At 64.4% G+C, this 219,179-nt stretch carries 245 protein-coding genes, 1 tRNA gene and 3 pseudogenes (2 of these 249 running past the window's edge); 124 read left to right on the plus strand and 125 right to left on the minus strand.

From position 1 onward, the window contains the following. Both EP379_RS01120 and EP379_RS01125 read right to left on the minus strand, forming a co-directional pair. Positions 1–234: the 5' portion of a nucleotidyltransferase family protein gene (locus tag EP379_RS01120; RefSeq protein WP_127474901.1), read on the minus strand. Its footprint begins 57 nt before the window's first position; the window shows 234 of its 291 coding nt (coding positions 1–234); it begins with the start codon at positions 232–234; the stop codon falls past the left edge of the window. Positions 235–263: 29 nt separating this feature from the next. Continuing rightward, entirely contained in the window at positions 264–647 is a 384-nt protein-coding gene (locus EP379_RS01125) for a RidA family protein (RefSeq protein ID WP_127474903.1), read from the minus strand. Between the two features lie 238 nt (positions 648–885). On the opposite strand from EP379_RS01125, the gene EP379_RS01130 reads away from it, so the two are divergent. From EP379_RS01130 to EP379_RS01140, 3 genes are all read left to right on the plus strand, one after another. Beyond that, positions 886–1,149, plus strand: coding sequence for a hypothetical protein (locus tag EP379_RS01130; RefSeq protein WP_127474905.1), 264 nt, complete (start codon positions 886–888; stop codon positions 1,147–1,149). An 896-nt stretch (positions 1,150–2,045) separates the two neighbouring features. After that, positions 2,046–3,245 carry an efflux RND transporter periplasmic adaptor subunit gene (locus EP379_RS01135; RefSeq protein WP_127474907.1) on the plus strand — a complete coding sequence of 400 codons (1,200 nt, stop codon included), beginning with the start codon at positions 2,046–2,048 and terminating at the stop codon, positions 3,243–3,245. 6 nt (positions 3,246–3,251) lie between these two features. After that, positions 3,252–6,368, plus strand: a complete 3,117-nt coding sequence (locus EP379_RS01140; RefSeq protein WP_127474909.1) for an efflux RND transporter permease subunit — start codon at positions 3,252–3,254, stop codon at positions 6,366–6,368. Between the two features lie 72 nt (positions 6,369–6,440). On the opposite strand, the gene EP379_RS01145 is transcribed toward EP379_RS01140, so the two are convergent. The 11 genes from EP379_RS01145 to dsrO all read right to left on the minus strand — a co-directional run bounded on the left by EP379_RS01145 (position 6,441) and on the right by dsrO (position 15,869). Next, the gene (locus tag EP379_RS01145) at positions 6,441–7,007 is read right to left on the minus strand and encodes a bacteriohemerythrin (protein ID WP_172600336.1); all 567 of its coding nucleotides are present in this window, start codon (positions 7,005–7,007) and stop codon (positions 6,441–6,443) included. A gap of 127 nt (positions 7,008–7,134) precedes the next feature. Continuing rightward, the gene (locus tag EP379_RS01150) at positions 7,135–7,488 is read right to left on the minus strand and encodes a hypothetical protein (protein ID WP_127474913.1); all 354 of its coding nucleotides are present in this window, start codon (positions 7,486–7,488) and stop codon (positions 7,135–7,137) included. Between the two features lie 188 nt (positions 7,489–7,676). Then, positions 7,677–8,114 (minus strand): hypothetical protein, encoded by a 438-nt coding sequence (locus EP379_RS01155; protein ID WP_127474915.1) that lies wholly within the window; start codon positions 8,112–8,114, stop codon positions 7,677–7,679. A 56-nt stretch (positions 8,115–8,170) separates the two neighbouring features. Beyond that, on the minus strand, positions 8,171–9,262 hold the full coding sequence (locus tag EP379_RS01160) for a 4Fe-4S dicluster domain-containing protein (RefSeq protein ID WP_127474917.1): 1,092 nt from the start codon (positions 9,260–9,262) through the stop codon (positions 8,171–8,173). After that, a complete protein-coding gene (locus EP379_RS01165) occupies positions 9,259–9,693 on the minus strand; it encodes a hypothetical protein (RefSeq protein ID WP_127474919.1) in 435 nt (144 codons plus the stop codon). Before EP379_RS01165 ends, EP379_RS01160 begins: the two co-directional genes overlap by 4 nt. Continuing rightward, complete coding sequence (locus tag EP379_RS01170; RefSeq protein WP_127474921.1) at positions 9,690–10,394, minus strand: beta/alpha barrel domain-containing protein; 705 nt, start codon at positions 10,392–10,394, stop codon at positions 9,690–9,692. Before EP379_RS01170 ends, EP379_RS01165 begins: the two co-directional genes overlap by 4 nt. After that, positions 10,391–10,777, minus strand: a complete 387-nt coding sequence (locus EP379_RS01175) for a DUF309 domain-containing protein (RefSeq protein WP_172600337.1) — start codon at positions 10,775–10,777, stop codon at positions 10,391–10,393. The genes EP379_RS01170 and EP379_RS01175 overlap by 4 nt, the downstream gene beginning before the upstream one ends. A 16-nt stretch (positions 10,778–10,793) precedes the next feature. After that, complete coding sequence (locus EP379_RS01180; protein WP_127474925.1) at positions 10,794–11,543, minus strand: TorD/DmsD family molecular chaperone; 750 nt, start codon at positions 11,541–11,543, stop codon at positions 10,794–10,796. A gap of 77 nt (positions 11,544–11,620) precedes the next feature. Then, positions 11,621–14,254: a molybdopterin-dependent oxidoreductase gene (locus tag EP379_RS01185; RefSeq protein WP_127474927.1), complete on the minus strand. Its 2,634-nt coding sequence runs from the start codon at positions 14,252–14,254 to the stop codon at positions 11,621–11,623. A 31-nt stretch (positions 14,255–14,285) separates the two neighbouring features. Next, positions 14,286–15,146, minus strand: coding sequence for an NrfD/PsrC family molybdoenzyme membrane anchor subunit (gene nrfD, locus EP379_RS01190; RefSeq protein ID WP_127474930.1), 861 nt, complete (start codon positions 15,144–15,146; stop codon positions 14,286–14,288). A 12-nt stretch (positions 15,147–15,158) separates the two neighbouring features. Beyond that, complete coding sequence (dsrO, locus tag EP379_RS01195; protein ID WP_127474934.1) at positions 15,159–15,869, minus strand: sulfate reduction electron transfer complex DsrMKJOP subunit DsrO; 711 nt, start codon at positions 15,867–15,869, stop codon at positions 15,159–15,161. A gap of 277 nt (positions 15,870–16,146) precedes the next feature. On the opposite strand from dsrO, the gene EP379_RS01200 reads away from it, so the two are divergent. The 5 genes from EP379_RS01200 to EP379_RS01220 all read left to right on the plus strand — a co-directional run bounded on the left by EP379_RS01200 (position 16,147) and on the right by EP379_RS01220 (position 21,520). Beyond that, a complete protein-coding gene (locus EP379_RS01200; protein ID WP_232023947.1) occupies positions 16,147–17,076 on the plus strand; it encodes a substrate-binding domain-containing protein in 930 nt (309 codons plus the stop codon). Then, positions 17,060–18,508 carry a sensor histidine kinase gene (locus EP379_RS01205; RefSeq protein ID WP_232023948.1) on the plus strand — a complete coding sequence of 483 codons (1,449 nt, stop codon included), beginning with the start codon at positions 17,060–17,062 and terminating at the stop codon, positions 18,506–18,508. The genes EP379_RS01200 and EP379_RS01205 overlap by 17 nt, the downstream gene beginning before the upstream one ends. Continuing rightward, positions 18,505–19,857 (plus strand): sigma-54-dependent transcriptional regulator, encoded by a 1,353-nt coding sequence (locus tag EP379_RS01210; RefSeq protein ID WP_127474939.1) that lies wholly within the window; start codon positions 18,505–18,507, stop codon positions 19,855–19,857. The genes EP379_RS01205 and EP379_RS01210 overlap by 4 nt, the downstream gene beginning before the upstream one ends. A 63-nt stretch (positions 19,858–19,920) precedes the next feature. Then, entirely contained in the window at positions 19,921–20,907 is a 987-nt protein-coding gene (gene moaA, locus EP379_RS01215; RefSeq protein WP_127474942.1) for a GTP 3',8-cyclase MoaA, read from the plus strand. Between the two features lie 181 nt (positions 20,908–21,088). After that, the gene (locus EP379_RS01220) at positions 21,089–21,520 is read left to right on the plus strand and encodes a rhodanese-like domain-containing protein (RefSeq protein WP_127474944.1); all 432 of its coding nucleotides are present in this window, start codon (positions 21,089–21,091) and stop codon (positions 21,518–21,520) included. Positions 21,521–21,712: 192 nt separating this feature from the next. On the opposite strand, the gene EP379_RS01225 is transcribed toward EP379_RS01220, so the two are convergent. After that, positions 21,713–22,741 (minus strand): porin, encoded by a 1,029-nt coding sequence (locus EP379_RS01225; protein WP_172600338.1) that lies wholly within the window; start codon positions 22,739–22,741, stop codon positions 21,713–21,715. A gap of 382 nt (positions 22,742–23,123) precedes the next feature. Between EP379_RS01225 and EP379_RS01230 the strand changes: the two genes are divergently transcribed. The 7 genes from EP379_RS01230 to EP379_RS01260 all read left to right on the plus strand — a co-directional run bounded on the left by EP379_RS01230 (position 23,124) and on the right by EP379_RS01260 (position 28,506). Then, positions 23,124–23,867, plus strand: a complete 744-nt coding sequence (locus EP379_RS01230; RefSeq protein WP_127474949.1) for a phosphoadenylyl-sulfate reductase — start codon at positions 23,124–23,126, stop codon at positions 23,865–23,867. A gap of 3 nt (positions 23,868–23,870) precedes the next feature. Beyond that, positions 23,871–24,188: a hypothetical protein gene (locus tag EP379_RS01235; protein ID WP_127474952.1), complete on the plus strand. Its 318-nt coding sequence runs from the start codon at positions 23,871–23,873 to the stop codon at positions 24,186–24,188. Continuing rightward, the gene (cysD, locus tag EP379_RS01240) at positions 24,185–25,225 is read left to right on the plus strand and encodes a sulfate adenylyltransferase subunit CysD (protein ID WP_420824448.1); all 1,041 of its coding nucleotides are present in this window, start codon (positions 24,185–24,187) and stop codon (positions 25,223–25,225) included. Before EP379_RS01235 ends, cysD begins: the two co-directional genes overlap by 4 nt. An 85-nt stretch (positions 25,226–25,310) precedes the next feature. Next, complete coding sequence (locus EP379_RS16920; RefSeq protein ID WP_420824465.1) at positions 25,311–25,634, plus strand: elongation factor 1-alpha C-terminal domain-related protein; 324 nt, start codon at positions 25,311–25,313, stop codon at positions 25,632–25,634. Positions 25,635–25,842: 208 nt separating this feature from the next. Continuing rightward, on the plus strand, positions 25,843–27,456 hold the full coding sequence (locus tag EP379_RS01250) for a methyl-accepting chemotaxis protein (protein ID WP_127474958.1): 1,614 nt from the start codon (positions 25,843–25,845) through the stop codon (positions 27,454–27,456). A 340-nt stretch (positions 27,457–27,796) separates the two neighbouring features. Further along, the gene (locus tag EP379_RS01255) at positions 27,797–28,006 is read left to right on the plus strand and encodes a hypothetical protein (RefSeq protein ID WP_127474961.1); all 210 of its coding nucleotides are present in this window, start codon (positions 27,797–27,799) and stop codon (positions 28,004–28,006) included. A gap of 17 nt (positions 28,007–28,023) precedes the next feature. Next, complete coding sequence (locus EP379_RS01260) at positions 28,024–28,506, plus strand: hypothetical protein (protein WP_127474963.1); 483 nt, start codon at positions 28,024–28,026, stop codon at positions 28,504–28,506. A 64-nt stretch (positions 28,507–28,570) separates the two neighbouring features. Here EP379_RS01260 and cysB read toward each other — a convergent pair whose 3' ends face one another. Then, positions 28,571–29,545, minus strand: a complete 975-nt coding sequence (cysB, locus tag EP379_RS01265; RefSeq protein ID WP_127474965.1) for an HTH-type transcriptional regulator CysB — start codon at positions 29,543–29,545, stop codon at positions 28,571–28,573. 168 nt (positions 29,546–29,713) lie between these two features. Here cysB and EP379_RS01270 point away from each other — a divergent pair, with 168 nt between their 5' ends. From EP379_RS01270 to EP379_RS01280, 3 genes are all read left to right on the plus strand, one after another. Further along, a complete protein-coding gene (locus EP379_RS01270; protein WP_420824466.1) occupies positions 29,714–30,532 on the plus strand; it encodes a sulfite exporter TauE/SafE family protein in 819 nt (272 codons plus the stop codon). A gap of 34 nt (positions 30,533–30,566) precedes the next feature. Continuing rightward, positions 30,567–32,567: a nitrite/sulfite reductase gene (locus EP379_RS01275; RefSeq protein ID WP_127474969.1), complete on the plus strand. Its 2,001-nt coding sequence runs from the start codon at positions 30,567–30,569 to the stop codon at positions 32,565–32,567. A gap of 172 nt (positions 32,568–32,739) precedes the next feature. After that, entirely contained in the window at positions 32,740–33,093 is a 354-nt protein-coding gene (locus tag EP379_RS01280) for a DUF3579 domain-containing protein (protein ID WP_172600339.1), read from the plus strand. A 122-nt stretch (positions 33,094–33,215) separates the two neighbouring features. Here EP379_RS01280 and EP379_RS01285 read toward each other — a convergent pair whose 3' ends face one another. The 6 genes from EP379_RS01285 to EP379_RS01310 all read right to left on the minus strand — a co-directional run bounded on the left by EP379_RS01285 (position 33,216) and on the right by EP379_RS01310 (position 38,509). After that, the gene (locus EP379_RS01285; protein ID WP_127474973.1) at positions 33,216–34,478 is read right to left on the minus strand and encodes a hypothetical protein; all 1,263 of its coding nucleotides are present in this window, start codon (positions 34,476–34,478) and stop codon (positions 33,216–33,218) included. 90 nt (positions 34,479–34,568) lie between these two features. Then, a complete protein-coding gene (locus EP379_RS01290) occupies positions 34,569–35,372 on the minus strand; it encodes an arsenite methyltransferase (protein WP_127474975.1) in 804 nt (267 codons plus the stop codon). Between the two features lie 115 nt (positions 35,373–35,487). Beyond that, the gene (locus EP379_RS01295; protein WP_127474977.1) at positions 35,488–35,790 is read right to left on the minus strand and encodes an EF-hand domain-containing protein; all 303 of its coding nucleotides are present in this window, start codon (positions 35,788–35,790) and stop codon (positions 35,488–35,490) included. Continuing rightward, positions 35,787–36,935: a hydrogenase small subunit gene (locus EP379_RS01300; protein WP_127474979.1), complete on the minus strand. Its 1,149-nt coding sequence runs from the start codon at positions 36,933–36,935 to the stop codon at positions 35,787–35,789. Before EP379_RS01300 ends, EP379_RS01295 begins: the two co-directional genes overlap by 4 nt. A 263-nt stretch (positions 36,936–37,198) precedes the next feature. Beyond that, positions 37,199–37,360: a thioredoxin family protein gene (locus EP379_RS16925; protein WP_420824449.1), complete on the minus strand. Its 162-nt coding sequence runs from the start codon at positions 37,358–37,360 to the stop codon at positions 37,199–37,201. A 204-nt stretch (positions 37,361–37,564) separates the two neighbouring features. Beyond that, positions 37,565–38,509: a sulfurtransferase gene (locus EP379_RS01310; protein ID WP_127474983.1), complete on the minus strand. Its 945-nt coding sequence runs from the start codon at positions 38,507–38,509 to the stop codon at positions 37,565–37,567. A gap of 195 nt (positions 38,510–38,704) precedes the next feature. On the opposite strand from EP379_RS01310, the gene EP379_RS01315 reads away from it, so the two are divergent. The 10 genes from EP379_RS01315 (at position 38,705) to EP379_RS01360 (ending at position 43,405) form a co-directional block, all read left to right on the plus strand. After that, positions 38,705–39,388 (plus strand): YeeE/YedE thiosulfate transporter family protein, encoded by a 684-nt coding sequence (locus EP379_RS01315; protein ID WP_127474985.1) that lies wholly within the window; start codon positions 38,705–38,707, stop codon positions 39,386–39,388. 1 nt (position 39,389) lies between these two features. Further along, positions 39,390–39,986: a YeeE/YedE thiosulfate transporter family protein gene (locus EP379_RS01320; protein WP_127474987.1), complete on the plus strand. Its 597-nt coding sequence runs from the start codon at positions 39,390–39,392 to the stop codon at positions 39,984–39,986. Between the two features lie 101 nt (positions 39,987–40,087). Continuing rightward, positions 40,088–40,393 carry a sulfurtransferase TusA family protein gene (locus tag EP379_RS01325; protein WP_172600341.1) on the plus strand — a complete coding sequence of 102 codons (306 nt, stop codon included), beginning with the start codon at positions 40,088–40,090 and terminating at the stop codon, positions 40,391–40,393. Between the two features lie 10 nt (positions 40,394–40,403). Next, positions 40,404–40,640: a hypothetical protein gene (locus EP379_RS01330; protein ID WP_127474991.1), complete on the plus strand. Its 237-nt coding sequence runs from the start codon at positions 40,404–40,406 to the stop codon at positions 40,638–40,640. Positions 40,641–40,759: 119 nt separating this feature from the next. Next, positions 40,760–41,044, plus strand: coding sequence for a hypothetical protein (locus tag EP379_RS01335; protein WP_127474993.1), 285 nt, complete (start codon positions 40,760–40,762; stop codon positions 41,042–41,044). An 11-nt stretch (positions 41,045–41,055) separates the two neighbouring features. After that, positions 41,056–41,985, plus strand: coding sequence for a sulfurtransferase (locus EP379_RS01340; RefSeq protein WP_127474995.1), 930 nt, complete (start codon positions 41,056–41,058; stop codon positions 41,983–41,985). Continuing rightward, positions 41,973–42,263, plus strand: a complete 291-nt coding sequence (locus tag EP379_RS01345; protein ID WP_127474997.1) for a hypothetical protein — start codon at positions 41,973–41,975, stop codon at positions 42,261–42,263. The genes EP379_RS01340 and EP379_RS01345 overlap by 13 nt, the downstream gene beginning before the upstream one ends. A gap of 12 nt (positions 42,264–42,275) precedes the next feature. Beyond that, positions 42,276–42,554, plus strand: coding sequence for a hypothetical protein (locus EP379_RS01350; protein ID WP_127474999.1), 279 nt, complete (start codon positions 42,276–42,278; stop codon positions 42,552–42,554). 9 nt (positions 42,555–42,563) lie between these two features. Next, positions 42,564–42,749 carry a hypothetical protein gene (locus tag EP379_RS01355; RefSeq protein WP_127475001.1) on the plus strand — a complete coding sequence of 62 codons (186 nt, stop codon included), beginning with the start codon at positions 42,564–42,566 and terminating at the stop codon, positions 42,747–42,749. Positions 42,750–42,754: 5 nt separating this feature from the next. Next, a complete protein-coding gene (locus tag EP379_RS01360) occupies positions 42,755–43,405 on the plus strand; it encodes a c-type cytochrome (protein ID WP_127475003.1) in 651 nt (216 codons plus the stop codon). 269 nt (positions 43,406–43,674) lie between these two features. Here EP379_RS01360 and EP379_RS01365 read toward each other — a convergent pair whose 3' ends face one another. From EP379_RS01365 to EP379_RS01480, 24 genes are all read right to left on the minus strand, one after another. After that, a complete protein-coding gene (locus EP379_RS01365) occupies positions 43,675–45,027 on the minus strand; it encodes a sigma-54-dependent transcriptional regulator (RefSeq protein ID WP_127475006.1) in 1,353 nt (450 codons plus the stop codon). Beyond that, positions 45,009–46,451 carry a sensor histidine kinase gene (locus EP379_RS01370; protein WP_127475008.1) on the minus strand — a complete coding sequence of 481 codons (1,443 nt, stop codon included), beginning with the start codon at positions 46,449–46,451 and terminating at the stop codon, positions 45,009–45,011. The genes EP379_RS01365 and EP379_RS01370 overlap by 19 nt, the downstream gene beginning before the upstream one ends. Then, positions 46,445–47,353 (minus strand): phosphate/phosphite/phosphonate ABC transporter substrate-binding protein, encoded by a 909-nt coding sequence (gene phnD, locus EP379_RS01375; RefSeq protein WP_127475010.1) that lies wholly within the window; start codon positions 47,351–47,353, stop codon positions 46,445–46,447. Before phnD ends, EP379_RS01370 begins: the two co-directional genes overlap by 7 nt. Positions 47,354–47,534: 181 nt before the next feature. Next, positions 47,535–49,571 (minus strand): methyl-accepting chemotaxis protein, encoded by a 2,037-nt coding sequence (locus EP379_RS01380; protein ID WP_127475013.1) that lies wholly within the window; start codon positions 49,569–49,571, stop codon positions 47,535–47,537. A gap of 240 nt (positions 49,572–49,811) precedes the next feature. Further along, positions 49,812–50,738 carry a cation diffusion facilitator family transporter gene (locus tag EP379_RS01385; protein WP_127475015.1) on the minus strand — a complete coding sequence of 309 codons (927 nt, stop codon included), beginning with the start codon at positions 50,736–50,738 and terminating at the stop codon, positions 49,812–49,814. Between the two features lie 4 nt (positions 50,739–50,742). After that, positions 50,743–51,024, minus strand: coding sequence for a thioredoxin family protein (locus EP379_RS01390; protein ID WP_127475017.1), 282 nt, complete (start codon positions 51,022–51,024; stop codon positions 50,743–50,745). A 5-nt stretch (positions 51,025–51,029) separates the two neighbouring features. Further along, a complete protein-coding gene (locus tag EP379_RS01395; RefSeq protein ID WP_197722832.1) occupies positions 51,030–51,449 on the minus strand; it encodes an OsmC family protein in 420 nt (139 codons plus the stop codon). A gap of 145 nt (positions 51,450–51,594) precedes the next feature. Next, complete coding sequence (locus tag EP379_RS01400) at positions 51,595–51,840, minus strand: thioredoxin family protein (protein WP_127475020.1); 246 nt, start codon at positions 51,838–51,840, stop codon at positions 51,595–51,597. A gap of 25 nt (positions 51,841–51,865) precedes the next feature. Further along, positions 51,866–52,081: a YgaP family membrane protein gene (locus EP379_RS01405; RefSeq protein ID WP_127475022.1), complete on the minus strand. Its 216-nt coding sequence runs from the start codon at positions 52,079–52,081 to the stop codon at positions 51,866–51,868. Positions 52,082–52,117: 36 nt separating this feature from the next. Further along, on the minus strand, positions 52,118–53,173 hold the full coding sequence (locus EP379_RS01410; protein WP_127475024.1) for a permease: 1,056 nt from the start codon (positions 53,171–53,173) through the stop codon (positions 52,118–52,120). A gap of 78 nt (positions 53,174–53,251) precedes the next feature. Further along, on the minus strand, positions 53,252–53,710 hold the full coding sequence (locus tag EP379_RS01415) for a YiiD C-terminal domain-containing protein (RefSeq protein ID WP_127475026.1): 459 nt from the start codon (positions 53,708–53,710) through the stop codon (positions 53,252–53,254). Then, positions 53,707–54,180, minus strand: a complete 474-nt coding sequence (locus tag EP379_RS01420; protein WP_197722833.1) for an arsenate reductase ArsC — start codon at positions 54,178–54,180, stop codon at positions 53,707–53,709. Before EP379_RS01420 ends, EP379_RS01415 begins: the two co-directional genes overlap by 4 nt. After that, positions 54,180–54,716 (minus strand): RNA polymerase sigma factor SigZ, encoded by a 537-nt coding sequence (gene sigZ / locus EP379_RS01425; protein WP_127475028.1) that lies wholly within the window; start codon positions 54,714–54,716, stop codon positions 54,180–54,182. Before sigZ ends, EP379_RS01420 begins: the two co-directional genes overlap by 1 nt. Further along, positions 54,713–55,285, minus strand: coding sequence for a sigma-70 family RNA polymerase sigma factor (locus EP379_RS01430; RefSeq protein ID WP_127475030.1), 573 nt, complete (start codon positions 55,283–55,285; stop codon positions 54,713–54,715). Before EP379_RS01430 ends, sigZ begins: the two co-directional genes overlap by 4 nt. After that, positions 55,282–55,983, minus strand: coding sequence for a cytochrome c biogenesis CcdA family protein (locus tag EP379_RS01435; protein ID WP_127475032.1), 702 nt, complete (start codon positions 55,981–55,983; stop codon positions 55,282–55,284). The genes EP379_RS01430 and EP379_RS01435 overlap by 4 nt, the downstream gene beginning before the upstream one ends. Further along, positions 55,980–56,390 (minus strand): thioredoxin family protein, encoded by a 411-nt coding sequence (locus EP379_RS01440; RefSeq protein WP_127475034.1) that lies wholly within the window; start codon positions 56,388–56,390, stop codon positions 55,980–55,982. The genes EP379_RS01435 and EP379_RS01440 overlap by 4 nt, the downstream gene beginning before the upstream one ends. Positions 56,391–56,398: 8 nt before the next feature. Next, on the minus strand, positions 56,399–56,629 hold the full coding sequence (locus EP379_RS01445) for a thioredoxin family protein (protein ID WP_127475036.1): 231 nt from the start codon (positions 56,627–56,629) through the stop codon (positions 56,399–56,401). Positions 56,630–56,650: 21 nt separating this feature from the next. After that, positions 56,651–56,956 (minus strand): hypothetical protein, encoded by a 306-nt coding sequence (locus EP379_RS01450; protein ID WP_127475038.1) that lies wholly within the window; start codon positions 56,954–56,956, stop codon positions 56,651–56,653. 42 nt (positions 56,957–56,998) lie between these two features. After that, complete coding sequence (locus tag EP379_RS01455) at positions 56,999–57,955, minus strand: permease (RefSeq protein WP_127475041.1); 957 nt, start codon at positions 57,953–57,955, stop codon at positions 56,999–57,001. A gap of 34 nt (positions 57,956–57,989) precedes the next feature. Then, positions 57,990–58,910: a sulfurtransferase gene (locus EP379_RS01460; protein WP_127475044.1), complete on the minus strand. Its 921-nt coding sequence runs from the start codon at positions 58,908–58,910 to the stop codon at positions 57,990–57,992. 63 nt (positions 58,911–58,973) lie between these two features. Continuing rightward, a complete protein-coding gene (gene arsB / locus EP379_RS01465; RefSeq protein WP_420824467.1) occupies positions 58,974–60,008 on the minus strand; it encodes an ACR3 family arsenite efflux transporter in 1,035 nt (344 codons plus the stop codon). Positions 60,009–60,257: 249 nt separating this feature from the next. Further along, positions 60,258–61,190, minus strand: coding sequence for an MBL fold metallo-hydrolase (locus EP379_RS01470; protein WP_232023951.1), 933 nt, complete (start codon positions 61,188–61,190; stop codon positions 60,258–60,260). A 180-nt stretch (positions 61,191–61,370) separates the two neighbouring features. Further along, entirely contained in the window at positions 61,371–61,802 is a 432-nt protein-coding gene (gene arsC, locus EP379_RS01475; RefSeq protein ID WP_127475049.1) for an arsenate reductase (thioredoxin), read from the minus strand. 160 nt (positions 61,803–61,962) lie between these two features. After that, on the minus strand, positions 61,963–62,316 hold the full coding sequence (locus EP379_RS01480; RefSeq protein WP_127475051.1) for a metalloregulator ArsR/SmtB family transcription factor: 354 nt from the start codon (positions 62,314–62,316) through the stop codon (positions 61,963–61,965). A gap of 254 nt (positions 62,317–62,570) precedes the next feature. On the opposite strand from EP379_RS01480, the gene aroB reads away from it, so the two are divergent. The 9 genes from aroB (at position 62,571) to EP379_RS01525 (ending at position 76,316) form a co-directional block, all read left to right on the plus strand. Beyond that, on the plus strand, positions 62,571–63,656 hold the full coding sequence (aroB, locus tag EP379_RS01485) for a 3-dehydroquinate synthase (RefSeq protein WP_127475053.1): 1,086 nt from the start codon (positions 62,571–62,573) through the stop codon (positions 63,654–63,656). Between the two features lie 198 nt (positions 63,657–63,854). Continuing rightward, entirely contained in the window at positions 63,855–65,006 is a 1,152-nt protein-coding gene (locus tag EP379_RS01490) for a deoxyguanosinetriphosphate triphosphohydrolase (RefSeq protein WP_127475056.1), read from the plus strand. A 288-nt stretch (positions 65,007–65,294) separates the two neighbouring features. Continuing rightward, positions 65,295–65,549, plus strand: a complete 255-nt coding sequence (locus EP379_RS01495) for a WGR domain-containing protein (protein ID WP_127475058.1) — start codon at positions 65,295–65,297, stop codon at positions 65,547–65,549. Beyond that, on the plus strand, positions 65,546–67,486 hold the full coding sequence (locus EP379_RS01500) for an AAA family ATPase (protein ID WP_127475060.1): 1,941 nt from the start codon (positions 65,546–65,548) through the stop codon (positions 67,484–67,486). The genes EP379_RS01495 and EP379_RS01500 overlap by 4 nt, the downstream gene beginning before the upstream one ends. 257 nt (positions 67,487–67,743) lie before the next feature. After that, positions 67,744–72,231 (plus strand): glutamate synthase large subunit, encoded by a 4,488-nt coding sequence (gltB, locus tag EP379_RS01505; RefSeq protein ID WP_127478791.1) that lies wholly within the window; start codon positions 67,744–67,746, stop codon positions 72,229–72,231. A gap of 24 nt (positions 72,232–72,255) precedes the next feature. Continuing rightward, a complete protein-coding gene (locus tag EP379_RS01510; protein WP_127475062.1) occupies positions 72,256–73,662 on the plus strand; it encodes a glutamate synthase subunit beta in 1,407 nt (468 codons plus the stop codon). 277 nt (positions 73,663–73,939) lie between these two features. Then, complete coding sequence (hemE, locus tag EP379_RS01515; RefSeq protein WP_127475064.1) at positions 73,940–75,004, plus strand: uroporphyrinogen decarboxylase; 1,065 nt, start codon at positions 73,940–73,942, stop codon at positions 75,002–75,004. Positions 75,005–75,142: 138 nt separating this feature from the next. Then, positions 75,143–75,544 (plus strand): hypothetical protein, encoded by a 402-nt coding sequence (locus tag EP379_RS01520; RefSeq protein WP_127475066.1) that lies wholly within the window; start codon positions 75,143–75,145, stop codon positions 75,542–75,544. Between the two features lie 25 nt (positions 75,545–75,569). Further along, a complete protein-coding gene (locus tag EP379_RS01525; protein ID WP_197722834.1) occupies positions 75,570–76,316 on the plus strand; it encodes a rhodanese-like domain-containing protein in 747 nt (248 codons plus the stop codon). A gap of 69 nt (positions 76,317–76,385) precedes the next feature. Here the strand turns inward: EP379_RS01525 and EP379_RS01530 are convergent, their stop codons facing one another. The 8 genes from EP379_RS01530 to lptM form a co-directional block, all read right to left on the minus strand. Then, complete coding sequence (locus EP379_RS01530; RefSeq protein ID WP_127475069.1) at positions 76,386–76,793, minus strand: flagellar basal body-associated FliL family protein; 408 nt, start codon at positions 76,791–76,793, stop codon at positions 76,386–76,388. Positions 76,794–76,858: 65 nt separating this feature from the next. Next, complete coding sequence (gene xerC, locus EP379_RS01535; protein WP_127475071.1) at positions 76,859–77,770, minus strand: tyrosine recombinase XerC; 912 nt, start codon at positions 77,768–77,770, stop codon at positions 76,859–76,861. A gap of 4 nt (positions 77,771–77,774) precedes the next feature. After that, entirely contained in the window at positions 77,775–78,440 is a 666-nt protein-coding gene (locus EP379_RS01540; protein WP_172600343.1) for a DUF484 family protein, read from the minus strand. Continuing rightward, positions 78,437–79,267, minus strand: a complete 831-nt coding sequence (gene dapF, locus EP379_RS01545; protein ID WP_127475077.1) for a diaminopimelate epimerase — start codon at positions 79,265–79,267, stop codon at positions 78,437–78,439. The genes EP379_RS01540 and dapF overlap by 4 nt, the downstream gene beginning before the upstream one ends. A gap of 11 nt (positions 79,268–79,278) precedes the next feature. Beyond that, positions 79,279–79,728, minus strand: coding sequence for a CoA-binding protein (locus EP379_RS01550; RefSeq protein WP_127475079.1), 450 nt, complete (start codon positions 79,726–79,728; stop codon positions 79,279–79,281). Beyond that, positions 79,725–80,390: a class I SAM-dependent methyltransferase gene (locus tag EP379_RS01555; protein WP_127475082.1), complete on the minus strand. Its 666-nt coding sequence runs from the start codon at positions 80,388–80,390 to the stop codon at positions 79,725–79,727. The genes EP379_RS01550 and EP379_RS01555 overlap by 4 nt, the downstream gene beginning before the upstream one ends. Then, positions 80,387–81,637 (minus strand): diaminopimelate decarboxylase, encoded by a 1,251-nt coding sequence (gene lysA, locus EP379_RS01560; RefSeq protein WP_127475084.1) that lies wholly within the window; start codon positions 81,635–81,637, stop codon positions 80,387–80,389. Before lysA ends, EP379_RS01555 begins: the two co-directional genes overlap by 4 nt. 19 nt (positions 81,638–81,656) lie before the next feature. Next, a complete protein-coding gene (lptM, locus tag EP379_RS01565; RefSeq protein WP_127475086.1) occupies positions 81,657–81,791 on the minus strand; it encodes an LPS translocon maturation chaperone LptM in 135 nt (44 codons plus the stop codon). A gap of 71 nt (positions 81,792–81,862) precedes the next feature. On the opposite strand from lptM, the gene cyaY reads away from it, so the two are divergent. From cyaY to EP379_RS01585, 3 genes are all read left to right on the plus strand, one after another. Next, a complete protein-coding gene (gene cyaY / locus EP379_RS01570; RefSeq protein ID WP_197722835.1) occupies positions 81,863–82,189 on the plus strand; it encodes an iron donor protein CyaY in 327 nt (108 codons plus the stop codon). A 510-nt stretch (positions 82,190–82,699) separates the two neighbouring features. Further along, entirely contained in the window at positions 82,700–83,734 is a 1,035-nt protein-coding gene (locus tag EP379_RS01580; RefSeq protein ID WP_127475091.1) for a c-type cytochrome, read from the plus strand. After that, the gene (locus EP379_RS01585; protein ID WP_127475093.1) at positions 83,731–84,189 is read left to right on the plus strand and encodes a DUF302 domain-containing protein; all 459 of its coding nucleotides are present in this window, start codon (positions 83,731–83,733) and stop codon (positions 84,187–84,189) included. Before EP379_RS01580 ends, EP379_RS01585 begins: the two co-directional genes overlap by 4 nt. Before the next feature lie 77 nt (positions 84,190–84,266). On the opposite strand, the gene EP379_RS01590 is transcribed toward EP379_RS01585, so the two are convergent. Further along, positions 84,267–87,110, minus strand: coding sequence for a class I adenylate cyclase (locus EP379_RS01590; protein WP_127475096.1), 2,844 nt, complete (start codon positions 87,108–87,110; stop codon positions 84,267–84,269). 8 nt (positions 87,111–87,118) lie between these two features. Then, the gene (locus EP379_RS01595; RefSeq protein ID WP_127475098.1) at positions 87,119–87,364 is read right to left on the minus strand and encodes a hypothetical protein; all 246 of its coding nucleotides are present in this window, start codon (positions 87,362–87,364) and stop codon (positions 87,119–87,121) included. A 128-nt stretch (positions 87,365–87,492) separates the two neighbouring features. Here EP379_RS01595 and EP379_RS01600 point away from each other — a divergent pair, with 128 nt between their 5' ends. Beyond that, the gene (locus tag EP379_RS01600) at positions 87,493–87,972 is read left to right on the plus strand and encodes a hypothetical protein (protein ID WP_127475100.1); all 480 of its coding nucleotides are present in this window, start codon (positions 87,493–87,495) and stop codon (positions 87,970–87,972) included. 108 nt (positions 87,973–88,080) lie between these two features. Here EP379_RS01600 and EP379_RS01605 read toward each other — a convergent pair whose 3' ends face one another. The 12 genes and pseudogenes from EP379_RS01605 to leuA all read right to left on the minus strand — a co-directional run bounded on the left by EP379_RS01605 (position 88,081) and on the right by leuA (position 96,637). Next, complete coding sequence (locus EP379_RS01605) at positions 88,081–88,455, minus strand: nucleotide pyrophosphohydrolase (protein ID WP_127475103.1); 375 nt, start codon at positions 88,453–88,455, stop codon at positions 88,081–88,083. Between the two features lie 13 nt (positions 88,456–88,468). Next, positions 88,469–89,161 carry a uracil-DNA glycosylase family protein gene (locus EP379_RS01610; protein ID WP_127475105.1) on the minus strand — a complete coding sequence of 231 codons (693 nt, stop codon included), beginning with the start codon at positions 89,159–89,161 and terminating at the stop codon, positions 88,469–88,471. Positions 89,162–89,195: 34 nt separating this feature from the next. After that, positions 89,196–89,849: a PAS domain-containing protein gene (locus EP379_RS01615; protein WP_127475108.1), complete on the minus strand. Its 654-nt coding sequence runs from the start codon at positions 89,847–89,849 to the stop codon at positions 89,196–89,198. A gap of 63 nt (positions 89,850–89,912) precedes the next feature. After that, positions 89,913–90,380: a Cys-tRNA(Pro) deacylase gene (gene ybaK, locus EP379_RS01620; RefSeq protein ID WP_127475110.1), complete on the minus strand. Its 468-nt coding sequence runs from the start codon at positions 90,378–90,380 to the stop codon at positions 89,913–89,915. After that, entirely contained in the window at positions 90,377–90,916 is a 540-nt protein-coding gene (locus EP379_RS01625; protein WP_127475112.1) for a hypothetical protein, read from the minus strand. The genes ybaK and EP379_RS01625 overlap by 4 nt, the downstream gene beginning before the upstream one ends. After that, positions 90,913–91,293 (minus strand): hypothetical protein, encoded by a 381-nt coding sequence (locus EP379_RS01630; protein WP_127475114.1) that lies wholly within the window; start codon positions 91,291–91,293, stop codon positions 90,913–90,915. The genes EP379_RS01625 and EP379_RS01630 overlap by 4 nt, the downstream gene beginning before the upstream one ends. Beyond that, positions 91,290–91,556 carry a GIY-YIG nuclease family protein gene (locus EP379_RS01635; RefSeq protein WP_127475117.1) on the minus strand — a complete coding sequence of 89 codons (267 nt, stop codon included), beginning with the start codon at positions 91,554–91,556 and terminating at the stop codon, positions 91,290–91,292. Before EP379_RS01635 ends, EP379_RS01630 begins: the two co-directional genes overlap by 4 nt. Positions 91,557–92,362: 806 nt before the next feature. After that, a complete protein-coding gene (locus EP379_RS01640) occupies positions 92,363–93,988 on the minus strand; it encodes an ABC-F family ATPase (RefSeq protein ID WP_232023952.1) in 1,626 nt (541 codons plus the stop codon). A 165-nt stretch (positions 93,989–94,153) separates the two neighbouring features. Beyond that, positions 94,154–94,309 (minus strand): annotated as a pseudogene (locus EP379_RS16930) (alternative ribosome rescue aminoacyl-tRNA hydrolase ArfB); the annotation flags it as partial. Then, a complete protein-coding gene (locus tag EP379_RS16835) occupies positions 94,260–94,400 on the minus strand; it encodes a hypothetical protein (protein WP_338055825.1) in 141 nt (46 codons plus the stop codon). The pseudogene EP379_RS16930 and the gene EP379_RS16835, both read right to left, overlap by 50 nt. 3 nt (positions 94,401–94,403) lie before the next feature. Further along, entirely contained in the window at positions 94,404–94,802 is a 399-nt protein-coding gene (locus EP379_RS01650) for a YajD family HNH nuclease (protein WP_127475120.1), read from the minus strand. Between the two features lie 164 nt (positions 94,803–94,966). After that, positions 94,967–96,637: a 2-isopropylmalate synthase gene (gene leuA, locus EP379_RS01655; protein ID WP_127475122.1), complete on the minus strand. Its 1,671-nt coding sequence runs from the start codon at positions 96,635–96,637 to the stop codon at positions 94,967–94,969. A gap of 303 nt (positions 96,638–96,940) precedes the next feature. Between leuA and EP379_RS01660 the strand changes: the two genes are divergently transcribed. Continuing rightward, positions 96,941–97,402, plus strand: a complete 462-nt coding sequence (locus EP379_RS01660; protein ID WP_172600344.1) for an Lrp/AsnC family transcriptional regulator — start codon at positions 96,941–96,943, stop codon at positions 97,400–97,402. A 177-nt stretch (positions 97,403–97,579) separates the two neighbouring features. Here EP379_RS01660 and EP379_RS01665 read toward each other — a convergent pair whose 3' ends face one another. The 8 genes and pseudogenes from EP379_RS01665 to EP379_RS01700 all read right to left on the minus strand — a co-directional run bounded on the left by EP379_RS01665 (position 97,580) and on the right by EP379_RS01700 (position 103,603). Further along, complete coding sequence (locus tag EP379_RS01665) at positions 97,580–98,662, minus strand: DUF2156 domain-containing protein (RefSeq protein WP_127475126.1); 1,083 nt, start codon at positions 98,660–98,662, stop codon at positions 97,580–97,582. A 175-nt stretch (positions 98,663–98,837) separates the two neighbouring features. Continuing rightward, positions 98,838–99,206 (minus strand): DUF6164 family protein, encoded by a 369-nt coding sequence (locus EP379_RS01670; protein ID WP_127475129.1) that lies wholly within the window; start codon positions 99,204–99,206, stop codon positions 98,838–98,840. A 1-nt stretch (position 99,207) separates the two neighbouring features. After that, complete coding sequence (locus tag EP379_RS01675; protein WP_127475131.1) at positions 99,208–99,885, minus strand: hypothetical protein; 678 nt, start codon at positions 99,883–99,885, stop codon at positions 99,208–99,210. A gap of 110 nt (positions 99,886–99,995) precedes the next feature. Continuing rightward, a pseudogene (locus EP379_RS01680) lies at positions 99,996–100,283 on the minus strand (MTH1187 family thiamine-binding protein); the annotation flags it as partial. Positions 100,284–100,373: 90 nt separating this feature from the next. Next, entirely contained in the window at positions 100,374–100,964 is a 591-nt protein-coding gene (locus tag EP379_RS01685) for a c-type cytochrome (RefSeq protein WP_127475136.1), read from the minus strand. A 66-nt stretch (positions 100,965–101,030) separates the two neighbouring features. After that, entirely contained in the window at positions 101,031–102,050 is a 1,020-nt protein-coding gene (locus EP379_RS01690) for a cyclic di-GMP phosphodiesterase (RefSeq protein WP_127475139.1), read from the minus strand. A gap of 22 nt (positions 102,051–102,072) precedes the next feature. Beyond that, positions 102,073–102,240 (minus strand): rubredoxin, encoded by a 168-nt coding sequence (locus tag EP379_RS01695; protein ID WP_127475141.1) that lies wholly within the window; start codon positions 102,238–102,240, stop codon positions 102,073–102,075. 343 nt (positions 102,241–102,583) lie between these two features. Continuing rightward, positions 102,584–103,603 (minus strand): integron integrase, encoded by a 1,020-nt coding sequence (locus tag EP379_RS01700; RefSeq protein WP_127475143.1) that lies wholly within the window; start codon positions 103,601–103,603, stop codon positions 102,584–102,586. Positions 103,604–103,946: 343 nt separating this feature from the next. On the opposite strand from EP379_RS01700, the gene EP379_RS01705 reads away from it, so the two are divergent. The 9 genes from EP379_RS01705 to EP379_RS01750 all read left to right on the plus strand — a co-directional run bounded on the left by EP379_RS01705 (position 103,947) and on the right by EP379_RS01750 (position 108,942). Next, the gene (locus EP379_RS01705; RefSeq protein ID WP_127475145.1) at positions 103,947–104,432 is read left to right on the plus strand and encodes a hypothetical protein; all 486 of its coding nucleotides are present in this window, start codon (positions 103,947–103,949) and stop codon (positions 104,430–104,432) included. A 126-nt stretch (positions 104,433–104,558) separates the two neighbouring features. Beyond that, positions 104,559–104,816, plus strand: coding sequence for a hypothetical protein (locus EP379_RS01710; RefSeq protein WP_127475147.1), 258 nt, complete (start codon positions 104,559–104,561; stop codon positions 104,814–104,816). A 413-nt stretch (positions 104,817–105,229) separates the two neighbouring features. Further along, on the plus strand, positions 105,230–105,814 hold the full coding sequence (locus EP379_RS01720) for a hypothetical protein (RefSeq protein WP_127475149.1): 585 nt from the start codon (positions 105,230–105,232) through the stop codon (positions 105,812–105,814). A gap of 95 nt (positions 105,815–105,909) precedes the next feature. Next, positions 105,910–106,221 carry a hypothetical protein gene (locus EP379_RS01725; RefSeq protein ID WP_127475151.1) on the plus strand — a complete coding sequence of 104 codons (312 nt, stop codon included), beginning with the start codon at positions 105,910–105,912 and terminating at the stop codon, positions 106,219–106,221. A gap of 212 nt (positions 106,222–106,433) precedes the next feature. Continuing rightward, positions 106,434–106,703, plus strand: a complete 270-nt coding sequence (locus EP379_RS01730; protein ID WP_127475153.1) for a hypothetical protein — start codon at positions 106,434–106,436, stop codon at positions 106,701–106,703. Between the two features lie 102 nt (positions 106,704–106,805). Continuing rightward, positions 106,806–107,354, plus strand: a complete 549-nt coding sequence (locus tag EP379_RS01735; protein WP_127475155.1) for a hypothetical protein — start codon at positions 106,806–106,808, stop codon at positions 107,352–107,354. A 13-nt stretch (positions 107,355–107,367) separates the two neighbouring features. Next, positions 107,368–107,853 (plus strand): hypothetical protein, encoded by a 486-nt coding sequence (locus EP379_RS01740; protein ID WP_127475157.1) that lies wholly within the window; start codon positions 107,368–107,370, stop codon positions 107,851–107,853. Between the two features lie 81 nt (positions 107,854–107,934). Continuing rightward, a complete protein-coding gene (locus EP379_RS01745; protein WP_127475160.1) occupies positions 107,935–108,363 on the plus strand; it encodes a hypothetical protein in 429 nt (142 codons plus the stop codon). A gap of 111 nt (positions 108,364–108,474) precedes the next feature. Further along, on the plus strand, positions 108,475–108,942 hold the full coding sequence (locus EP379_RS01750) for a hypothetical protein (protein ID WP_127475162.1): 468 nt from the start codon (positions 108,475–108,477) through the stop codon (positions 108,940–108,942). Positions 108,943–109,174: 232 nt separating this feature from the next. Here the strand turns inward: EP379_RS01750 and EP379_RS01755 are convergent, their stop codons facing one another. From EP379_RS01755 to argH, 8 genes are all read right to left on the minus strand, one after another. Beyond that, positions 109,175–110,131: a PDC sensor domain-containing protein gene (locus EP379_RS01755; protein ID WP_127475165.1), complete on the minus strand. Its 957-nt coding sequence runs from the start codon at positions 110,129–110,131 to the stop codon at positions 109,175–109,177. A gap of 155 nt (positions 110,132–110,286) precedes the next feature. Then, on the minus strand, positions 110,287–110,814 hold the full coding sequence (locus EP379_RS01760) for a DUF2058 domain-containing protein (RefSeq protein ID WP_127475168.1): 528 nt from the start codon (positions 110,812–110,814) through the stop codon (positions 110,287–110,289). A gap of 23 nt (positions 110,815–110,837) precedes the next feature. Continuing rightward, complete coding sequence (locus tag EP379_RS01765; protein WP_127475171.1) at positions 110,838–111,245, minus strand: hypothetical protein; 408 nt, start codon at positions 111,243–111,245, stop codon at positions 110,838–110,840. Between the two features lie 86 nt (positions 111,246–111,331). Beyond that, a complete protein-coding gene (gene rsgA / locus EP379_RS01770; protein ID WP_127475173.1) occupies positions 111,332–112,396 on the minus strand; it encodes a ribosome small subunit-dependent GTPase A in 1,065 nt (354 codons plus the stop codon). Between the two features lie 241 nt (positions 112,397–112,637). After that, positions 112,638–113,471, minus strand: a complete 834-nt coding sequence (locus EP379_RS01775) for a CvfB family protein (RefSeq protein WP_127475175.1) — start codon at positions 113,469–113,471, stop codon at positions 112,638–112,640. A 2-nt stretch (positions 113,472–113,473) separates the two neighbouring features. After that, on the minus strand, positions 113,474–113,866 hold the full coding sequence (locus EP379_RS01780; protein ID WP_127475177.1) for a Rossmann-fold NAD(P)-binding domain-containing protein: 393 nt from the start codon (positions 113,864–113,866) through the stop codon (positions 113,474–113,476). 50 nt (positions 113,867–113,916) lie between these two features. Further along, positions 113,917–114,180, minus strand: coding sequence for a hypothetical protein (locus EP379_RS01785; protein WP_127475179.1), 264 nt, complete (start codon positions 114,178–114,180; stop codon positions 113,917–113,919). An 18-nt stretch (positions 114,181–114,198) separates the two neighbouring features. Then, positions 114,199–115,620 carry an argininosuccinate lyase gene (gene argH, locus EP379_RS01790; protein WP_127475181.1) on the minus strand — a complete coding sequence of 474 codons (1,422 nt, stop codon included), beginning with the start codon at positions 115,618–115,620 and terminating at the stop codon, positions 114,199–114,201. A 126-nt stretch (positions 115,621–115,746) separates the two neighbouring features. On the opposite strand from argH, the gene EP379_RS01795 reads away from it, so the two are divergent. Beyond that, positions 115,747–116,784 carry a sensor histidine kinase gene (locus EP379_RS01795; RefSeq protein WP_172600345.1) on the plus strand — a complete coding sequence of 346 codons (1,038 nt, stop codon included), beginning with the start codon at positions 115,747–115,749 and terminating at the stop codon, positions 116,782–116,784. Further along, the gene (locus EP379_RS01800; protein WP_127478796.1) at positions 116,784–117,524 is read left to right on the plus strand and encodes a LytR/AlgR family response regulator transcription factor; all 741 of its coding nucleotides are present in this window, start codon (positions 116,784–116,786) and stop codon (positions 117,522–117,524) included. The genes EP379_RS01795 and EP379_RS01800 overlap by 1 nt, the downstream gene beginning before the upstream one ends. 93 nt (positions 117,525–117,617) lie before the next feature. On the opposite strand, the gene EP379_RS01805 is transcribed toward EP379_RS01800, so the two are convergent. Then, entirely contained in the window at positions 117,618–118,175 is a 558-nt protein-coding gene (locus tag EP379_RS01805; protein WP_127475184.1) for a thioredoxin family protein, read from the minus strand. A 180-nt stretch (positions 118,176–118,355) separates the two neighbouring features. Here EP379_RS01805 and hemC point away from each other — a divergent pair, with 180 nt between their 5' ends. Genes hemC through EP379_RS01825 form a run of 4 tightly spaced genes read left to right on the plus strand, consistent with a single transcriptional unit; the run spans position 118,356 to position 122,395 of the window. Continuing rightward, positions 118,356–119,288, plus strand: a complete 933-nt coding sequence (gene hemC, locus EP379_RS01810) for a hydroxymethylbilane synthase (RefSeq protein ID WP_127475186.1) — start codon at positions 118,356–118,358, stop codon at positions 119,286–119,288. Continuing rightward, positions 119,275–120,069: a uroporphyrinogen-III synthase gene (locus tag EP379_RS01815; RefSeq protein WP_127475188.1), complete on the plus strand. Its 795-nt coding sequence runs from the start codon at positions 119,275–119,277 to the stop codon at positions 120,067–120,069. Before hemC ends, EP379_RS01815 begins: the two co-directional genes overlap by 14 nt. Continuing rightward, positions 120,066–121,148, plus strand: coding sequence for a uroporphyrinogen-III C-methyltransferase (locus EP379_RS01820; RefSeq protein WP_127475190.1), 1,083 nt, complete (start codon positions 120,066–120,068; stop codon positions 121,146–121,148). The genes EP379_RS01815 and EP379_RS01820 overlap by 4 nt, the downstream gene beginning before the upstream one ends. Next, positions 121,145–122,395 (plus strand): heme biosynthesis HemY N-terminal domain-containing protein, encoded by a 1,251-nt coding sequence (locus tag EP379_RS01825; RefSeq protein ID WP_127475192.1) that lies wholly within the window; start codon positions 121,145–121,147, stop codon positions 122,393–122,395. Before EP379_RS01820 ends, EP379_RS01825 begins: the two co-directional genes overlap by 4 nt. Before the next feature lie 77 nt (positions 122,396–122,472). On the opposite strand, the gene EP379_RS01830 is transcribed toward EP379_RS01825, so the two are convergent. Next, the gene (locus EP379_RS01830; RefSeq protein ID WP_127475194.1) at positions 122,473–123,486 is read right to left on the minus strand and encodes a CDP-6-deoxy-delta-3,4-glucoseen reductase; all 1,014 of its coding nucleotides are present in this window, start codon (positions 123,484–123,486) and stop codon (positions 122,473–122,475) included. A gap of 76 nt (positions 123,487–123,562) precedes the next feature. Between EP379_RS01830 and EP379_RS01835 the strand changes: the two genes are divergently transcribed. Continuing rightward, on the plus strand, positions 123,563–124,417 hold the full coding sequence (locus tag EP379_RS01835) for an SDR family oxidoreductase (RefSeq protein ID WP_127475197.1): 855 nt from the start codon (positions 123,563–123,565) through the stop codon (positions 124,415–124,417). A gap of 60 nt (positions 124,418–124,477) precedes the next feature. On the opposite strand, the gene EP379_RS01840 is transcribed toward EP379_RS01835, so the two are convergent. Both EP379_RS01840 and EP379_RS01845 read right to left on the minus strand, forming a co-directional pair. Continuing rightward, positions 124,478–125,107 carry a nucleotide-binding protein gene (locus tag EP379_RS01840; protein ID WP_127475199.1) on the minus strand — a complete coding sequence of 210 codons (630 nt, stop codon included), beginning with the start codon at positions 125,105–125,107 and terminating at the stop codon, positions 124,478–124,480. Positions 125,108–125,154: 47 nt separating this feature from the next. Then, the gene (locus EP379_RS01845; protein ID WP_127475202.1) at positions 125,155–125,622 is read right to left on the minus strand and encodes a MarR family winged helix-turn-helix transcriptional regulator; all 468 of its coding nucleotides are present in this window, start codon (positions 125,620–125,622) and stop codon (positions 125,155–125,157) included. Between the two features lie 59 nt (positions 125,623–125,681). Here EP379_RS01845 and EP379_RS01850 point away from each other — a divergent pair, with 59 nt between their 5' ends. Next, positions 125,682–126,113 carry a hypothetical protein gene (locus EP379_RS01850; RefSeq protein ID WP_127475204.1) on the plus strand — a complete coding sequence of 144 codons (432 nt, stop codon included), beginning with the start codon at positions 125,682–125,684 and terminating at the stop codon, positions 126,111–126,113. Positions 126,114–126,123: 10 nt separating this feature from the next. Here EP379_RS01850 and ubiD read toward each other — a convergent pair whose 3' ends face one another. Beyond that, positions 126,124–127,587, minus strand: coding sequence for a 4-hydroxy-3-polyprenylbenzoate decarboxylase (gene ubiD / locus EP379_RS01855; RefSeq protein ID WP_127475207.1), 1,464 nt, complete (start codon positions 127,585–127,587; stop codon positions 126,124–126,126). Between the two features lie 84 nt (positions 127,588–127,671). Here ubiD and EP379_RS01860 point away from each other — a divergent pair, with 84 nt between their 5' ends. Next, positions 127,672–128,976 (plus strand): MFS transporter, encoded by a 1,305-nt coding sequence (locus EP379_RS01860; RefSeq protein WP_127475209.1) that lies wholly within the window; start codon positions 127,672–127,674, stop codon positions 128,974–128,976. A 168-nt stretch (positions 128,977–129,144) separates the two neighbouring features. Here the strand turns inward: EP379_RS01860 and xth are convergent, their stop codons facing one another. The 7 genes from xth to EP379_RS01895 form a co-directional block, all read right to left on the minus strand. Continuing rightward, the gene (xth, locus tag EP379_RS01865) at positions 129,145–129,915 is read right to left on the minus strand and encodes an exodeoxyribonuclease III (protein ID WP_127475211.1); all 771 of its coding nucleotides are present in this window, start codon (positions 129,913–129,915) and stop codon (positions 129,145–129,147) included. Between the two features lie 87 nt (positions 129,916–130,002). Beyond that, the gene (locus EP379_RS01870; RefSeq protein ID WP_172600346.1) at positions 130,003–130,476 is read right to left on the minus strand and encodes a TIGR04211 family SH3 domain-containing protein; all 474 of its coding nucleotides are present in this window, start codon (positions 130,474–130,476) and stop codon (positions 130,003–130,005) included. Between the two features lie 258 nt (positions 130,477–130,734). Further along, complete coding sequence (gene soxZ / locus EP379_RS01875) at positions 130,735–131,049, minus strand: thiosulfate oxidation carrier complex protein SoxZ (RefSeq protein WP_127475216.1); 315 nt, start codon at positions 131,047–131,049, stop codon at positions 130,735–130,737. A 42-nt stretch (positions 131,050–131,091) separates the two neighbouring features. Next, positions 131,092–131,568 (minus strand): thiosulfate oxidation carrier protein SoxY, encoded by a 477-nt coding sequence (gene soxY / locus EP379_RS01880; RefSeq protein ID WP_127475218.1) that lies wholly within the window; start codon positions 131,566–131,568, stop codon positions 131,092–131,094. Positions 131,569–131,631: 63 nt separating this feature from the next. Further along, on the minus strand, positions 131,632–132,504 hold the full coding sequence (soxA, locus tag EP379_RS01885) for a sulfur oxidation c-type cytochrome SoxA (RefSeq protein ID WP_127475220.1): 873 nt from the start codon (positions 132,502–132,504) through the stop codon (positions 131,632–131,634). A gap of 36 nt (positions 132,505–132,540) precedes the next feature. Then, positions 132,541–133,083 carry a sulfur oxidation c-type cytochrome SoxX gene (gene soxX, locus EP379_RS01890; RefSeq protein WP_127475222.1) on the minus strand — a complete coding sequence of 181 codons (543 nt, stop codon included), beginning with the start codon at positions 133,081–133,083 and terminating at the stop codon, positions 132,541–132,543. 652 nt (positions 133,084–133,735) lie between these two features. Further along, a complete protein-coding gene (locus EP379_RS01895) occupies positions 133,736–135,103 on the minus strand; it encodes a sigma-54-dependent transcriptional regulator (RefSeq protein ID WP_127475225.1) in 1,368 nt (455 codons plus the stop codon). A gap of 81 nt (positions 135,104–135,184) precedes the next feature. Here EP379_RS01895 and EP379_RS01900 point away from each other — a divergent pair, with 81 nt between their 5' ends. Beyond that, positions 135,185–136,093, plus strand: coding sequence for a type 2 periplasmic-binding domain-containing protein (locus EP379_RS01900; protein WP_127475227.1), 909 nt, complete (start codon positions 135,185–135,187; stop codon positions 136,091–136,093). Here the strand turns inward: EP379_RS01900 and EP379_RS01905 are convergent. After that, a complete protein-coding gene (locus EP379_RS01905; protein ID WP_127475229.1) occupies positions 136,072–137,718 on the minus strand; it encodes a sensor histidine kinase in 1,647 nt (548 codons plus the stop codon). The genes EP379_RS01900 and EP379_RS01905 overlap by 22 nt on opposite strands. A gap of 45 nt (positions 137,719–137,763) precedes the next feature. After that, positions 137,764–139,803, minus strand: coding sequence for an oligopeptidase A (prlC, locus tag EP379_RS01910; protein ID WP_127475231.1), 2,040 nt, complete (start codon positions 139,801–139,803; stop codon positions 137,764–137,766). Positions 139,804–140,084: 281 nt separating this feature from the next. Between prlC and EP379_RS01915 the strand changes: the two genes are divergently transcribed. Further along, positions 140,085–141,077, plus strand: coding sequence for a serine/threonine protein kinase (locus tag EP379_RS01915; protein WP_127475234.1), 993 nt, complete (start codon positions 140,085–140,087; stop codon positions 141,075–141,077). On the opposite strand, the gene EP379_RS01920 is transcribed toward EP379_RS01915, so the two are convergent. Then, positions 141,070–142,845 (minus strand): methyl-accepting chemotaxis protein, encoded by a 1,776-nt coding sequence (locus tag EP379_RS01920; protein WP_127475236.1) that lies wholly within the window; start codon positions 142,843–142,845, stop codon positions 141,070–141,072. The genes EP379_RS01915 and EP379_RS01920 overlap by 8 nt on opposite strands. A gap of 500 nt (positions 142,846–143,345) precedes the next feature. On the opposite strand from EP379_RS01920, the gene EP379_RS01925 reads away from it, so the two are divergent. Beyond that, the gene (locus EP379_RS01925) at positions 143,346–143,672 is read left to right on the plus strand and encodes a PilZ domain-containing protein (protein ID WP_172600347.1); all 327 of its coding nucleotides are present in this window, start codon (positions 143,346–143,348) and stop codon (positions 143,670–143,672) included. A 9-nt stretch (positions 143,673–143,681) separates the two neighbouring features. Here the strand turns inward: EP379_RS01925 and EP379_RS01930 are convergent, their stop codons facing one another. Continuing rightward, complete coding sequence (locus tag EP379_RS01930; RefSeq protein ID WP_127475241.1) at positions 143,682–144,848, minus strand: GGDEF domain-containing protein; 1,167 nt, start codon at positions 144,846–144,848, stop codon at positions 143,682–143,684. A gap of 21 nt (positions 144,849–144,869) precedes the next feature. Beyond that, positions 144,870–145,559, minus strand: coding sequence for a DUF6901 family protein (locus EP379_RS01935; protein ID WP_127475243.1), 690 nt, complete (start codon positions 145,557–145,559; stop codon positions 144,870–144,872). Positions 145,560–145,680: 121 nt separating this feature from the next. Here EP379_RS01935 and gorA point away from each other — a divergent pair, with 121 nt between their 5' ends. Then, on the plus strand, positions 145,681–147,033 hold the full coding sequence (gene gorA / locus EP379_RS01940) for a glutathione-disulfide reductase (protein ID WP_127475246.1): 1,353 nt from the start codon (positions 145,681–145,683) through the stop codon (positions 147,031–147,033). A gap of 32 nt (positions 147,034–147,065) precedes the next feature. On the opposite strand, the gene EP379_RS01945 is transcribed toward gorA, so the two are convergent. From EP379_RS01945 to EP379_RS01960, 4 genes are read right to left on the minus strand one after another with little or no spacing between them, the layout of a single operon-like run. After that, a complete protein-coding gene (locus EP379_RS01945) occupies positions 147,066–148,652 on the minus strand; it encodes a diguanylate cyclase domain-containing protein (RefSeq protein WP_127475248.1) in 1,587 nt (528 codons plus the stop codon). Positions 148,653–148,657: 5 nt separating this feature from the next. Beyond that, positions 148,658–149,518: an HDOD domain-containing protein gene (locus EP379_RS01950; RefSeq protein WP_172600348.1), complete on the minus strand. Its 861-nt coding sequence runs from the start codon at positions 149,516–149,518 to the stop codon at positions 148,658–148,660. A gap of 37 nt (positions 149,519–149,555) precedes the next feature. Continuing rightward, positions 149,556–152,657, minus strand: coding sequence for a bifunctional diguanylate cyclase/phosphodiesterase (locus EP379_RS01955; RefSeq protein WP_127475254.1), 3,102 nt, complete (start codon positions 152,655–152,657; stop codon positions 149,556–149,558). Further along, on the minus strand, positions 152,654–153,820 hold the full coding sequence (locus EP379_RS01960; protein ID WP_127475256.1) for an ABC transporter substrate-binding protein: 1,167 nt from the start codon (positions 153,818–153,820) through the stop codon (positions 152,654–152,656). The genes EP379_RS01955 and EP379_RS01960 overlap by 4 nt, the downstream gene beginning before the upstream one ends. 135 nt (positions 153,821–153,955) lie before the next feature. On the opposite strand from EP379_RS01960, the gene EP379_RS01965 reads away from it, so the two are divergent. Genes EP379_RS01965 through EP379_RS01975 form a run of 3 tightly spaced genes read left to right on the plus strand, consistent with a single transcriptional unit; the run spans position 153,956 to position 155,291 of the window. Continuing rightward, positions 153,956–154,483, plus strand: coding sequence for a gamma carbonic anhydrase family protein (locus tag EP379_RS01965; RefSeq protein ID WP_127475258.1), 528 nt, complete (start codon positions 153,956–153,958; stop codon positions 154,481–154,483). Positions 154,484–154,507: 24 nt separating this feature from the next. After that, entirely contained in the window at positions 154,508–154,942 is a 435-nt protein-coding gene (locus tag EP379_RS01970; RefSeq protein WP_127475260.1) for an RNA recognition motif domain-containing protein, read from the plus strand. 19 nt (positions 154,943–154,961) lie between these two features. Then, a complete protein-coding gene (locus EP379_RS01975) occupies positions 154,962–155,291 on the plus strand; it encodes an RNA-binding protein (RefSeq protein ID WP_127475262.1) in 330 nt (109 codons plus the stop codon). Here EP379_RS01975 and aroE read toward each other — a convergent pair. The 4 genes from aroE to hemB form a co-directional block, all read right to left on the minus strand. Then, entirely contained in the window at positions 155,288–156,100 is an 813-nt protein-coding gene (aroE, locus tag EP379_RS01980; protein ID WP_127475264.1) for a shikimate dehydrogenase, read from the minus strand. The two genes, EP379_RS01975 and aroE, sit on opposite strands and share 4 nt — an antisense overlap. Before the next feature lie 134 nt (positions 156,101–156,234). After that, positions 156,235–157,488: an inorganic phosphate transporter gene (locus EP379_RS01985; RefSeq protein WP_127475266.1), complete on the minus strand. Its 1,254-nt coding sequence runs from the start codon at positions 157,486–157,488 to the stop codon at positions 156,235–156,237. A 13-nt stretch (positions 157,489–157,501) separates the two neighbouring features. After that, positions 157,502–158,182: a TIGR00153 family protein gene (locus EP379_RS01990; RefSeq protein ID WP_127475268.1), complete on the minus strand. Its 681-nt coding sequence runs from the start codon at positions 158,180–158,182 to the stop codon at positions 157,502–157,504. A gap of 152 nt (positions 158,183–158,334) precedes the next feature. Further along, a complete protein-coding gene (gene hemB / locus EP379_RS01995; RefSeq protein ID WP_269471030.1) occupies positions 158,335–159,348 on the minus strand; it encodes a porphobilinogen synthase in 1,014 nt (337 codons plus the stop codon). Positions 159,349–159,493: 145 nt separating this feature from the next. Here hemB and EP379_RS02000 point away from each other — a divergent pair, with 145 nt between their 5' ends. Further along, on the plus strand, positions 159,494–160,717 hold the full coding sequence (locus EP379_RS02000) for a GGDEF domain-containing protein (protein WP_172600349.1): 1,224 nt from the start codon (positions 159,494–159,496) through the stop codon (positions 160,715–160,717). A gap of 64 nt (positions 160,718–160,781) precedes the next feature. On the opposite strand, the gene trhP is transcribed toward EP379_RS02000, so the two are convergent. Further along, complete coding sequence (gene trhP, locus EP379_RS02005) at positions 160,782–162,059, minus strand: prephenate-dependent tRNA uridine(34) hydroxylase TrhP (protein ID WP_127475272.1); 1,278 nt, start codon at positions 162,057–162,059, stop codon at positions 160,782–160,784. A gap of 111 nt (positions 162,060–162,170) precedes the next feature. Here trhP and EP379_RS02010 point away from each other — a divergent pair, with 111 nt between their 5' ends. The 13 genes from EP379_RS02010 (at position 162,171) to EP379_RS02070 (ending at position 172,456) form a co-directional block, all read left to right on the plus strand. Next, positions 162,171–162,854 carry an MlaC/ttg2D family ABC transporter substrate-binding protein gene (locus EP379_RS02010; RefSeq protein WP_172600350.1) on the plus strand — a complete coding sequence of 228 codons (684 nt, stop codon included), beginning with the start codon at positions 162,171–162,173 and terminating at the stop codon, positions 162,852–162,854. A 6-nt stretch (positions 162,855–162,860) separates the two neighbouring features. After that, positions 162,861–163,799: a bile acid:sodium symporter family protein gene (locus EP379_RS02015; protein ID WP_127475277.1), complete on the plus strand. Its 939-nt coding sequence runs from the start codon at positions 162,861–162,863 to the stop codon at positions 163,797–163,799. Between the two features lie 41 nt (positions 163,800–163,840). Then, on the plus strand, positions 163,841–164,374 hold the full coding sequence (hslV, locus tag EP379_RS02020; RefSeq protein WP_127475280.1) for an ATP-dependent protease subunit HslV: 534 nt from the start codon (positions 163,841–163,843) through the stop codon (positions 164,372–164,374). 98 nt (positions 164,375–164,472) lie between these two features. Further along, positions 164,473–165,798 (plus strand): ATP-dependent protease ATPase subunit HslU, encoded by a 1,326-nt coding sequence (gene hslU, locus EP379_RS02025; protein ID WP_127475282.1) that lies wholly within the window; start codon positions 164,473–164,475, stop codon positions 165,796–165,798. Between the two features lie 133 nt (positions 165,799–165,931). Continuing rightward, a complete protein-coding gene (locus tag EP379_RS02030; RefSeq protein ID WP_127475285.1) occupies positions 165,932–166,309 on the plus strand; it encodes a gamma-butyrobetaine hydroxylase family protein in 378 nt (125 codons plus the stop codon). 43 nt (positions 166,310–166,352) lie between these two features. Continuing rightward, positions 166,353–167,333, plus strand: coding sequence for a DNA-methyltransferase (locus EP379_RS02035; RefSeq protein WP_127475288.1), 981 nt, complete (start codon positions 166,353–166,355; stop codon positions 167,331–167,333). After that, on the plus strand, positions 167,321–167,953 hold the full coding sequence (locus tag EP379_RS02040; protein WP_127475290.1) for a BglII/BstYI family type II restriction endonuclease: 633 nt from the start codon (positions 167,321–167,323) through the stop codon (positions 167,951–167,953). The genes EP379_RS02035 and EP379_RS02040 overlap by 13 nt, the downstream gene beginning before the upstream one ends. An 18-nt stretch (positions 167,954–167,971) precedes the next feature. After that, entirely contained in the window at positions 167,972–168,727 is a 756-nt protein-coding gene (gene ubiE / locus EP379_RS02045) for a bifunctional demethylmenaquinone methyltransferase/2-methoxy-6-polyprenyl-1,4-benzoquinol methylase UbiE (RefSeq protein ID WP_127475293.1), read from the plus strand. Between the two features lie 13 nt (positions 168,728–168,740). Then, a complete protein-coding gene (locus tag EP379_RS02050) occupies positions 168,741–169,223 on the plus strand; it encodes an RDD family protein (RefSeq protein ID WP_127475296.1) in 483 nt (160 codons plus the stop codon). Continuing rightward, positions 169,220–169,840, plus strand: coding sequence for a ubiquinone biosynthesis accessory factor UbiJ (locus EP379_RS02055; protein WP_127475298.1), 621 nt, complete (start codon positions 169,220–169,222; stop codon positions 169,838–169,840). Before EP379_RS02050 ends, EP379_RS02055 begins: the two co-directional genes overlap by 4 nt. Before the next feature lie 194 nt (positions 169,841–170,034). Then, positions 170,035–171,684, plus strand: coding sequence for a ubiquinone biosynthesis regulatory protein kinase UbiB (gene ubiB / locus EP379_RS02060; RefSeq protein WP_127478799.1), 1,650 nt, complete (start codon positions 170,035–170,037; stop codon positions 171,682–171,684). Between the two features lie 150 nt (positions 171,685–171,834). After that, the gene (locus EP379_RS02065; RefSeq protein WP_127475301.1) at positions 171,835–172,068 is read left to right on the plus strand and encodes a type II toxin-antitoxin system Phd/YefM family antitoxin; all 234 of its coding nucleotides are present in this window, start codon (positions 171,835–171,837) and stop codon (positions 172,066–172,068) included. Between the two features lies 1 nt (position 172,069). Then, entirely contained in the window at positions 172,070–172,456 is a 387-nt protein-coding gene (locus EP379_RS02070) for a type II toxin-antitoxin system VapC family toxin (protein WP_127475303.1), read from the plus strand. 533 nt (positions 172,457–172,989) lie between these two features. Here EP379_RS02070 and EP379_RS02075 read toward each other — a convergent pair. After that, complete coding sequence (locus EP379_RS02075) at positions 172,990–174,159, minus strand: NAD(P)H-dependent flavin oxidoreductase (RefSeq protein ID WP_127475305.1); 1,170 nt, start codon at positions 174,157–174,159, stop codon at positions 172,990–172,992. Between the two features lie 130 nt (positions 174,160–174,289). Here EP379_RS02075 and EP379_RS02080 point away from each other — a divergent pair, with 130 nt between their 5' ends. The 4 genes from EP379_RS02080 to EP379_RS02095 all read left to right on the plus strand — a co-directional run bounded on the left by EP379_RS02080 (position 174,290) and on the right by EP379_RS02095 (position 178,142). After that, complete coding sequence (locus tag EP379_RS02080; protein ID WP_127475307.1) at positions 174,290–174,922, plus strand: TatD family nuclease-associated radical SAM protein; 633 nt, start codon at positions 174,290–174,292, stop codon at positions 174,920–174,922. Continuing rightward, positions 174,922–175,863 carry a tRNA modification radical SAM protein MnmL/YtqA gene (mnmL, locus tag EP379_RS02085; protein WP_127475309.1) on the plus strand — a complete coding sequence of 314 codons (942 nt, stop codon included), beginning with the start codon at positions 174,922–174,924 and terminating at the stop codon, positions 175,861–175,863. The genes EP379_RS02080 and mnmL overlap by 1 nt, the downstream gene beginning before the upstream one ends. 142 nt (positions 175,864–176,005) lie before the next feature. Next, positions 176,006–177,010 (plus strand): ubiquinone anaerobic biosynthesis protein UbiU, encoded by a 1,005-nt coding sequence (gene ubiU / locus EP379_RS02090; protein WP_127475311.1) that lies wholly within the window; start codon positions 176,006–176,008, stop codon positions 177,008–177,010. Between the two features lie 190 nt (positions 177,011–177,200). Further along, positions 177,201–178,142 carry a U32 family peptidase gene (locus tag EP379_RS02095; protein ID WP_127475314.1) on the plus strand — a complete coding sequence of 314 codons (942 nt, stop codon included), beginning with the start codon at positions 177,201–177,203 and terminating at the stop codon, positions 178,140–178,142. Between the two features lie 180 nt (positions 178,143–178,322). On the opposite strand, the gene ubiT is transcribed toward EP379_RS02095, so the two are convergent. Then, positions 178,323–178,820, minus strand: coding sequence for a ubiquinone anaerobic biosynthesis accessory factor UbiT (gene ubiT, locus EP379_RS02100; RefSeq protein ID WP_127475317.1), 498 nt, complete (start codon positions 178,818–178,820; stop codon positions 178,323–178,325). 135 nt (positions 178,821–178,955) lie between these two features. On the opposite strand from ubiT, the gene EP379_RS02105 reads away from it, so the two are divergent. The 4 genes from EP379_RS02105 (at position 178,956) to EP379_RS02120 (ending at position 183,240) form a co-directional block, all read left to right on the plus strand. Next, a complete protein-coding gene (locus EP379_RS02105) occupies positions 178,956–181,193 on the plus strand; it encodes a heavy metal translocating P-type ATPase (RefSeq protein WP_232023953.1) in 2,238 nt (745 codons plus the stop codon). A gap of 83 nt (positions 181,194–181,276) precedes the next feature. Further along, positions 181,277–182,371, plus strand: coding sequence for a transaldolase (tal, locus tag EP379_RS02110; protein ID WP_127475320.1), 1,095 nt, complete (start codon positions 181,277–181,279; stop codon positions 182,369–182,371). Positions 182,372–182,476: 105 nt separating this feature from the next. After that, positions 182,477–183,055, plus strand: a complete 579-nt coding sequence (locus EP379_RS02115) for a hypothetical protein (RefSeq protein WP_127475323.1) — start codon at positions 182,477–182,479, stop codon at positions 183,053–183,055. Further along, complete coding sequence (locus EP379_RS02120) at positions 183,052–183,240, plus strand: acetyltransferase (RefSeq protein ID WP_127475325.1); 189 nt, start codon at positions 183,052–183,054, stop codon at positions 183,238–183,240. The genes EP379_RS02115 and EP379_RS02120 overlap by 4 nt, the downstream gene beginning before the upstream one ends. 36 nt (positions 183,241–183,276) lie before the next feature. On the opposite strand, the gene EP379_RS02125 is transcribed toward EP379_RS02120, so the two are convergent. Both EP379_RS02125 and EP379_RS02130 read right to left on the minus strand, forming a co-directional pair. Continuing rightward, positions 183,277–183,744, minus strand: a complete 468-nt coding sequence (locus EP379_RS02125) for a CopD family protein (protein ID WP_127475328.1) — start codon at positions 183,742–183,744, stop codon at positions 183,277–183,279. A 14-nt stretch (positions 183,745–183,758) separates the two neighbouring features. Beyond that, positions 183,759–184,589 carry an alpha/beta fold hydrolase gene (locus EP379_RS02130; RefSeq protein ID WP_172600351.1) on the minus strand — a complete coding sequence of 277 codons (831 nt, stop codon included), beginning with the start codon at positions 184,587–184,589 and terminating at the stop codon, positions 183,759–183,761. A gap of 140 nt (positions 184,590–184,729) precedes the next feature. On the opposite strand from EP379_RS02130, the gene rpe reads away from it, so the two are divergent. From rpe to trpC, 7 genes are all read left to right on the plus strand, one after another. After that, complete coding sequence (rpe, locus tag EP379_RS02135) at positions 184,730–185,422, plus strand: ribulose-phosphate 3-epimerase (protein ID WP_127475333.1); 693 nt, start codon at positions 184,730–184,732, stop codon at positions 185,420–185,422. An 85-nt stretch (positions 185,423–185,507) separates the two neighbouring features. After that, complete coding sequence (locus EP379_RS02140; RefSeq protein WP_232023954.1) at positions 185,508–186,185, plus strand: phosphoglycolate phosphatase; 678 nt, start codon at positions 185,508–185,510, stop codon at positions 186,183–186,185. Between the two features lie 116 nt (positions 186,186–186,301). Further along, positions 186,302–187,786, plus strand: coding sequence for an anthranilate synthase component I (gene trpE, locus EP379_RS02145; protein ID WP_127475336.1), 1,485 nt, complete (start codon positions 186,302–186,304; stop codon positions 187,784–187,786). Between the two features lie 10 nt (positions 187,787–187,796). Then, complete coding sequence (locus EP379_RS02150; protein WP_127475338.1) at positions 187,797–188,393, plus strand: anthranilate synthase component II; 597 nt, start codon at positions 187,797–187,799, stop codon at positions 188,391–188,393. Between the two features lie 109 nt (positions 188,394–188,502). Next, positions 188,503–189,717 (plus strand): multidrug effflux MFS transporter, encoded by a 1,215-nt coding sequence (locus EP379_RS02155; protein ID WP_127475340.1) that lies wholly within the window; start codon positions 188,503–188,505, stop codon positions 189,715–189,717. 69 nt (positions 189,718–189,786) lie between these two features. Then, positions 189,787–190,812, plus strand: a complete 1,026-nt coding sequence (gene trpD, locus EP379_RS02160; protein ID WP_127475343.1) for an anthranilate phosphoribosyltransferase — start codon at positions 189,787–189,789, stop codon at positions 190,810–190,812. A gap of 1 nt (position 190,813) precedes the next feature. Beyond that, positions 190,814–191,614 carry an indole-3-glycerol phosphate synthase TrpC gene (gene trpC / locus EP379_RS02165; protein WP_127475345.1) on the plus strand — a complete coding sequence of 267 codons (801 nt, stop codon included), beginning with the start codon at positions 190,814–190,816 and terminating at the stop codon, positions 191,612–191,614. A gap of 77 nt (positions 191,615–191,691) precedes the next feature. Here the strand turns inward: trpC and crp are convergent, their stop codons facing one another. Next, positions 191,692–192,327, minus strand: a complete 636-nt coding sequence (gene crp, locus EP379_RS02170; protein WP_127475348.1) for a cAMP-activated global transcriptional regulator CRP — start codon at positions 192,325–192,327, stop codon at positions 191,692–191,694. Between the two features lie 111 nt (positions 192,328–192,438). Here crp and EP379_RS02175 point away from each other — a divergent pair, with 111 nt between their 5' ends. Both EP379_RS02175 and speD read left to right on the plus strand, forming a co-directional pair. Then, a complete protein-coding gene (locus EP379_RS02175; protein WP_127475350.1) occupies positions 192,439–192,855 on the plus strand; it encodes an OsmC family protein in 417 nt (138 codons plus the stop codon). A gap of 105 nt (positions 192,856–192,960) precedes the next feature. Further along, positions 192,961–193,782 carry an adenosylmethionine decarboxylase gene (speD, locus tag EP379_RS02180; protein WP_232023955.1) on the plus strand — a complete coding sequence of 274 codons (822 nt, stop codon included), beginning with the start codon at positions 192,961–192,963 and terminating at the stop codon, positions 193,780–193,782. An 83-nt stretch (positions 193,783–193,865) separates the two neighbouring features. Here speD and coq7 read toward each other — a convergent pair whose 3' ends face one another. Continuing rightward, on the minus strand, positions 193,866–194,504 hold the full coding sequence (gene coq7, locus EP379_RS02185; RefSeq protein ID WP_127475354.1) for a 2-polyprenyl-3-methyl-6-methoxy-1,4-benzoquinone monooxygenase: 639 nt from the start codon (positions 194,502–194,504) through the stop codon (positions 193,866–193,868). Positions 194,505–194,596: 92 nt separating this feature from the next. Continuing rightward, positions 194,597–195,820 (minus strand): (Fe-S)-binding protein, encoded by a 1,224-nt coding sequence (locus EP379_RS02190; protein ID WP_232023956.1) that lies wholly within the window; start codon positions 195,818–195,820, stop codon positions 194,597–194,599. Positions 195,821–195,893: 73 nt separating this feature from the next. Between EP379_RS02190 and EP379_RS02195 the strand changes: the two genes are divergently transcribed. The 5 genes from EP379_RS02195 to EP379_RS02215 all read left to right on the plus strand — a co-directional run bounded on the left by EP379_RS02195 (position 195,894) and on the right by EP379_RS02215 (position 197,956). Then, positions 195,894–196,199, plus strand: a complete 306-nt coding sequence (locus EP379_RS02195; protein ID WP_127475358.1) for a (2Fe-2S) ferredoxin domain-containing protein — start codon at positions 195,894–195,896, stop codon at positions 196,197–196,199. Positions 196,200–196,599: 400 nt separating this feature from the next. After that, positions 196,600–197,037, plus strand: a complete 438-nt coding sequence (rplM, locus tag EP379_RS02200; protein WP_127475361.1) for a 50S ribosomal protein L13 — start codon at positions 196,600–196,602, stop codon at positions 197,035–197,037. A 19-nt stretch (positions 197,038–197,056) separates the two neighbouring features. Continuing rightward, the gene (gene rpsI, locus EP379_RS02205) at positions 197,057–197,452 is read left to right on the plus strand and encodes a 30S ribosomal protein S9 (RefSeq protein WP_127475363.1); all 396 of its coding nucleotides are present in this window, start codon (positions 197,057–197,059) and stop codon (positions 197,450–197,452) included. A 39-nt stretch (positions 197,453–197,491) separates the two neighbouring features. Further along, positions 197,492–197,839: a four helix bundle protein gene (locus EP379_RS02210; protein WP_127475365.1), complete on the plus strand. Its 348-nt coding sequence runs from the start codon at positions 197,492–197,494 to the stop codon at positions 197,837–197,839. A 41-nt stretch (positions 197,840–197,880) separates the two neighbouring features. Next, positions 197,881–197,956: transfer RNA gene (locus EP379_RS02215), tRNA-Gln, on the plus strand. An 88-nt stretch (positions 197,957–198,044) separates the two neighbouring features. Here EP379_RS02215 and EP379_RS02220 read toward each other — a convergent pair. Continuing rightward, positions 198,045–198,395 carry a HigA family addiction module antitoxin gene (locus EP379_RS02220; protein WP_338055829.1) on the minus strand — a complete coding sequence of 117 codons (351 nt, stop codon included), beginning with the start codon at positions 198,393–198,395 and terminating at the stop codon, positions 198,045–198,047. Between the two features lie 10 nt (positions 198,396–198,405). Continuing rightward, positions 198,406–198,687 (minus strand): type II toxin-antitoxin system RelE/ParE family toxin, encoded by a 282-nt coding sequence (locus tag EP379_RS02225; protein WP_127475368.1) that lies wholly within the window; start codon positions 198,685–198,687, stop codon positions 198,406–198,408. 390 nt (positions 198,688–199,077) lie between these two features. Here EP379_RS02225 and EP379_RS02230 point away from each other — a divergent pair, with 390 nt between their 5' ends. The 9 genes and pseudogenes from EP379_RS02230 to EP379_RS02270 all read left to right on the plus strand — a co-directional run bounded on the left by EP379_RS02230 (position 199,078) and on the right by EP379_RS02270 (position 203,790). Next, positions 199,078–200,130, plus strand: a complete 1,053-nt coding sequence (locus EP379_RS02230) for a porin (RefSeq protein ID WP_172600352.1) — start codon at positions 199,078–199,080, stop codon at positions 200,128–200,130. A 162-nt stretch (positions 200,131–200,292) separates the two neighbouring features. Further along, positions 200,293–200,418, plus strand: a pseudogene (gene relB, locus EP379_RS02235) (type II toxin-antitoxin system RelB family antitoxin); the annotation flags it as partial. 222 nt (positions 200,419–200,640) lie between these two features. Then, entirely contained in the window at positions 200,641–200,886 is a 246-nt protein-coding gene (locus EP379_RS16935; protein ID WP_127475376.1) for a DUF4160 domain-containing protein, read from the plus strand. Beyond that, positions 200,861–201,154 (plus strand): DUF2442 domain-containing protein, encoded by a 294-nt coding sequence (locus EP379_RS02245; protein ID WP_127475378.1) that lies wholly within the window; start codon positions 200,861–200,863, stop codon positions 201,152–201,154. The genes EP379_RS16935 and EP379_RS02245 overlap by 26 nt, the downstream gene beginning before the upstream one ends. 87 nt (positions 201,155–201,241) lie before the next feature. Beyond that, entirely contained in the window at positions 201,242–201,940 is a 699-nt protein-coding gene (locus EP379_RS02250) for a transposase (protein WP_127475381.1), read from the plus strand. Positions 201,941–202,024: 84 nt separating this feature from the next. After that, positions 202,025–202,249, plus strand: coding sequence for a type II toxin-antitoxin system RelB family antitoxin (gene relB / locus EP379_RS02255; RefSeq protein WP_127475384.1), 225 nt, complete (start codon positions 202,025–202,027; stop codon positions 202,247–202,249). Further along, the gene (locus EP379_RS02260) at positions 202,227–202,499 is read left to right on the plus strand and encodes a type II toxin-antitoxin system RelE family toxin (protein WP_338055830.1); all 273 of its coding nucleotides are present in this window, start codon (positions 202,227–202,229) and stop codon (positions 202,497–202,499) included. The genes relB (EP379_RS02255) and EP379_RS02260 overlap by 23 nt, the downstream gene beginning before the upstream one ends. A gap of 53 nt (positions 202,500–202,552) precedes the next feature. After that, the gene (locus EP379_RS02265; protein ID WP_232023957.1) at positions 202,553–203,029 is read left to right on the plus strand and encodes a phosphate-starvation-inducible PsiE family protein; all 477 of its coding nucleotides are present in this window, start codon (positions 202,553–202,555) and stop codon (positions 203,027–203,029) included. Between the two features lie 2 nt (positions 203,030–203,031). Continuing rightward, complete coding sequence (locus EP379_RS02270; protein WP_127475388.1) at positions 203,032–203,790, plus strand: class I SAM-dependent methyltransferase; 759 nt, start codon at positions 203,032–203,034, stop codon at positions 203,788–203,790. Positions 203,791–203,879: 89 nt separating this feature from the next. On the opposite strand, the gene EP379_RS16940 is transcribed toward EP379_RS02270, so the two are convergent. From EP379_RS16940 to EP379_RS02300, 5 genes are all read right to left on the minus strand, one after another. Further along, entirely contained in the window at positions 203,880–204,236 is a 357-nt protein-coding gene (locus tag EP379_RS16940) for an endonuclease domain-containing protein (RefSeq protein WP_127475391.1), read from the minus strand. Between the two features lie 197 nt (positions 204,237–204,433). Further along, positions 204,434–205,792 (minus strand): DegQ family serine endoprotease, encoded by a 1,359-nt coding sequence (locus tag EP379_RS02280; protein WP_127475394.1) that lies wholly within the window; start codon positions 205,790–205,792, stop codon positions 204,434–204,436. 185 nt (positions 205,793–205,977) lie between these two features. Continuing rightward, positions 205,978–206,481 (minus strand): Hsp20/alpha crystallin family protein, encoded by a 504-nt coding sequence (locus EP379_RS02285; protein WP_127475397.1) that lies wholly within the window; start codon positions 206,479–206,481, stop codon positions 205,978–205,980. Between the two features lie 389 nt (positions 206,482–206,870). Then, a complete protein-coding gene (locus EP379_RS02295; protein WP_127475402.1) occupies positions 206,871–207,821 on the minus strand; it encodes a DnaJ C-terminal domain-containing protein in 951 nt (316 codons plus the stop codon). A 135-nt stretch (positions 207,822–207,956) separates the two neighbouring features. Beyond that, entirely contained in the window at positions 207,957–208,388 is a 432-nt protein-coding gene (locus tag EP379_RS02300; RefSeq protein WP_127475405.1) for an Hsp20/alpha crystallin family protein, read from the minus strand. A gap of 412 nt (positions 208,389–208,800) precedes the next feature. Between EP379_RS02300 and EP379_RS02305 the strand changes: the two genes are divergently transcribed. From EP379_RS02305 to EP379_RS02340, 9 genes are all read left to right on the plus strand, one after another. After that, the gene (locus EP379_RS02305) at positions 208,801–212,091 is read left to right on the plus strand and encodes an LAGLIDADG family homing endonuclease (protein WP_127475407.1); all 3,291 of its coding nucleotides are present in this window, start codon (positions 208,801–208,803) and stop codon (positions 212,089–212,091) included. Positions 212,092–212,289: 198 nt separating this feature from the next. Continuing rightward, positions 212,290–212,991, plus strand: a complete 702-nt coding sequence (locus tag EP379_RS02310) for a TSCPD domain-containing protein (RefSeq protein ID WP_127475409.1) — start codon at positions 212,290–212,292, stop codon at positions 212,989–212,991. A gap of 65 nt (positions 212,992–213,056) precedes the next feature. Next, complete coding sequence (locus EP379_RS02315; protein WP_127475411.1) at positions 213,057–213,338, plus strand: DUF4258 domain-containing protein; 282 nt, start codon at positions 213,057–213,059, stop codon at positions 213,336–213,338. A 2-nt stretch (positions 213,339–213,340) separates the two neighbouring features. Next, complete coding sequence (locus tag EP379_RS02320; RefSeq protein WP_127475413.1) at positions 213,341–213,565, plus strand: type II toxin-antitoxin system MqsA family antitoxin; 225 nt, start codon at positions 213,341–213,343, stop codon at positions 213,563–213,565. Positions 213,566–213,645: 80 nt separating this feature from the next. Continuing rightward, positions 213,646–214,143 carry a hypothetical protein gene (locus EP379_RS02325; RefSeq protein WP_127475415.1) on the plus strand — a complete coding sequence of 166 codons (498 nt, stop codon included), beginning with the start codon at positions 213,646–213,648 and terminating at the stop codon, positions 214,141–214,143. A 253-nt stretch (positions 214,144–214,396) separates the two neighbouring features. Continuing rightward, positions 214,397–214,546, plus strand: coding sequence for a hypothetical protein (locus tag EP379_RS16310; protein WP_172600353.1), 150 nt, complete (start codon positions 214,397–214,399; stop codon positions 214,544–214,546). A gap of 84 nt (positions 214,547–214,630) precedes the next feature. Further along, positions 214,631–214,828 (plus strand): hypothetical protein, encoded by a 198-nt coding sequence (locus EP379_RS02330; RefSeq protein ID WP_127475417.1) that lies wholly within the window; start codon positions 214,631–214,633, stop codon positions 214,826–214,828. 69 nt (positions 214,829–214,897) lie between these two features. Further along, positions 214,898–215,095, plus strand: a complete 198-nt coding sequence (locus tag EP379_RS02335) for a hypothetical protein (RefSeq protein ID WP_127475419.1) — start codon at positions 214,898–214,900, stop codon at positions 215,093–215,095. Continuing rightward, complete coding sequence (locus tag EP379_RS02340) at positions 215,092–215,445, plus strand: hypothetical protein (RefSeq protein WP_127475422.1); 354 nt, start codon at positions 215,092–215,094, stop codon at positions 215,443–215,445. The genes EP379_RS02335 and EP379_RS02340 overlap by 4 nt, the downstream gene beginning before the upstream one ends. 73 nt (positions 215,446–215,518) lie before the next feature. Here EP379_RS02340 and EP379_RS02345 read toward each other — a convergent pair whose 3' ends face one another. Then, on the minus strand, positions 215,519–215,842 hold the full coding sequence (locus tag EP379_RS02345; RefSeq protein ID WP_127475425.1) for a hypothetical protein: 324 nt from the start codon (positions 215,840–215,842) through the stop codon (positions 215,519–215,521). A gap of 352 nt (positions 215,843–216,194) precedes the next feature. Here EP379_RS02345 and EP379_RS02350 point away from each other — a divergent pair, with 352 nt between their 5' ends. Together EP379_RS02350 and EP379_RS02355 are read left to right on the plus strand one after the other, a co-directional pair. Further along, positions 216,195–216,428 (plus strand): KTSC domain-containing protein, encoded by a 234-nt coding sequence (locus tag EP379_RS02350; protein ID WP_269471043.1) that lies wholly within the window; start codon positions 216,195–216,197, stop codon positions 216,426–216,428. Between the two features lie 120 nt (positions 216,429–216,548). Beyond that, positions 216,549–217,562, plus strand: coding sequence for an extracellular catalytic domain type 1 short-chain-length polyhydroxyalkanoate depolymerase (locus EP379_RS02355; protein WP_197722840.1), 1,014 nt, complete (start codon positions 216,549–216,551; stop codon positions 217,560–217,562). Between the two features lie 95 nt (positions 217,563–217,657). On the opposite strand, the gene EP379_RS02360 is transcribed toward EP379_RS02355, so the two are convergent. Beyond that, the gene (locus EP379_RS02360; protein ID WP_127475430.1) at positions 217,658–218,968 is read right to left on the minus strand and encodes a hemolysin family protein; all 1,311 of its coding nucleotides are present in this window, start codon (positions 218,966–218,968) and stop codon (positions 217,658–217,660) included. 165 nt (positions 218,969–219,133) lie between these two features. Between EP379_RS02360 and EP379_RS02365 the strand changes: the two genes are divergently transcribed. Further along, on the plus strand, positions 219,134–219,179 hold the beginning of the coding sequence (locus EP379_RS02365) for a YcgN family cysteine cluster protein (RefSeq protein ID WP_172600354.1). 395 nt of this gene lie beyond the right edge of the window; the window shows 46 of its 441 coding nt (coding positions 1–46); the start codon lies at positions 219,134–219,136; the stop codon falls past the right edge of the window.

Here is a 219,179-nt window from a genome sequence, read left to right on the forward strand (position 1 = left end):
GGGAGTCAAAACCTCGACCGGGATACCCATCATTTCTTCCAGCTCGATTTGCAGGCCACCCAGATCGAACAGGGTCACGCCGGGCAGTGGGTCCACCAGCAGGTCCAGATCGCTGTCGTCACTGTCCTGTCCGGTCAGCGCCGCGCCGAACACGCGGACGTTGACCGCCCGATGGCGGATGACCGCCTGCCGGATGGCGGCGCGATGGCGTTCCAGTGCAATAGATGGCCGCATATGGTGCCCCCTGTCCCAGAATCAGATATTTACTCCAACTCCATCACCCCGTCCATTTCCACCGGCACGCCCTTGGGCAGGGCGGCGACCTGCACGGCGGCGCGGGCGGGATAGGGCTGGGCGAAGTATTCGGCCATCACCTCGTTGACCAGCGGGAAGTGGGTGAGGTCGGTGAGAAACACATTGAGCTTGACCACATCGGCCAGGGAGCCGCCGGCCGCCTCGGCCACCGCCTTCAGGTTGTCGAACACGCGGCGCACCTGCGCGCGCATGTCGCCCTGCACTACCTCCATGGTCTCCGGCACCAACGGGATCTGCCCGGAGAGATATACGGTGGTGCCGACCTTCACGGCCTGGGAATAGGTGCCGATGGCCTTGGGGGCCATGTCGGTATGGATGATTTGCTTGGCCACGGGAAACTCCTGCTTGGGTTGTCGATGGGCGGATCATACCGCACGGCGGTTCGGGCTGCCGCCCGGGCCTGATGTCAATAAGGCTGACGTGGAATCGGGCGCTGCTGCATCACATCAACTTGAACTGGGCCGCCTTTTGCGCCTTAATGCATGAGCGTCCGGCGAGCCATGCGTCCACGGCAGCATGGCCAGGCATGGCGAAGACATAACTCAAACAATGGAACAGGGAGAATTCCGTATGCAGCCCGATCGGGAAAAGGAAGCCAAAGACATCGAGCGCAAGCTGCTCTGGGTCAGCGTCATCGACACCCCCGGCGCCATCCTCGTCGGCCTCGCCTTGTACGGCAAGTTCGCCGCCGACGGCAATGCCTTTCATCCCCTGCTCAACAACGACTCCGTCCTGGCGGCGATGTTCGCCGTGGGCGGCGCGATCATGGCCTGGGGCGTTTGGCAGGTGATTGCGCTTTCCAGGCGGAGAGCGAAGTTGCAGGGTCCGCGCTGAGTTGACCACGCTGCTGCCGGCAGACATGGAGGTTGCCAATGCGTAGCCGCTGCATCTACATCCCCGTATTAAGGAAGGTCTGAATAAGTCCATCCTGGACTTCTCAGGTCGCTCCCGCCCCTCCCTGGGCTGCGCGACATAAGTCCATCCGTGGACAAAACCACGCCAAGCGAAAAGTGTGATTTTCGCTCGGCTTCATTTTTCAACGACTTATCGTCGTTGAAAAATGGCGGCACATCCCTGTGCCGCGGAAGCTCTGAACTTATTCAGAGCTTCCCTAATCACAGTACTCCTGACGGGTTGCGCCAAAGAGCCGATCCCGGAGCGCCCGGTGGCATCATCGCGTGATCTGGTGGTCAAGTATGGCGAGGGTGACTCCATTCGCATTGGGGGCGCCGGAAACCATTTCAGATGCGACGACCCCGCCTACGCACATGTCGAAAAGGTCAGTACCTGGAGCATGGATTTTGCGGACGGTACGACGATAAACCTGTGCACATCGGCAGATGAAGCGAAGCGTATGGAGTGGTTGGCAAGGTGAATGAGATCATGTCTGACCTGACCCAGGTTCCCCGGCTATTGAACGCGGCGTTGTGCGAGCAGGGAGGAATAACACGCGATTAACAGTTTGTGTGTTGATGTTGACGACTGCAATCCTGTCACCTAAGGAAGCTCTGAACTTATTCAGAGCTTCCCTAGCATCAGCCCAACCCGCCCTCTGATACATCCGTTGCTGGCAGGCGCAGGAGTGGCGTAGGCGTTGCCACGGTTTCCGTTTGACCATTCCGAAGCCCGCCACTGCCCCACCCCTCGCACTTCTTTACCTTTTCTTCCCTCCCTGCCGCCCCCATTCCGGTAAAATGGCCGGCCTGCCGTACCCCTTCCCGGAGTTGTCGATGAAGTTGCCGCGTATTCCCCCCAAGTTGATGCCTGTGACCCTGCTCGCCGCGGGTGTGATGGGTTTCTTGCTGCTGGTGGTGACCCGTCCGGCGCAGATGCCGGCGGAGGTGCGCGAGCGGGCTTGGACGGTGGCGGTGGAGACGGTGATGCCGGCGCGTCATGCGCCGCTGTTGACGCTGTATGGTGTGGTGGACAGCCCGCGGGCGGCGGAGCTGACGGCGGCGGTGGCGGCCTATGTGGCCGAGGTGCCGGTACGCGAGGGGGCGGTGGTGGCGGCGGGCGAGCCGCTGGTGTTGCTCGATGAGCGCGATGCGCGGCTGGTGCTGACGCAGCGCGAGGCGCAGGTGGCCAGCGCCCGGCGCAGTCATGCCAACGATGTGCAGGCGCTGGCGCGCGAGCGCGAGCTGTTGCGTCTGGCGGAGAAGGCGGTGGAGCGGGCGCAGACGATGGTGGCGCGCAGTTTGGGGCCGCAGTCGGCGCTGGACGAGGCCAATGCGGCGCTGGAGCGGCAGCGTCTGTCGCTGGCGGCGCGGGAGCTGGCGGTGGCCGACTATCCGCAGCGGCTGGCGCAGCTGGAGGCGCAGCGGGATCAGGCGCGGCTCGATGTGGAGCGGACGCGGATCATCGCGCCGTTCACCGGGCGGGTGGCGGAGTTGCATGTGGCGCCAGGGGATCGGGTGCGGGTGGGCGATCGCATTGCCGCCATTTATGACGTGGCGGGGCTGGAGATTCGCGCCACGGTGCCGGCGCCCTGGCTGGCCGCCGTGCGTCGCGCGCTCGATGCCGGCGAGGTGCGCGCCACGACTTCCATCGACGGGGTGTCCTATGAGCTGACGCTGAACGGGCTGTCCGGACGGGCCGGTGCCGGCGGTGCCGGGGTGGATGCGCTGTTGCGTTTCGTGGCCGGTGCGCCGGAACTGCCGCTGGGGCGTTTTGCCGAGGTGTATCTGCAGTTGCCGGCGGTCGAGCAGGCGGTAGCCCTGCCCCCTGAGGCGCTGTATGGGCGCGATCGCATCTATCGCCTCAAGGATGGCCGACTGGCGGCGCTGCCGGTGGAGCGTCTGGGCGAGACCTTGCTGGATGACGGCACCACGCGCCTGCTGTTGCGCAGTCCGGAACTGCGCAGCGGCGACCGCATCGTGATCACCCGCCTGCCCAATGCGATGGACGGGCTGCGGGTGGTGGCGGCGGAGTAGCGCGCGATGAGTCACGGCCTGATCGGTCTGTTCGCGCGCCACCGCGTCGCGGCCAATATGCTCATGCTGCTGATGGTGCTCGGTGGCGTGTGGGCGTTGCAGAAGCTGAACACGCAGTTCATGCCCAGTTTCGACCTCAATTACATCACCGTGCGTGTGGTGTGGCAGGGCGCCTCGGCGGAAGACATCGAGAGCGGTATCACCGTACCGTTGGAGCAGGACCTGCGCACGGTAGACAACCTCAAGCTGCTGTCCTCCACTTCGGCCATCGGCGTCTCGGCCATCACGCTGGAGTTCTATCCCAAGACCGATATGGCGCTGGCGCTGGAGCAGGTGAAGGACCTGGTGGCGCAGCGGCGCAACCTGCCGGAGACGGCGGAAGAGCCAATCATCACCCGCGTGATCCGCTACGAGGACATCGGCCGTATGCTGGTGAGCGGACCGGCGGACCTGCGCGAGCTGCGGCCGGTGGTGCGGCGCATCGAGCAGGAACTGCTGAGCCACGGTATCGCCCGCGTGGTGTTCAACGGCCTGCCCAAGGAAGAGGTGGCGATCCAGGTGCCGACGGCGCGCCTGCTCGAACTGGGAATGAGCCTGGATGCCGTGGCCGACAGCGTCGCACGCACCAGCCGCGACCTGCCCGCCGGCATGGCGGGGCGGGACGATGTGGCGCATCAGTTGCGCAGCCTGGAGCAGCGCCGCACGCTGCAGGGCTTTGCCGGGATCCCGCTGCGTGGCGATGCGCAGCACGGCCTGGTGACGCTGGGCGATGTGGCGACCATCGAGCGGCGGCCGCGCGACGGCCAGCAACTGATCTTCCACAACGGCAAGCCGGCGGTGGAGTTGCTGTTGCAGCGCAGCGAGAGCGCCGATGCACTGGAATCGGCGCGTAGCGTCGCCGAGTGGATGGCACAGGGGCGGCCGCGCCTGCCGGCCGGGGTCGACGTGAAGCTCTACGACCAGAGCTGGGAACTGATCGCCGAGCGCATCGACCTGCTGCTCAGCAACGGTCTCGGTGGTCTGGTGCTGGTGCTCGGCATGCTCTATCTGTTCCTGAGTGGCCGCCTCGCCGGCCGCGTGGCGCTGACCATTCCCGTATCGTTCACGGCGGCTCTCGCCGTGCTCTGGTTGGTGGGCGGCTCGGTCAACATGATCAGCCTGTTCGGTCTGATCATGGCGCTGGGCATGATCGTCGACAATGCCATCGTGGTGAGCGAGCACGCCTACACCTTGCACCAGCGCGGCGCCAGCACGCTGCACGCGGCGGAAGAGGCGGCACACCGCATGTTCTCGCCGGTGATGTCGTCGTCGATCACCACCGTGGCGGCGTTCATACCGCTGATGCTCATCGGCGGCATCATCGGCCAGATCCTGTTCGACATCCCGCTGGTGGTGATTTGCGTGATCCTCGCTACCTTGGTGATCACCTTCCTGATCCTGCCGGCGCAGCTCGGCAAGACACTGCAGAACATGGATGCTTATGTGCCGGGGCCGTTCCGCATGCGTTTCGACGCTGCCTTCGACCGATTCCGCGACCACCATTTCCGCCGTGCGGTGCAGTGGTCGGTGCGCAACCGCGGTATTACGCTGAGCGGTACCTTGGCGCTGCTGATCCTGTCGTTCGGCCTGCTCGCTGGCGGCCGCCTCGGTTTTACCTTCTTCCCGTCACCGGATAGCACCATCCTCTATGCCAACGTGTCCTTCGTTGCCGGCACACCACCGCAGCGGGTGGAGCGCTTTGTCGAAGATGTGCACCGCGCCTTGTGGGAAACCGATGCGCAATTCGGCGGCGGCATCGTGCAGACGGCGGTGCCGCGCCTGCGCAGCGTGATCGCCGTCGGTCCCGGCTCCGAACGCAGCGGCGATGCCTTTGGTGCGGTGCTGGTGGAACTGACTTCACCGGATCGGCGTGAGGTGAGCAATGCCGAGTTCATTCGCGCCTGGGAGGCGCGCCTGCCACGCGTGCCCGGACTGGAGACCTTCGCGGTCGGCGCGCGCATCGGCGGGCCGCCGGGGCGCGACCTGGAGATCCGCCTCACCGGTGCCGACGCCGCCACCCTGAAGGCGGCGGCGCTGGATCTCGCCGAGGTGCTGAACGACTATCCCGGTGTGTCGGCGGTGGAAGACGACATGCCCTTCGGGCGCGAGCAGCTTATCTATCGCCTCACGCCGGAAGGGCGCGCGGCGGGACTGACGGTAGAGGCCGTCGGCCGGCAGTTGCGTGCCGCCTACGACGGCCGTATCGCGCAGATCTATCAGGACGGTCTGGACGAGATCGAGGTGCGCGTGGTGTTGCCGGACAACGAGCGCCACCGCATGAGCAGCCTGGAGCGCTTCGCCATCGTTCTGCCCGATGGGCGCAGCCTGCCGTTCGGCACTGTCGCCGCGTTGGTGGCGCGCCAGGGTTTCGAGGCGCTGCGCCACGCCGACGGCCGCCTGGCCGTGAATGTGTTCGGCGATGTCGATCGCGCGCAGAACAATGCCGGCCGCGTCATCGCCTCGTTGCAGGAAAACGTGTTGCCGCAGTTGGTGGCGCGCTACGGCATCGACTATTCATTCCAGGGCCGCGCCGCCGATCAGGCGGAGACCATCGGCGACATGCGGATGGGTCTGGTGTTCGCCCTGCTGATGATCTACGTCACCCTGGCCTGGGTGTTTGGTTCCTACGGCTGGCCCCTGGTGGTGATGGCGATCATCCCCTTCGGCCTGCTCGGCGCGGTGGTGGGGCATTGGGTGATGGGAATGGAACTGACCATCCTGTCACTGTTCGGGCTGTTCGGCCTTACCGGCATCGTGGTCAACAACTCCATCATCCTGGTGAGCTTCTACCAGACGCTGCGCGAAGAGGGGATGGATACGGACACGGCCATCGTCGAGGCCTCCTGCCAGCGCCTGCGCGCCGTGCTGCTGACCTCGCTGACCACCATCGTCGGTCTGGTGCCGCTGCTGTTCGAGCGCTCCTTGCAGGCGCAATTCCTGATCCCGATGGCGATCTCGCTGGTGTTCGGTCTGGCCTTTGCCACCGTGCTGGTGCTGGGGGTGATCCCGGCGCTGCTGTCGTGGCACGAGCGGTGGGCGGAGCGCCTGGCCGCTTGGCGCGGCAGGGCATCAGAACAAGCGTAGGAGCCGGGGCCTCCCGGCGGCCGGTCTGGGCGCAGCTTCGCTCACGGAGTGGGCTCCGACGGTGCAGCAGCCTTAGCGCACGCCCTTGTCGCGCAGGAACTGGCTGTAGCCCTGATCGGTGCCGTTGATGTGGCCGATGAGCCACTTCTTGAGGAATTGCACGGCCTCCTCGATGGTTTCGTGCGGTCTGGCCTGGTAGCGCTGCATCAGCTCGTTCACCTTGGCGATCATGGCCTCGTGCTCGCCCTTGTGTTCTGCATAGGTGGGATAGCCGTGGGTCTGCATCAGATCCTCTTCGCGCTTGAAGTGGGTCTTGGTGTAGTCCACCAGGGCATCGAAGGCCTCGCGCTCGTACTGTGGATCGGTCTGGTAGTGGGCCGCGGTCTGTAGCTGATTGATCAGGTTCAACAGTTTCTTGTGATCGTTGTCGATGGCCTCGATGCCGACGCTGTAGGCGTCGCGCCATTCGACAAAGCGGTTGGCGACGATGCGCTTGTGGATGTAGGGCACCAGGGCCAGCACCACGATCAGGGTCCAGGATACCGGATTGGTCAGGCTGACCATGAAGCCGAGCAGGATGGCGGTGATGATGACCAGCAGCAGCAGGGCCAGGCCGAACATGCTCCATTGCTTGTTCATTGATGTTTCCCCCATGGAGTAGGCAATAGATGATGCGGCCGGAATGGCCTTTCGCACTTGTGGCCATTGTGGGTAATGGCTGGACGCGGGGACTTGATCTGCATCAAGCCCCCGCGTGGAAGAGGTGTTACTGCTGCGACTGATCCCGCCGTCTGTCGCGGTCCTGCGCCTGCTCCCGCACCTGGTCGCCCAGGCCGTCCTTGTCCCGTTCCTGGCTGTGGGCCTGTTCCCGGACCTGCTCACCGATACCCTGGCTCTTGTCCTCGCCGTCAGCCTTGGCTTTCGCCTTGGCCTTCTCCTTGTCCTTCTCGACATCCTTGGCGCGGTATTTTTCCTGATCCCGGTCACGATCCATGTCCCGCTCCATGCCCTTGGCCGGCATGCTGCCGCCCGCGCCACCGCCGCCGCCGGGGCCGGCGGCGAGCAGGCTGCCGGGCAGGGCGAGGGCCAGAATCAGTGCGAAAACCTTTCCTTTGTTCATGATGCGCTCCTGTAGGTTGGCAGATAGGCCATATCACTATAGTCCTTGCCCAGGGAGGCGCGCGTGACCGCGTTTGTGAAATTGTGTGCTCCGTCAAACCGGTGTTTGGCGTGCCTGAAGGATGTGCACTGGAGGCGGCCGCCGGTGCGGCGGCGCAAAAACAGTACGCTGTTTGCCCAGGGGGGGATTTATGCCGGCGACAATCCGCCCGACGAACATCTTGTGAGATTGGCCGGGCCGGTGTGGACGATGCGGGCGTGCCGTTCGGCAGCGGAGTTCAGCGCCTGCTCCAGCGGCATGCCGGTCTCGACACCGTCCATGATCATGCGCTGCAGGATGGCGCCGAGCATGGTGATGTTGTCGCGCATGTATTCCTTGATGGGTTGCAATACATGCACATCCAGCGGCGTTTCTTCCGGCAGGGTGGCGGCGAAGGCGGCGAAGTCGCGGCCGGTGGCCAGCCAGTAGCACATGTCGTAGATCAGGTCGTAGGACTGCTGCAGGGCGGCCGGGTCGTCGGTGCCGAGATTGGCGCGCACCTCTTCCGCCAGGTCATTCCGGAACTGCTCCAGGCCGTAGCCAACCTCGCCTTTGACGACCTCTTCCGGGGTGAAGTCCCATTGCATGAAGGTTCTCCTGATGGTCTCGCTCGTTGATTTGAATGGTGCGGCAGTCGGTTTCGTCAGCCGAAGATGGCGCTGAAGCTGTCGTTGTCATCGTTGCACACGGGGCACCCCGCGCCGGGGTTCGCGGTCACGTACAGGCGCCCGCAACGCTCGCACCGCCGCCGCGGCACCATGTGCAGGTCGCGCACCGCGGCGGTGGCGGCGATGGTTTCGGCCAGGCGCAGGGCGCCGCGGTGGCAGCTCTCCACGCACACGCCGCAGCCGACGCAGCGCGGCGGGTTGAGGCGCAGCACCCAGGCGGTCACGGTTTCGCCGGCCAGCAGGGCGCCGGTGGGGCAGACACGGCCGCAGCTGTCGCAGGCGGTGCAGGCGGCGGGGTCGATCACCGGCACGCCCGCCGGCAGGGCGGGATGGGCGGGCAAGGTGGCATGCTCGCCGGCGCCGTTGACGAGCAGCGCCTGCAGCAATTCGCGCCGTGACGGCAGGAAGGGCGCGGCGGCGCGTATGGCCCGGGCCGGTGCCGGCGCCTGATCCTGCTGTGGCTGTTGCAACTGGTCGAGGCCGCGGCCGAACAGGCGGCGGAAGAACTGCCGCCGTTGCGGTTGCGCCTTGACGGCCTCGGGGGCGGCATCGGCCAGGGTCAGTTCGCCCCAGCGCGCCTCGGGGGCGGCGGCGCGCAGTTGCGCCACCGCGTCGAGCAGCTGCGCCAGGGCCGCGGCGCCAGTGGCGCCGTGGACACAGGCGGCACAGTGGTCGTGGCCGACGAGTTCCACCCGGGTGCCGCGCGCCAGCAGGGCGGCCAAGGTGACCGGGTCCAGGGCGCCCAGGCAGGGCGCGATGGCCGGGGCCGCGCGATCGGACGGCGCACAGGCGAGGGTCAATTGATGGTCCTGACGCGACAACTCCAGCCAGTCGCGCCAGGGCATGTTCTCCGCCTGCAGGGCGCCGGTGGGACAGGCGCTGGCGCACAGGCCGCAGTTCTGGCAGCGCTCGTGCTTCAGTTCGAAGCCTTCTTCGGTGAGCGTCAGCGCCTCGTGCGGGCAGGCGGCGGCGCAGTTGTCGCACGCGCTGTAGCGGTAGCGATAGCGCGTGCAGCGCGTGGCGTGGGTGCGCGGATAGGCGCTCAGGTTGGGGGCGGGCGAGTTCATTGGGCCTCGAAGACGTGGGCAGGTTCGCCGGGCTGGCAGGTATCCCGTGGAATGACGAAGCCGTAGGACGAGGTATCTTCCTCCGGTGCGTTGAGATAGGCCTCGCGTGCCGCTTCATAGGCCGCAGCGCCGCCTGCCGCGGCATAGGCGCGTACCCCGGCATCGCGCTTTTCCAGCGCGCCGGCGATGGCCAGCGCCTGCTCGTCGCTGTCGCCGATCACCAGGGCCACACCGGGGCGGGTGCGCGTGGTGGGGCGATAGATCGCCGCGCCGGCCAGCGCGGTTACCGGTGTGGCCGTGCGGGCGTCGATCAGTTGCAGGCGCAGGCCATAATCGTCCATCAGTTTGATCATGATTGTGTTGTCGGCCAGTTCGGCGGCGGGCACGCCGGTGGATAACAGGAGCAAGAAGAGGGCGGGCGCTGATTTCATCCGTTTTGTGTCGTAGTGGGGGCGGCCGGGGGAACGGCGGCCGCAAGCCGTTCCAGTTCGACCGCATTGCAGGCGTCGGCGTTCACGATGAGCTGGCGCACGCCACCGTGCGCTATCCACGGCGCAGGATCGCTGCCCCCTTCGGCGAAGGTCAGCCACAGGCGGTCGCCGAGTTCTTCACTCAGTTCGGCACAGAGGCCGAGGTCGTCCGCTGTCGCCTGGTGCAGCGAGATCACCAGTTGTTCCACGCCCTGCCGGGCCATTTCGCGGGCGAACCAGGCGGCATCGGTGCCGGTCCCCGTGCCGTCTGCCAGCAGCAGCTCCCAGCGCGGCACCGGGCAGGTGGGCATGACGAAGCTGAAGTCGGCGTTGGATTCCCGATCCAGTGACCAGCTCACCGCCATGCGCCGCGCCGGCAGCCACAGGCCGATGCGCTGGGTTCCGAAGCGGGCGATGGCGTCCTGGACCATGGTGGTGTCGAGCAGTGCCTTCTCGCCCAGCAGGACGCGGCTCGCGCCGGCCGCCAGCAGTGTCTCGATGCGCGCCAGTGCGCCGCGTTCCATGACGACATGCGCCCCGGTGCAGAGCGGTGTCGCGGTTTCGTCGTCGACCATGAACAGCGGATGGTCGGGCAGCGCAAAGCCGGGCGCCGACCAGACGCCGACGGTAAGCATGGCAGCAGTTGGCAGCGGGGCGTTCATACGGCGATCCGTTCGGTCTGGAAGGACAGGGGCGGCGCGCCCAGCCACAAGGTCTGCGACTTGCCGTCGAGGCGGTCGCGCAGCGCGCGCACGCCCTCCAGGATCGGCCCGATGCGCAGGCCGGCATAGGCCGGGGCGAACTCGGGCAGGGTGCGCAGGGCATCGTCCACGAACAGTTCGGCGCTCTCCTCGTTGCGCTCGGCGGCGAAGTGGAAGGCCAGGGCGGCAAAGGCCATGGCCTGGAGGAAGCGCGCCAGCACATCGCGTTCGCCGCTGGTGCTTTCCTGGATGATGCGCGACCAGCGTTCGTTGATCCAGTCGTGCACCGTGTACATGTCGCCGCTGTTCCAGTGGTCGGCCAGTTCGTCCCAGAGCAGGAGCATGGTGCTGTCCTCGTTGTCAGGCGCCGCAGCGCATGGGTTCGTCGGCGCCGGCCAGGGGCGGCAGCTCCAGCTTGCCCTGATCCTCGTCGACCAGGTCGAGACCCAGCTGTTCCAGTTCGAACACGGCGAAGGCGTCGAGCAGGGCGGCCATCTCGCGGTAGAAGGAATGGCTGGCCGCGCGTTCCACCAGGGTCGCATAGCCGCGTACCCAGCGGCCCAGGTGCTGGGCCCAGAAACGCTTTACGGTCTTCTCCAGGCGGCGTTGTTCCTTGTCGTCGCCCTGTGCCATGGCGGTGACGATGCGGTCCATCAGCGCCGCCACGAATTGCAGCTCCACGCCGAGCTGATCGTCGAACACCTGGAAGCGTCCTGCACCGACGACAAAGCCTTCCTTGCCGTAAAACTCGCGTACGGCAAAGCACGGTGCCTGCTGGAAGCCGCCGTGCAGGCGCACCGATTCCACCGGCGGGAAGCCGCCGGAAGAGGCGAACAACACGGTGTATTCGCAGGCCAGGGTTTCCTGCAATTGCTCCAGGGGCGGATCGAGAAAGTCGCTGTCGAACGACACGCCCAGTTCGCCCAGGGCCTGCAGTGATTCCGGGCTGCGCAATGCGGCGAGATAGTCGCGGCCAGGTTCCTCGATGAAGGCGCCGGCCAGCAGGCGGTAGTGCCGGGCGCGCGCGGTGTATTCCTCGGCGCTGGCGGCGGCGGGCGCGACCGCCTCCTGGCGCACGCTTTCCAGGGGAATGGTAAACAGATCGGACATGCTGACCCTCCGGTGTGACTATTGTAGTTATGCGGTGAAAAGAGCGCCCGTCCCGCCAGGGACGGGCGCCATGGCCATCAATGGCCGCTGACAGGCTTGTGCTTGACGCTGTCCGGTCCGGCCCAGGAGGCCATCTCCGGATGCATCTTGCGGTGCATGTCGCCGACATAGGTGTAACGCATGCCTTCTTTGTAGAACTGCACGTGCTTGTTCCAGTCGGACACCATGTCGCCGTACTTGTCGCCGGGCTTGGCCTTGCTCACCTTCACCACCGTGTCATACCAGCCCTGCGAGCCGCCGATGGGGTCGGCGACGGCCGGAATGATGTGGTTGGGGTGCACGCCCTTGTCGTCCCACCAGACGTTCTTCAGGTCCGGGTCGTCCGCCGCGCCGAACTGGCCCGCCGCCTCCTTCAGTTTGAGCTGGGCCAGGCGGCCGTAGCCCCAGTGGCCGTGGGCGGTGGAGACGGCGACCACCTTCGGGTGGATGCCCTCGGTGACCAGGGCCTTGGTGACGATATGGCCCACCGCGCTTTCGATGCGGATCAGGTCGCCGGTCTTGATGCCCAGCTTCTCCGCCGTCTCGGTGCCGAGCCAGGCGGGGTTGGCATGGGAGATTTCGGCCAGCCACTTCACCGCCGCGGTACGCGATTGCTTGTGCACGTTGAGCTTGAAGGTGGTGAGGATCATCTCATCGTCCTTCATGTTCTCATGCCAGGGCATGCGCTTGAAGGTGGGCATCGGGTTGAAGCCGTATTCGGCCCATTCCGGTACACGCACATGGATCAGACGATCACTGGTGGGGAAGCCCACGCAGTTCTTGCCCTTGCGCCGTACGCCGATGATCTTGCCGTTTTTGTGAATGAACCCTTGGGCATCGACGGTGGCGCCGGCCATGTCGGCGGCCGACAGTTCCTTCATATGCAGGCCGTATTCCGCGGCAATCTCGCGCCCGGACTTGTCGGAAATCTTGCCGGTCTTGGGATTGAGCTTGCCGTAGATGGGCCATACACCGTGCTTCTTGAGGAAGTCGAGGCCGCCGGCTTCCTTCAGGCCCGGAATGTTCTCGAACTGCTTGCGCATGTACTCTTCCGGGTCCTTGAAGTCCCAGTACTTCTTCATGCCGCGCGAGCCGTCCGGGTCCAGCTTGTGGATGATGTCACGCAGGTAGACCTTGGTCTCGCGTCCCTCGCCCAGCGGCTTGATGACCGGCTGGCGGATGGCCAGCCACGGCCACAGCGAGCTGGGCATGGACTCCGGCTCCCAGCGCTCCAGGTAGGGCACGTCCGGCAGGATGATGTCGGCCAGCTGCGCCTCCTCGCCCATGAACGGCGTCAGGCAGACGTAGAAGGGGATCAGCTCCTCGTTGCGGAACAGTTCGCCCCACACCGCGTCGGCGCCCGGATTGGTGTAGACCGGGTTGTCCTGATAGGAGAAGTAGACCTTGATCTTCTGTTTGCCCTCGGCGATCCAGAACGGCACCAGGTGGCTGACCTTGTGGCCGGCGAAGGGATATTCGTCGGGGTGGGCCAGGTAGGACGGGGTGGACGGCTTGGGCGGAACCGGCTGCGGCTGGTCGTAACCCATGCCGCGGGGCAGGCAGTAGCCGCCGCGCTTCTCGATGTTGCCGGTGAGGATCGGCAGCATCATGCAGGCCTTTTCGTTGTAGGCGCCGTACATGTGCTTGGCCGGGCCGCGGTAGGTGTACGTCGTTGCCGGCTTGGTGAGGGCGAACTCGCGCGCGATGCGCTCGAGGGTTTCCACCGGCACGCCCGACAGCTTGGAGGCCCACTCCGGCGTGTACTGCTTGTAGTGGTCCTTCAGCTCCTGCACGGTGACATTGGTCCAGGTCTCGATGAAGTCCGAGTCCTGCAGATCATCGCGCAGGATGATGTGGCCCAGGGCCAGGGCCACGGCGCCGTCGGTGCCCGGATAGACCGGGATCCATTCGTCGGAGAAACCGGCGGTGTTGGACAGGCGCACGTCGAAGGTAACGATCTTCATGTTGCTGTCGATACGGCCTTCGGTGACACGCTGCGAGAAGGGATTGTGGAAATAGGCAGCCTCCAGCACGTTCGAACCGAAGTTCAGCACGTACTTGGTGTTGGCGAAGTCCGGCATCTCGATGTCCGGACCCCAGGTATGCTCCATGCCGGCCTTCTTCGACGACTCGCACACCGAGGTGTGGTTCATGATGGTGGCCGAACCCAGGGTGTGCATGAAGCGAGTCAGCACGCCACCGGTGCGGTTGCGGCCCCACTTCAGCATGATCTCGTTGGGATGGCCGTTCTTCAGCACGTCGTCCAGGCGCGCGGCGATTTCGTTGTAGGCCTCGTCCCAGGAGATGCGCTTCCACTTGCCCTCACCGCGCTTGCCGACGCGCTTCAGGGGATAGAGGATGCGATCCGGGTCATAGGTGTACCACATGCCGGCATTGCCCTTGGCGCACAGGCGGCCGCGGGTGGACACGTGTTCCGGGTTGCCCTCCAGTTTGACGATGCGGCCGTTTTCGATATAGGCCATGGCGCCGTCCTGGATGTTGCAGACGTGGCAGTTGGTGGGGATGGCCTGGCGCTCCTTGAGCGTCACCGGTCCGATATCGCGGCCGCCCAGGTCGTTCTCCATGGCGCGCAGCATCGACGGTGCCGCCATGGCCGCGGCGGTGGTACCGGCGCTGGCCTTCAAAAAGGTACGGCGAGTGAGTTTCAACATGTTTTTGCCTCCAGATTCGTAACGCCGGGCGTCAGTAATAGGTTTGCAGGATCTGGCCGCCGTACAGGATCGAGTAGCGCAGCGCCATGCCGCCCACCAGGATCAGTACCGAAGCGGCCATCATGCCGACCTGTTGCCGTCCGAACGGCGCCAGCAACAGCGCGATGGGGAGTGCCGTGCCGGCGATGATGCCCACGCCGATGAAGATCATGCCCAGCGTGCCGGTGGTGAGGAACATGAAAGTCAGTTCCGCACCGACGCCGCCGTAGGCGGTGGTGCCGAGCAGGGAAATGAGCATTGCGCCCACCGCACCCGCGCTCCACAGCATCAACCGGCGCAGCGCGCTGGCCAGCTTCTCGTCGCCCTGGTTCAGGAGGGTGGCCACGGCGGCGCCCGACAGCAGCGACAGGCCGACGAACAGTACCGGCATCAACGGCGTGCTCCACACCGGGCGGTGCTGGTGCACGGTGAGGTCGAAGCCGGTATAGATCGGCAGTCCCAGAGCGAGCAGGCTGCCGATCACGGCCAGCCGCTTGCTGTTGACCGCGTCGCCCTTGCGCATCATGAAGAAATACAGCACCGACACCAGGCCGAACGACATCAGGTTGAGCGCGCCCCAGGCCAGCGGCGAACGGAAGTTCATGTACGCCGGGTTGATGGTGTTGAGGAAGCGGCCCGGCTGGGAAAGGTCGCCGATCAACAGCAGACCGCCGACTGCCAGCAGCACGAAGGACGCGTAAAAGGCTTTCTCGCGCAGCGGCCGATAGTAATCTTCACGGAACCAGGACAGGGCCGAGAAGAAGAACAGCGCCGACGCGATGCCGATGACGAAGAAATAGATGGCGTAGGCACTGGGCCAAGCCATCGTGTGAAACACCGTGTATTCGTTCATGGTGATCTCCCGTCAGATATGCTTGTTGCGGTTGAACACGGCACGCTCGATATCGGCCTGCTCATCCCTCTTGTAGACCGCACGGCCATAATCGGTCAGGTTGCGGTCGGCGCCGATGTAGAACACGTGCGGCTTGGTGCCCTGTTCCGGTCGCAGCACCTGGGTCGCATGCTTGGCCACCAGCTGCGACACCTCGCTGTTGGGGTCATTGAGGTCGCCGAAGATGCGCGAGCGGCCGACGCAGGTCTGCACGCAGGCGGGGACCAGCCCCTGAATCACGCGGTGGTAGCAGAAGGTGCACTTGTCCACCACCTTGGTGATATCGGTGTAGGTGCGGTGCTCCGGCAGCATGAAGCGGGCGTTGTAGGGACAGGAGGCCATGCAGGCCTTGCAGCCGATGCAGCGGTCATAGTGCTGCAGCACGAAGCCGCCATCTTCCAGTTTGTAGGTGGCGCCCACCGGACAGGCGCGTACGCACGGGGGATCGTCGCAGTGGTTACACAGGCGCGGCAGGAATTGCTTTTTCACGGTTGGGTACTTGCCGGTCACCCGATAGGGAACCCAGGTACGGAATACCCCCAGTGGAACGTCATACTCCGCTTTGCACGCCACCTGGCACGCCATGCAGCCGATGCAGCGGCGCACGTCGATCACCATGGCGTAGCGCCGGACGCCGGGTTTTCCCCGTGTCTCGGTCGACGACATGAGCAGTTCTTGAGTCATTGTTAGCTCCTCATTGGTGGGACAAGGTGGCGCGTAGGCGCCCTCCCCGGTTATAGGCGCAGCTGCCCAGACAGCCAGCGTATCCAGCGTTGCAACTCGCGGGCCAACGCCGGGAGAGGCGAAACTCCCGGTTTCTGGAGGCCGGCGTTACAGTCTGGTAATGTCCATAGCGCAGGATGTTACGCAGCGGTAACGTTTCGAGGGGGCGAGTTGTTTCCTGCCGGTAACCAAACCCCGCCCGCATGCAGTTACGTAGCCGTGACAGGGTTGGCATGGTATGAGCAGGTGGTTTGGTCGTGACGGACTGTATCTGGAGGATCGAAGGGTGGTGATGCGGAAAATCCGCCGGCTACTGGTGGCCGCCTGGCTGTTGCTTCCGGGGTGGTTGCCCACGGCCTGGGCGGCGGCCGCGGGGGAGCCGGTGCGCATCGGCCTGACGCCGGTGTTTCTCGACGAGCAGACCTCGTTCGTCGAATCGTGGCGCGGCTATCTCGAAAAGAGGCTGGGGCGGCCGGTGATGTTCACCCAGCGCAGCAGCTACCGCGACATCATGGATCTGCTGTTGCAAGGCAAGCTCGATTTCGCCTGGGTGTGCGGCTATCCCTACGTGCGCTACCAGTCCGAGTTGCAGCTTACCGCCGTGCCGCTCTATCAGGGGGAACCGCTGTACCGGGCGTATCTCATCGTGCCGGTGCGCGACACCGCGACCAGGTCGCTGTCCGATCTGCGCGACAAGCTGTTCGCCTACTCGGACATCGACTCCAATTCCGGCTATCTGGTGATCCAGCACCAATTGCTGAACACGGGGTTTGGCGCGGGGACATTTTTCCGCCGCACGTTCTTCACCGGCGCCCATCGCAAGGTGGTGGAGGCGGTGGCCGCCGGTGTGGCCGATGGGGGTAGCGTGGACGGATACGTATGGGATGTATTGTCCCGCTCCAACCCGGAGCTGACCTCACGTACCCGGGTGGTCGCGCGCACGCCGGTGTACGGTTTTCCGCCGGTGGTGGCGCGGCGTGGCATAACTGCGGAATCGATGCGTGCGGTACAGGCTACGCTCCTGTCCATGCATCAGGACGTCGAAGGGCGGGCGCTGCTGACGCGTCTCGGCCTGGATGGATTCACGACGGGAAGTCCGGCGCTGTACGACGACATACGCCGGATGATGCTGACGGTACGGGGGGCCGGTGGTGTTGCACAACCTTAGCCTGCGCTACAAGGTTCCCATCCGTTCCAGTCTCCTGATCCTGGTCACGGCGCTGCTGGTCACCGCAGCGCTGATGTACCGGGCCTATGACGACATGCGGCGCGATTTGTTGTTCAACGCCGAGGGCATGAGCCGCCTGTTGGTGCGTACCTTGGTACCGGCGATGCTGCATGACGATGTGTGGCAAGTATACGAGGCAATCCACGCCGCTTATCCGTATGTAGATGACGGCGCCGCACAGGAGAGCGAACTCATTCTGGTGCTGGATGTGGCCGGCAACACCTACGTATCCAATCAGCCGACCCGTTTCCCCATGCTGTCCGACCCGGCGGCGAAAGGTGCCGAGTTTGCATTGCTCCAGCGTGCTGCCTTGCAGCAGGGTGAGGTCGCTCCCGCGATCGTGGATCTCGACCTGGCGGAATATCTCTATCTGGTCATGCCGATCATCTCCGACCGTGTGCGCCTCGGCAGTCTGGTGCTGGGGTATCCGCGGGCGTTGTTCCTGCCACGTTTTCTGACCATCGCCAAGCGCGCGGCCTGGATGACGTTGCTCAGCCTGACAGTATTGCTGCCCATCACCTGGTATTGGGCACGGCGCCTGGCGCAGCCCATGGTGCAGCTGGCCAACTGCATGGAGCGCCTGAGTACTACAACGCCGGAGCAATTGCACTGCGACTTGTTCGAGTCCCAGGACGAAATCGGGCGTCTTGGCCTCAGTTTCCGCCGTATGTTGGCGGAGTTGCAGGAAAAACAGGCGCTGGAGCGGCAGATCGTGGTGGGCGACCGGCTAAGTGCCATCGGCCGTCTCACCTCGTCCATCGCCCACGAGATCAACAATCCCCTTGGCGGCATGCTCAACGCCATCGATACCTTCAAGCGGCACGGCAATTGCGACAATCCGCGCACCCATCGCACCATGTCGTTGTTGGAGCGTGGTCTGCTGCAAATTCGCGATACGGTGGGCGCACTGCTGGTGGAAGCCAAGGCCGGTAGCCACTCCCTGACACCGCAGGATATCGAGGATATTCATACGCTGGTGGCACCGGAGGCGGGCAAGAAATCGGTATGCATCGACTGGCATAACAATTTACGTGTACCCATCGGCTTGCCGGCGACACCGGTGCGGCAGACCCTGCTCAACCTGCTGCTCAATGCAGTGCATGCCGCCAACGATGGCGGTATGGTGCGTTGCCTGGTGTGGAAGGATGATCATCGCCTGCACATGCAAATAGCCAATGACGGCCAATACATCCCGGCGGAAAAGATTGAGCATCTGTTCGAACCCTTCTCGCCGCTGTCGGAACAGGGGCATGGTCTCGGTCTGTGGGTTTGCTACCAGATTGCACAGCAGTTGGGTGGTGATATTCGTGTGCATAGTGAACCGGAATACACCGTGTTCACCGTGGCCCTGCCTTATGGAGAGCAAGCGTGAACAAACTTTGTCTGGTGGAAGACGATGCCATTATGGGCGAGTCGCTGTGCGACCGTTTCGAGCTGGAGGGCTTCGACGTTGATTGGTTCCAGAATGCCCCGGAGGCCTTCGACTCCATCGGCCGTATAGCCTATGGGCTGGTCATCAGCGACATACGCATGCCGGGCATGAGTGGCGAGCAGCTGTTCGAGCAGGTGCTGGAGCGCTATGCACAGCGGCCGCCGTTCCTGTTCATCACCGGATATGGCGCCATCGACAAGGCGGTGCGTCTGCTCAAACTGGGCGCCGCCGACTACATCACCAAGCCGTTCGACCTGGATGATCTGGTGCAGAAGGTGCGTGAACTTAGCGCGTCCGCCGGAACCGCGGCCGCGGGCGAAGCGACGCCGGCGCTGGGCGTCTGTCCCACCATGCGTCACATGGAGGAGTCACTGCCGCACCTGGCGCAGCGCGCCAATACCATTCTACTCACCGGCGAGTCGGGGGTGGGCAAGGAGCATGTGGCGCGCCTGATTCACCACTACGGCAGCGGCGATGCCGCTCCCTTCGTGGCGGTCAATTGCGGGGCCCTCACCGAGACCCTGCTGGAAGCCGAACTGTTCGGCTACGAGAAGGGCGCCTTCACCGGCGCGCTGCGCACCAAGAAGGGCGTGTTCGAACTGGCCCACGGCGGTACGCTGCTGCTGGACGAGATCGGCGAAATGCCCTTGCCCATGCAGGTGCGCCTGCTGCGCGCCATCCAGGAGCGCACCGTGGTGCGCGTCGGCGGCGAACGGCCGATCCGGGTCGACCTGCGCCTGATCTGCGCCACCAACCGCGACCTCAAGTGCATGGCGGAGCAGGGGCATTTCCGCGAGGATCTGTACTACCGCATCAATGTTATCCACCTGCGCATCCCGCCGTTGCGTGAGCGTAAGGAGGACGTGCTGTGGTTTGCACGCCGTTTCCTGCACGAGTACACCGCTGCCCATCCCGGCGAGGGCAAGGTGCTGCACCCCGAGGCCGAGCGGGCGATGCTGGATTATCCCTGGCCGGGCAACATCCGTGAGTTGCGCCATACCCTGGAGCGCGCCTGTATTCTCACCCGCGGCGAGATCCTCATGCCGCAGGACCTGTTCGAGGGCGGCATCGATGAGCCGGCACCACCGCCGCCGCCGGGCCAGCCGGCCTGCGACGATCTCGGCCAGTACATGCGCGCCTGCGAACGCGCCTACATCCTGCGCGCGCTGGATTCCCATCAATGGAAGATCGGGGATACCGCCGGCTATCTCGGCATCAGTCGCAAGAATCTGTGGGAGAAGATGAGGAAATACGCCATCCAGGCCGTACAGTCGGAGGATGCCGAGTGACCGGGTGAGGAGCGGCACCGATTTTGCTTGTGTTTTTTACAGGCAATAACCGCGAGAACAGCCATGCAAGCGTTGACCGACAACTTTGGACGCCGCATCACCTATCTGCGCCTGTCGCTGACCGACCACTGCAACCTGCGCTGCCGCTATTGCATGCCGGAAGAGGCCCACGGCAGCGGCCGGGTCGGGCGCCTGACGGAGGAGGAGACGGTGCGTCTGATCGGCCTGTTCGCCCGCATGGGGGTGGACAAGGTACGCCTGACCGGCGGCGAGCCGCTGCTGCGGCGTGATTTGGTAACACTGGCCGGTGCCATTGCCGCCCTGCCCGGGGTGCGCGACCTGTCCCTGTCCACCAACGCCCTGCTGCTGGAAAAGAACGCGGCAGCCCTGGCGGCCGCCGGGGTGCGCCGCCTCAATATCTCCCTCGACTCCCTGCACGCGGAACGCTTCGCCGACATCACCGGCGGCGGCGATCTGACGGCTGTCCTGCGCGGCATCGAGGCGGCGCGGGCCGCCGGCATGACGCCGATCAAACTCAACATGGTGGCGCTGAACGGCATCAACGACGATGAAATCACCACCATGGCGGAGTTCGCCCAGGCGCGCGGTCTGGAGCTGCGCTACATCGAAACCATGCCGGTGGGTGGCCAGGGCGAGTGGAGCATGCGCCATCACCTGCCCGCCGAGCAGATCATGGCGCGGCTGCAACGGCATTTCGGCTCCGACCTGTTGCCGCAGCACGAAGGCGCCGGCGGCCCCGCACGCATGTACCGCGTCGGTGCCCGCGGCCCGCGCATCGGCGTCATCTCCGCGGTGTCGCGCCACTTCTGCGCCAGTTGCAACCGCGTGCGTCTCACTGCCGAAGGCGATTTGGTGCTTTGTCTGGGCAACGAACACAGCGTATCGCTGCGCGAACCGCTGCGGGCGGGGATGGACGACGCGGCGCTGTGCGGACTGATCCGCGCCGCCATCCTGCGCAAACCCGAGCGGCACGACTTCAATGCCCCCCAGGCGGCGCCGCTGCGGCCGATGTACGCCTTGGGTGGTTAAACGCAGTTACAAGATACAAGAGCCACGCTGCCAGGGGAGAAATCCGCTGCCCTCGTGCTGTTGGAAAGGCAAACCACCGTGCACGCAGCGCACTCATCCACGTGCAACTTGTATCTACTTTCCGTAGCTGTATGCGCTACGCATGCGCATCCTGCATAAACGTCATTACGGGACCACGACCATGACCATCACCCAACACCTCGGCGAACTGACGCCGCGCCAGGCCTGGCAGATGTTGCAGGACGACCCGCGCGCGGTATTGGTCGACATCCGTTCCGCCATGGAGTATTTGTTCGTCGGCCATCCGTCCGGCGCAGTGCACATCGCCTGGATCGACGAGCCGGACTGGACCGTGAATCCCCACTTCGTAACGGAAGTACGCAAGCTGCTGCTGGGTGGTGTCGTATGCGACGGCGAAGAAGGCTGCGCGCCCGTGATCCTGATCTGCCGCAGCGGCAAGCGCTCCAAGGAGGCCGGCAAGGCGCTGCTGGAGGCCGGCCTGAAGAACGTCTATCACGTCGACAGCGGATTCGAAGGCGAACTGGACGAGCATCACCATCGCAGCACCATCAACGGCTGGCGCCACGACGGCCTGCCGTGGGAGCAGTGCTGAAAGCAGATATTGGTGGAGGCTCCAAGGAGGCGCGCGCAGCGCGCACACTCTTTCATTGCGCGTGTTGTTCGTGCTCGCATAAAAAAGCCGGTGTGAACCAGGGTTCACACCGGCAAGATCCCACGGAGGGGTGGGGTGCAACATAAAAAAGCTCGGCCCGGCAACAGAGGCCGGACCGGCTCCAAGGAAAACTCAGAAGTCGTAGACGAGGCCGATGGAGAACGCCGACGGGTCCTGGCCCGGCGCGGCGACGCCAGGATTCGCGCCGTGGCCCCAGTTGAACGGGTTGGCGCTGCTGTTGGCTTCGTTGTCCACCTTGGCATAGGCGGCGTACACCGTGGCGTTCTTGAACAGCGGGTAGTCGTAGCCTATCGCCAGCATGGTGGCATCGTCGGCCGTGCCGTTGTCGGATTCACCGGCACTGGTGTACTGGATCTTCGCCGTGCCGGCGCCGGCGGCGAAAGCGGCGCCGAGGGTGAAGATGTCGCGGTCGGCGCCATCCACGCCGCCCTCGGCCGTATTCTGTACCAGCATTGCCTTCACATCGGCGAAGCCGAAGTCGTAGCCCGCGCTGAGCGCGGCAACGGAGGCATCCTCGCTACCGCCGATCAGCCCCTTGTCAAAGCCGAGCCAGGTCAGCCCCAGATTCAGCTTGTCGATATTGAAGGTGACGCGAATGCCATTGGCACTGCCGTCCTTGACGCCTTGCTCCATCACGTGGGTCAGCGCGACGGTGACGTTGCCGAGGGCCGGTGTCACATAGTGCAGCGCATTGTCGGCGCGGCCGGGCCAGGAACCGCCGGTCAGGTTACCGGCGTCACCGACCTGATCGGCGAACAGGTTGGCGTCGTAAACGTACTGGTTGGCGGCGGGCAGGCGGCCGGCGAGGAAGGTGCCGAAGTCGCCCTTCAGACCGAGGTAGCTGTCACGGGTGGTGCCCCAGAAGCCGTCATCGTTGTCGCCACTGCCATCAGTGTCCTTTGCCGATGCCATGGTTACGCCGCCTTCCAGTTGGAACAGGCCGCTCAGGCCGTTGCCGAAGTCGGTGGAGCCGCGCACGCCGAAGCGCGAGGAATTGCTGGACAGATAGGTGCTGCTGTCGGTGCCATCATCCAGGCTGTCAGCGGACAGATGCACCTTGCCGTAGATGCCGACATCGGCGCTGGCGGCAAAAGGAATCAGCGCGGCGGCAACCGCCAGTGACGTGATGGTTTTTTTCATCTCTAGCCCCTCGATAAATTCTTGATGGTGTGCGGGCGCGAACGCCCGGTTTCTGTCATGCCGATCACCCGCGGCGCTTCTGGGCGCGCTGCGAGGGGACCTCATGCCTCATCGACTATGGCAATTACCGGGCCAAGTGAAAGAACTCAGGTGGGACAAGGGTTTGTGCCGGTGTTGCGGGAACGGAGCCGGCGCCGTGTTACGCAGTTGTGACGGCAAGGTCGTTACGGCATTACGCATTGGTAACGGTTGGCGGGGGGCGTGAGCCGGCCGGGAAAATCCTTAGTGCGCGGTGATCTGTGGATAGAACAATTGATTCGTTCGCGCCGGGCGGGAGATTTGCTATCACTGGCCGCACTGCCACCGACCGAGGAATACGACCATGTCCCTGCCATCCACCGCAGATATCGCCGCACTCGCGCACGACTATCACTACACCGAGCCGGAAGACATCCTGACACTTGCCTTCGAACGTCACGCCAATATCGCCATCTCCTTCAGCGGCGCGGAAGACGTCGTGCTGATCGATATGGCCTCGCGCCTGCGCCGCGAATTCAGCGTGTTTTCCCTCGATACCGGCCGTCTGCATCCGGAGACCTATCGCTTCATCGAGGAAGTGCGGAAGCAGTACGGCATCGTCATCGATGTGCTGTCGCCGGATGCGGCGGCAGTGGAGGCGCTGGTGCATGACAAGGGCCTGTACAGTTTTTACGGCGATGGCCACAAGGAGTGCTGCGCGGTGCGCAAGGTCGCGCCGCTGCGCCGCAAGCTGGCAGGGCTCGACGCCTGGATTACCGGTCAGCGCGAAGATCAGAGCAGCGGCACGCGCAGCGGCCTGCCGGTGATCCAGAACGACACGGCGTTTTCCACGCCGGAACATGCGCTGGTGAAGTACAACCCGCTGGCACGCTGGAGTTCGGCCCAGGTGTGGGACTATATCCGCCGCCACGATGTGCCCTACAACGCCCTGCACCGCCAGGGCTATATCAGCATCGGCTGCGAACCCTGCACGCGACCGGTGTTGCCCAACCAGCACGAGCGCGAGGGGCGCTGGTGGTGGGAGGACGCGGCGGACAAGGAGTGCGGCCTGCACGCGGGCAACGTCGTCGCCGCGGCGGGGAGGTGAACCATGCGCCGTATCACCCTGGTATACAAGCTCAAGAGCGACGGCCAACCATGCCGCGCCTGCGGCGAGCTGTTGGCGTCGCTGCGCCGCGGTGGTCAGCGGGCGTATATCGACCGGATGGTGGCGGCCGACGAACGCGATCCGGCGGGGGAAGGATGGGAGCTGGCGCGCCGTTACGGTGCACGCAGCGCTCCGTTCTTTATCGTCGAGCAGGACGCCACCACGCGCGTCTACACCGACTATCCGCAACTGCTGCGGGAGGTGCTGCATGCAGCACCGCGACCCGGCAGCGCGGCAACCGCCGGAGTCCGCTCATCATGACGGCCAGTGCGTCCATGTGTCTGGCACCTGCGCTGCCGGCACTGACCCACCTGCAGCGGTTGGAGGCCGAGAGTATCCATATCATGCGTGAAGTGGTGGCCGAGGCGGAACGGCCGGTGATGCTGTATTCCATCGGCAAGGACAGCGCGGTGATGCTGCACCTGGCGCGCAAGGCGTTCTATCCGGCGCCGCCGCCGTTTCCTCTGCTGCACGTGGACACCACGTGGAAGTTCCGCGAGATGTATGCGTCGCGCGAGCGCATGGCACGGGAGAGTGGCATGGAACTCATCGTCCACGTCAACCAGGAGGGACTGGCCCAGGGCATCAACCCCTTCGACCACGGTTCGGCGCTGTATACCGACGTGATGAAGACCGAGGGGTTGAAGCAGGCGTTGGACAAGCACGGCTTCGATGCGGCCTTCGGCGGTGCGCGCCGCGATGAGGAAAAGTCGCGCGCCAAGGAACGTATCTTCTCGTTCCGCAGCGCCGCCCACCGCTGGGATCCGAAGAATCAGCGCCCGGAGCTATGGCGGCTGTACAACGCGCGCAAGCGCAGGGGCGAATCGGTGCGGGTGTTTCCGCTTTCCAACTGGACCGAGCTGGATATCTGGCAGTACATCCATCTGGAGAACATACCCATCGTCCCGCTCTACTTCGCCGCCGAGCGGCCGGTGGTGGAGCGTGATGGCACGCTGCTCATGGTGGACGACGAACGCTTGCCGCTGCGGCCCGGCGAAGTGCCGGTCCGGCGCCAGGTGCGGTTCCGCACCCTGGGCTGCTATCCGCTCACCGGCGCCGTGGTGTCCACGGCCTCAACCCTGCCGGAGATCATCCGCGAGACACTGCTGGCGCACACCTCCGAGCGGCAGGGGCGCCTGATCGACCATGACGGCGCCACGTCGATGGAGAAGAAGAAACAGGAGGCTATTTCTGATGCACCGCGCACACGCATTGAGCGTCGACGATATCGAGGCGTACCTGCATCAGCACCAGCACCAGACCCTGCTGCGTTTCATTACCTGCGGCAGCGTCGATGACGGCAAGAGCACGCTCATCGGCCGGTTGCTGTACGAGTCCAAGGCGCTGTTCGAGGATCAGCTGGCTGCCGCCGCGCCGGCCGCCGTGACCGGCCACCTCGCGGCCACCCTGGCCTGGATGAGTGAGCGGCCGCTGCAGCCGGGACAGCGCTACCTGATGAAGCTCGCTACCGCTACGGTCGCCGCCACGGTGACGGTGTTGCGCGACCAGGTGGATGTGAACACCCTGGAACGGGTGCCGGCGGCGGTGCTGCCACTCAACGGCATCGGCCATGTAGAACTGATGCTGGACTGCCCGGTCGCCTGCGATCCCTACCGCGACAACCGCGATACCGGCGGCTTTATTCTCATCGACCGTATCGGCAACGATACCGTGGCGGCAGGCCTGATCGAGTCCCCGTATCTGTAACGGCCCAATCCTGCGCCGGGCGGGGCGGAGCAAAATCCAGGGCTTGCGGGTCCGATGGGCCGGCGGCGGCCATGGCCGTTACGGCATCAAATTTGCTATATCTCCTTTTACCGCACCTCGCTGCGGCACGAGGAACTCCGGCCCGCGTCCCGCGCATTCGGGCCCATCTGCCAGGGCCGGTACAACATCTCAACCCTGGCTAGAAGAAATGAAAAAACTCTATGACCTCCCCATTTGGCTCCGTCTTCTGGTCACCATCTGGCTGCTGCTGGTGGTGGCCTGGACGGCGCTGATCGGCTGGGCCGCCTGGGAGCAGCGCGCCACGGCGCTGCGCCAGGCCGAAAACTTCTCCCGCTCCGTGCACGAAATGACCTTTGCCGGCCTGACCACGCTGATGCTCACCGGCAAGATGGACGAACGGGAGCAGTTTCTCGGCCAGATCCGCGACCTCGGCAGCATCAGCCAACTGCGCGTCCTGCGCGGCGCGCCGGTGGCTGCGCTGTTCGGTGCCGGCGATGCGGCGGAGCAGCCGCATGACGATATCGAGCGCCGGGTGCTGGCAACCGGCGAGCCCTACCTGCGTATCGATGCCGACGGCAATATGCGCGCGGTCACCCCGGTCAGGGCCAGCCGCAATTATCTGGGCAAGAACTGTCTGATGTGTCACGCCAATGCGCGCGAGGGCGAGGTGCTGGGTGCGACCAGCATGGTCCTGCGGATGGACGAGGTCCGCCGCGACGTGGTGCATTTCGGCATCAAGCTGTATGCCGCGGCGGTGGGCGTGAGCATGCCGCTGCTGTTGGCGGTGTTTCTGTTCATCCGCGTCTTTGTCACCCGTCCCCTCGCCGGGATGACCGCCGGGCTGCGCGGCATGGCGGCGGGCGAGGGCGATCTGACGCGCCGCCTGCCGGTCCGCGGCCGGGACGAGATCGGCGCGGCCTCGACGGCGTTCAATGCGATGCTGGACAGTTTCCGCGACATCATCGTCCGCGTGCTCGACTCGACGCGCCGCCTGAGCAGCGCGGCCGGCGAGCTGGGGCAGGCGGCGGAACGCACCGATGCCGGTATCGAGCGCCAGCGCGACGAAATCGCCCGACTGGCCGCGGCGATGAACCAGATGGCCGCCACGGCACAGACGGTGGCGCGCAATAGTCAGCATGGCGCCGACGCCGCGCAGGAGGTCTATGCGGCGGCGCAGCGCGGCGCGGAAACCGTTGTGCGGACGCGCGAGATCGTGGAATCCCTCAATACCGGCATCGGCGCGGCCGTCGGGGTGATCCGCCGCTTGGACGCCGACAGCGAAAATATCGGCACCATACTCGATGTGATACGCAACATCGCAGAGCAGACCAACCTATTGGCGCTCAACGCGGCCATCGAGGCGGCGCGCGCCGGCGAGCAGGGGCGCGGCTTCGCGGTGGTCGCCGACGAGGTGCGCGCCCTGGCCAACCGCACGCAGCAATCCACCCACGAAATCCAGGCCCTGATCGGACGTTTGCAGGCGGCGAGCCGCGAGGCCAGCGCCGCCATGGAGCAGGCGCGCGCCGGAGTTGAGGCCAATGTCGGCGCCATCAACGATACCGGCGCGGCGCTGGACGGCATCCACGCCGCCGTGGATACCATCGCCGATCTGAACCGGCAGATCGCCAGTGCGGCGGAGGAGCAAAGCGCGGTGGCCGAGGAGATCAACCGCAACGTGAGCAACATCAGCGGCGCCGCGGAGCACAATGCGGGCGCGGCCCGCGGTACGGCGCGTGCGGCGGAGGATATGGCCCGGCTGGCCGATGAACTGGCCGAGCTGGTGGGCCGTTTCCGGGTTTAGCCGCAGCCGTATCGTTACCGCTGCGTTACCCCCCACGGCACTCACTGAGTGCCTGAGCGGTAACTACGCGGCTAAGGAAGCTCTGAATGAGTTCAGAGCTTCCGCGGCACAGGGATGTGCCGCCATTTTCCAATGACGATAAGTCGTTGGAAAATGAAGCCAATCGAAAATCACACTTTTCGATTGGCGTGGTTCTGTCCACGGATGGACTTATGTCGCGCAGCCCAGGGAGGGGCGGGAGCGACCTGAGAAGTCCAGGATGGACATATTCAGACCTTCCCTAAGGATAAGGCGTAACTCATTGACGGTCCCCCGATAAGGCACTACCCCGCTTACTGGCATGGAATTGGCTAGCGTACCGGACAAGGACTCGGGCTGGACCATAGCTATGGAGCAGGAACAGGACGAACTATTGCAGCCGCTGTACGATCTGCTGCGCAAGATGGGAATCATCGGTAAGGTCATAGCGCTGCTGGCTACGGCGCTGTCCGTGTTTGTGGTCGACTACTACGTGTTCCGCCCCCTGGCCGGCGCGTTCAAGAACGCCTGAACATCAGGGCGTGGCCGATGAAGCCGGGTGCGATACCGCGCAAGACGGGGCAGGGACGGGAGGAGATCGCCACCCGCGCGCGCGGCCTGTCCGCGCGCCTGCGCCAGCTGCTGATCAGGATCGATGGTTCCATGAGTGCCGACGCCATCGCCTATGGGCATGCCAGTCCCGAAGAGATCTTTGCCCTGCTGGAAGAGCTGCAGATGCTGGGACTCATCAGCAGCGGGGACGACACCGAGGTTGTCCCCGCCGCCGTTGCGCCGGTACTCGGGCTCGATACCGAGCGCATGGTCCTGGCCCGGCGCTGGCTGATCGAGTTCGCGCAGAACACCCTGGGAGGCGCCGCCGGCGATGCGGTGGAGCGTATCCAGCGTTGTACGACCTATGCCGAACTGGATGTGCTCGCCAAGTCTTGTGGCGAGGTGGTTGCCGCAGTGGCCGGGCGGCACAAGGCGGAACAGTTTCTGGCAGAGTGGCGCCGCGTGTTCGCGCCGTCGTGAATGGCGTCAGCGCGGCGCCCGCAAGCCGTCAGCAGCAGACCTGCCCGCCGTGCCGGCACGGTATTCACAGGCTGGGCAGGGACAGGGGGGTGAACAGGGCGTCGCATGCGGTGTGGGAAGTGGTTGCCATGGCGGCGTCGACCCGCGCGCGCGTCAGGTGCGGGGCGAACTCGGCAATGAAGTCGTACATGTAGCCACGCAGCGTGATCCCGCGGCGCAGGCCAATCCGGGTGGTGCTCGGTTCGAACAGATGGCTGGCGTCGAGGGCGCACAGGTCGGTGTCGATGTCGGGGGCGTAGGCCATGCGCGCCACGATGCCGACACCGAGGCCGAGACGGACATAGGTCTTGATCACGTCGGCGTCGGTGGCGGTGAACACCACGTGCGGTTGCAGACCGCGCTGCCTGAAGGCGGTATCCAGTTGCGAGCGGCCGGTGAAGCCGAACACGTAGGTGAGGATGGGATACTCCGCCACCGCCTCCAGGGTCAGTGGCTGTACCTCGCGCAGGGGATGGTCGCAGGGGGTGATGATGGCGCGGTTCCAGTGGTAGCAGGGCAGCATCACCAGATTCTCGAAGTGCTCCATGGCCTCGGTGGCGATGGCGAAATCCACGGCGCCGTCGGCCGCCAGTTCCGCGATCTGCATCGGCGTGCCCTGGTGCAGGTGCAGCGTAACCGCGGGGTAGCGACGGACAAAGCGGCTCACCACCCGCGGCAGCGCGTAGCGCGCCTGGGTGTGGGTGGTGGCGATGGACAGGGTGCCCTTGTCCGGGGCCCGGAACTCCTGTGCCGTGCGGCGGATCTGTTCGAGATCGACCAGGGCGCGCTGCGCCAGGGCCAGCACCGCCTCGCCGGCGGCGGTGACGCGGACCAGCTGTTTGCCGCGGCGCTCGAAGATCTGCACGCCGAGTTCGTCTTCCAGCTGGCGGATCTGCCGGCTCACGCCCGGTTGTGACGTGAACAACCGTTCCGCGGCCATCGATATATTCAACCCTTCGCGTGCTACGGCGGTGATGTAGCGGAGTTGTTGCAGATTCATGGCGAAGCCCTCGTTTCATCCCGTGCCGCACATGCCGCAGCGTGCGCAGCTCCCTGATGCGAGTTTCGCAGGGAGGGCGCGTCTTTGTATCGCTTTTGCTTAGAACACCGAGTCATAGGGATATGAAAACTGGTTCCTTCCCGCCGCCTGCGGCGCGAAATACGCTTCATCTCCATAGCGCACTTGGAGATGCCCGTGGAATTGCATTACGCCTACAGCGTCGCCGCATTTGCGGTCGGCGCCCTGGTTGGCCTGACCGGCGTCGGCGGCGGCGCGCTGATGACGCCGATCCTGCTCGCCCTCGGCGTGCAGCCCGCCACGGCGGTGGGCACCGATTTGCTCTATGCCGCGATCACCAAGAGCTGCGCTATCCCGGTCCATCAGCGCCGCCGCACCGTGCAGTGGCCGGTGGTCGGCCGGCTGGCCCTGGGCAGCGTGCCGGGCGCCGTGCTGGCGCTGTGGTGGCTGCGCGATCTGGCCGCACACACGCCGCTGCTGGAACGGCGGCTGCTCGCGGTGCTCGGCGCGGCCCTGTTGTTGACCGCAGCGGCGATGCTGTTGCACGAGCCGTTGCGCCGGCGCCGCGCCCGTAATGGCGGATCGACTGCATCAATCGTGCCGGAACGCTGGCTGGCGCCGGCCACGGTGGCGGCGGGCGCGGTGCTCGGCGTACTGGTCACCCTGTCCTCGGTAGGTGCCGGCGCGCTTGGCGCAATGGCCCTGTACCTGCTGTATCCGCGCCTGCCGACGGCGGCCATCGTCGGCACCGACATCGCCCATGCGGTGCCGCTGGCACTGGTGGCGGGCCTGGGGCACCTGCAACTGGGCAATGTGGACGGTACGTTGCTGGCCAGCCTGCTACTCGGTTCGGTGCCGGGCATCGTGCTCGGTACCCGCCTGGGCCTGCGCCTGCCGGAGCACGTCGTGCGGCCGTTGCTGGCAAGTTTTTTGTTGTTTATCGGTGCCGGTCTGGTGCTGCGCGCGTGAGCGGGCCGGCGCGGTACGTTACAGGAGAAGAGTGATGATCGACCAGGCAGTGCTCGACCGCTATCAAAGCGACGTGACGGATTTTCTCGCCGGCATTCTCGATGCCGAGCGCTTCGCCGCGCGGCGTCTGCATCAGGGCATCTATGCCCAACTGCAGGATGGCTACTACATGCTGCGCACCAAGCTGCCGGCCGGCCGCCTGCAAGCGCAGCAGTTGATCGGCGTCGCCGAGGTGGTGGAGAACTACTGCCAGGAGGGCCACAAGGTGATCCACCTCACCACGCGCCAGGACATCCAGTTCCATTTCCTGCGGCTGGAGGACACCCCCGCGGTGTTGCGTCACCTGGCGCGCTACGGCATCACCAGCCGTGAGGCCTCGGGCAATACCGTGCGCAACATCACCGCCTGCCCGCTGGCCGGCGTCTGCCCGCGCGAGCACACCGACGTCAATCGTCACGTCGGCGCCGCCGCGCGGCATTTTCTCGGCCACCCGCTGACCCAGCAGTTGCCGCGTAAATTCAAGATCGGTTTCTCCGGCTGCGGTGCCGACTGCGCCTTGGGGGCGATCAACGATGTGGCGCTGATCGCCACCCTCCGCGATGGCCGCGGCGGCTTCCGCCTGTACGGCTTCGGCGGTCTGGGGGCCAAGCCCTACGCGGCGGTGGAGATCGATCCATTCGTGCCGGAGGAACATGTGTTGCCGGCCATCGAGGCGGTGCTGAGCCTGCATCACCGCCACTCCGAGCGCAGCAACCGCTCGCGCGCCCGCATCAAATTCCTGCGTGATCGCTTCGACCTGGAGCAGCTGCGCGCCATGTACCGTGAGGAGCTGCGCCGTTGCCTGTTGCAACCGCACATGCTGCCGGCGGGTGAATGGCGCGAAGGCAGTGGTGAGGTGCCGTGCCGGCAGGGTGTGGTGCGCGGCGTGGTCGCGCAGCGCCAGGCGGGTCTGTACGCCGTGCCGGTGAGCGTGCGCCTGGGGCAGTTGTGCAACCGCCAGTTGCGCGGCCTGGCCGAATTGCTCGCCGCGTTGGAACTGCCCGAGCTGCGCACCACCTTGAACCAGAATCTGCTGATCCCGGACGTGCCGCAGGAAACGCGCGCTGCGCTGCAAGAGGGGCTGGCCCGCTTCGGCCTCGGTGTGCCCCAGTCCGGTGACGATGTCGTCAACTGCCCGGGGGCTGCGCTGTGCCCGCTGGCGATCACCACGTCGCAGCCGCTGGCGGCGCGTATTCACGGCGGTGTGTGCGATCTGCGCATCCGCGTCAACGGCTGCCAGAACAGTTGCGCGCAATCCGATACCGCCGATATCGGCCTGTACGGTGTCGCGCGGCGGCATCACGGCACGCTGCTGCCCAGCTACGTGTTGCAACTGGGCGGCAGTGGTGTGGTGGATGGCGCTTTCGCCGGCGCGGGACCCGTGGTGCCGGCGCGGCGTGTGCCCGACGCGGTGCGGCGGCTGCACGACGCCTATTCCGCTGGGCGTCTGCCGGCAGAGGATTTCGGCGCCTACGTACGGCGCGTCGGGCCGGCATATTTCGACGCATTGCTGGCGGATCTGACGGCGGTAGAGCCACAGGACATCCCGCTGCTGGCGCGTGATCTGGGCGTGACCGCTTCGTTCCGTTCCGGCCAGCGCGGTATCGGCGAATGCGCCGGTTCGCGCACGGATCCGCTGCTGCTGCTGGACGCGGAACTGGTTTATCAGCGCAACAGCCGCAACGCCTTTTTGCAGGAGGGAAATTTCGCCGAGGCGCGCGCCTGCGTCGCGGCCGCCTTGCGCGCGACCCTGGCCGCTGTCGAGGATTTACCGGCCAGTAATGGTGCGTTGGACGATCCGGCACGCCATGGCGCGTTGCTGCGGCGCCGTTTCCCCCAGCGGCCTGAATTCGCCGTGGCCCTGGAAGCGATCCATGCCGACCACGGTGACGACATCGCCGCGTGGGTGCGGCAGGCCGACGACTGGATTGCCCGGGTGCGTGCGGCGCTGGTGGAGGTGCGCAGGTTGCCGCCGGCCAGCGTTACTGTTTCGTGACCGGATGGGGATGACGGTCATTACCGGGGCGTAACCGATACAGGCTCCACGGGCGCCAAAGGCGGGTTTGCGGCCGGGCACGGCGCCTGGTCCAAATCCTGCAAACAGGAGCGAATCGGTGGAACCAACCAACAGGAGCGGGGCAGAAAGAATGGGCAGCGCGGAACTCTGCTTGATCGATGACGTTACAGCGCGTGCCGCCCGGCGCGCGCCGGGGCACGCGGGCGGGGGACAGGAAGAGAAAACGGCGGCGCACAACGGTGTGCTGATCAAGGGCATCACCAGCGCGGGGCATGTGTTCCGACCCAGCGACTGGGCGCAGCGCATGGCAGCGGCGGCGACGGTGAATTGCGGCTATTGCGGCGGCCGCGGCGAGGGACGCTACAATCCCCACGTGCGCGTGCTGTACGTGGACGGTTTGACCTGCCTGTGGGTGGATACGGTGTTGCAGGAGATCGATGCGCCGTTGCACATGTTCATCATGCGTTTCGCCAGCGACAACCACCTCAAGGTGGTCGAGGCCTGAAAGCAGACACATGAGCAAAGAGTAACGATACAAGAGAAGGCACGCGCTATGCCCGTAGCGTCTCGGATACAAACGTGCGCGTAGCGCACTCATCCACTTGTATCTTTACGCTTGTATCTGCCTTATCCCGTAGTGACGCACACGGTGGCGAAGCCGCCGCCGGGCGTGCGGAAGTTGGTGGTCTGGCCGCGGTAGAGGCGGGCGGCGATGAGCTGGATGGCGCCATCGTAGACGTAGCAGCGCACGTCGGCCTTCAGTTCCACCACCTCGTTGTCCACCACCGCATGGCGCAGCGACGGCGCCACCATCTCCTGCGCCACGTAATCCGCGTGCAGCAGTTTCTCGAATACCGTGCGGGTCAGCTTGGCGCCCTCGTAGGTGCCGTGGCTGCCGTAGGCCGCCACCGGCTTGAAGAACAGGCGGCGGCGGTGGCGCCACAGTTCGTCGGCCAACGCCGGGCTGACGCGGCGGGTGGGCGGCACGTGGGCGGTGATCTGCGCGATGTCCGCGGCGTCGGCGCCGAGCGATGCCAGCCGGGCGGCATCGGACAGCCGCGCCAGGTGGCGCTTGTCGGCGTACAGGGCATGGCTGCGCGGGTGCGGCGTGAGGACGACACGGCCGGTGAGATACGCTTCACGCAGGATGGCGAGGTGCGGCGCCTCCAGATAGAAGTCGGTCAGACGGTTGTAGATGAGGTCGATGGCTGCGCCCTTCACGGTGAGGCCGTCGGCGCCGGCCTGCAATTCGCGCGGATCGCAAATCAGCGTTTCTATACCGGCGCGGGCGAACAGCTCGACGAAGCGCAGAAACTCGGGAAACAGATACTGCTGCGGTGGATTCTCGTCGACGATGGCGATGCGGCGCAGCGGCTGGTCACCGCGTGCCAGACGCCATTCGCGCAAAAAACTGTCGAGGATCGCCTGCTCCGCCGCGGTTGCCTCCAGTGCCGGTGCGGCACCGTGCAGTTCGCGGCAGCAGGAGTTCTGCGCCGCCAGCAGGGCGGTGCTGATCAGGGCGCCGCCGGCGTTGCTGTTGATCTCGATGAGTTGCGGTCGCTCGGTGCCCAGATGAAAGTCATAACCGTACAGCACGCCGGGATGGCCCGGATCGAAGGCGGCACTGGCCGGCGCCTCCGCCAGGGCCTGTGTCCGCCAGTCCGGCAGGGCGGCGACGCGATGGATGGCGGCGATGGTGTCGCGCATGGCGGCAAAGGCGGCCTGCGGGATATACAGCGGCGCCGCCGCCTGGCGCGGATAGGTCTCGTCCACCTGCAACGACTGCTGCGGGCAGAGACAGAAACGGTTCAGCCGCGCGGCGCTGTGCACGGTGGCCTCGCCGGCGTCGTCGGTGAAGGACGGGGCGGATGTGTTGGACGGGGCGGTCATCGGATTAACCACGGCAAGGGAACGCCACGGCGGATGCCGGGCTGCAATAGCTTAGCGCACGGCGCGCGTGGTGTCCCTCGCTGTGCCGGCTTACAGGGGCGTCTTGTGCCCCGGCTTACGGGCCTCGATGGTGGCGGAGATGACGTAGTCCTCGATGCCGCGTCCCGGCGCCCAGGTACGGATGAACTCGCGGCTTTCATCCTTGGGCCGGATGGCGATTGCGCCGAACCCCGCATCGCGCATCATCGCCTCCAGCGCGTCGATGGTCGAGGCGCCGGCCATGCAGCCGGTGTAGAGGGCGAGGTCCTGGCGCGCCTCGGGCGGCAGTTCGGCGCTGGCAACGATGTCGGAGATGGCGAGCCGTCCGCCCGGCTTGAGCACGCGGAAGGCCTCGGCAAAGACGCGCGCCTTTTCCGGCGACAGGTTGATGACGCAGTTGGAGATGATCACGTCGACGCTGCTATCGTCCACCGGCAGCTGCTCGATGTGGCCGCTGCGGAACTCCACGTTGGCGTAGCCGCCCTTCTGTGCATTGGCGCGCGCCTTGGCGATCATCTCGGGCGTCATGTCGACGCCGATCACCTTGCCCTGTTCGCCCACCGCGCGTGCGGCGAGAAAGGCGTCGAAGCCGGCGCCGCTGCCGAGGTCCAGCACCGTCTCGCCGGGTTGCAGCGCGGCGATGGCTTGCGGGTTGCCGCAGCCCAGGCCGAGGTTGGCGCCGGCGGGAACGACGCTCACATCTTCGGTCGAATAGCCGAGCCCCTGTGATACCGCGGAGGCCGGTGCCGGTGCGCAGCAATCGCCGCTGCGGCAGCCGCCGCCGCCCTGCAACGCCACCTGGGCGTAGCTTTCGCGCACGGCGGCGCGGATGTCATCGTGCTTGTCCGGGTTCATGGTCATCTCCTGGGTAGTGGGTGTCCCATGGTTAAACGGACGTGGTGTGCAAAAGACGCAGAAATGTTTTTTGCCCGGACGCCGGTGCCGCGCCACGCAGCCGGCAACGGACTCCTCAGCGTTGCTGACCGGGGGACCGGCGTTGCAGTGCCTCGTTCATTTCCGCTTCGCTGATGCGCCCGTCATGGTCGCTGTCGATCTCGTCGAAGCCGAGCACGCGCGGTGCATTGCGCAGCTGCCGTCCCGCGGCGGCGCGCTCCGCCTGGCGGCGCGCACGGAAGGCATCGAACTCCGCGCGGCTGATGTAGCCGTCGCCGTCGGTGTCATGGACCGAAAACGGCGGCGGCGTGTCGGCGGCAAACGGTGCCGTCACCGGCAGCAGGGCAAACAGCAACAGCGCAATGATGCGGCCACTCATGGCTTGGCCTCCTTCAGGTACTCGGTCAGTGCGGCGAGATCGTCCTCGCCGAGTTTGAAGCGATGGGCGCGCACGCTGTTGCCGCGCAGTAGCTCCGCCACCTGATCGGGCAGGGTGCGCAGGCGCGTGGGGTCGGCGTCGTGGCAATACACGCAGTTGCCCTCGTACAGGGCGCGTCCCTGCTCGGCGCGGGTGGCGCCGCTGGCGGCGGGTGTGGGCTGGGCGTAGAAGCTGCCGTGATCCCAGAAGCCCGGTTCGGCGCAGCCGAGACAGGGATGGCCGGATTCGATGGGGGTACTGGTGCCGCCGTTCCACTTGCGCGTGGCGCAGGCGTTGTAGGTGGTGATGCCCTTGCAGCCCAGTTCGTACAGGCACCAGCCGGCGCGCGCGCCCTCGTCGTCGAACTGCTTGGCGAAGCGGCCCGCCTCGTAGTGGCCGCGACGCGAGCAGCGTTCGTGCACCGTCTCGCCGTACAGCGCCAGCGGCCGCGCGCGATCGTCCAGCTCGGGCAGGTGGCCGAAGGCGACCCGATGGGCGAGCACGGCGCTGATCACCTCCGGCACCGGCGGGCAGCCGGGCAGGTTCACCAGCGGCCGCAGCGGCACCTTGCCCTGCGCCATCAGGTCGGCCACGCCCATGGCGCCGGTGGGATTGGGCGCGGCGGCGGGCAGGCCGCCGAAGGCCGCGCAGGTTCCCACCGCCACCACCGCCTCGGCCGCCTCCAGGCAGCGGCCGAGCAGGCTCAGGTTGCTCTCGCCGGCGATGGTGGAACAGGCGCCGTGCAACGCCGTCGGCACCGAACCGTCGACCACCAGCAGCAGGCGTCCGGCGTGTTCTTTCAGAGTGCGCTCGCGCGCGGCCTCCGCCGCCGCACCGGCGGCGGCCTGCAGGGTGTGGTGATAGTCGAGGGAGATGATCTCGAACAGCAGCCGTTCCAGGGACGGCGCCTCGCTGCGGGTGAGCGCTTCGGTGCAGCCGGTGCATTCCTGGAACGACAGCCACACCAGCGGCAGGCGCGGCGTGCGCGCCAGGGCGGCGGCCATCAGCCGGGCGGCGCCCGGCGGCAGCGCCAGCAGGGCGGCGGCCTGGGCGCAAAATTTCAGAAAGGCACGGCGGCTCAGGCGGGGTGTGCGAGGCGAGGCCATCTTAACCTCCTGTGCCGGGGTAGGCGGCGCCGGCAGGAGCCTACAGTGTATGCCACTGTAGCGGCACAGGTCGCGTGTTCCCAGGCGTCGATTTGCCCGGTGCGCGCTAGCCCGCTGGATAGGTGTCACCCGGATGGTAGATAACACCGTCTGCTTCGACGGTGATCGCGCTGACATCCTCCCGGCTGGAGTGCAGAAGCTTGGTTCATGGGTTGATCTCGCCTGCGGAACCGGCAGCCCCATGTTGTGCAGGGTGGAGCGGATCAGGCGGTGAGCTTTCTGGTCAGAGGTATGGTCAGCCATGACTCGATCTGCCAACGGGTCGGAATGCCTCCGCTATAGACCAGCACGCCGTCCACGATGACAGCGGGAACGGTAAGGATGCGACAGGCCGCCATGCGGGCAGGGGCGTCCACTCTCTCCACATGGATGGTGAGTTTTCAATTCAGTCAGATATTGACCTTCTCCAGGCGCCCGCGCCACCAACGGAACATTGTCGCCAGTGGTTAAAAAAGAGGCCACCCCGGAGGGTGGCCATAAATGGTGCGGAAAACGGTCAGACCGGGAAGGGTTGGACTGACCGCAGGAGGGGGTCCGAGGATCCTTCCACACCAGTTCCCACAAAAAACTCAGTTGCCGGTGATGGAAACCACGCGCTTGTTGCGCGCGGGATCCTTGGTCCAGGCGTGCATGGAGCCGTCGTAGACCGCCACCTTTTTGTTGCCGAGGATTTCGGACAGCACGAACCAGTGGCCGGTGCTCAGGTGGCCGCTGTCGCAGTAGGTGATGGTCGGCTTGTCCAGCGCCACGCCCTTGGCCTTGGCCACCGCCTTCAATGTCGCGGCGTCGTGGAACGGCGCGGACTTGCCGCCGTTCTTGGCGTCCACCACCAGCATGTAGGGCTGCAGATTGATGGCGCCGTCGATGTGGCCCTTGGCGGAGACGTAGGTGCGGTGGCCGAGGCCGAGGAACTGCGCTTCGTCGCGGCCGTCGATGATCTGGGTGTCGCCGCGGTTCAAGGCGTCGACGACGTCCTTGGTGGTGGCGAGCAGTTCGCGGCGCTCGGCGCGGGCGGTGAAATTGCCTTTGCCGGGGTTGCGGGCGTTGGGCACCAGCTGGCGCTTTTCGTTGGCCCATTTGGCGGCGCCGCCGTCGAGCAGGGCCATGTTGTCATGGCCGTAATATTTGAGAGTCCAGTAGACGCGGGTACCCCAGGTCACTTCGCCGGAATCGGTCCCCGGAGTGACGATGACCACGGCGCTGTCGTTGCTGACGCCGCGCTCCTGCATCAGCTTCTCGAAGTCGGCCTTGGAGGGCAGCAGGTCGTCGTGCACCTCGCCGTCCTTGTCGGTCTGATTCTTCACGCGCACCTGCTTCCACGGCAGCTGCACCGCGCCGGGAATGTACTGCATGCCGTCGTGGCTGCTGCGCACATCGAGGATCACCACGTTCTGCAGGTTGTTCTGCAGCCAGTCGGTGCTGACCAGCGGGCCAGGGACTTTGGCCGCATGGGCCGCCGAGACGGCGCCGAGCAGCAGCGCCGCTACGGACAACAGTCGTTTCATCGTATTCATATCGACTCCTCTCTCGTGATTTTGATTTGTTCAGACGGCGCGGTGGGGCGCGATATCTGGCAAATGTCATTCGCAAGCATCGTGCCACTGTCGCGTGTGCCTGCGCCGCTAGCGGCGCAGGCCATGTAAAGCAAGGAGTTAGCGTGCGTGCATGCGATGCCCGAGGCCGTGCGTAGGCGGTGTTGATCCGTGGCAATGTGCCAGAGTCTGGCGATTTGCAACGGTCTTGCAGGCGGGCGCCGCGCTGGAGCGGGCAGTACAAAACCGACGCAGGTTGCTGTGTGGACGGAAGTTTTTGCCTGGACAGAGAAACTGGCACCTGCTTTGCACTTGACTGGCTGTATACGGAGCAAAGAACTCCGGACACACGCCAACCACGGAGACCCCATGGAACTGTTCAAGAAGACCATCGATCCCGTCACCGCCCTGATCCTCATCGGCATCGCCAACGTGTTCATGTTTCTCGTCGTCGGTGCATGGACCGTGGGCGGCGGTGAAACCATGATGACCGGCCTGATGGCGCAGGCGGTGCTGGGCGAGCAACTCAACCGCGTGCCGTTCTGGGAGCTGGTGTTCCAGCCCTTCATCGGCGACTGGCGCATGTATCTGAGCCTCGGCATGCTGAGCGGCGCCTTCATCGCGGCGGTGTTGTCCAAGGAGTTCTATCTGCGCCTGCCGCGCAGCCTGTCGGAGTGGGTGATGATCACCGTCGGCGGCCTGCTCATGGGCATCGGCATCCGTCTCGCCTTCGTCTGCAACGTCAGCACCTTCTTCGGCCTGTCCAACCAGATGAACCTGGGCGGCTATCTGGCCATCTCCGGCATCATCGCCGGCTGCTACGTCGGTTCCATGATCTACAAGCGCATCCTGGAGGGTTGAGATGAGTATCGTCGGGCAATGTCTGGTCGGATTTCTGTTCGGCGCCATCGTCGGCGTGCTGGTGCAGCGCTCGCGCTTCTGCAACGTGGCGGCGCTGCGTGATGCCATGCTGTTCAAGAGCTATCGCAACACCAAGGCCCTGCTCGCCGGCATGATGGTGATGACCCTGGGGTTCACCCTGTTCATGAGCTTCGGCGACGGCAAGCCGCTGCGCTTCGACGTCGGCCTCAACACCCTCATCGGCCTGTTCATCTTCGGCGTCGGCATGGTGCTGGCCGGCGCCTGCACCGTGTCCACCTGGGTCAAGGCGGGCGAGGGCAACGTCGGCGCAGTGTGGGCGCTGCTGTTCACCTTCATCGGCATGTTCCTGTTCTCGCTGGTGTGGTCCTTCACCTATTGGCCGCCGGCGCCTTCCACCATGACCGGCGAGCCCAACCTGGCCGGCCTGCAACTGGGGCTGTCCAATGCGGCCACGCTACAGGAGAAATTCGGCGTGCCGGCCATCGTGTTCGGTCTCATCCAGGCCGGCGTGCTCTACGCGATCTACCGTGCCGTGCTGCGCAAGGAGCGGCAGGTGGCGGCGGAACGCGGCGGCTGAGCCGGCAGCGGTTGCAGCGCGCATACGATTCATTCCTGCGCACGGGCACACGACAGATTTCTAACCGCTCGATACATCGAGCCCTGATTGGAGAAATGCACATGGGACTTTTCGGCAAGAAGAAAGAGCCGGCCGCGGTCGAGGCCGGCGGTTCGGTGACCCTGGCGGACGGCAGCACCCACGAGGTGGGCCGCGTGGTGGATGCGGTGGGCGACTCCTGCCCGCGTCCGCAGCTCAAGACCAAGAAGGCGCTGGCGGATGCCGCCCCGGGTACCGTGGTCGAGGTGCGCATCGACAACCCCACCTCGATGGAGGCGATCCCGCCGATGATGCCGGAGGTGGGCGGCACCCATCTCGGCACGGTCAAGGCCGAGCGCTACTGGCGCGTCATCGTGCGCAAGAACTGAGGACGGCGCGATGACTTCCGGCCAATGGCAACTGGGCGTGTTTTCGGCACTGGTGGGAATCACTGCCCTCGCAACCCTGGTCTATGTGCTGGTCGCAGGCCCCGACTATCTCGCCTACTCGCGCGATGGCGTGCCGCATCTGACGCCCAAGGTGGCGCATCCGCAAACCGGCGAGGCGCTGGAGATGGGCATGCTGATCAAGCACTACAAGGGCGAGTTGGAAAACGGCGCCAAGGTCTATTACTGACGGAGGCACGGTGATGGAAGCACTCGATCTCAAGACGCTGATCCACATCGGCATGTTCTTCCTGGCGTTCTATCTGATGTACGTCAGCTTCACCAAGGACCCGTTCTGAGGAGGCGCCGATGAGTGATTCGATGAGCAATACCCAGATCCTGCTGTTCTGCGGCGTTTCCCTCGCCCTCACCCTCGGGGCGGCGGCCGTGCTGTTTCCCTATGCCGCGATGAGCGATGAGCAACGTGCGCGTCTCGACACGCCACAGCCGGCGGAGACGCTGGGCGCGATCGATCTCGGTGGTTACTTCGGCTCGGTGCCGGTCACCGACCTGGTGCATTACTACGTGACCAATCCGCCTCATGGCGGTACGGCACCCACGGCCGTCAAGGCGGATCGCTTCGGCGGTTGCTGATGGTGTATGGCATGGTGCGGCTGTCACTGTGGCTGACTTTGCTGCTGCTCTGTAGCGGCGCGGCGGCGGAGTTTCGCTATGCGGCGACGCTGCCGGAAGAGGGTGTGGTTGTGGATGCCCGTCCCTTGGAGCAGTGCCGTGCCATGAGCCTGGTGGGTGCACGCTGCCTGCCTGCTGCGGATTTACTCGGCCCGCACCGCAGGCTGCCGAGCTTCCGGGATATTTTATGGGTGTTTGGCACCGCCGGCCTGCGCGGCGACGAGACGCTGACGGTCGTGGGTGGCGATCCCCTGGAACGCGATTATGTCGCCGCCTTGCTCTACCTCGCAGGCCAACGTGAGGTCGTGGTCCTGACCGAACCGGTACCCCGCCTGATTGCCGCCGGTGCGGGCGCCGCGCCCGGCATGCAACGCGGCATGATCCGCGATCCCATCTATCGTGCTGCCATGCGCGAGCATCTGCTGGTACTGCGTGATGAGTTGTGGACCGAGTTGCGCAGCACCAGGCCGCCGGCGCTGTTCGACGGCCGCAGCGATGCGGAGTATCGCGGCGAGCGGGTGCGGGCACAGCGCGGCGGGCGTCTGCCGGGCGCGCTGTCATGGCCTGACCATGAATTGCGCACGTCGCTGACACGCGAGGTGCGCCAATCCCGCTCCGCGGTCGTTGCCTATGGCCATGATCCGCTGGAGTCCCTGGCCTATTTCACCCTGCTGCGTGCCGGTGCCCGCTTTGACGCGCGCGTCTATGTCCAGGGCTGGCGCGAGTGGGCCGCGCGCGGTGAATTGCCGGTGGATCATGAAACCTTGCCCGAGCCCGTTGCCGCCGCGGCACCGCCGATGGTGCAGGGGAGCCCGCCATGGCTGTGGCTGGCCACGGCGCTGGCCATTGCATCTATTGCCGTACTTTTTGCCGCCCGAAGGAGTCACCGATGGACCTCTTGATTGACGTATCCACCCCCGATGCTGCCCCCGTGCTGGTGCCGCTGTTGCAGGCGCTGCACCGGCGCGGCAGCGAGTGGGCGATATTTTTCACCAACGACGGCGTCAAGGCGCTGAGCGATCCGCAGCTGGCCGGCCTGCTGCACCTGGCGGAGCAGGCCGTTGCCTGCGAGTTCTCCTGGGAACGCCACATGGGCCACGCACCGTGTCCCGTTACCATCGGCAGCCAGACCAATCACAGCATGCTGGCGGCCAACGCCGCCCGCATCATCGGCCTGTAGGGGAGCGTATTCATGAGTGCAGGAAAGAAATCCTTGCTGCTGTTGGCGCGCCGCGATCACACCGAGGCGATGCGCGTGGCTGCCGGCCTCACCATCTTCGGCCACGCGGTGCGCCTGGTATTCATGACCGGGCCGGTGGCCGACACGGCGGAGAACGCCGAGCAGGCGGAGATGCTGGAGCTGTCCGACATCGCGCCGGAGACCACCGTCGCCGGGCAGGACCTGCCGCACCTGGAACCCGGCGCCCTGGCCCTCGCCATGGCGGAAGCCGACGCCGTCATCAGCCTGTGAGGTAACGCCATGAACATCGCCATACTCGATAGCGGACTGTTTCCCGATCGCGCCACCATGGACGAGGCGGTCAACTACTTCGAACCCCATTACAACTTCTACCGCTGGAACCTGCGCGCGCCGGAGTTGACGCGCGACGACTGGGACCGCATCGTCGACGAGTTGTTGAGCGCCGATCGGGTGATCGTGATCTGACGACGATGTTGCGGCCTTGCCTGCTCGCGTTGCTGCTGCTGATCGGCGCCGGTCCGGTCCATGCGGTGGGCGAGCACGGCCGGCGCTTTGCGGCGGAGATCGCCGTGATGCTGGGCGACGCTGAAAAGCTGCTGGCGGCCGATACACTGCCCCTGCATCGCCGCGGCCTGGAGGCGCGGCTGGAGAGCAGCCTCAGCCTGCTCGGCATACTGGCACGTGAACAGGCACAGGAACGCGGCAGTGCGCCGTCAGCGTTGCTTGCCCGCGTGAATACCCTGCGCGACGACTACCGCAGCGGCCGGCTACAACGCCTGCGCGATGATCTGCGCGCGCTGGTGCAGGACCATCCGCTGCACCTGCCCGAGTGGCGACAACCCGAAGCGACGGCGGCCCGCCTCGCCGCCGGCCGCACGCTGTACGAAACCCTGTGCCTGGCCTGCCACCACCAGCCTTACCAGGAACGGGAAAACCCGCCTTACAATCTGTTCCGCCAGGCGCGCAGCGAAGCGCGCGAAATATTCGCCGCACGCCTCTATGGCGGGGTGCGTGGCGTGCCCGCCACCTCGCTGGATAATCCCCTGTCGCTGGAAGAGATGACCGCGCTGCTGGTCTGGCTGCTGGAGGCGCCGGACGATCAGATCGGCAACGCCGAGTGATGCGAAAGCCCCGACAGGTTGTTGCACCGTTACTTACCCTCCCAGGAAGGCATAAACACAAAAAGCGTTAAACGCGAAGACGCAAAGGACGCCAAGGCCGCCAAGGCCGCAAATGGCTACCGGCATCCTGCCTTATGTTCATGGATGGCCGGGGGCGGCGTTTCGCATCATTCCCCTTTGCGTTCTTCGCGTCCTTTGCGTTGAAGGCTTTTGACTCTACGGGTCAGCAGCCTGCCCCTGATGGCCTCGCTGGCCGACTGATGGCGGCCCTAGCCCCTCAGCTTGCGATGCAGGGTGGAGGCGTCGATGCCGAGGCGGCGGGCGGTTTCGGTCTTGTTGCCGTCGCAGCGTTCCAGCATGTGCCGGATCCACCACGTTTCCACTTCGGCCAGCGTGGCGTCGGGTGAAATCGGCAGTGCGGCATCGGGGAGTGCCGTGCGGCCGGCGGGTTGGCGCAGTTCGGCGGGGAGCTGGATCGGTTCGATGAACTCGCCGCGCGCCAGGACCACGGCGCGCTGCACGATGTTTTCCAGTTCGCGCACGTTGCCGGGCCAGCGGTAGGCGCGCAGGCAGTCGAGGGCGGCGGGGGTGAATCCCTGCAGGGTCTTGTTGTAGCGCAGGGCGAAGGTGGACAGCAGTTGCTCCGCCAGCGGCACGATGTCTTCGCTGCGTTCGCGCAGCGGCGGCAGGTCGATGGGAAATACCTTGAGGCGGTAGTAGAGGTCGGCGCGGAAGCGGCCCTGTGCCACCAGTTCGTCCAGCGGCTGGTTGGTGGCGCACACCAGGCGCACGTCCACCTCGATGATGTGCTGGCCGCCGACGCGCATCAGGGTGCGTTCCTGCAGGAATTGCAGCAGGCGCACCTGGATCTCCGGCGGCGCGCTGTTGATCTCGTCCAGCAGCAGGGTGCCGCCGTCGGCCAGTTCCAGCAGGCCCTTCTTGCGCTGTGTCGCGCCGGTGAAGGCGCCCTTTTCGTGGCCGAACAGTTCGCTCTCCGCCAGCGTCGGGGCGATGCCGGCGCAATTCAGGCTGAAGTAGGGCTGCTCGCGCCGCGCGCCGAGGGTGTGCAGCAGGCGCGCCAGCATGCTCTTGCCGGTGCCGGTCTCGCCGTTGAGCAGCACCGGGATGTCGGCGTCGGCCACCTGGTGCACTACCTCCATCACCTCGCGCATGGCACGGCTGTGCATCACCGGCGGCGGCACGCCGGTGTCGAGCTGGTGCAGCCGGGCGGTGAGTTGTTCCACCTGGGTGCGGTGACGCAGCGACTCGAAGATGCGCGCCAGTACCGCGCTCACCTCGTCGGTGTCGAAGGGCTTGGTGATGATGTCGGCCACCTGGTTGCGGAAGGCGTCGATGGCGTTCTGCACCGTGGCGTAGCCGGTGACCAGCACCACCGGCAGGGCGGGGTCGATCTCGTGGGCCAGGCGCAGCAGGGTGAGGCCGTCCGGGCCGGGCAGGCGCAGGTCGGTGAACAGGGCGTCGGCCTCGCCGCCGGCCAGGTGGACGGCCGCCTCCTGGCCGGTGTGGACGGTGACGGCGCGAAAGCCGCAGTCGGCGGCCAGTTCGGCCAGCAGCCGCGCCATGTCGCGGTCGTCTTCGGCGATCAGGAGCGTGTAAGACATGAAGTGATCTTCTCCGATTCCGGCAACGGCTGGCCGGGCTGGGGATTGTCCATCGGCAGGCGCAGGCGGAACAGGGTGCGCCCGGGGCGGCTCTCCGCCAGGCAGATGCCGCCCTGCATGGCGTGCAGCAGGGTCATGCACAGATAGAGTCCGAGGCCGGTGCCCTCGCCGGCGGGCTTGCTGCTGACGAAGGGCTCGAACAGGGTGTCGTGCATGGTCTCCGGGATGCCCGGGCCGTTGTCTTCCACCTCCAGCCAGGCCAGGCCGTCCTCACTGTAGGCACGCAGGATGAGGGCGGTACAACCGGCGTGGGTGGCATTGCTCAGCAGGTTGAACAGCACGTGCTCCAGCGCCGCCGGATCGGCCCAGGCCGGCACCTGCGCGTCGCCTTCCACGGCCACGTTCTCTACGCCGCGTTCCTGCATCAGTGGTCGGGTGAGTTGCACCACGTCGCGTGCCAGGGCGGCCAGATCGACGCGTTGGCCCACCGGGTTGGGCTGGTGCGCCGCGGTGAGCAGGCTGCTGACGATGCCGGTGCAGGTGGCGGCCTGTTTTTCGATCACCTCCAGCCGCTCGCGCAGTTCCTGGTCTGCGGTCTGGCGCCGCGCCATTTGCGCATAGCCCTTGATGTTGCCCAGCGGCGTATTGAGGCCGTGGGCCAGCCCCGCCGCCAGTTGGCCGATGGCGGCCAGGCGCTGCTCGCGGCACAGGCGCTCGGTCGCGGCGCGGGTGAGCTGGTTGGCACGCTCCACCTGGTCGATGTGTTCGGCTACCTCGCTGCGCAGGCGGGCGAAGGTGGCCGCCAGTTGTTCCACTTCCTGCGGCGCGTCGGCGGGAATCGGCGCCGGCGGCTGTTCGCTGAGCGGATTGATTTGGGCGGCCAGCTGCTGGATGGGGCGGATCATGCGCCGTTGCAGCAGATTTCTCAGCAGCACGAACAGCGCCAGGGTGACGGCAAAGATGCCGATGATGCCCAGCACGCGCAGTTGCAGGATCATGGCATCGGCGCGGCCGCTGTCGTACTCGACCGTGACATCGCCGATGCGGTTGTGCAGCAGCATGATCGGTTCCTCCACGGTGCCGCGATGGCTGGCGCGGGCGCGCTCGGCGACATTCTCCGCCTGGCCGAGGATTTCGCCGTCGTCGCGGCGGATGCGGATATAGAGCACGTCGCGGTGTTTGACCAGGTCCTCCACATAGCGGGCCAGGGTGCCGTAGTCGCGCATCAGCACCGCGTCGAGGCTGACCACGGCGAGCTGCCGCGCCAGGGCCTGCGCCTTGTCGTGCAGCGCCCCTTCGACGAAGGTGCTGACGCCTTGCTGGACGATGAAGCCGAACAGGCTGGCGAGCAGGAACAGGCCGCCGCCCGCATAGAGACTGATCAGCCGCGACAGCGATCTGCGCCGGGTTGGTTTGCTCACCATGGCAGGGGCTGGCAGCCGCAATCGCGATCCAGGCTGTCCACCAGTTGGCGCGCGAAGTCGTAGCGCGCGTCGTCGACGGCAATGAAGTGCCGGCCGGGTTGCAGCGTTTCGATGGCGCTGCGGCCGGCGGCGTCCGGTTCGATCAGCGCACGGCGCACGGCCTCCACCGTGGTGCCGTCCAGTCCGGGCCGCGCCACGATCACATGGGGCGGCAGCGGCGGCGACTCGGCGATGATGCGCAGGCCGCTGCCCTGGGCGAGATATTGCTCGGCGATCTCGCGCCGCACGCCACCGGCGTGGTAGTCACCGTACAGCACCGCCAGCGCCACGCGCTCGTGCCGGCCGAGATAGCTGAAATCGGCCAGGTCGGCCAGGGTCACCCCGGCCTTGCGCAGCATGCCGCGCGGCACGTAGTGACCGCTGAAGGATTTGTGCGAGCCGAAGGCCATGGTACGGCCCCGGAGTTCGGCCAGCGTGCGTATCTCGCTGTCGGCGCGCGTGATGATCACGCTGAAATAAGTGTCTTCCGCGGCGATGATCTGTACCCGCGCCGCCTTGCCGGCGCCATAGCCGTCGTGGGCGCGCAGATACGGGGTCGGTCCCAGGTAAGCGAAGTCGGCGCCGTCGCCGGCAATGCGGCGGATGTGATCCTCGTAGCTGCTGGCGATGTAGAACTCCACCGGGCGCCCGAGCCTGGCGGCGATGTAATCGACCAGTGGCTGGAAGTGGGCTACCAGACGTGTTGGCGTGTCGTAGGGATAGACGGCGAATACCAGCGCCCGCTCCGGCACGGCGGCCGGGTCGCCGGATGCCGTCTGCGGCGTGCGATCGCAGGCTGCCAGCAGCAACAGAAGCAGGAGCGGAAGCAGAGCCGGTGCGATACGGTAAACGGAGGGCGTCATGGAACGATTTATCGCACGAGTACGCGTGCGCTGCAAAGAGGAAATTGCCGCGCAGAGTGGGTAGGCAGTGATTCACGCACCAACAGCGCGCACATGCACGCCGCAGCGGCGCAAAGGTCTGGGGCCGGAGGCATTGTGGGTCGGGCTGAAGTCCGACCCACAGGTGGGGTGCGGCGTCCCGTCAGGTCCGGAAATGCGCCACCGCCTGTTGCAGTTGCTGCGCCAGCTCCTGCAACTGCGCGGCGGCCGCGGCGGTCTGTTCGGCGGTGGCGTTGTTGGCCTCCGCCATGCGCGCAATGGCCTCGACGTTGGCTGCCACCTCGTCGCTGGCGGCACTCTGGGCGTGGGTGGCGTCGGCGATTTCGTGCACCTTGCCGGCGGTCTGCTGTGCGCTGGCACCGATGCCCGACAGCGCCTGCTGCACCTGGGTGACCATGCTGACACCCTGCTCGGCCTGGCCGCGGGTCTGTTCCATGCCGGCGACGGTGGCCTCCACTTCGTTGTGAATGGCGTCGATGAGGCCGCTGATCTCGCTGGTGGCCTGCTGGGTGCGGGCGGCGAGGGCGCGCACCTCGTCGGCCACCACGGCGAAGCCGCGGCCGTTTTCGCCGGCACGCGCCGCCTCGATGGCGGCGTTGAGCGCCAGCAGGTTGGTCTGTTCGGCGATGCCGCGGATCACCTGCACGATGCCGCCGATCTGGCTGGAGCGTTCGTTGAGGGTGTCGACCAGGCGTGAGGAGTTGGCCACCGATTCGGCGATGCGTTCCATCTCGCGCGCCGCCCCCTGCGTCACCTGCGCGCCTTCGGCGGCACGCTCCAGGTCCGCGGCGGCGAGACGGCGCGTCTCGCTCGCCAGTTCCGCCACCTGACCGATGCTGGTGGTGAGCTGTTCCACCGACGAGGCTACGGTGGCGGCACTGTCCATCTGCTGGCGCGAGCTGTGCGCCATTTCATCCGAGCTGGACGAGAGTTGGCTGACGGTGGCGCCGAGCCGCTCGGCATCGTTGCGGATGTGTTCGACGATCTTGTGCAGCGAACCGATCAGGGTATCGAACACGCGGGAGATTTCGCCGATCTCGTCGCGCCGATCACTTTCGTAGCGGCTGGTGAGGTCAAACTCGCCGCTCTCCGCGGCCATGGCCTGGATGGTGCTGGTGAGATGGCCCAGCGGCCCGACGATATAGCGGTTGACTACCCAGACGAACAGCAGGAAGGCGGCCAGGCCCGAAATGGCGCCAATGACGATCATGATATTGCGCAGTTCGGCGAGCGGTTGCAGCAGTTCATCCGCCTCCTGTTCCACCACGATGGTCCAGCGCGAATCGTAGAATGGCATGGATGCACCCAGCATCATCTTGCCCGTCGGGCCCTCGTAGAAACCCATCGCCTCGCGGCAGCCGGTGGTGCAGCCGGCGTTGGTGACGTAGGTGCCGTCCTTGCCGCACATGATGTTGATGCTGCGATCCTGCTGCGTCACCCGCCAGGGAAACTCGCTGCCGCGCAGTTTGAGCAGGGCGTCCGGGCGCACCCGCGATTCGGTGAGCATGATGTTGTCGGTGTTGACGATGTAGTAGTCGAAGGTCTTGCCCACGCCGGCCAGGTAGAAGGCGCCCATGTCACCGGCCAGGTTGCCGATCTCGCCATTGACGATGAGGGTGAGCATGCGTGCATCGGCGTGCACGTAGACCGTGCCGCCGGCGATGGGCGCACCAAAACTGAGCACCGGTACCTCGCCATCGCGCCAGACGTCGGAATAGCCGTGGGTGAGATCGATGTTCTGTGTCCACGCCCGACCTTCCCGCGCCGGGTCCGACGACAGGGCGATGCGCCCGTCGCGTACCACGTCGATGGCGTGATACACCTGCCAGGTGGGGATGCGGCGCTTGCCGGCCTGGATCTCCTCATGGAAGGGATGCTGCTTCAGATCGAAGCCGTCGGTTTCGATCACTGCACGCAGGTAGCGGCGTGTCGCCGTGCCGTCGGCCTCCTGCACCAGCACGGCCAGCTGTTGGGCGAATTTCTCGTTCTGGTCCAGAAAGCGGATTACGCCCTGTTGCTTGGCGTCGACGAAGTTCATCAGGCCGCCGAGGGCGTTGCGCACCTCCAGCCAGTAGATTTGCTGGTAGAAATACAGTGTGCCCGCGGCCATCACCGGCAGGAATACTGCCGCGGCGACCAGGGTAATCTTCCATTTGATCTTCAAGTCGGCGAAACGCATCCGATTCCCCTCCGATTGGTATGCGCAGTTTTTATGATGTGAATATAAACGCCACACTTAGGGTGGCTGGTGTGAAGCGCTTATGCAATGGACATGCCGCGCGGGAGGGAATATGCCGCGGGAAGATTGTGGATTTTATGCGGAGCGCGTTACCGAACCGTGACGGCTCCGGGTGGGGACGGTGCGACTCGGTAACCATCGGTAGTGATGGCCGCGCACGGCCACGATGAAAGCGCCGAGTTACGGTGTGCGCCCATGCCGATGCTGCCCGTCGTGTCCCGGCGGCTCGCGCCAGCGCACGGTGCGGGTCATGGGTTCCGGTTGCAGGGTGGCGTGGTGGATATCGAAGCGTTCGGCCAGCAGGGCGTGGCTCGCCTCCATGACGCCCTCCCAGCGGGCGATGTCCTGCACCACCAGGTGCGCGGTGAGCAGGGTCTCCCCCGCCTTGACCTGCCAGATGTGCAGGTCGTGCACCGAGCCCACGCCGGGCACGGCGGCCAGCGCCCGGCCGACCTCTTCCGGATCGATATCGAACGGCGCGCCCTCCATCAGGCCGTGCAGGGTCTCGCGCAGCAGGCGCAGGCTGGAGAAGAGGATCAGTGCGCCGATGGCCAGCGACAGCAGCGGGTCGATGGGGGTCCAGCCGGTGAAGGCGATGACCAGGCCGGAGAGCAGGGCCGCCACCGAGCCGAGCAGGTCGCCCATGACATGCAGCAGGGCGGCGCGGGTGTTGAGGTTCTGTTCCCCGCGGGAAAGCAGCCAGGCCACCAGCAGATTGATGCCCAGGCCGATGGCGGCGGTGAGCGAGACCGCCTCGCCCTGCACCGGCTGCGGCGTCTGCAGGCGCTCCACGGCGGAGACGGTGAGCCAGGCCACCAGCGCCAGCAGGGCCAGGCTGTTGATCAACGCGGCGAGAAATTCGGCGCGGCCCAGGCCGTAGCTGTGGCGGGACGAGGTCTGCCGGCGCGCCAGCCAGGCCGCGCCCGCGGCCAGGGCCAGGGCGGCGGCATCGTTGACCATGTGGCCGGCATCGGCCACCAGGGCCAGCGAGCCGGCCCACAGACCGACCCCGGCCTCGACGGCGGCATAGCCCAGGGTGAGCAGGGTGGCTATGAGCAGGGTATTGCCGCTGCCGCCGTGGGCGTGATCGTGGTGGTGGTGGCCCATGGGTTCAGTTCTCGTGGGTGAAGGTTGTGTGCAGCCAGGTTTCGATTTCTTCCGTGCGCCGCAGGCCGCGGAGCATGACCTGTCCATTAAGTAGCACCGCCGGCGTCTGCGCGTAGGGGATGCCCAGCGCCTCGGCGTCCTTGCGGATCTCCAGTTCCAGCCGCAGGCCCGCCCCGGCGGCGGCGCAGTGCAGGCGTTTTTCCATGCGCAGCAGCGGTTCGCCGCTGCCGACCAGGGTCAGGGCCAGCGTCGGGGCGCCGGGTGACGGCGAGGCACAGGCGGACATGGCGCTCAGGACGTCTTGCGCCGCAGTACGCCGCGCAGCTCCGTGCCGGGGGCGATGGTGTTGTACACCGTGCCGAACTTGCGCACGTTGTCATGCAGCCGTTCCAGGCGTGAGTCGGGCTCGTCGCTGTCGACGATGATCTCGTAGCTGATGGATTCCATCTTCGGCGGCATGTCCTGGCGCACGCCGTCCAGGCGCACCTCCACCCCGCGCAGCTCGAAGCCGATGATCGGCGTGACCCGCTCGATGCCCTTGATGATGCAGGCGGAGAGGGCGGCCAGCAGCAGCTCCGCCGGATTGAAGGCGTGCGGGTCGCCGGCGAGATCGGTGTCGAGGTGCAATTCCGCCTGCTTGCAGCGGGCGCGGCTGCCCCCGTCGGCAAGTTGTACGGTCTCGACGTGAAAGCTCATCTTGGTCTTTTCCATGGCTTGTTCTCTGCCCGGTCCCCGGGGCGTTGTCGTCAGGTGTTCGGTCGGCAGCGGGTGGTCTCGTCGACCAGCGTGTCGGTCTTGCGGCAGGCGGCGCATTGGCAGCCCAATACCTCGACGTGGTGCATGGCCTTGTGTCCTATCAGACACCCCCGCCGCTGAGCCAGCCGTCGACCGTATCCCGGGACGGTACGCCGCCGGCATGCACCACCTTGCCGTCGATGACCACGCCGGGCGTCGACATCACGCCGTAGCTCATGATTTTCTGTATGTCTTCCACCTTCTCCAGCGCGACCTCGACGCCCTTGGCCTTGGCCGCTTCCTCGATCAGCTTGAGGGTGGTCTTGCAGTTGGCACAGCCGGTGCCCAGTACCTTGATGTTCTTCATCGCCTGTTCCTCGCTCAGTGAAAAATCAGCCGCCGCAGCAACTGCCGCCCTTGCCGCTGCCCATCAGCTTGCTGGCCGGGCAGAAGCCAGTGAAGGTGGCCTGGAAGGCCATGATGCCGACGAAGCCGGCCAGCCACAGCCAGGTGGGCGCCAGCAGGTTGGCCTGCCCGCTGAAGTGGGTCAGCGCCAGCGAGATCAGTACCATGACGGAAATCATCCGCGCCATGACGTTGCCTTTCATGCAGTTTTTCTCCTGTGGTTAAAGCATAGTTTTCCGTTACAGCACGGCATTGAACAGATAGCCCACCAGCAGGATGCCGGCGGCCACCACGCCCGCGAAGGTGGCGATGAGGCGCGGCTTGAGCACCTTGCGCAGGATGATCATCTCCGGTGCGGACAGGGCGATGACGGCCATCATGAAGGCCAGCACCGTGCCGAGCGCCGCGCCCTTGCCCATCAGCGCCTCGACGATGGGGATGATGCCGGCCGCATTGGTGTACATGGGCACGCCGATGAGCACCGCCGCCGGCACCGACCACCACGGCGCGTCCTTGCCCATGATCGAGGCCATGAAATCCTCCGGCACGTAGCCGTGGATGCCGGCGCCGAGGGCGATGCCGGCGAGGATGTAGGGCCACACCTTGCCGACGATCTCGCGCACATGGTGGAAACCGTTGTCGATGCGCTCGCCCCAGCCCATCTCTGCGTTGACTGCCGCCGTCGGCGTCGCGGTGTTCTGCATGGCGCGCACCCAGTCTTCCAGATGGTGTTCCATGCGCAGCTTGCCGATCACCAGGCCGGCGACGATGGCCACCAGCAGCCCCAGCCCCAGGTAGAGCGCCGCCACCTTCCAGCCGAACATGCCGAACAGCAGCGCCAGCGCCACCTCGTTGACCATCGGCGCCGAGATCAGGAACGAGAAGGTCACCCCCAGCGGCACGCCGGCCTGCAAAAAGCCGATGAACAGCGGCACCGCCGAGCAGGAGCAGAACGGCGTGACGATGCCCAGGGAGGCGGCCATGGCGTTGCCGCTGCCCAGGCGCCGGCCGGAGAGCAGGGCGCGGGTGCGCTCGGGGGAGACGAAGGTGTGCACGATGCCCATCACGAAGACGATGCCGGTGAGCAGCAGCAGCACCTTGGGCGTGTCGTAGAAGAAGAATTGCAGCGCGCTGCCCAGATGGCTGTCACGCGCCACCGGCAGCGCGGCCACCAGCGCCTCGGAGGCCGGGACCAGGGCCTGGTAGAGCAGAAACCACACCACGGCGGCCAGGGGCAGGAACAGCAGCGGCTGGGCGCTGGGCCAGTTTTTCAGTCGGGCGGCAAGGGCTTGCATGGTCGGCTCTCCTCATTCGATGCGGGCGGAAAGGGGCTCGCAACGGAGGAGACGAACGACGGGGCAAAAGGATGCAGTTTATTTGGCCGCGGGGCGGTGTGCGGCGACGAACTCTCCTTCGAATCGCGCGCACAGGCGGCCGGCGCTGTGCACCTCCGCGTGCAGGGTGAGGCGGGCGCGGCCGCGCCGGGCCAGGGTGCGGGCGAAGCGCGCCCACGCCGCGTCATCGTCGTCGCAGCGGCACACCGCCTCGGCTGCGTCCGGCATGGGGTGCAGGTAGTGCATGGTGTTGTGCTGGATGACGATTTGACACGGCTTCCCGTCCGCCGCCAGGCGCAGGTGCAGCAGGCTCCAGGTGGCGAGGATCGCCAGGGTGTTGGCGCTGCCGCCGAACACGGTGTTCATGTGGTTGGCGTTGGGCGCCAGCGGCATGGCGAGCACCGTGCAGGCGGGGTCGGCCTGCCGCACCGCTAGCTGCATGGCGCGGGACAGCGGGATGTCGCGGTAGAGCGACTCGCGTAACTCGTCGGTAGTCATGCTCCGGCGCGGCGTACCGTGGGCAGCCACTGTTCGATCTGCCGGCGCAGCTGGTCGCGCACCTGGCGGTAGGCCGCCGTCACCGCCGCGGTGGGGCCGCTGACGTCGGCGGGGTCGGCGCATTCCCAATGCAGGTTGGCGTGGTCGCGGGGAAAGGCCAGACAGCTTTCCTTGGTCTCTTCGCACAGGGTGATGACGTAGTCGAACTGCATTGCTTCGTAATCGTCGATGTGGGGTGTGGGCAGGCCGGCGATGTCGATGCCGATCTCCTGCAACGCAGCGATGGCCTGCGGTTGCGGCGCCGCGGCCTCCAGTCCTGCGCTGTGCACTTCGAAGTCGCTGCCGCCGAGATGGCGCAGCAGGCCGGCGGCCATCTGGGAGCGGGCGGCGTTGCCGTCGCAAATGAACAGTACGCGCAGGGGAGTGGGCATGGTGGGCTCCGTGGTGTCGGTGTGGTTCAGTGTAGCCATTAACCGCCGCTTGGCGTGCGCGGCACGAAGCAGCATACCTTGCCCGCCGCGTCGAAGCGCACCTGGCAGGCGCTGGTGAGGTGTTCGCGCAGGCGCTTGCGCGCGCGCTGCACGCGGGACTTGGCGCCGGGCAGGGTGAGGCCCTTGCGCCGCGCATACTCTTCCTGGGTCAGCCCTTCCAGGTCACACAGCGTGAGGTCCTCGCGATCCTCCGCCGACAGTTCGGCCAGGGCACGCGGCAGGCACTCGGCCAGGGTCTCCACCGGCACCGGCTCGTCCGTTGCGGCGACCAGGTCGTCGGGCAGTTCCACCTGCTCCTTTTTCAGGCGCAGGCGATCGGCCACGGCGTTGCGCGCCACCTCGAACAGCCAGGCGCGGGCGTTGGCGATTTCGCAGAACTTCCGTTCCTGGCGCATGGCCTTGAGGAACAGCTCTTGCACCATGTCCTCGGCGTCGTGGGGATTGCGCAGCCGGCGTTGCAGCCAGGCGCGCAGCTCGGCCTCGTGCTGGTGCCAGGCGGTCATCACGCAGTTCATGGTGGCCCTTCCCCGGCGACGCCGCTGCACGCCGGGCTGGCCGCCAGCGGCGTGTAGCCGATGAGTGCGTCGGCGTGATCGAAATGGTAGCGGCAGCAGTGCTGGAACTCCTGTTGCAACAGGTTGCGTGCGCGCTGCACCCGCGACTTGGCGCCCGACAGGCCGATGTTCTGGCGCGCGGCGATCTCCTGCTGCGGCACGCCGGCCAGGTCCCACAGCAGGGCGGCCCGATACTGCTCGGGCAGCCGCGCGGCCAGCGGCGCGATGCACGGTTCCAGGGTGCGCAGCGCGGCGGCGCGGTCGCCGTCGTCCGCCGCCAGCGCGTCGTCCACCTCGACCTCGTCGCGCCGGGCGCGATAGTGGTCGACGACGAGGTTACGGGCGGTGCGCAGCAGCCAGGCGCGCAGCTGTGCCGGCGTTTCGGTCTGCGGCGGCGTGCGATGCAGGCGCAGAAAGGTTTCCTGCACCAGGTCTTCGGCCAGTTCCACGCTCGGCAGCCGGCGGCGCAGGTAGCGGTAGACGCTGGCGCGGTGCTGTTGCCAGGCGGCGGCGGTGAGTGCGGTGCTCATTGGGCGATCCAGAGGAGGTAGAGGGCGGCGGCGATGACCAGTACTCCGCAGGCCTGGCGCAGGCGCTGGGTGCCCTGGCTGCGCCCGCTCCAGTCCAGGTAGCGCCGCACCAGTCCGGTGGCGGAGCCGGCGGCCACGATCACCGCGCAATGGCCCACGCCATAGGCCAGCAGCAGCGCGGCGGAAAACAGCGGCGTGGTGGCGGCGGTGCCGAAGGCCACGCCCAGCACCGGCGCCATGTAGGCGAAGGTGCAGGGGCCGAGGGCGATGCCGAACACCAGGCCCAGCAACAGCGCCGGCAGCAGGCCCCGGCCCTTGATTGGCACGCTGCCGGGGGCGGACCAGGGCGCGGGGATCACGTCCAGCAGATACAGCCCCACCAGCAGGAATACCGCGGCGACCAGGTAATAGGCCCAGGCCCCCAGGTCGCCGGCGATGCGGCCGAGCGCCGCGGTGATCACGCCGATGACGGCAATGGTGATCAGGATGCCGAGGGCGAACAGGCTGGCGAGGGCGACGGCACGGCGGGTGCCGACGTTGCCCTGGCCGTTGATGAAGCCGACGATGAGGGGGATGCCGGCGAGATGGCAGGGACTGAGCAGCATGCTGGCCACGCCCCACAGCGCCGCGGCGGCCAGGGCCCACAGCGGCGCCGCGCCCAGGCCGCTGTTGAGGGCTTCAAACAGGCCCTGGATCATCGGGTTGCCTCAGTGACGCCGAAATCGTAGCCCAGCTCCTGCCACTTGCCGAGGATCTGCTCGCGCGAATAGAAGCCCTCATGGCGGAACAGCTCGCGCCCCTGCGCATCGAAGAATATCTGCGTCGGGATCACGCGCATGCCGTATTGCTTGCCGGCATCCGGGTGCAGCCACACGTCGATGAAGTGCACTTCGAAGCGGCCGGCGAAATCCTCCCGCAGCTGATCGAGGATCGGCGCCATCATGCGGCAGGGGATGCAGGTGGTGGCGCCGAGGTCGACCAGCTGGGGCAGTGCGGTGGCGGGGGTGTTTACCGCCGTCGTTTCGTTGCGCGGCTTCAACACCAGCACGGCGGCGACGGCGAGCAGCACCGTCGCGACCACGGCAATTCGGCGCTTGTTGTCCATCAGCGGCATTACAGCCAGGAATCGACCTTCTTGCGATCCGGTACGCCGCCGGCATGGACCACCTTGCCGTCGACCACCACGCCCGGCGTGGACATCACGCCGTAGCTCATGATCTGGCCGAGGTCTTCCACCTTTTCCAGTTCCACGGCCACGCCCTTCTCTTCGGCCGCCTTGCGGATCAGTTCGTAGGTGGTCTGGCAGTTGCGGCAGCCGGTGCCGAGTACCTTGATGTTTTTCATGGCAGATATCCTTTATCGGATTCAGCAGCAGGACTGGCCGCTCTTGGTGGGGGTGCAGCCGCAGGCCTCGGCCGGCGCTGCGGCGACGCTGAAGGTGGGCTTTACCTGCGCGGCCTTTTCGTCGAAGGCGGCATCCAGTTGCTGCGCCGCTTCATCACGGATGTGGCGGGCGATCTCGATCACCGCGGCAATCTGGTGTTCCGGCACCTTCATGTCGCGCAGGCGCTGCAATTGGCACTGACCCATGGCCGGATGCTTGGCGGCGATGCCGGCGGCCAGCGAGATCATGGCGACGATGGAGGAGTGCAGTTGCGGTTGTTCGTTCATGGAAGGTTCCTCATATGTGGCTGTGCACGGCGCACCTGCGGCTTACGTCAGCAGGTTGAAGCCCCAGCCGACCAGGATGAAGGCCACGGCCAGGACACCGGAGAAGGCCGCCAGGCCCGGCCATTTGATCACCTTGCGCAGGATGATCAGTTCCGGCAGCGACAGGGCGGCGATGCTCATCATGAAGGCCAGGGTGGTGCCGACGGCGACGCCCTTGCCCAGCATGGCCTCCGCCACCGGGATCACGCCGGTGGCGTTGGAATAGAGCGGAATACCGAGCAGCACGGCGCCGGGGACGGCCAGCCAGTTGTCCTTGCTGCCGAGATGTTCGGTAACCCAGCCTTCCGGCACGTAGCCGTGGAACAGGGCGCCGACGGCGATGCCGGCGACCACCCACTTCCACAGCCGGCCGACGATCTCCTTCACCTCGTTCCAGGCGTAGCGGTGCCGCCCGGCCAGCGAGGTGTCCGGTTCCGGCAGGGCCACCTGGCCCATGTGGATCTTCCACACGTAATCCTCCACCCAGCGCTCCGGCTTGAAGCGCTCCATGACGATGCCGCCGACGTAGGCCACGGTGAGGCCGGCGGCGACATACATCAGGGTCAGTTCCCAGCCGAGGATGCCGATGAGGATCACCACCGCCACCTCGTTGATCATCGGCGAGGCGATGAGGAAGGAGAAGGTGACGCCCAGCGGGATACCGGCCTCGACGAAACCGATGAACAGCGGCACCGAGGAGCAGGAGCAGAACGGCGTGATGGCGCCCAGGGTGACGGCGGTGCTGCGTGCCAGCCATTTGGGTTTGCCGCGCACGTAGTCACGCACCTTCTCCGGCGACAGCAGCGCACGCAGCAGGCCCATGACGTAGATGATCACCACCAGCATGACGAAGATCTGCGCCGTGTCCATGACGAAGAAGTGCAGCGCGGCACCGAGGCGGCTGGACGGGTCGAGCCCCATCCACTGGTAGACGATCAGATTGGCGAGTGCAGCAAACATGGCGTGTGATCAGTCGGTTGGTGGGGATCGGTAATTACAGTGCGTAATCCGCGTCGTAAGGTTCGTTACCCATCACCGTCGGCAGGGTCAGCTCATTGCCCCAGTGCGACCAGCCGCCGTTGTACAGGCGCACGTCCTTGTAGCCCAGGCTCCTCAGCTGCATCCAGGCCAGGCCCATGCGGAAGCCGTCGTGGCAGTAGATGTACACGGTGCTGTCCTTGGGTATGGACTGGTACATGGCGGCGAGGCGCTCGGCGTCGTGCCACTTCTGGCTCTGCGCGTCGGTGCCGTCCAGGCTCACCACGTTGATGGCGCCGGGGATGTGGCCGCCCTGGATGGAGTGGCGGATCACCTCGCCGGTGTACATGTCGTGCGGACGGGCATCGAGCAGCACCACCTTGGGATCGCGGCGCGACACCACGTCGTCATAGACGTCGGTCCATTCCACGTACAGCTTCTTGTCGGCGTCCTTCAGGGTGACGTTGCCGGGCTTGCGCTTGACCGGGTCGGTGGACAGTTCGTTGAAGGCGCTCCACTCGTTGGTGCCGCCTTCCAGCACCTTGACGTTCTTCATGTCGTAGCCGTACAGGGCGAGCAGATAGTACAGGCGCGAAGCCAGCGCGGTGCGCGAGTCGTCATAGATGACGATGAGGGAATCGTTGTTGATGCCCCAGCGGCGCAGGGTGGCCTGGAAGGCCGCTTTGGTGGGGAAGCGCATGATGGGCGAGCCGTGATTGTCACCCAGGTCCTTGAAGCGCTGCACTTGCACGGCGCCTGCGATATGGCCGACGGTGTAATAGCGGTGCGGGTGGTAGCGCACCTCCAGCACCACGGTCCTGGGATCGTTGATGTGTTCTTCCAGCCAGGCGGCATCGACCAGGAAGTCGCGTGCCAGCACCGCTTGGGTGAGAGTGAACAGGCAGAGCGCCAGCAAGAGTTTCGTCAAGGTACGCATGTAAGGTTCTCCGTTATGTCAGGGCGTAATGGCCACAGTATGCAGATGATGCCGGACGCAGTTTCATTCCATGCGCTGCGGACGTTCGTACCAGTCCTTGCTGGCGTTGACGATCTTCACCACCGACAGCATCACCGGCACCTCGATCAGCACACCGACCACGGTGGCGAGCGCCGCGCCGGAGTTGAAGCCGAACAGGGCGATGGCGGCGGCCACGGCCAGCTCGAAGAAATTGCTGGCGCCGATGAGCGCCGAAGGCCCGGCCACGCAGTGCGCCACCTTGAACTGGCGGTTGAGCAGGTAGGCCAGGCCGGAGTTGAAATACACCTGGATCAGGATCGGCACCGCCAGCATGGCGATGATCAGCGGCTGCGCCAGGATCTGTTCGCCCTGGAAGCCGAACAGCAGCACCAGGGTGGCGAGCAGGGCGATGAGCGAGACGGGATGCAGGCGCTTGAGCAGTGCGTCCAGCGCCGCCTGGCCGCCATTGCGCAACACGCGGCCACGCCACCACTGGGCGAACAGCACCGGGATCACGATGTATAGCAGCACCGACAGCAGCAGCGTGTTCCACGGCACGGTGATGGAGGCCAGCCCGAGCAGCAGGCCGACGATGGGGGCGAAGGCGAACACCATGATCACGTCGTTGAGGGCCACCTGGGTGAGGGTGAAGTGCGGCTCGCCCTTGGTGAGATGGCTCCACACGAACACCATCGCCGTGCATGGCGCGGCGGCGAGGATGATCAGGCCGGCGATGTAGCTGTCGTGCTGATCGGCGGGCAGGGCGTCGGCGAACACGCCGCGGATGAAGATCCAGGCCAGCAGCGCCATGGAGAAGGGCTTCACCGCCCAGTTGATGAACAGGGTGACGCCGATGCCGCGCCAGTGCTCCTTCACATGCGACATGGCGGTGAAGTCGATCTTGAGCAGCATGGGAATGATCATCAGCCAGATGAGCAGTGCCACCGGCAGGTTGACCTGCGCCACCTCCAGGCCGCCGATGAAGTGGAACGGCGCGGCGAAGAAATGGCCCAGCGTGATGCCGGCAAGAATGCACAGAAACACCCACAGCGTCAGATAACGCTCGAATACGCCCAGCGGACTGCCGGCGGCCTTCTTGGCGGTGGTTTCACATTGTGCGGACATGGGAACTCCAGAATTTCAAAAGCGTTAAACGCAAAGGCGCAAAGGGCGCCAAGAGCGCAAAGGTTTTGTGTGCGTTTGGCTGTAGGGCACTTGCAGCATTCGGGATACCCATTCCACGGCAGGATCCGGTTCCCTCATAAGCAATAGACACTTTGCGCTCTTCGCGTCTTTGCGTTGAAATCTTTTGACTTGCATGGCGGCCTAGCGCTGCTCGAACTCGACGTAAGTGCGGCTGATGTTGGTGCGGTGCCAGCCGTCGTAGTGTTCCAGGTGTTTGAACTGCGGCGCGTCGCCCAGGCGCTCCACCACCTCGTCCAGCGGTTCCCAGGCGGCCACCGCGGCGCTGATTTCATCGGTGAGAAAATCCAGATAGTCGCCGGTGTCGCGCCGCGCCTTGGCCATGTCGCACACGCTGCCGTGACCGGGGACGACGCGCTGTGCGCCGAACTGCTCCAGCCGGCGGAAGGCGTCGCGCCAGGCGGCGGTGCGGGTGTCGGGCAGCACGCCGAGCATGCGGTCGACGTAGACCAGGTCGCCGGTGAAGACGATCTTGTCCTGCGGCAGCCACAGCGCGGCATCGCCGGTGAAGTGGCCGCCGCCCAGCCAGTGCAGCTCGAAGTTCACACCGCCCAGGGTGAAGGCCGCGTGATCGCCGGCGAGCGGCGCCGGGGCGTGGAAAGCTTCCGTGCCGTCGAAGCGGTCCCGCAATGTTTCCCTGAGCGCCGCCATCTGCTGTGCGGCGAAGCTGCGCTGGCCCTGCACCGTGCGTTGCAGGGCGATCACTTCGGCGCCGCGCGCCGCGAAGTATGCGTTGCCCAGCCAGCGGTGGTCCTGGATGCCGACATTGATCACCCAGCGCACCGGTTGCTTGGTTACCCGGGCGATGCTCTGCTCGATGAGCTGCGCGCCGCGGTTGGACGAGCCGGAGTCGATCAATACCACCCCGGCGTCGGTGACCACGAAGCCGACGTTGTTGTTGAGACCGTAGTTGTCATAGGTGCGCGGCCCGATGGGGCCGACCAGCGCCCACACGCGCTCGTTCACCTGCACCGTCTGCAAGGCAAAATCGCCGGCGAAGGCCGGCAGGGACAGACACAGCAGCAACAGGGCACGGAACACTTGGTTCATCTCCATAAACAGTCAAAGTCAAAAGCCTTCAACGCCAAGACGCGAAGGGCGCCAAGGGCGCAAAGTTTCTCGTGCGGTTGTGGGAGCCCGGCTCCGCCGGGCGATGGGCCTGTCCGCATGCCGCCATCGCCAATGTGGCCCCTCACAACAGAACCCTTCGCGTCTTGGCGTTTGACGCTTTGGCCGTTAATTCTTGCCGGCCAGTTCTTCCACCAGCGCGCGCACGCGTTCGCGGATGTCGTCGCGGGCGGCGCGGAACACGGCCATGATCTCCTCTTCCGTGCCGGTGGCCTTGGCCGGGTCGTTGAGCGGCCAGTGGATCTTGCGGATGGTGGCGGGCAGGGCCGGGCAGTGTTCGTCGGCATGGCCGCAGACGGTGACCACCACGTCGGCGGCGTCGATCATCGCCTGGGTGACCTTGGTCGATTCCTGGCCGGAGATGTCGATGCCGGCCTCGGCCATCACCTTGATGGCGCGCGGGTTCTTGCCATGGGCCTCGATGCCGGCGGACTGCACTTCGATGCGGCCGGCGCCGAAGTGTCTGCCCCAGCCTTCGGCGATTTGCGAGCGGCAGGAATTGCCGGTGCAGAGGAACAGCAGGTTGAGTTTCTTGCTCATCGTTGTTTCCACATTGATTAAGGGAGGAAAATCATTGATTTCTATTGGGTCCGCGAATGAACGCGAATGGACGCCAATCAGTCCCCTCCAGGTGCGCTAGGCGAGGTGAGCGCCTCCAAGTATTCGCGTCCATTGGCGTTTATTGGCGGACTCCAGCATTTCATGCGCAACAGGCAGCGCCGGGACGGTTGGGCATGTCCGCCAGCGCCTGCCGGTCGGTGGCGTAGGGTGCCTGGCCGGCGACGCCGTCGGTGGTGATGCGCAACACTTCGCGTGCCCACGCGGGCAGTTCCGGGTGCAGGCGGTAGTAAACCCACAGGCCCTGGCGGCGGTCGGTGACGATGCCGGCCTCGCGCAGCTGGGCCAGGTGGCGGGAAATCTTGGGTTGGGACTCGCCCAGGGCGTGGGTCAGTTCGCACACGCACAGCTCGCCCTCCCGGTGCAGCAGCAGCAGGCAGCGCAGGCGGGTGGGGTCGGCGAGGGCGCGAAACAGGGCTTCGGTGGAGAGTGACATGGGCAAAACATACGCCTAAGCATATATATGGTCAAGCGTATATTTGGCCAAGGTACGGGATACGAGGGGTGAATGGGGGCATGTGGCTGCGCTACTTCGCCCGCGGAGCCGGCTCCTACAGGCGCTTCCTTCGTGCGCGCAGCGCACGCCTTCCTCGTATCTCGCTCCTTGTACCTCGTCCCTGGCCGTTCGCGCTGGAGGCGGGGCGGCCCCATCCGGTATAGTAGCCGCCTGTTTTCCTTGCTATTCCGCCCATGAAAACCCTACACGTCGACCTGGGGGCGCGCAGCTACCCCATATATATCGGCCCCGGCCTGCTGGGCCGTGCCGACCTGGTATTGCCCCACCTCACGGGCACGCAGGTGATGATCGTCAGCAACGAGACGGTGGCGCCGCTGTACCTGGAGCGCACCCTGGCGGCCTTCAAGGGCATCCGCACCGAGGCGGTGATCCTGCCCGACGGCGAGCAGTACAAGACCCTGGAAACGGTCAACACTATCTTCGACGCCCTGCTGTCCCACCGTTTCGACCGCAAGTGCACCCTGGTGGCCCTGGGCGGCGGCGTGGTGGGCGACATGACCGGCTTCGCCGCCGCCTGCTACCAGCGCGGCGTGTCCTTCATCCAGATCCCCACCACCCTGCTGTCGCAGGTGGACTCCTCGGTGGGCGGCAAGACCGGCGTGAACCATCCGCTCGGCAAGAACATGATCGGCGCCTTCCACCAGCCGCGCTGTGTGCTGGCCGACACCGACACCCTCAACACCCTGGACGAGCGCCAGCTGCGCGCCGGCATCGCCGAGGTGATCAAATACGGCCTGATCAACGACCCGGAGTTCTTCGCCTGGCTGGAGCAGAACATGAACGCGCTGCTCTCGCGCGAGCCGGAGGCGCTGAGCTATGCCATCGAACGCTCCTGCCGCGACAAGGCGGCCATCGTCGCCGCCGACGAGACCGAGGGCGGCGTGCGCGCCCTGCTCAACCTGGGGCACACCTACGGCCACGCCATCGAAACCGGCATGGGTTACGGCGAGTGGCTGCACGGCGAGGCCATCGCCGCCGGCATGGTGATGGCGGCGCAGCTGTCGCAGCACCTGGGCTGGATGGCGACCGATGACGTGGCGCGGGTACGCAACCTGATCCAGGCCGCCGGCCTGCCGGTGCAGGCGCCGGCGGAGCTGGATGCCGCCCGCTTTCTGGAACTGATGGCGGTGGACAAGAAGGTGCTGGCGGGCAAGCTGCGGCTCATTCTGCTGCGCGGCATCGGCCAGGCAGTGATCAGCGACAGCGCGACGCCGGAACAGATCAGTGCCGGCATCGACCTGCACCGCAGTGGTAGCTGATGAATCAGTGGTAGGGTAAGCGCACCGCATCCACCAAGCAGACAGGTACGAGGGACAAGATACGAGATACGAGGAAGGGGTGCGCTCTGCGCACGGCCAATTTCGATACGCTACGAGCGTAGCGAGCTCATCCCTCGCAGCTCGTCCCTTGTATCTCGTACCTCCGTTTCTACTGTTGTCGAATCATGAGGTAACGGGATGAGCAATCTGGCCCCCTACGCAGCCGTCTGCACCCGCTCTCGCGGCCGCCGTCTCCCCGAACCCGCCCCGCAGTACCGCAGCGAATTCCAGCGCGACCGCGACCGCATCGTGCATTCGTCCGCCTTCCGCCGCCTGGAGTACAAGACCCAGGTGTTCGTCAATCACGAAGGCGACATGTTCCGCACCCGCCTGACCCACTCCATCGAAGTGGCGCAGATCGGCCGCGCCATCGCCCGTGCGCTGCATCTGAACGAGGACCTTACCGAGGCCATCAGCCTGGCCCACGACCTCGGCCATACCCCCTTCGGCCACGCCGGCCAGGACGCCCTCAACGAGTGTATGCGCGATTACGGCGGCTTCGAGCACAACCTGCAATCGCTGCGCGTGGTGGACGAACTGGAGGACCGCTATGCCGAGTTCCGCGGTCTCAATCTCACCTTCGAGACGCGCGAGGGCATCCTCAAGCATTGCTCGCTGGAAAATGCGCGCCAGCTCGGCGAACTGGGGCAACGTTTTCTGGAGAAAGGCCAGCCCAGCCTGGAGGCGCAGATCGCCAACATCGCCGATGCCATCGCCTACAACAATCACGACGTGGACGACGGCCTGCGCGCGGGGCTGCTGACGGTGGAGCAGCTGTGCGAGGTGGAGCTGTTCGCGGCGCAGCATGCCGCCGTGCGCCAGGCCTACCCCGACCTCGACGGCCGCCGCCTGATCCACGAAATCATCCGCCGCATGATCAACCGCCAGGTGGTGGACCTGCTGGAGACCAGCCGCCGTCTCATCGACGAGGCCGCCCCGGCCGATATCGACGCGGTGCGTGCCCAAAGCGAGCCGCTGCTGCGCTTCAGCGAGGCGATGCAGCAGCAGCACCAGACCCTCAAGCGCTTCCTGCGCGTCAATCTCTACCAGCACTACCGCGTGCACCGCATGACGGTGAAGTCGCAGCGCATCGTGCGTGACCTGTTCGGCGCCATCTTCGACGACCCGCGCCTGCTGCCGGTGCCGCACCAGCACAACGTCGCCGTGCTGGAACAGCGGCACGGCCCCGCCGGCCGCGCCCGCGCCGTGGCCGACTACATCGCCGGCATGACCGACCGCTACGCCATCGCCGAACACGGCAAGCTGTTCACGCCCACCGAGCTGACATGACGGAAGGCACGAGATACGAGGGGTTACGCGGGGCGAACCCGCGGCGCCCTGGCTGTAGCGGATAAACGCTGCTACGGGGCGAGCCCGTCGCTCCCCCTGGTTTGTGAAGCGAGCGCCCACCAACACACCTTTTGGTGGTCACCATCCCTCCGCAGCACCACATCTTGTGCGCTTATTGGCGTTTCTACCTTGAGAAATCAGCGTCTTGGCGGCATACTTTCGCCCAATCACGGGCAGCCCTTGCGGGGGCTGACATAACAACACACAGGGAACCCGCGTCATCGGCACATGCGTATCTACATGCAGACACCCGTCACCGATGACAGCCCGCCGCGCTACTACCACCTGTTTCTGCAGGAAGACCTGCTCGGTGGCTGGAACGTGGTGCGTGAATGGGGTTTCCAGGGGGCTTCCGGGCGCATGGTGCGCGACCATTTCGCGACCCGGGAGGCGGCCGAGTCCGCCATCATCAGCGGGCGTGATGCGCAGCTCAAACGGGGATATCGCGTGATGTTCATGCAGGGTGAGGAGCGACCCAGATGATGCGGGCCCTACGCCGTAACAAGGACCCGCTGGCTGCCCCGCCCTATCTTTCCCGTTACAAACTGCGCGAGAGCCCCTTCGCCAACGGTGCCCGTTTCTTCTACGCCGACCCCGAGCGCGCGCAAACCCTCAACATGCTGCAACACCTGACCCAGTACAGCGAGGAGCTGTTGCTGGTGACGGGGCCGGCCGGCAGTGGCAAGAGTACCCTGCTGGAGCAGTACCTGACGCGCGCCGACGAGGACTGGAAGGTGTGCCGCGTCAGCGCCACCGAAACGCCCGACCCGGGCCAGTTGTTTCTCGCCGCCGCCCGTTGCTTCGGTCTGCACACCGATGGTGTTGCTTCCGACGCCCTGCTCGGTGCGTTGCAGGAACACCTCAACCGCCTGCAGCAGACCATGACGCCGGTGCTGGTGGTGGACGATGCCGACCGGCTGTCCGACGACGCCCTGGAGATCGTGGTGCGCCTGGCCGAACTGCCCGGCGAGCACGGCAAGCTGGTGCGCGTCATCCTGTTCGCCGACAGCGCCATCCTGCCGCGTTTCGACAGCGCCCGCTTCGCCTCCGGACCGCGCCCGCACCGCCTCGACCTCAAACCGCTGGACGAGGCGCAGACCATCGCCTATCTGCAACACCGTCTGGCCACCGCCGGTTTCGCCGGCGGACCGCTGTTCCTGCCGCGCGACCTGAAGCGCATCCACAAGCAGTCGCTGGGCTGGCCCGGCGGCATCAACCTACAGGCCCATGAGGTTCTGATGAGCAAACGCAGTGGCAGCAGCATTCCCTGGCCCTATGTCGTCGCCGCACTGGCGGTGGCGGCCGCTGCCGGTACCTGGCTGCAGTTCTCCGGCGGGGACCATGTACCGCCGGCCGGCGTCACTCCGCCTCCGTCGCCGGTGGCGGCGGCGCCGGAACGGCCCATCGTGCGCTATGCCGAACCGACGGGGGCGGCGCCGTCGGCGCTGACGGTGCGCAGCGGCGAGACGGTACAGATCACCTGCCTGGCACCGACGGTCGCCGAATCCCCCCGGCCGTTGCCGCAGCCGATGCTGCGTGAAGTGGCCCCCGTCGCTGAGCCGCCGGCCGCACCTGCGGCCCCCGTTGCAGCGATGACCGTTCCCGCGGAGCCCGCCCCTGAACCCGCACCCACGGAGCCGGGCACCGCGCCGCCGGTGGAGGCGCCGGTCGCCGAGCCTGTGGCCCCGTCCGCCCCCGTCGAACCGCCCGCTGCGGCCGAACCCGCCGTCCCGGTGGAAGCGGTTCCCGCTGTGCCGACACCCGTCATCGAGCGGGTCGAGCCGGACCCGGCCCCGGGCAGCCGCCAGGCGCAGACCCTGACCCTGCACGGCAGGCATTTCACGCCGGACAGCCGGGTCACCGTGAGCTGGCGCGGCCGGCGCAAGACCCTGGCGGCCGGGCAGGTCCGGGTGCTGGACGGCGAACGCATCGCCATCACCGTCACCACCGGCACCACCCCGGATACCTGGTCGGTGGTGGTGGCCGGGGCCGATGGCCGGGCCTCGGCACCGTTCCAGTTCAAGGTCGCCGCGCCGGTCAAGGCGGCGGCTGCACCCGCAGCCCTCCCTGCCGCCGCCCCGGCGCCGGCAGCGGCCCAGCCGGCCGTGGCCGGGTTCCGTGATGCCGCCTGGTTGCGGGCGCAGGCGCCGCGCCATTTCACTGTGCAACTGGTGGGGGCCGGCACGGAGGAGGCGGTGCGTGCCCATCTGCGCGGCTACGATGTGCGTGGTGATATCGCCCTGATCACCGTGCAGCGCGACGGCAAGCCCTGGTTCGTGCTGTTCTGGGGCAATTTCGCCGAGCGTGCCGCCGCCGAGCGTGCCGTGGCCGCCCTGCCGGCGCCGCTCAAGCGGGTGTCGCCCTGGATCCGCCCCTTTGCCGACGTGCACGCCGAGCTGAACGCCGGGGTCGCCAGGTAGGCGAAGCGTATTCGCGGTACGGTGCCGGGCTCGAGTGCCGTCCGCGAATGCGCGTCGCTGCGCCCCCGCCTTTTCCGCCAGCGAGTGAAGCCCCGCTAACCTCCCGTCCCGCATGGCTTCTTTGCATTGAACCTCCCCCCCGAGGGCAGTATACTTCTTGACCCTTTTTGCCCGGGGTCCGGGCAAATCGTCATTTTTCGCCCGGTTTTCCGCGAGAACCTCACTTAAGACTTGTGGCCGTGAACGACAGACAAGAGATGCTTGGCGGGCTGTACCGCCCCGAATTCGAGAAGGACAACTGCGGCTTCGGCCTCATCGCTCATATGGACGGCGCCGCCAGCCACTGGCTGGTGGACACCGCCATCGGGGCGCTGGCGCGCATGACCCACCGTGGCGCCATCGCCGCCGACGGCAAGACCGGCGACGGCTGCGGCCTGCTGATGAAGAAGCCCGACGCCTTCATGCGCGCCGTGGCGGCAGAGCTGGGCTTCACCCTCACCGACAACTATGCCGTGGGCATGGTGTTCCTCAACCAGGATGCCGCGCTGGCCGACAAGGCGCGCCGGCAGCTGGAGCAGGAAGTGGCGCAGGAAGGTTTGCAGGTGGCCGGCTGGCGCGTGGTGCCGACCGATAGCAGCGCCTGCGGCGCCGAGGCGCTGAAGACCCTGCCGCGCATCGAGCAGATCTTCATCAATGCCGCCGCCGGCATGGACGAGGCCGCCTTCGAGCGTCACCTGTACATCGCGCGCCGCCGCACCGAAAAGGCCATCGAGCCCACTGACCCGGTGTTCTATCTGCCCAGCTTCTCCAGTCGCGTGGTGTCCTACAAGGGCCTGGTGATGCCGGCCTATCTGCCGGTGTTCTACACCGATCTGAACGACGCGCGTCTGGCCTCGGCACTGTGCGTGTTCCATCAGCGCTTCTCCACCAACACCTGGCCGCAGTGGCGCCTGGCGCAGCCGTTCCGCTATCTCGCCCACAACGGCGAGATCAACACCATCCAGGGCAACCGCTACTGGTCGGTGGCGCGCGGCCACAAGTTCGAGACGCCGCTGATCCCCAACATGGACGACGTGCGCCCGCTGGTGTCCATGACCGGCTCCGACTCCAACAGCCTGGACAACATGCTGGAAGCGCTGCTCGCCGGCGGTATGGACATCTTCCGCGCCATGCGTCTGCTGGTGCCGCCCGCCTGGCAGAATGTGGAGACCATGGACCCGGATCTGCGCGCCTTCTATGAATACAACTCCATGCACATGGAGCCGTGGGACGGCCCGGCCGGCATCGTGCTGACCGACGGCCGCCACGCCGCCTGCACCCTGGATCGCAACGGCCTGCGCCCGGCGCGCTGGGTGATCACCCGTGGCGAGAATGCCAAGGCTCCGGAGAGCGGCGACTACCGCGGCTGCATCATCACCCTCGCCTCCGAGATCGGCGTGTTCGATTACCAGCCGGCCGACGTGGTGGCCAAGGGCCGTCTCAAGCCGGGCCAGATGCTGGCGGTGGATACCCTCGCCTGCAAGCTGCTGCTGCCGCAGGACGTCGACACCATGCTCAAGGGCCGTCAGCCCTACAAGCAGTGGATGAGCGCGCATGTCAAGCGCCTGGAGTCGGAGCTGAACGAGGCCGCCAACGGCGCCGAACTGGCGCAGGACGCGCTCGATGTGCACCAGAAGATGTTCCAGGTCAGCTTCGAGGAGCGCGATCAGGTGCTGCGCCCGCTGGCCGAGGCCGGCCAGGAGGCCATCGGCTCCATGGGCGACGACACACCGATGGCGGTGCTGTCCACCCGCGTGCGCTCGCTGTACGACTACTTCCGCCAGCAGTTCGCCCAGGTCACCAATCCGCCCATCGACCCGCTGCGCGAAGCCATCGTCATGTCGCTGGAGACCTGCTTCGGCCGCGAGAAGAATCTGTTCCAGGAAACGCCGGAGCATGCCGCCCGCCTGCTGGTGGATTCGCCGGTGCTGTCGCGCGGCAAGTTCGCCCGCCTGCTGGCCCTGGATGGCGCCGATTACGCCCATGCGCGCATCGATCTGAACTACGCCAAAGGCACCGACCTCAAGACCGCCATCACCGCCGTATGCGACCAAGCCGTCGCCGCCGTGAAGGCCGGCAAGGTGATCATCGTGCTGTCCGATCGTGCCCTGGCCGCGGACAAGCTGCCGATCCATGCCCTGCTCGCCACCGGCGCGGTGCACCACCGCCTGATCAAGGAGGGCCTGCGCTGCGATGCCAACATCGTGGTGGAGACCGGCACCGCGCGTGACCCGCACCACTTTGCGGTGTTGATCGGTTACGGCGCCACCGCCGTCTATCCGTACCTGGCCTACGAAGTGCTGCACGACCTGGTGCGCAGCAACGAGATCAGCGGCAAGGAGCCGGCCAAGTTGATGGAGTCCTATCGCAAGGGCATCAACAAGGGCCTGTACAAGATCATCTCCAAGATGGGCATCTCCACCATCGCCAGTTACCGCGGCGCGCAGCTGTTCGAGTCTGTCGGCCTGCACGAGGACGTGGTGGAGCTGTGCTTCAAGGGCACCACCAACCGCCTGTCCGGCACCCACTTCGCCGATCTGGAAAGCGATCAGCAACTGCTGGCCAAGGAGGCGTGGAATCCGCGCAAGCCGATCCAGCAGGGCGGCCTGCTCAAGTATCTGCACAACGGCGAGTACCACGCCTACAACCCGGACGTGGTGCAGGCGCTGCACAAGGCGGTGCGCAGCGGCAAGTACGAGGATTACCTGGAATACGCCCGCCATGTGAACGAACGCCCGGTGGCGATGCTGCGCGACCTGCTCAAGCTGCGCGGCGACCTCAAGCCGATCCCCATCGACGAGGTGGAATCGGAAGAGGCGATCCTGAAGCGCTTCGACTCCGCCGGCATGTCGCTGGGTGCGCTGTCGCCCGAGGCGCACGAGGCGCTGGCCACGGCGATGAACCGCCTCGGCGGCCGTTCCAACTCCGGCGAGGGGGGTGAAGACCCGGCGCGCTACGGCACCGAGAAGATGTCGAAGATCAAGCAGGTGGCCTCCGGCCGCTTCGGCGTCACCCCGCACTACCTGGTCAATGCCGAGGTGCTGCAGATCAAGATCGCCCAGGGCGCCAAGCCCGGCGAGGGCGGCCAGCTGCCCGGCGACAAGGTGGACAAGCTGATCGCCAAGCTGCGCTACGCCATGCCCGGTGTGGCGCTGATCTCGCCGCCGCCGCATCACGACATCTACTCCATCGAGGACCTGGCGCAGCTGATTTTCGATCTCAAGCAGGTCAATCCGCAGGCGCTGGTGTCGGTGAAGCTGGTGGCCGAGGCCGGTGTCGGCACCATCGCCGCCGGCGTGGCCAAGGCCTATGCCGACCTGATCACCATCTCCGGCTACGACGGCGGCACCGGCGCCAGCCCGCTGGCCTCGGTGAAGTACGCCGGTTCGCCGTGGGAGCTGGGCATGACCGAGACCCACCAGATCCTGCGTGCCAACGACCTGCGCGACAAGGTGCGGGTGCAGACCGACGGCGGCCTGAAGACCGGCCTCGACGTGGTCAAGGCGGCGATGCTCGGCGCCGAGAGCTTCGGCTTCGGTACCGGCCCGATGGTGGCACTGGGCTGCAAGTTCCTGCGCATCTGTCATCTGAACAACTGCGCCACCGGCGTCGCCACCCAGGACAAGGTGCTGCGCTCCGAGCACTTCATCGGCCTGCCCGAGATGGTGATGAACTACTTCAAGTTCATCGCCCGCGAGACGCGCGAGTGGATGGCCCGGCTCGGCGTGCGCACCATGGAAGAACTCATCGGCCGCACCGACCTGCTGGAGATCATGCAGGGCACCACCCCCAAGCAGCAGCGCCTGAACCTGCAGCCGCTGCTGTCCGACGGCGGCGTGCCGGCGGACAAGCCGCGCTTCTGCACCGCGCCGAAGAACCAGCCCTTCGACAAGGCGGAGCTGGCCGAGCAGATGGTGCGCGACTGCCTGCCCGCCATTGAAGGCAAGACGGGCGGCGAGTTCCATTACGCGGTGAAGAACGTCAATCGTTCCATCGGCGCGCGCCTGTCCGGCGAGATCGCCAGACGTTACGGCAATCTGGGCATGAGCGACGCCCCCATCACCCTGCGCCTCACCGGCACCGCCGGCCAGAGCTTCGGCGTGTGGAACGCCGGCGGCCTCCACATGGTGCTGGAGGGCGATGCCAACGACTACGTCGGCAAGGGCATGGCCGGCGGCAAGCTGGTGATCTACCCGCCCAGGGGCAGCGTGTTCAAGACGCAGGAAACCAGCATCATCGGCAACACCTGCCTGTACGGCGCCACCGGCGGCACGCTGTACGCCGCCGGCCTGGCCGGCGAGCGCTTCGCCGTGCGCAACTCCGGCGCCCATGCGGTGGTGGAAGGCGTCGGCGATCATGGCTGCGAATACATGACCGGCGGTGTGGTGGCGGTACTGGGCCAGACCGGCCTCAACTTCGGCGCCGGCATGACCGGCGGCTTCGCCTACGTGCTGGATCTCGATAACGGCTTCGTCGATCGCTACAACCACGAACTGATCGACATCCATCGCGTCGGCACCGAGAAGACCGAGGCCCACCGCGCCCATCTGCGCCAGATGATCGAGTCCTTCGTGGCCGAAACCGGCAGCGCCTGGGGTCAGCACATCCTCGACAACTTCGCCGACATGGTGGGCAAGTTCTGGCTGGTGAAGCCCAAGGCCTCGGAGATCGACAGCCTGCTGGGCACGCTGTTGAGCGCGGCGTAACTGATACGGGATTAACGAATAGTCATGGGTAACGTTTTCCAATTTCTGCAAGTGCCGCGCATCGATCCGGAGAAGAAGGCCGTCGAGGTGCGCATCAAGGAATACGCCGAGATCTACGGTCAGTTCGACAAGGACGCTGCGGCTTCCCAGGCCGACCGCTGTCTGGCCTGCGGCAATCCGTACTGCTCGTGGAAGTGCCCGGTGCACAACTACATCCCGCACTGGCTCAAGCTGGTGGCGGAAGGCAATATCACCGAGGCGGCCGAGCTGTCGCACCGCACCAACTCGCTGCCGGAGATCTGCGGCCGCGTCTGTCCGCAGGACCGCCTGTGCGAGGGCGCCTGCACCCTGAACGACGGCTTCGGTGCGGTGACCATCGGCGCGGTGGAACGTTACATCTCCGATACCGCCTTCGCCCAGGGCTGGCGCCCGGACCTGTCGCGTGTCAAGGACAGCGGCAAGCGCGTGGCGGTGGTCGGAGCCGGTCCCGCCGGCCTCGGCTGCGCCGACGTGCTGGCGCGCAACGGCGTCAAGGCGGTGGTGTACGACCGTCACCCGGAGATCGGCGGCCTGCTCACCTTCGGTATCCCCGAATTCAAGCTGGAGAAGACCATCGTCAAGCGTCGCCGCGAGGTGATGGAAGGCATGGGCATCGAGTTCCGTCTCGGCGTCGAGGTGGGCAAGGATGTGAGCTTCGAGGCGCTGCTGGCTGAATACGATGCCGTATTCCTCGGCATGGGCACTTACAACTACATGAAGGGCGGCTTCCCCGGTGAGGACCTGCCCGGCGTGCACGCCGCGCTGGACTTCCTCATCGCCAACGTCAACCACTGCCACGGCTACGAGAAGAGCCCGGCCGATTACATCAACATGAAGGGCCAGCGTGTCGTCGTGCTGGGCGGCGGCGATACCGCCATGGACTGCAACCGCACCTCCATCCGCCAGGGCGCCAAGAGCGTCACCTGCGCCTACCGCCGCGACGAGGCCAACATGCCCGGTTCCAAGCGCGAGGTGGCCAACGCCAGGGAAGAGGGCGTGCAGTTCCTGTGGAACCGCCAACCGGTGGAGATCGTCGGCGAGGATCACGTCGAGGGCGTCAAGGTGGTGACCACCGAGATGGGCCCGCCCGATGCGCGCGGCCGCCGCACGCCGCAGGTGGTGGCAGGCTCGGAGGAGATCATCCCTGCCGACCGCGTGCTGATCGCTTTCGGTTTCCGCCCCAACCCGCAGCCCTGGTTCGCCCAGCACGGTATCGAGGTGGACGAGCGCGGCCGGGTCAAGGCACCGGCCAACGGCCAGTACAAGTACCAGACCAGCAACGCCAAGGTGTTCGCCGGCGGCGACATGGTGCGCGGCTCCGACCTGGTGGTCACCGCCGTCTGGGAAGGCCGCCAGGCCGCCGAAGGCATCCTGGATTATCTGGCGGTTTAAAGGCGAACGGCGTTAAACGCAAAGACGCGAAGGTCGCAAAGGTGATAATTGCGTCCCCGCCATCGTCGGCGCCCGGTTATGCCGTGCGATGGCGGCAAGCGGCAAGACGGGTCTGAAAACATAACATCCAACGCAAAGGCGCAACGGACGCAAAGAACGCAAAGGTATTGATGTTGTTTGGAGTGGCGGGTAACGCGATTCCCGGGAAAAGCCATCAGGCAAAGATTTCTCTTTGCGTCCTTTGCGTCCTTTGCGTCTTTGCGCTGAAGGCTTTTTCATGACTGAACTGAAGAACGATCGTTTCCTGCGCGCCCTGCTCAAAGAGCCGGTGGACGTGACCCCGGTGTGGATGATGCGCCAGGCCGGGCGTTACCTGCCGGAGTACCGCGCCACCCGCGCCAAGGCCGGCAGCTTCATGGAACTGTGCAAGAACCCGGAGCTGGCCTGCGAGGTCACCCTCCAGCCGCTCGATCGTTTCCCCCTCGACGCCGCCATCCTGTTTTCCGATATCCTCACCGTGCCCGATGCCATGGGGCTCGGCCTGCGCTTCGCCGAGGGCGAGGGGCCGATCTTCGATCGCCCGGTGCGCACGGCGTCCGATGTCGACAGGCTGTTCGTGCCCGATCCGGAAGGCGAGCTGAAGTATGTGATGGATGCGGTGCGCACCATCCGCCGCGAGCTGGACGGCCGCGTGCCGCTGATCGGTTTTTCCGGCAGTCCGTGGACGCTGGCCACCTACATGGTGGAGGGTGGTTCCTCCAAGGAGTTCGCCAGGGTGAAGGGCATGCTGTACGACCAGCCGGCCCTGATGCACCAGCTGCTCGACGTGACCGCGCAGGCGCTGACGCAGTATCTCAACGCCCAGGTCGACGCCGGCGCCCAGGCGCTGATGATCTTCGATACCTGGGGCGGCGCGCTCACGCCGCGCGATTACCAGGAATTCTCCCTGCGCTACATGGCGCAGATCGTCGCCGGCCTCAAGCGCGAGGCCGACGGCCGCAAGGTGCCGGTGGTGCTGTTCACCAAGGGCGGCGGCCAGTGGCTGGAGGCGATGGCCGGGGCCGGTGCCGACGCGCTGGGGCTGGACTGGACCGTGGATATCGGTGCCGCGCGTGCCCGCGTCGGCGACAAGGTGGCCTTGCAGGGCAACATGGACCCCTGCGTGCTCTATGCCTCGCCCGAGCGTATCCGTGCCGAGGTGGCGGCGATCCTCGCCGCCTACGGCAAGGGCAGCGGTCACGTGTTCAACCTCGGACACGGTATCCACCAGCATGTGAACCCGGAACATGCCGCGGCCTTCGTCGAAGCCGTGCACCAGTTGAGTACGCCGTACCATCAATAGACGGGTAGGCGTGGCACTGCACGCGGCAACAATATGGATAGGATGCATTTAAGCATTTAGCCGTTTACTAATAATATTGCGCAGAGACCCGGCTGGCTTTAGTGTTAAGCCATTCACATAAAAAGGGAGGGGGCGAACATGCGGATGATCGCGGCGAGGCAACTGCTGGTGTTGCTGGCCGGCATCGCAATGGTTGCCAATGCCCACGGCGCGGATGACGCCTATCTCAAGGCGCTGCAGGCGGAAACCCAGGCGATCACCAGTGGCGAGGCCGCCGGGGCGGCGGCACAGCCGCCTGCCGCGGCGGCCGACAGCAAGCCGCAGGCCTGGTCCGCTTCGGGTCAGGGGCTGGCAGAAGAGCTGCCGGTCAATCTGTCGCAGGAACAGTTCGAGGCGGCTCTGAAGAGCAGTTACTTCGGTACCTTCGTGTTCTATAACAAATTGACCGATGCCGACAAGGCCAAGGTCTACGAAGAGTACAAGGCTAATGCCCAGATCTCCCACATTCGGGATACGACGACCAACCTGCTGAAGAAATAGCAGACCAGAGGTCAGGGGAAAGAGGATGGCAAAGATGCGAGTATTGCTGGGTACAGGCGTGGTGGCGCTGCTGAGCGCGCTGGCAGGCAATGCGCAGGCGCTGGAGGTGAAGATCACCGAGAGCAAGGAAACGGTAACCGTGCAGCATCACGGCAAGCCCTTCGTGATCCAGCGTGAGCAGGATCCCAATCACATCGTCGACCCCGCTTGGGGCAAGACCTCGCGCAAGTGTCCGCCCTTCTGCCTGCAGCCCAACGTGCCGCTGCCCGGCATCCACGCCGTGGGCGAGCTGGAGGTGCTGGATTTCATGGAGAAGTTCGTCAATACCGGCAAGGGCGTGCTGATCGATTCGCGCCTGCCGTCGTGGTATCTGGCGGGCACCATTCCGGGTTCGATAAACATTCCCTTCACCGTGTTCGGCGAAATTCCCACGGCGGCGGATGTGGAAAAGGCCTTCAAGTTGCTCGGTGCCGTGCGCCGACCCAATGTCGGTGGTCTCCAGCGTTCCCTGGAGCGCAACTTCGGTGACTGGTTCGGCAAGGACAAGACCGCCTACTGGGATTTCACCAACGCCAAGGAGGTACTGTTGTGGTGCAACGGTCCTTGGTGCGGCCAGTCGCCGCGCGCCATCAAGAATCTGGTGAACCTGGGCTATCCCAAGGAGCGTATCCACTACTATCGCGGCGGCATGCAGATGTGGAAGGTGCTCGGTTTCCCCACCGTGGTGCCTGATCCGGCCAGCGTGATGTTTGAAGTGAGCGGCGGCGAATAAGCGCGCTGTCAGCATCGCAAACACAAAGGCCGGGTCGCCCCGGCCTTTGTGTTTGCGGGTGGCCGATTGCTACTGGATGACGAAATCGGTGAAGTAGATCGCCTCCAACGCTTCGCGCTTCAGGCCAGCATGGGTTTCCAGCACGCTGCGCAGTTCCTCCAGCGCCTGCAGGCGTACCTGTTCGCGCGCTTGCACGTCGTACATCTGCTCCACGCTCTGCGCCGATAACAGGGTGATGAGGGCATGTCGCACCGGTCCGGTGTGTTCCTTCAGGGCGCTCAGTACGGCAGGATCACGGCTCATGGCCTGCACCTTCACCTGCATGAAGCGCACACGCCCTTCACTGCGCAGGTTGACCACGATGGCCGGTTCCAGCGCCAGGTAGGGGCCGGCAGGGGCGCCGCCTCCGCCGGAGGCCAGCACGGCCGATGAAGCGAGGGAGGTACACAGTAGCAGGGCGGAAAGCAGTCGTTTCATTGCATGCAATCGGTTGGGTGGGGCTGCCTATGATGCCATGAACGCATGACAGCTGCGAGACACGGCTATGCGTCTTTTTTGCGTCGTGCACGCGGATGGGCGGCGTCGTAGACCTTGGCGAGGTGCTGGAAATCGAGGTGGGTATAGATCTGTGTGGTGGCGATGTTGGCGTGGCCGAGCAGTTCCTGTACCGCGCGCAGGTCGCCGCTGGACTCCAGCACATGGCTGGCGAAGGAGTGGCGCAGCATGTGTGGATGCACCGGCACCGCCAGGCCCTGGGCGAGGGCGTGGCGGCGCAGCCGCTCCTGCACGGTGCGGGCGGCGATGCGCTTGCCGCCACGGCCGAGAAACAGGGCGGTGGTACCGGCGGCCCCCTTCTGCAGGTGGCGGCGTTGCAGCCAGTCCTGCAGCGCCGCCAGGGCCTTGCGGCCGACCGGCAGCACACGGGTCTTGGCGCCCTTGCCGGTGACGCGCACGGTGGCGTCGCTCATGTCGACATCGTTGCAGTCGAGACCGACCAGCTCGGCGAGACGCAGACCGGAGGAGTACATCAACTCCATGATGGCGCGGTCGCGCACGGCATCGTCGTCGTCACCCGGGATCTCCAGCAGGCGCGCCGTCTGATCCACGTCGAGGGTCTGCGGCAGGGTACGGGGACTCTTGGGGGCCGGGATGTCCAGCGCCGGGTTGTGGCCGGTGATGCCCTCGCGCAGCAGATAGTTGAAGAAGCTGCGGATGGCGGACAGCTCGCGCTGCAGGCTGCTGCCGCCGATGCCGGAGCGGTGGCGCCAGGCGACGTAGGCGCGTATCTGCGGTGCCTGCAGGGCGCCCCAGTCAGCGATGCCCTGACGGTCGCAGAATTCGCTCAAATGGCGCAGGTCGCGCAGGTAGTTGTCGAGGGTGTGGGGCGACAGGCGACGCTCGTGGCGCAGATGCTGCGCGTAGCGCTCGAGCCAGTTCAGCGCCGCTTCCTGCATCGGACTAGCCCGATGCCGCCGGACGCAGCAGGCGCGCCACCACGGCGCCGAGATAGCGCAGAAAGGTGGTGCCCATTTCGGCGTGGAAGCGGCGCGGATCGATGCTGCCGATGCCGAGCACGCCGAGGCACTGTTGCGACTCTGCCGCAAACAACGGGATCACCGCGCCGGAGGCCAGCTCATCCGCCGCCTTGCCAAACAGATATTGCGCTTGTGGCGGCGCGATGTGGCCGCACACCGGTTCGCCGCGCTCGATGACCCGGGTGAAGAGTTCCCGCTCCCGTGCGCTGTCGGTACCGAACAGTTTCAGTTCCACCGCGTCGGCATGGAAGTCCTCGCGCAGCCCGTCACGCAGGCGGCGCAGCAGCGCCTCGCTGCCGCGTGCCTCCAGCAGGCCGAGGATCAACTGCTCGATGCGTTCCAGCAGGTGCTCGTTGTCGCGTGCCGTCTGGGTCAGCTGCTGCAGCTTGCGCTTGAGCTCCTGGCGCTGCTCGCGCAGTACCGCCACCTGGCGCTCGATGAGGGATACCGCACCCTTGGCATCGTGGGGCAGTTCCAGGTCGGTGAGCAGATAGTCGTGGCGCAGAAAGAAGTCGGGGTGGCGGCGCAGGTAGTCGGCGACGCTGGCGTCGCTCAATACGCTACTGTCGATATCCGGCTGTGTGCTCACAGTTCGATTTCCCCCTGAAATACCCGTGTCGCCGGTCCCGTCATCCACAGCGGCTGGTTACCGCCGTCCCAGTGTATGGTGAGGCTGCCGCCCGGCAGGTCGACGCGCACCGTGTCATCCAGCTCGCCCCAGCGCCGTCCCACGGCGACCGCTGCGCAGGCCCCGGTGCCGCAGGCCAGGGTCTCGCCGGCGCCGCGCTCGAACACGCGCAGGCGGATATGGCGGCGGTCGACGATCTGCATGAAGCCGACGTTGACCCGGTGCGGAAAACGCGGGTGTGATTCCAGCAGCGGTCCGAGCCGTTCCACCTCGGCCGTGGCGATGTCTTCCACGCGCAGCACGGCATGGGGATTGCCCATGGAGACGGCGCCGATGGCGAGTGGTTCGCCGCCGACTTCCAGCGGGTATTTGTCCGCCTCGGCGTCGGCGGTGAACGGAATTTGCTGCGGCTCGAAGCGCGGCGCGCCCATGTTGACGCGAACCTCGCCGTTGGCCTCCACGTAGAGGGTGATCACGCCGGAGGCGGTTTCCACCACGATGGTGTCCTTGGTGGTGAGGCCCTCGTCGCGCACGAAACGGGCGAAGCAGCGCGCGCCGTTACCGCACTGCTCCACTTCGCCGCCGTCGGCATTGAAGATGCGGTAGCGGAAGTCGACGCCGTTCTGCGTGGGTTTCTCCACCAGCAGCACCTGATCGCAGCCGATACCGAAACGGCGGTCGGCGAGGAAGCGTACCTGTGCGCTGTTGAGCCGGACGTCGCGGCGATAGGCGTCGATGACCACGAAGTCATTGCCCAGACCGTGCATCTTGACGAAGGGAAGGTGCATGGCGATTCAGGTTACCCCGAGTCGGCGCCGTTGGAAAGGGCGTTGCCGCAACCCAGCCAGTCCTTGTAGATACAGCGGTCCATCACCACCCAGATACCGGCGGCGCGGGCGCGCTGCGCGGCAGCTGCATTGACCACGCCTTCTTGTAGCCACAGTGCCGGTACATTCAGCGCGATGCAGGCATCGACGATCTCGTCCACATATTCGGGGGCGCGGAACACGTCCACCAGATCGACGGGGCCGGGCAGCGCCTGCAGATCGGCACAGGCGGGTTCGCCCAATATGCTGTCCACCGCCGGGCGCACCGGCACGATGCGGCAGCCGAAGCGTTGCAGCGCCTGCGCCACCACATAACTGGGGCGATCGGACCTGGGCGACAGGCCCACCACGGCCACGGTGCGTATCTGGCGCAGGCGCCGGCAGATTTCCTCGCGGGAGGGGTTTTCGAAACTGGTGGTCATGGCAGATACCCGCTGACGGTGAAGTGGCGATCGCTGACTACGGTGACGGTGAGGTCGAGACCGGCGGCGGCGAGTTGTGCCGCCACCTCCTCCGGCGTGTAGGCGGCGAGCAGGGAGTGGAAGAAATCATGGCGCAGCACATCCGGCTCGGCGGCGGCGTACTGCTCCACCATGGCTTGCGCTGCGGTCCGGCTGTGCGGACGCATCAGGTCCATGACGAATACCGCCGCGCCCGGTGCCGCATATCTGAGCATGCTTTGCCACAGGACCAGCGGGTCGGCCAGATGATGCAGCAGGCTGTTGCTGATCACCACGTCATAGTTCGGCAGAGGCAGCTTCGCACCGGGCAGATAGCCGTGAATGTAGCGAATCCGTCCCTCCAGGCCGCTGCCCGCCTGCATCGCTTCGGCGTGATGCAGCATGGCGGCGGCAGCGTCGATGCCGTGCACGATGCAGGACGGGTAGGCGCGGGCGAAGCGGCGCGTGATATCACCGGGCCCGCAGCCGAGGTCGAGCACGCAGCCCTGCGGCGCAAGACCGGGAAACCGCGCGCGGAACAGCTCGATGAAGCGCTGGTGCGGTACGCTGAAGTCGGCCTCGGCGTAGGCACGCGCCTGGGCCGCCTCGTCCATCAGTTCGGGTTCGGCAATGCGCTCCATCATTCCGGCAGCAGGCTTTCGCCGGCGTACAGCGCGGGCAGCGTCTCGCGCTGCCGCACCAGGAAGCTCTGGCCGCCATCCACCATCACCTCGGCGGCGCGTGGCCGGGTGTTGTAGTTGGAGCTCATGGAGAAGCCGTAGGCGCCGGCGGAGCGCACGGCGAGCAGGTCGCCCTCGCGCAGGGCGAGCGCGCGGTCCTTGCCGAGGAAGTCGCCGGTTTCGCAGATGGGGCCGACGATGTCGTAGTGCTGTTCCGGCACGTCGCTGCGCGGTGCGGCCGGGACGATGTCCATCCACGCCTCGTACAGGGTGGGGCGGATCAGATCGTTCATCGCCGCATCGACCACGGCGAAGTTCTTGTGCGGCGTATGCTTCAGGTATTCGACGCGGGTGAGCAGCAGGCCGGCGTTGCCGATGATGGCGCGGCCCGGTTCGATGATCACCTTGAGGTCGCGGCCGGCCAGGCGATCCAGCAGCGGGGCGGCGTAGTCGCCGGGCAGCGGCGGGGTCTCGTCGCGGTAGGTGATGCCGAGACCACCACCGAGGTCGAGATGGCGCACGGCGATGCCGCGCTGATACAGGGTATCGACCAGCGCCAGCACGCGGTCCAGCGCATCGACGAAGGGGCGCGTCTCGGTGATCTGCGAGCCGATGTGGCAATCCACGCCGATGACCTCGATATGGGGCATCTCGGCGGCGCGGGCGTAGACATCGGGTGCAGCCTGGATGTCGATGCCGAACTTGTTTTCCTTCAGGCCGGTGGAGATGTAGGGATGGGTCTTGGCATCGACATCCGGATTGACGCGCAGCGACACCGGTGCGCGCAGGCCCAGCTCGCCGGCCACCCGGTTGAGGCGTTCCAGCTCCGGCTCCGATTCGACGTTGAAACAGTGGATGCCCACCTCCAGCGCGCGGCGCATCTCGTCGGCGCGTTTGCCGACGCCGGAGAACACCACCCGGGCCGGTTCGCCGCCGGCGGCGAGCACGCGTTCCAGTTCACCCACCGACACGATGTCGAAGCCGGCGCCGAGGCGCGCCAGCACATTGAGCACGGCGAGATTGGAGTTGGCCTTTACCGCATAGCACACCAGGTGTTCGGTACCGGCCAGGGCGGCGTCGAAGGCGCGGTAGTGGCGCTCGATGGTGGCGCGGGAGTAGACGTAGCAGGGCGTGCCGTAGCGCTCGGCCAGGATAGTGACGTCGATGTCTTCGGCGTACAGGCGGCCGTCGCGGAAGGTGAAATGGTCCATGGTGCGCAGGGGATCCGGGTTATTGTGATTCTTGCTGTTGCGTGTCCTGCGGCAGATAGAGATCGCCGCGCGCGCCGCATCCGCCCAGCATGCTCATGGCGGCAAGCACGGCGATGACGGCCCACAGGGCGTATTGTCCCCAGCAAAAACGCATGACGGGCAAACCTCGATGGTAGAAAGCGGTAGTATACCTGCAACGCGATACCGATTTCAGGAGCCAACCCCATGGAAACCATGAGCGAATCCGATTTCAACCGGCGCATCGACGATACCCTGCGCGCCATCGAGGCGGCGTTGGACGCGGCCGGCAGCGACCTCGATTACGAGAACAGCGGCGGTATCCTCACCGTGCGCTGCGACAACGGCTCGCAGCTGATCCTCAATCGGCAGACGCCGGTGCGGCAGCTCTGGCTGGCGGCGCGCAGCGGCGGCTTTCACTTCAACTGGGATGCGGCGACGGAGGGTTGGGTGCGCGACAGCGACGGCGCAGGACTGCTGCCGGTCCTGCAGGAACTGTTTGCCGCGCAATGCGGCGAGAGCGTGTCGCTGTAACAGCCCGCTTCGCCGGTTCATCGCCCGGCTCCGGTGCCGGGCGCCGAGGCGGCTCGGCTCCTCCAGGGCCTTGGGCCGGATCAGGGTGTGATTGTCCGCCGGTATGGGGTAGTCGCGCCACAGGCTCATGCCCCTGGCGCGCCAGTTCATCCAGCGCCAGCGGCGGCAGGAGGTTGGCGGCGCCCTCCGCGGCGAGCCAGGCGTGGAGGGCGGGATGGTTCTCCGCCAGATCGGAGGTCTGTCAGCTGAGCCGGGGGAATTCTGGAGTGAAATCGACCAGCCTGCTGGCCCGTGCCGCTGCCGAGCGCCAGCAGGCGGCGGCGCCGAGGCAGCACCTCGCGCCATATGCTCAGCATCGGGGCGTGGTTTTGCAGGCAGGACTCCGCGAGCGGCCTCATCGGCTTGTATCCCCAGTTGCTGTTGGTCGACAATGGGAGCCCCAGGGATATAACTCAATGCCCGCGGCCTTGTTGCCATGCCGGGCGCACAAAGAAATGCGGGGACGATGTGATGCGGTTTGTCTCGTTTTTGCTGTTGGCTCTGCTGGCTTTGCCACTGGCGGCGGCGCCCCGTGGCGCCGAACTGTATGCCCAGAACTGCGCCGTGTGCCACGGCGCCGACGGCCGCGGCGGCGTGGGTGTGCCGCTGGCCCTGCCCAGTTTCCTGTCCAGCGTCAGCGACGATTACCTGATTGCCACCATTCGGCATGGCCGCCCCGGCCGCGTGATGCCGGCCTTCAGCCAGTTGCGCGATGCCGAGGTGCGAGCCATCGTCGCCCACCTGCGCAGCTGGATGCCGGCCGGCAGTACCGTAGTCAATCTGGCAAGCGGCCCGGTGAAGGGGGATGCGGCGCGCGGCAAGACACTGTTCGCCGAGCGCTGTGCGGTATGCCATGGCGCCCACGGCGAAGGTGGCCACGGCACCGGCGTGACCTTCTCGCGTCCGCGCGACCTGCCCATCATCGCCCCGGCGCTGAACAATCCCGGTTTCCTCGCTTCCGCCTCCGATCAGATGATCAAGACCACGCTGATGAACGGACGCGACGGTACGCCGATGGTGTCGTTTCTCAAGCAGGGCCTGCAGGAGCGCGACATCGACGACATCGTGACTTATGTGCGTACCTTTGCCAAAGGTCCCGGCTGGAAGCCCGGCAACGACGATACGCCGGTGCTGGAGATGGACTCGCCCTATACGTTTGCCGAAACGGTGGAGGCGGTGAAGCGTGCCGCGGTGGGCAAGAATTTCCGCATCATCCGCGAGCAGTCGCTGGAAAATGGCCTGTTTGCCGAGACGGAGGAGACTAAGGAAACGCACATCGTCTATTTCTGCAATTTCAATTTCATCAACCAGGCGCTGGCGCTGGACCCCCGTGTCGGCCTGTTCATGCCCTGCCGCATCACCGTGGTGGAGCGCGAGGGCCAGGTGAAGATGATGAGCATCAATCCGAAGTATCTGAGCCGTCTGTTCAACAACGCCGAACTCGACAAGCCGTGCGAGGAGATGTACCAGGTGTACATGGGCATCATGGAGGAGGCCTCGCTATGATGCGCTGTCGGTCGCTGTTGCTGTCGCTGCTGCTTACGTTCGGACTGAGCGCGGGTGTCGCTGCGGACGAGCTGTTCATGGTGCGCTCGGATCATGCCTTCCCGGAAACCATGTCCACCCTGCAGGAGGTGATTACGCGCCATGGCTATACCGTCTCGCGCGTGCAGCGCGTGGACATCGGCCTGACTGACAGCGGTTTCAAGACCGACATGTATCGCCTGGTGTTTTTCGCCAAGCCCGCCGAACTGCGCGATCTGTCGCAGCGCTATCCTCATCTCATTCCCTATCTACCATGGCCGATCACCATCTTCGCCGAAGGGGAGGAGACCCTGCTGGTCACCGCCAATCCGGCCGAGCTGCACGCCCTGGCGCACAACGACGAGCTGAAGCAGTTGTTCCAGCGCTGGAGCGTGGAGTACCGCGCGATATTGGAAGAGGTGCGGAAGGGGGAATAAACCAGCCGTAGGTGACAAGTTTCAAGTAGCAAGAGAACCCCAAACACTCTTGCTTGTCACTTGTCACTTGTCACTTGTCACTGCTCTTCCAGCAACACCCGGTTCAGTTCGTTCTCGATGCGGCGCTTGTAGTTGAGGAAGTGGATAGTCTGCACCTTGCTGACGCCCTGTTCGCCGAGCACCGCGCGCGACATGCCGATGTCGGTGATGTAGATGGGATAGTGTTTGCCGCCGCGGCGCAATTCCAACACATGGTGCACTACGGTGCTGAACAGCTCGCTGCCGTATTCCAGGGTGGAAAATTCCCGCTCACCGCAATATAGGGTAAACACCGTCGTGCCGTTCTCGTCGTGATCGACGATGACCTGCAGGCTGAGATATTGCTGATAGCTGTTGCGGAATTCCGGCATCTGGCGTTCCAGGCGGTAGCGGTTTTCGCTGTCGCGGCCGATGAGGAAAAACTCCACGCCCTCCGCCGCGCTGGTCTGCTGGCCTTCCTGCATCAGGAAGTTGATGCGGTTGAGCACGGCATCGAAGAAGCGGCTGAACTGGCTGAGCAGCAACTTGGCATCGAAGAACGGCAGCGTCTCGTGGAACAGCGAGCCGCGCTCGTCCAGCACGTAAACCTCTGCCATCTCCCCCAACGGGCGGTAGAAGAACTGTACCCATCCATTGCGGTTGCGGCTGTAGATCAGAGGCAGCACCGAGTCGACCAGGGTGTGCGGATCCAGCACCACAGGACGGAAATTGCTGCTGGGACGTCCCAGCGCGGCGTAGAGGCCGTTCTCGCCGGTCACGGCCTCATACTGCAGTGCGTCGCCTTCAAAGGACAGCAGGTAATAGCCGCGTCCCACCGCCACCACATAGCGGGCGCCCTGCAAGGCTTTGGTGCCGTACCAGGTCGACACCAGATCATGAAACAGTTTGTCGATGCGCTGTGCGGCAATGTGGCCGCGCTGGGCGCTGGTGCCGAAGACCTGGATGCGCGGCGGCGCCTCGCCGCGCGAGGGCGGTGCCCACTTGAAGTATTCGCAGAAGAAGTCCATCAGACCCTTGCCGCGACGGAAGTGATAGGTCAGCACCTCGCGCCAGCTGGTGACGATTACCAGGTCCATGCTCTGCACCAGATTCTTGCCGGTGCCGCCATAACTCAGGGCGTCGGGGCGGCCACTGGAAATGGATTGCCCCAGACTCAGCGAGGTGAACGAGTCCAGTTCGTTGTTGACGAACAACGCGCTGTGCACGATGCGCGCCGGACCGGCGTACTCTTCCAGCGAGCGGGTATCGAGACAGCCGGCAGGGAACAGTGCCTGCATGCGCTCGACGATGGCTTTCAGCTCGTTGGAGGTCAGCTGGGTGATCTTGGGATACAACGCCACCACGGTGTGGCGGTCGATGATGCCGTTGAAGTAGCACCAGGCCACCAGCTCGATGATGTTGCGTGCACGCTTCAGCGGCGTGGCCAGGCGCATCTCCTCGCTGGTCAGGGTGCCGCGGTACAACAGCCAGCCGGCCTGTTGCTGATCGTCCAGCAGCTCTTCGATGGTCACCGCCGCCTCGCGCAGGTCGGCATTGATGCCGCGGTTGAGCAGTTCGACCTTGCCGGCCTTGCGCTCGAAGGCGGCGTACAGTTTGCGCCCCAGCACAGTCAGATCGCGCTGGCTGATCAGCGATAGCCCGGCGTAGCGGCGCGCGAAGTCTGATAGAAAGCGGTAGCTGGTGGTCAGTGCATCGAACAGTGTGCGTCGCTCTTCCGCTACCCGTTGTACCTTCCAGGTATTACGCGAATCGAGCAGCGTCAGATCGGCCAGCCGCCAGCCCCAGTTGCGCACCAGCGACAGCAGTAGTTCGCGTTGCCAGGTGCCGTCGCGCTGCTCCTCGCTCAGGCGCTCGCCGACTTTGAAATAGAAGGCGCGGCGGGCAAGTTCCAGACGCGGCTTGTCGCCCTGCCGCTGCAGATATTCCTCCACCTTCTCCAGCATCATCAGGTAGGGGTCGAGCCGACTGGTGTTTTCCTCACCGTCGTACAGCGCCTTCTTGAAGCGCAGGCTGAGCAGATCGATATGCGGATATTCATCGGCGTAGCTTTCGATGAGCAGCAGTTTGAGTGCGGCCTTGTAGGGTGAGTCGATACCCTTGTAAAGGTGCCACAGCGCGGCGCCGAAGAACTCTTCCGCCGGTACATGGGTCAGACCGCCGAAATTGATGTGGTCGCGCGCATGGAGGAAGCGCTTTTCCTGTAACTCGCGCACATAGTCGTCATAGTCGCCCTCGCGCGATGGCGGCACCAGCCACCACAGCGGTGCCTGTCCGGCGATCAGGATCGCGGTGCGATAAAACTCCTCCAGCAGCAGGTTGTGCTGCGCCGAGCCGGAGCTTTCCTCTGACAGCGGCAGCACCTCGCCGCTGCGGAAGCGGTCGACGTTGACCAGATAGAAGTGCACCTCCAGGTCCAGCGTCGCCGCCCAGGACTCGATGGCGCTGGCCTTCTGTTGCAGCAGCGCGAGCTGTGCCGGGGTGAGCGCGGGATCGTGGCATACCCAGATGTCGAAATCGCTCTCTTCGGAATAGGCGATGCTGCCGGGGCTGCCGATCATGTAGAGGGCGAGGATGGGAAACTGGCGCAGGCGCTGGCGTTTGTATTCGAAGCTGCGCGCCAGTCGCTTGGCCACCTCCAGCTCGCGCCGGGACGGATCATGGTTGGCCAGTCCGGCCGGCGCATCCTTGGCGGCGAAGCCGGGCAACATGGGGTGATTGATGTGGAACAGCAGCGGCAGGATGTCCAGCACGTCGCGCTGGCGTTCGCGCAGGGCGTCGTGAGCGCGCAGCAGACGGGCATGGTTCAGCTTCATGAAGCGGTGCCGCACCGCCTTGAAGTCTATGTCGTTGTCGGAATGCGCCGCTGTGTTGTCGCCGCTCATGATGCAGATCAGGGGTTCACGGGATCGCAGGAACCTTGCCGTAGCCAGAGGCCGTCCTGGCAGCGCAGCAGTTCATCACCACTGCAAACATAGTCGCCGCGCCGGTAGGCGACGCCGTTGAAGTGGCACACGGCCAGTTCATCCGCCTGCTGCGCGAGTTCGGGGTAGCGTTCGTCCGTCTCTTCCAGGATGGGCGCGGTGCGCTTTTCCGGATCAGGTGCACCGACATGGGGCGCTGCTATGCGTTCTGACATGGCTCTCCTCCCTCGGTTTACCCTCGAAGGATACCGGCTGTCCGCCGGAAACGCCATGCGCGTTGGTCTGGCGCGGAAAATGCTTGGAAAAACCCGTTGTTAGCATGGGGGATGACGGGAGGACAGCGATGGCGGAGCACTGGCTGCAGATCAAGGGCGACCCCTCGGTACGCCGCTTCGTCTTCGAGCAGACCCGCACGGCCAGTCTGTTCGATGCACGCATCGATGAATTGATGGCGACGGTGGCGGCCTTGCTCACCCGCCACGGCGTGTTCCACGCCAAGATCCACTTCTCCAGCAACCAGCTCACCTGCTGGCTGTACAACGACCCCTACCGCTACCGGGTGTTTGTCGGCGAGGAGGTTTTTGCGCCCGGATTCCTGGAACGCTTCGACCAGGTGGTGGCCATCGACAAGCCGTTGATCGCCGCCGCGACCGTGCCGGCCGTTCTCGCGGAGTTCCGCCGCCTGCGCCTCAAGGACGAGTCGGTCTACCTGCGCAACGGCTCGCTGAACCTGATCAACGGCCTCATCGGCATGACATTTTCCTGTGACGGCAGTCACTACATTCCGGTGGAGGAGTTTTTTGCGACGGTGAGGAATCTGTAACGGGCAGATACAAGATGCAAGTGACAAGTGACAAGTGACAAGCGAACGAACTCGCTGTGGTCCTGTTTTTGATTCAAACCCCGTGCGCACAGCGCACACATCCACTTGTCACTTGTCACTTGTATCTGATTTGCCGTATTCCGCGGCACGCTTGGCGCTGCCCTTCACCTTGTCCACCGGATAGCGTTCCTCGTTGCGGGCCATCTTGTCCTTCACGGCGCGGATCAGATCGACGTTGAGACGGTCGGCGATGCGGATGAGATAGATCTGGATGTCGGCCAATTCCAGGCGCACCTCGTCCAGCTTGTCCTCGCTCAGGTTTTCACTCTGCTCGGCGCTGAGCCACTGAAAGTGTTCCACCAGCTCGGCGGCCTCGGCGATGAGGGCCATGGCGAGGTTCTTCGGGTTGTGGAACTGTTCCCAGTCGCGCACCTTGGCGAACAGGGCGAGGCGCTGGCGCAGGTCTTCCAGGCTGTCGCTCATGACGTTGATCTCCTTAATCGATGCGCCAGTTGTCGGTAGTGACCTTTAGTTGTCGCAGGCGCGCGATGAGCAGGTCGGGGAAGCGATTGTACCAGGTGGCGTTGAGCGGCGACGGGTGCGGCAGCGGGTGCAAGCGCAGTTCGCGCCGTGTGCCGTCGCGGGCCGTGAGGGTCATCGCCGTGCTGGTCTCGAAGCGATCGTCGCGCTCCCAGAACTCTTCCAGCTGAGCCTTCACCGCCCTGTCCTGGTTGATGGCAAACCACAGGAAGGCCTCGCGGCCGAGAGTGATGATGTCCCGGCCGCGCCAGGTGTGCAGCAGCAGGTCGGCGACCAGGGGCTGGAACTGCTTCTTCACCTTGCCGGACCACGCCTTGTTGCCGATGGGCTTGTAGGGCACGGTGTTGGCCCAGAAGAACATCTTGCCCACTTCCACCGAGGCGGCGAAATCGGGCAGCGCCTTGCCGTACAGATGCCGGTACAGTGCAGCGCGCACCTTCTGGCCGCCGGCGCCGATGAAGGGCAGGTTGTGCTGCACCTCGTCGCGGCCGGGGTCGCGGCCGAAGAAGGCGACGCGCACGTCCGGCGCGCCGAGACCGATGACGGGATCAAGCGGGTTCTTGCCATATTCCTCGTAGACCGGCAGGTCGATGCCGGTCAGTTCACGGGCGAGGGGTATGAAGTCCTGGTGCAGTTGGTCGGCTGTCATGGCGGCAGTATAAATCGCTTCGGCACGGTGGTGCTCACTGCGGCCGCGGCAGCGTGCCGCGGCGGAATCGGTAGTAATAGTCGTAACAGGGTGGGCACAGGGAATGGCTGGTGTGCGGCGGTTGCACCGCTACCCAGGCCGGGACCCAGTCCCAGTGACCGGGCTGGGCGGCACGTTCGATGCGGCGGCAGTGGCTGCATTGCACGATGAGGCCGTGCTGATTGCGGTAACAGGCCTCATCGGCGGCATGCGTTTCGGCAGCAACAGGGTGCGGTTGTTCCACGGCAAGGCTGTTGATGATGATCATGGCCTGCCGGTTGGCCAACGGATAGCAACGCTGGTGAAAGCGGCGCAGCACGGTGTCGCTGGAACACTCGTAATCGTGTTGCCACGGCGTGCCGTCCTGCAACACCTGGGTGTAGCTCGCGAGATAAAACATCTGCAGCGGACCGCTGATGGCAGCGGCCAGCGGCGTGCCGAGTGGAAAGCGCGTGGAGATGCCGGGTTCGCCCCGGTTGACCTCGGCAAAACGGAACCAGGCCGGATTGAAATAGCAGAGGCGCAGATCGCGGTCGAGGGCGTAGACGGCGCCGGGTTCGTTCTCCAGCGTGGCGAGCGCGAACTTGTCCAGCGCCGCGGCAAAGGCGGGCGTGACGCGTGTCGACGGTGGCTCGGCGTGGGCGGTCATGGTGGTGTGCGTCGTTGATTCGGCATTATTGGCCGCAGGACCGGTGATTGCCAGTGCCGCGTATCAGCGGGCGATGGCGGCGAAGCGGGCCTGGGTGAGCGCGGCGAGATCGGCGGCGGCCAGTTCGATCTCCAGGCCGCGGCGGCCGGCGCTGACATAGATCGTCGGATGCATGCGCGCCGACTCGTCGATCACGGTACGCAGGCGCTTCTTTTGTCCCAGCGGGCTGATGCCGCCGACCACGTAGCCGGTGGCGCGCTCGGCATCGGCCGGCCTGGCCATCTCGGCGCTGCGCGCATCCAGTGCGCTGGCGAGCTGTTTCAGATTGAGCTGGCACGCCACCGGTACCACGGCTACGACCAGTTCCTTGCCGTCGATTTGTGCCAGCAGCGTCTTGAACACGCGGGCCGGACTCAGGCCCAGCTTGTCCGCGGCCTCCTCGCCATAGGAGGCCGCGGCCTTGTCGTGCTCGTAGCTGTGGATGGTGTGCCGGATACCGGCACGCCTGGCGGCATTGATGGCGGGCGTCATGACTGTCGCTCCCCGAAAAAACGCTGTATGTCGTTCATGGCGGAGTATTCGGTGACGTCGATACCGGCCTGGTGGAAGTCGATGGCATCGGGGCAGCCGCTGGCCTGTTCGCCGCGTTGCCGGGCGTCGGTGACCCACGCCGTTGCCCACACGGCGAGTGCGGCCAGCGCCGGCCCTTCAAGTTCCGCAGTGGCATATGTCAATGCCTCCCAGAAGCCGCTGCGCGACAGCGGCCGGTAAAGCGCCGCGACGGCGCTGACGTCGCGCTGCTGCAGGGCGTGCAGCAGGCGCTGCGTGTTGTGTTGCAGCAGCAGGGTGCGTGCCTGCTCCAGATGGCGTTCCAGCACCTGGCGGATCGCCAGGTAGGGCGACCGTGCCTGCTCGCCGGCATCGACGCCGGCGGCGATGAAGGTTTGCAGCGCGGTGAGTGCGGCAAGATGCTGCTCGCTGCCTGGCGCATGCGTGGCGAGGTGACGGCAGAAATGTTCCACCTGTTCCGGGGTGTAGCGCAGCGTGAGGGTGTCATCGGCGATCATGGGGTCAGTGCCGCCTCCAGTTGCACCTCGCTCACCGGATAGATGAGCACCGCATGCAGCGGATGGATGGCGTTGAGCTTGTCGACGTGGGGCAGGTCGTCCTTGCCAGCCAGCACGATCACCCTGGCCTGCGGCGCGTGCTTCACCAGCGAGTGCAGCAGCACGTCGAGATTGCTGATGTTGGTGGCCTGGTAATAGGTGCTGAAGGCGTAGATGAAGTCGGCGATCACGAAGGCCGGCGGTTGTTTCTTCAGCGCGGCGAGTGCCTTGCGCTGGCTGTCGAAGCGCTGCTCGTCGAAGCCGAGGCGCTGATACAGCGCCGTGCAATTGGGGTGCTGCGGCGCCTCGACGATGGAATAGAGCAGGGGCGTGGTCATGATGTCGGCATATCTTGCGCCAGGGCGAGTTTGGCGGCGCGGCTCAGCTTGCGGATAGCCGCCTCGCGTTTGCATGCATCGGAACGGCTGGCTGCCGGCTCGCAGTGCAGCAGCTTTACCGGACGGCGTGCGCGGGTATAGCGGGCACCGAGTTTGTCGTCGTTGTTGTGCTCATCGAGACGACGCGTCATGTCGGTGGTCACGCCGGTGTACAGCGTGTCGTCGGCGCAGCGCAGCAGGTAGACGAACCAGGTGTTGGGCATGATGGGGGGAGTATACCAATCCGGGGGGATTGTTTTGGTGGGGATTCCGGCGCCTTACTCCGGTTGTGCGCGCTATCGCGCGGCTTGATTTTGGCGGGGGATTCCGTCCCCCTACGCCGGGTTACTTTTCTTTGCACGGCCAAAGAAAAGTAACCAAAAGAAAGGCCGCCCCGATGTCTCGCCGCTAGCGCGGTTCATTCGGCACATCCTTGTGCCTCACCCTTCGGGCAGCCTGCGGCTGTGCGAATCGGCTGTCCTGCCGATTCGTCCCTGCGCTACTCGCCCGGGACGGGTTTCTCCGACGGCACGTCCCTGTGCCGACGGAAGAATGCGCGCCCTCCCTGGCGCGCCCCCTGCGGGCCATTCCGCCCCGGGCTGCGTTGCTCGGCGAGACAAAGGGGTTGAACGTCAAAGACGGCTCGCCTCACGGCATCGTGCTGTGAGGTGTGCGCTATGCGCACACGGGTTTTGACTTTGGGGTTTTGATTTTGACTTTCGGTTTACCCCCCCGTCTGCCGCGCCGAGCATCGCAGCCCGAATCGGGGGAAGCCCGTAGGGGACATGCCAGGGATGGCATGTCCTCGCCTTCGCGCCAGGACGGCGCGTAGGCGAGCGCCGATTCGGGCGAGAAGCGCAGGGTACCCGCAGGGCGCGGCAATCGGGAGGCTTTTCTTTTCGTTAGTTTTCTTTGGCCGAACAAAGAAAAGTAACCCGCGCGCGGGGCGGCTCCCCGCACCAAAATCAATCCGCGCGACAGCGCGCACCAACCCGGGCTAGGGGGACGGAATCCCCCGCCAAAAAAACGATCACTCGATCGCCTGACTGCGCAGGTAATCCTCATAGGTGCCACTGAAATCGACCACGCCATCGGGCGTCAATTCGATGATGCGCGTCGCCAGCGACGAGACGAACTCACGGTCGTGGCTGACGAAGATCAGGGTGCCGTCGTAGTTTTCCAGCGCCAGGTTGAGTGACTCGATGGACTCCATGTCCAGGTGATTGGTCGGCTCGTCCATCACCATGATGTTGGGCCGCTGCAGCATTAGTTTGCCGAACAGCATGCGGCCCTGCTCGCCGCCGGAAATCACCTTCACCGACTTGCCGATCTCGTCGTTGGAGAACAGCAGGCGGCCGAGGGTGCCGCGGATCACCTGTTCATCGTCACCCGGCTTGCCCCAGTGGCCCATCCACTCGAACAGGGTCATGTCGTTGGCGAAGTCGGCAGCATGGTCCTGGGCGAAGTAGCCGATGCTGGCGTTCTCCGACCATTTGATCTCGCCGCGGTCGGCTGCGAGGTCTTTGACCAGGCAGCGCAGCAGGGTGGTCTTGCCGATGCCGTTGGGGCCGATGATGGCGATGCGCTCGCCCACTTCCACCAGCAGGTTGAGATTGGCGAACAGCGGCTTGTCGCCGTAGCTCTTGGTGAGTCCTTCGACTTCGAGCACGTTGCGATACAGCTTTTTCTCCTGGTTGAAGCGGATGAAGGGATTCTGCCGACTCGATGGCTTGACCTCCTCCAGCTTGATCTTGTCGATCTGGCGCGCGCGCGAGGTGGCCTGGCGCGACTTGGAGGCGTTGGCGGAGAAGCGGCTGACGAAGGACTGCAACTCGGCGATCTGCGCCTTCTTCTTAGCGTTGTCGGCCAGCAAGCGTTCACGGGCCTGGGTGGCGGCGGTCATGTAGTCGTCGTAGTTGCCCGGATAGACGCGCAGCTCGCCGTAGTCCAGGTCGGCCATGTGCGTACACACCGAATTCAGGAAGTGGCGGTCATGGGAGATGATCACCATGGTGCTGTTGCGCGCGTTGAGTACATTCTCCAGCCAGCGGATGGTGTTGATGTCCAGGTTGTTGGTGGGTTCGTCGAGCAGCAGGATGTCCGGATCGGAGAACAGGGCCTGCGCCAGCAGCACGCGCAGCTTCCAGCCCGGTGCCACCGCACTCATCGGGCCGTAGTGTTGTTCGATGGGGATGCCGACACCAAGCAGCAGCTCGCCGGCACGCGCCTCGGCGGTATAGCCGTCGTACTCGGCGAACTGTACCTCGAGGTCGGCCACTTTCATGCCGTCCTCTTCGCTCATCTCCGGCAGGGCATAGATGCGGTCACGCTCGTGCTTCACCTGCCACAACTCGGTGTGGCCCATGATCACCGTATCGAGCACCGAATATTCCTCGAAGGCGAACTGGTCCTGGCGCAGCTTGCCGAGGCGCTCGTTGGGGTCCAGGCTGACATTGCCGGCGGAAGGCTCCAGGTCGCCGCCGAGTATCTTCATCAGGGTCGACTTGCCGCAGCCGTTGGCGCCGATGAGGCCGTAGCGGTTGCCGTCGCCGAATTTGACGGAGATGTTTTCGAACAGGGGTTTGGCCCCGAACTGCATGGTGATGTTGGCGGTGGTGAGCACGGCGGTGTTTCCAGTACGGTCGGACCAAAGCATCGGGCTGGCGCCGCAGGCGTCAGTGGGGCGAGGTCCGGGGATGCAAATTGATTTCCAGGTATCCGGCGGGCGGGAGAGCGTGCGCTGGAGCGGGCGCTATTGTCGCACAGACGCTGAGTGGCTGCACCCTGCGGCCAGTCCCGGCGACACACCGTTTTGGGAAACTCAATCGGTGACCTTGCCGCGCAGCGCCTTCACCGCGCCGCGGCGGCTCTTGCCGTCCATGCGCCGGGTCTGCGAGGCGCGGGTGGGTCTGGTCGGTTTACGGGCCTTAGGGGTGACGGCGACGCTGCGGATCAGCGCCTGCAGGCGCGCCAGGGCCGCCGGGGCCGCCGGCGCGGATGGCGGACAGTTCGATCTCGTGCAACGGGATGGCGACGCGGGCGGAGATGGGCAGGGCGTCCTCCGGCATGCGCTACTTCTTGTCGTCCTTGCCCAGCATGTCCTTCAGGTTGGCGAAGGGATTGAAGGTGGCGGCTTCCTGCTTGCCCGTCGCCATGCCGTCGTAGCCGCGCACCTTGTCGACGTAGCGCTGGTGCTCATTGTCGTGGCAGTACAGGCAGAGGTTTTCCCAGTTGCTGCCGTCGGGCGGATTGTTGTCGTGGTTGTGGTCCTTGTGGTGCACGGTCAGCTCGTGCAGGTTGGCCTGGGTGAACTCGCGCCCGCAGCGGCCGCAGATCCAGGGATGGATGCGCAGCGACTGTTCGCGGTAGCCCTCCAGGCGCTTGTCCCGCTCCTTGTGGGCATTGGCCACGATCTTGTCGAGCTTGCTGTGGTCGATGGGCTTGCCGGGGGTGCGGCGCGGATCGGACATGACGGTTACCTGGGATCGGGAAGTCGGAGTATTTCACCGCAAAGGCGCCAGGAACGCAAAGGCACCGTTCATTACCGTAGGAGCGGCTCTGCCGCGATGCATTGTCGATATCTGGCGGGTACGCCAATCGCAGCAGAGCCGCTCCTACAATATTACCTTTGTTTTCAGGCCGCCGCCGACTGCTGCGCCTGCGCCCGGTTCAGCGCCGACAGCACCGCCTTGAGCGAGGCGCTGACGGTGTCGTGGTCCAGCGCCGCGCCGCTGTAGCGGCGACCGCCGATGTTGAGCTGCACGTAGGCGGCGGCCTCGGCGTTGGTGCCGCTGCCGATGGCGTGCTCGCTGTAATCCACCACGTTGACCTGTTCACCACTGTGGTGTGCCCAGGCATCGACGAAGGCGGAGATGGCACCCTCGCCGCGGCCGGAGAGGGTGCGCGCGCTGCCGCGTTCCACCACGTCGGCGGCGATGGTGTCCACCGTGCCCTCGCGGTCGAGACGATAGCCCTGCAGCTGTACCGGCACCTGATCGGCGACGAAGTGGGTGAGGAACAACTGGTAAATGGTTGCGCTGTCGATCTCGCCACTGCACCGCTCGCTCTCGCGCTGTACCACCTGTGCCAGCTCCACCTGCATCCAGCGCGGCAAGGACAGGCCGTAGTCGCGCTCCAGCACGAAGGCGACGCCGCCCTTGCCCGACTGGCTGTTGACGCGGATCACTGCCTGGTAGTCGCGGCCGAGGTCGCGCGGGTCGATGGGCAGGTAGGCCACCTGCCAGGGCTCGTCCGGCTTTTGCAGCTTGAGGCTCTTGCGGATCGCATCCTGGTGGCTGCCGGAGAAGGCCGTATAGACCATTTCGCCGATCCAGGGATGGCGCGGATGCACCGGCAGCGAGGTGCACTCAGTGTAGGTCTGGATGATGGCGTCCGGATTGGAAAGATCCAGTTCCGGGTCGATGCCCTGGCTGTAGAGATTCATCGCCATGGTGACGATGTCCATGTTGCCGGTGCGCTCGCCGTTGCCGAGCAGGGTGCCCTCGACGCGGTCGGCGCCGGCGAGCACGGCCATCTCCGCCGCCGCCACCGCGCAGCCGCGATCATTGTGCGTATGCACCGAGACGATGATGCTGTCACGGCGGCTGACGTGGCGGCAGAACCACTCCACCTGATCGGCGAACACATTGGGCATGGCGCTCTCCACCGTCGCCGGCAGGTTGATGATGCACGGCCTCTGCGGCGTCGGCTGCCATACGTCGATCACCGCGTCGCACACCTCCACCGCGTAATCCATCTCGGTGTTGGAGAAGCTCTCGGGCGAATACTGGAACACCCATTCGGTGGCCGGGTATTTGGCCGCCTCGCGCTGGAGCAACTGGGCGCCGCGCACGGCGATGCCCTTGATGGCCTCGCGGTCCATCTGGAACACGCGCTCGCGCTGCACCGTCGAGGTGGAGTTGTAGACGTGGACGATGGCGCGCTTCGCCCCCTGCAATGCCTCGAAGGTGCGGGTGATGAGGTCCTCGCGCGCCTGCACCAGCACCTGCACGGTGACGTCGTCCGGAATCTGCCTGGCCTCGATGAGCCAGCGCACGAAATCGAAATCCGGCTGCGAGGCGGAGGGGAAACCCACCTCGATCTCCTTGAAGCCGAGCTGCACCAGCAAGGCCCACATCCTGCGCTTCTGCGCCACGTCCATCGGCTCCAGCAGCGCCTGGTTGCCGTCGCGCAGGTCCACGCTGGCCCAGAGGGGGGCGCGTTCGATCTGGCGGTTGGGCCACTGGCGGTCGGGCAGGGCCACCGGCGGGGCGGGGCGGTATTTGCGGTGGTCGAAGGCGGTCATGATCGCTCCTGCGTCGCGGTGACAAGTTGCAAGTTGCAAGTTGCAAGTTACAAGTGAAAACGGCGCTGTGGCGCCGGGTGCTGTGGCGGCCCTTGTGGGGCATACCGCTTGCCGCATCCTCGTGAGAATTGGCAGGTTCAACCCGATGTTTGCGGGTTGGAGAAAGATTACGCCAATGTGGACGGCAGGTGCTTGCGAAGTTGGCCTTATATGCGCCGTGGAGAGCAATTATATTGCGTAATAATTTGAATCGGCGCCATAATCCACTTGTTACTTGCAACTTGTCACTTGGAACTGACCTTCATGGAACTCGACCGCTACGACCGCCGCATCCTCGAACTCCTGCAACAGGACGGCCGCATCAGCAATCAGGAACTGGCCGACCGCATCGGCCTGTCGCCCTCGCCCTGCCTGCGCCGGGTGCGTGCCCTGGAGGAGTCCGGACTGATCCTCGGCTACCGCGCCCTGCTCGACGCCAAGGCCCTCGGCCTCAGCCTGATGGCGCTGATCCACATCTCCATGGACCGCCACACCCCGGAGCGCTTCGCCAATTTCGAGGCGCGGGTCGCCGCCCTGCCCGAGGTGCTGGAATGCCTGCTGATCACCGGCCAGGACGCCGACTACCAGCTCAAGGTGGTGGTGCGCGACATGGAGGCCTACCAGGAATTGCTGCTCGACAGGATCACCCGCATCGAGGGGGTGAGCGGGGTGCATTCCAGCTTCGTGATGCGCCGGGTGGTGGACAAGACGGCCTTGCCGGTTTGAGGATTAGTTCGAGTTTCGAGTTTCGAGTTTCGAGTAGGGTGCGCATTGCGCACCCGGCCTCGACCGGCACCAGAGGTGCGCGGTATCGGTATGTGTCGCAGGAGCCGAGTCCTCTCGGCGAATGAGGTTTGGCCTTACGCCGATTCGCCCACGGAGTGGGCTCCTACATTTCCGGCGCTACGGTCGTTCGCTGCGTTTCAAGGTGAACTTCTCGCCAAACAAGACCGGCCGATAGCTCATCTTCACCCGGCGCAGGTTTTCCAGGCCGAGGTCGTCGCCGACGTTGAGGTAATCGCAGTCGGCGAAGGTGCGGGCGAATTCGCGGAACAGGTATTGCGCCGCGCCGGGGATGGCGAAGTCGGTTTTCTCCACCAGCACGCTGGCCATGTTCTTGCTGATGCGCTCGCCGAAGGTGAAGCCTGCGAGCCGTTCATCCACCAGCAGGCACAGTCCCTGCAGGCCCAGCGCGTCGTAATGGGCCAGCGCCTTTTCTATTCCCTGCCGCTCCAGTTCAACACTGGCGATGAAGTCGGCCACGGCGGTGCCGTGCAGCCCTTCCAGGCGCGCGCGCATCCACTTGCTGAGCAGTTCGCGCAGGCCGTTCCAGTGGTGGCGGCTCAGCGGCTCGATGCGGTGGTCGGGGTGGGCGCGGCAGAACTGGTTGATCTCGCTGCGCTTGGTCTTGTAGCTGTTGCCGCGCAGTTCGATCAGGTCGGCGGTGCGGTAGATATAGTCGGGAAAGGCCGGTTCCAGTTGCCAGATGCCATCGAGGTGCGGCGAGCGGCCGTCACCGTCCAGCTCCAGCAGGCGCGCGAATTCCGGGCTGACGTAATCTACCCGGCTGTCGTCGGCTGTGTGGTTGTAGCTGTCCATGATGTCGACGCAGCTACGCAGGGCGCGCACCTGATTCTGCGCGCTGCCGATGGGCGGCAGCAGCATGCCGAGCTGGTTGCCGTTGAGGCTGAACAGGCAGAAGCAGTCATCGATGATTTGGTAGAAGCCGCTCATGCGCGACAGCCACATGAAGTTGTTGGTGAAGCTCAAGTCGGCGACGAGGAAGTCACAGGCGCTGACGTGGCTGTCGAACAGCGGTTTGGCGTCGATGCTCAGCGGCAGCAGGCGGTGTTCGCCGGCGGAGAGAAAGCGCTGTGCGGTGGTGCTGACGGGGAGAGGTGCTGCGGGCCGGACGTTGGCGGGCGCCGGGCCGAATCTATGGGGTTCCGAGGTTTCGGTACTGCCGATCTCAAGGTTGGCGCGCATACACGCTCCGCAAAGGACCTCTTGTTACTGAAGGGGTGTCGAGGATCAGACCGGTCGGTCTGTCAGGAGGGGCCTCGCAGCCTCCTGCCCCGGACGCCGCTGTTATAGCGGAGCGGCGGGCGGAAAAGAAGGGGGTGAAAAAATTATTTTGGCCGCGGGAATGCGCGGCGCGCGGTCAACGCCAGTGCAGGAACGGCGCCAGGGTGAAATACAGGATCGCCAGGATGATGGCGGCGTAGGCCAGCAGGCGCAGCGGGTCGCGCAGGAAGCGGTCGACCAGGGTTTCGCCATGGCCGCGCTCCCGGCGGGCGGCATAATCGGCGCGGGCCTGCCGGCTGCGCTGTTCCTGGTAGTCGTCGATGAGGCGGCGAGCTTCCTCCTCGTGGTGGGCGTCTTCGTCGCGCAGCCAGATGGCGGCGACGGAGATGCCCCAGCGCCCGGCCTGGGTCTCGTAGAAATCGATGTGGTGTGCGTCGAGCAGGGCGCGGACTTCCTCCGCCTCGTCGTCGGGCACGCCATTGAGACGAAACAGCAGGATCGGCATGTCAGGGGGCCGTGGCGGCATGTTGGATGGTCAGGCGCAGGGTATGGCTGGCTGCCGCGTCCCAGTACAGGTAGGACTGGCAGACCTGTTTGCTGGTGTCCGATTCGAGGCGCTCCTGCGGCAGTCCGGCAAAACGGCCCGCCTGCAACGGCTGCTCCGCCTCCATGCGGCGCAGGGGCTCGTCGCCGGCGGCGGCATACAGCTCGACAGCGTCGAGGGTGGTCGCGGCGGGCACGCTGGCGCACAGTTCGATGCGGGCCGGTTGTTCTTCCGTGCAGTCGGCGCACGGCGGCAGGGTGGCGCCGACGCTGACGCTGCCCCTGCCCTGACCCGAGGCGAGGGCGAGATGCTCCAGCCGGGCCGCGGTGGCATTGAGCTGGTCGAGTTTGGCGTTGAATTCGTTGCGCACCAGCTCGACCTCCTTTTTCTTGCCGGTATTGAAGTACTGCGCCAGGGCAAAGCCGCCCACCGCCGAGGCAACGAGCAGGACGATCACGGCAACGATGGGGCCGCGCCGAGCCTGCTGCGTCACCGGCTGGCCGCGCTCACGCGCCTTGAGTTCCTTGCGCCAGGCCATGCGCAGTTGGATCAGCGCGGCGGTGATGGTGGCGGTGGCGCCGATGAGCGAGGCGATGAGCGCCGCCACCGGCATGGTGATATTGCTGATTTGAAGGTCCATGCAAGATTCACCCGCGCAGCGGGCTCCTACGGAAACAGGGCGCTGCAACTATACAACGAAGCGGATGCAACGGTGAGTGGCGCGGCTGTGATGTCGTCGGCGTTGTGGCCGTCAACGGCGCTGGCCACCTTGTCCTGCAGCGACTGCTCGCGGTCGGTGCGGGTGCCGACGGAGATGAAGGTCTGGATGCGCGGTGCCCCCAGGGCATGCACCGCCTCGTGACAGCGACGGATGGCGGCGAACACTTCGTCCCACTCGCCCTCGATATTGGTACCGTTGGCATGTAGTTCGTGATGCAGTCCGGCCGCGTCCAGCACCTGCCCGCAGGCGGCGACATAGCGCGAAACGGAGACCTCGGTGCCCACGGGCACCACTTGCAGATTGACCAGAACCTTCATGCCTGTTCTCTCTTGTCGCCGGGTTGGTCGGCTGCAGCCGACCCTACATTAGCCGTTTTGTAGGGCCGGCTTCAGCCGGCCGGGCCGTGCTTACTTCCCGCTCAGGTAGCGCGCCACGGCCTCGATCTCCATCTCCGTAAGTTTGGAGGCGATGGAGTGCATGATGGCATTGTCGTTGGTGCGCTCGCGGCTGTTGAAGTCCTGCAACTGGGTGACCAGGTAGCGCAGGTGCTGGCCGGCAATGCGCGGCAGTTTCTCGGTGCCGGCGCCGTCCTCGCCGTGGCAGGAGGCGCAGGCGGCGACACCGGACCATTTGTTGCCGTTGTGGTAGATATACTTGCCGACGGCGGCGAGGTCGGGATCGGAGACGCGGTGGGCCTGCGGCGGTTTGCTGCTGAAGTACTGGCCCAGCGCGGCCATCTCGGCCTCGGTCAGGTCGGCAGCCATTTCATTCATGGTGCCCTTGCGCCGTCCGCTCTTGAAGTCGGCCAGCTGCTTGGCGATATAGGCGGCATTCTGGCCGGCCAGGCGCGGATAGATGGCGCTGGAGCTTTCACCCTCCATGCCGTGGCACAGCTGGCACTTGGCGGTGACGATTGCCTGGGCACGGGCCAGGTCGGCGGCATGCAGGCTGCCGGCAGCGAGCAACAGCACGGCGGCGGAGAGGAGGGGGCGCAGCATGGTGGTAACTCCCGACAGAAAGACAATGAGGTAATGCGAGCTTAGACCATCTTGCCGCTGGGCGGATCAGCGGAACAGTTCGACAAAACGGTTGAACAGCTGGCGGTCGAAGTGGTTGGGCATCTTGTCGCGCATCAGGGTCAGCGCATCGAACGGCGTCATCGCCTTTTTGTAGGAGCGCTCGGCGGTGAGGGCGTCGAACACGTCGGCGATGCAACAGATGCGGCCGTAGATGTGGATCTGGTCGCCCTTGATGCGCTTGGGGTAACCGCCGCCGTCCATCAGCTCGTGATGCTCCATGACGATGATGCGGCACTCTTCGCTGAGCGCGTCGGCGTCGCGCAGCAGCTTGTAGCCCTGGTAGGGGTGGATGCGCATGCGGCGCATCTCGGTCTCGTCCAGCCGCGCCGGCTTGTTGATGATCGCAGCGTCCACCTTCACCTTGCCGAGGTCGTGCAGGAAGAACCCGGTGCCCAGCTCCTGCATGTCGTGGCCATTGGAGTTCTTGAACAGAGCCTTGGCCAGCATCAGGCTGGTGAGGCCGACGTTGACGGAATGGGTATAGGTGTAGAAATCGTGCGCCGTGATGCGTAGCAGATTTCTGGCTGTCTGATCGTCGCGCAAGATCAGGTCACTGACCGAGCGGATGGCCTCCTTGCCGGCGCGGATGTTTTCCGGGGCCGGCGCATCCAGCAGGCGCAGCATCATCTCGCGGCTGTGCCGATAGACCGCCTGGGCCTTCTGTTCCGGCGCCAGACGCTGGTCGTGCACCGCCTCGCGCAGTTCCGCCGGCACCAGCGTATCCGGATTCCAAAGCGGCGGCGGCGCATCCTTGGGGTCGAAGATGGTATCGCTGTGGCTGACGTACTCCAGCTCGCCGAGGGGCTCCGGGGGCGCCGGCGGCGGCACGTCGCTGCGGGCGAAGTCTACCGTGACTTCACGCAGGCCGTGGGCACGGATGGCGGCGATCTGCTCCGGCGAGGTGAGCTTGAATTTGCTGCGCAGGAAGTCGTGCTCGGTCCACGACAGCGGCAGCTCGACATACATGCCGACGCGCAAATCGCTGACCGGGATCTTTTGTTTCATGGCAGTCCGCCGCTCGATCCGCTTACTCGTCGGTGATCAGAATGAAGGCCGCCTTGGTGGCGCCGCACTCGGGGCAGACCCAGTCGTCCGGAATGTCCTCCATGCGCGTGCCCGGAGCGATGCCGCCATCCGGATCGCCCAGGCGCTCGTCGTAGATATAGCCGCAAACGTCGCACAGGTAGCGCCGCATGGAGAACCTCGGGATGGGTCGGAGAAACTGCCTGCCTCTAATCTAACAGGCTTGCGGTGTGAGTAAAACACCGACGCCGGCGTGGCGGGGCAGGATGGCTGTGCGAGGATTATGGGACTTATGGCTGCCATAAGGCGGGAGCCGTACCGGCCGGAAGCTGGCGTTCAGAGCAGAGAGTTCAACCGCCGGAACCCGTGGCACGTCCTGCTATTTTGCCACGGCAAAGGCAAAGCCTTGACCAGGGCATGGCACTGTTTCATAGTCCGAGCCGTTCAGGGATGCTCAGGGAAGCGAACGGATGCAAGCACTCTCAGCCATCGATAGGCTCGCGGACCGCACCGCATCAAGGTGCCGGAGCCGGTCTTTCCCCCACCAGAGCGTCCACTGGACTGCGCACCGCCAAGCCGCCACGCTGCAAGACGTGGGTATATATCTGCGTGGTCTTCACGTCCCGGTGGCCCAACAGCTCCTGAACGGTGCGAATATCGTAGCCCGCCTCCAGCAGGTGGGTCGCAAAGCTGTGTCGGAGTGTATGAGGCGTGGCGTGTTTGTGAATCCCCGCTGCGCGCACCGCTTCCTTGAAGGCCTTCTGAATCGGGCTCGGGTCCATGTGGTGGCGCTTCTCACGTCCCGATACCGGGTCCTCGGAGCGGTTCACCGAAGGAAACAGGTACCACCAGCCCACATCAAAGGGGGCGTTGGGATACTTCCGGTCCAGTGCGGTGGGCAGAGAAACCTCGCCAAACCCGTCCGCGAGGTCCGCGTCCCGCACCCGCTGTGCTTCACCGATCTGCTCCTGTATCGCGCCCTTCAGCGATTCAGGCAGCGGCACGAAGCGATCCTTTCCGCCCTTGCCGTTACGGACCAGGATCTGGCGGTAGCCGAAATCGATGTCCTGAATGCGCAAGCGCATGCATTCCATCACGCGCAACCCGGTTCCATACATCAAACTCGCCATCAGCCAATACTGGCCGCGCAGACGAGCAAGGATCGCGGCCACCTCGGCCCGCGTCAGAACCACCGGGGCGCGTGCCGGCCTCTTCGCCCGCACCACATCGTCAAGCCAGCCAATGTCTATCCCGAGCACCTTCTGATACAGGAACAACACGGCACTGAGCGCCTGGTTCTGCGTCGACGCCGATACCCGCCGCTCAACCGCGAGCGCTGTCAGGAACCGCTCCACCTCAATCTTCCCCATTTCACGGGGATGACGTGTCCCCGAATACCGGATGAAATATCGAATCCAGTACACATAGGCCTGCTCGGTGCGGTAACTGTAGTGAAGCGTGCGAAGGCAGTCCCGAACCTGCTGCAGCAGACGCGGCGGCTGATTTTGCGAGGGGGAAGGCGACAGGCCAGACATAATGCGCTCCTTGCATATCCATGGCGTAGATGTGTATGTATATACACCATGTGGGCCGCGATAGGCAACTGCCGCTCGGCATATTGCAGAGCAGGAGCTGTAACGTGTTGAATTCTGGTAACCAACCGCCATCCACGGACCGCCACTATGCGGCGCATATTCCATTTTCGCTGCTATGCAGTTGTTCAGCGGCATATCAGCGGTCGAAATTCACACATGAAACAGTGGCAATCTATTGATGTTGAAAGTAATATCGGAATTCAGCGCGGGCATCCTGTCCGCATATGCGGCGGATAATTCGCCGAATAGTAGTTGTGCAGATATTTAACCAAGGGAGCAGTTCATGAAAGAAGAAGATTTGAAGGATCTATATGGGAAGAGCGAAGTAGCCAAGGCTTTCCTCGACCATATGGCTTCCAGGCAGAGGGCGCAGTCAGAAACCAAAGTCGACCGTATTCTCCGCGTGCTGAATGATGAGGGTTTCGAGTTTTCTCGGGGCGATATCGTCGATTTGTTTCAAAAGCTAGAGGAAATCGAATGCGGCCAATTTGTCGTCGGTCGCCACGGCTGGCCATCGAGGTTCGTTTGGAATGCCAGTTCCCTCACGGTATCAAGAATGGCAAGTGGTGAAGGACCGGAATTAACTGAAATTGAGGAAAATGAGGAAGCAGAGGAATTGCCGGAGGAAGAAGAGGAACTGTTGACACACACCTTCAATCTACGTCCCGATCTAACCATCACCATCGATCTTCCTCAAGACTTGACGGCAAAGGAAGCCGAACGCTTATCTTTATTTGTTAAAAGCCTCCCAATGGAAGAGTTCGAGTAGGGCACAACAATTGGTTGCACCCGACCCGCAAAAGCGGCGCGGTTTTGGTAGCATGATTCCGCCTGGGTGTGGGCCGCTTTTGCGGTCGGGTGAACCAAACGTTAGGGCGAAAAAAGGAAAGCGGAAATGGAAGCTGAAAGCCTAGCCTCTCAAATGTTCATCTCATGGGCTCCGATGTCAGTCTATTGGCTGATCTGGTTCATTATTCCCGGTGCTGCCGCCGCGTACTACGCGTATCAAGATGGAGTCAAACGGATGCCTTTGGCTATGGGGGTTCATCCGGGTTGGTGGGCTCTATTCTGCTTCATCAGCGGTGCTTGGGGTCTACTCGCTTATTGGGTGATGCACCATTCGTCTCTGGTAAAGGTAAACTCCGGTGAGTAATCCGATTTCTCTCAGCAGCGCATCAGCCCTAACTCGGCGCTCCACCCGACCGCGTGCCGCTTCGCGGCCCGCGTCGGGTGAGCTTGGACGTTAGGCCAATAAAGGGAGGTAGAAAGAGCGGTGAAGAAAAGCATCTTGATCGGCATGGTCGCAATGTCACTCGCCGGGTGTTACGAGCAGGCCCCTACGGGGCAGGCATGCCTAGGAGCAGACAACGACTCGCTTGTAGAGGGGCTGGGTCGCATCTGCAAGAAGGGTGACATCGTTGCGACGAAAAACCCAGCGCATTTCTGTGACTTCAACTACTCCGTGGCCTTCAATGGGTACAATTCCGCTTTCTGCGTGTACGTTGGGGAGCAAAGAGACTCTAGGGCGAAGTAGATCTGTACGTAAACTCAGAAGGAGAAAATAGAGTGAAATCTAGAATCGTTACTTTCTTTTCGGCGGGTATGCTCCTTGCCGCTTCCGCAGTTAGCTCAGCTTACGCTGCCGAATATCTTGGGCTGGGACTTGGAGATCAGACCCGAGACCAAGTTATCGCTTCCTTGAAAAAGTCTGGGGCGCGTTACGAAGACAATTATGGCTACAAGGGATACGGTGGCGACCTCCCAATGATCAAGGTGACGTCGTTCGAACGATTCAATAAATTTGGCTCTGTTCGCGAGGCGTGGCTCAGCTTCGCTCCCGACAAGAAGCTGTATGATATTTCCGTAACTTGGTCCGATACTGGGGAAACCTTTAAAACGCTGAAAGACGCATTGGACACGAAGTATGGCGCTGCATCTCCCCAAGGTAGGGGATTTCAGCAAGATTACAAGTATCGGGATGGCAATGTCGATATCGTCCTAAATCGGAATACGTTCGGCTTCGGCAATCAGCAAAGTACATCGTTGACGTACACCTTTACGCCTGCGTTGCAGGAGGTGCGAAAGATGAAGGAGCTGATTGAGGACGACATCCGTCAAAAGAACGCCAAGAAAGCTGCGTCTGACTTATAGGCATAACAACGCCATCAACTCGGACAGCGGAAAGCGGCGCTCCTTCGTCGCCCCGCTTTCCGCTGCCGGTTATGGCGAACGTTAGGCATGCAGAAATGACCCTCGGCGAATATTTCGGCTTAATTGGTCTCGGTCTGCCCGTCGGCCTGCTCCTACTTGGCTTACTCCACGGGCCTGATAGAGCAAAAACTCGTCATTCTGTTACCAATTGGAGCCTTGCATTTGGCGGCCTGTCGGTAGTTCTCGGTGGTATTGCGGCACTCAGCCATATGGAGTTTCCAGCAACCAAAGGCGCTTTGGGCATGCTTTTCGTTGGGCTTCCTGCATTTCCTGCAGGCCTCATGCTGCTATTGCTTGGCGGCTCCACCAAATCCGCCTCCGAAAGTGAGCACAATGGCCAAGCCTAACATTCCGGTCGAGGCGCGGCTTCGCCGCTGGAACGCTCCGCCGGCAAGCCGGCTCCGCGCCCCTCACCTTGCACGTTAGAGGCATGAGGTACTCATACGGAAACGGGCCACAGTCCCTGGCTTTTGTTATATATGCAGGGTTGGCAATATTGTTGGGGCTCCCCTTTTTATCGGAAGGAGACGAAAGGCTGGAAAGGCTGTGGGAAATTTATATGACCCCCATGTTTGATGAAGAGCCCATTTTTCCGCTGGTCTTCGCTGCGGTCACGTCACTCGGGTTGAGCCTGGTTTATTTCAGCAAATGGTTTTCTGAATTCAGTTCTCGCCCTTCTACTGGGCGTGTTTGTGCCCTGTTATCTATCATCTTGCTTCTTAATGCTCTCATTAACTTTAGCCACCTTGTCGTCTATGGATTTCTCTTTGCGACCTTTCCTACCCTCTGGGCCTGGTGGCGCTCTGACCCAGACGATAATTGGTTATGAGCAGACCGCCTCTAACACTTCGGTCAAGGCCTCTCCCTCCGGTCGCTGGACGCTGCGCGATAAAGCGCCGCGCAGCGCCCCTTACCTACAACGTTAGCCGTCATGGTTTTTCAGAAAGTAACCTTTGATCGCTTGTTTCCCGCAGCCTTAAGCGGAACAGGGCTTATGAAATACACAAGTTTCGGATTTGAGGCCGCGGGGAAACGTTATTTCTCTGTAAAGGTTCCAGGAAGGCCGCGAATCGATCAAGGCATGACGGTCATTGCGCTTCTTGAAACGCCAAACGGTCTCCGTGAAGATAATGGCCTTTTGGGCTGGGTCGATTGCCGCGATGGTTCTATCGTCTGCGATAGTATCTTCGGGTATGCCGCTATGTTTTTATTAAGTACCTTTTGGGCAATTGTGTTTCCGTTCTGGGCGCAGAATGTCATCACAACTCCCGAGAGCGCAAAAATAGCCGGTTTCTTCATTACTCTGCTATTTTGGGGCTTTGCTTTTCAAGCGCTATATATCTCGGTGAAGGCTCTTCTTGTTAAAAAAGCACTCGAAACCGTTCGCAACTTCATCCAACAAACCACTGCGGAGGCTACGGCTAACACTGCGGTTGAGAGGGACGCTTCGCCGCGGGGCGGCTCGCGCCCCTCACCTTGAACGTTAGCACTTTATGAATCATCTCGAACAACTCGTTGCTGAGTGGTATGAATACAGAGGATATTTCGTCCGCCGGAATATTCAGGTTGGGCCTCGTGCGAATGGTGGCTACGAGTGCGAGCTTGATGTGGTGGCTTTTCATCCTGGGCAACAACACCTGGTTCACATCGAGCCATCTATGGACGCGCACTCATGGGCAAAGCGTGAACAGCGTTATGGCAAAAAGTTTGAAGCCGGGCGGCAACATATCCCAGCGCTGTTCGACGGCATTAGCTTACCCAAGGATATTGAGCAAATTGCACTCCTTGGGTTTGCCAGCAATGCGAACGTAAAGACACTCGCAGGTGGTCGAGTAATGACAACCTCCGAGCTATTTGCAGAGATCGTTGATGGGATCGGAAACAAGAAAATTGCCAAGGCGGCGATCCCAGAGCAGTTTCCGCTGTTGCGAACTATTCAGTTCGCCAGCGAGCACCGTCATGCCGCTGGCTGGTGCTAACAAGGTGGTCAACGGGACGCCAACTACGCTGCGCTCCGTTGGCGCCCATTACCACTGGCGTTAGGCGGCAAGGAGAAATCTGTGGAACTTGAGAGTTGGGGTGACTGGAGCGAATGGGAAAATCTCCTTCGTGCTGATTTAAGCCGGATTCCCGATGGTCCTGGTGCTTATATGATTGCCGCTAAGAGCTCAATAAACAGAGCCTACGGAACGGACGAAGAGGGGATTTTGGATGTGGGTGAATCTGGTCGTTTGAGGCATAGGATAAAATCCTTCATTGCGTGCGCAAATGGAAATAGGCGCTCGGGACACATGGCGGGCTGGAGATTTAATCGCTTTAAATTTGATTCCAAGTTTCCGTTGGATAGTTTGTACTTATCGTGGCATAGAACGGAATCAAAGGAGGAGGCTTATAAGCTTGAGGAAAAGATACTGGAGTCTTACCTTGAGCAGCATAGTGAACTGCCGCCTCTTAACTACAAGTATAACTGGGCGAGCCGTAATGCCTAACAATCGGCTGCACCGGATAAATTTCCGCTGTCATCTTTTGTGCATGGGGCCGCACAAAAGCCGCCATCAAAAATTTACCCGGTGAGCCGGGCGTTAGAGCTCAGTATAAAAATGAGACATTTCCTGGCATTCATCTGTCTTGCTGTGATTCAAACGGCAAGTTATGCCGCTAATGATGAAGTATTGGATTTATTGCGGCGTGATCTGGGTGAGGCAATAGAAGTTGAAGGGAATAATGAAATTAGATATTGCCCAGACAACACTTGTGACTTATACAAAATCACTACACCACACAATGATTTCAGTTCCTTTGTCTATTTACATCTATTTTATGAGTCGGGATATATCTATCTGAACGAATCATTTGGTGAAGACAAGCCGTTTCGTAAGGTGGCAGTTGAGGAATCGAGGATAAGAGGCGCTGTAAGTCATTACTGCCAAGCGACACCTGTTACACCCAAGTGCATATTGAAAGGCATGCAAGAGCAATTAGGCATATTGGTCGGTTCAGGTAGGTATGACGAAGGCAGTTTCTGTTATGGATTTTCTGAAAATGAAAATATCTGCAAAAAGCTCTAACAATTCGCTCGTGTGGGACGCTTCGCCGCGATGCGGCTCGCGTCCCACAGCTTAGGCGTTATGCGTACGCAATAACGCTGTGAATCTTCTTTTTGTCTGTAGCGAAAACCGGCGCGCAGCTGAATAGGTGTTCCGAAATACTGCCCATCTCACCCCTCATCCCAGCCTTCGCACTGAGGGAGAAGCGGAAACCGGTGGGCAGTATTTCGGAACGCCTATTTAACCACCTCCCTCATTTATTGAGCGTCCCGAACCAGAATCCGGTATTGCGCTCCAGGAATTCGTCCCAGCGCATGTAGTGGGAGCCGTCGCAGGAGAAGTTGAGGCCGACCATGCCGTTGACGATGTTGAGCGAGCCGGCGCGCAGGTAGACGTTTTCGTCGGCGAAGCGCAGGGTGCGGAACATCTCGAACACCGGCATGACCTCGGCCGCCGGCACCACGGCGCGCGGGTGGTACGGACGGCGCGGATAGGCCAGGCAGGTGTTGGGATCGGTGAGCTGGTCGATGGTGAGCAGACGATAGACGAAGGGATCGTCCACGTGCCAGATGGTGCCGCGGCTGGAGGAGAAGTGCAGCTTGCCGTGGTAGACGCCGTGCTCGATGATGAGCTCGTTCATGATCGGCAACACCTTGTCCATCTGCCGATCCATCAGGCTTTCGGCGCGCTGGTGCTGGAAGATGCTGCTGCGGATCGCCGGGTCGCCCTTGATCTGGCGCCAGGTGTCCGGCTCGCGGTACAGGCCGCCGGTGAGCGGCAGCTCGCGCAGGTCGTAGTCGGCACCGAGAAAGCCGATGCGCTGCCCGGCCGCATCGCGGATCACCTGAATGGCGGTGAGTGACGGACGCTTTTTGTTGCGGCTGATGTAGGCCTCGGACAGCTTGAAATCGGTGCTGCCGATGATGCCCTGCATGTAGGGGCGGTCCATGCGGTGGCGGCCGAAGTGGGCCGCGTCGTGGCCCTGGGCGGTGATGTTGTCGGTGATCTGCACGCCGTCGGCATCGAGGATGTACAGATGCTTGCACTGCGCCAGTTCAGGCAGTGCCTGTTCCAGCAGAAGCTCCAGTTGTGCGCGATCAGTGATGGCCATGGCACAGCGCTGTGCCAGTGCGTGCATCGCCTCGGCGAGCAGGCCGGTGAGCAGTTCGCGCTGGCGGCGGATGCTCTCTTCCAGGGTGGGTGTGGTCAACGGCGTATTCCTCTACGCGGCTCGTTCGGCGCTGCATTCCGCACCGCCCATTGCATAATCGCGTTACACATCCGGCAGTACGCATACAGGCGTAACTCGGTGTTGCCACCGGGGATACTGGCGCTGTCGAGCGTTTGCCACGGACGCACAGGCGGCTACCAGATCAGATCGTCGGGGACCTGGTAGGCGGCATACGGATCGTCGGCGGCAGGCGTCTCCGGTTCGCTGGCCACCGGCATGATCACCCGCGACGGATCGCGGGCGCGGATCTTCTCCGCCACGTCCGGGCGTACCAACTCGTGGCGCCCGCCCAGTTTGGCGATGCACACGGTGCCCTTGACCAGCTGGGCATGCAGCTCCGGGGTGACGTAGATGCGGCGGATCTTGTTGCCGTCGGTGAAGTTATAGGGCACCTCGCCGTCGGTCTTGTCGAGGCGGTTGGCCTCGATGAGCTGGCGGATGGCGGCGGCATTGGCCTTGCGCTCGGCGTCTTCCTGGCGCTGGCGATTCAGCTCCCTATCGCGCTCGGCCTTGGCCGCCGCGGCACGGCGCGCCGCCTCCGCGGCCGCCTGTTGCTGTTTGCCGCCGTCCTTGCTCTTGCGCTTTTCGTGCGCCGCCTTCTTGACCTGCTGTTGGCTGACCAGCCCGGCCTTGAGCAACTGCTCCTTGAGTGAACCTGCCATGATGTGTTCCGTGGTGCTTGAATTCAGTGAGCGGCCGTCTGGCCGGCGTGATAGGCCTCCAGCAGCGCCTGCTTGAGCGCCGGCTCGCTGTCGAGGTCCGTGATGTTCAAATGGCGCCGGGCGATGGGCGCCAGGATGGCTGACTCCAGTTCGGCGCGGCGGCGGGCCTGGAAGCAGGCGACGTCGAAGACGCCATCGTGCAGACACGGCGCAGCGACGCCGGCGGCGTTGCTGAATTCGAGATCGCAGGATTCCATCACCTCATACAGGTACGAATAGGTGTCGATGCCGTTGGCCTGCGCCAGCAGGCGGTGAAAGTCCGGCAGAGTGTCTTCGTCCAGCGGCAGGGCGTCCAGGTTCAGGGTGGCGGACAGCCGGTGGTGCTCGCCTTGGAAGGAAAATTCGAGGTGGGCGTCGATGGTGTTTTTCACGATGGTTCTCCTGGCGCGGATTGTACCGGATCATCGCCGTGCCCCGCCCCTGCAAACTGTGGGATTGCAGGGGCGGTGAAGGCGATTCAGCGTCGTCCGTGGCGTTCCTTGTCCTTCAGTACCGCCCGTACCATGCGGCCGAAGGCACGTTCCCTCTGATGGCGCTCATGGGCGGCGATGTTGTGGCGTTCCTCGGCCAGCAGCTTGAGGTAGTGTTGCCACGCGTCCTCATCCAGTTCGCCGCGCTGCCGCGCCGCCTGCACTGCGCAGCCCGGCTCGTCCGCGTGCCTGCAGTCGGTGTAGCGGCACCGGGCGGCCAGTTCGTGCAGGCTGTGGAACTGTGCCTCCACGCCGCCGGCAGCGGGCGCCAGCCCCACCTCGCGCATGCCCGGCACGTCGATGATGCAGGCGCCGCCCGGCAGGCGGACAAGTTCGCGCGCGGTGGTGGTGTGGCGGCCCTTGGCGTCGCGCCGCGTCGCCTGGGTCGCCTGCAGTTCGGTGCCGGCCAGATTGTTGATCAGCGTCGACTTGCCGACGCCGGAGGAACCGGCCACCACCAGGGTAGTGCCGGCGCCGAGCCAGGGGGCGAGCCGCTCCGCCAGCGGCGCGTGCAGGGCGTCGATGGCGAATACCTCGCCGCCGGGCGGCAGGCGCGGCCGCACCGCGGCCAGTGCGGGTTCGACGTCCGGATACAGGTCGGCCTTGGTGAGCAGCACCAGCGGTGTGACGCCGGCCTGTGCCGCCATCACCAGATAGCGCTCGATGCGGTGCACATTGAACTCCGCATCCAGCCCGCTGACGATGAGCAGCACGTCGACATTGGCGGCGATGGCCTGCGGCTCGCTGCCGCCGGCACCACGCCGCAGCAACAGGCTGCGCGGCTCCAGGCGCTCGACGATGAGCGAGGCGTCCGCCTCCAGCAGCACCCAGTCGCCCACGGTGGGCAGGGTGCTGTCGGTGGCGTGGCGATGGCGGTAGCGGCCGGCGAGGGTGGCGACCTGCGCGCCGTGGCCGTCATCGATGTGGTAGTGGTCCTGCCCGACGCCGATGATGCGGGCCGGGCGCCGGGTTTCCAGTTGTTCCAGGGTGAGCTGGCGGAGAAAGTCGTTGCTCCAGCCCAGGGGCAGCAGCAGGGAAGGGTCGATGGACATGGCGTGTCATCCTCTCAACAAATCGGTTTCGGCAGGGCGCACGGAAGCGCCGTCCTTGCGTAACGGTGTTTGCGTTGAGATGGGCCGCGCCTGCGGTCCGGTCGCGTGTCTAGCGGCGGAGCAGGCCGGCGCTGATGACGGTATCCATCGAGCCTCCGGCAGAAAGATGAGTGGGGAAACAACGTCGCGATTCTACTCCTGCGGCGTGCCGGCAGGAAAGGCAAAGTTGCGGTGGTGATGCTCAGCGCACCAGGCGCAGACCATCAGCCCCGATGGTGATCAGGCGTTCGCGGTACAGGGCGGAGATTGCCTGCTTGAACACCTTCTTGCTGACGCCGAAGCGGGCGTAGATGACCTCGGGCGGACTCTTGTCGGTGACGTTGATGGAGCCGCCTGCCGCCTTGATTTTCTCCAGCAGTTCGCCGGCGATGCCCTCCACCTTGGCGTAGCCCGGTGGTTGCAGCACGAGATCGATCTTGCCGTCCTCGCGCAGCTTCTTGATGTAGCCGGCGAGGCGCTGGCCATAGCGCAGCGGCTGGAATACGTCGGCGTCATGCAATACGCCCCAATGTCGGTTGTTGATGATCGCCTTGTAGCCGATGTCGGTGTGCTCGCACACCAGCAGATCCACCGCCTGCCGGGGCGTGTAGCTGGCCGGTGTGCGATCGAGGAATTTGTCCAGTCGCGTCGAGCCGACGAGGCGGCCAGTGCGCTTGTCGCGGTAGACGTGCACCACGTAGGCGCGGCCGACGGCCATGTTGCCGCTCTGCTCGGCGAAGGGCACCAGCAGGTTCTTGCGCAGTCCCCAGTCGAGGAAGGCGCCGAACCGGGTGGCGGAGGCCACCTTCATCAGGGCAAATTCGCCCACCTGGGCCAGCGGTCGCTGCGTGGTGGCGACCACCGTATCGTCGGAGTCCATGTAGACGAACACCTCCAGCGCGTCGCCGACGGCGCACGACTCCGGCGCCTCGCGCAGCGGCAGCAGCACGTCACCCAGTTCGCCGCCGTCGAGGATCACGCCATAGTTGCCCTTGCGCAGCACGGTCAGCGTGTTGAGTACACCAAGCTGTGCCATGTTCAGGCGCCGACCACGTTGATGGGCGCGCCGCGCAGATACGCGGCGATGGTGTCGATCACCTGTGCACAGAGACGTTCGCTCTGTGTGGCATCCGCCGGATCGGCGCCGGGAATATGACAGACGGTAATGCCGCGCTCCGCTGCCGCGGCACGGTCGATGTGACTGTAGTCATCACCGGCGGCCACGATCAGCGCCAGCTTGAAGGCCTTGTCGATGACGGCGCGATCGATGGGGGCGTGCGCTGCGACGATCACATCCGAGCGCCAACAGCGTTCCGCCAGTTCGTTGCCCGTCAATGCGGGAAATTGCTGCCAGCCGTATTTGGGAATGTCGAGCATGGGGAAGTCGGCTTCGCCGGCAATGTGGGCGGTATCTACGACGACGATATTCATGGTGCGACGAGCCTGCGAGTAGTGGGACAGCTGGCGTAGTGCGGCGGCAGCTAGCGGAGCCTGATCATCTCGCCGGCCCTGGCGGCGGCATCGGTGGCCTGTTCTGCCGCGTCTTCCACGGCGCGGGTCGCCTTGTCGTAATAGCTCATGGCGGCATCGTGCAGGTAATAGCCGTAGCCGACGTTGAGCAGCACAGCGACGACAACCAGCTTGACGGCGCGCTTGATCAGGCTGATGACCAGCAGGAGCAGCAGAATGGCCAGTCCCGCACCGTACAGGGGGTTGGCGATGATGAAGTCGAGAATCTGTTGCATGGTGTGCTGCTCCCTGGATTACAGGCGCTGGCGGGCGCTGAGCACAGCCTCCCGTACCCGCTCCGGCGCGGTGCCGCCGATGTGGTTGCGTGCGGCGACGGAACCTTCCAGCGTCAGATAGTTGAATACGTCGTCCTTGATGGCGTCGCTGAACTGCTGCAGTTCGGCCAGGGTCATCTCGGACAGGTCCTTGCCGGTCTTGACGCCGTAGGCGACGGACTTGCCGACGATCTCGTGGGCGTCGCGGAAGGCGACGCCGTTGCGTACCAGATAGTCGGCGAGGTCGGTGGCGGTGGAGAAGCCGCGCAGGGCCGCTTCGCGCATCACCTCCTTGCGCGGGACGATGTGGTATTTCTTCGCGCCGTCGGGTTGCGCGGCATAACCCAGCATGTCGGCGTAGACGCGCAGGCAACCCTTCACCGTGTCGATGGTGTCGAACAGCGGTTCCTTGTCCTCCTGGTTGTCCTTGTTATAGGCCAGCGGCTGGCCCTTCATGATGGTGAGCATGGAGATCAGCGCGCCGAACACGCGGCCGGACTTGCCGCGCACCAGTTCCGGCACGTCGGGGTTTTTCTTCTGCGGCATGATGGAGGAGCCGGTACAGAAGGCGTCGGAGATTTCGACGAAGCGGAACTGGGCCGAGGCCCACAGGATCAGCTCCTCGCTGAAGCGCGACAGGTGCATCAGCAGGATGGAGGCCCAGCTCATGAATTCGATGGCGAAGTCGCGGTCGGAGACGCCGTCCAGCGAGTTGCGGCAGACGCCGTCGAAGCCGAGTTCGCGTGCGGTGAATTCGCGGTCGATGGGATACGTGGTTCCGGCGAGGGCGGCGGAGCCCAGCGGCATCCAGTTGACGCGCTTGCGGCAGTCGGCGAGGCGTTCGCTGTCGCGCTGCAGCATTTCGTTCCAGGCCAGCAGGTGGTGGCCGAAGGTGATCGGCTGCGCCGTTTGCAGATGCGTGAAGCCGGGCATGATGGTGTCGGCCTCGCGTTCGGCATGGTCGAGGATGTTGGCCTGCAGGCGCTTCAGTTCCTTGGCGATCACGTCGATTTCGTCGCGCAGGTAGAGGCGCACGTCGGTGGCGACCTGGTCGTTGCGCGAGCGGCCGGTATGCAGTTTCTTGCCGGCGATGCCGATGCGGTCGGTGAGGCGCTTCTCGATGTTCATGTGCACGTCTTCCAGGGCGATGGACCACTGGAATTCGCCGCGCTCGATCTCGCCCTGGATCTGGGTCAGGCCGGTAACGATGGCATCGCGCTCGGCGGCGGTGAGGACGCCGACATGGGCCAGCATTTTGGCGTGGGCGATGGAGCCCTGGATGTCCTGGCGGTACATGCGCTGGTCGAAGCCGACGGAGGCGCCGAAGGCCTCGACGAAGGCGTCGGTGGGTTCGGTGAAGCGGCCGGTCCAGGGCTTTTCGACGGTCTTTTCGTTGCTCATGATGGCTCGGGGGTTGGGAAGCGTGAAGTGGGCCGCAGTATATCACCGGGCGCGGGGGATGCCCGCACCGCATGGTTGGGGCTATGATGAGGCCGTTCATCCACGACAGGGACGGCGGTGGCCTTGGTGACTTCATCTCCGCGCAACGACAACTTCTTCCTGCCCGATTTCTGCGGCCTGCAGGCGGTGTTCGCCGTGGTCGTGCTGTCGGAGATCTTTGCCTTCATCCTCACCCTGGCCCAGCTCGGCCGTGGCGCCGAGATGTGGGACACTCTGGCGCTGACCTCGCTGTTCATGCAGTGGGCCGGTCTGACCGGGGCGGCCGTGTTGTGTACCGGGCGGCGCTGGCTGGTGCGGCTGGGCGATCGCAGTGCCGCGCTGGTGAGCTACGGCCTGCTGTTGCTGGTGATCCTGATCCTGTCCGAACTGGCCTGGTGGTTCATCCTCGATTCCGGTCTGCGCGGCGGCGGCGATCACTCCCGTTTCGTGCTGCGCAACCTGGCCATCGGCGCCATCGTCAGTGCCCTGGCGTTGCGCTATTTCTATCTTACCCACCAGTCGCGCCGGCGCCTGGTGGCGGAGAGCGAGGCGCGTTTCGCCGCGCTGCAGGCGCGCATCCGCCCCCACTTCCTGTTCAACAGCATGAATTCCATCGCCAGCCTCACGCGCAGCGACCCGGCGCAGGCCGAGGCGGCCATCGAGGACCTCTCCGATCTGTTCCGCGCCAGCCTGGGCGATGGCCGCCGCCTGATCCCGCTGGCGGAGGAACTGGCGCTGACACGGCGCTATCTGCGCATGGAATCGCTGCGCCTCGGCACACGCCTGCATCTGGAGTGGCGGATCGATGCCCTGCCGCAGGACGCCGCCATCCCGCCGCTGACCCTGCAGCCGCTGGTGGAGAACGCCATCTATCACGGTATCGAGCAACTGGCCGATGGCGGCAGCATCACCGTGGAGGGCAGCGCGGAGGGCGACGGGCTGATTCTTTGCGTGACCAATCCCTGTCCGGCCCAGACACGCGAGCGCAGCGGCAACCGCATCGCCGTGGACAACATCCGCCAGCGCCTGGCCTTCCATTTCGGCCCCGACGCCGTGCTGGAGGCGGAAGAAAGGGCCGGGGAATATCAGGTCCGGCTGCGCTGGCCCTACCGGAAGGCGGCGTGATGCGCGTATTGATCGTCGATGACGAGCCGCTGGCCCGGGAACGCCTGCGCCGCATGGTGGAGGCGCTGCCCGGTGCCGAGGTGGTGGGCGAGGCGGGTGACGGCCGTGCCGCGCTGGAGGCCTGCGCCCGCCTGCATCCGGCAGTGGTGCTGCTCGATATCCGCATGCCGGGCATGGACGGGCTGGAGGCGGCACGGCATCTGGCACGCCTGCCCGAGGGGCCGGCGGTGGTGTTCGTCACCGCCTACGGCGATTACGCCCTGCAGGCCTTCGAGGCGCAGGCGGTGGATTACCTGCTCAAGCCGGTACGGGCCGAGCGGCTGGTCCAGGCGCTGGACAAGGCGCGGCGCCTGACGGCGCCGCAGCTGGAGGCGGTCGCCGCCGCCGATCCCGAACCGCCGGGACGCAGCCACCTGTCCAGCACCTTGCACGGCAATCTCACCCTGATTCCGGTGGACGACATCCTGTACCTGCGTGCCGAGCATAAGTATGTGGTGGCTCATCACCGCCGCGGCGAGGCGCTCGTCGAGGACTCGCTCACCGCGCTGGAGGCGGAGTTCGGGGCGCGTTTCGTGCGCATCCACCGCAATGCCCTGGTGGCGCGTGCTGCCCTGGAGGGATTGGAAAAGGGGGGCGACGGCGGGGTGCGGGTGAAGCTGAAGGACTGCGCGGAGCGGCTGGAGATCAGCCGGCGGCACTTGCCGGAACTGCGGCGGTTGATGCGTTCGGGGGAGATTTAGAAGCGGTTGCAAGTGACAAGTTGCAAGAGGAAGCAAACAATCCTTGCTTGTCACTTGTCACTTGTCACTTGTCACTTGTCACTTGTCACTTCATCAACACGTCAGATTGGTATGCGCGTCCTTGCAGGCAAAGGTGCTGCTGCCGTTGCGCACGTGGTTGTAGGCCGTGGTGATGGCGTCGTCGAGATAGCCGCCGAAGAAGTCCGGGGTGGTGAGGCCGACCATCTTGGGGGCCATGGACTTGCCCTGGTGGTCGAGGAACACCAGGGTGGGGGTGACGCGGACCTTGTAGCGCTCGGCAAACTCCCACACGTTGACCTTGCGGCCGTCGAAATCGACGACATCGGCCCCGGCGCGCAGTTCCAGCATGCGGAACAGAATCTTGTTGTCGTAGTCGCCGCTGAACATCATCGGCTTGAGGAAGTCGTTCTTCATGGTGGTGCAGTAGGGGCAGTATTCCGACGAGAACATCACCAGGATCGGCAGGCGCCTGTCACGGGCCAGGGCGGCCTCGGCGCGCAGGTCGGTGATTTCGGGGATGACCACGCCGGTGGCGTCGGCAGGGGCATCGGCCTCCATGTCGGACCAGGCAGCGGCGGGAAGGGTGACGGCCAGCAGCAGCAGGCTCAGGGCGCGGAAGACTGTCTTCATGCAAAAACCTATTAATAGATGCGGATTTTTCCCTAGGATAAGGACGCTACCGCCCTCCGTGCAATAGGCCCGCCCGTGCCGGGCGTGTATGATCAGACGCTCAATGGGGACCCCTTATTCCATCGGCCGGTTCCCGTCCCCTGGGCGGGGCGGCATTATAAAACGCAAAGGCTTGATTCCATGGCAAAAAACCTGATCCGTATCGCGACGCGCCAGAGCCTGCTGGCGTTGTGGCAGGCAGAATACGTGTCCGCGCGGCTCAAGGCGTGCCACCCTGGTCTGGAGGTGGAGCTGGTGAAGATGGTGTCGCAGGGCGACAAGATCCTCGATACCCCGCTGGCCAAGATCGGCGGCAAGGGCCTGTTCGTGAAGGAACTGGAGGAGGGGCTGCTGCGCGGTGACGCCGATATTGCCGTCCACTCCATGAAGGATGTGCCGATGGCCTTTCCGGAGGGCCTGCACCTGGCCGTGATCTGCGAGCGCGAAGACCCGCGCGATGCCTTCGTCTCCAATACCTACAAGAGCTTCGATGCCCTGCCGCAGGGTGCGGTGGTGGGCACCTCCAGCCTGCGCCGCCAGTGCCAGCTGCTGGCACGTCGCCCTGATTTGCAGGTGAAGTTTCTGCGCGGCAATGTGCAGACCCGCCTGAAGAAGCTGGACGACGGCGAATACGACGCCATCATCCTGGCCAGTGCCGGCCTGATCCGCCTGGAATTGCAGCACCGCATCACCGAACTGCTCGACATCACCGTCAGCCTGCCTGCCGTGGGCCAGGGCGCGGTGGGCATCGAGTGCCGCAGCGACGACGCCGAGGTCAATGCCCTGCTGGCGCCGCTCAACCACGCCCCCACCGCCACCCGCGTCAAGGCGGAGCGGGCGATGAACACCCGCCTCGAGGGCGGCTGCCAGGTACCCATCGGCGGTTATGCCGAATTGGACCACGGTGTCATCGTGCTGCACGGCCTGGTGGGCCGGCCTGATGGCGGCGAGGTGGTGCGCGGCTCCATCAGCGGCAAGCCGGAGGATGCCGAGGAACTGGGCCGGGTGCTGGCCGAAGACCTGCTGGCGCGCGGCGCCGACGCGATTCTGCGCGAGGTGTATGCGTCAGCCTGATCTGCGCGGCCGGGGCGTGCTGGTGACGCGCCCCGCCCATCAGGCTGACAGGCTGTGCCGCCTCATCGAAGCGGCCGGCGGCCGCGCGATCCGTTTTCCCGTGCTGGCCATCGCGCCGCCGCTGGACATGACGGCGCCTCTGGCGGCGGTGACGCGGCTGGCGCAATATGACCTGGCGATCTTCGTCAGCCCCAATGCGGTGGAGTACGGTCTCGAACTGATCGCGGCGCACGGCGGTCTGCCCGCCGGCCTGCGACTGGCGGTGGTGGGCGAGGGCAGTGCGCGCGCCCTGCGGACGCGCCTCGGGCGCGGCCCGGACCTGCAGCCGATGGAGCGTTACGACAGCGAAGGGCTGCTGGCGTTGCCGGAGCTGCAACAGGTGGCCGGCCGGCGCGTGGTGATCTTCCGCGGCGACGGCGGGCGCGAATTGCTGGGCCAGGCGCTGCGCGCACGCGGCGCCACGGTGGATTATGCGGAGGTGTACCGGCGCGAACGGCCGGATGTGGATGCGCAGGCCCTGGCGGAACAACTGGCGGCCGGTGCGGTGGATATCGTGACGGTGACCAGCAGCGAAGGGCTGCGCAATCTGCTGGAATTGGCCGGCGCCGCCAATGCGGCGCGGCTGCGGCAATTGCCGCTGGTGGTGGTGAGCGAGCGCACCGCCGAGCTGGCCAAAGAATTGGGTTTTGCACAACCGGCCATCATCGCCGCCCTGGCGAGCGATGCGGGACTGGTGGAGGCGGTGGCCCGCTGGACGGGCCACGCGGGAGAGAGTCGATGAGCGAGATGGAACAGAAGCCGGACGAGACCGCCGTGGCCGAGATGTCGGCGGAAAGCGTGGAGACAGCGGAGACGGCCGCGCAGGAGATGGCCGCGGCGGAGCGGCCGCGCAGCGGCCGTGGACTGGCCTGGTTCGCCGTGCTGCTGGCGCTGGGTACCCTGGGCGGCGGCTACAGCCTGTGGCAGGAGGTGGACAAGCAACGTGCTGCGACCCTGCATGACAACCAGGTCCTGCACAGCCGGCTGGAGCAGCTGACGACACAGCAGCAGGAGATGGCCGCCCGTCTGGCCCAGTACAGCGGTGTGCTGGAGCAGTTGCAAAACGACACCCGGTTGCTGAATGACGCGCTGGAGAAGATGAACGAGCGGCTCGGCCGCGACCGTCATGCCTGGGTGCTGGCGGAGGCCGATTACCTGTTGCAGATGGCCAACCGCCGTCTGCTGCTGGAGCGTGACGTGGCCGGCGCCATCGCCGCCATGACGGCGGCCGATCAGCGCCTGGCCTTCCTCAATGACCCCCTGCTTACCCGTGTGCGCGCCCAGCTGAGCGAAGAGCTGCAGGCGCTGCGCGCCCTGCCCGTGCTCGATGTGGACGGCATCACCCTGGAGCTGGGTGCCCTGAGCAAGGGCGTGGACAACCTGGTGCTGGCGGGGACGCCGCGCGAGGAACAGGACACGACGGCAGCAGCGGAGCAGCCGGATGGCTGGCGTGGACTGGTGCAGACCGTATGGTCGGATATCCGCAGTCTGGTGGTGATCCGCCGTCATGACGCCGGCAGTCTGCCGCTGACCACGCCCGATCAGCGCCTGCTGCTGCGGCAGAATCTGCGCCTCAAGCTGGAAACCGCACGCCTGTCGCTGTTGCGCGGCCATGGCCAGGCCTATCGCGCCGCCCTGCAGGAGGCCGACGCCTGGGTGGAGCGTTTCTACGATGCCGCCTCGCCGGCCACCGTCGGCATGCGCGAGGCCCTTGGCCGTCTGGCCGCTGTCGATATCGCTCCACCGCTGCCGGCCATCGACCAGTCGCTGCACACCCTGCGCGAGATCAGCGCGCGCCTGGAGCGGAGTGCCCGTTCATGAAGCTGCTGTTCTTCGTCATCGTCGTCTTGGTCGGCACGGTGGGGCTGGCCCTGCTGGCGCAGAGCGAATCCGGCTATGTGCTGATCAGCTACGGGCCGTGGAGCGTCGAAACCTCCTTCACCTTCGCCGTGCTGGTGCTGCTGCTCGGCTTTGCCCTGTGCTATGCCGCCCTGCGCCTGATTGTCGGAGCCCTGGCCTTGCCGGCACGCCTGCGCGCCTGGCGCAGCAGCCGGCGCGCGCTGCGTGCCCGTCTGGTCACCTACCGCGGTCTCACCGCCCTGGCGGAGGGCCACTGGCTCAAGGCCGAGCGTGATCTGTCGCGTTATGCCGCGCGCAGCGAAACGCCGCTGCTCAACTATCTCGGTGCCGCCCGCGCCGCCCAGATGCTGGGCGACGAGGAGCGCCGCGACTACCACCTCGCCATGGCCCACAAGACTGCGCCGGAAGGCGAGCTGGCCGTGGGCGTGACCCAGGCCGAGTTGCAGATGGCCAGCGGCCAGCTGGAGCAGGCCCTGGCGACACTGATGCACCTGCACGGCAAGACGCCGAAGAACGTGCGTGTGCTGCAACTGCTGCAGCAGGTCTACGAACGCCTGGGCAGCTGGAACGAACTGGTGGCCCTGCTGCCGGAGCTGCGCAAGCGCCGTGCCCTGGAAGAGGATGAGGCCGACCTGCTGGAGCGCCGCGCCTGGGAGGCCCTGCTGCGCCAGGCCCATGAGCACGGCCACCTGGACAAGCTGCGCGAGCTGTGGGAACGCATCCCGCGTCATCAGCGCCAGCACGCTTCGCTGCTGGCGGCCTATGTGCGCGGCCTGCTGGCCCTGGGCGGCGGCGACGAGGCGGAACATCTGTTGCGCGAGGCGGTGCGCCGGCAGTGGGATGCGGAGCTGGTGCGCCTGTACGGGCTGGCCGAGGGCAAGAATCCCACTCAGCAACTGGCGGCGGCGGAGGAGTGGCTCAAGCGCCACCAGCGCCATCCGCTGCTGCTGCTGAGCCTGGGGCGGCTGGCCATGCGCGCCCAGCTGTGGGGCAAGGCCCGCGCCTATCTCGAAGCCAGCGCCGGCATGGAGGCCCGTGCCGAAACCTATCGCATGCTGGGCGAACTGCTGGAGCGCCTGGGCGAGGAGAGTACCGCCCGCGATTACTATCACAAGGGCCTGGCCCTGGTAACCGGCAACGGCAAGTCCGGTCCGGTGGTGCCGTTGAAGCGCTTTCCGCTGATGACGCGGAGCATGAAGAAACCGTAGGGGCCCACGCCGCGGGGGAACCAGCGTCTGGCACCGGCGCTGTGCGCCGAGAGGACTCGGCTCCTGACAGACAGGAGCTAGTCCTTGGCCCACTCGAAGGCGTCGGAGTAGCAGTGTTCCGGGTCGAGGCCGCGTTCCACCAGGGCCTTCCTGGCGCCGAGCACCATCTCCGGCAGGCCGCAGGCGTAGACCTCGAAGCCGGTGAGGTCGGCGAAGTCGGCCAGTACCGCGTCCTGCACGTAGCCGGTGCGACCCTCCCACTGATCCTCTGCCGCCGGGCGTGACAGTACAGGATGGTAGTGGACGTTCACATACTCCCGCGCCCAGCGCAGCGCCCGGTCGTGCATATACAGATCGCTCTTGGTGCGGGCACCCCAGTAGATGTGGATGGGGCGCTGCACGCCTTCGGCCAGGGCATGTTCGATGATGGCCTTCACCGGGCCGAAGCCGGTGCCGGTGGCGAGCAGGATGATGGGGCGCGCGGAGTCCTCGCGCAGGAAGAAGCTGCCGTGCGGGCCTTCGATGCGCACCAGATCCTTTTCGTGCATCTCGCTGAATACCTGTTCGGTGAAACGGCCGCCGCGCACCAGGCCGATGTGGAACTCGAGGAACTCGTCGTCGTGCGGGGCGTTGGCGATGGAGAAGGCGCGCTTCTTGCCGTCGGCGAGGAGGAAGTTGACGTACTGGCCGGCGAGGTATTGCAGACGGTCGCCTTCCGGCAGCTTGAGCCACAGGCCCATCACGTTGGGGCTGAGCTTTTCCATGCGGCCCACCTTGGCCGGCAGGGTGTGCACCGGGATATCCTTGGTGGCGGTGACTTCCTTGATCTCCAGCACCAGATCGGAAGTCGCCTTGGCCACGCAGGGCAGGGCCATGCCCACCGCCAGTTCCTGTTCGGTAAGCGCGCCGGGCTCCTCGTCGCCGTAGTCCACCTCGCCCGCGACCACCTTGCACTTGCAGGCGCCGCAGAAGCCGTTGCGGCAGCCATAGGGGAAGGCGAGGCCGTGGCGCAGGGCCGCATCGAGGACGGATTCGCCCTGCTCCACCGGGAATTCGTGACCACTGGGTTCAACCTGGACTTTGAAGCTCATTAACTCTACCTTGTCGCTGGGTTATTGTTGACCGTAAAGGTATGGATTATCCGCCAATCGGCCTGGGAGTTAAACGGTGAATTTGATCTTTATCATCGGCTGCGGCGATATCGGCCTGCGCGTCGCCCGCCTGTGGCAGGCGCGGGGCGTCACGGTCCAGGCGCTGGCCCGTAGCGAGCAGGCGGCGGCGCGTCTGGTGTCTGCCGGCGTCCTGCCGGTGCGCGGCGATCTGGATGAGCCGACCTCCCTGCTCTCGTTGCCCCTGGCTGGTGCAACAGTCTACTACTTCGCGCCGCCGCCCGGGCAGGGGGATGGCGATGCGCGCATGCGCGCCTTCGTCGCCGCCGGCCTGCGACCGGAGCGGGTGATCTACATCTCCACTTCGGGGGTGTACGGCGATCGTGACGGCGCCTGGGTGGATGAGGACACGCCGCCGGCGCCCGCCACCGATCGGGCGCGCCGCCGCCTGGATGCCGAAACGGTGTTGCGTGCCTGGGGCCGCAAGAGCGGGGTGAAGGTGAACATCCTGCGCGTCGGCGGCATTTACGGCCCCGGGCGCTGGCCGCTGGAGCGGCTGCGCGCGGGCACCCCGGTGCTGCGCGAAGAAGAGTGCGGTTACACCAACCGTATCCACGCCGATGATCTGGCGGCGATCTGCGTTGCCGCCGCCGAACGCGGCGGCGCCGATCGCATCTACAACGTCAGCGATGGCAGCAACGGCACCATGACGCAGTACTTCTATGCGGTGGCCGATCGCTTCGGCCTGCCGCGCCCACCGGCCCTGCCCATGGCCGAGGCCATGCAGCAATTGAGCCCGGCCATGCTGTCCTACCTCACCGAATCGCGCCGCATGGACAACCGGCGCCTGCTGAACGAGCTGGAGGTGACGCTGCGCTATCCGGATCTGGCGGCGGGTTTGCAAGACGTTTGACCCGTAGGGCCGGCTTCAGCCGGCCCTACGGGTGCGTGGGTTGGTGCGGGAGAGCGGTTGTTATTGCTCGGCCAGCCAGCGCAGGATCGGTTGCCACTGTTCCGTATCGACCTCCACCAGGGCCGGCGGCAGTTCGGCGATGCCAAGGCCGCGATCGGCGGCGCGGATGTAGTTCTGGCTGTCGCGCAGGGTGGTGAGGAAGGGGATGCCCAGACTGCCGAGGAAGCGCTGCAGGGTGTGGTAGATGAGGGTGTGTTCCTTCACCCGGTTGGCGATGACGGCGATGCGCGTTTCCTGGCGCGAGACGCGGCCTACCAGCAGCAACTCTTCCACGAAGCGGGCGCAGGCACGGATGTCGATGGGCGAGGGCAGTACCGGGATGAGCAGGGTCTGCGCGCGCTTGACGTGCCGCTTGAGATCCTTGCCGTGCACCGCGGCGGGGGCGTCCATGACCACGTAGTCCATCCCCAGCGGCAGCAGCAGCTTGTCCTTTTCCTCATCCAGCGAGACGTGATAGATGGTCGGCCGTTCGGCGGGCCGCACCGCCAGCCAGTCGATGCTGCTGCCCTGCGGATCGAAGTCGGCCATGGCCACCTTCCTGCCCGCCTGGGCGAGGAAGCTGGCCAGGTTGGTCGCCAGGGTGGTCTTGCCGCAGCCGCCCTTGGGGTTGAGCACCATGATCTTCTGCATTGCCGTTCCTTAATCTGCGCAGGCTCCACCTGTGAGGATACGACAAGTCACCGTTCCGAAGTCACCTCCAGCCGTTCGCGCAGGGCACGGATCACGGCGAGGGCATCGGCCAGACGCTGCGCTGGAATCCCCTGGGCGCATTCCGCCGCCCAGGCGGCCTGCTGCTCGTCCAGCGTGCGGTAGGCGCGTTCGCCCGCCTTGCTCAGGCGGTGCAGCGGCGCGCGGCGGTGGGCCGGGTTGTCCTCGCGCAGCAACAGTCCTTCCTCCACCAGGGCATCGGCGAGACGTTGCACGCTCTGCCGCTTCAGACCCATGCGGCGTGCGATGTCGGCTACCGTAAGGGCCTTGTCGTCGAGGGCGATGGCGCCGAGCACCTGCCAGCGCGCGCTGGTGAGGCCCAGCGGTGCGCTCATCGCGTCGCCGGCGGCGATGAGGCGGCCGTTGAAGCGGAAGGTCTCCAGCACCAGCTCGGTGAACAGGCCGCCGGCGCGGCTATGGGGAGTGGCGTTCTTCATATTGACAGCATGCTGTCAAATAGACAGGATCGTGTCAACCTGGTGCAGGAGACACACGCATGAAATCCATCCCCCACGCCATCGCCGGCAGCATCGCCTTCATCACCATCCTGGTGTTCTTCAGCGCCACCGTGATCGTCGAAGTCGGCGGCGACCCGGCCGCCATCGCCCGCGTCAAGGCAGCCATCGTGCAGGGGCTGTGGCTGCTGATCCCGGCGCTGATGATCACCGGCGCCAGCGGCTTTGCCCTCGCGCGCGGGCGCAGCGGCAGGCTGCTGGCGGCGAAGCAGAGGCGCATGCCCTTCATCGCCGGCAACGGCCTGCTGATCCTGCTGCCGACCGCGCTGCTGCTGGATCACTGGGCGGCGGCGGGCCGGTTCGACGGGATGTTCTACACGGTGCAGGCCGTGGAGCTGCTGGCCGGTGCTATCAACCTGACCCTGATCGGCCTCAACATCCGCGACGGCGTGCGTCTGCGGAGCCGCGGTTAACCTCGTTCACTCATATCCCCAACTGATCCCACAGCGCATCGACACGCTGCTTGACCTCGTCGCTCATGCGGATCGGCGTGCCCCACTCGCGGCTGGTCTCGCCCGGCCACTTGTTGGTGGCGTCGAAGCCGATCTTGGAGCCGAGGCCGGAGATGGGTGAGGCGAAGTCGAGGTAGTCGATGGGGGTGTTCTCGATCAGCGTGGTGTCGCGTGCCGGGTCCATGCGCGTGGTCATGGCCCAGATCACGTCCGGCCACGAGCGCACGTTGACGTCGTCATCGGTGACGATGACGAACTTGGTGTACATGAACTGGCGCAGGAAGGACCAGATGCCGAGCATCACGCGCTTGGCATGGCCGGGATATTGTTTCTTGATGCTCACCACCGCCATGCGATACGAACAGCCTTCCGGCGGCAGGTAGAAGTCGATGATCTCCGGAAACTGCTTTTGCAGGATCGGCACGAAGACTTCATTCAAGGCTACGCCGAGCACGGCCGGTTCGTCGGGCGGGCGGCCGGTGTAGGTGGAGTGATAGATGGGATTCTTGCGCCGGGTGATGCGCTCGATGGTGAACACCGGGAAACGGTCCACCTCGTTGTAGTATCCGGTGTGGTCGCCGTAGGGGCCTTCCTCCGCCATCTCGCCGGGATGGATCACGCCTTCCAGCACGTACTCGGCGGAGGCGGGCACCTGCAGGTCGCTGCCGATGCACTTCACCACCTCGGTCTTGCCCCCACGCAGCAGGCCGGCGAAGGCGTATTCGCTCAGCGTATCCGGTACCGGCGTCACCGCGCCGAGGATGGTGGCGGGGTCGGCGCCCAGGGCCACGGCGACGGGAAACGGCTGGCCGGGAAATTTCTGCTGGAACTCGCGGAAGTCCAACGCGCCGCCGCGGTGCGACAGCCAGCGCATGATCACCTTGTTGCGGCCCAGCACCTGCTGGCGGTAGATGCCGAGATTCTGCCGCTCCTTGTGCGGGCCGCGCGTCACCACCAGTCCCCAGGTGATGAGCGGGGCGGCGTCGCCCGGCCAGCAGGTCTGGATCGGCAGCCGGCCCAGGTCCACGTCGTCGCCTTCCAGCACGATCTCCTGGCACGGCGCATCCCTTACCACCTTGGGCGCCATGTTGAGCACCTGCTTGAACTTGGGCAGCTTGTCGAGGGCATCGCGCAGGCCCTTGGGTGGTTCCGGCTCCTTGAGGAAGGCGAGCAGCTGGCCCACCTCGCGCAGCGCGCCGACCGACTCCTCGCCCATGCCGAGGGCGACGCGCTCCGGCGTGCCGAACAGATTGCCGAGCACCGGCACGGAGTGCCCCTTGGGATGCTCGAACAGCAGGGCCGGGCCGCCCGCGCGCAGGGTGCGGTCGCAGATTTCGGTCATCTCCAGATAGGGATCGACCTCGACAGTGATGCGTTTCAGTTCGCCGCGTCGTTCCAGCAGGGTGATGAAGTCGCGCAGGTCCTTGTATTTCATGGCCGGCCTTTCGGATGTGTGATGCCGGATTATAGAGGGCAAATGGGCTAAGATGCTCGCCTTGCCAACCTTCACCGTGATTCCATGACTCCCACCTACGATCCCCGCCGATTCCAGCAGGTGCGCTGGGCCATCTATGCCGTGCTGGTATTGGCCTACATGTCGGTGTTCTTTCACCGCATGGCGCCGGCGGTGGTTTCGGCTGAACTGATGATGGCGTTTCACACCACTGGTGCCGTGCTCGGCTCGCTGGCAGCGATGTATTACTACATCTATACGGTCATGCAGATTCCTGCCGGTGTGCTGGCGGATACCGTGGGCACACGTGCGGTTGTGACCCTGGGCAATCTGGTGGCCGGCATCGGCTCCATCGTCTTCGGCCTGGCCGAGTCCATGGAGATGGCGATGACCGGCCGCTTCCTGGTCGGCCTCGGCGTATCGGTGATCTTCGTCGGTCTGATGAAGAGCAACACGGTGTGGTTCCGCGAACGCATTTACGGGCTCATCAGCGGCGTTACCCTGCTGCTCGGCAATGTCGGCTCCATCCTGGCGGCGGGCCCGCTGGCCTGGCTGCTCGGGCATGTGTCCTGGCGCGCGGCCTTTGTCGGCATCGGTGTGTTTTCCCTGCTGCTGGCGGTGCTGTCGCTGCTCATCGTGCGCAACCGGCCGGAGGATGCCGGCTTTCCTTCCGTGCGCGTGATGGAGGGCAAGACAGCCCATGCGGAGCGCGAGCGGCACTGGCTGCACGACATGCGCGCGGTGTGGGGCAATCTGCGCGTCTGGCCCGGTTTCTGGTTCAACTTCGGCATGGCCGGCGGCCTGTTCGCCTTCGCCGGGCTGTGGGGCATTCCCCTGTTGCGCGATGTCCATGGCCTGAGCCGGGACGCGGCGGCGCAGTACACCACCCTGACCCTGCTGGCGATGGCGCTGGGCACCCTGCTGCTGGGCTGGATCTCCGACCGATTGGGGCGGCGCCAGCCGGTGATGGTGGGCAGTGCGCTGCTGTATCTGCTGGTGTGTGCCGGCCTGCTGTGGCTGCCGTGGACGCCGGGCACCAGCGGCAAGTTGTTGTTTGCACTGCTCGGCCTGTGCGGCAGCGGCTTCGTGCTGAGTTATGCCTGTGCCAAGGAGGTGTGCGCACCGGCGTTGTCGGGCATGGCGATCAGCGTGGTGAATACCGGGCTGTTTCTGGGGGCGGCGATCATGCAGCCGTTGTTCGGCTGGGTGCTGGACCGGGGCTGGGATGGCACCATGCTGAACGGCGTGCGTCTGTACAGTGCCGCCGACTATCACGCGGCGCTGTGGCTGATGCTGGGTTTTGCCGCCATCGCCTTCGTGGCGGCGCTGCGCCTCACCGAAACCCGCGGCCGCAACATCACCGTCGCTTAGTAAGGGAAGGTCTGAATAAGTCCATCCTGGACTTTTCAGACCACGCCAAGCGAAAAGTGTGATTTTCGCTTGGCTTCATTTTTCAACGACTTATCGTCGTTGAAAAATGGCGGCACATCCCTGTGCCGCGGAAGCTCTGAACTTATTCAGAGCTTCCTCAGAGCTTCCCTAACGCTGAAACTCGGCGATGACCGGCGCGTGATCCGAGGGACGCTCCAACTTGCGCGTTTCCCTGTCGATGGTGGCGCTGACGCATTGCGCGGCCAGCGGCGCACTCGCCAGGATGTGGTCGATGCGCAGGCCGATGTTGCGGCGGAAGGCATTCATGCGGTAATCCCACCAGCTGTAACTTTTTTCCGGCTGCTCGAACAGGCGGAAGGTATCCACCAGCCCGGCGCCGAGCAGGCGTTGGAAGGCGGCGCGTTCCGGCGGTGAGAACAGCACGCTGTTCTCCCACGCCGCCGGGTCGTACACGTCGCGCTCATCCGGCGCGATATTGAAATCGCCCAGCACCACCAGATTGGGTGTGCGCAGCAACTGCGCTTCGACGAAGCTCTGCAACTTTTCCAGCCAGTCCAATTTGTAGGCGTACTTGTCCGAGCCCACTTCCTGGCCGTTGGGCACGTACAGGTCCAGCACATAGACATCGCCGAATTGCGCCCCGAGTACGCGCCGCTGCGGGTCATCGAGGCCGGGCAGGTCGGTGATGATGTCGCCGCCGGCGGCGGTGCGGCTGAGCAGGGCGACGCCGTTGTAGGTCTTTTGCCCGGAGTACAGCGCCTGATAACCGGCGGCTTCGAGCTCCGCACGCGGAAACTCGTCATCGGGCATTTTGGTTTCCTGCAGGGCGAGCACATCGGGCTGCTGTGCCGCGAGCCAGTCCAGCACCTGGGGCAGACGCACACGCAGCGAGTTGACGTTCCAGGAGGCGATTTTCATAGCGACAGATACAAGTCGAAAGATACAAGAGAAAAGTGAGAATCAGTGCGGCAGCGTCGCCACGCCACTTGTTACTTGTATCTGCGGTTAAAGTCGGAAGCCGCCGTGGCGCTCGCGGATACGCCAGTCCAGCCACATGATGCCGAGGATGAAGCCGGTCACCAGAGACACCAGCACGGCGAAGAACATCCACCACGAGCGTGACACCTGATGATTCTCCTGCGCAGCGCGGGTCTGCTCGGCGAGCTGCCGGCGCGTGTTGTCCAGTTCTCTTACGGTGCGCTCATGCTGCTGCGCCAACGACAGCAGCAACACCTGGGCCGGCATGTCTTCCTGGAGCTGGCGCTGATGGATCCAGCCTTCGCTGCCATCCGGCAGGCGCACGCGCACGAAATCGCCCTGGCGCGTCAGTACCTGCAAGGCGGTGCCGGTGGGTAACTGCTGCATCGGCTTGCCGGCGGCGCGCGGCGCCGGATACAGGTCAGCGGCGAGGCGATCGGTGACATACAGCGTGGCGGCGGCGCCGGCCTGAAACGGCAGTAGCAGACAGAGCAGCACCATGGCTGCGCCTTGCCGATTTCCTCTCCACCGCTGCAGGCCAAATAATCGTCTCATTCCAATTAGCTTACTATCACGGTGAAGTTTTCGGCAAACCGGCATCCGTCCTGGTGGCGGTGGCAAGGCACGCTGCTTGCGCCCTGCACAGCAGGCGAGAGAGGGTGGGTACTGTGGCGGTGCAAAAAAAACGCGCCCCGAAGGGCGCGGGCAAACCCCATGCCTGTGGAAGGGAAGGAGGTCCCGATGAAAGCGGTGGTGAGATCAGCGTATTTCCTCAGTGGCGCTGTCCTTCTCGCCCTTGTTGTCGACCCAGGCGAGGGCGACCTTGTCCCCCTTCTTGGCGCCGGAGAACTCGATGGAGAGATAGGGGTTGGCGGAGATGGCGGCGCCCCAGGCGGAGGTCAGCACGTTCTTGCCGTTGTGGGTGCAGACGACTTCCTGGATGAAGTGGGCCGGGATGACCTGGCCGGTCTTCTTGTCCTTGCGCTGGCCGGTCTCCATCGGATGCTTGATGAGCGCCTTGACGGTGCAGACATCGCCCTTGAGGGTGGCGCGGATCTTGATTGAATCTGCCATTTAGATAGTCCTCTGTATCAATTCGTCAGTGTGTGCCGTGGCTTAACCGCCGCAGCCGCCGATGGTGACCTTCACTTCCTTGCGGCCGGCATACAGGGTGCCGCCGGCCTTGACCACGGCGACCACGTTGGAGGTCTTGCCCATCTTGACGCGGGTGGAGACGGTGCCGAGGGCATTGGGGGCCAGGTTGAAGACGGCGGTGAGGGGAGTGCCGTTCTGCTCGACGAACAGGCTGATGGACTCGATGCCCTTGATGTTGGCATTGACGGTGACCGGGACCACGGCGCCGTTCTCGGCGATGTCGGGGGCCTTGATCTCGATGTCGTTGCTGGGGGTGGTCATGTCGGCGTTGTAGACGCCCTTCAGGCTGGCAGCGATGTCCTTGGCCTCGAAGGCCTCCTTGGGCCAGGCGGCCAGCACCTGACGGGGGGAGAGCAGGCCGGCGCCGACGGCGACGGCAACGGCGCTGCCGGCCAGGGTGCCCTTGAGAAAGATCCGGCGTTGACGGAAAGCGTTCATAAATCGTTTACCTCAATAGCTGTGATGGAAGCGAGGGGGCGGCGTGCCGTCCCCCTCATGGTTTCAGTCGCGGGTGGAGGGGGCCACCACCGGATAGCCGTTGGACAGGGCGTTCAGGAACACCTCGAGGTCGGTGTATTCCTGGCTGCCGATCTTGAGCGGCTGGACGCCGGCGTTGCGGTTGCACTCGGTGAAGCGCACATGCAGCGACTGCAGTTCGTCCTTGGAGCGCCAGGTGGGCCAGTGGGCGGCGTCGCCGAAGTGGGTGGTCGGCGTCTGGCCGCGCAGCTTGAGGCCGACGATCTGCGTGTGGCAGGTGGCGCAGGAGAAGTTGGTCCAGCCGGCGCGGGTGTGGAACAGCTTCATGCCCTTCTCATAGGACTCCTTCAGCGGCCCCTTGCTCACGTCCACCTTCAGCGGCATGCCGGCGCTGAAGCTGGCGATGTACACGGATACCGCGCTGTTGTCGTAACTGCCGTTGAGCAGGGTCATGCCCTCCTTGGCGGCGCAATGCTCGATCATCGCCTCCAGGCCGACGACCTTCTTCAGGTCGTTGTTGTACTGCGGGTAGTGGTTGGCGCGCAGACCGCGCAGATCGTTGTCCTTGGCCCCCAGGCACTTGGCGAAGCGGCCCTTGGCGTTGAGCTGCTGGTACAGCGCCTCACCGCGATCCAGGGCGATGTGGCCGCCGTGCAGGGAGTCGTTGTAGGGCTCGTCCTTGAACTTCCAGTTCAGCTTCCACTGGTTGTCGCCGCTCAGCTGCGACTCGTCCAGCCGTTCCGGGTCGCGCCAGTAGCGATAGGTGTTGGTGGTGTCGGCCGCGACGTTCGGCTCATAGAACGGCATCGGCGTGTATTCGCGGTACGGCGCCGGGTTGGCCAGGGCGGCCGTGGACGCCAGCAGCAGCGTCAGGGCGGTGGTTCTTGCTAAGCGCATTGTCTCTCTCCTCGGAATTCGTGGGGCGGCGGCCGCTTATTGCAGGGACATCAGGTAGGCCACCACATCGGCGATCTCCTGAGTGCTCAGCACCTCGTTGGTACCGTAGGGCGGCATGGCGGTATTGGGGTTGTTGATGCGCGGGTCGAATACCTGCTGGTAGGTCCAGACGGTATCGCGGCCATGCTGCGAGTAGCGCACCAGCGGGGGGCCGGCGGTACCGCCCTGGGCATCGCCCGGCAGCAGGTGGCAGGCGTGGCAGTTGCCCTTCGTGGTGGTGGTGGCGATCTCCTTGCCGCGGGCCGGGTCGCCGTTCAGGGGCTGCGGCGCCTGCACCGGCTCGGGGCGGCGGGTGGGCAGGGTTTCCTCGTAGCTCAGGCTGGGCCAGCGCGACAGATCCTGGCGGTGGTTCTCGTATTTCAGCTCGCCGCTGTTGGCAATGGGCTTGGGCCAGAGGGTCTTGTTGGGGGTCGAGGCGTCGTAGAGCAGATTGGACGGCAGCGTTCTGTCGGCGGCGATGGCGCCGGCGCCCGCAACGAGCAGCGCGAGCGCGCCCACCGTGGTTATTATCTTGAACATCGGTTTCTCCTGCTGTATGGATTCTGGTCAACGGCGCGGGTACACGCCTGAGCAGGACAGAGCAAGGGGCGGGCCAGCCGCCGGGGAGGTGGCCGGATGGATGTTCAAGTCAATGAAAAGATGTGAATTATCGGTCGGCGCCGACGACCGTGCCGGGTATGCGCGGCGCGGGGGGCTGGGGCATTTCGCCCCAGTGAGGAAAAAGGGGTGGGGCAAAATGCCCCAGCCCTGTAACGGCTCACCCCTTAAAGTCAAAAGCCTTCAACGCAAAGACGCAAAGTGTGTGCAGTGTCGCGCAGCGTTGCGCGATTCCGCTGCGCCACATCGCACAGCGGCGCTTCGCAGGGTTCCCCTTTGCGCTCTTCGCGTCCTTTGCGTCTTTGCGTTTAAGGAAGCTCTGAATAAGTTCAGAGCTTCCGCGGCACAGGGATGTGCCGCCATTTTTCAACGACGATAAGTCGTTGAAAAATGAAGCCAAGCGAAAATCACACTTTTCGCTTGGCGTGGTTTTGTCCACGGATGGACTTATGTCGCGCAGCCCAGGGAGGGGCGGGAGCGACCTGAAAAGTCCAGGATGGACTTATTCAGACCTTCCTTAACGCTTGTGTTTACGCCTTCCTGGGAGGGGCGGGTAGTCATTGCGCCATTCGGGCTAATACTGGCTGAGCTTGCGCAGCAGGGTCTTGTAGTCGATGTCCAGGGTGCGGGCCGCCTCGGCCTTGTTGCCGCCGGTTTGCTGTACCACTTGAAGGATGTGGCGGCGCTCGGCCTCGGCCAGGGTCAGCGTGCCGTCCAGTGCCGGTGCCGGGATGGCGGCGGCCGGCGCCGGGGCACTACCCCGCAGGGCCGGCGGCAGCAGTGCCGCTTCCAGGGTCTGGGTGCCCTCGGGACAGAGGATCACCGCTTGTTCGATGACGTTCTCCAGTTCGCGCACATTGCCGGGCCAGCCGTAGCGTTGCAGGGCGGTGACGAAGCCCTCCGCCAGGCGCCGCACCGGCCGGCCGTGGGCGCGGGCATAGTGCTCGAGGAAGTGACCGGCCAGCAGGGGGATGTCCTCGCGGCGCTCGCGCAGCGGCGGCAGGCGCACCTGGAGTACGTTGAGGCGGTGGTACAGGTCGCGGCGGAAGGCGCCGGATTCCAGCAGTGGCTCCAGTGGCTGGTTGCTGGCCGAGATCAGGCGGAAGTCCACGGCCACCTCGCGGTCGGCGCCCACCGGGCGCACGCGCCGCTCCTGCAGGGCGCGCAGCAGTTTGGCCTGCAACTGCGGCGGCAGCGCATTGACCTCGTCCAGAAACAGGACGCCGCCGTCGGCCTCCTTGAGCAGGCCCTGGCGCTCGTGGGTGGCGCCGCTGAAGGCCCCCTTGCAGTGGCCGAACAGCTCCGATTCGGCCAGCTCCAGGGGGATGGACGCCATGTTCACCGCCACGAACGGTCCCTTGCCCGCGTGGATGGCGCGGGCCACCAGTTCCTTGCCGGTGCCGGTCTCGCCCTCGATGAGCACGCTGGCGCCGGTGTCGCGCACGCGGCAGATCCAGGCACGCAGTCCGGTCATGGCGGGGCTGCCGCCCTTGAGGGCGGCGATATAGGGGTCGTGTGCCTGCGCCTGGCGGCACATGGCCGCCAGGCGGCCGCGCAGTTCCAGCTCGCGCCGCACCTTGGCCAGCAACAGCTCGACCGAATCGGGGCTGAACGGTTTGGGCAGGAAATCGAAGGCGCCCACCCGCACCGCCTCCACGGCGTTTTCCAGGGTGGCGTAGGCGCTCACCACCACCACCGGCAGGTCGGGGGCCACGGCCTTGACCTGGCGGATCACCTCGAAGCCGTCGCTCTCGCCCATCATCAGGTCGGTGACCACCAGGTCCGGCAGGCCTCCGGCCAGCGACTGCCCCAGTTGGCGCGCATCGAGCTGGACGGCGACGCGATAACTGCCGAGGGATTCGATGACGCGCTTGAGGGTGTGGGCGACGTCGGGTTCGTCCTCGACCAGGAGGACCGACAGGACAGGTTCGGCGGCGGACATCGGGCGTTGTTTTCGTGCAGTGTGCAAACGGGGGATTGGGCGCTATTCTGGTCGCATAGCGCCACACGGAGCAACCTACCCATGCAACGCCGCCATTTTCTTCTCGCCCTGGCCGGGCTGCCGCTGCTGTCGCGCGCCGCGCCGCCGGCCCTGAATCCGTGGGCCGAGAGCTATTGCGTCAGCCCGTTGCGCCGCGCCGCCGTCATGGCGCCGACCCCCGGCGGGCTGCGCTACCAGGGTACCCACATCCTCACCTATGGCGCCCTGCGCGAACTGTCCGCCAGTTACAACCGCCTCGGCCGGGGTCCGGTGGATGTCACCGGCGGCGGCTGCGATGACGGCGTGACCGGCGTGCTGCGCGGCGAGGCCGAGTTGGGCGGGCTGTGCTGCCCGGTGGAGGAGTCGCGGGCGGCCCATCTGCCGTCGCTGCTGGTGGCGCGGGACATCAAGGTGGTGGTGGCCCATCCGTCGGTGGCGGTGGACGATATCGCGCTGGAGTCCCTGCGCCGGGTGGCGCGCGGCGAGATCCGCCGCTGGTCGGAGCTGGGCGATACGGACCGCGCCATCGCCCTGGTGGTGCGCCGCCATTGTCCGGACTACCTGGAGCCGGTGCGCGGCCTGCTGCTGGACAACCGTCCCGACTGGTCGCCCCGCGCCCTGTTCGTCGAGACCGATCAGCAACTGCTGGAAACCGTGGTGCGCTATCCGGGGGCGGTGGGCGTGGTCAGCCGCGCCCTGGCCCTGCCCTATCTCAAGGCCGGCCAGTTGCGCGCCCTGCATGTGGACGGCGTGGCGCCGCAGCGCGAGGCCGCCGAGGCCGGCGCCTATCCCCTGGTGGGGCCGCTCAATATCGTCTACCGGGAATGGGATGAGGCGCGCATGCGCGGCTTCTTCGATTTTCTCTACAGCCCGCTCGGCGCCGCCATCATCGGCCAGGCGCTGGTGCCGGTGAGCGCGCGGGAGGCCGGTTACGGCGCCGTCGCTGTCTGAGGCAGTTCCACCCGGATGACGCCGCCGGGCCCCTCGCCCACGCTCACCCGCCCGCCGTGGGCATGGATCACCGCACGGCAGCTGGCCAGGCCCAGGCCGCTGCCGCCGCGCTTGCTGGTGTAGAACGGCTCGAACAGGTGCTCCCGCGCCTCGTCCGAGAAACCCGGCCCCGCGTCCCTGATCTCGATCTCGCCATAACCGCTCAGTGGCCGCACCGCGACGTGCAGGCGGCCCTGCGGCGCCGCCTCCTGGCCGTTGTTGAACAGATTGGCCAGGGCCTGCTCCAGGTGGTAGGGGTCGGCATCGACCCAGACTTCCCCGCCGGTCGTCACCTGCGGCGGCGGCGCCTCGGGGCGCCCCACCTGCCAGTGCTCGACGCAGCCGCGCACCAGCGCGCCCAGCTCCAGGCGCTGCCGGCGCAGGCGGATGGGGCGGCCGTATTGCAACAGCAGATCCACCGTGGTGCGGCAGCGGCCGCAGTGATGCAGGATGCGCTGCACGTCTTCGGCCAAGGGGCTGGCGGCGGGGAGTTCGCGCAGCATCAGCCGCGCCATGTTGTCGATGACGGTGATGGGGTTGTTGATGTCGTGGGCGACGCGCGCCGCCATGCGGCCGATGCCGGACAGCCGCTCCATTTCCTGCATGCGTTCCAGATCCCCCAGCATGGCGTTGAAGGCGTGAACCAACTGGGCCACCTCGTGGCTGCCCGATACCTCCAGCCGGCGGCTGCCGAACTCGCCGCGGCCCACGGCAGCGGCGGCCTGGGCCAGGGTGCCCAGCGGCCGCAGCTCGCGGTACAGCACCGCGAGCAGGGCCAGCAGCAGCAGGCCGCCCGCCACCAGCAGGCTCAGCACCAGCAGGGTCTGCACCTTGGCCAGCGCCTGTCCCACCGTGTCGGGGAGGGCCACGGACAGCCAGGCGGAGCCGCCGGTCACATCCAGTGGGACGTACACGCCGTTGTGGGGCGCATTCTGCCGTGCGGCCACGATCCCCACCGCGGCGTCGCTGCCGAAGGCCGGTTCGAGCACGGCATCCAGCGGCCGCGCCAGTTGCAGCCAGGCCAGCAGCGCGGCGTTGCGCAGCAGCGGCGCGGTGCTGACGGCCCAGACATGGCCTTCGTGCCAGACAAGGTGGATGGTCTTGCTGCCGGGTGCCGCGGGGTCGATGGGCAGCAGGGGCAGTTCGCCGCCGATGCCGGCGACGGCGCGCCCGTCGCGGTCGAACAGCGCCAGCGACGGGACGTTGAAGGCCTGGGACAGTCGCTCCAGCGCGGCCAGGGGGTGGCTGCGTTCGCCCTCCAGATACAGGTGGTAGTACGCGGCGTTGGCCAGCTCGGCGTCGTTGGCGAGCAGCTCCGCCAGCCGCTCCAGCGCTACCCGTTCCTGGGCCACCAACCGTTCCGCCTGGGTCGCCAGCCGCTCCTGGCGTTCGGTGTGTACGGTGCGGAACTGTTCGCTGACCAGGTGATCGATGCCGACGAACAGGGCGGCGATGGTGGCGACCACGGCCACCGTCAGGATCAGCGCCACCCGCAGCAGCAGCGAGTCGTGCAGGCGGATGCCCAGCCGCGGCCTCGCGCGTGGCGGTGGAGCGAGATCAGCAGTCGTCAGATGCCGGTGTGACATGGTGCGGCTCTCCGCATTGGCGATGGAGAGCAGTCTATCCGATGTCTACCCGGCCATGCCGCTGTGGCGCAGCAGGGCATCGATGCTCGGCTCGCGGCCGCGGAACTCCACGAACAGCTCCATCGGTTCGCGCGCGCCGCCCTGTTCCAGGATCGCCTCCATGAAGGCCAGCCCCGTCGCGCGATTGAACACGCCTTCCTCCTCGAAGCGGGCGAAGGCGTCGCTGGCCAGCACCTCGGCCCACTTGTAGCTGTAATAACCGGCCGAGTAGCCGCCGGAGAAGATGTGGGCGAAACCGTGCTGGAAGCGGTTGTAGTGCGGCGGGCGCACCACCGCCACCTCGGCACGCACCTCGTCGAGGATCTGCTGGATGCGGCCGCCCTGTTGCGGGTCGTATTCCAGGTACAGGCGGAAGTCGAACAGCGCGAACTCCAGCTGCCGCACCATCTGCATGCCGGCCTGGAAGTTGCGCGCCGCCCACATCTTGTCGAACAGCTCCTGCGGCAGCGGCTCGCCGGTTTCGTGGTGACGGGCGAACAGGTCCAGCGCCGCGCGCTGCCAGCACCAGTGCTCCAGGAACTGGCTGGGCAGTTCCACCGCGTCCCACGCTACACCGCTGATGCCGGCGACGCCGGCGACCTCGATGCGGGTGAGCATGTGGTGCAGGCCGTGGCCGAATTCGTGGAACAGGGTCTGCACCTCGTCGTGGCTGAGCAGGGCCGGCTTGCCGTCCAGCGGCGGCGTGAAGTTGCAGGTGAGATAGGCCACCGGCGTCTGCCGCGTGCCGTCGGGCAGGCGGCGGGCGCGAATGCACTCGTCCATCCAGGCACCGCCGCGTTTCTTCGGCCGCGCGTAGAGGTCGAGATAGAAGCGGCCGCGCAGGCTGCCGGCGCTGTCGAAGATGTCGTAGAAGCGCACGTCCTCGTGCCAGGTCTGTACCCCCGTTACTTCGCGGATGTCCAGGCCGAACAGGCGCTGCACCACCTCGAACATGCCGGCCACCACGCGATCGGCGGAGAACCAGGGCTTGAGGTCTTCCTGCGACAGATCGTATTTGTGCCGGCGCAGTTTTTCCGCGTAATAGTTGATGTCCCACACGGCGAGTTCTGCCTGGCCGTGCTGTTCACGGGCATAGGCGGCGATCTCCTCCAGCTCGCCCTGCGCCATGGTGAGCGAGCGCGTGGCGAGGTCGCGCAGAAAACCGAGCACCTGTTGCGGCGTCTCCGCCATTTTGGTGGCGAGGGAATGTTCGGCGTGACTGGCAAAGCCGAGCAGCTGCGCCAGCTCGTGGCGCAGGGCGAGGATCCGCTCCATCACCGGGCCGTTGTCCCAGCGTCCCGCCTGCGGACCCTGATCAGAGGCGCGGGTACTGTAGGCGGTGTACAGCTCTTCGCGCAGGGCGCGGTCGTCGGCATGGGTCATCACGGCAAAATAGCTGGGAAAATCCAGGCCGATGCGCCAGCCGTCCTGACCCTCGCGCCGCGCCGCCTGGCGCATCATCGCCTGACTGCTGGCCGGGATGCCGGCCAGACGCTGCGCGTCGGTGATCAGGACATGCCAGCCGTTGGTGGCATCGAGCAGGTGTTCCTCGAAGCGGGCCGTGGCCTGGCTCAGTTCCTCGCTGGCCGCCTTGAAGCGCGCCTTCTGCTCTGGCGGCAGGGTCACACCGGACAGGCGGAAGTCGCGCAACAGGTTGTCCAGGTGCTTGCGCTGGGCGATGGACAGGCGCTCGTACTCCGCGCCGTCGCGCACCGATTGCAGGGCGCGGTACAGGTCTTCGTTCTGTCCCAGCTCGGTGGCGTAGGCGCTCAGTTTGGGCAGGCAGGCGTTGTAGGCCGCACGCAGTTCGTCGGAGTTCATCACCGCGTTGAGATGGCTCACCGGCGACCAGGTGCGGCTCAGGCGGTCGTCCAGCGCCTCCAGCGGGGCGAGCAGCGTGTCCCAGCAGAACGCGCCTTGTTGCAGCAGGTGCGCGATGGCGGCGCGGTTCTCCGCCAGCACGGTGTCGATGGCCGGTTCCACATGCTCCGGTCGGATGGCATGGAACGGCGGCAGGCCGTTCATTTCCAGCAGGGGATTGGGCATAGAACACTCCACTCAAACCAAAGAAAATCCGCAAATGAACGCGAATGTACGCAAATAAATCGCACTGGTTATTCGCATGTATTTGCGTTCAGGAAGCTCTGAATAAGTTCAGAGCTTCCGCGGCACAGGGATGTGCCGCCATTTTTCAACGACGATAAGTCGTTGAAAAATGAAGCCAAGCGAAAATCACACTTTTCGCTTGGCGTGGTCTGAAAAGTCCAGGATGGACTTATTCAGACCTTCCTTCATTTGCGGACTCCGATTTGTTGTACAGTGGGGCCATGGTAAACGAAATCCAGTCTCATCCTTACGATGCCCTTACCCCGGACGTGGTGCTCGATGCCGTCGAGCAGTGCGGCCTGCGGCCCGCCGGCGGCTTGCTGGCGCTGAACAGTTACGAAAACCGTGTCTATCAGGTGGCACTGGACGAGGGTTATGTGGTGGCCAAGTTCTATCGCCCGGGACGCTGGAGTGACGCGGCGATCCTGGAGGAACACGCCTTCGCGCAGGAGCTGCTGGAGGCCGAGGTGCCGGTGGTGGCGCCGCTGGTGGATGCCCAGGGCGAGACGCTGCATGTGCATGCCGGATTCCGCCACGCCCTGTTTCCGCGCCGTGGCGGGCGCTGGCCGGACCTGGATGTGCCGGACGTGCTGTGGCGGCTGGGGCGCTTTCTCGGCCGCCTGCATGCGGTGGGTGCGGCACGGCCGTTCTCGGCGCGGCCACGGCTGGACGTGGCCAGCTTCGGTGTGGAGTCACGTGACTACCTGCTGGCCAGCGAGTTGTTGCCACGGGAATACCAATCGCGTTACGCCGATCTCAGCGCCGAGCTGCTGGAAACGGTGACGGCAGCTTTCGCTGCCGTGCCGTCCTTGAACTGGCAGCGCATCCACGGCGATTTTCATCCCGGCAACATCCTGTGGACCGACGACGGCGCACACATCGTCGATCTGGATGATTGCCGCAGCGGCCCCGCGGTACAGGATCTGTGGATGTTGCTGTCGGGCGAGCGCCAGGAACAGTGGCTGCAACTGGACGAGCTGCTCGGCGGCTATGAGGAGTTCTGCGATTTCGATCGCCGCGAGCTGCGCCTCGTCGAGCCGCTGCGCACCCTGCGCCTGATACACTACGCCGCGTGGTTGGCGCGGCGGCGTGATGATCCCGCCTTTCCCCGCGCCTTTCCCTGGTTCGGCTCCCCGCGCTATTGGGAGGAGCACCTCATGACGCTGCAGGAGCAGCGTCTGCGCCTGCAGGAGCCTCCTCTTTCCTTCACCTGAGCCTGAATTGCCGCATCATGGTGTGCAGTTGCGCCGCCAGCTGGGCCAGACGCGCGCCGGCGGCGCTGATTTCCTCGGCCTGGGCGGTGGTGGTGCCGGCGAGGTCGCGGATGGTTATCACGTTGCGATTCATCTCTTCGGCCACCGCAGTCTGCTCCTCGGCCGCCGTGGCGATTTGGGTATTCATATCGCTGATCGCCGATACCGCCTTGCTGATGCTCTCCAGGGAGTGTTCGGTCTGACGTGACTGATCCACCGCGGCACCGGCCTGGGTCTGGCCCTGCTGCATCACCGCCACCGCCTCGCCGATGCCGTCGCGCAGGTTGTCGAGCATGGTGCGGATCTCGGCTGTCGCCGTCTGAGTGCGGCCTGCCAGGGTACGCACCTCGTCGGCCACCACGGCAAAGCCGCGGCCACTCTCGCCGGCCCGTGCCGCCTCGATGGCGGCGTTGAGTGCCAGCAGGTTGGTCTGTTCCGCAATGCCGCTGATCACCTCGGTGATGCTGCTGATGCGATCGCCGTCCTGTTGCAGGCGATTGATCACCTGGGCGCTTTGCTCCACCTCTTCGGCCAGACGATGGATGGCGGCACGCGCCGCGTTGACGACACGGCGGCCATCGCTGCTGTCCTGCTCGGCGTCGCGTGCCGATTGCGCCGCCTGCGCCGTGTTGCGCGCCACCTCCTGTACCGTCGCCGCCATTTCGTTCATGGCGGTGGCGACCTGTTCGGTCTCTGCCTGCTGCTGCTGCATGTGTTGCACGGTTTCGCGCCCGGTGGCAGAAAACCGATCCGCCGCCGCCGCCAGTTCGTCGGCGGTTTCGAGGAATTGGCCGAAGCAGGTGCGCAGGCGCGCCTGCAACAGCTTCATCGCCTGCAGCATCTGCCCCACTTCGTCGTTGTGCTCGACCTCGATGCGGCGGGCCAGGTTGCCGCCGGCCATTTCCTTGGCGAGCGTCACGACCTGGGACATCGGCCGGATGACGGTGCGGTTGAGCAGGATGCCGATGATGGTCATCAGGGCCAGGCCGGCCAGACAGATGGCGACGATGAGACGCGTGCTGTCCTGGTTGAGGGCCGCCATGGCTTCCGACAGCGGTATCTTCCCCGGGGTCGAGCCCAGGGCATCGATCGTCTTGCCCAGCGCGTTGTCGCTGCTGATGCGGCTTTCCTGCCACAGCCTTTGCACCTCGCTGACCTGGGCCATGTGCCGATCCAGCAGGCGTTGCTGCTGCGCCGTGTTGTAGCTGCTTACCAGCGCCACCAGGATCGCCAGACTGGCCAGCAGCAGCAGGCTGGCCATGACGCGCACCTGCAGGCTGATGTCGAAGATGTTGCGGCGTTTCGGCAGCCGGGCCTTGTCATCGCTGCGCAGTTTGGCATAGAGCTGTGCGGCGGCCTCGACCTGTTGTCGGGCGGGGCGGCTGCGTACCGATTGGTAGCCCACCACCTTGTCGCCTTCGTAGACCGGCGTGACATAGGCATCGACCCAGTAATGGTCGCCGTTCTTGCAGCGGTTCTTGACGATGCCGCGCCAGCTCTGGCCGCGCTTGATGGTGTCCCACAGGTCCTGGAAGGCGATGGGCGGCATGTCCGGATGGCGGACGATGTTGTGGTTCTTGCCGATCAGTTCTTCCTCGCTGAAGCCGCTGATGTCGATGAAGTCCCGGTTGGCGTAGGTGATGGTGCCCTTGAGGTCTGTCAGCGAGGTGATGGTGACGTCGTCACCATAGGTGCGTTCCCGCTGGGTAACGGGCGTGTTGATCTTCATGACTCCTCCTTAATTTTGCTGATCCTGGCCGCGTGCATGCGGCAGAAGTCAACACGTGTCGCTGCCGCACAGCGGCGGAAGACGTGTGGTTTGTGTGGGTTATGGTCTTAGAAATCGCCTTGGAGCAAAAGAAATATCTGCTTATGGGTTGCCGGAGAGACACAAGGAGCCGCTTATTGCAGGCGGGCGACGTTTCCGGCCCTCCCTGGCCTCCGCGGCATAAGTCCATCCCTGGACAAGCGCCGCTCCCGGCCCTCCCTGGCCTCCGCGGCATAAGTCCATCCCTGGACAAGCGCCGCTCCCGGCCTTCCCTGGCCTCCGCGGCATAAGTCCATCCCTGGACAAAAAAAAGGAAGGCCGGGGCCTTCCTTTTAAGGGGTGTAACAATGTCTGGGTAGAAGGAGTCTATGAATGTCGATTGATTTAGTCAAGAACTTTTTTCCCCGGGCCGCCTTGGCGCTAGAATCGGGGCATCTCCCCCTGTCCGGTGCGGCATGGCCATGGAACATCGTTTCTCATACCGCTGGCCCCTCAATCTGCAGGTGGCCCTGTATTCGCGTGGCGCCCTGGTGGCGCGCGGCGTGTGCCGTAATGTGAGCCGTGATGGCATGTTCGTGCAGGTCGCTCCCGGCCTGCTGTTCCGCAATGCCCTGGTGGAGGTCGAAATCCTGGCGGAGGAGCGCAGCGGCAGACTGCGCCTGCCGGCGATGGTGGTCCATTGCGGCCATGACGGGGTGGGGCTGGTGTTCGACGAGGTGGCTGAGCCGGAATCCCTGCAGAGGCTGCATGCCTATCTGCACCACCTGCGCATGCGCGACACCGTGTAGACCCCTTGCTCAGGCCAGCACGGCCAGATCGCGGCCGGCTTCCTTGGCGCGGTACAGGCCCTTGTCGACGCGCTGCAGCAGCGCGTCGGCGTCTTCGCCCTCCTCCAGCGTGGCGACACCGATGCTGACGGTGAAGCCGATGCTCTGATTATCCGGTCCGCGTACCCGTGCCTTGTGGCAGGCAGCACGGATGCGGTTGGCCAGGTCCAGGGCCTGCTGCTCGCTCTTGCCGGGCAGGATGGCGAGGAATTCCTCACCACCGTAGCGGCCGATGAGGTTGATGCCGGGCATCTCGCGGATCATCAGGCGCGCGAACACCTGCAGCACCATGTCGCCGGCGAGGTGGCCGTAGGTGTCATTGATGCGCTTGAACAGGTCCAGGTCCAGCAGTAACACCGACAGCGGGCGCGTGCGGTCGCGGGCGCGAGCCACTTCCAGGTCCAGCCATTTGGTGAGCACGGCGCGGTTGACCAGGCCGGTGAGGGCGTCGCGGGTGGCCTCGCGGTAGAGTTGCAGCAGCATGTGCAATTGTGCCAGTTCGGCCCACATGGCGATGCCGGCGAGCAGGCCGAGCAGCCAGATCTCGCCGAAGGCGCGCACGGTGAACAGGGTGCCGAAGGCGATTTCAGTGCCGAGCACCACCAGGCCGATGGTGATGGCGTAGGCCAGTCCCTCGATCAGGGTGAAGGGGAACAGCGCCAGCAGCGAGACCACCAGATAGGGCAGGAAGCTGTAGCCCATGAGGATGCCCGCGTCGGGCACGTCGCCACCGAGCACGATGCGCGAGCCGATGTAGAACAGGCCCGGAATGGCGATGAACAGCGCCACGCGCAGCCGTGCCAGGGTCAGGTTGTGGGGCTGCGCGGTCCATAGTCCCAGGGCCAGGAACAGGCCGCTGAAGGACAGGCGCAGCAGCAGCATCTGCTTGAAGCTGGCGCCGGAGAGCAGCACCAGGTCGATAGGAATCCACAGCGGTGCCAGCAGGGCGAAGACGAAGCTGAGCAGGCGCACGCGCAGATAGATGTATTCGGCGCGGGAGCCGTTGAAGTCGCGTGAATGGTTGTGCGACGCGACCATGTCCTGCAGGGTGGTGCGCAGCAGCCACTCGCGCAGCCCGGAGCGCGGCTCGTCGGTAATCCATTCCTGATCGGTGAGTTCTTCTGCCGAATTGTTCACTTGGATTCTCGGTTATTGTCGTTATAGATAGGCAGTATACAGCGGCCGCAGTTCCTGTAGGGTTTCTTCCACGACCGCCGGCAGGGTCTTCGCATACATGTCGAGCAGCACCAGGGCGTTCACCGTGCCGTCCTCGCGCGCGGCGGCACGCAGGCGGTTGGCCATGGCGCGATTGACGATTTCCACGTTGCGGTAGAGATGGACCAGTCCCTCGAAGCCCAGTTCCGTCGGCAGTCCCTGCTGCTGGCGGAAGTACTGTCCCAGCAGGTACATGCTGGCGGCGCGATACATGGTTTCCTCTTCGCTGGCAAAGGGCAGGTGAAAGCGCGCCATGGGTTTGAAGAAGGCCATGTGCGGGCAGCCGCTGGTGGCGATGATCAGGCCCATCATGGCGCTGATGGCATTTTGCGCCGAGGTGTCGCACAGAATGCGCCGTTCCGGCGTGATGACCTCCGTTGCCACCTGATCGTAGGACAGCACATCACCCAGTACGGCCACCGTGCCGACCAGGGAGCGCGCAAGCGGGCAGTACCGCTGTACCGTTTCGTCGAGGGGGCAATGATTGCAGCGGTGAAAGGCGAGCCGGGTCCATGTCGCCGTGTCGTCCGTGACGGGAACGGTGGGCTCCAGGGTGGCCGCGTCGAGGCGGATGGCGAAGCTGGCTTCGCGGCCGTCGGCAAAACGGAAGGTGTATTGTATGTCCAGGTCCATGACATACCTCCTGTCGGCTAGCATATCAGATGGGTGTCGCAGGCGGCGGCAGCCTGTAGAATCTTTGCACTGCGTCAGTGCTCGCCTGACCCGAATCACCTTTGCAACCCAGGGTATCATTATGACCAAACATTACGATCTGATCGCCATCGGTGCCGGCAGCGGCGGCCTTTCCGCCGCCGAGCGTGCCGCCCTGTACGGCAAAAAGGCTGCGGTGATCGAGGTTGGCCGCATCGGCGGCACCTGCGTCAATGTCGGTTGCGTGCCGAAGAAGGTGATGTGGAATGCCGCCGGCATCGCCGGTGCCCTGCGTGATGCCACCGACTACGGTTTCGATGTGCTGGTCAATGATTTCGACTGGGAACAGCTCATCAATTCCCGTGAGCGTTACATCCAGAACATCAACGACTGGTATGGCGGCTATCTCAAGGACTCGGGTATCGATCTGATCCCGGGTTATGGCCGCTTCGTCGATGCGCACACCCTGGAGGTGGACGGCCAGCGTTACAGCGCCGATCACATCGTGGTGTCGCCGGGTGGCGCGCCGTTGATTCCTGCCATCCCCGGCGCCGAGTATGGTATCGATTCCAACGGCTTCTTCGCCCTGCGCGAGCAGCCCAAGCGCGTGGCGGTGGTGGGGGGCGGTTACATCGCGGTGGAGCTGGCCGGCCTGCTCAATGCCCTGGGCAGCGAGGTGGACCTGCTGCTGCGCCGCCAGCACTTCCTCGGCCATTTCGACGCCATGCTGCGCGAGACTCTGATGGAAGAAATGGTCAACCACGGCGTCAACATCCTGCCCAACATCAATGTCGAGAAGGTGGTGAAGGGTGATGACGACCGTCTCACCCTGCACTGTTCCGGCGGCCATACCCTGGCCGGTTTCGACACGCTGATCTGGGCCATCGGCCGTGCGCCGCAGACCGCCAATCTCAATCTGGGCGCGGCCGGTGTCGCCTGCGATCCCCATGGCTACATCCCCACCGACGAATATCAGAACACCAACGTGCCCGGCATCTATGCCGTGGGTGACGTCACCGGCCGCGTCCAGCTCACGCCGGTGGCCATCGCCGCGGCACGTCGCCTGGCCGATCGCCTGTTCGGCGGCCAGCCGGAACGCAAGCTGGATTACGAAAACATCCCCACCGTGGTGTTCAGCCATCCGCCCATCGGCACCGTCGGCCTGTCCGAGGAAGAGGCGCGGGCGCAATACGGCGCGGAGTCGGTCAAGGTATACCAGACCCGCTTTACCCCCATGTACCACGCCTTCACCCGCCACGGCTCCAAGACGGCGATGAAGCTGGTGTGCGTCGGCGTGCAGGAAAAGGTGGTGGGGGTGCACATCATCGGCAACGGCGCCGACGAGATGCTGCAGGGCTTTGCCGTGGCGGTGAAGATGGGCGCCACCAAGCGCGACTTCGACAACACCGTGGCCCTGCATCCCACCAGCGCGGAAGAGCTGGTGACGATGCGCTGATCAAGCCAGCGTGCAACTGGCCAGAAAATCAGCTACGGGTCGGTGGCCTCCCGTCCGTAATAGCAATAGCGGTTCTTGCCCTGTGCCTTGGCCTGGTACATGGCCGCATCGGCATGGCGTAGTAGGGTTTCCGTATCCTGCGCATCGTGGGGATAGCAGCTGATACCGATGCTGGCACCGATAGACGCGATGTGCTGTTCCAGGGGGAACGGAAGGGAAAGCGCATCCAGCAGGTTGCGTGCCACAAGCCCGGCATCGTCAGTAGTGTGTACATCCTCCAGCAGGATGGTGAATTCATCACCGCCGAAACGGGCCACCATGTCGACTTCGCGAACATGACGCTGCAGACGTTCGGCCACGATCCGCAGCAGGAGATCGCCCCTGGCATGACCCAACGTATCGTTAACGGCCTTGAAACCATCCAAATCGAGAAATAGCAGCGCCAGATTTTTCTTGTAGCGATGGGCCCGGGCAAGGGCATGGCTCAAATGGGCTGCAAACAGCATACGGTTGGATAATCCGGTGAGAGGGTCGTGGTGCGCTTGGTGGGCCAGCTGCTGCTGCTTTTCACGCATTTCAGCCTCCGCCAGCGCCCGCTCGGTCACATCACGTGAACTCTCGACGATAGCTCGCAGTGTTCCGTCTTCATTCCACAGCGGGGAGGCTTGCAACTCCACGATGCGCGGTTCGCCTGCCGCGTCATAGTGTTGGTGCATGAGAATGACCGGCGCGCGGTTCTTCGCCACTTCAGCGATTGGGCAGGGATGCTCGGGGGTGGCGCAAGGACTGTCGCGCCGGTGGCTGAGCTGATAACAGAAACGGGCAGAGCCATCGTCGCCATTCAGCGCGGCGGCGGCCCGATTCATCAATTGCACGCGGTAATCCGGGCCAATTACCATGATCGGCTCCAACACACTGTCCATGACGGTTTGCAGAAAAGCGTGCTCCTCCGCCAAGCGTGCCTCGGCGGCCTGGCGCTCTTCGATTTCATGCTGCAGGGCCGTATTGGTCCGGTGCAGTTCCTCGGTGCGTTGTGCCACCATCTGCTCACGCTGGTGCAGCAGACGGCAATTGGCCAGTAGCTGTCCCAGGGTGTTGGCGAACAGCAGCAACAGGCGTTCGTGCCAGAAATCAAAAAAACCGCTTTCGGGGTGAAACACATTCAGCACACCGATCACCTTGCCGTCCCCACGCAGCGGCACACTGATCAGCGAGCCATGGGGTGGCGAGTTTGGCATGGGGGCGGAAAAATGCGGGTCATCGGCGCAGGAGCGGCAATGTTGCAGTTCGCCACTGGCGGCAGCACGCCCCATGATGCCTTCGCCGATACGGAACCGGTGTTGCTGGCGCTCAGTGGCGGCCCCGTTCTGCCAGAGATCATCCCAGCTGAATCCTGCCGCATTCACCAGTTCATTTTCCCGTGTGAGCAGGAAGATGGAGCAGCGCTCCAGATCCTGGTTCTGGCGCAGGGCATCAAGGGCGCGGGTAAGCAGCGCGTTTTCATCCAACGATGCCGCCGGCAATTCGGTGAGAATGAACAGCGCCGACAGTGAATCCAGCAGGTTGACCAGATGGCGGTTGAGTTCCCGCGAGGCGTCAGCGAGTGACGAGTTGGTCATGGTGATTATGCCCGCGCCAAAATCAGGCACATCTCACGAATGGCTTCCAGTTGTTGGCAGGTGTTTTGCCATACACCCTCCAAGCGAGCCGGAGTGATACCGAAGAGGGTAAACGTGGCATCCTCGTTGGCGGTATGCGGCCGGCCATCAACCATCTGGTTGGCGCAGCGGGCGCAGGCTCCGCTAAGCAGTACCAGGGGCCAATGCTCGCCGCGATAACTGCGGTCGTAATGATATTGCATGACCAGCAGCAAATTATCGGGGAAGTGCCAGCGGCTGCCCAGCCAGATGCCGGCTTGGTAGTGGTCGGTGTTCAGCACGGCCTGAATATGATCGGCCAGGCGTGACTCTGGTGCGGCGCGGTAGCTGTCAAGCGCTTGGTTCATCTCTTCAGGATAGAGGTGAACCAGTACAAGCAGGCCGATACTGTGCAGCAGACCTGCCAGGTAGACGCTGTCACCGGCGGGGCGCAATTCGGCAGGCATGGCTGTGTAGAGTTGCTGACTGAGCAGGGCTGTGGTCATGGCCGTCATCCAGTAACGCTCCACGTCAAAGGCAGGACAGCGACTGGTATCGAGGGAGCCGGCGATGGCCATACCCATAGCCATGCTTTTGACGGTGACCAGTCCCAGCACGAATACGGCATCGCGTAATGAATGGATGCGTCCGCTGTGGCCGAAGAACGCCGAGTTTGCCAGGCCCAACAAGCGGGCTGTGATGGTGGGGCACTTCTCCAACACCGAGACGATACGCTCCACATCCAGATCGTCGGTATCGAAGGCAGTGAGGATGCGTTGTGCCATATTGGACAGCGTCGGTAGTTCTTTTTGTCGCTGTACCAGCTGGCGGATGTGTTTGTCTGTCATGCCATTCGTGTGCGCATCGCGTCTGGAACGGAAAATATCAGTGTAGCTGGCCCCGGTAAAGATTGGCGAAGTCTGCGGCAGCCATGGGGCGGCCATAGTAATACCCTTGGGCCTGGGGGCAGCCGTTGGCATGCAGGTAACCGGCCTGGCCGGCCTGCTCCACTCCTTCAGCCACGACCTGCAATTTGAGGCGGCTGGCCATGGCGAGGATCGCGTCGATGATGGAGATATCTTCCGCATTGTCAGGTAGACCGCGCACGAAGGATTGATCGATCTTCAGTACATCTATCGGGAAACGCTTGAGATATAGCAGGCTGGAGTAGCCGGTACCGAAGTCATCAATGGCGATACGCACGCCCAGGGAACGGATATCCTGCAGGGTTCCCCGCACATCTTCGCTATCCTGGATCAGACTGGTTTCTGTGAATTCCAGTTCCAGCCAGTCCCCTGGCAGGCTGTGTTCACCCAGAATATCGCGTATTTCCTTGGAGAGTTTACGCTGCAAGATGTGGCGACCGGACAGATTGACTGCCAAATGGATACCCTTCAGCCCCTCCTTACGCCAGCCGAGGTAGTGATTGCAGGCGGTACGCAGAACCCAGCGATCGATATCGATGATCGCTCCACTTTCCTCGGCAATGGCCAGGAACTCCGCCGGTGGTAGCAGGCCGCGTTCAGGGTGGTTCCAGCGGACCAGTACTTCGGCACCACTGATATGGCCGCTGGCGATGTCGATCTGCGGTTGGAACAACAGGGTGAATTCATTTTCACGCAGGGCGCGGCGTAACTCGGATTCCAGACGCAGGCGCGCGTGAGAGGCGGCATTCATCTCCGCCTGATAGAATAAGTATTGGTTGCGCCCGGTGTTTTTTGCCCGGTACATGGCGGTATCGGCGTTCTTGAGCAGCGTTTCGAGATCAGTGCCGTCAGCGGGGTACATGGCAATACCAATACTGGCGCCGCTGAACACTTCCTGACCACAGAAATGGAACGGTCTGGCCAGTGCCTTGAGCATACGCTCAGCGATGCGTGCCACGTGTCTTTCATCTCCGGGCTTTTCCAGTAGCACGATGAACTCGTCGCCGCCGAGGCGCGCTACGGTATCCTGCTCGCGCAGACAGTCCCGCAATTTTTTTGCCACCTGCTGGAGTAGCTGGTCTCCCGCTTCGTGCCCCAATGTGTCGTTAATGGTTTTGAAACGATCCAGATCGATGAACATCACCCCCAGCGGACTGGGGTCGCGTTTACGCTTGGTGAGTGACTGCTGCAAGCGTTCGGTGAACAGGGCGCGATTGGGTAGATTGGTCAGCGGGTCGTAATAGGCCATCTGTGCCAGCCGCTGTTCAGTACGCTTCAGAGTGGTGATATCGGAGAATACGCCGACATAATGCGTAATCCTGCCCCGGTTATCGCGGACGGTGCTGACTGACAGGTATTCCGCGAATACTTGGCCGCCTTTGCGCCGATTCCATAGCTCGCCCCGCCATTCTCCCTGGCGGCGAATAGTGCGCCAGAAATTACGGTAAAAGACATGGCCCTGGGCTCCCGAGGCGAGCAGGCGCGCGCTGCGACCCAATACCTCGTGCTGCTCATAACCGGTGATGCGGCAGAAGGCCCGGTTGACGGCGACGATGTGCATTTCCGCGTCGGTAATGACGATGCCCTCCAAGGTGTTGTCGAATACCTTGGCCGTAAGGCGGGTATGTTCCTGTGCCTTGATCTCGGCGCTGATGTCGCTGGAGAACACTACGACGCCGGAGATTGCTCCGGACGCATCACAGAACGGAGCCTTGTCAAGACGCAGCCAGAGCAAGGCTCCGTCTGGTTGCAGCAGCGGCTCCACCAGATTCACCTGTTCCCTGCCGGTGTTGATTACCTCAAGGTTGCTGGTCTGGCAACGTGCGGCGAAGTCGGCAGGGAATAGTTCGAATATGGTTTTGCCGAGCAGTTGGCTGATGCGCAGACCAAGGAAGTCTGCCGCGCGTTGGTTGGCACGCAGTACGCGGCCATTGCGATCGAAATACCAGATGAATGCCGGAACCGAATCGAAAATTACCTGATAATCATTGCGCTGGGCACGCAGGGCGGCGGTGCGTTCCTCCACGCGTTGTTCCAGTTCGGCATGCGCCGAGCGCAGGCTTTGCAGCATGTGGCGGAAAGAGGCGGACAATTGCCCCAACTCATCGGCGCCGGTCGTTGCGGTGTTCAATTCATGGTGAATATTTTGCGCGACCTGCTCGGCATTGCGGGAAAGTATTGCCAAGGGTTGGGTAATGCGTCGGGCGATGGTGCGGGCGGCGAAAAATACCACTAGCAGGATCAGGACGGCCAGTATCAGATAGCTGTAGGTCAGCTGGGTAAGCGAGGCAAAGGCGGCATTGCGCGGTTCGCCTACCCAGAGGTCGAGGTGCAGTCCGTCAAAAGGTGATGCCAGGGCCAGTGTGTTACGGGTGAGCAACAGTGCTGCGGGAGGATCGGAACAACGCGCGCAGGCCAGGAGATTTTTCCCATCCGAGGTGATGCGTGCCGTACGTTCACCGGCGAGAGCGAATATATCGGAGAATAATTGCTCCAGGCTGAAACGCGCCACAATCATTCCTTCGGGCTGGCCGGTTCCTGGATAGAATACCGGCAGGGCCAGCAGCAGGCCCTGTCCGTCGGGAAGCCATGCGGTATGGTGGCGGTTCTCCCCCATCACTTGGTGGTGCCATGCCGGGTCCGATAGTGTCAGTTCGTGTTCCGGGCGGTTGCAGGCCAGGGCGTGGCCACGGAAGTCATGCAAGCAGAGCGCGGCAGGCGCCAGGGAGGCCGTATGAAACTCGCGCAGGAAGGGCAGGAGATAGCCGTCGCGTCCGGCAGAGTCTAGCAGGGCGTTGACCGCCAGGGTGTTGCTGGCCAATGCCCGCATTTCCTCACCGATTTGGTTCAGGCGCAACTCGAGACGCTGTGTCAGCAGGGCAGCGGTAGCGGCGTGCTCCTGCTCGATTTGTCGTTGCAGCAGGTGGCGGCTGAAGCTATAGGACATCAGACCGGTCAGTGTCAGGGCTACAGTGGCCACGGTCAGTGCCGCTGCCAGAATGCGGTTGGCGATGCTGGCACCCATCCAGCGTTCAAGACGTTCCAGCAATGGGGACTTCATTGCGCTTGCTCCACGTGAACCAGTGCGCCATCGTGGCGGTAGCGGGCCATGAACACATCTGCCGGAGCCAATGCCTCATGGTTGTCGTGGCTGAATGGCCTAGGCCAATGTTTGATCAGGCCGCTGTAATCACGAACCTGTTCCAGGGCGTCGCGGATCTTGGCGCGATCGGTACTCCCGGCCAGGTTGATGGCGCGCGCCAGGATGTGGGTCAGATCGTAGGCGTGGGCCAGCCCCACCGGTGAAGCTATTTGCCCGGCACTGGTAATGCCGTGGTGTTCTTTCAATGCGGCAAGCAGACGTGTCGCCGGCTGCGGACGTGACGGCGTATGAAAACTGTAGGTCTGCACCACGGCAAGATCGACTTGCTGCAACGCCGGGCCGGTCATGGCCGGAAAGTCGCCACCGCTGATACCCCAATGGCTGGCGATGGGCAGGCGCTGGTGCTCCGGCAGTGTTGCCAGTTCGCGTACCAGTATCGAGCCTTCCATCTCGTTGGCGACAAGCACGATACCTTCGGCGCCAGTATCCAGCAGGGCGCGGTAGTGTTCCAGCATCGATTGGTCACCCCAGTTGTACCAGCGGATACGGGTGACTTCGGGCGCCTGATCGCGCACTGCCTCCAGAGCCTGCAAGCTGCTGCGTCCCCAGGCCGTGTTGGGTAGCAACACGCCGATACGGCGTATGCCTTTGCGACGCAGATGGTTGAGCATTACAGGCATCGCCCAGCTATCCCGGAGCGAAAGCCGGAAAACGTAATTGGGTTGATGACCGTTGTCGACGATGTTATCGGCGGCAGCCCAGGGATCGAGGAGCGGGATGCCGAGACGGTGGATAGTTTCGAGCTGCTCTAGAACCACCGGACTGAATTTGCCGCAGAATACCGCCACCAAGTCTGGCTGGGCGGCGAAATCCTCGATGTTTTCGATACCGCGCGCCGGTACCGAGCGGTTGTCCTTGATGATGAGTTGCAAGGGGCGGCCACCCAGCACGCCGCCGCTGGCATTGATCTCGGCAACAGCCAGTTCCAGGCCGAGGGCGATGGCTTCATCGGAGGTGCTGGTGCGGTGGCTAATTTCGGCATCAAAGCCGATATATACCGGGGCCCCGCCATAGGCGGGTGGGAGGGACAACAACAGGCACAGCAGACTCAGTAGGCGCACGCCAGGATGCTCAGTGTTTCAAATGGTGCATCCCTGTCGTCGGTTTGGATGGGGCCCGTCTCCTCCGGGCGTGGAATTATAATATAGCGGTGGCGTTACCGTACAACGCCCCAGGCCTGAACGGACCTATGACCAATGAATATCCGACCGTACAGCATGGTTATGCCGGTGATTCACGCCTCGGCCTATGTCGATCCGCAGGCGGTGGTGATCGGCGACGTGGTGATCGGTGCGGACAGTTCGCTGTGGCCGATGGCGGTGGCGCGCGGCGACGTCAACTACATCCGCATCGGGGAACGCAGCAATATCCAGGACGGCACGGTGCTGCACGTGACCCACGGTCACGGCGAAGTGCCGCAGGGGCATCCGCTGATTATCGGCAACGACGTCACGGTGGGGCACAACGTCACCCTGCATGGTTGTAATATCGGAGATAATTGCCTGATTGGCCTAGGCTCCATCGTTCTGGACGGGGCCCTGCTGGAGCCTTATGTCCTGCTCGGCGCCGGCAGCCTGGTGCCGCCGGGCAAAATCCTGCAGGGCGGCTATCTTTGGATGGGGAGTCCGGCCCGGCGGGTGCGCCCGCTGACGGAGGCCGAACGTGAGCGCTTCGCCTATTCAGCGGCGCATTATGTCCGCCTCAAGGAGACCTACCGGGCCTAGCCCGAATCATGCAAGGAGGGTTACATGGAAGTATTCGTGGGTAATCTGCCCAAGACCGTGAAGGTCGCTGACATCGAGCGGCTGCTGGCGCCGTTCGACCGCCGGGTCCAGATCAAGCTGCAGCAGCACAACCGCAAGAATGGGGAGATCGGTTGTCATGCCGTCTGCACCTTCTCCTCCGACCGGCTGGCCCAGAAGGCCATCAAGAAGCTGAATGGCTCTCAACTCTTCGGTCTTGTCCTGAATGTGCGGGAATACCGCTATCGCAGCTACAGCAACGAGCGCCGTGCTCTGGGCTGGCGCAACCGGCCGTGGCAGGGCGTTGAGCGGCGTGGCGCGGAACGGCGCCAGGGCAGCGTCAAGGCGGCCGAGCCGGACCCGTTTGCCGAGGCGGCGCCGGAGGAAAAGGAGCGCATAGTGATTCAGGGATACCGCGACCTGGCCACCAAAACCACCTGAGCACCACGGTAAGACGATCATGGAATTGTTCGTAGGCAATCTGCCCGAGGGCATCAGTCCCGCCGAACTGGATGTGTTGTTCCTGTGCTGCCGCCCCATGCGCTGGCGGCTGGCGCGCGGGTATGCCGTGGCGACGGTCATCCCGGATCGGTTGGCTCTGCGCGCCGTGCAACAGTTGCACGGTCGCCCGTTGCGTGGCCGGCCCATCGAGGTGCGTGAATTTCTGCCGCGCGACGTGGCCAACGAGCGCCGCGGCCGTCACCATCGCGTACGTAGCTGGAGCGGTCGGGAGCGGCGCTACGGCGAACGGCGTCACAACGCCCCACCGCTTGAATCCGACAGGACCTAGCGCAGCGCGGCGATCACCTCGGCGCTAGCCGGCCGGACGCCGCGCCAGAGAAAAAAGGCCTCCGCCGCCTGTTCCACCAGCATCCCCAGGCCGTCCACCGCCTGCGCCGCACCGGCCGCCATGGCCCAGCGCAGGAACGGTGTCGGCTCCTTGCCGTACATCATGTCGTAGCACACCGCGCCGGGGGCGAGGATGCCGTCGGGCAGGGGCGGAACCTCCCCTTGCAGGCTGGCAGCGGTGCCGTTGATCACCACGTCGAACTGTTGTCCTGCCAGGGCGGCGAAGCTGCTGGCCTGAAGCGGTCCCAGATCGGCGAAGGCGGCGGCCAGCTCTTCGGCCTTGGCCACGGTACGGTTGGCGATGGTCAGTGTCGCCGGTCTTTCCGCCAGCAGCGGTTCCAGCACGCCGCGCACCGCGCCACCGGCACCGAGCAGCAGCAGGCGGCGGCCGGCGAGCGGCACGCCGTGGTTGTCCTTGAGGTCCCGAACCAGGCCGACGCCGTCGGTGTTGTCGCCGAACAGACTACCATCGGCCTCCCAACGCAGGGTGTTCACCGCCCCGGCCCGCTCGGCGCGACCGCTGCGCCGCGTCGCCAGCGCCCAGGCCTCCTGTTTGAAGGGGACGGTGACGTTCAGCCCCAGGCCGCCGGCGGCGCGGAAGCGCGCCACGGCGGCGGGAAAGTCGCCCAGCTCCACCAGGATCGCTTCATAGCTGAGATCCTGGTCGGTTTGCTCGGCGAAGCGGGCGTGGATGTACGGTGATTTGCTGTGGGCGATGGGGTTGCCCATCACCGCGTAACGATCCGTCATTTCCGAGAACCTCATGTCAGGCGGAGAGGTACGAAGGACAAGGAACGAGAAATGAGTTCGGCGCGCGCGTGTTGTATTGACTCAAATCAGCCGTGCGACACGTCATCGTGTCTCGTCCCTCGCCTCTGTCTTCATCAGCCGAAGATTCCCTTCAGCAGGAAGAAGAACACGATGGCCAGGATGGCACCGGCGGGCAGGGTGACGATCCACGACAGGAAGATGGCGCGCACCACCTCCAGGTTCAGCGCCGCGATGCCGCGCGCCAGGCCGACGCCGAGCACACCGCCCACCAGGGTGTGGGTGGTGGAGATGGGCAGGCCGGTGCCGGAGGCGAGCACCACGGTGCCGGCGGCGGCCAGGGTGGCGGCAAAGCCGCGGCTGGGCGTCAGTTCGGTGATGCCGCGGCCGACGGTGGCCATCACCTTGTAGCCGAAGGTGGCCAGGCCGAAGACGATGCCGATGCCGCCCAGCAGCAGCACCCAGGCCGGCATGGCGGCCTTGCTCGCCACCTCGCCGCCGCTCTGGATCACGCTGATTATCGCGGCCAGCGGGCCGACGGCATTGGCCACGTCGTTGGAGCCGTGGGCGAAGGCCATGGCGCAGGCGGTGACGATCATCAGTACGCCGAATACCTTTTCCACGTTGGCGAAGTGGAAGTCGCGGTCCGCCTTGGGGTCGAAGCGCAGGCGCGAGATGGCGTAGATGCCGATGAGCATGGTGACCGCTCCGGTAATCACGGCATAGAGATAGCTCTGGCCGGTGCTGATGTGCAGGCCGACGTGCTTGAGGCCCTTGGTCAGGGTCACCAGGGCGACGATGAAGCCGACCAGGAAGATGTAGACGGGAACGTAGCGCTTGGCGTTCTTGAGCGGGTTCTCGGTGTCGAGGATGAACTTCTGCACGCTCTGGAACAGCCAGTAGGCGATGATACCGGCCAGGGCCGGGGAGATCACCCAGCTCATCACGATGGAACCGATCTTGCCCCATTTCACCGCCTCCATGCCGAGGCCGACGGCGGCGAAGCCGACGATGGCGCCGACGATGGAGTGGGTGGTGGACACCGGCCAGCCGAAGTGGGAGGCCACCAGCAGCCAGATGGCGGCGGCGAGCAGCGAAGCCAGCATGCCGTAGACCAGCAGCTCCGGCTGACCCGCCAGCAGATTGGCGTCGATCATGCCGCTGCGGATGGTTTCGGTGACCGCGCCGCCGGCGAGGTAGGCGCCGGTGAACTCGAAGATGGCGGCGATGACGATGGCCTGGCGCGCGGTGAGGGCGCCGGAACCCACCGAAGTCCCCATGGCGTTGGCGACGTCGTTGGCACCGACGCCCCAGGCCATGAACAGGCCGAAGGCGACCGCCAGCACGATGTAGATCGTTGCGTATTCCATCGTGGCGCCCTCCCTAGCGTGCCAGCATCATCAGCAGGCGGCTGCCCACGCGCTGGGCCAGGTCGCCCAGGTCACCAATCCACTCGATGACGTTGTACATGAACATCACGTCGACGGCGTACAGCTCCTTCTCCTTGGCGAACAGCAGGTCGCGCACCTCCACCTGCAGGGCGTCGGTGTCGGCCTCGATGGCGTCCAGTTCGGTGATCATCTTTTCCACCAGCTCCACCTCGTGGCCGCGGAAGCCGGTCTCCACCAACTCGTCCAGCTCGTTGATGGCCAGTTGTGCCTGGGCGGTGGCGTCGATGCAGCGGCGGGCGAACTCCAGCAGCTTGGCGGCGATCTCCGCCGGGAACACCATGCGGCGGCCGATGATCAGGCCGGCGATATCCTTGGTCTTGTTGGCGATCTTGTCCTGCATGCGCAGCGCCTCCAGCACGTCGCGGCGCGATACCGGCATCATCCAGCCGCGCGGCAGGTGCAGGCGCAGTTCCTTCTTCAGGGCATCGGCCTCACCCTCCAGCACCGCGATGCGCTTTTGCACCTCGCGTGCCCGCGTCCAGTCCTGCGCCAGGGCCGCCTCCAGGAACGGAATGATTTCCTGCACGCAGGATTGCACCTTGCCCATGTGCTGCTGCAGGGGGCTGACCGGCGAGGAGCCGAACATGCTGAAGACGAAGCTTTTCGGGGCCATGATGGTTCTCGTTAGATTGTGGTAGTCGTTTGAAACCCGGGGCTCAGAGACCAGGTACGCGATGCGAGGTACGAGAAGCGGGGGATGGACTCGCTACGCTCGTGTAATTGATTGGGCATGCGCGTCGCGCCCCCCATCCTTGTATCTCGTCCCTATTCCTTGATCCATTCCGCCGCGCGGCGCGCGAAGTAGGTCAGGATGCCATCGGCGCCGGCGCGTTTGAAGGCGAGCAGTGACTCCATGATCACCGCCTCCTCGTCCAGCCAGCCGTTCTGCGCCGCCGCCATCAGCATGGCGTACTCGCCGCTCACCTGGTAGGCGAAGGTGGGCACGCCGAACTGGTCCTTCACCCGGCGCACGATGTCGAGATACGGCATGCCCGGCTTGACCATCACCATGTCGGCGCCCTCGTCCAGGTCCAGCGCCACCTCGCGCAGGGCCTCGTCACTGTTGGCCGGGTCCATCTGGTAGGTGTACTTGTTGCCCTTGCCCAGGTTGCCGGCGGAGCCGACGGCGTCGCGGAACGGGCCGTAGAAGCTGGAGGCGTACTTGGCGGAGTAGGCCAGGATGCGGGTGTGGATGTGGCCGGCGGATTCCAGCGCCTCGCGGATGTCGCCGATGCGGCCGTCCATCATGTCCGAGGGGGCCACCACGTCGGCGCCGGCCTCCGCATGGGACAACGCCTGCTGCACCAGGGCCGCCACCGTCTCGTCGTTCATGACGTAGCCGGTGGCGTCGATGAGGCCGTCCTGGCCGTGGGTGGTGAAGGGGTCGAGGGCAACGTCGGTGATCACGCCCAACTCGGGGAATTCCTGTTTCAGGGCCCGCACGGTGCGCTGGGCAAGACCCTCCGGGTTCCACGCCTCGGCGGCATCCAGGGACTTCTTCTCCGGTGGGGTCACCGGGAACAGGGCTACCGCCGGCACACCCAGGCGGTGCAGGGCCTCGGCCTCGCGCAGCAGCAGGTCGATGGACAGACGCTCGACGCCGGGCATGGAGGCCACCGCCTCGCGGCGGTTGCTGCCTTCCAGCACGAACAGGGGGCAGATCAGGTCATTGGCGCTGAGGGTGGACTCCCGCATCAGGCGGCGGGAGAAATCGTCACGGCGCATGCGGCGCATGCGGGTCCAGGGAAAGGCGCCATGGCTGGTTTCGGGCTGGCTCACGGGGAATTCCTCAGCGCTTGGGGTCGTTTGAAAGGCGCACAGTGTACCACCGCGCCCGGCCCGCTCAGAAGCATCGTGTCGACGCCGCCGGGGGTCCCCCGGTATGATGCAGGCAGGTCCAGGGAAAATCGGCACAGGCAGTGGCATGAACGGGGAGAATACCGGAGCAGCAGGGGGCAATGGCGGCAATCTGTCCTATGCCGTGACGCTCAGCCGCTGGAGCGGCGAATTCGTCGATCCGGCGGCGGAGGCGGCCTTCGGCGCGCATGTCGGTGCTGCCGAGCTGCGCCACTTCATCATCGCCCTCTTCGTTACCGGTCCGCTGTACTTCGCCTTCGTCATCTCCGACCACCTCCTGCTCGGCTTCAGCGCCCTGTTCTGGATCAATGCCGCGCTGCGCTTCGGCGTGCTGGCCTTCTGTTGGGGGCTGGGCTGGTGGCTGCTGCGCCATCCGCTGCATCCGCCGCAGTTGTACCGACTGACCCTGCTGTTTTTCTTTGTGGTGCTGGGCAATGCCCTGCTGCTGTATCCGGTGAGCCAGCGCGAGTTTCTCGAGATCTATCCCGGCCTGCTGGTGATGATGGTGGGCGCCTTCTTTTTCATTCCGAGCACGCTGAACCATCGCCTGTTGGCGACGGCCTTCGCGGTCGCAGCCCTGGGTATCGAGACCCTGCTGTTCTTTCCGCCGCCGCCGCATCAGTTGCCGCTGGCAGTACTGTTCTTTGTGGTAACGCTGATTTTTTGCGTCGTCACCTCGGTGCAGCATGCGCGCCTGCGCCGCTTCTCCTTCATCGACTCCGCCCACAGCCGACACCTGACCATGCTGTTGCAGCAGGAGGTGGGGCTGCGCCGCCAGCTGGAGGAGGCGGCGCGGGTGCAGGCGCGTACCGACGAGCTCACCGGCCTGCCCAACCGGCGCCGCTTTTTCGAACTGGCAGAGCGCGAACGGGAGCGCGCCCTGCGCTATGACGCCCCCCTGGCGGTGGTGATGCTGGACCTGGATCACTTCAAGGAGGTCAACGACAGCCACGGTCATGCCGCCGGCGATCAGGTGCTGCGCGCGGTGGGCGATGCCTGCCGCGACGTGCTGCGCACCAACGACATCGTCGGGCGGCTCGGTGGCGAAGAGTTCGCCGTCCTGCTGCCGGAAACGAGCCTTGAGGGGGCGCGTCAGTTCGCCGCGCGCCTGCGCCAGGCCATCGCCGCCTGCCGCATCGGTCTGCCCGGCACCGAGCTTACCCTCACCGCCACCCTCGGCGTGGCCGCCTGCGCGCCCGGCGAAGACCTCAGTCTCGATGAGTTGCTGGCACGCGCCGATGCGGCGCTGTACCGCGGCAAGGCGGCGGGTCGGAACAGGGTGGAAGGGTAATCCTGGTTTCGAGTTTCGGCATCACCACGCCCGGATTTTCGGAATCCGAAACCCGCAACTGCGTTTACAGCTCCTTTGCCAGCAGGGCGTAGCGGTAGTCTTCGGCGGGCAGCGGGATGCGCACGCGGTGGCCGCCGCCCGGCGCCTCGTCCAGCGCCGCACCGTTGCAACCTTCCATCCGTTCCAGCACGAACCTGCGGTTGCCCTGCGGGGTGATCAATTCCAGGCGGTCGCCGACGCGGACCTTGTTCTTCACGGCGATCTCGGCCAGCCCCGTGGCGGCGTCGTAGCCGTCCACCTCACCGACGAACTGTTGCCGCTCGCCGCTGGAGGCGCCCTTGATGTAGTTCTGGTAGTCCTGGGTGTGGTGACGCACGTAGAAGCCGTCGGTGTAGCCGCGGTTGGCCAGGTTTTCCAGCTCCGCCAGCAGGCGGGTGTCGAAGGGGCGGCCGGCGACGGCATCGTCGATGGCCTGGCGGTAGGCCTGGGTGGTGCGGGCGATGTAGTAGGGGGACTTGGTACGCCCCTCGATCTTCAGCGAGTCGACGCCGATGCGTACCAGTTCGGCGATGTGCTCCACCGCGCGCAGGTCTTTGGAGTTCATGATGTAGGTGCCATGCTCGTCTTCTTCGATGGGCATCAACTCGCCGGGGTGCTCGCGCTGTTCCAGCAGATAGACCTGCTGCGCCTCGGCGCGGCGCACGTCGCCGCTCGCGTCGGTGACCGTCTGGTGCACCTGGTAGTCCCAGCGGCAGGAATTGGTGCAGGTGCCCTGGTTGGGGTCGCGGTGGTTGAAGTAGCCGGACAGCAGGCAGCGGCCGGAGTAGGCGATGCACAGGGCGCCATGCACGAACACCTCCAGCTCCATGTCCGGGCACTTCTGGCGGATCTCCGCCACCTCCTCCAGCGACAGCTCGCGCGACAGGATTACGCGGGCGATGCCCTGGCGCTGCCAGAAACGCACGTCGGCGTAGTTGACGGTGTTGGCCTGCACCGACAGGTGGACGGGCATCTCCGGCCAGCGCTCGCGCACCATCAGGATCAGGCCCGGGTCGGCCATGATCAGGGCATCGGGCTTGAGGGCGATGACCGGCGCCATGTCGGCCAGGAAGGTCTTCACCTTGGCGTTGTGCGGCATGACGTTGCTGGCGAGAAAGAACTGTCTGCCCTGGGCATGGGCCTCCTCGATGCCGATCCCCAGTTTTTCCAGGTCGAAGTCGTTGTTGCGCACGCGCAGGGAGTAGCGCGGCAGGCCGGCATAGACGGCGTCGGCGCCGTAGGCATAGGCGACGCGCAGATGGCGCAGGCTGCCGGCGGGGGCGAGGAGTTCGGGTGTCTTCATGAGGTGGTATACGGGTTGCGGGCGGTTATTCTACCCCTGATTGCCCGTCCGCGGCCGATGGGCGACAATCTGCGCCACGCCTTAAAGACATATAAAACGAGGGAGTACACCATGATTCTGTCACGCAAGCCGCTGTGGATGCTGCTGCTGGCGCTGGGGCTGCTGCTGGGCGCCAAGGCCGGTGCGGCCAGCGTGCCGCAGGCGCCGGAGCAGCTGATGACCGAGGTCAGCCAGCGCATGATCGAGACCCTCAAGCGCGAGCGCGACGCGGTGCGTGAGCGGCCACAGTACATGTTCGACCTGGTGGATCAGGTGCTCGGCCCCCACGTGGATTTCACCCGCATGTCCGGCTGGGTGCTGGGCAAGTACTGGCGCCAGGCCACGCCGGAACAGCGCCAGCGCTTCATCGCCGCCTTCCGCGTGATGATGGTGCGTTTCTATACGGCGGCGTTACTGGAAGACCCCAAGCAGCTGGACGACCTGCTGGCGCGTAATGACGACATCATTACCTTCCTGCCCGGCCGCCCGGCCGAGGGCGACACCACCACCGTGCGTTCCGAGGTGCATCTGGAGGGGGGCAAGGTGGTGCAGGTGCTGTTCGCCGTGCACAACCGCGACGGCGACTGGAAGGTCTACGACGTGACCGTGGAAGGCGTCAGTCTGGTCACCAACTACCGCACCTCCTTTGCCCAGGAGATCACCCAGGTGGGCATCGACGGCCTCATCGCCCGCCTGGAGGAGCGCAACCAGGCGCTGCTGGAGCAGGTGGTCAACGGCAAGAAGCCGGCGCAATAAGCCCGTATGCTCGCCCTGCTGCGGCTGATTGCCAACGGCCTGGCGCCGCTGACGCTGGCAGGGGCCGTTGCCGCCTATCTGGAACCGGGGCTGTTCCTGGTATTCAAGGACGTCTTCCTGTGGCTGTTCGCCGCCACCATGTTTGCCCTCGGTGTGGTGCTGGACCCGGCCGACATGCAGGCCACCCTGGGGCGGCCGCGCGCCCTGTTTGCCGGTCTCGCCGCCCAGTACACCCTGATGCCCCTGCTGGGCTTTGCCGCCGCCGCCTTCGGCGGACTGCCGCCGGCGCTGGCGCTGGGCTTCGTCATCGTTGGCTGCGCCCCTGGTGCCATGGCCAGCAACGTCATCGTCTACCTGGCCGGCGGCGCGGTGGCCTATTCCATCGCCCTCACCATCCTGTCCACCCTGCTGTCGCCGCTGCTGACCCCGCTGCTGGTGCAGTGGCTGGGCAGCGCCTTCCTCGACATCCCGTTCTGGCCCATGATGCAGACCATCCTGATGACCGTGGTGGCACCGCTCATCGCCGGCATGGGGCTGCGGCAGGTGCTTGGCAAGCGGCTCACCCTGGCGCAGGAGATCGCCCCGGCGGTGGCCGCCGTCGCCATCGTCATCATCTGCAGCTATGCCGTGGCCGCCAATCAGGCGCGCCTGGCGGAGGTGGGGGGGCAGGTGTTCCTGCTGGTGGTGCTGCTCAACGCCCTGGGTTATGTGTTGGGCTGGCAGGCGGCGCGCTGGTTCGGCTTCGATCTCCGCCACCGCCTGACCCTGGCCATCGAGATCGGCATGCAGAACGCCGGTCTCGGTGTGGCCCTCGCCCTCAAGCATTTCGCGCCGGAGACGGCCCTGCCCGGCGCCCTGTTCGCAGTGTGGTGCATCATCACCTCCGCCGGGGCGGCCAGCTATTTCCGCCGCACCCGTCACCGCACGGCAGTGCTGACGCCGTGATGGTGTAACATTACGCCCTCGGCATTTGGGGAGATTCGACTTTGGAACAATATCGCGGCACCACCATCCTGGCGGTGCGCCGTCACGGCAAGGTGGTCATCGGCGGCGACGGTCAGGTCACCCTCGGCAATACGGTGATGAAGGGCAATGCACGCAAGGTGCGCCGCCTGTACAAGGACCGCGTGCTGGCCGGTTTCGCCGGCGGCACCGCCGACGCCTTCACCCTGTTCGAGCGTTTCGAGGGCAAGCTGGAAAAGCATCAGGGCAATCTCACCCGCGCCGCGGTGGAGATGGCCAAGGACTGGCGCACCGATCGCGTGCTGCGCCGCCTGGAGGCCCTGCTCGTCGTCGCCGACAACACGGCCACCCTGATGATCACCGGCAACGGCGATGTCATCGAGCCGGAACACGATCTCATCGCCATCGGCTCCGGCGGCCCCTTCGCCCAGTCCGCCGCCCTGGCCCTGTACCAGAACACCGAGCTGGATGCGCGCAGCATCGTCGAAAAGGCCCTCGCCATCGCCGCCGGCATCTGCATCTACACCAACGGCAACCTGACGATAGAAGAATTGTGATAACCGCCAAGGACGCGAAGTAACACCATGGGAGTTCGGCATCCTCGCCAGCCCGGAATGCTTCGCGCAACTTGGCGTACTTCGCGGTTAAACAAATTATGAGTGAAATGACTCCCCGTGAAATTGTCCAGGAACTGGACAAGCACATCATCGGCCAGACTGCCGCCAAGCGTTCGGTGGCGGTGGCGCTGCGCAACCGCTGGCGCCGCAGCCAGGTGAGCGATCGGCTGCGCAACGAGATCACACCGAAAAACATCCTGATGATCGGTCCCACCGGCGTGGGCAAGACGGAGATTGCGCGCCGTCTCGCCAAGCTGGCCAACGCGCCGTTCATCAAGGTGGAGGCCACCAAGTTCACCGAGGTGGGCTACGTGGGGCGCGATGTGGAAACCATCATCCGTGACCTGGTGGACTTGGCGATCAAGATGATCCGCGAGCAGGAGATGGCCAAGGTGCGCCACCGTGCCTTCGAGGCGGCGGAGGATCGCGTACTCGACATCCTGCTGCCGCCGGCGCGCGGTTTCGAGCAGGAGCAGGCCGACTCCGGCACACGGCAGAAATTCCGCAAGAAGCTGCGCGAGGGCGATCTCGACGACAAGGAGATCGAACTGGAAGTGAGCGCCGCGCCCATGGGTGTGGAGATCATGGCGCCCCCCGGCATGGAAGAGATGACCTCGCAGCTGCAGGGGCTGTTCAAGAATCTGGCCGGCGGCCGTACCAAGCGGCGCAAGCTGACGGTGAAGGAGGCCATGCGCCTGCTCACCGACGAGGAGGCGGCCAAGATGATCAACGAGGAAGAACTGAAAAGCCGCGCCCTGCGCGCGGTGGAGCAGAACGGCATCGTCTTCCTCGATGAGATGGACAAGATCTGCCGCCGCGGCAGTGAATCGGCCAGCGGCGCCGACGTCTCGCGCGAGGGCGTGCAGCGCGATCTGCTGCCGCTGGTGGAGGGCAGCACCGTGTCCACCAAGTACGGCATGGTAAAGACCGACCACATCCTGTTCATCGCCTCCGGCGCCTTCCATCTCGCCAAGCCGTCGGACCTGATCCCGGAGCTGCAGGGCCGCTTCCCCATCCGCGTCGAACTGGACGCCCTTTCGGTGGAGGACTTCGTGCGCATCCTCACCGAGCCCGATGCCTCGCTTACCGAACAGTACAAGGCCCTGCTCGCCACCGAGGGCGTCACCGTCGACTTTGCCGCCGACGGCATCGCCCGCCTCGCCGAGATCGCCTGGCAGGTGAACGAGACCACCGAGAACATCGGCGCCCGCCGCCTGCATACCGTGCTGGAGCGCCTGCTGGAGAGCCTGTCCTTCGAGGCGGCGGACAAGAGCGGCAGTACGGTAACCATCGATGCGGCCTACGTGGACGCCCAGCTTGGCGAACTGGCGCGGGACGAGGATTTGAGTCGCTATATTTTGTAACGAGTGACAAGTGGCAAGTTTCAAGTAGCAAGAAAAACATGGTCTGGGACTCATTGAATGGCCGTGCTGTTGCCACCATTTTCTTCTTTCTCTTGCAACTTGTTACTTGTAACTTGCCACTAGGACTTTAATCATGAACGAAAAACCGATTCCGACCGAAATCACCCTGCACAAGGCCAAGCACCTGCTGGAAATCGCCTATTCCGATGGCCAGCGTTTCCTGTTGCCCACCGAATACCTGCGCGTGTTTTCCCCCTCCGCCGAGGTGCGTGGCCACGGCCCCGGCCAGGAGACCCTGCAGGTGGGCAAGGAAGACGTGAACATCGAGCAGATCGAGCAGGTGGGCAGCTATGCCATCCAGCCCCACTTTGATGATGGTCATAACACCGGCATCTACGCCTGGGATACCCTGTACGACCTCGGGGTCAATTACGAGAAGAACTGGCAGGACTACCTGGAGCGCCTGGCGGCTGCCGGCCATCAGCGCAAGACGCCGGCCCACGAAGTCTGACGGCAACTATTTACTTGACGGCACTTATCGCCAAGGAGGGCATATGTTGAACGCAAGCGCGGATAATATGGGCAAATCAGCAGTTATTGCGGAGCGGTTTTCCAAGAGCAAGAAGGCGGTCGTTTATCCTGGCGACTGCCTGGATTTGCTCGCGCAGATACCGGATGACACTTTGCAACTGGTCGTTACATCTCCCCCCTACAATATCGGGAAGGAGTACGAGCGGAAGCTGAAGATCGAACATTACGTCGAGCAGCAGGCACAGGTTATCCGCGAGAGTGTGCGTGCTCTGCGGCCATCCGGGAGCATCTGTTGGCAGGTGGGAAACTATGTGGATCGAGGCGCAATAATTCCGCTCGATACAATACTCTATCCCGTGTTCCACGATTTGGGCCTGAAGATGCGTAACCGCATTATTTGGCACTTTGAACATGGTCTGCACTGCTCTAAGCGATTTTCAGGACGCTACGAGACCATCATTTGGTTTACGAAGTCTGATAACTACACGTTTAATCTCGATCCTGTACGGGTGCCGCAAAAGTACCCCGGTAAGAAGCACTTCAAAGGGCCGAAAGCAGGGCAATATTCCTGCAATCCGCTGGGAAAAAATCCTGGTGACCTCTGGGTTATTCCAAATGTTAAAAACAACCACGTTGAGAAAACTGAACATCCCTGTCAGTTTCCTGTGGAATTAGTCGAGCGGCTGGTTTTGTCGCTCTCGGATGTAGGGGATTGGGTATTTGACCCATTTCTTGGGGCGGGTACAAGCGTTGCTGCCGCGGTTCGCCACGGTCGCAAGGGAGCCGGTGCCGAGATATCTCCCAAGTACGTGGAGATTGCGCGTGAACGTATTGCCAAGGCCATGGAAGGGAGATTGCAGACAAGACCGATGAATAGGCCTGTCTACGATCCGAGTTTGGCGGCTGGTGTAAGTAAGTCGCCATGGCAGTCTCTAGAAGAAGAGCAGCAAATTCGGTTGCTTGAAGAGCAGGGCCGGTACCGGGTGAAAAAATGCGGATCGTAGATACATACTCCCATTTGAATGGCGAGGAATTCCTTATAGCAAGGAAGCCCGTGCTTTATGAAGAAATTAAGCAAGTAATTGCTGATGTGGATGCGGCCACGTGCCGCACAAAAACCAGCAAGGAAAAGACAATGCCTGGGAAGAAATTGTTTAGTCCTCCCAAACTGAACAAGGCATTTGAGTCCGGCTTTCACAACGCAGGCTGGTATGAAACGCGTTATCAATACTACGTTACAACCAACCGCGACCATCTGGAGAAGATGGTTGGTCTGCCGTTGCAGGAGCAGAAGCAGTTCTTGGTAGATCAGAATGCTCCGCTTATTAAATCATACAAGCAGACTGATTTTGTAAAGGATGGTGTGGCTGTTGAAGTTCAGTTTGGGAAGTACGCTTTCGTGGCCTTTGACCTCTTCGTAAAGCATTTGTTGTTTTATTCAGGCGGACTGATCAATGTGGGGGTTGAGATACTTCCCATGAAGTCGATGGCGGAAGACCCAACTGGTGGGCGGCTGATGTCTACTGGTATCGCCTATTTCGAGGGCGAGGTCTATAACGTGCTCCGGCATGGACGGACCAGTCCACCTGTGCCGTTACTGATAATCGGCATCGCTCCGGATTAATACATTGAGGCACTGCAGATGAATACGTCTGAAAGTAACAAAACCCACTTCGGGTACAAACAGGTGGCGGTGGAGGAGAAGGCCCACCTGGTGGCCGACGTGTTCCACTCCGTCGCCTCCAAGTACGACATGATGAACGACGTGATGTCGTTCGGCATCCATCGGCTGTGGAAGCGCTACACCATCGAGATGAGCGGTGTGCGCGCCGGCCAGCGCGTGCTCGATCTGGCCGGCGGCACCGGCGATCTGGCAATGAAGTTCTCGCGCATCGTCGGCCCCACCGGCCAGGTGGTGCTGGCCGACATCAACGCCTCCATGCTGGAGGTGGGGCGCAAGCGCCTGGTGGATGCCGGCATCGTCGGCAATGTGGAGTACGCCCAGGTCAACGCCGAGTGCCTGCCGTTTCCCGACAATCACTTCGACCTCATCACCATCGCCTTCGGCCTGCGCAACGTCACCGACAAGGACAAGGCGTTGGCCTCCATGCAGCGCGTGCTGAAGCCGGGTGGCCGCCTGCTGGTGCTGGAGTTCTCCAAGCCGGCGCTGCCGGGTTTGTCGCCGTTGTATGACCTGTATTCCTTCACCATGCTGCCGATGATGGGCAAGATCATCGCCGGCGATTCCGCGAGCTATCGTTACCTGGCCGAATCCATCCGCATGCACCCGGATCAGGAAACCCTCAAGGGCATGATGGAGCATGCCGGCTTCGATCGCGTGGAGTACTTCAATCTCTCCGGCGGCATCGTCGCGCTGCACCGCGGTTTCAAGGCCTGACCGTTCCGCCGCGATGAACGCGCAGGTGCAGTATGCAGGTTTTTGGCGCCGTGTCGGCGCCACCCTCATCGATACGGTGTTGTTCCTCGCCCTGATCACGCCGCTGCTGTACCTGTTGTACGGCAGCGCCTATTTCACCGCGGCGCGGCCGGCCTTCAGCTATGCCGGATTTGGTGACTTCCTGTTGAATCAGTTGCTGCCGTTGCTGGCGGCGGTCGTGTTGTGGGTGAAGTTCCGCGCTACGCCGGGCAAGCTGCTGCTGGATTGTGCGGTGGTGGATGCGCGTACCCTGCAAGCGATCGGCGTGAAGCAGGCGGTGATCCGTTACTTCGCCTATCTGGCGTCGATCCTGCCGCTGGGACTGGGCTTTCTGTGGATCATCTGGGACAAGCGCAAACAGGGATTTCACGACCTCATTGCCGGGACGGTGGTGCTGTATGTGCCGGCGGATGAAGCGGAGAAATCCCTGCAACGATTGATGGAGGAGGCGCAATGAGTGCGGTGACCCTGCTGCCTCAGGCCGGACTGGCGGTACTGGAAGCGGCCATCAATACGGCCCTGGCGCTCGATCCCGAGACCAAGGCCCGTCTCGGGGCGTTGGAGGGTAAGGTGATTGCCGTGGACCTGCAGGGGCCGGATGTGACCCTGTTTTTACTGCCGGGTGCCGACGGCTTTCGCCTGATGGGGCATTACGAAGGCGTGCCGGATACGCGCCTGCGCGGCACGCCGCTGGCCCTGCTGCGTCTCAACCGCGGCAAGGCCGGCGAGGGGATGTTTTCCGGCGCGGTGAAGATTGAAGGCGACGTGGAGCTGGGGCAGCGCGTACAGCGCATCCTTGGCGGCCTCGACATCGACTGGGAAGAACACCTGTCGCGCCTCACCGGCGACGTGCTGGCCCATCAGATCGGCAATATGGTGCGCGGTTTCCTGCGCTGGGGCGAACAGGCCGCCGGCAATCTGGAGCGCGACTTCGCCGACTATGTGCGGGAAGAGCGGCGCGATGTGCCGCCGCGCTGGGAGGTGGATGAATTCCTTGCCGGTGTCGACGAACTGCGCAGCGCCGTGGACCGGCTGGAGGCGCGCCTGCGCCGGCTGGAACGGGATAAGAAATAGTCCGCGAATGCACGCGAATAAACGCAAATACGTATCTGCGCATCGATGCATTAGCGTTGCGAACCCTGCCGCTGGCGGTTCGCTCCAGCCATTTCATTTTCCCTTTGCAGGGCCACCCGCAATAAAGTCGCTCCTTGCGTTTATTCGCGTGTATTGGCGGACCGATACTGAATTTCTGAGGGGGCAATAACGTGTTGCTACGTCCGGGTCAGGCTCTGCGCCTGCTTTATATCAGCTGGGTCTTGGCGCGGCATGGGCTGGATGATCTGATCCTGGCCACCCATCTGTTCCGTCCGCTGCGCTTCCTGCGCGTGTTCATGTGGTGGAACTGGTTCCGCCGCCACGCCCCGCGCGGCGAGCGCATCCGCCGCGCGCTGGAAGACCTCGGCCCCATCTTCGTCAAGTTCGGCCAGATCCTCTCCACCCGCCGCGACCTGCTGCCCGACGACATCGCCCTGGAGCTGGCGCGCCTGCAGGATCGGGTGCCGCCGTTTCCCGGCGCGCAGGCGCGCGCCATCGTGGAGAAGGCCTACCGCCGGTCGGTGGACGAGGTGTTCGCCGAGTTCGACGCCCAGCCCATGGCCTCCGCCTCCATCGCCCAGGTGCATGCCGCGCGCCTCAAGGACGGCCGCGAGGTGGTGGTGAAGGTGCTGCGGCCGGACATCGCCCCGGTGATCCGGCGCGACATCAGCCTGATGTACATCATCGCCGAGAAGATGGAGCAGTTCTGGGCCGACGGCCGCCGCCTGCGCCCGCGCGAGGTGGTGGCCGAATTCGAGCGCACCATCCTCGACGAACTGGACCTGATGCGCGAGGCGGCCAACGCCTCGCAGATCCGGCGCAACTTCGCCGATTCCTCCCAGCTGTATATCCCCGAGGTGTACTGGCCGCTGTGCCGCCGCAACGTGATGGTGATGGAGCGCGTCTACGGTATCCCCATCGCCAACATGGACGCGGTGCGTGCCGCCGGTGTCGACATGAAGGCGCTGGCCGAGCGCGGCGTGGAGATCTTCTTCACCCAGGTGTTCCGCCACAACTTCTTCCATGCCGACATGCACCCCGGCAACATCTTCGTCGAGCCGAGCGGGCGCTACATCGCGGTGGATTTCGGCATCGTCGGTTCACTCAGCACCGAGGACCAGCGTTATCTGGCGGAGAACCTGCTCGCCTTCTTCAAGCGCGACTACAACCGCGTCGCCGTGCTGCACGTGGAGTCGGGCTGGGTGCCGCCGGGCACACGGGTGGACGAGTTCGAGGCGGCGATCCGCACCGTGTGCGAGCCGATCTTCGAGCGCCCCTTCGCCGAGATATCCTTCGGCCACCTGCTGCTGCGCCTGTTTCAGACCGCGCGCCGCTTCAACATGGAAGTGCAGCCGCAGCTGGTGCTGCTGCAGAAGACCCTGCTCAACATCGAGGGGCTGGGTCGGCAGATCGATCCACAGCTCAACCTGTGGTCCACCGCCAAGCCCTTCCTGGAGCGCTGGATGAGCGAACAGGTGGGCGTGCGCTCCTTCTTCAATCGCATCAAGAACAATATCCCGAGCTGGGGCGAGAGCCTGCCCGAGGTGCCGCAGCTGATCCACGACGTGCTGCAGCGCGCCCGCCACGGCACCCTGCAGGTGCAGGGCAGTACCGAGGAGCTGCGCCAGCTGCGCGAGGAGATGCGCCAGGCCAACCGGCGCAGCTTCGCCGCCATCATCGGTGCCGCCCTGGTGGTCAGCGCCGCCGTGCTGCTCGGCCTGGACGGCTACGCCCCGCGCATGCTGGGCGAGGCCCCCGTTGCGTCCTGGGCCCTGGGCCTGGCCGGTGCCGTGCTGTGGCTCTTTGCCTGGCCGCGGGATTGAGTATCCAGTACGGTAACCGAAGGTGGGGTTAAGGAAGCTCTGAATAAGTTCAGAGCTTCCTTAACTCAAACCTGTAAATACATGGCTTGTTATTTGTCATGAATCTAGCTAAGCTTAGCTAAGCTTGGTAATTGCGGGAGAGTCGATTCTATGGAAACCATTAACATGCATGAGGCGAAAACCCGCCTGTCCAACCTCGTCGAGCAGGCGCTGGCAGGGAAGGATGTGGTGATTGCAAAGGCCGGTACTCCGCTGGTTCGCCTGGTACCTGTGGGGCGTGCGGCTGCCAATCGTCAGCCCGGACGCTACAAGAACAAGGTGCATATGGCCCCCGATTTCGACCATACGCCGCAGGATGTTATCCGGTCCTTTGAGGACGCTTGAGATGAAGCGCCTGCTGCTCGATACGCATGCGTTTCTGTGGTGGTTGGCGGATGACGCGGCACTGGGTGTAAAGGCGCGGGCCATGATTGCCGACGGCCGCAACGAAATCTATGTGAGTGCCGCCTCGGTATGGGAGATCGGCATCAAGCAGGCGTTGGGGAAGCTGGAGGCCCCCGACGATTTGGAGAAGGTGGTTGAAGAAGAAAATTTCGTTCACCTGCCCATCGCGCTCTTTCACGCCGAAACCGCCGGAAAACTGCAGCCGCTCCATCACGATCCCTTCGACCGGATGCTGGTTGCCCAGGCGCAGGCGGAAGGTTTGATCATCGTGACGGCCGATGAGCACATTCCAAGATATGGTGTACGGACGATGCAAGCGAAAGAGTGACTTGGCGTTCGGCGGGAGTTCGGAATGAGAGTAGAAGCCTGAGGAAGCGTTGAATAAGTTCAGAGCTTCAGCGGCACAGGGATGTGGCGTGGTTTTGTCCACGGATGGACTTATGTCGCGGAGCCCAGGGACGGGCGGGAGCGACCTGAGAAGTCCAGGATGGACTTATTCAGACCTTCCCTGAATGAGCACTGTTGCCAGCGGAGCTTGGCTGTAGCCGCCAGTAGAAAAAGGGGAAGAGCATCGCTCTTCCCCTTTTTGTTTGCCGGCACCGGGCCGGGTAACTCAGAAAATCTTGGCGAGGAACACCAGGTAAAACAGGGCGCCGAAGACGGCAGTAGCAACGAGAGTCTCAACCATGGTCTGTCTCCTTAAACGCTTGAAGAGAAGATTCGCTATTCCGGAACGATAGCGACACAGACCATAGGGTTATTGCGGACCTCCTGTCATTGATAATCCGCAATTATTGCAGGGGAAATGAAAAGGGGGTGGCTGTCCGGGCAGCCACCCCCCTTTTAGCTTGCCGCGCCGGCTCAGGCGGTGGCGGCACCGAGGCGGGGGTCCTGGCCGGTGAGCAGCATCACCAGCAGGTCATGCACCGAGCGGATCTGGTCGCCGAAGGGCAGGGACTCGGAGCCACGGAAGAACAGGCCCTTCTCCACGTTGCCGTGGACGGCCGCCTCCAGTTGGGTGTCGATGCAGAACTGGCCGGCGGCGGGATTGCCGTCCTTGAGTCCGCACTGGGTCAGGCACTCGAACCACACGGCGCAGGTGCCCTTTTCCGGGGTGGCGCGGGAACGCACCTTTTCCTCGCGCTCCAGGTATTTCTTCAGCCAGGGCGTCAGCACGGCGCGGGCCGGCAGGCCGGCGGTGCTCATGAAGGTGACGATGTCCTCCGGCTTGGCCTCCAGCAGCACCTTCTTGAAGTTGGGGTGGGCGTCGCCTTCCTCGGTGACCGCGAAGGGGGTGCCGATCTGTACGCCGCTGGCACCCAGGTCGAACATTTCCTTGATCTTCTTGAAGGAATTGATGCCGCCGGCGGGCAGCAGCGGGATGTTGGGTATCTCCAGCTCCTTGAAGACGTTGTAGATCTCGGCCAGGACGCGCTTGAAGTCGAACTTCGGGTTGTTGATGTCCTCCGGCTTGGGGGCGCCCAGGTGGCCGCCGGCATAGCGCGGGTGCTCGATGACGATGGCGTCGGGCAGCACGCCCTTGCGCATCCAGCGCTTGAGCACGGCACGCACGCCGCGCTCCTCGGACAGGATGGGGATCAGGGCCACGCGATCCTTGTATCCGCCCACCAGGTCGGGCAGGTCGAAGGGCAGGCCGGCGCCCATGATGATGGCGTCGGCGCCGCTCTCGCAGGACTGGCGCACCATCTCCGGATGGCGGTCCACGGCCTTCATCACGTTGACGGCGATGGTGCCCTGCGGGGCGATGGCGCGGGCGGCCTTGATCTCGCGGTCCAGGGCTTCCAGGTTGGCGTTGTCGATGAGCTGGCGGTCCTTGGTGCGGTGGGTGCGCTCCATCAGGTCCGGGTGGTGCACCCGCAGATCGATGCTGGCGATGGTGCCGATAGCCCCCTCTTTGGCCACGGCACCGGCCAGACGGTGGGCGGACACGCCTACACCCATTCCTCCCTGAATGATGGGCAGAAGCTCCTTGCCGCGGAGTTTCAACAGAGGGAATGGGGTTTTGATCATGGAACACCTGTTAGAATGAAAAGTCGGTAACGCTACATGATACATCACGACGCGATATTGATCTGCGTCAATCGAATTGCATCACAGGCTCGCTTACACTCCCAGCCCACCAAGAGGAATAGGTCGCGGCATGACTCAGTCAGCACGCCGGCAACGCCAGGCCGAGGAAACCCTCGCCTACGAATTGCACGGTAATCTCTACCTCAACATCACCTACCACTGCACGCTGCGCTGCGCCTTCTGCCCCAAGTTCCAGGGCAGCTGGGAGGTGCAGAACTACGACCTGCTGCTGACCCGTGAGCCGAGCGCGGACGAGGTGCTGGCGGCGGTCGGCAACCCTGCGCGCTACAAGGAAATCGTATTCTGCGGTCTGGGCGAGCCCACCCTGCGCCTGGATACCCTGCTGGCTGTGGCGGAGGCACTGAAGGGGATGGGGGCGAAGCACATCCGTATCAATACCGACGGCCTCGCCAATCTGGTGCACGGCCGCGACGTCACGCCGGAACTGGCGCGCTGGGTGGACAGTGTGTCCATCTCCCTCACCGCCCAGGACGAGGAAACCTACGATCGCCACACCCGCTCCAAGCGTCCCGGCGCCTACGCGGCGATGCTGGATTTTGCCCGCGCCGCCAAGGCGGCCGGCATGGTGGTGACGCTGACTGCCATCAACGGCCTGGATGGCGTGGATATCCGGGCCTGTGAAGAGATTGCCCGTGGGCTGGGCGTGAAATTCCGCCAACGCGAGCTGGACGTGGTCGGCTGATGGCGCTGTCCGACTACGTCAACACCTTCGGCCAGCACCTGCGCGCCAAATACGGCGCGCGGGTGCACAAGGTCGCCATCAATGCCGGTTTCACCTGCCCCAACCGCGACGGCAGCAAGGGCATCGGCGGCTGCACCTTCTGCAACAACAGTTCGTTCTCGCCCAATGCCCGCGAGCCCGATCCGATCCGCGAACAGATCGCCGCCGGCCGCGCCGTGATCCGCAAACGCACCGGGGCGCAGAAATACCTGGCCTATTTCCAGACCTACACCAACACCTACGACGACATCGACCTGCTGCGCCGCCGCTACGACACCGCGCTGGCCGAGCCGGATGTCATCGGCCTGTCCATCGGCACGCGCCCCGACTGCGTGCCGCCGACGGTGCTGGACCTGCTGGCGGAGTACCGCGTCCAGGGCCACGAGATCTGGCTGGAGCTGGGCCTGCAATCGGCCTTCGACGAAACCCTCAAGCGCGTCAACCGCGGTCACGGTTTTGCCGAATACTGCAGTGCCGTGCACGCAGCACGCGAGCGCGGCCTGCCGGTGTGCACTCACCTCATTCTCGGCCTGCCCGGCGAGGAGCCGTTCCATGCCCGCACCAGCCTGCAGCGCGTGCTGGAGGAGGGGGTCGACGGCCTCAAGCTGCACCCGCTGCACGTGGTCAAGGGCACGCGCCTGGCCAACGAGTGGCGCCGCGACGAATACCAGCCGTGGAGCCTGGCGCAATACATCTACGCCGTGGCCGATCTGGTCGAGCTGACGCCGCCGGAGGTGGTCTATCACCGCCTCACCGGCACCGCCTCGCTGGACATCCTGCTGGCGCCGCAGTGGTGCAACTGGAAATGGCGCGTGCTGAACGGCATCGAACGGGAACTGGCCCGCCGCGGCACACGACAGGGTCAGCCGCGGGCGGCGGCGGGGGATTTGGTAAAGGCGTAAACACAAAAGCGTTAAACGCAAAGACGCAAAGGCCGCCAAGATCGCAAAGTTTTCGTTGCAGGCGTGCGGTGTGTGGATGGCAAGGCATCAAGGCACAAAACCTTTGCGTCTTTGCGTTTAAGGGGGTTTCAGGAGGTCAGGTATGAAAAAAGTCGAACTGGTGTGTCCCGCGGGCTCGCTGCCGGCCTTGCGTGCGGCGGTGGATAACGGCGCCGATGCGGTGTACATGGGCTTCCGCGACGGCACCAATGCGCGCAATTTTCCCGGCCTCAATTTCGACGAGCGCGCCGCGCGCGAGGGCATCCGCTATGCACGCGAGCGCGGCCGCAAGGTGTTGCTCGCCCTCAACACCTATCCGCAGCCGCAGGGCTGGAACATCTGGACCGGCGCGGTGGACAAGGCGGCCGAGCTGGGCGTGGATGCGCTGATCCTCGCCGACGTCGGCCTGATGCGTTACGCGCGCAAGACCCATCCCAATCTGCGCCTGCACCTGTCGGTGCAAGGCTCGGCCACCAGTTACGAGGCGATCAACTTCTACCGCGAACAGTTCAACATCCAGCGCGTGGTGCTGCCGCGCGTGCTGTCGCTGTCGCAGGTGCAGCGGGTGATGGACAACACCGATGCCGAGATCGAGGTGTTCGCCTTCGGCTCGCTGTGCGTGATGGTGGAGGGGCGCTGCTATCTGAGTTCCTATGCCACCGGCGAATCGCCCAATACCTGTGGCGCCTGCTCGCCGGCCAAGGCGGTGGAGTGGCGCGAGACGGCCAAGGGACGCGAGGTGCGTCTCGGCGGTGTGCTCATCGATCTGTACAAGCCAGGCGAGGCCGCCGGTTATCCGGTGCTGTGCAAGGGGCGTTACGAGGTGAACGGCGAGGTGAATTACGCCATCGAGGAACCGACTTCGCTGTCGGTGCTCGACATTCTGCCCGAGCTGGTGCGCATGGGCATCTCCGCCATCAAAGTGGAGGGGCGCCAGCGCAGCCCGGCCTATGTGGCGCAGGTGACCAGGGTGTTGCGCGAGGCGCTGGACGCCGCCGAGCGTAATCCCGATACCTTCAGCCCGCGCAGCGACTGGGTCGCGGCACTGGACAAGGTGGCCGAGGGCAGCACCCATACCCTGGGTGCGCTGGATCGGGCCTGGCAGTGAGGCACGGCATTTCAAAGAATTAAACGCGAAGGCGCAAAGTACGCAAAGAGCGCAAAGGGTATGAATGCAATCGTATCGGGGAGGCGGTTGGTTTGGCGAGGGCTCGTGGGTTGCCGCCATTGCCTGTCTCTCGCATCGAGTTCTTTGCGCCCTTCGCGTTGAAGGCTTTTGACTTTCAGGAGTACAAACCATGAAGCTGGCACTGGGTCCGTTGTTGTATTTCTGGTCGCGCGATGACGTGCTGGCGTTCTATCGCCAGGCGCGCGACTGGCCGGTGGATGTGGTGTATCTCGGTGAGGTGGTGTGTTCCAAGCGGCGCGGTGTGCGGCTGGAGGACTGGCTTGCCATCGCCGAGGAACTCACGGCGGCCGGCAAGCAGGTGGTGCTGTCCACGCTGGCGCTCATCGAGGCAGAGTCGGAGCTGCTCACCCTGCGCCGCATTATCGACAACGGCCGCTTTGCGGTGGAGGCGAACGACATGGGCGCGGTGCGCCTCGCTGCCAACAAGGTGCCCTTCGTCGCCGGTCCGCATCTCAATGCCTACAACTGCGCAACCCTGGGCCTGTTCCGTGACCTCGGCGCGCAGCGCTGGGTGATGCCGGTGGAACTGTCGCGCGACACCCTGGCCGCCATCCAGGCCTGCCGTCCGGCGGGATTGGAAACCGAGGTGTTCGCTTTCGGCCGCCTGCCGCTGGCCTTCTCGGCGCGCTGTTTCACTGCCCGCCACTACAACCTGCCCAAGGACGACTGCCAGCTGCGCTGTGGCGATTTCAGCGACGGTCTGGTGCTCAACTCCCAGGAGGGCGAGCAGTTCCTGTCCATGAACGGTATCCAGACCCAATCGGCGGCCACCTGCAATCTCATCGGTGTGGTGTCGGAACTGAAGGAACTCAACGTCGAGGTGCTGCGCCTGTCGCCGCAGTCGCGCCACATGGACAAGATTGTCGGCGCCTTCCGCGCCGTCATCGACGGCACGCAAACGCCGCAACAGGGTATCGATGCCCTGCGGGGGCTCACCCGCGGTGAACCCTGCAACGGCTACTGGTACGGCGGCGCCGGACTGGCCTGGCTCGATCAGGGCGAGGTACGCGAGGCGCGGGCGCAGTCGGGGGATAAGAAACAAAGGTGTTAAACGCAAAGACGCGAAGGGCGCAAAGAACGCGAAGGTTATCTGCAGCTTGTTGTGGGAGCCCGGCTATGCCGGGTGATGACAGCCTGTCCGAGCGCCGCTGTCGCCCGATAAATCGGGCTCCCACAACAAAACTTTGCGCTCTTTGCGCCCTTCGCGTCTTTGCGTTGAAGGCTTTTGACTTCAGTGAGCTATAACCGCCTGCACACGCCGGTCCAGTTGCAGGCGTTCCACGGCGCGCAGGATGAAGGGGGCGAGGCGCGGGCCGGCGACGGCCTGCACATGGGCGCGCCAGTCGAAGTCCATGCCGTCGAGCAGATTCTTCACATAGAGGCCGGTCTCGGTTTCCCCTTCGATGTTGAGGCGGCGGGCGAAGAACAGGGTGTCCGGGTCTTCGCTGCGCGTGGCCAGCAGCCAGAATTCCTCCAGCCGCCCCTTGATGCGCACGTCCCACGCCTTGCCGGGGGCGCGGGCGAGGCGGCCGTCCCGGATGGTGAAGACCAGCTCGGTGTGGGTGTCGCCGATGGCGATGGCCAGGCGCTTGCCGTCCAGCTCGTGCAGCTGATCGGCGATGTACTGTCCCTTGAGCAGGTGGTTGAACAGGCGTGACAGCAATTCGCTGTGCACGGCGTCGGGCAGGCTCTTGAGCAGCAGGGACAGGGGCAGCAGTTGCAGGCGCATGGGCGGGGACTCCACTGGGACACGACGGTGCGAAAGTATCGCAATTCCCGCGCAGTTTCCAGTTGATCTGCGTCAATCAACAGGTGGGATGTTATCCTTTGGAGACGGATTCCAGCCCTGTGAGCGAGGTGGCATGTGAGCGAACCTGCGGTACATCGGCTCTCCATCGGCGGCATGAGCTGCGCCGGCTGCGTGGCGACGGTGGAGAACGCCCTGCGGGCGGTGCCCGGCGTCCTCGATGCCACGGTGAGCTTCGCCGAGCACGTGGCCGTGGTGCGTGGGACGGCGGACGGTGCCACCCTGGTCAAGGCGGTGGTCGATGCCGGCTACGAGGCGGCGGAACTGAAGGAGCTGGATGACGAGCAGGCCGAGCGCGAGGCGCGGGAGCAGGCGGAATATCGCCGTCTGCTGCGCCAGGCGGCGGCCGCGGCGGCGCTGGGTGTGCCGCTGATGGTGTTCGGCATGAGCGACTGGTTCCCGCCCCTGCACAGCGACAGCGGTCGCCTGCTCTGGCTGGTCCTCGGCCTCGCCACGCTGGGGGTGATGATCTACTCGGGCCGTCATTTCTTCACCGGCGCCTGGAAGCAGTTCATCCATCACAACGCCAACATGGACACCCTCATCGCCATGGGCACCGGTTCGGCCTGGGTCTATTCCATGGCCATCGTGCTGTGGCCGCACAGTGTGCCTTCACTGGCACAGCATGCCTACTTCGAGGCGGCGGCGATCATCATCGCCCTGATCAATTTCGGTGCCGCCCTGGAGCTGCGCGCCCGCGGCAAGACCTCGGAGGCGATCCGCCGCCTCATCGGCCTGCAGCCGAAGACGGCGCGGGTGGTGCGCGACGGCAGGGAGGTGGATGTGCCCATCATCGAGGTGGGGCTGAACGAGACGCTGCGCGTGCGTCCCGGTGAGCGCGTTGCCGTGGACGGCGTGATCATCGACGGCGAGTCCTATGTGGACGAATCGATGATCACCGGTGAACCGCTGCCGGTGCAGAAGCGCGTCGGCGATGAAGTGGTGGGCGGCACCATCAACACCTCCGGCTCCTTCCTGTATCAGGCGAAACGCATCGGCAAGGATACGGTGCTGGCACGCATCATCGAGCTGGTGCGCAATGCGCAGGCCAGTAAGCCGGCCATCGGTCGCCTGGTGGACCAGGTGGCGGCGGTATTCGTGCCCAGCGTGCTGATCGTTGCCGTGCTCACCTTCCTGGCCTGGTACAACCTCGGTCCCGACCCGCAGCTGTCCTTTGCCATCGTTGCCACCATGACGGTGCTGATCATCGCCTGTCCCTGCGCCCTCGGTCTCGCCACGCCGATTTCTATCATGGTCGGCGTCGGCAAGGCGGCGGAGTTCGGTGTATTGATCCGCCACGGTGAGGCATTGCAGCAGGCGGGGCGCCTTACCACCGTGGTGCTGGACAAGACCGGCACGGTGACGGAAGGCAGGCCGCAGGTGACGGCCATCGTGCCGCGCGGCTGGATCGATGCCGATCGGTTGCTGGAGATCGCCGCGACGGTGGAGGCCGCGTCGGAGCATCCGCTGGCGGCGGCCATCGTGGCGGCGGCCGATGCCAGGGGCATGCGCCGCCTGGAGATGTCCGGTTTTGAGGCCGTGGCGGGGCGCGGCGTGCGTGCCATGATGAACCAGCAGCGCGTGTTGCTCGGAAACCGGCGCTGGATGGAGGAAAACGGCGTAGATTTGGGCGAGTTGCCGCAGCAGGCCGAGCGTCTGGCCGATGAAGGGCAGATCCCGCTCTATCTGGCCCTGAACGATATGGGGGCCGGGATCATCGCGGTGAGCGATCCGGTGAAGGCCGATTCCGCCGCGGCCGTCGCCCGCCTGCACCGGCTCGGTCTCAAGGTGGTGATGCTCACCGGCGACGCGCGCACCACGGCCGAGGCGGTGGCGCGGCAGGTGGGTATCGATGCGGTGATCGCCGAGGTGCTGCCGGAGGAGAAGGAACAGCAGGTGGCGGCGTTGCAGCAGTTGGGTGAGGTGGTGGGCATGGTGGGCGACGGTATCAACGACGCCCCGGCCCTGGCCCGCGCCGATGTCGGCTTCGCCATCGGCGGCGGCACCGACGTGGCCATCGAGAGCGCCGACGTGACGTTGATGCGCGGCTCGCTGCATGGTGTGGCCGATGCCATTCATGTTTCGCGCGCCACGGTGCGCAACATCAAGCAGAATCTGTTCGGCGCCTTCGTCTACAACACCCTGGGTATCCCGGTGGCGGCCGGTGTGCTGTATCCGTTCCTGGGCCTGCTGCTCAACCCGATGATCGCCGGCGCCGCCATGGCCGCCTCGTCGCTGACTGTGGTGAGCAACGCCAATCGGCTGCGTTTCTTGCGGCCCGACAGGGAGGCATGATGATGTTCGTCAACCTGGCCGGTATTGCGCTGATCGCCTTTATTGTCTGGTGGTTCTGGCTGAGCAAATGAAAGGAAGGATTCATGGGCATTCTGCACGACTTACAGCAACAGGGACAATCGGTGTGGCAGGACTATATCGAGCGCGGCCAGACCCGCGGCGGCGGTCTGCAGCGGCTGATCGAGGCCGGGGTACGCGGCGTCACCTCCAACCCGAGCATCTTCGAGAAGGCCATCGGCGGCAGCGCCGCCTATGACGAGCAGATCCGCGCCATCCTCGAGGCCTCGCCCGCTATCGATGCGCAGGCGATGTTCGAGCTGCTGGCGGTGGAGGACATCCGCGAAGCGGCCGATGTGCTGCGCCCGGTGTTCGATGCATCCGACGGTCTTGACGGTTACGTCAGCCTGGAGGTGTCACCCCACCTGGCACACGACACACAGGGCACCATCGCCGCGGCGCAGCGCCTGTGGCAGGCGGTGGACCGGCCCAACCTGATGATCAAGGTGCCGGCGACGGCGGAGGGTATCCCGGCCATCGAGGCCTTGCTTGCGGTCGGCATCAACGTCAACGCCACCCTGATGTTTTCGCAGAATCACTACGAGGCGGTGGCCGCCGCCTATCTGCGCGGCGTGGCGCGCTGTGATCAGCCGCGGCAGATCGCCTCGGTGGCCTCGCTGTTCATCAGCCGGGTCGATAGCGCGGTGGACAAGCAACTGGAGGCCATCGGCACGGATGCCGCGCTGGCCCTGCGCGGCCGCTGCGCCATCGCCAATGCCAAGGTGATCTACCAACGTTTCCGACAACTGTTCGACGGCGCCGAATTTGCAGCCCTGCGCGGGCGCGGCGCACGCGTGCAGCGTCCCTTGTGGGGCAGCACGGGCACCAAGAATCCGGCCTATTCCGATGTGCTGTATGTGGATGAGCTCATCGGCCCCGACACCGTCAACACCCTGCCGCCGGCCACCCTCAAGGCCTTCCTCGAGCACGGCCACGTCGCCGCCACGCTCACCGCACAGTTGCCCGAGGCGCGGCAGGTTCTGGCGCAGGTGGCGGCGCTGGGCATCGACCTCGAGGCGGTGTGCGCGCAGTTGCAGCGCGAGGGTGTCAAACAGTTTGCCGACGCCTATGATCAATTGCTGGCGACGCTGCGGCAGAAGCGCGCCGTACTCGGGAATTGACGACGCGGGGGAGATGATTATGCGATGGCCTCTACTGGCGGCGGCGGGCTTCCTGGTGAGCGCCACTGTGGTGGCGGCGGATAAAACTGCGCCCTTGCGCGGACAGTGGCACTGTCAGGGGGGGAGGGCGGCGTCCTGCTGGAGTTCCAGACCGCCAACCGTCTGGTGTTCGATGGCGAGGCCCTGCGCTACAGCGTGAGGGGGGATGTACTGCTGGTGGAAGAGGAGTTCGGCGTGGTGTCCTATCCCTATGCCATCGCGGGCGACAGGCTGACGGTGCAGTTTCCCGCTGGTGATGTGCTGCACTGCACGCGGGCGGCGGCGCGCAAGACCCCGGCGACCCCGGCGGCGGGCGGCAATAATGCACAACTCAAGGGGCGTCTGTGCAACTGGGGTGGTTCATCCGGCGGCAGCAGCGGCTATTACCGCCTCAGTGCCATGGTGTTCGACGGCAGCGGCGGCGTGGTGTACAGCAGTGAGGCCAGCTTCAGCAGCGGTGCCGGCGGCTATTACGGCAAGGGCGGTGGCACGCCGGGAAGTTATCAGGTGAGCGGCGACACGGTGCAGATCCGCCTGCAGGACGGCAGCCAGACCACGGCACGGATCAACATGCGCCAGAACGACGGCCGCATCACCGAGCTGATGATCAACGGCCAGCTGTGGGCCGGGGCGCTGTGCGAATGAATGATGCCGTGTTGCATGTTGCCGAGCGTGTGCGCGAAGCCTGCATCCGGGCCGCGCTCGACGGCTATCAGCAGGCGGCCATGAGCGGATTGTGCCACGAGGGGGCCTGCGAGGCGGCGGTGGACGCCGTGCGCATGCTGGACCTTGCCGCGCTGCTGCAACAACAGGACGACAGCGCGAGATGAAGACGGGGCGCGCGGGCGCGCCCCGTGACAATGCCGTCAGGCCGCCGGAATCAGATAGTGCCCGGCCACGGCGATGGTGATGGTGACGAGGCCGAGCAGCAGGTTGGTGCCGACGATGCGGCGGATGGTGGCCAGACGGGCGCCGCCAGTCGGCCAGTCCTGTGCCGCCACGGTGGCGCGCAGGGCGCGATAGGGGCCGAAGTAGAGCCACAGGTACAGCGCGATCATCAGCAGGCCGAGTCCCTGCATGGCATGCACGTACAGCGGCGCATTGGCCATGCCTTGAAACATGCTGAACAGCATCCAGTAGCCGGTCACCGGCAACAGGATCACCGCCCCCCATACCCAGATGAAGAAGCCCTGGAAGCAGGCGGCCCACAACGGCAGGCGCTGCGGAGGTTCCAGTTGTCCGGCCGCCACTGGGCGCAGCACCATGTAGGCAAAAAACATCCCGCCGACCCAGATGACGGCGGACAGTACGTGCAGCAACATCGCGAGTCCCATCTTGTCTCCTCTTGTTATTCGCTGATCTCCATGCCCTCGGCATGGGTGCGCAGCCAGCCCTGCACGCGACGCAGCAGGATCTCGGTCTGGGCACTGAAGAAATGATCGGCCGCCAGCACCACGAACTGGCGGTAGCGCGGCAGTTCACCGCCGTCCTTGCGTACCAGGCGGCGCCCCTCGGTCAGGCGCTGTGCACCGGCGGTGCGTACCTCCAGGGCATCGGCGCTGCCATAGATGTCGTAGATGGGGACCGCCGCGCGATCCAGCAAGGCCGCATCGTCCATTTCGCCCAGCGCGACGAGGATCAGGCCGTTGACTGTCCCCTTGTTGTCGGCGGCATGGCGCAGGGCCGCGGCAGCGCCGCTACCGTGGCCGAGCAGGACGATGTTGCGGATGTTCTTGCCGGCGAGAAAGGCGAGGGCGGCACGCAGCCGCGCCGTTGTCTGCTGCGCGGCCTCCGTGGCCTCAGGCGCGGATAGCTGCAGTGCCAGTGTGTGCCAGCCGTGCTCGGGCAGTTCGCGGCGCAGCGGACCGATGACGCCGGGCCAGTCGGCATGGGCCCCCGTATCGTGCAGCAGGAGTACCGCCCCCTGCGGCCGGCCAAGGGTCTCGTTGCGCCACAGGGCCAGCACGGGTTTGCCGTCCACGCTCAGCTCCTGGATTTCGCCGGCAACGGCACTGGCGCGCAGTCTTGCCACCACCTCCTGTTCCGCATCGGGCGCCGGTGCCGGACTCACGGTTGCGGCGGTCTCCGCTGCCGCATCGGGCGCCGGCGCAGCGGCCGGGGCCGCCTGCGCGACACCGGCCCAGAGGGTCAGCAGCAATACATAACGTAGGGTTTTCATGGTCTTGCAGCATATCCGGCGCATCGGGGGCCGTAAAGGCGGAACTGTCGCATTGCCTGCCGGGAGCCGGTACAATCGGCGGTCCTTAACTATTCAACGCCCCGCAGAGGGCCTCACACATCAAGCTCAGAGGGATCACCATGGCGGATTATCAGATTGCCCCTTCCATCCTGTCGGCGGACTTCGCCCGTCTCGGTGAGGAGGTTGTTGACGTGCTGGCCTCCGGCGCGGACATCGTTCACTTCGATGTAATGGACAACCACTACGTGCCCAACCTGACCATCGGCCCGCTGGTGTGCGAGGCCCTGCGCAAGCACGGCATCACCGCCCCCATCGATGTACACCTGATGGTCAAGCCGGTGGACCGCATCATCCCCGATTTCGCCAAGGCCGGTGCCACCTACATCACCTTCCACCCGGAAGCCTCCGAGCACATCGACCGCACCATCGGCCTGATCAAGGACAGCGGCTGCAAGGCCGGCCTGGTGTTCAATCCGGCCACCCCGCTGGACGTGTTGGAATACACCCTGCCCAAGCTGGACATGGTGCTGCTGATGAGCGTGAACCCCGGTTTCGGCGGCCAGAAGTTCATCCCCTACGTCCTCGACAAGGCGCGCAAGGTGCGCGCGATGATCGATGCGGGCAAGTACAACTGCCGTCTGGAGATCGATGGCGGCGTCGGTCCGGCCAACATCAAGGAAGTGGCCGAGGCGGGTGTGGATACCTTCGTCGCCGGTTCCGCCGTGTTCGGCAAGCGCAACGACAAGGACAAGAACCACTACAACACCATCATCGGTGAAATGCGCGCCGAGCTGGCCAAGGTCGGCAAGTAAGCCTAACCACGGAGGGCAGGGGACCACGGCGATTTTTTCGTGGTGAACGGTCCTGTGTCCTCCGTGCTCTCCGTGGTTCATTCCAATGCTTAGCAAACCCGAAATGATCCTCATCGACCTGGACGGCACCCTGGTGGACAGCGTGCCTGACCTGGCCTATTGCGTCGACGAGATGATGCGGCGGCTTGGCCGCGCGCCCCATGGCGAGGCCGTGGTGCGCGGCTGGGTCGGCAACGGCGTCGAGCGCCTGGTCAAGCGTGCCCTCACCGGTGAACTGGAGGCGGAGCCGACCGAGGCTGACTTCGCCCGTGCCATGCCGATCTTCACCGAACTGTATGCCGTGAACACCAGCCAGCGCAGCCGGCTGTTCCCCGGTGTGCGTGAGGGGCTGGAGGCGCTGCAGGCGGCCGGTGTGAAGCTCGGTTGTGTCACCAACAAGGCAGCACGCTTTACCGAGCCTTTGCTGCGGGATAAGGGGATACGCGATTTCTTCGGTATCGTGGTGAGTGGTGATACCACGCCACAAAAGAAGCCCCATCCGGCGCCCTTGCTCCATGCCGCCGATTTCTTTAAAGTCGAACCGGCACACGCACTGATGGTAGGGGATTCCATGCACGACGTGCATGCGGCGCGGGCGGCGGGCTTCGCGGTGGTGGCGGTCAGCTACGGTTACAACCACGGCATCGACATCCGCGAGGCCAATCCCGACGCCGTCATCGACTCCCTGGCCGAACTGCCGGGCCTATTGAATCTGCAAGCATGAACATGGTGCATACCGACAAGACAAAGCCGGGAATCACCGGGACGCGATGGCGCCGCTGGTAAGCGCACGCGTGTACCCGTTGATTCCGTAATCACTTTGCCTGTCAGGTAGCTGCCATGACCCCACAACGTTTCGCCGAACTCGCCTCCCAGGGCTATAACCGCATTCCCGTGGCGCGCGAGGTCCTTGCCGACCTCGACACGCCGCTGTCCACCTACCTCAAGCTGGCCAACGCGCCGTATTCCTACCTGTTCGAGTCGGTGCAGGGCGGCGAGAAGTGGGGCCGCTACTCCATCATCGGCCTGCCCTGCCGCACCGTGGTGCGCGTGCACGGCTACGACATCGAGGTCGAGCACGACGGCGTGGTGGTGGAGAGCGAAACGGTCGCCGATCCGCTGGCCTGGATCGAACGGTTCCAGCAGCGCTACCGCGTCGCCTGCGAGCCGGGTGAGCCGCGCTTCAACGGCGGCCTGGTCGGCTATTTCGGCTACGACACCGTGCGCTACATCGAGCCGCGCCTGGGCCCCTGTCCCAACACCGACGAGATGGGCGTGCCCGACGTGATGCTGATGGTGTCGGACGAGGTGGTGGTGTTCGACAACCTGAGCGGCAAGCTGCATGTCATCGTCCACGCCGATCCGGCACAGCGGGATGCGCTGGCGGCGGCGCAGCAGCGTCTCGATCAGCTCATCGCCCGGCTGCGTGGCCCGCTGCCGGCGCGGCCGGCCACGGCGCCGCACCAAGTGACCGAACAGGACTTCGTCTCCGGCTTCACCCAGCACGGTTTTGAGGAGGCGGTGCGCAAATCCAAGGAGTACATCGTCGACGGCGACATCATGCAGGTGGTGCTGTCGCAACGCCTGTCGATCCCGTTCTACGCGCCGGCGCTGGACCTGTACCGTTCGCTGCGCAGCCTCAACCCTTCGCCCTACATGTTCTACCTCGATCTGCATGGCTTCCAGGTGGTGGGCTCTTCGCCGGAGATCCTCACCCGTTGCGAAGACGGCAAGGTGACGGTGCGTCCCATTGCCGGCACGCGGCCGCGCGGCAAGAGCGAGGAACAGGACAAGGCCCTGGAGGCGGATCTGCTGGCCGACCCGAAGGAAATCGCCGAGCACCTGATGCTCATCGATCTCGGCCGCAACGATGTCGGCCGCATCGCCGAGACCGGCAGCGTCGAACTCACCGAGAAGATGGTGATCGAGCGCTATTCCCATGTCATGCACATCGTCTCCAACGTGGAGGGGCGGCTGAAGGCGGGCATGAGCGCCATGGATGCCCTGCGCGCCACCTTCCCGGCCGGCACCGTTTCCGGTGCGCCGAAGATCCGCGCCATGGAGATCATCGACGAGCTGGAGCCGGTGAAGCGCGGCGTCTACGCGGGGGCCGTGGGTTATCTGGCCTGGAACGGCAACATGGATACGGCCATCGCCATCCGCACCGCGGTGGTCAAGGAGGGCACGCTCTACATGCAGGCCGGTGCCGGCATCGTCTACGACTCGGTGCCGCGCAACGAATGGGACGAGACCATGAACAAGAGCCGCGCCATCTTCCGTGCCGCCACGCTGGCCGAGGCCGGCCTCGACAACGCGCGCCGGTGAGGGACACATCATGTTGCTGATGATCGATAACTACGACTCCTTCACCTACAACCTGGTGCAGTACTTCGCCGAGCTGGGCGCCGATGTGCAGGTGCATCGCAACGACCAGATCTCCATCGAGGAGATCGAGCGGCTGCAGCCGGAGCGCCTGGTGATTTCACCGGGGCCGTGCTCGCCGAGCGAGGCGGGCATTTCCGTCGCCGCCATCCAGCATTTCGCCGGCAAGCTGCCGATCCTCGGCGTGTGCCTGGGCCATCAGTCCATCGGCCAGGCCTTCGGCGGCAACATCGTGCACGCCGGTGTGATCATGCACGGCAAGACCTCACAGATTTATCATGCCAATGTCGGTGTGTTTTCCGGGCTGGAGAATCCGTTTCAGGCCACACGCTATCACTCGCTGGTGATCGAACAGTCGACCTTGCCGGCCTGTCTGGAGGTGACGGCGTGGACGCAGAATGCCGACGGCACGCGCGAGGCCATCATGGGTGTGCGTCACCGCGAGTTCGTCATCGAGGGCGTGCAGTTCCACCCCGAATCGATCCTCACCCAGCACGGCCACGACATGTTGCGCAACTTCCTCGCCATGCAGGGCGGGCGGCGCAGTTGAGGATGGCGTTGTCCTGCCTGTAGGAGCCCACGCCGTGGGCGAGCAGGCTGCCAGGCAGACGCGCTGTTCGCCGGGAGTGCCCGGCACCCACCCAAAAGGTTCTGAAATCGTGTCGAACACCAGCGCCGTTCCGGCGCATCATCCGCTGTTCATCGCCTTCGTGGTCGCCGCGCTGTCGATGCTGGCGCCGTTCACCATCGACACCTATCTGCCGTCCTTCCCCGCCATTGCGGCAGACCTGGCGGCAAGCCATGCGCAGATGCAGCAGACCATGGGCCTGTATCTGGCGGCCTTTGCCCTGACCACGCTGATCTATGGCCCGCTGTCCGACAGCTTCGGTCGCCGTCCGGTGATCATCGGCGCCTTGCTGTTGTATGTGCTGGGCAGTATCGGTGCGGCGCTGACCGATACCATCGCCGGTCTCCTGTTCTGGCGTGTGGTGCAGGGGCTGTCCGCCGGCGCCGGTGTGGTGGTGGGCCGCGCCATGGTGCGCGATGCCTTCAGTGGCCATCATGCGCAGCGGGTGCTGTCCCATGCGATGCTGATTTTTGCCATAGCCCCGGCCATCGCGCCGATGATCGGTGGCGTGTTGCAGGACTGGTCCGGCTGGCGCGCGGTGTTCTGGTTTCTCGCCCTGCTCGGTGTCGCCGTGCTGGCCGTCATCGTCTGGCGCGCGCCGGAGACGCTGCCGGCCGACGGCCGGCACTCGATCCACCCGCTGAAGGTGGCGGGGGCCTACGGCATGGCACTGCGTCATGGCCGCTTCATGGGGCTGGTGCTGGCCTTCGCCCTCAACTTCGGCGGCTTCTTCATCTATATCGCCGCCGCACCGACGCTGCTGTATGACCATTTGCATCTGGGCGTCAACGACTTCTGGATGCAGTTCGTACCGATGGTGGGCGGCCTGATGACGGGTTCGTATGCCATGAGCCGGCTCGCCGGGCGCATGACGCCGCCGCGCGGCATCCGCATCGGCTATGCGCTGATGCTGGCGGCGAGTCTGCTCAATGTGGCGCAGGCCCTGCTGTTGCCGCCGACGCCGGTGAGTGTGCTGGCACCGCTGGTGCTGTACGCCTTTGCCGTGTCGTTCAGCATGCCCAACCTCACGGTACTGGCGCTGGATTGCTTTCCGCGCAACCGCGGCATGGCCGCGGCAGTGCAATCCTTCATGCAGGTGGGGTTCAACGCATTGGTGGCGGGGTTGCTGGTGCCCTTCATCGCCCATCATGTCTGGAGCCTGGCCCTGGGCATGCTGGCGCTGGCCGGCGCCGGCCTGCTGGTGTGGGGCTGGCAGGAGCGCTACGGCGCCGCAGCGGCGCCTTGACCGCTGCGGCGGGGAAACGGGACAATCGCCCGACATTTTTGCCGAACATAACGCCAAAGGTTTTCCACCATGGATATGCAGACAGCCATCCGCGCCGTCACCGAGCGCCGCGACCTCAGCTCCGAGCAAATGACGGCGGCGATGCGCCTGATCATGACCGGCGAGGCGACTCCGGCGCAGATCGGCGGCTTCCTCGTCGGCCTGCGCATGAAGGGCGAGACGGTGGACGAGATCGCCGCGGCCGCCGGCGTGATGCGCGAACTGGCGACGCGGGTAGAGCTGGAGCTGCCGCATCTGGTGGATACCTGCGGCACCGGCGGCGATGGCGCCCACACCTTCAACATCTCGACCACGGCGGCCTTTGTGGTGGCCGCGGCGGGCGCCAACGTGGCCAAGCACGGCAACCGCTCGGTATCGAGCAAATCCGGCAGCGCCGACGTGCTGGAGGCGGCCGGCGTCAACCTGGAGCTGACGCCGCAGCAGGTCGGTGAATGCGTCCGCCAGGCCGGTGTCGGTTTCATGTTCGCCCCCAAGCATCACAGCGCCATGAAGCACGCCATCGGCCCGCGCCGCGAAATGGGCGTGCGCACCATCTTCAATGTGCTGGGGCCGCTGACCAATCCGGCCGGCGCGCCGCATCAGGTGCTCGGCGTCTACAGCGGCGAGTGGCTGGAGCCGCTGGCCCAGGTGCTGGGCCGGCTGGGCTCGAAGCATGTGCTCATCGTGCATGCCGAGGACGGCATGGATGAAATCAGCATCAGTGCGCCGACCCAGGTGGCGGAATGGCAGCACGGCACGCTCAAGCGCTATGCCATCACGCCGGAGCAGTTCGGCATGGTGCGCGCCGATGTGAAGCGCCTGGCCGTGGAGTTGCCGGAACAGAGTCTCGGCATCATGCGTGATGTGCTCGCTGACAAGGCGGGGCCGGCGCGCGATATCGTGGTGCTCAATGCGGGCGCCGCCATCTATGCGGCCGACCTGGCGGCCACGCTGGAAGAGGGCGTGCAGAAGGCGCGTGAAGTGATCGCCAGCGGCGCCGCACGCGAGCGGCTCGACCGCCTGGTGCAGGTCAGCAACAGCTTCAAGGCGGCATGACGTGAGCGATACCCCGGATATCCTGAAGAAAATCCTGCAGCGCAAGGCCGAAGAGATCGCGGCGCGGCGCAGTCGGGTGAGTATCGCGGAGTTGCGCGACCGCGTGCCGGCGGCGCCGGCGCTGCGCCCCTTCGTCGGCGCGCTGCGCGCCAAGCTGGCCGCCGGGCTGCCGGCGGTGATCGCCGAGGTGAAGAAGGCCTCGCCCAGCAAAGGCCTGTTGCGTCCCGATTTCCACCCGGCGGAGATCGCGGCCTCCTACGAACGCGGCGGTGCAGCCTGCCTGTCGGTACTGACCGATATCGATTTCTTTCAGGGCAGCGACGAATACCTGCAACAGGCCCGCGCGGCCTGTGGGCTGCCGGTGATCCGCAAGGACTTCATCATCGACACTTACCAGGTGGTGGAGGCGCGTGCCATCGGTGCCGACTGCATCCTGCTCATCGCCGCTGCATTGAGCGACGGACAGATGGCCGAGCTGACCGCCGCCGCGACGGAGCTGGGGCTGGATGTGCTGGTGGAGGTGCACGACGGGCAGGAACTGGAGCGCATGCTGCGCCTGCCGCTGCCCCTGGTCGGCATCAACAACCGCAATCTGCGCACCTTCGAGGTTTCCCTGCAAACCACCCTCGACCTGTTGGCGCAGATCCCGGAGGATCGCATCGTGGTCACCGAGAGCGGCATCCTGAGCCGCGACGACGTGACGCTGATGCGCCGTCACGGTGTGCACAGTTTTCTGGTGGGGGAGGCGTTTATGCGCGCGGCGGAGCCGGGCGAGAAGCTGGCGGAGTTGTTTAATACTTAGCTACAAGTTTCAAGTTGCAAGTGACACGCTAAAGGCAACACCCTCTTCCTTGCCACTTGCCACTTGCCACTTGCCACTTACCGCGCACCGAACACGACGATGGTCTTGCCCTTCACCGAGATCAGGCCCTGTTCTTCCAGGGTCTTGAGCACACGCCCGGCCATTTCGCGCGAGCAGCCGACGATGCGGCCGATCTCCTGGCGGGTGATGCGGATCTGCATGCCGTCGGGATGGGTCATGGCATCCGGCTCCCTGGTGAGGTCGAGCAGGGTGCGGGCGATGCGGCCGGTGACGTCGAGGAAGGCCAGGTCGCCCACCTTGCGGCTGGTGGTGCGCAGGCGTGCCGCCATCTGGCTGGACAGGGCGAAGAGGATCTCCGGGTCGTCGTGCGCCACCTGGCGGAAGCGGGTGTAGCTGATCTCCGCCAGTTCGCACTCGGTGCGCGAGCGCACCCAGGCGCTGCGGCCGGCGCTTTCGTCGAACAGGCCCATCTCGCCGAAGAAGTCGCCGGGGTTGAGGTAGGCGAGCACGATCTCGCGGCCGTTGTCGTCCTCGATCAACACCGTCATGCCGCCCTTGATGACGTAATACAGCACGTCGGGCTTGTCGCCGGCACGGATGATGGTGCTCTTGGAGGCGTATTTGCGGCGGTGGCAATGGACCAGGAAGCGATCGATCGCCGGGTTGCCGGTGCTCAGCGCCTTGGTCGTCATGGTGACCCCTTGTCCCTAGGAAATTAGTGGGTGTTACGTATACCAGCCTGCCTGGAGCCAGGCAAGCGGGTAGAATCGCACCAGAATAACCCAGCTTGGAGGAAAGTTAAAATGAAGGCGCGTATCAAATGGGTGGAGCAGGCCACCTTCCTGGGCGAGACGGAGAGCGGCCACGCGGTGGTGATGGACGGCCCGCCCGACCACGGCGGCCGCAATCTGGGGCCGCGGCCGATGGAGATGCTGCTGCTCGGCATGGGCGGTTGCACCTCCTTCGATGTGGTCAGCATCCTGAAGAAGGCGCGCCAGCCCATCCGTGACTGCGTGGCCGAGATCACCGCCGAGCGTGCCGACACCGACCCCAAGGTTTTCACCCGGATCCACGTCCACTTCATCGTCACCGGCCAGGACCTGAAGGAGGCCCAGGTCAAGCGAGCGGTCGAGCTGTCGGCAGAGAAGTACTGCTCCGCCTCCATCATGCTGGGCAAGGTGGCCGAGATCACCCACGACTACGAGATCGTGGCAGGCTGAGGGAAATTTTATCCCCCTTTTGCGGCTTAATCAGGGATAATGCGCGTCCCCGCCCGGCCAGGATGCCGGCGGGGACTTCCTGACTGTACTGCGGAGGTGCATGAATTGCCTGACTCTCTCGGAACCAAGCTCAAGCTGCACGGCTTCAACAACCTGACCAAGACGCTGAGCTTCAACATCTACGACATCTGCTACACGCAGACCGATGCCCAGCAGCGCGAGTACATCGAGTACATCGATGAGGAATACAACGCCGAGCGCCTGACCAACATCCTCACCGATGTGGCCGATATCATCGGCGCCAACATCCTCAACATCGCGCGCCAGGATTACGATCCGCAGGGCGCCAGCGTCACCATGCTGATCTCCGAGGAGCCGGTGCTGTCGCAAGACCGCTCCAACACCGAATCGCCCGGTCCGCTGCTGCCGGACGCCGTGGTGGCGCATCTGGACAAGAGCCACATCACCGTACACACCTATCCGGAGAGCCATCCGGACAACGGCATCAGCACCTTCCGCGCCGACATCGATGTCTCCACCTGCGGCCGCATCTCGCCGCTGAAGGCGCTGAACTATCTGATCCACAGCTTCGAGTCCGACATCGTCACCATGGACTACCGCGTGCGCGGCTTCACCCGCGACGTCAAGGGGCGCAAGTATTTCATCGACCACAAGATCAACTCGATCCAGAATTACATCGCCCGCGATACGCTGGATCGCTACCAGATGATCGACGTCAACGTCTATCAGGAGAACATCTTCCACACCAAGATGATGCTCAAGGAGTTCGACCTGGATAACTACCTGTTCGGTGTCCAGGCGCGCGACCTCGACCCGGCGGATTCGCGCACCATCCGCCGGCGTCTGCAACGGGAAATGCTGGAGATCTTCTATGGACGGAATCTGACGAAGATTCCCAAAAAATAGTTCCAAGTACCAAGTTGCAAGTGACAAGCCAAAGACAACACCCTCTTTTCTTGTAACTTGTAACTTGTAACTTGTAACTTGTTTTATATCCAATAGGTCGTCCGCGTCATTACCTTCGACACCAGACCCATCAGCCTCTTCACCGGCTCCGGCAGCGGGGCGCCGCCGGCATGCAGGGCGAGGGTGGCGTGGTGCGCCTCGTCCTCCTTCATCTGCTCGAGGATGGCGCGGCTTTTCTGATCGTGCTCCGGCAATTGCGCCAGATGCTCGTCCAGGTGCCGCACCACCTGATGTTCGGTCTCCACCACGAAGCCCAGGCTCCACTTGTCGCCGGCGGCACCGGCCAGGGCGCCGATGGCCAACGAACCCGCATACCACAGCGGGTTGAGGTAACTGACGTGGGTGCCCATTTCCTTCGCGCGGCGCTCGCACCATTCCAGGTGATCGTTTTCCTCCAGTGCGGCGCGCTCCATCTTGTCGCGCACCTCCGGCAGGCGCGCGGTGAGTGCCTGGCCCTGATACAGCCCCTGCGCCGACACCTCGCCGGCGTGGTTGATGCGCATCAGCCGTCCGGCCAGCACGCGCTCGGCCTCGCTCAGCTCCGCCTCGGGCAGGTGCTCCGCCGGATTGGGGCGTTCGGTCAGCACCGGCCGTCCGAACACGGTACGCAGGGCGGTATCGAAGTTGAGAAACAGCTTGTCGATGGGGGAGTAGTTGCGCATGAAGGCTAAGTTACAAGTTTCAAGTGACAAGTTGCAAGATAGGGACAATCTTGCTTGTCACTTGTCACTTGTCACTTGTCACTTGTCACTTGTCACTTGTCACTTGTCACTTGTTTGACCAGCAGCGACACCGGATGCACTACCTCCACCGCCAGCCCCGCCGCGCGCAGTCCGGCCGCGAGATGCATGGCGCAGCCGATGTTGGCGCTGGCCAGCCACTGCGGTTGCAGTTCCGCCACGGCGGCGACCTTGTCGGCCCGCAGGGTATCGGCCTCGGCCGGATGGTCGACCAGATAGCTGCCGGCGGCGCCGCAGCAGCGCTCGTTGTGCGGCAACTCGACGACCTCCAGCTGCGGGATGTGGCGCAGCAGGGTGTACAGCGCCTGCTGCCCGCGCAGCACATTGCGCAGGGTACAGGACTCATGCACCGCTACCTTCTGCGGCAACGGCCGCAGCACCAGAGTTTCGGGCCAGTCCAGTCCGGCGAGAAACGCGTTGATGTCGATTACGCGACGGGCAAAGCCGGCGGCGCGCTCGTCCTCCAGCAGGTCGTCGTATTCATGCAGCAGGGCGCCGCAGCCGCTGGCCACGCTGAGGATGGCCTCGGCCTCGGCGGGGAAGGCCGCCAGATTCTGCTGTGCCAGGTGCCGTGCCGTCGCGCCGTCGCCCTGCTGCACATGCAACGCACCGCAGCAGCCTTGCTGTGACGGGATATGCACCGCATACCCCAGCGCACTCAACAGCCTGCGGGCATCGTGCAGCAAGCGGCGCTGCAGCAGGTCGCCGGTGCAGCCGGTGAACAGCGCCACCTGCCCGCGCTGTACGCCCTGTGCCGGCGTAAATTCCGGCAGGGACGGCGCGGCGCCGCCCTCCGGCAGGCCCTGCAGCAACCGTCCGACGGCACTGTCGCCGAGCAGATGCAGCCGCTGCGTGATCTTTTGCAGGCCGCTGGCCTGGAACAGGTGCAATGCGCCGCCCAGCAGCTTGCGCCGCGCCGGTGTCGCCAGCGTGTCGGCAAGGCGGGAATGTTCCTGCCGATATAAATGTTCGCGTGTGTTGCGCAGCAGGCGGCCGTAGGGCACCAGGGAGGGGCACATCGCCTCGCAGGCGCGGCAGCCCAGGCAACGATCGAGGTGGCCAAGCAGCCCGGCATCCGCCTCCAGCTGGCCGCGCGCGACCGCCAGCATCAGGGAGATGCGCCCGCGCGGCGATTCCGCCTCGTTATGGCTCAGACCATAGGTGGGACAGTGGGGCAGACACATGCCGCACAGCACGCAGCGATCAGCGTCGGCCAGGATCTGGGATAGCAAGTTCAATGTGGGGGTCACGGCAGGAAAACAGCGCCCCATGGTAGACTACGGGCCGGTTCAATAACAGTGGCGGGCGGACATGTCCTACTACAAACACCACGTTTTCTTCTGCACCAACCAGCGCGAAGGCAAGGCCTGTTGCCAGGACCACAACGCCCAGGCGCTGCGCGACTACGCCAAGGACAAGGTGAAGCAACTGGGCCTCGCCGGTCCCGGCGGTGTGCGCATCAACAGCGCCGGCTGTCTCGACCGCTGCAGCGAGGGGCCGGTGATCGTCATCTATCCGCAGGAAACCTGGTACACCTACGTCGACCGCGAAGACATCGATGAGATCATCGAACAGCACCTGCAGCACGACCGCGTGGTCGAACGGCTGAAAATCTGACACCGCCCCCTCCCGGCCTCCCACGGTGTGGGGGAGGAGAAAAAACCCTCCGGGTTATCCCCCGAATTCCCCTACAAACCCCGGTGTTGACGTGCCCGGAAATATCAGTATATTAGCCACTACTGATTTGCTGCTGCCCCCCAATGCGCAGCAAGTCTGTGACTCCTCCACCCTCCTTTGGTGGTTTTATTGGCCCGGCCACCCCGCCGGGCCTTTTTTATTTCAGAACTTGGAAAAACGGCACGGGGGCGCTAGGATCGCCGCCCGCAAGCGGTCCGGATCCTTTCGTACCTCGTACCTTGCCCCTCGTACCTGTCTGCTTGGGGGTTGTATCCCGCCCGCGTTTTCTATAAGATTCCGCCTCTTTTCGTGACACCCGCTCTTTCTGGAGTGATTTGGGATGATTGGTACAAAGACTTTTAGCGCGAAGCCCGCCGAAGTGAAGCGCGACTGGTACGTCGTCGACGCTGCCGGCAAGACCCTCGGCCGCCTCGCTTCTGAGATTGCTTCGCGCCTGCGCGGCAAGCACAAGGCCGTATACACCCCGCATGTGGATACCGGCGATTACATCATTGTGGTCAATGCCGAGAAGGTGCACGTCACCGGCCGCAAGGCGACCGACAAGATGTACTACCACCACACCGGCTTCCCCGGCGGCATCAAGGAAATCAGCTTCGACAAGCTGATCGACAAGGCCCCCGAGCGCGTGCTGGAAATCGCCGTCAAGGGCATGCTGCCGAAGAACTCCCTCGGCCGCGCCATGTTCAGCAAGCTGAAGGTATACGCCGGCCCTGAGCACGCCCACGCCGCCCAGCAGCCGAAGCCGCTGGACATCTGAGTTTTTCAGGACAAGCACCATGGCACAGACCCAAGCTATCAACACCACCGGCCGCCGCAAGACCTCTTCCGCGCGTGCCTTCCTGGCCCCCGGCAAGGGCGCCATCACCGTCAACGGCCGTGACCTCGACGCCTATTTTGGCCGCGTCACCGCCCGTATGGTCGTGCGCCAGCCGCTGGAAGCCGTTGAGCTGACCGACAAGTTCGACATCAAGGTTACCGTCGTTGGCGGCGGCACCACCGGCCAGGCCGGCGCCATCCGCCACGCCATCGCCCGTGCCCTGGTGGGTTACGACGAAGGCCTGCGTGGCGCCCTGCGCCGCGGCAACTTCCTGACCCGCGATGCCCGCGAAGTCGAGCGCAAGAAGGTCGGCCTGCACAAGGCGCGCAAGCGTCCGCAGTACTCGAAGCGTTAACAGCAGTTACAAGTTTCAAGTCGCAAGTTTCAAGAAAGCATGGATGCTTTCGAGAAGTTGGAAGTCTGGAAGCGGAGCGCGCGGCTATCTGTGGAGTTGTACAAGCAACTTTCAGGATGCCGCGATGCCGGGTTCAAGGATCAAATCACCCGCGCTGCTTTGTCGGTACCTTCCAATATCGCAGAGGGCTACGAGCGGGATTCTGGGCGTGAATTTGCCCGCTTCCTGCGCATTGCCAAGGGATCGTGTGGTGAACTGCGGACGCAGTTGTACATCGGTGCTGAGGCAGGGTTCATGGATAAGCCCGTGGCGCTCGACATGGTTGCCGAGGCAACCGAGATCGCAAGAATGCTCCAGGGTCTGATCGCGCGCTGCGCAGCGAACTGACTCTTGCAACTTGTCACTTGCAACTTGTCACTCGGTTTTCTTGGGGCGTAGCTCAACTGGCAGAGCGACGGACTCTGACTCCGTAGGTTCTAGGTTCGACCCCTAGCGCCCCAGCCAAATCAAAAAGGCCCTTCCGCAAGGAAGGGCCTTTTTGTTTGTGCGGCCAATAGACCGAATGTAGGGCGGGCTTCAGCCCGCCAACTCCTCAAGCTGCGCGGGGAGAAACTTCCTTTTCGATAGCGGCAAGCTCCACCCGCCGGGCGTTTTCCAATTCGTAATCCTTTTGCAATCCCATCCAGAATTCGGCGGTAGTGCCGAAATAGCGCGCCAGGCGCAGTGCCGTGTCCGCGGTCACTGAGCGCGATCCGTTAACGATGCCGCTGATCCGGTTGGCGGGTACATGCAGCGCACCAGCCAGGGCATTGGCGGAAAGCCCCAGCGGCGTCATGAATTCATGCAGCAGAATCTCCCCTGGGTGAACTGCGGGCAGTTTGTCCCCCGCTTCAACCAGATCGGAAAAGTCCATCTTGTTGAGGTCTTCACGCCGTATGGTCATATCTTGTACCTCAATGGTAATCCACTATCTCCACATCCCAGGCGTTGCCGTTTTCAAAGCGAAAACATATACGCCACTGCTCGTTGATGCGTATGCTCCAGCGGCCGTTCCGATCTCCCTTCAATGCCTCGAAACGGTTACCCGGCGGGATACGTAACTCATCAACACGACATACCTGTTCCAATTGCGCCAGCTTGCGGCGGGCCGGTTGCCTGATATCAGGGGGATAGCGCTTCACGCGCTCACCCATAAACAAGGCTGCCGTTTCCTTGTCGCGGAAGGACGTGATCATGCAGCAAGGATAATATGCTATACGTACAGCGTCAAACTATCTGAGCGCTAGGCAGGGTTTATCCTCGTTGTCGCCATACGCATGCTTTTCATGTGGAAATATCTGCGCTAGTATCTCCCGTCTGCCTCTGTCCCACCGTGTCCTCCCCCGCGATATTGGGAGGCCCCGAATCTCCTCCCCCACGAGTAGTGGGGGAGGCCGGGAGGGGGCCAGGAGGGCAGGGCTTGTGTTGCAAAAAACCAACATAAAAACAATTTGTGGTTTTTTTGAAAAAAGGTGTTGCATTCAGGGTTGGGAGTGGTCTAGAGTCAACCCCGTTTAAGATTGAGCTCAACCTTAAGCAAATCCTTTTCAAGGAAACTTCGTTCAACCATCTAGGAGATGAACAATATGAAGAAGAGTGCAATTGCTGTTGCCGTTGCTGCCGTGCTGGCTGCTCCCGTAGCCCTGGCTGAGGTTTCTATTTCTGGTGGCCTGCAGGCTGAGCTGCGTTCCGTTGACGGTGACGGCGGCATGCGCGATGGTCTGTATGCCACCGATGGTGGTGAGACCGGTTCCGAGAACGGTGGCTCCTACGGCTTCATCAAGTTCTCCGCTTCCGAGGACCTGGGTGACGGCCTGAAGGCCATCGCCATGTGGAACGGCGTTGCCAACGTTGGTGACACCAGCGCCGCTGGCGGTATCACTGGTCGTGACGCCTATGTTGGTCTGTCCGGTGGTTTCGGTACCGTTCTGGCTGGTACCCTGAGCACCCCGTACAAGTCCTCCACCGTAGGCTGGGATCCGCTGGTCATGACCTCCCTGCAGGCTCGTGGTAACGGTGGTATGTCCGACCTGCACAACGGCTATGCCTCCAACGCCATCGCCTATGCCGGTACCTTCGGTGCTGCCAAGGTTGTTGCTGCCATCGTCCTGGACGAGGGTAATGACCCCACCAATGCCACGGATACCAATGGCGAACACGCCATGTCCTTCTCCGTGAATGCCCCGGTTGGCCCTGTTGAGCTGGCTGTTGCCCACGTGGCTGCTGACAAGTTCAGCGACATCAACAACCTGGGTCTGGGTGCTACCGCTACCCTGGTTGGCGCTACCACCTTCAACGATCTGTCCGCTACCAAGGTGGGCGTGAAGTGGGTATCTGGTGACCTGACTGTTTCTGGCCAGTACGAAATGCTGACCGTCAACACCATTGACCCGACCGTGGTGAATGTCAACGCTGCCTACAAGATGGGCAACAACACCCTCGTTGTCTCTGTCGGCCAGACCGACTGGGATCAGGCTAACGTTGATGAGACCACCTACATGGCCGTTGCTGCTAAGCACGCCTTCAGCAAGAACACCACTGGTTGGGTTGGTTACCGCTCCACCGACCTGGGTAACCTGATGGGTGGTGCTGATCAGGATGAGACCAGCCTCTCCGCCGGTCTGCGCGTAGCGTTCTAATCCATCCTTACGGATGTGTTAGTGGGAAACGGGGCCTTCGGGCCCCGTTTTCTTTTGTGCGCCCTGTCTTTGGTTCTCCCTCATGTTTGTCTGCGGTATCAGCTTGTGGTCCTTCCTGTGCAGCGCTATATTTGTATAGCAATAGTGTGAGAGGTATAGGCCATGCTTGCCATTCGTTTACCTGAAGAAATCGAATCCCGCCTTGAGGCGCTGGCCAAGAAGACCGGCCGCACCAAGACCTATTACGCCCGCCAGGCGATCCTCGAATACATGGATGATTTGGAGGATTACTAGGAGTTTGGGGTCAGAGTAACAACCCCAATTCGTTCCTAGCCGATTTGTCTTTCCCGGTGGGATGGGAGTTTGGGGAGTTTGGGGTCAGGGGAGTTTGGGGTCAGAGTAACAACCCCAATGGAGTTTGGGGTCAGAGGAGTTTGGGGTCAGAGTAACAACCCCAATTCGTTCCTAGCCGATTTGTCTTTCCCGGTGGGATTGCCTACTATTCTATCCATGCCGACAATCCGCGGAATAACAGGACCTTACCGACTATTCTTTGTCAGTTTCGATTGTCATGAGCCCAAACACGTTCACGTACAGCGAGAGCGGAAGGTTTGCAAGTACTGGGTAAATCCCGTTGCATTGGCGAGCAACCACGGGTTTTCACCCACCGAGTTGAACATTATTCGCCAACTCGTGTTGGCGAATCGCGACAGAATCCTGGAGGCATGGGATGAGCATTGCGGCCCCTTTGGTTGAAGCACGTATTACCGACTTGCGCGTTACAGAGGCGGAGATCACCGCCTGTCTTGTGGACGGACGCACGGTGAGTGTGCCGCTCGCCTGGTCGTGGCGTTTGTCCGAGGCGAGCCCGGAACAGCGTAACCACTGGGAAATTCTTGGCGATGGGGCGTATATCCATTGGCCTGATGTCGATGAAGACATCAGTATCGAGGGTATGCTTTACGGCGCACCGGCCCCCCGTCCCCTGGCGGGGAGTTTGGGCGGGAGTTTGGGGTCAGAGTAACAACCCTAACCTACTGGTCGTTGTCCGGCGTAATCCGCTAATCTATCTATCGATCTGCTATCAACGCGTTGACTCAAGGAGGAGTCGATGGCCCGCCTGCCCCGCATTTGTCCCATTGGGATTCCCCAGCACGTCATTCAGCGTGGTAATAATCGTCAACCTTGTTTTGCCGATGAGCGGGACTTCGCCGCCTATGCCGATTGGCTGGGAGAGGCCGCGCGCAAATGTGGCGTAGCCGTCCACGCCTGGGTGTTCATGACCAATCACGTGCATCTGTTGGTGACGCCAACGGTGGCGGGCAGCGTTTCTCGCATGATGCAGGCGCTCGGGCGCCGTTACGTGCGCTATTTCAATCACACCTATCGCAGGACGGGAACGCTATGGGAAGGGCGTTTCAGGTCGTGTCTTGTCGAGGCGGATACGTATCTGCTGACTTGCCAACGCTACATCGAGATGAATCCCGTGCGCGCCGGCATGGTGGTGCGGCCGTCTGACTACCACTGGTCCAGCTTTCATGCCAACGCACTCGGCATCACGAGCGGTCTATGGACGCCACATCCGACCTATCTTTGCCTCGGTAACAATGCCCGAGAGCGGGCCCAAGCTTATCTTGGGTTATTTGCCGCCCCGCTTGACGAGCAATCCGTCGTGAAAATCCGGGCAGCCACAAATATGGGGCTGGCGCTGGGTAACGACCGGTTCAAGGAGGAAATCGAACGACTGACCGGTCGGAGGCTGAATAAGCTGAAACGAGGACCGAAGCCAACGGGTGAGTTGTTACTCTGACCCCAAACTAAAAACTACCGTCAGCTTGTGGTCTTTTCTGTGTGGCGCTATATTTGTATAGCAACATGATGAGAGGTATAGGCCATGCTTGCCATCCGTTTACCCGAAGAAATCGAATCCCGCCTTGAGGCGCTGGCCAAGAAGACCGGCCGCACCAAGACCTATTACGCCCGCCAGGCGATCCTCGAATATATGGATGATTTGGAGGATATCTATCTCGCTGAACAGGTCGCCCGGCAAATCGAAGCGGGCGACATGAAGACTTATTCGCTTGAGGATGTGGAGCGTGAGCTTGGTTTGGCAGATTGAGATATCTGCGCTGGCCAGGAGGCAACTGTCCAACCTCGACAAGGTGGTTGCCAGGCGTATCGTGACCTTTCTGCAGGAACGTGTGGCATCAAACGCGGATCCTCGTGCGACGGGCAAGCCGCTCAAGGGGGAATTAAAGGACTATTGGCGTTACCGCGTGGGTGACTGGCGCATACTGTGCGAAATCAAGGATAACTGTGTCACGCTGCTGGTGTTGCACGTTGGACATCGGCGTGAAGTTTACAAATAAGCAGGGTAGTTGATAGAACGACGGATGTGTGGCGCTAATGCAGGAGTATGACGGTGAGCGACAACAATCAGCAGCGGTACGACCCGGAGCACCACACCGATTTTTCCGTCGAGCACCGCGATTCGCTGATTGACGGGTTGCACAAGGTCATCCGTCAGGCGGTGCGCACGTTGGCGGTGTTGATGGTGCTGGTGATTCTGTGGGGTATCGGCGATGTGGTCTGGGTGCTGTATCAGCGCCTGATGGAGCCGCCGTTCATGCTGCTGGCCATCAACGATATTCTCGCCACCTTCGGCGCCTTTCTCGCCGTGCTCATTGCCATCGAGATCTTCGTCAACATCACCATGTACCTGCGTGATGACATCATTCACGTCAAGCTGGTCATCGCCACCGCTCTGATGGCCATTGCGCGCAAGGTCATCGTGTTCGATTTCAGCGTGGTCGGCCACGAGTACGTATGGGCCACGGCGGCCGTGGTGCTGGCGCTGGGTGTGACCTACTGGCTGGTGTCAGGTCGCGCCCGTTCCTGAGCATGGGTTTCAAGGATCACTTCTCCGGCCACGCCGCCGATTACACCCGTTACCGTCCCGGCTATCCTTATGCGCTGTTTGCCTGGCTGGCACAACAGGCGCCGGGGCATGAACGGGTGTGGGACTGCGCGACCGGCAATGGGCAGGCGGCGCTCGGGCTTGCCGCCCACTTCGACGCCGTTATTGCTACCGATGCCAGTGCCAACCAGATAGCTGCTGCCACTGCTCATCCGCGTGTGCGTTACGCGGTGGCCCCGGCCGAGGCTTCCGGCATCGCCGCGCACAGCGTCGATCTGATTACGGTAGGGCAGGCGCTGCACTGGTTCGATTTCCCTGCGTTCTACGCCGAGGCCGCGCGGGTGCTGAAACCGGGCGGCGTGCTGGCGGCGTGGAGTTATGGGCTGATGCAGATAAGTCCGGCCGTCGATGCGGCGGTGTGGCGGTTGTATGAGCCGATTACCGGCGCGTACTGGCCGCCGGAGCGGCGTTATGTGGAAGAGCAGTACCATACCCTGCCGTTTCCTCTCGATGAGATTGCCGCACCTTCGTTTGCCATGGAGGCGCAGTGGACCCTGGAGCAACTGCTGGGCTATCTCGGTACCTGGTCTGCCGTGCAACGCTACCGCAAGGAGCGGGGCAACGATCCGCTGCAGCTGATCGCTGATGAACTGGCGGCGGCGTGGGGCGGGGCGGACACTGTGCGGCGGGTGGTGTGGCCGTTGTCGATGCGGGTGGGGCGGTTCAATAGTTCGGGGGTGTAGTTGACGCCCCTCCCGTCCTCCCCCACGGTCGTGGGGGAGGGGTTAAGCTCCCTCCCTGCTGGGCGGGGAGGGTTGGGGAGGGGGGCTTGTTACGGCACTGTCCTGTTGCCGGCGGCCAAGTGTCGCAGGATGTCCTCCAGTACAGCCTCCGTTTCCCGTAACACCTGATTGTTCCAGTAGCGCAATACCCGATAACCGCACCGCCGTAGAAAGTCATCGCGTGCCGCGTCGTATGCGGAGCGTTCGGCGTGTTGCCCGCCATCGATCTCAATTACCAGTTTGTGTTCAAGGCAGGCGAAGTCAGTGATGTATCGGCCGATGGGGTGTTGACGCCGGAAGCGTGCGCCGTCGAGTTGGCGTTGGCGTAGATGACGCCAGAGCTTTTGCTCGGCATCGGTGGGATGGTTGCGCAGATTCCGTGCGCGTTGGGTCGTCCTTGAAGGCATGGGCGAATTATAGCGCCTCCTCCCGGCCTCCCCCACGGTCGTTGGGGAGGAGATTCGGGAGCCTCCTCCACTTGGTGTGGAGGAGGAGAAAACTCCCTCCCCATGGGATGGGGAGGGTTGGGGTGGGGGGCTTCGACGGGCGCCCCCTCCCGACCTCCCCCATGTTCATGGGGGAGGAGAAGTACTTGGCGGGGTAATTACTGCAGCAGAATAAACAACGCCCCTTCACGCCGCTGCACGTTGAGCAGCAGCGGTTCCTTGGGACGCACCACTGCACTCAGTGCCGCCAGATTGGCGGTGTTCTGCCGGTTGGCCTGGACGATGACATCGCCGCTGCGCAGGCCCGCACGCCAGGAGGGGCTGCCCGGTTCCACTTCCAGCACTACCACACCATCAATCTTGCCATACAGCGGCATGCCTTCGATGATGTCGCCGATGACGGCGCCGGCGAGGCGCGGATGCAGCTTGTCGCCGCCGATGGCGGTGGCGCGCGGTTGTTCCACCACGGCACGGATGTTGTGGGCCTTGCCGTTGCGCATCACCTTCATCTCGACCTTCTGACCCACGCGCAGCAGGCCGATGACGTTGCGCACGTCGGCGGCATCGCGTACCGCACGGCCATTGAGCTGGGTGATGATGTCACCGCTCTTGAGTCCGGCCTTGTCGGCCGGCGAGCCCGGCGTGACCTGGGTGACCACGGCGCCGCGTTGGGCGGCGAGGCCGAAGGCCTGGGCCAGTTCCGGCGTCAGATCCTGCGCCTGCGCGCCGAGCACGCCGCGCCGTACCTCGCCGTGTTCGATGAGCTGCGCCATGATTTCCTTCGCCATGTTGATGGGGATGGCGAAGCCGATGCCGACGTTGCCGCCGCTCTGTGACAGGATGGCGGTGTTGATGCCCACCAGTTCACCGCGCAGATTGACCAGCGCGCCGCCGGAGTTGCCGGGATTGATCGAGGCGTCGGTCTGGATGAAGTCTTCGTAGCCCTCGATGCCGAGGCCGGAGCGGCCGACGGCGCTGACGATGCCGGAGGTGACGGTCTGGCCGAGGCCGAAGGGATTGCCGATGGCGACGACGAAGTCGCCCACGCGCAATTGGTCCGAATCTGCCGTTGTCACGGCGTGCAGGTTTTCCGGCGCTACCTTGATTACCGCGACATCGGTTTCCTCATCGCTGCCCACCAGCTCCGCCTGCAGGGTGCGGCCATCGGCCAGGTTCACGGAGATTTCATGGGCGCCGTCGATGACATGATGGTTGGTGATGATGTAACCCTTGGCGGCGTCCATCACCACACCGGAACCGAGGCTCTGTGTAACGCGCTCGCGCGGTTGCTCCGGTACGTTGAAGAAGCGGCGGAAATAGGGATCGGATAGCAGCGGATTCTGCTGCACCGGCACGCGTGTGCGCGTGAAGATGTTCACCACCGCCGGTACCGTCTGTTCCAGCATCGGTGCCAGGGTCGGCAGCGGCGCGCCCTGGCTGTCGCTGGCGGGCAGCGCGGCGTGGACGGGAAGGCTGGCGGCAACGAGCAGCAGCAGGGCGGGGAGATGTTTGTGCATGTAGGGCCTCGGGGTCAGTGAATGAAGCGGCACGCGGGCCGTTATCGGAGTTTGTTTCTTGTAGCAGAAGCAGTCTTAAGATTTGGTGAAATGCCGTGAACGCAGCAGGTACGGGTCCTCTCGGCGCAGCGGTGCATAACCCCGGCAACCATTCGCCGAGAGGACTCGGCTCCTACTGTGAATACTCAGCCTTGCACCTGAATGCGCCGCGCACCGCCGCCACGTACCTTGGGCAGCGTGATGCGCAGCACGCCGTTGCGATAGCTGGCCTTGGCGCGGCTGTCGTCCACCTCGGCAGGCAGTGCCACGGCGCGTTCGAAGCGGCCGTAGGCGCACTCCATGACGTGATAGCGGCCGCGCTTTTCCTCGCGCTGCACGCGCTTCTCGCCGCGCACGCTGAGATAGCGACCGTCGACGACGCTGATGTCGAACTGCTCCTTTTCCATGCCAGGCGCCTCCAGCCGCACGACGACCTCGTCCTCGTTCTCCTGCACCTCGGCGGCCAACAGGCCCCAGCGTGCGCTGTTGGCGGCGATCTGATCTTCCGTGGTCTCCAATGCGCCACCGTGGCGTGTCGGCGTAAAACGTGTCATCGCCTGCGCCGCGCGTTCGCGCAGCTGTTGCCAACCCTCGGCCACCGAGTCCCAGGCGCGGGACAGGCCGTGACGGATTTGTTCCAGTGTGCTCATCGTCGTCTCCTTGTGATCGGTGTGATGAAAGACAGGATGTGTTGCGGCAAGTTCCGCGCCCCCTCCCGACCTCCCCCACGGTGTGGGGGAGGAGGGAATACTCCCTCCCCATGGGATGGGGAGGGTTGGGGAGGGGGGCGTCTAAAGGCACGCCCCCTCCCGACCTCCCCCACGGTGTGGGGGAGGAGGGAATACTCCCTCCCCATGGGATGGGGAGGGTTGGGGAGGGGGCGTCTAAAGGCACGCCCCCTCCCGGCCTCCCCCACGGTGTGGGGGAGGAGGGAATACTCCCTCCCCATGGGATGGGGAGGGTTGGGGAGGGGGCGTCTAAAGGCACGCCCCCCTCCCGGCCTCCCCCATATTCATGGGGGAGGAGATAACACAGAGGGTCAGCCTTCCAGATGTCGGCGCGGATTGAACGGCATGGTGCGCGCCATGTCCTCGTAAAATTTCTTTGCCTTGGCGTTGTCCGCCGGCGGCGTGACGATCTGCAGCACGGCGTATTGGTCGCCGGGCGGCTGGCCGGGCAGGCCGCGGCCCTTGAGGCGCAGCTTCTGGCCGCTGCGGGCGCCGGCGGGGATCTTCATCTCCACCGCGCCGCCCAGGGTGGGCACGGCGACGCGGGCGCCGAGGGCGGCTTCCCAGGGCGTGATGGGCAGGTCGAGGTAGATATCGCGCCCGTCCACCGTGTAGAGGGTATGCGGCTCGAACTCCACTTCCAGATACAGGTCGCCCGCCGGGCCGCCGCCCTGGCCGGGCGCACCCTTGCCGGCGAGACGGATCTGTTGGCCGGCATTGATGCCGGCGGGGATGCGCACCTTGAGTGTGTGCGGGCGCAGGGTGACGTGGCCGTGGGCATCCACCTGCGGGGTTTCCAGGCGGATGGCGCGTTCGCCGCCGTGGAAGGCATCTTCCAGGCGGATGCGGATCTTGGCGCGACGGTCTTCGCCGCGCATGCGGAAGCCGCCTCTGCCGCGGTGTTGTTGGAAGGTGTCGCCGAAGGGGCTGCCGTGGCCGAACAGGCTCTCGAAGAAATCGGAAAACTCGCTGCCGCTGAAGCCACCGCCACGGAATTCAAAGCCGGTGTCCCAGCCGGGCGGTGGGGTGAAGTCCTGACCGGCCTTCCAGTTGGCTCCGAGGCGATCGTAGGCGGCGCGTTTTTCCGGATCCTGCAGCACCTCGTGCGCCTCGTTGACTTCTTTGAAGCGCTCCTCGGCGTCCGGTTCCTTGCTGACGTCGGGGTGGTACTTGCGCGCCAGTTTGCGGTAGGCGCGCTTGATTTCGTCCTGGGTGGCGGAGCGCTCCACCCCGAGGATTTTGTAGTAGTCCTTGTATCTCATAGGAACACAGGCACGAGGTACGAGGGACCAGGTGCGAGGGGGCGAGCACGCTGGCGCGTGGTGTCATTGATATAACCATGCGCGCAGCGCATTCGTTCCCTCGCCCCTCGTATCTTGTCCCTCGTCCCTGTCTTCTTAGCCTTCGACCGTGATCTTGCGCGGCTGCACCCTCTCGTGTTTCGGCACGCGCACCTCCAGTACGCCATTGTTGCTCTTGGCGGTGATCTTGTCGGTGTCGGCGGTGTCGGGCAGGCTGAAGCGGCGGAAGAAGCTGCCGTAGACGCGTTCCACCCGCTTGTAGCCTTCCTTTTCCTCCTTCTTCTCCGACTCGCGCTCGCCCTTGATGGTCAGCATGCCGTTCTCGGCATGGACCTCGATGGCCTTGGGGTCGACGCCGGGAACGTCGGCGCGGATCAGGAAGCAGTCGGGTTCCTCCTTGATGTCCACCGCCGGCACCCAGTCGGATGCGGTGCTGATGCCGCTCTCCTCGCGGCCCTCGTAGGCACGGTCCATCTCACGGCGCAGTTGGTCCAGCAGGCTCCAGGGATCGTAACGAACCAGGCTCATGATTAACCTCCTTATCTTCGGTTGATGGGATAGCTGATACCACATATGGGAATCGGGTGGTGGTAGATCAAGGCCGCACCGCAGCCAGGGAAATCATAGACGTTGTTGTGGTCGGCATCTGGTTGGTGAGGACTTGCTTGCGGCCATGCGGGCTGAAAAACCGCTATATTAGGAACACAATATATTGTGTTCCAGCGCACAATTCTGGTGCTTGGCGTATCTTCATGAATCCACAAAGAAAATTTTTAATCCATTGTTTTGTAATAAATTTCTTTTTATTGACAGTCCGGGCCGGCACCCCTAACCTATTGCGCCCATAACAACATATTGTGTTGAGCAGCATCAGGACCACGACGTGTCGCAGGAAGGCGGCGGCACCTGAGCAGACAACAATAAAGGGAGAATTGAATAAGTGACCAAGAGCACGGCACATCTCAAGGCAGTTTCCACCACAGTCACCGAAATCCCGTTCCAACCCGCGTCCCTGGACATCTGGGACAAGAAATACCGCCTCAAGACCAAGTCCGGCGAGATCATCGACCAGAGCATCGACGACACCTACCAGCGTGTCGCCCGCGCCCTGGCCGACGTCGAGGAAACCCCGGAGAAGCGCGAGGAGTGGTATGGCCGCTTTTTGTGGGCGCTGCGCCAGGGCGCCATCCCCGCCGGCCGCATCACCTCCAACGCCGGCGCATTGGCCTACAAGCCCGCCACCTCCACCATCAATTGCACGGTGTCCGGCACGGTACGCGACTCCATGGACGACATCCTCGGCAAGGTGCACGAGGCGGGGCTGACCCTGAAGGCCGGCTGTGGCATCGGTTACGAGTTTTCCACCCTGCGCCCCAAGGGCGCCTTCGTCGCCGGCGCCGGCGCCTACACCTCCGGCCCGCTGTCCTTCATGGATATCTTCGACAAGATGTGTTTCACCGTCTCCTCCGCCGGCGGCCGCCGCGGCGCGCAGATGGCGACCTTCGACGTCGGCCACCCGGACGTGATGGACTTCATCCGCGCCAAGCGCGAGGACGGCCGCCTGCGTCAGTTCAACCTGTCGCTGCTGGTGACCCGCGACTTCATGGAGGCGGTCAAGACCGATGCCGACTGGCAACTCGCCTTTCCGCTGTCCGAGAAGGAGGTGGAGATCGACAAGATCGACCTGTCCGACCGTGCCAACGTGATCTGGCGTGAATGGCCCACCACTGAAGGCTACATCGCCAATGATGAAGGGCTGGTCGCCTGTCGCATCTACAAGACCATCCGCGCCCGTCGTCTGTGGGACATGATCATGGCCTCCACCTACGACTTCGCCGAGCCGGGCTTCATCCTCATCGATCAGTACAACGAGATGAACAACAACTGGTTCTGCGAGAACATCCGCGCCACCAACCCCTGCGTTACCGCCGATACCTGGGTGCAGACCGCCGCCGGCCCGCGTCAGGTAAGTGACCTCATCGGTCAGCCGTTTCTGGCCCGCGTCGATGGCGTCGATCACGCCACAGGTGCCGAGGGTTTCTTCCGTACCGCCACCAAGCCGGTGGTGGAGCTGCAAACCGCCGAGGGCTACAGCCTCAAGCTCACCGCCGATCACCGCGTGCGCCGCGTGACCCGGTTCACCCGCTACAGCACGGAAAGCGAATGGTGCGCTGCGGGCGAATTGCGGGCCGGTGATCGCGTGCTGCTCAACGACCACCGTGCCAACAGCGTGTGGAGCGGAGCCTACGGCCGTAACGAAGGCTATCTGATGGGCCTGCTGCTCGGTGATGGCACCCTCAAGCAGGACGCCGCCGTGCTGTCCGTATGGCAGACCGCTGCTGTGGCCAACGGGGCTGCCGCGCAGCTCGGCAACGGCGTGCAGGCGATGATGGCCGAGGCCCTGGCCGCCGCACGCAGCCTGCCGCACCGTGCCGACTTCGCCGGCTGGAGCGAAGTGGCCGGCCGCGGTGAATACCGCCTGTCCACCGCCGCCATCCGCGACCTGGCCTTCGAGCTCGGCATGACGCCGGGCAACAAGGCCATCACCGCACGCATGGAGCAGACCTCCAGCGAGTTCTACAGCGGCTTCCTGCGCGGTCTGTTCGATACCGACGGCTCGGTACAGGGCAGTCAGGCCAAGGGTGTATCCGTGCGCCTGGCCCAGTCCGATCTCGCCACCCTGCAAGCGGCACAGCGCATGCTGTTGCGTCTCGGCATTGCCTCCACCCTGTATCGCGATCGCCGTGTTGCCGGCAGCACGCTGCTGCCGAATGGCAAGGGCGGCGTGAGCGAGTACGTCACCCAGGCGCAGCATGAACTGGTCATCAGCGGCGAGAACCTGGCGCGCTTCCGCGAGCTGATCGGCTTTGCCGACAGCGACAAGGCCGCGCGTCTCGATGCGCTGCTGGCTGGTTACAAGCGCACCCTCAACCGCGAGCGTTTCACTGCCCGTGTCGAGGCCGTCGTGCCCGCCGGTGTGGAAGACGTGTACGACGTGCAGGTGCCCGGCATCAACACCTTCGATGCCAATGGCCTGCACGCTCACAACTGCGGCGAGCAAGGCCTGCCGCCCTATGGCTCCTGCCTGCTCGGCTCCATCAACCTGACCAAGTTCGTGCTGGACCCGTTCACCGAGCAGGCGCGCTTCGACTGGGACAGCTTCCGCGAGGCGGTCGCCGTCTTCACCCGCATGCTCGACAACGTGGTGGAGATCAACGGCCTGCCGCTGGAGCAGCAGCGCATCGAGATCACCACCAAGCGCCGTCACGGTATGGGGTACTTAGGGTTAGGTTCCACCCTCACCATGCTGCGCATGAAGTACGGTGACGACGACTCCGTCGCCTTCACCGAGCGTGTCACGCGCGAAATGGCCCTGGTGGGCTGGCGCACCGGCCTCGACCTGGCCAAGGAAAAGGGTCCGGCCCCGATCATGGAGCAGGAATTCACCGTCACCGGCGACATGCTGCGCAAGCGCCCGGAGATGAAGAAGGACGGCTACAAGGTCGGTGACAAGGTGAAGGGCAAGGTGCTGCATGCGCGCTACAGCCGCTACATGCAGCGTGTCGCCGAGGTCGATCCGGAACTGGTCAATGCCCTGGCCGAGGTGGGCTGCCGCTTCACCCACCACAGTTCCATCGCCCCCACCGGTACCATCTCCCTGTCCCTGGCCAACAACGCCAGCAACGGCATCGAGCCCTCGTTCGCGCACCACTACTCGCGCAACGTGATCCGCGAAGGCAAGAAGACCAAGGAGAAGGTGGACGTGTTTTCCTTCGAACTGCTCGCCTACCGCGAACTGGTCAACCCGCAGGCCATGCCCTACGCCGACAAGCCGGAGCAGAAGCTGCCCGAGTATTTCATCTCCGCCGATGAAGTCACCCCCAAGCAGCACGTCGACATCCAGGCCGCGGCGCAGAAGTGGATCGACTCGTCCATCTCCAAGACGGCGAACGTCCCCACGGACTTCCCCTACGAGGACTTCAAGGATATCTACCTCTACGCCTACGAACAGGACCTCAAGGGCTGCACCACCTTCCGCTTCAACCCCGAGGCCTTCCAGGGCGTCCTGGTCAAGGAAAAGGACTTGGAGAACACCACCTACCGCTTCGAACTGGAAGACGGCCAGGTGTTGGAGGTAAAGGGCAACGAAGAGATCGAATACGACGGCGAAATGCATACCGCCGCCAACCTGTACGACGCCATCAAGGAAGGCTATTACGGCAAGTTCTGACCCTCATCTCTCCCTCCCCCTCACAGGGGGAGGGCAGGGAGGGGGCCTTCCTCCTCCCCCGCTAGTGGGGGAGGTCGGGAGGGGGAAAGAGGACACAACAACAGCGTTTTGCCAGGGGGAAAGCCACGGCGGGCACGGAGAAAAAACAAAGCAACACCGTGCCCCCCGTTCTTAACCCCGGCTTAAGGAGGAAACCACATGGCCATCAAGATCGAAAAGAAGATTGTCGGCTACGGCGTCGTCAAAGAAGACGACAAGAAGGATCAGGCGCCCGCCGCCGCCGAGGTCAAGAAAGAGACCACCAACGTCGTCCACCTGACCGAGGCGCTGGAACGCCCGGAGATGCTGCTCGGCTCCACCTACAAGGTGAAGACGCCGCTCTCCGAGCACGCCCTCTACGTCACCATCAACGACATCATCCTCAATCCGGGCACCGACCACGAACTGCGCCGCCCCTTCGAGGTGTTCATCAACTCGAAGAACATGGACCACTTCCAGTGGATCGTCGCCCTGACCCGCATCATCTCCGCCGTGTTCAGAAAAGGCGGCGACGTCACCTTCCTGGTGGAGGAACTGCGCTCGGTGTTCGACCCGCGCGGCGGCTACTTCAAGAAGGGCGGCAAGTACATGCCCTCCCTGGTGGCCGAAATCGGCGACGCCATCGAATGCCACCTGCGCATGATCGGCCTCATCAAGAGCAACGACCTCGACGAACACCAGCGCAAGCTGATCGAGGAAAAGCGCGCCCAGTACAACGCCACCGTCAAGGACGCCGAGGCCAGGGAGCCGAGCGAATTCCCCGACGGCGCGCAGCTGTGCGGCAAGTGCCACACCAAGGCGGTGATACAGATGGATGGGTGTATGACTTGTCTGAACTGCGGCGATAGTAAGTGCGGTTGATGTCGTAGCCAGTCGCAGGCTCGCGGAGATACAACGCCACAACCACAGGAGAGAAGTCGTCCTCGATGGACTGCACCGGCGTCATGTTCAGCGGTCATGCACTGCGGAGGATGTTTGAACGCAAAATCGACCGTCTGAGTGTCTCCGCAGTAATCCGCTCGGGAGAGACGATAGTCGATTACCCGGATGACCGCCCCTATCCCAGCCGTCTCCTTCTGGGCTGGCCGGACGGCGGCCCGCTCCATGTGGTCGTCGCCCAGGAACCCGGCAACGGAATGTGCTATGTCATTACGGTGTATATTCCCGATGCGGTATTGTGGAGCGACGACTTCAGGACGAGGAGGTAGTCATGCAGTGCGTACTCTGTAGACAAGGCGCAACCAAGCCGGGTCATGTTACCGTTACCCTCGAGCGTGGCGGCAGCGTGGTGATCTTCAAGGATGTTCCGGCAGAGGTGTGCGAGAACTGCGGCGAATACTACCTTTCCGATGAAGTGACAGACCGGCTCATGAGCCGTGCTGAAGAGGCGATCCGCCAGGGCGCTGAAGTGGAGATTGTGCGCTACGCGGCATAGCTCATGCTACCCGAGGCTAACACCTCAAGAAGTGATGGGTGCGAAGGAGTTGGTCCAGTGACAAGGAAAGTCGACACGGGATGAATCAGAAGCCGGTACCTGCGGGAGTGGGTGCCGGCTTTCACTTTGCAGACTCAACGTTCCGCGCTTTAGCTATGACCATCAATCCCTACCTTCCTCCGCGCGCATCACTGGAGCAGGCTGTTGCGGCGTGGCGTCCGAATCCTTATTGGCGATGGGGCAACAGGTTATATGGTGTTGCCATGCTGATCTTCGTGCTCTTCCTGGTCCGGGGCAGGGCCTTGGTGCCAGATGTTCATACGTTTGTTACGCTGCTGTTATTTCTGGCACCCCTCGCCGGTTACTATGTGGCGGTATCCGCTTCGGCGGCACGGGCGCACAAACTGTGGCGCGTGGCGCACCTGCTCCTGGTGTGCTTCATGTTCTGGCTGGCTGTTGATGACTGGCTGCGCGACAAGTCGACGCCAGCCATCGGTTGGTTTCTGATTTCGCTCAATGTATTGTCGTTTACAAGCAACGAAATATTTCACCGACACAGACGCCGCGTGCCAGATTGAGTGGAGTTGGTTAAAGTATGTGTGGCGCAGGTAATCAAGGACGGACCGCGGTTTCAGCGTGGTAGGTTGGGCTGAGGTACGAAGCCCAACGAAACGTCCGGGATGTTGGGCTTCCTGCGTCAGCGCCAACCTACGATGATGCGCCGTTCGGGGCATTACAGAATAATCTTGAACAGATAACGGTTTTATGGCTCGACCGGGAAGTATATGGGGGTCGGTAAGCCAAGATTGAATCTTGGGGAGGGGAATTAAATTGACTAGAAAAATCGGTTTCCTCGTGCTGGCCGTTTGGCTCGTGTTGAATGGCCTGATCCCACTTCTGCACCTCAGCTTTTCCGGTATCGGTGTGGTGATGGCCGGACTGTCGATTGCTGCTGGTGTACTGATCGCGGTGGGACGTTAACTGATAGCAAGGTTTGCAGAGCTGCCTTAAAGCAACTCTAGACCGATGGGCATAGAACGCAGTTTTCGACGGGGGCGTGAAGTAATGGACGGCTGGGGTAATGTTCTGTTTGTCTTGTACGGTCTGCCGCCGGCCATCGTTCTTGCTGGGGCGTTGATGGCAAAACTTGTGGCCCGCTTGTTGGACAAGCGACTCGGATGGTGGCCGGCGCTGGGTATCGGGGTGGTGGTGCTTGTCGCCAGTTTCGTGGCGTATGCGCAGTACCTGATGCGGACCGATTGAGATCAGGGCAGATTTGTTTTTGTGATCGGCTCCAGACCGGTTGTTCTTGAAGGCAAGGGGACCGTAGTAATGGATGTGTGGGACGAGTTTCTGCTGTTCGTGTACGGTCTGCCGCCGGCCATCGTCATGGGTGTGGCGCTCATCGCACGGCTGTTTGCCCGGCTTGTGGGCAAGCCCATGGGGTGGGGGAAGGCGTTCGGCATCGGCGCGCTCGCGCTCGTGGTCGGTATCGTTGGGCTGGCGGTCTATTTGATGGTGAGCGGGTGACCATGTTGCTCGATTTGATCGTCCTGTGCGTCGCGCTGTTCCTCATCGGCTGGTTCCTGATCCATCGCTTCCGGGTGAGACATTTCGGGGCGGACGGGAATATCACCGCCTTCTCCACGCTCAAGGCCCTGATGATCTTTTTCCTGCTGATGTTCGCGCTGGGGGTGGTGGCGTTCGCGTCTGGCGCACTCGTCTGGTTCGGCCTGGGATTTTTCATGCCGGGTATCTCCGACGAATTGCGGATGAGTTATGCGGCAATGGCCGCGACGATTTTCTGCCTCTACCTGCTCGTGGGTCGGCCGCTGTGGCTGGTGTCGAAGGCCAAGGAGCAGGAGGACAGACAGGTTTGAGGCACGCGGCCCAGGGAACGCCTGCTTTGTCAGGCTTCCTGCGTCAGCGCAACCTGTGCTGATGGCGGGGCGATTAGAGTTCCAACTCCATCTGCTCGATGGTGATGATGCGGCCGGTGGACGGGCTGTAGCTGAATGTGCCGACCACGCGCAGCGTGCGGCCCACCAGCGGCGGCAGCTGGTCTTCCGGCAGCAGGGCGACGCGGTTCAGCTTGTCGTCCTCGATCCAGTAGTGGCGCGGGTTGTCGAAGGTGCGCACCACGCCGCGGGTGGCGACGCGCTCGCCGTCGTATTCACGTTGCATGTCCACCAGTGTTTCCAGCGTGACATTTCCGGAGTTCGTGCCGCAGGCGGTCAACAGGATTGCGTACAGGGCGGTGGCAAATAGCGGTTTCATCAAGGCGTTCATCATGGGTGTGCGCCGGGTTCCAGTAGTGCGGGGCCTTGCGTAGGATGGGCGGGGCGCAGCGTACCCCATCACCATAGGCAGGTAAAGCAAGCGGGGGATTGCGTTGCCACGCCACCCACCCTATGCATCTTACAGGATGTCGCCATGGACATGAAAAAGATTAAGGAAGCTCTGAATAAGTTCAGAGCTTCCGCGGCACAGGGATGTGCCGCCATTTTTCAACGACGATAAGTCGTTGAAAAATGAAGCCAAGCGAAAATCACACTTTTCGCTTGGCGTGGTCTGAGAAGTCCAGGATGGACTTATTCAGACCTTCCTTAATGCTGGCAAGCTGCGCGCCATCGGTTATGACGCCCGCGAGCGCCTGTTGCGGGTGCGGCTCGACGACGGCACGACGCTGCGGTACAGCGGCGTGGGTGAAGAGGTGTGGCGGCGCTTCAGCGGCTCGGGTGTGGCGTGGAACTTTTACCGCGACAACATCGAGGAGCAGTTTGCGGCGCAGCGGGTTTCGTCTGCATCGGCCGTCGACACCAGTGCGCTGGAGGCGTTGTTCGGGAAGAAGCAGGAGCAATGATGGGCAGGATGGCTGGTCTGCGTGAGATGTAAATTCGGACCGGATAACGCAACCGCCGCGGGTCGGAGCGCAAGCTGGGGCACTTGCGGCATGTAACTGGCGTAGCGAAAGGAGGTAGGGATGAGGGCCTGCAAACGTGTGGTGGGAATGTTGGCGATCTGCTGCGCCGTGCTGTTGCCCTGCACGGGTTTTGCGCTGGATGATTCATTGCGCGATCGCGTCAAGGAGCGCATGGCGGAGCGCCGCACCGCGAGCGGGCAAGCTGAGTCGGTCCCTGCCGCGACACCGCCCGGCGACCATGTTTATACCCTCCGTCACGGTGGGCTGGAGCGGCGATACCGCCTGCATGTCCCTACCGGCTACGACGCGGCCCGCCCGATGCCACTGCTGGTGGCCCTGCACGGTGGCGGCGGCAACATGGATTATCAGGCCAACGACAAGTTCTACGGGCTGATCTCCAAGTCGGAGCGGGAGGGGTTTGTGGTCGCCTTTCCCAACGGCTACAGCCGCTTGCGCGGCGGCAGACTGGCGACGTGGAACGCGGGTCGTTGCTGCGGCGATGCGCGTGACCGGAACATCGACGACGTCGGATTTATCCGCAAAATGGTCGCGGAGATTGGACAGCGGGTGAATGTCGATTCCGCCCGCATCTATGCTACCGGCATGTCCAACGGCGGCTTGATGTCTTACCGCCTGGCTTGTGAGATGGCGGATGTATTTACCGCCATCGCGCCGGTGGCGGGCACCGACAATACGCTTACGTGCAGTCCGGCGCGACCGGTATCGGTATTGCATATCCACGCGCGGGATGATGGCCACGTGCTGTTCGAGGGCGGCGCGGGGCCGGCGGCGGTGGATGGGGCCAAGATCACCGATTTCACCTCGGTAGCTGACACCGTGGCGAAGTGGGTGCAGTTGAACGGGTGCCGGCGCGAGGCGCAACGCACCCTGGAAACGGCCGGCGTCTATTGCGATACCTACAGCCAGTGCCGCGGCGGCGCGCAGGTGCAGCTTTGCGTGACTGAGGACGGCGGCCACTCCTGGCCGGGGGGCAACAAACCGCGCATTGGCGCCAAGCCGTCGCGGGCCATTTCGGCCAATGACGTGATGTGGGAGTTTTTCAGCCGCCGCTGAGGCCGTCGAGGATTGGCGTGGTCTGAGAAGTCCAGGATGGACTTATTCAGACCTTCCCTAGGGGAGGCCATCCCACGCCCGGTGGCGCAGGATACCTACGGCGTATCCGCCGTGCCCGTGCCGCGGCGTGTGGCAAGCACCTGATCGACGCGGTTGCGATCCACGTCCACCACCTCGAAGTCCCAGCCCTCCCAGGTGAAGCGCTCCGCCTTGCGCGGGATGCGGCCGAGGGAGGCGAGCACGAAGCCGCCGACGGTATGGAAGTTGCCCAGTTCCTCGTGCGGCACGCTGCCGATCTCCAGCTTGTCTTTCATCTCGTCGATGGCGAGCAGGCCGTCGAGCAGCCATGAACCATCGGGGCGGCGCACCGCCAGGCTTTCCTCCGGGCTGTCGGCCAGCGGCATCATCTCGCCCACCAGCGAGAGCATCAGGTCGTCCACGGTGACGATGCCTTCGGTATGGCCGAATTCGCTCACCACCAGCGCGAAGGTGGTCCGCTGCTGGCGGAAGGTGCGCAGCAGTTCGATCAGGGTCAGCGTCGCCGGGACATACAGCGGCTGTTCCAGCGGGATCTCGGCGAAGTCGATGTCGCCGGCGATGGCGGCCTGCAGGATGTCGTGACTCTCGGCGATGCCGATCACCTGCTGGATGTCGCCCTTGCACACCGGCAGTTGCGCGTGCGGCGCCTCGCGCAGCACGCGCAGATTGTCTTCGCGCGGCGCAGTGAGATCGAGCCAGGCGACATCGGCGATGGGCGTCATGATGGCGGCGAGACGACGATCATCCAGGCGCAACACATTGCCCACGAGCACGCTCTCTTCCGGGGCGATGGTGCCGGAGCGTTCGCCTTCGTCGATGTAGGCGAGGATGTCCTCGACGCTGGTGACGGCCGGCGCGGCCTGCACTGGCAGCAGGGCCAGCACGCGATCGGCGGACCAGGACAGAAAGTGGATCGCCGGCGACAGCAGGCGGATGAACAGTGACATGCTGGGTGCGCAGAAGGCGGCGACCTTTTCGGGATGGGCGATGGCGATGCGCTTGGGTACGATCTCGCCGAGCACGATGGAAACGGCGGTGACCAGGACGATGGTGATGGTCAGGGCGATGCCGCCGCTCCAGCCGGAGAGCATGGGCAGGCCGGTGGCGATGGCCTGCTCGATGGAGGCGGACAGCGCCGACTCACCGTAGATGCCCATCAGCAGGGCGGCGGCGGTGATACCGGTCTGGGTGGCCGCCAGCAGGCGGCTGGGGGCGTCCTTGATGGCGATGGCCGCACTGGCACCGCCGTCGCCTTCTTCCGCCATCTGTGTCAGCCGCGAACGGCGCGCCGAGGCGAGGGCCATTTCGGCGAGGGCGAAGAAACCGGACAGAACGATCAGGAAGATGAGGATCCAAAGGGCGCTCATGGCGGCACCTCCGTGGGGGTGGACCGCGCCATTCTACCCGTTCTGTCATGTCAGTTGTTGTGTTCAGACCGGGGCGGCACCGATGGTACAGCGAAATATCTCCGGCCTACTGCAGAGGGAGATTTCAGCCGACCCTACGGGAGCCGGAGCGAGTAGAATGGCGCCATGACCATACGATCCTTCTGGCAACTTCCCCTGGCACAGCTCACCG

Source organism: Sulfurivermis fontis (genome assembly GCF_004001245.1).
In the GTDB taxonomy this organism is placed as follows: Bacteria; Pseudomonadota; Gammaproteobacteria; order Thiohalomonadales; family Thiohalomonadaceae; genus Sulfurivermis; species Sulfurivermis fontis.

What these genes read in the sequence shown, in the direction of transcription:
- EP379_RS01470 (WP_232023951.1), bottom strand. Translation starts at nt 61,190, where the DNA reads ATGGAGATGAACCAAGTGTTCCGTGCCCTGTTGCTGCTGTGTCTGTCC.
- trpD (WP_127475343.1), top strand. Translation starts at nt 189,787, where the DNA reads ATGGATATGCAGACAGCCATCCGCGCCGTCACCGAGCGCCGCGACCTC.
- EP379_RS01135 (WP_127474907.1), top strand. Translation starts at nt 2,046, where the DNA reads ATGAAGTTGCCGCGTATTCCCCCCAAGTTGATGCCTGTGACCCTGCTC.
- EP379_RS02175 (WP_127475350.1), top strand. Translation starts at nt 192,439, where the DNA reads ATGAAGGCGCGTATCAAATGGGTGGAGCAGGCCACCTTCCTGGGCGAG.
- EP379_RS02250 (WP_127475381.1), top strand. Translation starts at nt 201,242, where the DNA reads ATGGCCCGCCTGCCCCGCATTTGTCCCATTGGGATTCCCCAGCACGTC.
- EP379_RS02295 (WP_127475402.1), bottom strand. Translation starts at nt 207,821, where the DNA reads ATGAGATACAAGGACTACTACAAAATCCTCGGGGTGGAGCGCTCCGCC.
- EP379_RS01300 (WP_127474979.1), bottom strand. Translation starts at nt 36,935, where the DNA reads ATGGCCTCGCCTCGCACACCCCGCCTGAGCCGCCGTGCCTTTCTGAAA.
- EP379_RS01850 (WP_127475204.1), top strand. Translation starts at nt 125,682, where the DNA reads ATGAAATCCATCCCCCACGCCATCGCCGGCAGCATCGCCTTCATCACC.
- EP379_RS01990 (WP_127475268.1), bottom strand. Translation starts at nt 158,182, where the DNA reads ATGGCCCCGAAAAGCTTCGTCTTCAGCATGTTCGGCTCCTCGCCGGTC.
- EP379_RS02125 (WP_127475328.1), bottom strand. Translation starts at nt 183,744, where the DNA reads ATGGGACTCGCGATGTTGCTGCACGTACTGTCCGCCGTCATCTGGGTC.
- gorA (WP_127475246.1), top strand. Translation starts at nt 145,681, where the DNA reads ATGACCAAACATTACGATCTGATCGCCATCGGTGCCGGCAGCGGCGGC.
- EP379_RS01370 (WP_127475008.1), bottom strand. Translation starts at nt 46,451, where the DNA reads ATGGTGAGCAAACCAACCCGGCGCAGATCGCTGTCGCGGCTGATCAGT.
- EP379_RS01635 (WP_127475117.1), bottom strand. Translation starts at nt 91,556, where the DNA reads ATGCCCAACACCTGGTTCGTCTACCTGCTGCGCTGCGCCGACGACACG.
- EP379_RS02210 (WP_127475365.1), top strand. Translation starts at nt 197,492, where the DNA reads ATGGATGCTTTCGAGAAGTTGGAAGTCTGGAAGCGGAGCGCGCGGCTA.
- EP379_RS01955 (WP_127475254.1), bottom strand. Translation starts at nt 152,657, where the DNA reads ATGAAGTCCCCATTGCTGGAACGTCTTGAACGCTGGATGGGTGCCAGC.
- hslU (WP_127475282.1), top strand. Translation starts at nt 164,473, where the DNA reads ATGAGTGAAATGACTCCCCGTGAAATTGTCCAGGAACTGGACAAGCAC.
- rpe (WP_127475333.1), top strand. Translation starts at nt 184,730, where the DNA reads ATGGCGGATTATCAGATTGCCCCTTCCATCCTGTCGGCGGACTTCGCC.
- EP379_RS02070 (WP_127475303.1), top strand. Translation starts at nt 172,070, where the DNA reads ATGAAGCGCCTGCTGCTCGATACGCATGCGTTTCTGTGGTGGTTGGCG.
- cysD (WP_420824448.1), top strand. Translation starts at nt 24,185, where the DNA reads ATGACGGCCAGTGCGTCCATGTGTCTGGCACCTGCGCTGCCGGCACTG.
- EP379_RS01685 (WP_127475136.1), bottom strand. Translation starts at nt 100,964, where the DNA reads ATGCTGCGCCCCCTCCTCTCCGCCGCCGTGCTGTTGCTCGCTGCCGGC.
- xth (WP_127475211.1), bottom strand. Translation starts at nt 129,915, where the DNA reads ATGAAAATCGCCTCCTGGAACGTCAACTCGCTGCGTGTGCGTCTGCCC.
- argH (WP_127475181.1), bottom strand. Translation starts at nt 115,620, where the DNA reads ATGAGCAACGAAAAGACCGTCGAAAAGCCCTGGACCGGCCGCTTCACC.
- EP379_RS02010 (WP_172600350.1), top strand. Translation starts at nt 162,171, where the DNA reads ATGATTCTGTCACGCAAGCCGCTGTGGATGCTGCTGCTGGCGCTGGGG.
- EP379_RS02130 (WP_172600351.1), bottom strand. Translation starts at nt 184,589, where the DNA reads ATGAAAACCCTACGTTATGTATTGCTGCTGACCCTCTGGGCCGGTGTC.
- EP379_RS02015 (WP_127475277.1), top strand. Translation starts at nt 162,861, where the DNA reads ATGCTCGCCCTGCTGCGGCTGATTGCCAACGGCCTGGCGCCGCTGACG.
- EP379_RS01970 (WP_127475260.1), top strand. Translation starts at nt 154,508, where the DNA reads ATGGAAGTATTCGTGGGTAATCTGCCCAAGACCGTGAAGGTCGCTGAC.
- EP379_RS01740 (WP_127475157.1), top strand. Translation starts at nt 107,368, where the DNA reads ATGAATCATCTCGAACAACTCGTTGCTGAGTGGTATGAATACAGAGGA.
- EP379_RS01555 (WP_127475082.1), bottom strand. Translation starts at nt 80,390, where the DNA reads ATGATGGAGCGCATTGCCGAACCCGAACTGATGGACGAGGCGGCCCAG.
- EP379_RS02320 (WP_127475413.1), top strand. Translation starts at nt 213,341, where the DNA reads ATGCAGTGCGTACTCTGTAGACAAGGCGCAACCAAGCCGGGTCATGTT.
- dsrO (WP_127474934.1), bottom strand. Translation starts at nt 15,869, where the DNA reads ATGACTCAAGAACTGCTCATGTCGTCGACCGAGACACGGGGAAAACCC.
- EP379_RS01735 (WP_127475155.1), top strand. Translation starts at nt 106,806, where the DNA reads ATGGTTTTTCAGAAAGTAACCTTTGATCGCTTGTTTCCCGCAGCCTTA.
- ubiE (WP_127475293.1), top strand. Translation starts at nt 167,972, where the DNA reads ATGAATACGTCTGAAAGTAACAAAACCCACTTCGGGTACAAACAGGTG.
- EP379_RS01285 (WP_127474973.1), bottom strand. Translation starts at nt 34,478, where the DNA reads ATGACCGCCCCGTCCAACACATCCGCCCCGTCCTTCACCGACGACGCC.
- EP379_RS01140 (WP_127474909.1), top strand. Translation starts at nt 3,252, where the DNA reads ATGAGTCACGGCCTGATCGGTCTGTTCGCGCGCCACCGCGTCGCGGCC.
- EP379_RS01945 (WP_127475248.1), bottom strand. Translation starts at nt 148,652, where the DNA reads ATGACCAACTCGTCACTCGCTGACGCCTCGCGGGAACTCAACCGCCAT.
- soxY (WP_127475218.1), bottom strand. Translation starts at nt 131,568, where the DNA reads ATGAACGCTTTCCGTCAACGCCGGATCTTTCTCAAGGGCACCCTGGCC.
- EP379_RS01950 (WP_172600348.1), bottom strand. Translation starts at nt 149,518, where the DNA reads ATGACAGACAAACACATCCGCCAGCTGGTACAGCGACAAAAAGAACTA.
- EP379_RS01235 (WP_127474952.1), top strand. Translation starts at nt 23,871, where the DNA reads ATGCGCCGTATCACCCTGGTATACAAGCTCAAGAGCGACGGCCAACCA.
- EP379_RS01405 (WP_127475022.1), bottom strand. Translation starts at nt 52,081, where the DNA reads ATGAAAGGCAACGTCATGGCGCGGATGATTTCCGTCATGGTACTGATC.
- EP379_RS01500 (WP_127475060.1), top strand. Translation starts at nt 65,546, where the DNA reads ATGATGCGGGCCCTACGCCGTAACAAGGACCCGCTGGCTGCCCCGCCC.
- EP379_RS01430 (WP_127475030.1), bottom strand. Translation starts at nt 55,285, where the DNA reads ATGAGCACCGCACTCACCGCCGCCGCCTGGCAACAGCACCGCGCCAGC.
- EP379_RS16935 (WP_127475376.1), top strand. Translation starts at nt 200,641, where the DNA reads ATGCCGACAATCCGCGGAATAACAGGACCTTACCGACTATTCTTTGTC.
- EP379_RS01340 (WP_127474995.1), top strand. Translation starts at nt 41,056, where the DNA reads ATGGTGCGGCTGTCACTGTGGCTGACTTTGCTGCTGCTCTGTAGCGGC.
- EP379_RS01985 (WP_127475266.1), bottom strand. Translation starts at nt 157,488, where the DNA reads ATGGAATACGCAACGATCTACATCGTGCTGGCGGTCGCCTTCGGCCTG.
- EP379_RS01145 (WP_172600336.1), bottom strand. Translation starts at nt 7,007, where the DNA reads ATGAACAAGCAATGGAGCATGTTCGGCCTGGCCCTGCTGCTGCTGGTC.
- EP379_RS01440 (WP_127475034.1), bottom strand. Translation starts at nt 56,390, where the DNA reads ATGGACAACAAGCGCCGAATTGCCGTGGTCGCGACGGTGCTGCTCGCC.
- EP379_RS02055 (WP_127475298.1), top strand. Translation starts at nt 169,220, where the DNA reads ATGAGTGCGGTGACCCTGCTGCCTCAGGCCGGACTGGCGGTACTGGAA.
- EP379_RS01175 (WP_172600337.1), bottom strand. Translation starts at nt 10,777, where the DNA reads ATGCTCCTGCTCTGGGACGAACTGGCCGACCACTGGAACAGCGGCGAC.
- EP379_RS01705 (WP_127475145.1), top strand. Translation starts at nt 103,947, where the DNA reads ATGAAAGAAGAAGATTTGAAGGATCTATATGGGAAGAGCGAAGTAGCC.
- EP379_RS02065 (WP_127475301.1), top strand. Translation starts at nt 171,835, where the DNA reads ATGGAAACCATTAACATGCATGAGGCGAAAACCCGCCTGTCCAACCTC.
- EP379_RS01830 (WP_127475194.1), bottom strand. Translation starts at nt 123,486, where the DNA reads ATGAGCTTCAAAGTCCAGGTTGAACCCAGTGGTCACGAATTCCCGGTG.
- EP379_RS01550 (WP_127475079.1), bottom strand. Translation starts at nt 79,728, where the DNA reads ATGACCACCAGTTTCGAAAACCCCTCCCGCGAGGAAATCTGCCGGCGC.
- mnmL (WP_127475309.1), top strand. Translation starts at nt 174,922, where the DNA reads ATGGCGCTGTCCGACTACGTCAACACCTTCGGCCAGCACCTGCGCGCC.
- EP379_RS01585 (WP_127475093.1), top strand. Translation starts at nt 83,731, where the DNA reads ATGATGCGCTGTCGGTCGCTGTTGCTGTCGCTGCTGCTTACGTTCGGA.
- EP379_RS01445 (WP_127475036.1), bottom strand. Translation starts at nt 56,629, where the DNA reads ATGAAAAACATCAAGGTACTCGGCACCGGCTGCCGCAACTGCCAGACC.
- EP379_RS01900 (WP_127475227.1), top strand. Translation starts at nt 135,185, where the DNA reads ATGCAACGCCGCCATTTTCTTCTCGCCCTGGCCGGGCTGCCGCTGCTG.
- EP379_RS02075 (WP_127475305.1), bottom strand. Translation starts at nt 174,159, where the DNA reads ATGATCAAAACCCCATTCCCTCTGTTGAAACTCCGCGGCAAGGAGCTT.
- EP379_RS01625 (WP_127475112.1), bottom strand. Translation starts at nt 90,916, where the DNA reads ATGATCGCCGATGACACCCTCACGCTGCGCTACACCCCGGAACAGGTG.
- EP379_RS01730 (WP_127475153.1), top strand. Translation starts at nt 106,434, where the DNA reads ATGACCCCCATGTTTGATGAAGAGCCCATTTTTCCGCTGGTCTTCGCT.
- EP379_RS01415 (WP_127475026.1), bottom strand. Translation starts at nt 53,710, where the DNA reads ATGACTACCGACGAGTTACGCGAGTCGCTCTACCGCGACATCCCGCTG.
- EP379_RS01390 (WP_127475017.1), bottom strand. Translation starts at nt 51,024, where the DNA reads ATGTCCGCCTGTGCCTCGCCGTCACCCGGCGCCCCGACGCTGGCCCTG.
- EP379_RS01400 (WP_127475020.1), bottom strand. Translation starts at nt 51,840, where the DNA reads ATGAAGAACATCAAGGTACTGGGCACCGGCTGTGCCAACTGCAAGACC.
- EP379_RS01785 (WP_127475179.1), bottom strand. Translation starts at nt 114,180, where the DNA reads ATGCAACAGATTCTCGACTTCATCATCGCCAACCCCCTGTACGGTGCG.
- EP379_RS01160 (WP_127474917.1), bottom strand. Translation starts at nt 9,262, where the DNA reads ATGAACTCGCCCGCCCCCAACCTGAGCGCCTATCCGCGCACCCACGCC.
- EP379_RS01180 (WP_127474925.1), bottom strand. Translation starts at nt 11,543, where the DNA reads ATGTCCGATCTGTTTACCATTCCCCTGGAAAGCGTGCGCCAGGAGGCG.
- EP379_RS01615 (WP_127475108.1), bottom strand. Translation starts at nt 89,849, where the DNA reads ATGACCGCCCACGCCGAGCCACCGTCGACACGCGTCACGCCCGCCTTT.
- lysA (WP_127475084.1), bottom strand. Translation starts at nt 81,637, where the DNA reads ATGGACCATTTCACCTTCCGCGACGGCCGCCTGTACGCCGAAGACATC.
- EP379_RS01975 (WP_127475262.1), top strand. Translation starts at nt 154,962, where the DNA reads ATGGAATTGTTCGTAGGCAATCTGCCCGAGGGCATCAGTCCCGCCGAA.
- rpsI (WP_127475363.1), top strand. Translation starts at nt 197,057, where the DNA reads ATGGCACAGACCCAAGCTATCAACACCACCGGCCGCCGCAAGACCTCT.
- EP379_RS02330 (WP_127475417.1), top strand. Translation starts at nt 214,631, where the DNA reads ATGGACGGCTGGGGTAATGTTCTGTTTGTCTTGTACGGTCTGCCGCCG.
- EP379_RS01255 (WP_127474961.1), top strand. Translation starts at nt 27,797, where the DNA reads ATGGAATTGGCTAGCGTACCGGACAAGGACTCGGGCTGGACCATAGCT.
- EP379_RS01520 (WP_127475066.1), top strand. Translation starts at nt 75,143, where the DNA reads ATGCGGATGATCGCGGCGAGGCAACTGCTGGTGTTGCTGGCCGGCATC.
- EP379_RS01335 (WP_127474993.1), top strand. Translation starts at nt 40,760, where the DNA reads ATGAGTGATTCGATGAGCAATACCCAGATCCTGCTGTTCTGCGGCGTT.
- soxZ (WP_127475216.1), bottom strand. Translation starts at nt 131,049, where the DNA reads ATGGCAGATTCAATCAAGATCCGCGCCACCCTCAAGGGCGATGTCTGC.
- EP379_RS02270 (WP_127475388.1), top strand. Translation starts at nt 203,032, where the DNA reads ATGGGTTTCAAGGATCACTTCTCCGGCCACGCCGCCGATTACACCCGT.
- EP379_RS01895 (WP_127475225.1), bottom strand. Translation starts at nt 135,103, where the DNA reads ATGTCCGCCGCCGAACCTGTCCTGTCGGTCCTCCTGGTCGAGGACGAA.
- cysB (WP_127474965.1), bottom strand. Translation starts at nt 29,545, where the DNA reads ATGAATCTGCAACAACTCCGCTACATCACCGCCGTAGCACGCGAAGGG.
- EP379_RS01860 (WP_127475209.1), top strand. Translation starts at nt 127,672, where the DNA reads ATGACTCCCACCTACGATCCCCGCCGATTCCAGCAGGTGCGCTGGGCC.
- EP379_RS01325 (WP_172600341.1), top strand. Translation starts at nt 40,088, where the DNA reads ATGGGACTTTTCGGCAAGAAGAAAGAGCCGGCCGCGGTCGAGGCCGGC.
- EP379_RS01525 (WP_197722834.1), top strand. Translation starts at nt 75,570, where the DNA reads ATGGCAAAGATGCGAGTATTGCTGGGTACAGGCGTGGTGGCGCTGCTG.
- aroE (WP_127475264.1), bottom strand. Translation starts at nt 156,100, where the DNA reads ATGACGGATCGTTACGCGGTGATGGGCAACCCCATCGCCCACAGCAAA.
- EP379_RS01510 (WP_127475062.1), top strand. Translation starts at nt 72,256, where the DNA reads ATGGGTAACGTTTTCCAATTTCTGCAAGTGCCGCGCATCGATCCGGAG.
- hemE (WP_127475064.1), top strand. Translation starts at nt 73,940, where the DNA reads ATGACTGAACTGAAGAACGATCGTTTCCTGCGCGCCCTGCTCAAAGAG.
- EP379_RS01670 (WP_127475129.1), bottom strand. Translation starts at nt 99,206, where the DNA reads ATGCCGATCCTGCTGTTTCGTCTCAATGGCGTGCCCGACGACGAGGCG.
- EP379_RS01610 (WP_127475105.1), bottom strand. Translation starts at nt 89,161, where the DNA reads ATGACAGCCGACCAACTGCACCAGGACTTCATACCCCTCGCCCGTGAA.
- soxA (WP_127475220.1), bottom strand. Translation starts at nt 132,504, where the DNA reads ATGCGCTTAGCAAGAACCACCGCCCTGACGCTGCTGCTGGCGTCCACG.
- EP379_RS02150 (WP_127475338.1), top strand. Translation starts at nt 187,797, where the DNA reads ATGTTGCTGATGATCGATAACTACGACTCCTTCACCTACAACCTGGTG.
- EP379_RS01695 (WP_127475141.1), bottom strand. Translation starts at nt 102,240, where the DNA reads ATGCGGCGCTACCTGTGCGACGTTTGCGGCTATATCTACGACGAGCGC.
- cyaY (WP_197722835.1), top strand. Translation starts at nt 81,863, where the DNA reads ATGGAAACCATGAGCGAATCCGATTTCAACCGGCGCATCGACGATACC.
- EP379_RS01825 (WP_127475192.1), top strand. Translation starts at nt 121,145, where the DNA reads ATGAAGCTGCTGTTCTTCGTCATCGTCGTCTTGGTCGGCACGGTGGGG.
- EP379_RS01870 (WP_172600346.1), bottom strand. Translation starts at nt 130,476, where the DNA reads ATGGTGCTGCTCTGTCTGCTACTGCCGTTTCAGGCCGGCGCCGCCGCC.
- EP379_RS01450 (WP_127475038.1), bottom strand. Translation starts at nt 56,956, where the DNA reads ATGAACGAACAACCGCAACTGCACTCCTCCATCGTCGCCATGATCTCG.
- EP379_RS01630 (WP_127475114.1), bottom strand. Translation starts at nt 91,293, where the DNA reads ATGACCACGCCCCTGCTCTATTCCATCGTCGAGGCGCCGCAGCACCCC.
- EP379_RS01230 (WP_127474949.1), top strand. Translation starts at nt 23,124, where the DNA reads ATGTCCCTGCCATCCACCGCAGATATCGCCGCACTCGCGCACGACTAT.
- EP379_RS01320 (WP_127474987.1), top strand. Translation starts at nt 39,390, where the DNA reads ATGAGTATCGTCGGGCAATGTCTGGTCGGATTTCTGTTCGGCGCCATC.
- ubiU (WP_127475311.1), top strand. Translation starts at nt 176,006, where the DNA reads ATGAAAAAAGTCGAACTGGTGTGTCCCGCGGGCTCGCTGCCGGCCTTG.
- EP379_RS01170 (WP_127474921.1), bottom strand. Translation starts at nt 10,394, where the DNA reads ATGAACGCCCCGCTGCCAACTGCTGCCATGCTTACCGTCGGCGTCTGG.
- EP379_RS01660 (WP_172600344.1), top strand. Translation starts at nt 96,941, where the DNA reads ATGGAACTCGACCGCTACGACCGCCGCATCCTCGAACTCCTGCAACAG.
- coq7 (WP_127475354.1), bottom strand. Translation starts at nt 194,504, where the DNA reads ATGCGCAACTACTCCCCCATCGACAAGCTGTTTCTCAACTTCGATACC.
- EP379_RS01410 (WP_127475024.1), bottom strand. Translation starts at nt 53,173, where the DNA reads ATGCAAGCCCTTGCCGCCCGACTGAAAAACTGGCCCAGCGCCCAGCCG.
- EP379_RS01775 (WP_127475175.1), bottom strand. Translation starts at nt 113,471, where the DNA reads ATGGCACAGCTTGGTGTACTCAACACGCTGACCGTGCTGCGCAAGGGC.
- hemC (WP_127475186.1), top strand. Translation starts at nt 118,356, where the DNA reads ATGGCAAAAAACCTGATCCGTATCGCGACGCGCCAGAGCCTGCTGGCG.
- EP379_RS02220 (WP_338055829.1), bottom strand. Translation starts at nt 198,395, where the DNA reads ATGACCATACGGCGTGAAGACCTCAACAAGATGGACTTTTCCGATCTG.
- lptM (WP_127475086.1), bottom strand. Translation starts at nt 81,791, where the DNA reads ATGCGTTTTTGCTGGGGACAATACGCCCTGTGGGCCGTCATCGCCGTG.
- EP379_RS01750 (WP_127475162.1), top strand. Translation starts at nt 108,475, where the DNA reads ATGAGACATTTCCTGGCATTCATCTGTCTTGCTGTGATTCAAACGGCA.
- EP379_RS01700 (WP_127475143.1), bottom strand. Translation starts at nt 103,603, where the DNA reads ATGTCTGGCCTGTCGCCTTCCCCCTCGCAAAATCAGCCGCCGCGTCTG.
- trhP (WP_127475272.1), bottom strand. Translation starts at nt 162,059, where the DNA reads ATGAAGACACCCGAACTCCTCGCCCCCGCCGGCAGCCTGCGCCATCTG.
- EP379_RS01200 (WP_232023947.1), top strand. Translation starts at nt 16,147, where the DNA reads ATGAGCAGGTGGTTTGGTCGTGACGGACTGTATCTGGAGGATCGAAGG.
- crp (WP_127475348.1), bottom strand. Translation starts at nt 192,327, where the DNA reads ATGACGACCAAGGCGCTGAGCACCGGCAACCCGGCGATCGATCGCTTC.
- EP379_RS02030 (WP_127475285.1), top strand. Translation starts at nt 165,932, where the DNA reads ATGAACGAAAAACCGATTCCGACCGAAATCACCCTGCACAAGGCCAAG.
- EP379_RS01355 (WP_127475001.1), top strand. Translation starts at nt 42,564, where the DNA reads ATGAACATCGCCATACTCGATAGCGGACTGTTTCCCGATCGCGCCACC.
- EP379_RS01495 (WP_127475058.1), top strand. Translation starts at nt 65,295, where the DNA reads ATGCGTATCTACATGCAGACACCCGTCACCGATGACAGCCCGCCGCGC.
- EP379_RS01605 (WP_127475103.1), bottom strand. Translation starts at nt 88,455, where the DNA reads ATGAGCGACAGCCTGGAAGACCTGCGCCAGCGCCTCGCCCTGTTCGCC.
- arsC (WP_127475049.1), bottom strand. Translation starts at nt 61,802, where the DNA reads ATGAGCAAGAAACTCAACCTGCTGTTCCTCTGCACCGGCAATTCCTGC.
- EP379_RS01780 (WP_127475177.1), bottom strand. Translation starts at nt 113,866, where the DNA reads ATGAATATCGTCGTCGTAGATACCGCCCACATTGCCGGCGAAGCCGAC.
- EP379_RS01965 (WP_127475258.1), top strand. Translation starts at nt 153,956, where the DNA reads ATGAATATCCGACCGTACAGCATGGTTATGCCGGTGATTCACGCCTCG.
- EP379_RS01905 (WP_127475229.1), bottom strand. Translation starts at nt 137,718, where the DNA reads ATGTCACACCGGCATCTGACGACTGCTGATCTCGCTCCACCGCCACGC.
- EP379_RS01590 (WP_127475096.1), bottom strand. Translation starts at nt 87,110, where the DNA reads ATGAGCGGCGACAACACAGCGGCGCATTCCGACAACGACATAGACTTC.
- EP379_RS01380 (WP_127475013.1), bottom strand. Translation starts at nt 49,571, where the DNA reads ATGCGTTTCGCCGACTTGAAGATCAAATGGAAGATTACCCTGGTCGCC.
- EP379_RS01530 (WP_127475069.1), bottom strand. Translation starts at nt 76,793, where the DNA reads ATGAAACGACTGCTTTCCGCCCTGCTACTGTGTACCTCCCTCGCTTCA.
- EP379_RS16835 (WP_338055825.1), bottom strand. Translation starts at nt 94,400, where the DNA reads ATGCCGGAGGACGCCCTGCCCATCTCCGCCCGCGTCGCCATCCCGTTG.
- EP379_RS01640 (WP_232023952.1), bottom strand. Translation starts at nt 93,988, where the DNA reads ATGCTTTGGTCCGACCGTACTGGAAACACCGCCGTGCTCACCACCGCC.
- EP379_RS01315 (WP_127474985.1), top strand. Translation starts at nt 38,705, where the DNA reads ATGTGCCAGAGTCTGGCGATTTGCAACGGTCTTGCAGGCGGGCGCCGC.
- EP379_RS01345 (WP_127474997.1), top strand. Translation starts at nt 41,973, where the DNA reads ATGGACCTCTTGATTGACGTATCCACCCCCGATGCTGCCCCCGTGCTG.
- rsgA (WP_127475173.1), bottom strand. Translation starts at nt 112,396, where the DNA reads ATGTCCATCGACCCTTCCCTGCTGCTGCCCCTGGGCTGGAGCAACGAC.
- EP379_RS01920 (WP_127475236.1), bottom strand. Translation starts at nt 142,845, where the DNA reads ATGAAGATCAACACGCCCGTTACCCAGCGGGAACGCACCTATGGTGAC.
- nrfD (WP_127474930.1), bottom strand. Translation starts at nt 15,146, where the DNA reads ATGAACGAATACACGGTGTTTCACACGATGGCTTGGCCCAGTGCCTAC.
- EP379_RS01460 (WP_127475044.1), bottom strand. Translation starts at nt 58,910, where the DNA reads ATGCGTACCTTGACGAAACTCTTGCTGGCGCTCTGCCTGTTCACTCTC.
- EP379_RS02355 (WP_197722840.1), top strand. Translation starts at nt 216,549, where the DNA reads ATGAGGGCCTGCAAACGTGTGGTGGGAATGTTGGCGATCTGCTGCGCC.
- EP379_RS16940 (WP_127475391.1), bottom strand. Translation starts at nt 204,236, where the DNA reads ATGCCTTCAAGGACGACCCAACGCGCACGGAATCTGCGCAACCATCCC.
- relB (WP_127475384.1), top strand. Translation starts at nt 202,025, where the DNA reads ATGCTTGCCATCCGTTTACCCGAAGAAATCGAATCCCGCCTTGAGGCG.
- EP379_RS01275 (WP_127474969.1), top strand. Translation starts at nt 30,567, where the DNA reads ATGATCGACCAGGCAGTGCTCGACCGCTATCAAAGCGACGTGACGGAT.
- dapF (WP_127475077.1), bottom strand. Translation starts at nt 79,267, where the DNA reads ATGCACCTTCCCTTCGTCAAGATGCACGGTCTGGGCAATGACTTCGTG.
- EP379_RS01490 (WP_127475056.1), top strand. Translation starts at nt 63,855, where the DNA reads ATGAGCAATCTGGCCCCCTACGCAGCCGTCTGCACCCGCTCTCGCGGC.
- ubiT (WP_127475317.1), bottom strand. Translation starts at nt 178,820, where the DNA reads ATGCGCCTGCAACTGCTGCCCCTGTCCCTGCTGCTCAAGAGCCTGCCC.
- EP379_RS01710 (WP_127475147.1), top strand. Translation starts at nt 104,559, where the DNA reads ATGGAAGCTGAAAGCCTAGCCTCTCAAATGTTCATCTCATGGGCTCCG.
- EP379_RS01800 (WP_127478796.1), top strand. Translation starts at nt 116,784, where the DNA reads ATGCGCGTATTGATCGTCGATGACGAGCCGCTGGCCCGGGAACGCCTG.
- EP379_RS01600 (WP_127475100.1), top strand. Translation starts at nt 87,493, where the DNA reads ATGGCGGAGCACTGGCTGCAGATCAAGGGCGACCCCTCGGTACGCCGC.
- sigZ (WP_127475028.1), bottom strand. Translation starts at nt 54,716, where the DNA reads ATGAACTGCGTGATGACCGCCTGGCACCAGCACGAGGCCGAGCTGCGC.
- EP379_RS01360 (WP_127475003.1), top strand. Translation starts at nt 42,755, where the DNA reads ATGTTGCGGCCTTGCCTGCTCGCGTTGCTGCTGCTGATCGGCGCCGGT.
- EP379_RS02345 (WP_127475425.1), bottom strand. Translation starts at nt 215,842, where the DNA reads ATGAAACCGCTATTTGCCACCGCCCTGTACGCAATCCTGTTGACCGCC.
- EP379_RS01725 (WP_127475151.1), top strand. Translation starts at nt 105,910, where the DNA reads ATGACCCTCGGCGAATATTTCGGCTTAATTGGTCTCGGTCTGCCCGTC.
- EP379_RS01690 (WP_127475139.1), bottom strand. Translation starts at nt 102,050, where the DNA reads ATGAAACAAAAGATCCCGGTCAGCGATTTGCGCGTCGGCATGTATGTC.
- EP379_RS01350 (WP_127474999.1), top strand. Translation starts at nt 42,276, where the DNA reads ATGAGTGCAGGAAAGAAATCCTTGCTGCTGTTGGCGCGCCGCGATCAC.
- EP379_RS01915 (WP_127475234.1), top strand. Translation starts at nt 140,085, where the DNA reads ATGGTAAACGAAATCCAGTCTCATCCTTACGATGCCCTTACCCCGGAC.
- EP379_RS01845 (WP_127475202.1), bottom strand. Translation starts at nt 125,622, where the DNA reads ATGAAGAACGCCACTCCCCATAGCCGCGCCGGCGGCCTGTTCACCGAG.
- EP379_RS01220 (WP_127474944.1), top strand. Translation starts at nt 21,089, where the DNA reads ATGACCATCACCCAACACCTCGGCGAACTGACGCCGCGCCAGGCCTGG.
- EP379_RS02335 (WP_127475419.1), top strand. Translation starts at nt 214,898, where the DNA reads ATGGATGTGTGGGACGAGTTTCTGCTGTTCGTGTACGGTCTGCCGCCG.
- EP379_RS01250 (WP_127474958.1), top strand. Translation starts at nt 25,843, where the DNA reads ATGAAAAAACTCTATGACCTCCCCATTTGGCTCCGTCTTCTGGTCACC.
- EP379_RS01185 (WP_127474927.1), bottom strand. Translation starts at nt 14,254, where the DNA reads ATGTTGAAACTCACTCGCCGTACCTTTTTGAAGGCCAGCGCCGGTACC.
- EP379_RS01260 (WP_127474963.1), top strand. Translation starts at nt 28,024, where the DNA reads ATGAAGCCGGGTGCGATACCGCGCAAGACGGGGCAGGGACGGGAGGAG.
- EP379_RS01480 (WP_127475051.1), bottom strand. Translation starts at nt 62,316, where the DNA reads ATGTCACTCTCCACCGAAGCCCTGTTTCGCGCCCTCGCCGACCCCACC.
- EP379_RS01820 (WP_127475190.1), top strand. Translation starts at nt 120,066, where the DNA reads ATGAGCGAGATGGAACAGAAGCCGGACGAGACCGCCGTGGCCGAGATG.
- EP379_RS01665 (WP_127475126.1), bottom strand. Translation starts at nt 98,662, where the DNA reads ATGCGCGCCAACCTTGAGATCGGCAGTACCGAAACCTCGGAACCCCAT.
- EP379_RS01330 (WP_127474991.1), top strand. Translation starts at nt 40,404, where the DNA reads ATGACTTCCGGCCAATGGCAACTGGGCGTGTTTTCGGCACTGGTGGGA.
- EP379_RS01385 (WP_127475015.1), bottom strand. Translation starts at nt 50,738, where the DNA reads ATGGGCCACCACCACCACGATCACGCCCACGGCGGCAGCGGCAATACC.
- EP379_RS02245 (WP_127475378.1), top strand. Translation starts at nt 200,861, where the DNA reads ATGAGCATTGCGGCCCCTTTGGTTGAAGCACGTATTACCGACTTGCGC.
- EP379_RS01155 (WP_127474915.1), bottom strand. Translation starts at nt 8,114, where the DNA reads ATGCAATGGGACTTCACCCCGGAAGAGGTCGTCAAAGGCGAGGTTGGC.
- EP379_RS02080 (WP_127475307.1), top strand. Translation starts at nt 174,290, where the DNA reads ATGACTCAGTCAGCACGCCGGCAACGCCAGGCCGAGGAAACCCTCGCC.
- leuA (WP_127475122.1), bottom strand. Translation starts at nt 96,637, where the DNA reads ATGACCGCCTTCGACCACCGCAAATACCGCCCCGCCCCGCCGGTGGCC.
- EP379_RS01150 (WP_127474913.1), bottom strand. Translation starts at nt 7,488, where the DNA reads ATGAACAAAGGAAAGGTTTTCGCACTGATTCTGGCCCTCGCCCTGCCC.
- EP379_RS01310 (WP_127474983.1), bottom strand. Translation starts at nt 38,509, where the DNA reads ATGAATACGATGAAACGACTGTTGTCCGTAGCGGCGCTGCTGCTCGGC.
- EP379_RS01130 (WP_127474905.1), top strand. Translation starts at nt 886, where the DNA reads ATGCAGCCCGATCGGGAAAAGGAAGCCAAAGACATCGAGCGCAAGCTG.
- aroB (WP_127475053.1), top strand. Translation starts at nt 62,571, where the DNA reads ATGAAAACCCTACACGTCGACCTGGGGGCGCGCAGCTACCCCATATAT.
- EP379_RS02300 (WP_127475405.1), bottom strand. Translation starts at nt 208,388, where the DNA reads ATGAGCCTGGTTCGTTACGATCCCTGGAGCCTGCTGGACCAACTGCGC.
- EP379_RS01225 (WP_172600338.1), bottom strand. Translation starts at nt 22,741, where the DNA reads ATGAAAAAAACCATCACGTCACTGGCGGTTGCCGCCGCGCTGATTCCT.
- EP379_RS01290 (WP_127474975.1), bottom strand. Translation starts at nt 35,372, where the DNA reads ATGAACCCGGACAAGCACGATGACATCCGCGCCGCCGTGCGCGAAAGC.
- EP379_RS02095 (WP_127475314.1), top strand. Translation starts at nt 177,201, where the DNA reads ATGAAGCTGGCACTGGGTCCGTTGTTGTATTTCTGGTCGCGCGATGAC.
- EP379_RS02000 (WP_172600349.1), top strand. Translation starts at nt 159,494, where the DNA reads ATGAACGGGGAGAATACCGGAGCAGCAGGGGGCAATGGCGGCAATCTG.
- moaA (WP_127474942.1), top strand. Translation starts at nt 19,921, where the DNA reads ATGCAAGCGTTGACCGACAACTTTGGACGCCGCATCACCTATCTGCGC.
- EP379_RS01675 (WP_127475131.1), bottom strand. Translation starts at nt 99,885, where the DNA reads ATGGACCTTCAAATCAGCAATATCACCATGCCGGTGGCGGCGCTCATC.
- EP379_RS01935 (WP_127475243.1), bottom strand. Translation starts at nt 145,559, where the DNA reads ATGGACCTGGACATACAATACACCTTCCGTTTTGCCGACGGCCGCGAA.
- EP379_RS02195 (WP_127475358.1), top strand. Translation starts at nt 195,894, where the DNA reads ATGTCCTACTACAAACACCACGTTTTCTTCTGCACCAACCAGCGCGAA.
- EP379_RS02230 (WP_172600352.1), top strand. Translation starts at nt 199,078, where the DNA reads ATGAAGAAGAGTGCAATTGCTGTTGCCGTTGCTGCCGTGCTGGCTGCT.
- EP379_RS01455 (WP_127475041.1), bottom strand. Translation starts at nt 57,955, where the DNA reads ATGTTTGCTGCACTCGCCAATCTGATCGTCTACCAGTGGATGGGGCTC.
- gltB (WP_127478791.1), top strand. Translation starts at nt 67,744, where the DNA reads ATGCTTGGCGGGCTGTACCGCCCCGAATTCGAGAAGGACAACTGCGGC.
- rplM (WP_127475361.1), top strand. Translation starts at nt 196,600, where the DNA reads ATGATTGGTACAAAGACTTTTAGCGCGAAGCCCGCCGAAGTGAAGCGC.
- EP379_RS01165 (WP_127474919.1), bottom strand. Translation starts at nt 9,693, where the DNA reads ATGAAATCAGCGCCCGCCCTCTTCTTGCTCCTGTTATCCACCGGCGTG.
- EP379_RS01815 (WP_127475188.1), top strand. Translation starts at nt 119,275, where the DNA reads ATGCGTCAGCCTGATCTGCGCGGCCGGGGCGTGCTGGTGACGCGCCCC.
- EP379_RS01435 (WP_127475032.1), bottom strand. Translation starts at nt 55,983, where the DNA reads ATGATCCAGGGCCTGTTTGAAGCCCTCAACAGCGGCCTGGGCGCGGCG.
- tal (WP_127475320.1), top strand. Translation starts at nt 181,277, where the DNA reads ATGGGCATTCTGCACGACTTACAGCAACAGGGACAATCGGTGTGGCAG.
- xerC (WP_127475071.1), bottom strand. Translation starts at nt 77,770, where the DNA reads ATGCAGGAAGCGGCGCTGAACTGGCTCGAGCGCTACGCGCAGCATCTG.
- EP379_RS02040 (WP_127475290.1), top strand. Translation starts at nt 167,321, where the DNA reads ATGCGGATCGTAGATACATACTCCCATTTGAATGGCGAGGAATTCCTT.
- EP379_RS02120 (WP_127475325.1), top strand. Translation starts at nt 183,052, where the DNA reads ATGAATGATGCCGTGTTGCATGTTGCCGAGCGTGTGCGCGAAGCCTGC.
- EP379_RS01595 (WP_127475098.1), bottom strand. Translation starts at nt 87,364, where the DNA reads ATGTCAGAACGCATAGCAGCGCCCCATGTCGGTGCACCTGATCCGGAA.
- EP379_RS02315 (WP_127475411.1), top strand. Translation starts at nt 213,057, where the DNA reads ATGGACTGCACCGGCGTCATGTTCAGCGGTCATGCACTGCGGAGGATG.
- ubiD (WP_127475207.1), bottom strand. Translation starts at nt 127,587, where the DNA reads ATGAAATACAAGGACCTGCGCGACTTCATCACCCTGCTGGAACGACGC.
- soxX (WP_127475222.1), bottom strand. Translation starts at nt 133,083, where the DNA reads ATGTTCAAGATAATAACCACGGTGGGCGCGCTCGCGCTGCTCGTTGCG.
- EP379_RS02140 (WP_232023954.1), top strand. Translation starts at nt 185,508, where the DNA reads ATGCTTAGCAAACCCGAAATGATCCTCATCGACCTGGACGGCACCCTG.
- phnD (WP_127475010.1), bottom strand. Translation starts at nt 47,353, where the DNA reads ATGACGCCCTCCGTTTACCGTATCGCACCGGCTCTGCTTCCGCTCCTG.
- trpE (WP_127475336.1), top strand. Translation starts at nt 186,302, where the DNA reads ATGACCCCACAACGTTTCGCCGAACTCGCCTCCCAGGGCTATAACCGC.
- EP379_RS02050 (WP_127475296.1), top strand. Translation starts at nt 168,741, where the DNA reads ATGAACGCGCAGGTGCAGTATGCAGGTTTTTGGCGCCGTGTCGGCGCC.
- EP379_RS01925 (WP_172600347.1), top strand. Translation starts at nt 143,346, where the DNA reads ATGGAACATCGTTTCTCATACCGCTGGCCCCTCAATCTGCAGGTGGCC.
- EP379_RS01365 (WP_127475006.1), bottom strand. Translation starts at nt 45,027, where the DNA reads ATGTCTTACACGCTCCTGATCGCCGAAGACGACCGCGACATGGCGCGG.
- EP379_RS01420 (WP_197722833.1), bottom strand. Translation starts at nt 54,180, where the DNA reads ATGGCTACACTGAACCACACCGACACCACGGAGCCCACCATGCCCACT.
- EP379_RS02360 (WP_127475430.1), bottom strand. Translation starts at nt 218,968, where the DNA reads ATGAGCGCCCTTTGGATCCTCATCTTCCTGATCGTTCTGTCCGGTTTC.
- EP379_RS01395 (WP_197722832.1), bottom strand. Translation starts at nt 51,449, where the DNA reads ATGGAAAAGACCAAGATGAGCTTTCACGTCGAGACCGTACAACTTGCC.
- EP379_RS01805 (WP_127475184.1), bottom strand. Translation starts at nt 118,175, where the DNA reads ATGAAGACAGTCTTCCGCGCCCTGAGCCTGCTGCTGCTGGCCGTCACC.
- EP379_RS01840 (WP_127475199.1), bottom strand. Translation starts at nt 125,107, where the DNA reads ATGCAGAAGATCATGGTGCTCAACCCCAAGGGCGGCTGCGGCAAGACC.
- prlC (WP_127475231.1), bottom strand. Translation starts at nt 139,803, where the DNA reads ATGCCCAATCCCCTGCTGGAAATGAACGGCCTGCCGCCGTTCCATGCC.
- EP379_RS02310 (WP_127475409.1), top strand. Translation starts at nt 212,290, where the DNA reads ATGGCCATCAAGATCGAAAAGAAGATTGTCGGCTACGGCGTCGTCAAA.
- EP379_RS01650 (WP_127475120.1), bottom strand. Translation starts at nt 94,802, where the DNA reads ATGTCCGATCCGCGCCGCACCCCCGGCAAGCCCATCGACCACAGCAAG.
- EP379_RS02285 (WP_127475397.1), bottom strand. Translation starts at nt 206,481, where the DNA reads ATGAGCACACTGGAACAAATCCGTCACGGCCTGTCCCGCGCCTGGGAC.
- EP379_RS01760 (WP_127475168.1), bottom strand. Translation starts at nt 110,814, where the DNA reads ATGGCAGGTTCACTCAAGGAGCAGTTGCTCAAGGCCGGGCTGGTCAGC.
- EP379_RS01295 (WP_127474977.1), bottom strand. Translation starts at nt 35,790, where the DNA reads ATGAGTGGCCGCATCATTGCGCTGTTGCTGTTTGCCCTGCTGCCGGTG.
- EP379_RS02225 (WP_127475368.1), bottom strand. Translation starts at nt 198,687, where the DNA reads ATGATCACGTCCTTCCGCGACAAGGAAACGGCAGCCTTGTTTATGGGT.
- EP379_RS01580 (WP_127475091.1), top strand. Translation starts at nt 82,700, where the DNA reads ATGCGGTTTGTCTCGTTTTTGCTGTTGGCTCTGCTGGCTTTGCCACTG.
- EP379_RS02325 (WP_127475415.1), top strand. Translation starts at nt 213,646, where the DNA reads ATGAATCAGAAGCCGGTACCTGCGGGAGTGGGTGCCGGCTTTCACTTT.
- EP379_RS02035 (WP_127475288.1), top strand. Translation starts at nt 166,353, where the DNA reads ATGTTGAACGCAAGCGCGGATAATATGGGCAAATCAGCAGTTATTGCG.
- EP379_RS02280 (WP_127475394.1), bottom strand. Translation starts at nt 205,792, where the DNA reads ATGCACAAACATCTCCCCGCCCTGCTGCTGCTCGTTGCCGCCAGCCTT.
- ybaK (WP_127475110.1), bottom strand. Translation starts at nt 90,380, where the DNA reads ATGACGCCCGCCATCAATGCCGCCAGGCGTGCCGGTATCCGGCACACC.